This window comes from Caulobacter endophyticus, from assembly GCF_003116815.1.
GTDB classification, from domain to species: domain Bacteria; phylum Pseudomonadota; class Alphaproteobacteria; order Caulobacterales; family Caulobacteraceae; genus Caulobacter; species Caulobacter endophyticus.
Window position 1 is genome coordinate 55,364 of record NZ_QDKQ01000077.1, and the last position, 230,686, is coordinate 286,049.

Annotated in this window: 178 protein-coding genes, 4 tRNA genes and 6 pseudogenes (2 of these 188 cut by a window edge); 110 read left to right on the forward strand and 78 right to left on the reverse strand. The window is 67.9% G+C overall.

Going from position 1 to position 230,686, the window contains the following annotated elements; genetic code table 11:
• On the forward strand, positions 1–761 hold the 3' portion of the coding sequence (gene argC / locus DDF67_RS23825; RefSeq protein ID WP_109455239.1) for an N-acetyl-gamma-glutamyl-phosphate reductase. 193 nt of this gene lie to the left of the window's left edge; only the last 761 of its 954 coding nucleotides appear in the window; its start codon lies beyond the left edge, outside the window; it ends in the stop codon at positions 759–761.
• 37 nt (positions 762–798) lie between these two features.
• Here argC and DDF67_RS23830 read toward each other — a convergent pair whose 3' ends face one another.
• A complete protein-coding gene (locus tag DDF67_RS23830) occupies positions 799–1,413 on the reverse strand; it encodes a DUF1287 domain-containing protein (RefSeq protein WP_109455240.1) in 615 nt (204 codons plus the stop codon).
• 58 nt (positions 1,414–1,471) lie between these two features.
• Positions 1,472–1,942: a redox-sensitive transcriptional activator SoxR gene (gene soxR, locus DDF67_RS23835; protein ID WP_109455241.1), complete on the reverse strand. Its 471-nt coding sequence runs from the start codon at positions 1,940–1,942 to the stop codon at positions 1,472–1,474.
• A gap of 80 nt (positions 1,943–2,022) precedes the next feature.
• On the opposite strand from soxR, the gene DDF67_RS23840 reads away from it, so the two are divergent.
• On the forward strand, positions 2,023–2,403 hold the full coding sequence (locus tag DDF67_RS23840) for an antibiotic biosynthesis monooxygenase (protein WP_109455242.1): 381 nt from the start codon (positions 2,023–2,025) through the stop codon (positions 2,401–2,403).
• 175 nt (positions 2,404–2,578) lie between these two features.
• On the opposite strand, the gene phaC is transcribed toward DDF67_RS23840, so the two are convergent.
• Positions 2,579–4,564, reverse strand: a complete 1,986-nt coding sequence (phaC, locus tag DDF67_RS23845) for a class I poly(R)-hydroxyalkanoic acid synthase (protein ID WP_199229323.1) — start codon at positions 4,562–4,564, stop codon at positions 2,579–2,581.
• A gap of 94 nt (positions 4,565–4,658) precedes the next feature.
• On the opposite strand from phaC, the gene DDF67_RS23850 reads away from it, so the two are divergent.
• The 5 genes from DDF67_RS23850 to DDF67_RS23870 all read left to right on the forward strand — a co-directional run bounded on the left by DDF67_RS23850 (position 4,659) and on the right by DDF67_RS23870 (position 9,985).
• A complete protein-coding gene (locus DDF67_RS23850; RefSeq protein WP_109455243.1) occupies positions 4,659–5,105 on the forward strand; it encodes a hypothetical protein in 447 nt (148 codons plus the stop codon).
• Positions 5,106–5,212: 107 nt separating this feature from the next.
• On the forward strand, positions 5,213–6,433 hold the full coding sequence (locus DDF67_RS23855) for an LL-diaminopimelate aminotransferase (protein WP_058346918.1): 1,221 nt from the start codon (positions 5,213–5,215) through the stop codon (positions 6,431–6,433).
• A gap of 138 nt (positions 6,434–6,571) precedes the next feature.
• Positions 6,572–7,861: a homoserine dehydrogenase gene (locus tag DDF67_RS23860; RefSeq protein ID WP_109455244.1), complete on the forward strand. Its 1,290-nt coding sequence runs from the start codon at positions 6,572–6,574 to the stop codon at positions 7,859–7,861.
• A 73-nt stretch (positions 7,862–7,934) separates the two neighbouring features.
• Positions 7,935–8,885: a class II fructose-bisphosphatase gene (gene glpX / locus DDF67_RS23865; protein WP_109455245.1), complete on the forward strand. Its 951-nt coding sequence runs from the start codon at positions 7,935–7,937 to the stop codon at positions 8,883–8,885.
• Positions 8,886–9,007: 122 nt separating this feature from the next.
• The gene (locus tag DDF67_RS23870) at positions 9,008–9,985 is read left to right on the forward strand and encodes a class 1 fructose-bisphosphatase (protein WP_109455246.1); all 978 of its coding nucleotides are present in this window, start codon (positions 9,008–9,010) and stop codon (positions 9,983–9,985) included.
• Positions 9,986–10,023: 38 nt separating this feature from the next.
• Here the strand turns inward: DDF67_RS23870 and DDF67_RS23875 are convergent, their stop codons facing one another.
• A complete protein-coding gene (locus DDF67_RS23875) occupies positions 10,024–10,620 on the reverse strand; it encodes a hypothetical protein (protein WP_109455247.1) in 597 nt (198 codons plus the stop codon).
• Between the two features lie 217 nt (positions 10,621–10,837).
• Between DDF67_RS23875 and recJ the strand changes: the two genes are divergently transcribed.
• The 9 genes from recJ to DDF67_RS26185 all read left to right on the forward strand — a co-directional run bounded on the left by recJ (position 10,838) and on the right by DDF67_RS26185 (position 15,202).
• Entirely contained in the window at positions 10,838–12,658 is a 1,821-nt protein-coding gene (gene recJ, locus DDF67_RS23880; RefSeq protein WP_109455248.1) for a single-stranded-DNA-specific exonuclease RecJ, read from the forward strand.
• A 69-nt stretch (positions 12,659–12,727) separates the two neighbouring features.
• Positions 12,728–12,802, forward strand: a tRNA-Glu gene (locus DDF67_RS23885).
• Between the two features lie 58 nt (positions 12,803–12,860).
• Positions 12,861–12,935: transfer RNA gene (locus DDF67_RS23890), tRNA-Glu, on the forward strand.
• Between the two features lie 173 nt (positions 12,936–13,108).
• Entirely contained in the window at positions 13,109–13,699 is a 591-nt protein-coding gene (gene cspD, locus DDF67_RS23895; RefSeq protein WP_109455249.1) for a stationary phase survival cold shock domain protein CspD, read from the forward strand.
• Between the two features lie 69 nt (positions 13,700–13,768).
• On the forward strand, positions 13,769–14,251 hold the full coding sequence (locus DDF67_RS23900) for a DUF192 domain-containing protein (RefSeq protein WP_233247752.1): 483 nt from the start codon (positions 13,769–13,771) through the stop codon (positions 14,249–14,251).
• 76 nt (positions 14,252–14,327) lie between these two features.
• Positions 14,328–14,404: transfer RNA gene (locus tag DDF67_RS23905), tRNA-Pro, on the forward strand.
• Between the two features lie 24 nt (positions 14,405–14,428).
• A complete protein-coding gene (locus tag DDF67_RS23910) occupies positions 14,429–14,734 on the forward strand; it encodes an ETC complex I subunit (protein ID WP_058346925.1) in 306 nt (101 codons plus the stop codon).
• A gap of 28 nt (positions 14,735–14,762) precedes the next feature.
• Positions 14,763–14,839 (forward strand) — tRNA-Arg (locus DDF67_RS23915).
• Positions 14,840–15,034: 195 nt separating this feature from the next.
• Entirely contained in the window at positions 15,035–15,202 is a 168-nt protein-coding gene (locus tag DDF67_RS26185) for a hypothetical protein (protein WP_158285908.1), read from the forward strand.
• A 213-nt stretch (positions 15,203–15,415) separates the two neighbouring features.
• Here the strand turns inward: DDF67_RS26185 and DDF67_RS26190 are convergent.
• The 3 genes and pseudogenes from DDF67_RS26190 to DDF67_RS23930 all read right to left on the reverse strand — a co-directional run.
• Positions 15,416–16,468, reverse strand: a pseudogene (locus DDF67_RS26190) (recombinase family protein); the annotation flags it as partial.
• Between the two features lie 398 nt (positions 16,469–16,866).
• Entirely contained in the window at positions 16,867–17,778 is a 912-nt protein-coding gene (locus DDF67_RS23925; protein WP_109455251.1) for a DUF4238 domain-containing protein, read from the reverse strand.
• A gap of 7 nt (positions 17,779–17,785) precedes the next feature.
• Complete coding sequence (locus tag DDF67_RS23930; protein WP_146198080.1) at positions 17,786–18,979, reverse strand: HEPN domain-containing protein; 1,194 nt, start codon at positions 18,977–18,979, stop codon at positions 17,786–17,788.
• A 463-nt stretch (positions 18,980–19,442) separates the two neighbouring features.
• Here DDF67_RS23930 and DDF67_RS23935 point away from each other — a divergent pair, with 463 nt between their 5' ends.
• The 4 genes from DDF67_RS23935 (at position 19,443) to DDF67_RS23950 (ending at position 23,726) form a co-directional block, all read left to right on the forward strand.
• Positions 19,443–19,775: a DUF3768 domain-containing protein gene (locus DDF67_RS23935; protein ID WP_109455253.1), complete on the forward strand. Its 333-nt coding sequence runs from the start codon at positions 19,443–19,445 to the stop codon at positions 19,773–19,775.
• A gap of 422 nt (positions 19,776–20,197) precedes the next feature.
• Positions 20,198–21,253 carry a hypothetical protein gene (locus DDF67_RS23940; protein ID WP_146198081.1) on the forward strand — a complete coding sequence of 352 codons (1,056 nt, stop codon included), beginning with the start codon at positions 20,198–20,200 and terminating at the stop codon, positions 21,251–21,253.
• A gap of 99 nt (positions 21,254–21,352) precedes the next feature.
• Positions 21,353–22,042 (forward strand): hypothetical protein, encoded by a 690-nt coding sequence (locus DDF67_RS23945; protein ID WP_199229324.1) that lies wholly within the window; start codon positions 21,353–21,355, stop codon positions 22,040–22,042.
• 16 nt (positions 22,043–22,058) lie between these two features.
• A complete protein-coding gene (locus DDF67_RS23950) occupies positions 22,059–23,726 on the forward strand; it encodes a hypothetical protein (RefSeq protein ID WP_146198082.1) in 1,668 nt (555 codons plus the stop codon).
• Between the two features lie 42 nt (positions 23,727–23,768).
• Here the strand turns inward: DDF67_RS23950 and DDF67_RS23955 are convergent, their stop codons facing one another.
• Positions 23,769–24,002, reverse strand: coding sequence for a hypothetical protein (locus DDF67_RS23955; RefSeq protein WP_109455256.1), 234 nt, complete (start codon positions 24,000–24,002; stop codon positions 23,769–23,771).
• A gap of 7 nt (positions 24,003–24,009) precedes the next feature.
• A complete protein-coding gene (locus DDF67_RS23960) occupies positions 24,010–24,333 on the reverse strand; it encodes a hypothetical protein (protein WP_109455257.1) in 324 nt (107 codons plus the stop codon).
• A gap of 138 nt (positions 24,334–24,471) precedes the next feature.
• Here DDF67_RS23960 and DDF67_RS23965 point away from each other — a divergent pair, with 138 nt between their 5' ends.
• Positions 24,472–25,431, forward strand: a complete 960-nt coding sequence (locus tag DDF67_RS23965; protein ID WP_109455258.1) for a 3'-5' exonuclease — start codon at positions 24,472–24,474, stop codon at positions 25,429–25,431.
• Here the strand turns inward: DDF67_RS23965 and DDF67_RS23970 are convergent.
• A complete protein-coding gene (locus tag DDF67_RS23970) occupies positions 25,428–27,140 on the reverse strand; it encodes a DEAD/DEAH box helicase (protein ID WP_109455259.1) in 1,713 nt (570 codons plus the stop codon). The two genes, DDF67_RS23965 and DDF67_RS23970, sit on opposite strands and share 4 nt — an antisense overlap.
• Entirely contained in the window at positions 27,137–28,870 is a 1,734-nt protein-coding gene (locus tag DDF67_RS23975) for an ATP-dependent nuclease (protein WP_109455260.1), read from the reverse strand. Before DDF67_RS23975 ends, DDF67_RS23970 begins: the two co-directional genes overlap by 4 nt.
• A gap of 312 nt (positions 28,871–29,182) precedes the next feature.
• Between DDF67_RS23975 and DDF67_RS23980 the strand changes: the two genes are divergently transcribed.
• From DDF67_RS23980 to DDF67_RS23995, 4 genes are all read left to right on the forward strand, one after another.
• A complete protein-coding gene (locus DDF67_RS23980) occupies positions 29,183–30,856 on the forward strand; it encodes a YecA family protein (RefSeq protein ID WP_199229325.1) in 1,674 nt (557 codons plus the stop codon).
• A gap of 124 nt (positions 30,857–30,980) precedes the next feature.
• Positions 30,981–31,319, forward strand: coding sequence for a hypothetical protein (locus DDF67_RS23985; RefSeq protein ID WP_109455262.1), 339 nt, complete (start codon positions 30,981–30,983; stop codon positions 31,317–31,319).
• Between the two features lie 350 nt (positions 31,320–31,669).
• A complete protein-coding gene (locus tag DDF67_RS23990; protein ID WP_109455263.1) occupies positions 31,670–33,883 on the forward strand; it encodes a ParB/RepB/Spo0J family partition protein in 2,214 nt (737 codons plus the stop codon).
• 173 nt (positions 33,884–34,056) lie between these two features.
• A complete protein-coding gene (locus DDF67_RS23995; RefSeq protein WP_109455264.1) occupies positions 34,057–34,356 on the forward strand; it encodes a hypothetical protein in 300 nt (99 codons plus the stop codon).
• Here the strand turns inward: DDF67_RS23995 and DDF67_RS24000 are convergent.
• Both DDF67_RS24000 and DDF67_RS26440 read right to left on the reverse strand, forming a co-directional pair.
• Positions 34,346–34,762 (reverse strand): thermonuclease family protein, encoded by a 417-nt coding sequence (locus DDF67_RS24000; RefSeq protein ID WP_109455265.1) that lies wholly within the window; start codon positions 34,760–34,762, stop codon positions 34,346–34,348. The two genes, DDF67_RS23995 and DDF67_RS24000, sit on opposite strands and share 11 nt — an antisense overlap.
• Before the next feature lie 131 nt (positions 34,763–34,893).
• Positions 34,894–35,157, reverse strand: a pseudogene (locus tag DDF67_RS26440) (DUF736 family protein); the annotation flags it as partial.
• Between the two features lie 316 nt (positions 35,158–35,473).
• Here DDF67_RS26440 and DDF67_RS24010 point away from each other — a divergent pair.
• Together DDF67_RS24010 and DDF67_RS24015 are read left to right on the forward strand one after the other, a co-directional pair.
• Entirely contained in the window at positions 35,474–35,791 is a 318-nt protein-coding gene (locus DDF67_RS24010) for a DUF736 domain-containing protein (protein ID WP_109455267.1), read from the forward strand.
• A 372-nt stretch (positions 35,792–36,163) separates the two neighbouring features.
• A complete protein-coding gene (locus DDF67_RS24015) occupies positions 36,164–36,499 on the forward strand; it encodes a DUF736 domain-containing protein (RefSeq protein ID WP_109455268.1) in 336 nt (111 codons plus the stop codon).
• Positions 36,500–36,510: 11 nt separating this feature from the next.
• Here DDF67_RS24015 and DDF67_RS24020 read toward each other — a convergent pair whose 3' ends face one another.
• Positions 36,511–37,005: a helix-turn-helix domain-containing protein gene (locus DDF67_RS24020; protein ID WP_146198083.1), complete on the reverse strand. Its 495-nt coding sequence runs from the start codon at positions 37,003–37,005 to the stop codon at positions 36,511–36,513.
• Positions 37,006–37,339: 334 nt separating this feature from the next.
• Here DDF67_RS24020 and DDF67_RS24025 point away from each other — a divergent pair, with 334 nt between their 5' ends.
• The 4 genes from DDF67_RS24025 to DDF67_RS24035 all read left to right on the forward strand — a co-directional run bounded on the left by DDF67_RS24025 (position 37,340) and on the right by DDF67_RS24035 (position 41,169).
• Entirely contained in the window at positions 37,340–37,912 is a 573-nt protein-coding gene (locus DDF67_RS24025) for a GntR family transcriptional regulator (protein WP_199229326.1), read from the forward strand.
• 71 nt (positions 37,913–37,983) lie between these two features.
• Positions 37,984–38,112, forward strand: a complete 129-nt coding sequence (locus tag DDF67_RS26295) for a hypothetical protein (RefSeq protein WP_269845476.1) — start codon at positions 37,984–37,986, stop codon at positions 38,110–38,112.
• 544 nt (positions 38,113–38,656) lie between these two features.
• A complete protein-coding gene (locus DDF67_RS24030) occupies positions 38,657–39,307 on the forward strand; it encodes a lasso peptide biosynthesis B2 protein (protein WP_158278107.1) in 651 nt (216 codons plus the stop codon).
• Positions 39,308–39,309: 2 nt separating this feature from the next.
• The gene (locus DDF67_RS24035) at positions 39,310–41,169 is read left to right on the forward strand and encodes a lasso peptide isopeptide bond-forming cyclase (protein ID WP_109455272.1); all 1,860 of its coding nucleotides are present in this window, start codon (positions 39,310–39,312) and stop codon (positions 41,167–41,169) included.
• On the opposite strand, the gene DDF67_RS26345 is transcribed toward DDF67_RS24035, so the two are convergent.
• The 4 genes from DDF67_RS26345 to DDF67_RS24055 form a co-directional block, all read right to left on the reverse strand.
• Entirely contained in the window at positions 41,055–43,505 is a 2,451-nt protein-coding gene (locus DDF67_RS26345; protein ID WP_109455273.1) for a S9 family peptidase, read from the reverse strand. The two genes, DDF67_RS24035 and DDF67_RS26345, sit on opposite strands and share 115 nt — an antisense overlap.
• A 38-nt stretch (positions 43,506–43,543) precedes the next feature.
• Positions 43,544–46,471 carry a TonB-dependent receptor gene (locus DDF67_RS24045; protein ID WP_233247753.1) on the reverse strand — a complete coding sequence of 976 codons (2,928 nt, stop codon included), beginning with the start codon at positions 46,469–46,471 and terminating at the stop codon, positions 43,544–43,546.
• Between the two features lie 229 nt (positions 46,472–46,700).
• Positions 46,701–47,699: a FecR family protein gene (locus DDF67_RS24050; protein WP_109455275.1), complete on the reverse strand. Its 999-nt coding sequence runs from the start codon at positions 47,697–47,699 to the stop codon at positions 46,701–46,703.
• Between the two features lie 14 nt (positions 47,700–47,713).
• A complete protein-coding gene (locus DDF67_RS24055) occupies positions 47,714–48,220 on the reverse strand; it encodes an RNA polymerase sigma factor (protein WP_158278108.1) in 507 nt (168 codons plus the stop codon).
• A gap of 150 nt (positions 48,221–48,370) precedes the next feature.
• On the opposite strand from DDF67_RS24055, the gene DDF67_RS24060 reads away from it, so the two are divergent.
• From DDF67_RS24060 to DDF67_RS24100, 9 genes are all read left to right on the forward strand, one after another.
• On the forward strand, positions 48,371–48,715 hold the full coding sequence (locus DDF67_RS24060; RefSeq protein WP_109455277.1) for a helix-turn-helix domain-containing protein: 345 nt from the start codon (positions 48,371–48,373) through the stop codon (positions 48,713–48,715).
• 160 nt (positions 48,716–48,875) lie between these two features.
• On the forward strand, positions 48,876–49,625 hold the full coding sequence (locus DDF67_RS24065) for a DUF2285 domain-containing protein (protein ID WP_109455278.1): 750 nt from the start codon (positions 48,876–48,878) through the stop codon (positions 49,623–49,625).
• 121 nt (positions 49,626–49,746) lie between these two features.
• Positions 49,747–50,043, forward strand: coding sequence for a helix-turn-helix transcriptional regulator (locus DDF67_RS24070; RefSeq protein WP_109455279.1), 297 nt, complete (start codon positions 49,747–49,749; stop codon positions 50,041–50,043).
• Positions 50,040–50,498 carry a DUF2840 domain-containing protein gene (locus tag DDF67_RS24075; RefSeq protein WP_109455280.1) on the forward strand — a complete coding sequence of 153 codons (459 nt, stop codon included), beginning with the start codon at positions 50,040–50,042 and terminating at the stop codon, positions 50,496–50,498. Before DDF67_RS24070 ends, DDF67_RS24075 begins: the two co-directional genes overlap by 4 nt.
• Positions 50,495–51,007 carry a S26 family signal peptidase gene (locus DDF67_RS24080; RefSeq protein ID WP_109455281.1) on the forward strand — a complete coding sequence of 171 codons (513 nt, stop codon included), beginning with the start codon at positions 50,495–50,497 and terminating at the stop codon, positions 51,005–51,007. Before DDF67_RS24075 ends, DDF67_RS24080 begins: the two co-directional genes overlap by 4 nt.
• Positions 51,007–51,846, forward strand: a complete 840-nt coding sequence (locus tag DDF67_RS24085; protein ID WP_109455282.1) for a lytic transglycosylase domain-containing protein — start codon at positions 51,007–51,009, stop codon at positions 51,844–51,846. The genes DDF67_RS24080 and DDF67_RS24085 overlap by 1 nt, the downstream gene beginning before the upstream one ends.
• 229 nt (positions 51,847–52,075) lie before the next feature.
• The gene (locus tag DDF67_RS24090) at positions 52,076–53,788 is read left to right on the forward strand and encodes a relaxase/mobilization nuclease domain-containing protein (RefSeq protein WP_109455283.1); all 1,713 of its coding nucleotides are present in this window, start codon (positions 52,076–52,078) and stop codon (positions 53,786–53,788) included.
• Positions 53,789–53,804: 16 nt separating this feature from the next.
• Positions 53,805–55,760, forward strand: a complete 1,956-nt coding sequence (locus tag DDF67_RS24095; protein ID WP_109455284.1) for a conjugal transfer protein TraG — start codon at positions 53,805–53,807, stop codon at positions 55,758–55,760.
• Between the two features lie 7 nt (positions 55,761–55,767).
• A complete protein-coding gene (locus DDF67_RS24100; RefSeq protein WP_109455285.1) occupies positions 55,768–56,184 on the forward strand; it encodes a CopG family transcriptional regulator in 417 nt (138 codons plus the stop codon).
• A gap of 105 nt (positions 56,185–56,289) precedes the next feature.
• On the opposite strand, the gene DDF67_RS25390 is transcribed toward DDF67_RS24100, so the two are convergent.
• Together DDF67_RS25390 and DDF67_RS24105 are read right to left on the reverse strand one after the other, a co-directional pair.
• A complete protein-coding gene (locus tag DDF67_RS25390) occupies positions 56,290–57,660 on the reverse strand; it encodes a hypothetical protein (protein WP_146198085.1) in 1,371 nt (456 codons plus the stop codon).
• Positions 57,657–62,387, reverse strand: a complete 4,731-nt coding sequence (locus DDF67_RS24105) for a lipopolysaccharide core heptose(II) kinase RfaY (protein WP_109455286.1) — start codon at positions 62,385–62,387, stop codon at positions 57,657–57,659. Before DDF67_RS24105 ends, DDF67_RS25390 begins: the two co-directional genes overlap by 4 nt.
• 527 nt (positions 62,388–62,914) lie before the next feature.
• On the opposite strand from DDF67_RS24105, the gene trbB reads away from it, so the two are divergent.
• From trbB to DDF67_RS24160, 11 genes are all read left to right on the forward strand, one after another.
• A complete protein-coding gene (trbB, locus tag DDF67_RS24110; RefSeq protein ID WP_109455467.1) occupies positions 62,915–63,823 on the forward strand; it encodes a P-type conjugative transfer ATPase TrbB in 909 nt (302 codons plus the stop codon).
• Positions 63,824–63,907: 84 nt separating this feature from the next.
• On the forward strand, positions 63,908–64,219 hold the full coding sequence (locus DDF67_RS24115) for a TrbC/VirB2 family protein (protein WP_101719783.1): 312 nt from the start codon (positions 63,908–63,910) through the stop codon (positions 64,217–64,219).
• Positions 64,219–64,485: a VirB3 family type IV secretion system protein gene (locus DDF67_RS24120; protein ID WP_109455287.1), complete on the forward strand. Its 267-nt coding sequence runs from the start codon at positions 64,219–64,221 to the stop codon at positions 64,483–64,485. Before DDF67_RS24115 ends, DDF67_RS24120 begins: the two co-directional genes overlap by 1 nt.
• A 3-nt stretch (positions 64,486–64,488) precedes the next feature.
• A complete protein-coding gene (gene trbE, locus DDF67_RS24125) occupies positions 64,489–66,930 on the forward strand; it encodes a conjugal transfer protein TrbE (protein ID WP_109455288.1) in 2,442 nt (813 codons plus the stop codon).
• Complete coding sequence (gene trbJ / locus DDF67_RS24130) at positions 66,927–67,643, forward strand: P-type conjugative transfer protein TrbJ (RefSeq protein ID WP_109455289.1); 717 nt, start codon at positions 66,927–66,929, stop codon at positions 67,641–67,643. Before trbE ends, trbJ begins: the two co-directional genes overlap by 4 nt.
• A complete protein-coding gene (gene trbK-alt / locus DDF67_RS24135; RefSeq protein ID WP_109455290.1) occupies positions 67,640–67,876 on the forward strand; it encodes a putative entry exclusion protein TrbK-alt in 237 nt (78 codons plus the stop codon). The genes trbJ and trbK-alt overlap by 4 nt, the downstream gene beginning before the upstream one ends.
• Positions 67,873–69,150: a P-type conjugative transfer protein TrbL gene (gene trbL, locus DDF67_RS24140; RefSeq protein WP_109455291.1), complete on the forward strand. Its 1,278-nt coding sequence runs from the start codon at positions 67,873–67,875 to the stop codon at positions 69,148–69,150. The genes trbK-alt and trbL overlap by 4 nt, the downstream gene beginning before the upstream one ends.
• Before the next feature lies 1 nt (position 69,151).
• A complete protein-coding gene (gene trbF / locus DDF67_RS24145) occupies positions 69,152–69,838 on the forward strand; it encodes a conjugal transfer protein TrbF (RefSeq protein WP_109455292.1) in 687 nt (228 codons plus the stop codon).
• Entirely contained in the window at positions 69,835–70,626 is a 792-nt protein-coding gene (trbG, locus tag DDF67_RS24150; protein ID WP_109455293.1) for a P-type conjugative transfer protein TrbG, read from the forward strand. Before trbF ends, trbG begins: the two co-directional genes overlap by 4 nt.
• Positions 70,623–71,798: a TrbI/VirB10 family protein gene (locus tag DDF67_RS24155; protein WP_109455294.1), complete on the forward strand. Its 1,176-nt coding sequence runs from the start codon at positions 70,623–70,625 to the stop codon at positions 71,796–71,798. The genes trbG and DDF67_RS24155 overlap by 4 nt, the downstream gene beginning before the upstream one ends.
• On the forward strand, positions 71,795–72,025 hold the full coding sequence (locus tag DDF67_RS24160) for a DUF2274 domain-containing protein (protein WP_109455295.1): 231 nt from the start codon (positions 71,795–71,797) through the stop codon (positions 72,023–72,025). The genes DDF67_RS24155 and DDF67_RS24160 overlap by 4 nt, the downstream gene beginning before the upstream one ends.
• Here DDF67_RS24160 and DDF67_RS26200 read toward each other — a convergent pair.
• The 3 genes from DDF67_RS26200 to manD all read right to left on the reverse strand — a co-directional run bounded on the left by DDF67_RS26200 (position 72,022) and on the right by manD (position 75,914).
• On the reverse strand, positions 72,022–72,444 hold the full coding sequence (locus DDF67_RS26200) for a helix-turn-helix domain-containing protein (protein ID WP_233247754.1): 423 nt from the start codon (positions 72,442–72,444) through the stop codon (positions 72,022–72,024). The genes DDF67_RS24160 and DDF67_RS26200 overlap by 4 nt on opposite strands.
• A 930-nt stretch (positions 72,445–73,374) precedes the next feature.
• Positions 73,375–74,574 (reverse strand): endo-1,4-beta-xylanase, encoded by a 1,200-nt coding sequence (locus DDF67_RS24170; protein ID WP_109455297.1) that lies wholly within the window; start codon positions 74,572–74,574, stop codon positions 73,375–73,377.
• A gap of 128 nt (positions 74,575–74,702) precedes the next feature.
• Positions 74,703–75,914 carry a D-mannonate dehydratase ManD gene (gene manD, locus DDF67_RS24175; RefSeq protein ID WP_109455298.1) on the reverse strand — a complete coding sequence of 404 codons (1,212 nt, stop codon included), beginning with the start codon at positions 75,912–75,914 and terminating at the stop codon, positions 74,703–74,705.
• 233 nt (positions 75,915–76,147) lie between these two features.
• On the opposite strand from manD, the gene DDF67_RS24180 reads away from it, so the two are divergent.
• The gene (locus DDF67_RS24180) at positions 76,148–79,393 is read left to right on the forward strand and encodes a TonB-dependent receptor (RefSeq protein ID WP_146198086.1); all 3,246 of its coding nucleotides are present in this window, start codon (positions 76,148–76,150) and stop codon (positions 79,391–79,393) included.
• A gap of 106 nt (positions 79,394–79,499) precedes the next feature.
• On the forward strand, positions 79,500–82,412 hold the full coding sequence (locus tag DDF67_RS24185) for a glycosyl hydrolase 115 family protein (protein WP_233247755.1): 2,913 nt from the start codon (positions 79,500–79,502) through the stop codon (positions 82,410–82,412).
• Positions 82,413–82,534: 122 nt separating this feature from the next.
• On the opposite strand, the gene DDF67_RS24190 is transcribed toward DDF67_RS24185, so the two are convergent.
• Positions 82,535–83,296: a FadR/GntR family transcriptional regulator gene (locus DDF67_RS24190; protein WP_101719347.1), complete on the reverse strand. Its 762-nt coding sequence runs from the start codon at positions 83,294–83,296 to the stop codon at positions 82,535–82,537.
• 322 nt (positions 83,297–83,618) lie between these two features.
• On the opposite strand from DDF67_RS24190, the gene DDF67_RS24195 reads away from it, so the two are divergent.
• The 4 genes and pseudogenes from DDF67_RS24195 (at position 83,619) to DDF67_RS26455 (ending at position 85,117) form a co-directional block, all read left to right on the forward strand.
• On the forward strand, positions 83,619–84,416 hold the full coding sequence (locus tag DDF67_RS24195) for a MipA/OmpV family protein (RefSeq protein ID WP_133149287.1): 798 nt from the start codon (positions 83,619–83,621) through the stop codon (positions 84,414–84,416).
• Between the two features lie 53 nt (positions 84,417–84,469).
• Positions 84,470–84,697: pseudogene (locus DDF67_RS26445) on the forward strand (response regulator); the annotation flags it as partial.
• Positions 84,677–84,773, forward strand: a pseudogene (locus DDF67_RS26450) (DNA-binding response regulator); the annotation flags it as partial. The pseudogenes DDF67_RS26445 and DDF67_RS26450, both read left to right, overlap by 21 nt.
• Before the next feature lie 26 nt (positions 84,774–84,799).
• Positions 84,800–85,117 carry a winged helix-turn-helix domain-containing protein gene (locus DDF67_RS26455; protein WP_408608636.1) on the forward strand — a complete coding sequence of 106 codons (318 nt, stop codon included), beginning with the start codon at positions 84,800–84,802 and terminating at the stop codon, positions 85,115–85,117.
• Positions 85,118–85,120: 3 nt separating this feature from the next.
• Here DDF67_RS26455 and DDF67_RS24205 read toward each other — a convergent pair whose 3' ends face one another.
• From DDF67_RS24205 to DDF67_RS24230, 6 genes are read right to left on the reverse strand one after another with little or no spacing between them, the layout of a single operon-like run.
• Positions 85,121–86,164, reverse strand: a complete 1,044-nt coding sequence (locus DDF67_RS24205) for a sensor histidine kinase (protein ID WP_109455301.1) — start codon at positions 86,162–86,164, stop codon at positions 85,121–85,123.
• Entirely contained in the window at positions 86,164–86,946 is a 783-nt protein-coding gene (locus tag DDF67_RS24210; RefSeq protein WP_109455302.1) for an ABC transporter ATP-binding protein, read from the reverse strand. The genes DDF67_RS24205 and DDF67_RS24210 overlap by 1 nt, the downstream gene beginning before the upstream one ends.
• Positions 86,943–87,761, reverse strand: coding sequence for an MlaE family ABC transporter permease (locus DDF67_RS24215; protein ID WP_101719342.1), 819 nt, complete (start codon positions 87,759–87,761; stop codon positions 86,943–86,945). The genes DDF67_RS24210 and DDF67_RS24215 overlap by 4 nt, the downstream gene beginning before the upstream one ends.
• The gene (mlaD, locus tag DDF67_RS24220; protein WP_101719341.1) at positions 87,761–88,285 is read right to left on the reverse strand and encodes an outer membrane lipid asymmetry maintenance protein MlaD; all 525 of its coding nucleotides are present in this window, start codon (positions 88,283–88,285) and stop codon (positions 87,761–87,763) included. Before mlaD ends, DDF67_RS24215 begins: the two co-directional genes overlap by 1 nt.
• A complete protein-coding gene (locus DDF67_RS24225) occupies positions 88,282–88,896 on the reverse strand; it encodes an MlaC/ttg2D family ABC transporter substrate-binding protein (protein WP_101719340.1) in 615 nt (204 codons plus the stop codon). The genes mlaD and DDF67_RS24225 overlap by 4 nt, the downstream gene beginning before the upstream one ends.
• A gap of 11 nt (positions 88,897–88,907) precedes the next feature.
• Positions 88,908–89,759 (reverse strand): MlaA family lipoprotein, encoded by an 852-nt coding sequence (locus tag DDF67_RS24230; protein WP_109455303.1) that lies wholly within the window; start codon positions 89,757–89,759, stop codon positions 88,908–88,910.
• Positions 89,760–90,104: 345 nt separating this feature from the next.
• On the opposite strand from DDF67_RS24230, the gene DDF67_RS24235 reads away from it, so the two are divergent.
• Both DDF67_RS24235 and DDF67_RS24240 read left to right on the forward strand, forming a co-directional pair.
• A complete protein-coding gene (locus tag DDF67_RS24235; protein ID WP_199229327.1) occupies positions 90,105–90,791 on the forward strand; it encodes a family 16 glycoside hydrolase in 687 nt (228 codons plus the stop codon).
• Between the two features lie 292 nt (positions 90,792–91,083).
• Entirely contained in the window at positions 91,084–92,079 is a 996-nt protein-coding gene (locus tag DDF67_RS24240) for an alpha/beta fold hydrolase (RefSeq protein WP_109455304.1), read from the forward strand.
• 20 nt (positions 92,080–92,099) lie between these two features.
• Here DDF67_RS24240 and DDF67_RS24245 read toward each other — a convergent pair whose 3' ends face one another.
• On the reverse strand, positions 92,100–93,137 hold the full coding sequence (locus tag DDF67_RS24245) for a LysR family transcriptional regulator (protein WP_109455305.1): 1,038 nt from the start codon (positions 93,135–93,137) through the stop codon (positions 92,100–92,102).
• A gap of 29 nt (positions 93,138–93,166) precedes the next feature.
• Between DDF67_RS24245 and DDF67_RS24250 the strand changes: the two genes are divergently transcribed.
• The 5 genes from DDF67_RS24250 to DDF67_RS24270 all read left to right on the forward strand — a co-directional run bounded on the left by DDF67_RS24250 (position 93,167) and on the right by DDF67_RS24270 (position 96,802).
• Positions 93,167–93,697: an ester cyclase gene (locus DDF67_RS24250; RefSeq protein ID WP_199229328.1), complete on the forward strand. Its 531-nt coding sequence runs from the start codon at positions 93,167–93,169 to the stop codon at positions 93,695–93,697.
• 169 nt (positions 93,698–93,866) lie between these two features.
• Positions 93,867–94,277, forward strand: a complete 411-nt coding sequence (locus tag DDF67_RS24255) for a DoxX family protein (protein WP_109455306.1) — start codon at positions 93,867–93,869, stop codon at positions 94,275–94,277.
• Between the two features lie 44 nt (positions 94,278–94,321).
• The gene (locus tag DDF67_RS24260) at positions 94,322–95,116 is read left to right on the forward strand and encodes a DODA-type extradiol aromatic ring-opening family dioxygenase (protein ID WP_109455307.1); all 795 of its coding nucleotides are present in this window, start codon (positions 94,322–94,324) and stop codon (positions 95,114–95,116) included.
• A complete protein-coding gene (locus DDF67_RS24265) occupies positions 95,113–95,796 on the forward strand; it encodes an alpha/beta hydrolase (protein ID WP_109455468.1) in 684 nt (227 codons plus the stop codon). The genes DDF67_RS24260 and DDF67_RS24265 overlap by 4 nt, the downstream gene beginning before the upstream one ends.
• Before the next feature lie 7 nt (positions 95,797–95,803).
• Positions 95,804–96,802: a quinone oxidoreductase family protein gene (locus DDF67_RS24270; RefSeq protein WP_158278109.1), complete on the forward strand. Its 999-nt coding sequence runs from the start codon at positions 95,804–95,806 to the stop codon at positions 96,800–96,802.
• 24 nt (positions 96,803–96,826) lie between these two features.
• On the opposite strand, the gene DDF67_RS24275 is transcribed toward DDF67_RS24270, so the two are convergent.
• From DDF67_RS24275 to DDF67_RS24300, 6 genes are all read right to left on the reverse strand, one after another.
• On the reverse strand, positions 96,827–97,708 hold the full coding sequence (locus tag DDF67_RS24275) for a LysR family transcriptional regulator (RefSeq protein ID WP_101719332.1): 882 nt from the start codon (positions 97,706–97,708) through the stop codon (positions 96,827–96,829).
• A 62-nt stretch (positions 97,709–97,770) separates the two neighbouring features.
• Positions 97,771–99,300 carry an MFS transporter gene (locus tag DDF67_RS24280; RefSeq protein WP_109455308.1) on the reverse strand — a complete coding sequence of 510 codons (1,530 nt, stop codon included), beginning with the start codon at positions 99,298–99,300 and terminating at the stop codon, positions 97,771–97,773.
• Positions 99,297–100,490, reverse strand: coding sequence for an efflux RND transporter periplasmic adaptor subunit (locus DDF67_RS24285; protein ID WP_101719330.1), 1,194 nt, complete (start codon positions 100,488–100,490; stop codon positions 99,297–99,299). Before DDF67_RS24285 ends, DDF67_RS24280 begins: the two co-directional genes overlap by 4 nt.
• 28 nt (positions 100,491–100,518) lie before the next feature.
• Positions 100,519–101,961 (reverse strand): efflux transporter outer membrane subunit, encoded by a 1,443-nt coding sequence (locus tag DDF67_RS24290; RefSeq protein ID WP_109455309.1) that lies wholly within the window; start codon positions 101,959–101,961, stop codon positions 100,519–100,521.
• A 122-nt stretch (positions 101,962–102,083) separates the two neighbouring features.
• Positions 102,084–103,535: an aldehyde dehydrogenase gene (locus DDF67_RS24295; RefSeq protein ID WP_109455310.1), complete on the reverse strand. Its 1,452-nt coding sequence runs from the start codon at positions 103,533–103,535 to the stop codon at positions 102,084–102,086.
• 30 nt (positions 103,536–103,565) lie between these two features.
• Positions 103,566–104,684 carry an NAD(P)-dependent alcohol dehydrogenase gene (locus DDF67_RS24300; protein WP_109455311.1) on the reverse strand — a complete coding sequence of 373 codons (1,119 nt, stop codon included), beginning with the start codon at positions 104,682–104,684 and terminating at the stop codon, positions 103,566–103,568.
• 199 nt (positions 104,685–104,883) lie between these two features.
• Between DDF67_RS24300 and DDF67_RS24305 the strand changes: the two genes are divergently transcribed.
• Positions 104,884–105,807, forward strand: a complete 924-nt coding sequence (locus tag DDF67_RS24305) for a LysR family transcriptional regulator (RefSeq protein WP_158278110.1) — start codon at positions 104,884–104,886, stop codon at positions 105,805–105,807.
• A gap of 12 nt (positions 105,808–105,819) precedes the next feature.
• Here the strand turns inward: DDF67_RS24305 and DDF67_RS24310 are convergent, their stop codons facing one another.
• Entirely contained in the window at positions 105,820–106,728 is a 909-nt protein-coding gene (locus DDF67_RS24310) for a LysR family transcriptional regulator (protein WP_109455313.1), read from the reverse strand.
• 109 nt (positions 106,729–106,837) lie between these two features.
• On the opposite strand from DDF67_RS24310, the gene DDF67_RS24315 reads away from it, so the two are divergent.
• From DDF67_RS24315 to DDF67_RS24330, 4 genes and pseudogenes are all read left to right on the forward strand, one after another.
• The gene (locus DDF67_RS24315; protein WP_109455314.1) at positions 106,838–107,536 is read left to right on the forward strand and encodes an SDR family NAD(P)-dependent oxidoreductase; all 699 of its coding nucleotides are present in this window, start codon (positions 106,838–106,840) and stop codon (positions 107,534–107,536) included.
• 36 nt (positions 107,537–107,572) lie between these two features.
• Positions 107,573–107,767 (forward strand): annotated as a pseudogene (locus DDF67_RS24320) (tautomerase family protein); the annotation flags it as partial.
• 173 nt (positions 107,768–107,940) lie between these two features.
• Positions 107,941–108,549 carry a YceI family protein gene (locus tag DDF67_RS24325; protein WP_109455315.1) on the forward strand — a complete coding sequence of 203 codons (609 nt, stop codon included), beginning with the start codon at positions 107,941–107,943 and terminating at the stop codon, positions 108,547–108,549.
• Positions 108,549–109,130, forward strand: a complete 582-nt coding sequence (locus tag DDF67_RS24330) for an NADPH-dependent FMN reductase (protein WP_101719322.1) — start codon at positions 108,549–108,551, stop codon at positions 109,128–109,130. The genes DDF67_RS24325 and DDF67_RS24330 overlap by 1 nt, the downstream gene beginning before the upstream one ends.
• A gap of 57 nt (positions 109,131–109,187) precedes the next feature.
• Here DDF67_RS24330 and DDF67_RS24335 read toward each other — a convergent pair whose 3' ends face one another.
• Positions 109,188–109,787, reverse strand: coding sequence for an alpha-ketoglutarate-dependent dioxygenase AlkB (locus tag DDF67_RS24335; protein ID WP_109455316.1), 600 nt, complete (start codon positions 109,785–109,787; stop codon positions 109,188–109,190).
• A 399-nt stretch (positions 109,788–110,186) separates the two neighbouring features.
• Here DDF67_RS24335 and DDF67_RS26300 point away from each other — a divergent pair.
• The 4 genes and pseudogenes from DDF67_RS26300 to DDF67_RS24350 all read left to right on the forward strand — a co-directional run.
• A pseudogene (locus DDF67_RS26300) lies at positions 110,187–110,642 on the forward strand (FAD-dependent oxidoreductase); the annotation flags it as partial.
• A 107-nt stretch (positions 110,643–110,749) separates the two neighbouring features.
• Positions 110,750–111,253 (forward strand): FAD-dependent monooxygenase, encoded by a 504-nt coding sequence (locus tag DDF67_RS26305; RefSeq protein WP_269845478.1) that lies wholly within the window; start codon positions 110,750–110,752, stop codon positions 111,251–111,253.
• A gap of 108 nt (positions 111,254–111,361) precedes the next feature.
• Complete coding sequence (locus DDF67_RS24345) at positions 111,362–112,189, forward strand: VOC family protein (protein WP_233247756.1); 828 nt, start codon at positions 111,362–111,364, stop codon at positions 112,187–112,189.
• Between the two features lie 80 nt (positions 112,190–112,269).
• Positions 112,270–113,430, forward strand: coding sequence for an alpha/beta hydrolase family protein (locus DDF67_RS24350; RefSeq protein WP_109455317.1), 1,161 nt, complete (start codon positions 112,270–112,272; stop codon positions 113,428–113,430).
• A gap of 15 nt (positions 113,431–113,445) precedes the next feature.
• Here DDF67_RS24350 and DDF67_RS24355 read toward each other — a convergent pair whose 3' ends face one another.
• Positions 113,446–113,718 carry a hypothetical protein gene (locus DDF67_RS24355; protein ID WP_101719319.1) on the reverse strand — a complete coding sequence of 91 codons (273 nt, stop codon included), beginning with the start codon at positions 113,716–113,718 and terminating at the stop codon, positions 113,446–113,448.
• Between the two features lie 1,132 nt (positions 113,719–114,850).
• On the opposite strand from DDF67_RS24355, the gene DDF67_RS24360 reads away from it, so the two are divergent.
• From DDF67_RS24360 to DDF67_RS24375, 4 genes are all read left to right on the forward strand, one after another.
• On the forward strand, positions 114,851–115,348 hold the full coding sequence (locus DDF67_RS24360; protein ID WP_233247757.1) for an FkbM family methyltransferase: 498 nt from the start codon (positions 114,851–114,853) through the stop codon (positions 115,346–115,348).
• A gap of 532 nt (positions 115,349–115,880) precedes the next feature.
• Positions 115,881–117,086, forward strand: coding sequence for a saccharopine dehydrogenase family protein (locus DDF67_RS24365; RefSeq protein ID WP_109455319.1), 1,206 nt, complete (start codon positions 115,881–115,883; stop codon positions 117,084–117,086).
• Between the two features lie 19 nt (positions 117,087–117,105).
• On the forward strand, positions 117,106–118,278 hold the full coding sequence (locus DDF67_RS24370) for a carboxynorspermidine decarboxylase (RefSeq protein ID WP_109455320.1): 1,173 nt from the start codon (positions 117,106–117,108) through the stop codon (positions 118,276–118,278).
• Between the two features lie 39 nt (positions 118,279–118,317).
• Complete coding sequence (locus DDF67_RS24375) at positions 118,318–119,946, forward strand: ABC-F family ATP-binding cassette domain-containing protein (RefSeq protein ID WP_109455321.1); 1,629 nt, start codon at positions 118,318–118,320, stop codon at positions 119,944–119,946.
• A gap of 57 nt (positions 119,947–120,003) precedes the next feature.
• Here the strand turns inward: DDF67_RS24375 and DDF67_RS24380 are convergent, their stop codons facing one another.
• The 4 genes from DDF67_RS24380 to DDF67_RS24395 form a co-directional block, all read right to left on the reverse strand.
• Positions 120,004–122,220: a TonB-dependent siderophore receptor gene (locus tag DDF67_RS24380; RefSeq protein ID WP_199229329.1), complete on the reverse strand. Its 2,217-nt coding sequence runs from the start codon at positions 122,218–122,220 to the stop codon at positions 120,004–120,006.
• 62 nt (positions 122,221–122,282) lie between these two features.
• Positions 122,283–122,558: a DUF3325 domain-containing protein gene (locus DDF67_RS24385; RefSeq protein WP_146198087.1), complete on the reverse strand. Its 276-nt coding sequence runs from the start codon at positions 122,556–122,558 to the stop codon at positions 122,283–122,285.
• The gene (locus tag DDF67_RS24390; protein WP_109455323.1) at positions 122,555–124,183 is read right to left on the reverse strand and encodes a PepSY-associated TM helix domain-containing protein; all 1,629 of its coding nucleotides are present in this window, start codon (positions 124,181–124,183) and stop codon (positions 122,555–122,557) included. Before DDF67_RS24390 ends, DDF67_RS24385 begins: the two co-directional genes overlap by 4 nt.
• Positions 124,180–124,503, reverse strand: a complete 324-nt coding sequence (locus DDF67_RS24395) for a hypothetical protein (protein ID WP_199229330.1) — start codon at positions 124,501–124,503, stop codon at positions 124,180–124,182. Before DDF67_RS24395 ends, DDF67_RS24390 begins: the two co-directional genes overlap by 4 nt.
• 157 nt (positions 124,504–124,660) lie before the next feature.
• Here DDF67_RS24395 and DDF67_RS24400 point away from each other — a divergent pair, with 157 nt between their 5' ends.
• The 3 genes from DDF67_RS24400 (at position 124,661) to DDF67_RS24410 (ending at position 130,328) form a co-directional block, all read left to right on the forward strand.
• Positions 124,661–125,485 (forward strand): helix-turn-helix transcriptional regulator, encoded by an 825-nt coding sequence (locus DDF67_RS24400; protein ID WP_158278111.1) that lies wholly within the window; start codon positions 124,661–124,663, stop codon positions 125,483–125,485.
• A 101-nt stretch (positions 125,486–125,586) separates the two neighbouring features.
• Positions 125,587–127,716, forward strand: coding sequence for a TonB-dependent receptor (locus DDF67_RS24405; protein WP_109455325.1), 2,130 nt, complete (start codon positions 125,587–125,589; stop codon positions 127,714–127,716).
• Between the two features lie 65 nt (positions 127,717–127,781).
• Positions 127,782–130,328, forward strand: a complete 2,547-nt coding sequence (locus tag DDF67_RS24410) for an ATP-binding protein (RefSeq protein WP_109455326.1) — start codon at positions 127,782–127,784, stop codon at positions 130,326–130,328.
• A 9-nt stretch (positions 130,329–130,337) separates the two neighbouring features.
• Here the strand turns inward: DDF67_RS24410 and DDF67_RS24415 are convergent, their stop codons facing one another.
• A complete protein-coding gene (locus DDF67_RS24415; RefSeq protein WP_109455327.1) occupies positions 130,338–131,651 on the reverse strand; it encodes an MFS transporter in 1,314 nt (437 codons plus the stop codon).
• Between the two features lie 154 nt (positions 131,652–131,805).
• Here DDF67_RS24415 and DDF67_RS24420 point away from each other — a divergent pair, with 154 nt between their 5' ends.
• From DDF67_RS24420 to DDF67_RS24430, 3 genes are read left to right on the forward strand one after another with little or no spacing between them, the layout of a single operon-like run.
• Entirely contained in the window at positions 131,806–132,645 is an 840-nt protein-coding gene (locus DDF67_RS24420) for a VOC family protein (protein ID WP_109455328.1), read from the forward strand.
• A 37-nt stretch (positions 132,646–132,682) separates the two neighbouring features.
• Positions 132,683–134,050, forward strand: a complete 1,368-nt coding sequence (locus tag DDF67_RS24425) for an 8'-apo-carotenoid 13,14-cleaving dioxygenase (RefSeq protein WP_109455329.1) — start codon at positions 132,683–132,685, stop codon at positions 134,048–134,050.
• A 32-nt stretch (positions 134,051–134,082) separates the two neighbouring features.
• On the forward strand, positions 134,083–134,514 hold the full coding sequence (locus DDF67_RS24430; protein ID WP_233247758.1) for a putative quinol monooxygenase: 432 nt from the start codon (positions 134,083–134,085) through the stop codon (positions 134,512–134,514).
• Positions 134,515–134,705: 191 nt separating this feature from the next.
• On the opposite strand, the gene DDF67_RS24435 is transcribed toward DDF67_RS24430, so the two are convergent.
• Positions 134,706–136,433, reverse strand: a complete 1,728-nt coding sequence (locus tag DDF67_RS24435; RefSeq protein ID WP_158278112.1) for a PAS domain-containing protein — start codon at positions 136,431–136,433, stop codon at positions 134,706–134,708.
• Positions 136,434–136,904: 471 nt separating this feature from the next.
• Between DDF67_RS24435 and DDF67_RS24440 the strand changes: the two genes are divergently transcribed.
• From DDF67_RS24440 to DDF67_RS24460, 5 genes are read left to right on the forward strand one after another with little or no spacing between them, the layout of a single operon-like run.
• A complete protein-coding gene (locus tag DDF67_RS24440) occupies positions 136,905–142,568 on the forward strand; it encodes an Ig-like domain-containing protein (protein WP_109455331.1) in 5,664 nt (1,887 codons plus the stop codon).
• A 23-nt stretch (positions 142,569–142,591) separates the two neighbouring features.
• Positions 142,592–147,322 (forward strand): beta strand repeat-containing protein, encoded by a 4,731-nt coding sequence (locus tag DDF67_RS24445; RefSeq protein ID WP_146198088.1) that lies wholly within the window; start codon positions 142,592–142,594, stop codon positions 147,320–147,322.
• Positions 147,323–147,381: 59 nt separating this feature from the next.
• On the forward strand, positions 147,382–148,593 hold the full coding sequence (locus DDF67_RS24450) for a TolC family protein (RefSeq protein WP_158278113.1): 1,212 nt from the start codon (positions 147,382–147,384) through the stop codon (positions 148,591–148,593).
• A complete protein-coding gene (locus DDF67_RS24455; RefSeq protein WP_109455334.1) occupies positions 148,590–150,728 on the forward strand; it encodes a type I secretion system permease/ATPase in 2,139 nt (712 codons plus the stop codon). Before DDF67_RS24450 ends, DDF67_RS24455 begins: the two co-directional genes overlap by 4 nt.
• Positions 150,721–151,914, forward strand: coding sequence for an HlyD family efflux transporter periplasmic adaptor subunit (locus DDF67_RS24460; protein ID WP_199229331.1), 1,194 nt, complete (start codon positions 150,721–150,723; stop codon positions 151,912–151,914). The genes DDF67_RS24455 and DDF67_RS24460 overlap by 8 nt, the downstream gene beginning before the upstream one ends.
• Here the strand turns inward: DDF67_RS24460 and DDF67_RS24465 are convergent.
• The 4 genes from DDF67_RS24465 to DDF67_RS24480 all read right to left on the reverse strand — a co-directional run bounded on the left by DDF67_RS24465 (position 151,895) and on the right by DDF67_RS24480 (position 161,998).
• Positions 151,895–152,107: a hypothetical protein gene (locus tag DDF67_RS24465; RefSeq protein ID WP_109455336.1), complete on the reverse strand. Its 213-nt coding sequence runs from the start codon at positions 152,105–152,107 to the stop codon at positions 151,895–151,897. The genes DDF67_RS24460 and DDF67_RS24465 overlap by 20 nt on opposite strands.
• 329 nt (positions 152,108–152,436) lie before the next feature.
• Entirely contained in the window at positions 152,437–159,168 is a 6,732-nt protein-coding gene (locus tag DDF67_RS24470; protein WP_109455337.1) for a YDG domain-containing protein, read from the reverse strand.
• Positions 159,169–159,195: 27 nt separating this feature from the next.
• Positions 159,196–160,896 carry a ShlB/FhaC/HecB family hemolysin secretion/activation protein gene (locus tag DDF67_RS24475; RefSeq protein ID WP_233247759.1) on the reverse strand — a complete coding sequence of 567 codons (1,701 nt, stop codon included), beginning with the start codon at positions 160,894–160,896 and terminating at the stop codon, positions 159,196–159,198.
• A gap of 205 nt (positions 160,897–161,101) precedes the next feature.
• Positions 161,102–161,998: a LysR substrate-binding domain-containing protein gene (locus DDF67_RS24480; RefSeq protein ID WP_109455339.1), complete on the reverse strand. Its 897-nt coding sequence runs from the start codon at positions 161,996–161,998 to the stop codon at positions 161,102–161,104.
• A 189-nt stretch (positions 161,999–162,187) separates the two neighbouring features.
• On the opposite strand from DDF67_RS24480, the gene DDF67_RS24485 reads away from it, so the two are divergent.
• From DDF67_RS24485 to DDF67_RS24500, 4 genes are all read left to right on the forward strand, one after another.
• Positions 162,188–164,620, forward strand: coding sequence for a TonB-dependent receptor domain-containing protein (locus DDF67_RS24485; protein ID WP_109455340.1), 2,433 nt, complete (start codon positions 162,188–162,190; stop codon positions 164,618–164,620).
• A gap of 81 nt (positions 164,621–164,701) precedes the next feature.
• The gene (locus tag DDF67_RS24490; protein ID WP_109455341.1) at positions 164,702–165,838 is read left to right on the forward strand and encodes a TIGR03364 family FAD-dependent oxidoreductase; all 1,137 of its coding nucleotides are present in this window, start codon (positions 164,702–164,704) and stop codon (positions 165,836–165,838) included.
• On the forward strand, positions 165,835–166,647 hold the full coding sequence (gene phnX / locus DDF67_RS24495) for a phosphonoacetaldehyde hydrolase (protein ID WP_109455342.1): 813 nt from the start codon (positions 165,835–165,837) through the stop codon (positions 166,645–166,647). The genes DDF67_RS24490 and phnX overlap by 4 nt, the downstream gene beginning before the upstream one ends.
• Positions 166,644–167,969, forward strand: a complete 1,326-nt coding sequence (locus DDF67_RS24500; RefSeq protein ID WP_233247760.1) for a DUF5690 family protein — start codon at positions 166,644–166,646, stop codon at positions 167,967–167,969. The genes phnX and DDF67_RS24500 overlap by 4 nt, the downstream gene beginning before the upstream one ends.
• Here DDF67_RS24500 and DDF67_RS24505 read toward each other — a convergent pair.
• The 21 genes from DDF67_RS24505 to DDF67_RS24600 form a co-directional block, all read right to left on the reverse strand.
• Positions 167,966–168,202, reverse strand: a complete 237-nt coding sequence (locus DDF67_RS24505) for a hypothetical protein (protein ID WP_109455343.1) — start codon at positions 168,200–168,202, stop codon at positions 167,966–167,968. The genes DDF67_RS24500 and DDF67_RS24505 overlap by 4 nt on opposite strands.
• 88 nt (positions 168,203–168,290) lie before the next feature.
• A complete protein-coding gene (locus DDF67_RS24510; RefSeq protein ID WP_109455344.1) occupies positions 168,291–169,271 on the reverse strand; it encodes an ATP-grasp domain-containing protein in 981 nt (326 codons plus the stop codon).
• Complete coding sequence (locus DDF67_RS24515) at positions 169,268–169,957, reverse strand: hypothetical protein (RefSeq protein ID WP_146198089.1); 690 nt, start codon at positions 169,955–169,957, stop codon at positions 169,268–169,270. Before DDF67_RS24515 ends, DDF67_RS24510 begins: the two co-directional genes overlap by 4 nt.
• A gap of 32 nt (positions 169,958–169,989) precedes the next feature.
• Positions 169,990–172,623, reverse strand: coding sequence for a DUF6519 domain-containing protein (locus DDF67_RS24520; protein ID WP_109455346.1), 2,634 nt, complete (start codon positions 172,621–172,623; stop codon positions 169,990–169,992).
• A 22-nt stretch (positions 172,624–172,645) separates the two neighbouring features.
• Positions 172,646–174,631 carry a hypothetical protein gene (locus tag DDF67_RS24525; RefSeq protein WP_109455347.1) on the reverse strand — a complete coding sequence of 662 codons (1,986 nt, stop codon included), beginning with the start codon at positions 174,629–174,631 and terminating at the stop codon, positions 172,646–172,648.
• Positions 174,628–177,243, reverse strand: coding sequence for a putative baseplate assembly protein (locus DDF67_RS24530; RefSeq protein ID WP_109455348.1), 2,616 nt, complete (start codon positions 177,241–177,243; stop codon positions 174,628–174,630). Before DDF67_RS24530 ends, DDF67_RS24525 begins: the two co-directional genes overlap by 4 nt.
• Positions 177,240–179,786: a putative baseplate assembly protein gene (locus DDF67_RS24535; RefSeq protein WP_109455349.1), complete on the reverse strand. Its 2,547-nt coding sequence runs from the start codon at positions 179,784–179,786 to the stop codon at positions 177,240–177,242. The genes DDF67_RS24530 and DDF67_RS24535 overlap by 4 nt, the downstream gene beginning before the upstream one ends.
• Positions 179,783–180,148, reverse strand: a complete 366-nt coding sequence (locus tag DDF67_RS24540; RefSeq protein WP_109455350.1) for a GPW/gp25 family protein — start codon at positions 180,146–180,148, stop codon at positions 179,783–179,785. Before DDF67_RS24540 ends, DDF67_RS24535 begins: the two co-directional genes overlap by 4 nt.
• Positions 180,145–180,459: a hypothetical protein gene (locus DDF67_RS24545; RefSeq protein WP_199229332.1), complete on the reverse strand. Its 315-nt coding sequence runs from the start codon at positions 180,457–180,459 to the stop codon at positions 180,145–180,147. Before DDF67_RS24545 ends, DDF67_RS24540 begins: the two co-directional genes overlap by 4 nt.
• A complete protein-coding gene (locus DDF67_RS24550) occupies positions 180,459–180,941 on the reverse strand; it encodes a phage baseplate assembly protein V (RefSeq protein WP_109455352.1) in 483 nt (160 codons plus the stop codon). Before DDF67_RS24550 ends, DDF67_RS24545 begins: the two co-directional genes overlap by 1 nt.
• Positions 180,938–182,080, reverse strand: coding sequence for a hypothetical protein (locus tag DDF67_RS24555; protein WP_109455353.1), 1,143 nt, complete (start codon positions 182,078–182,080; stop codon positions 180,938–180,940). The genes DDF67_RS24550 and DDF67_RS24555 overlap by 4 nt, the downstream gene beginning before the upstream one ends.
• A gap of 29 nt (positions 182,081–182,109) precedes the next feature.
• Positions 182,110–182,412 (reverse strand): hypothetical protein, encoded by a 303-nt coding sequence (locus DDF67_RS24560; protein WP_109455354.1) that lies wholly within the window; start codon positions 182,410–182,412, stop codon positions 182,110–182,112.
• 11 nt (positions 182,413–182,423) lie between these two features.
• Positions 182,424–183,077, reverse strand: coding sequence for a hypothetical protein (locus DDF67_RS24565; protein WP_109455355.1), 654 nt, complete (start codon positions 183,075–183,077; stop codon positions 182,424–182,426).
• Positions 183,078–183,174: 97 nt separating this feature from the next.
• Complete coding sequence (locus DDF67_RS24570) at positions 183,175–188,349, reverse strand: eCIS core domain-containing protein (protein ID WP_109455356.1); 5,175 nt, start codon at positions 188,347–188,349, stop codon at positions 183,175–183,177.
• A complete protein-coding gene (locus DDF67_RS24575) occupies positions 188,346–188,666 on the reverse strand; it encodes a hypothetical protein (protein WP_146198090.1) in 321 nt (106 codons plus the stop codon). The genes DDF67_RS24570 and DDF67_RS24575 overlap by 4 nt, the downstream gene beginning before the upstream one ends.
• The gene (locus tag DDF67_RS24580) at positions 188,663–190,561 is read right to left on the reverse strand and encodes an ATP-binding protein (protein WP_109455358.1); all 1,899 of its coding nucleotides are present in this window, start codon (positions 190,559–190,561) and stop codon (positions 188,663–188,665) included. Before DDF67_RS24580 ends, DDF67_RS24575 begins: the two co-directional genes overlap by 4 nt.
• Entirely contained in the window at positions 190,558–191,793 is a 1,236-nt protein-coding gene (locus tag DDF67_RS24585) for a DUF4255 domain-containing protein (RefSeq protein WP_109455359.1), read from the reverse strand. The genes DDF67_RS24580 and DDF67_RS24585 overlap by 4 nt, the downstream gene beginning before the upstream one ends.
• A 7-nt stretch (positions 191,794–191,800) precedes the next feature.
• The gene (locus DDF67_RS25395; protein ID WP_146198091.1) at positions 191,801–192,724 is read right to left on the reverse strand and encodes a hypothetical protein; all 924 of its coding nucleotides are present in this window, start codon (positions 192,722–192,724) and stop codon (positions 191,801–191,803) included.
• 17 nt (positions 192,725–192,741) lie between these two features.
• The gene (locus tag DDF67_RS24590) at positions 192,742–193,449 is read right to left on the reverse strand and encodes a hypothetical protein (protein WP_146198092.1); all 708 of its coding nucleotides are present in this window, start codon (positions 193,447–193,449) and stop codon (positions 192,742–192,744) included.
• A 27-nt stretch (positions 193,450–193,476) separates the two neighbouring features.
• The gene (locus DDF67_RS24595) at positions 193,477–194,001 is read right to left on the reverse strand and encodes a phage tail protein (RefSeq protein ID WP_109455361.1); all 525 of its coding nucleotides are present in this window, start codon (positions 193,999–194,001) and stop codon (positions 193,477–193,479) included.
• A 17-nt stretch (positions 194,002–194,018) separates the two neighbouring features.
• Complete coding sequence (locus DDF67_RS24600; RefSeq protein ID WP_109455362.1) at positions 194,019–195,680, reverse strand: phage tail sheath subtilisin-like domain-containing protein; 1,662 nt, start codon at positions 195,678–195,680, stop codon at positions 194,019–194,021.
• Between the two features lie 374 nt (positions 195,681–196,054).
• Between DDF67_RS24600 and DDF67_RS24605 the strand changes: the two genes are divergently transcribed.
• Complete coding sequence (locus DDF67_RS24605; protein WP_109455363.1) at positions 196,055–198,004, forward strand: glycoside hydrolase family 97 protein; 1,950 nt, start codon at positions 196,055–196,057, stop codon at positions 198,002–198,004.
• A gap of 163 nt (positions 198,005–198,167) precedes the next feature.
• On the opposite strand, the gene DDF67_RS24610 is transcribed toward DDF67_RS24605, so the two are convergent.
• Positions 198,168–199,907, reverse strand: a complete 1,740-nt coding sequence (locus tag DDF67_RS24610) for a glycoside hydrolase family 43 protein (protein ID WP_109455364.1) — start codon at positions 199,905–199,907, stop codon at positions 198,168–198,170.
• A 66-nt stretch (positions 199,908–199,973) separates the two neighbouring features.
• Positions 199,974–200,996 (reverse strand): LacI family DNA-binding transcriptional regulator, encoded by a 1,023-nt coding sequence (locus tag DDF67_RS24615; protein WP_233247761.1) that lies wholly within the window; start codon positions 200,994–200,996, stop codon positions 199,974–199,976.
• Between the two features lie 161 nt (positions 200,997–201,157).
• Between DDF67_RS24615 and DDF67_RS24620 the strand changes: the two genes are divergently transcribed.
• Entirely contained in the window at positions 201,158–202,258 is a 1,101-nt protein-coding gene (locus tag DDF67_RS24620; RefSeq protein WP_233247762.1) for a LacI family DNA-binding transcriptional regulator, read from the forward strand.
• On the opposite strand, the gene DDF67_RS24625 is transcribed toward DDF67_RS24620, so the two are convergent.
• The 3 genes from DDF67_RS24625 to DDF67_RS24635 are packed head-to-tail and all read right to left on the reverse strand — an operon-like array spanning position 202,255 to position 205,657.
• Positions 202,255–203,187 (reverse strand): ROK family protein, encoded by a 933-nt coding sequence (locus DDF67_RS24625; protein WP_109455365.1) that lies wholly within the window; start codon positions 203,185–203,187, stop codon positions 202,255–202,257. The two genes, DDF67_RS24620 and DDF67_RS24625, sit on opposite strands and share 4 nt — an antisense overlap.
• Positions 203,184–204,326, reverse strand: coding sequence for a glycoside hydrolase family 88 protein (locus tag DDF67_RS24630; protein ID WP_233247763.1), 1,143 nt, complete (start codon positions 204,324–204,326; stop codon positions 203,184–203,186). The genes DDF67_RS24625 and DDF67_RS24630 overlap by 4 nt, the downstream gene beginning before the upstream one ends.
• Positions 204,327–204,379: 53 nt before the next feature.
• The gene (locus DDF67_RS24635; RefSeq protein ID WP_109455367.1) at positions 204,380–205,657 is read right to left on the reverse strand and encodes an oligosaccharide MFS transporter; all 1,278 of its coding nucleotides are present in this window, start codon (positions 205,655–205,657) and stop codon (positions 204,380–204,382) included.
• A gap of 267 nt (positions 205,658–205,924) precedes the next feature.
• Between DDF67_RS24635 and DDF67_RS24640 the strand changes: the two genes are divergently transcribed.
• The 7 genes from DDF67_RS24640 (at position 205,925) to DDF67_RS24670 (ending at position 219,497) form a co-directional block, all read left to right on the forward strand.
• Entirely contained in the window at positions 205,925–207,355 is a 1,431-nt protein-coding gene (locus DDF67_RS24640) for a glycosyl hydrolase family 28 protein (RefSeq protein ID WP_109455368.1), read from the forward strand.
• Positions 207,356–207,373: 18 nt separating this feature from the next.
• Positions 207,374–207,661: a GntR family transcriptional regulator gene (locus DDF67_RS24645; protein ID WP_199229334.1), complete on the forward strand. Its 288-nt coding sequence runs from the start codon at positions 207,374–207,376 to the stop codon at positions 207,659–207,661.
• Between the two features lie 332 nt (positions 207,662–207,993).
• Positions 207,994–210,855 (forward strand): TonB-dependent receptor plug domain-containing protein, encoded by a 2,862-nt coding sequence (locus DDF67_RS24650; RefSeq protein ID WP_109455369.1) that lies wholly within the window; start codon positions 207,994–207,996, stop codon positions 210,853–210,855.
• Positions 210,856–210,942: 87 nt separating this feature from the next.
• Positions 210,943–213,288: a hypothetical protein gene (locus DDF67_RS24655; protein ID WP_109455370.1), complete on the forward strand. Its 2,346-nt coding sequence runs from the start codon at positions 210,943–210,945 to the stop codon at positions 213,286–213,288.
• Positions 213,289–213,303: 15 nt separating this feature from the next.
• Complete coding sequence (locus tag DDF67_RS24660) at positions 213,304–213,966, forward strand: putative 2OG-Fe(II) oxygenase (protein WP_109455371.1); 663 nt, start codon at positions 213,304–213,306, stop codon at positions 213,964–213,966.
• An 85-nt stretch (positions 213,967–214,051) separates the two neighbouring features.
• A complete protein-coding gene (locus DDF67_RS24665; protein ID WP_146198093.1) occupies positions 214,052–216,364 on the forward strand; it encodes a heparinase II/III domain-containing protein in 2,313 nt (770 codons plus the stop codon).
• A 223-nt stretch (positions 216,365–216,587) separates the two neighbouring features.
• Positions 216,588–219,497, forward strand: a complete 2,910-nt coding sequence (locus DDF67_RS24670) for a TonB-dependent receptor (protein WP_109455373.1) — start codon at positions 216,588–216,590, stop codon at positions 219,495–219,497.
• Positions 219,498–219,556: 59 nt separating this feature from the next.
• On the opposite strand, the gene DDF67_RS24675 is transcribed toward DDF67_RS24670, so the two are convergent.
• Positions 219,557–221,038, reverse strand: a complete 1,482-nt coding sequence (locus DDF67_RS24675) for a glycosyl hydrolase family 28 protein (RefSeq protein WP_109455374.1) — start codon at positions 221,036–221,038, stop codon at positions 219,557–219,559.
• 194 nt (positions 221,039–221,232) lie between these two features.
• Here DDF67_RS24675 and DDF67_RS24680 point away from each other — a divergent pair, with 194 nt between their 5' ends.
• Genes DDF67_RS24680 through mnhG form a run of 6 tightly spaced genes read left to right on the forward strand, consistent with a single transcriptional unit; the run spans position 221,233 to position 227,221 of the window.
• Positions 221,233–224,160, forward strand: coding sequence for a monovalent cation/H+ antiporter subunit A (locus DDF67_RS24680; protein ID WP_109455375.1), 2,928 nt, complete (start codon positions 221,233–221,235; stop codon positions 224,158–224,160).
• The gene (locus DDF67_RS24685) at positions 224,157–224,501 is read left to right on the forward strand and encodes a Na+/H+ antiporter subunit C (RefSeq protein WP_109455376.1); all 345 of its coding nucleotides are present in this window, start codon (positions 224,157–224,159) and stop codon (positions 224,499–224,501) included. Before DDF67_RS24680 ends, DDF67_RS24685 begins: the two co-directional genes overlap by 4 nt.
• On the forward strand, positions 224,498–226,090 hold the full coding sequence (locus DDF67_RS24690; RefSeq protein WP_109455377.1) for a monovalent cation/H+ antiporter subunit D: 1,593 nt from the start codon (positions 224,498–224,500) through the stop codon (positions 226,088–226,090). The genes DDF67_RS24685 and DDF67_RS24690 overlap by 4 nt, the downstream gene beginning before the upstream one ends.
• On the forward strand, positions 226,087–226,578 hold the full coding sequence (locus tag DDF67_RS24695; RefSeq protein WP_109455378.1) for a Na+/H+ antiporter subunit E: 492 nt from the start codon (positions 226,087–226,089) through the stop codon (positions 226,576–226,578). Before DDF67_RS24690 ends, DDF67_RS24695 begins: the two co-directional genes overlap by 4 nt.
• On the forward strand, positions 226,575–226,856 hold the full coding sequence (locus DDF67_RS24700) for a K+/H+ antiporter subunit F (RefSeq protein ID WP_109455379.1): 282 nt from the start codon (positions 226,575–226,577) through the stop codon (positions 226,854–226,856). Before DDF67_RS24695 ends, DDF67_RS24700 begins: the two co-directional genes overlap by 4 nt.
• Positions 226,853–227,221: a monovalent cation/H(+) antiporter subunit G gene (mnhG, locus tag DDF67_RS24705; RefSeq protein WP_109455380.1), complete on the forward strand. Its 369-nt coding sequence runs from the start codon at positions 226,853–226,855 to the stop codon at positions 227,219–227,221. Before DDF67_RS24700 ends, mnhG begins: the two co-directional genes overlap by 4 nt.
• Here the strand turns inward: mnhG and DDF67_RS24710 are convergent.
• Positions 227,208–228,008, reverse strand: a complete 801-nt coding sequence (locus DDF67_RS24710) for a universal stress protein (RefSeq protein WP_109455381.1) — start codon at positions 228,006–228,008, stop codon at positions 227,208–227,210. The genes mnhG and DDF67_RS24710 overlap by 14 nt on opposite strands.
• Positions 228,009–228,249: 241 nt before the next feature.
• On the opposite strand from DDF67_RS24710, the gene DDF67_RS24715 reads away from it, so the two are divergent.
• The 3 genes from DDF67_RS24715 to DDF67_RS24725 form a co-directional block, all read left to right on the forward strand.
• Complete coding sequence (locus DDF67_RS24715) at positions 228,250–228,723, forward strand: RNA polymerase sigma factor (protein ID WP_109455382.1); 474 nt, start codon at positions 228,250–228,252, stop codon at positions 228,721–228,723.
• On the forward strand, positions 228,717–229,667 hold the full coding sequence (locus DDF67_RS24720) for a FecR family protein (protein WP_158278115.1): 951 nt from the start codon (positions 228,717–228,719) through the stop codon (positions 229,665–229,667). The genes DDF67_RS24715 and DDF67_RS24720 overlap by 7 nt, the downstream gene beginning before the upstream one ends.
• A 105-nt stretch (positions 229,668–229,772) precedes the next feature.
• On the forward strand, positions 229,773–230,686 hold the beginning of the coding sequence (locus DDF67_RS24725) for a TonB-dependent receptor (RefSeq protein ID WP_109455384.1). The gene runs 2,188 nt beyond the window's last position; only the first 914 of its 3,102 coding nucleotides appear in the window; its start codon is at positions 229,773–229,775; its stop codon lies beyond the right edge, outside the window.

Below are 230,686 nucleotides of genomic sequence, written 5' to 3' on the forward strand. Positions count from 1 at the left end.
CCAAGGAAGCCGTCGGTCTGATCGAAAACCCGCTGGTCAAGGTGATCGACGCCTCGACCGCCTATCGCACCAACGCCGACTGGATCTACGGCTTCCCCGAGCTGGACAAGGAACAGCGCAAGAAGATCGCGGCGTCCAAGCGGATCTCGAACCCTGGCTGCTACGCCACGGGCGCCATCGCCCTGACTCGTCCGCTGGTCTCGGCCGGCCTGCTGTCGTCCGACCTGCCGGTCTCGTTCAACGCCGTCTCCGGCTACACCGGCGGCGGCAAGGCGATGATTGCCGAGTTCGAAGACGAGACATCGCCGAACTACACCAAGGCCGCCTATCGCATCTACGGTCTGTCGCTGACCCACAAGCACGTGCCTGAAATCCAGAAGCACGGCGGCCTGCTGTCGCGCCCGATCTTCACCCCGGCTGTCGGCCGCTACGCCCAGGGCATGCTGGTCGAGCTGCCGCTGCACCTTGGCCTGCTGGAAGGTTCATGCTCGCTGGGCGACATCCATGCCGCCCTGGCCGCCCACTACAAGGGCGAGGCCTTCGTCGAGGTCGCCTCGCTGGACGAGGCCAAGTCGCTGGCCACCCTCGATCCGGAAGGTCTGAACGGCACCAACCGCCTCAAGCTCTTCGTGTTCGGCTCCGACACCAGCGGCCAGGCCCGCCTGGTGGCCCTGCTCGACAATCTGGGCAAGGGCGCCTCGGGCGCGGCGGTCCAGAACCTCAACCTCGCGCTCGGCCTGGACGAGAAGGCGGGGCTCTAAGGCTGGTCCCTCTCTCTCTCCTGTGGGAGAGGGGGCGTCACACCCGCCAGCGGTAATGCCCCGCTGGCTTGTGCAGCTTGAAGATCCACAGCGCCTCCTCGCGGGCGCCGGCGCCGATGTTGTGCACGACGCGCACCTTGTCGGGACCCTGCACCACCACGCCGATATGCGGCCGGCCGTTGCCGAACAACCGCCAGGTCAGCACGTCGCCGGGCAGGGGGGCGGAAAAGCCGTCGCCTGACCGGGCGTCCTGGCTCTCGCGCAGGCGCGCGCCCTGACGGTTGAGGTAGGTTTCCAGGTTCAGCACCCGGCGATGGTCGATATTGGCGTCTGCGCTTTTCTGGCCCCAGGCCCGCTTGGCCGGATAGGCCGAGAAGGCGCGGGTCATGTCGGCGTGGATGCGTTCCTGCAGGTCGACGTTCCAGGCGTCGCGGGCGGCGCGCACCAGCACGTCGGCGCAGACCCCGGTGGAGCGCAGCACGTCGCCCCTGGGATAGCCGATGGCCCGGTAGCTGGGATCGTAGTCCAGCGTCACGCCCACCTGGGTCCGCGCCGCCTGGGCCAGCTTCAAGCCATCGCCGCGCGCCGCCGCGCCCAGCCAGGGAGCGGCGGCGAGCAGGCTCAGCGCAGTGCGACGGGAAGGATCGAACATGGCGACAAGCTCCGCCGTGATCAGGGCGAGTTTTGGGCGAACGCCGATCTTCCCCGCGTCAAATTTCATCCAGAAGGCGAGGGCCTGATCCCTGGGCGGCCAGGGAGTCGTCCGGATTGCGCAGCGGGCAGGCGGTCAGCGACAGGCAGCCGCAGCCGATGCAGCCGTCCAGTTGGTCGCGCAGTTGGGTCAGGCGGCGGATGCGGGCGTCGAGGTCCTCGCGCCACGCCGAGGACAGGTCGCGCCAGTTCTGCTGGCTGGGCGCGCGGTCGTAGGGCAGGGCGGCCAGGGCCTGCTTGATCTCGTTCAGCGGCATGCCGGTGCGCTGTGCCACCTTGATCACCGCCACCCGTCGCAGCATGCCGCGCGGATAGCGTCGCTGGTTGCCCTCGGTGCGCAGGCTGTGGATCAGCCCCTTGGCTTCGTAGAAGTGGAGGGCCGACACCGCCACGCCGGCCCGCTTGGCCAGTTCGCCGACGCTGAGGGTCTGGAAGGCGGCGGGGCAGGCGGCTTGGTCGGTGTCGGGCATCGGCGCTTGACCTCAAGTTTGCTTGAGGTTTTACAGGGGGAGCTCCGCAAACGGCAACGCCCTTCCTGGAGCGCCTTCCCATGACCTTCGCCGCCGCCACGACCGCCGTCGCCGCCGCCGCCGCCGCCATCTCCACTCCGGTCGAACTTCGCCGCGCGCGTCCCGAGCCGGTGGTCAACATCAGCGTCATCAGGCCCAGGGAAGGGCAGTTCGAGGCCTTTCTGGAGTTGCAACTGGCCCAGCACCGTCGCCTGCGCGGCTTGGTGAAAGGGCTGCGCGGCGCGCGCCTGTTCCGCTCGGGCGAGGGCTTAGTGCTGATCTCGGTGTTCGACACCCAGGAAGACGCCGACGCCTTCCGCGAGGATCCGCGCTTCACCGAATACATGGCCCGCGTGCGGCCGCTGATCGAGCGGTCGGAGGCGGGGGTGTTTTCGGAGGTCTATGCGGTGGGGGCGGTGTGAGTTTCCTTCTCCCCTTGCGGGAGAAGGTGTCGGCGAAAGCCGACGGATGAGGGGTCTCTCAAAACTGGAAAATCGCTAAAGCTGATCGGCCTTCGCGGCGGACAGGGCTTTCAACCCCTCACCCGACCTGCTGCGCGGGCCACCCTCTCCCGCAAGGGGAGAGGGGCGCCAGTTGCTAGGCCGCTTCGGCGTTCGAGCGCACCCGCACGAAGCTGCCTGGCGCGTCCTCGAACGGCTTCAGCGGACCCTTGGTGGGGTCGCGCGCGGGGACCAGCTTGCCGGACTTGGCCTTCAGCCACTCCGCCCAGTGGGGCCACCACGAGCCCGGGTGCTCGACCGCTCCGGCGATCCAGCCGTCGACCGAGCCGGGCAGGTGCTCGTTGGTCCAGTGCTGGTACTTCTTGGCGTCGGGGTGGTTTATCACGCCGGCGATGTGGCCAGAGCCGGCCATGGTGAAGGTCACCGGCCCGCCGAAGGCCCGCGCGCCGCGATAGACGCTGCGATAGGGCGCGATGTGGTCGTCCTTGGACGACTGCACGTAGATCGGGGTCTTCACCTTCGACAGGTCCAGCACCTCGCCGCCCAGCGTCAGGCGGCCATGGGTCAGGTTGTTGTCCTTGTAGAAGTTGCGCAGATAGAACAGATGCAGCGACTTGGGCATCCGCGTCTGGTCGGCGTTCCAGAACAGCAGGTCGAACGGCCGCGGCTCCTTGCCCATCAGGTAGTTGTTGATGAAGAACGACCAGATCAGGTCGTTGCCGCGCAGCGCGTTGAAGGTGTCGGCCATCGACTGGCTGGGCAGGAAGCCGCCCTGCTGGTCCATCCGCGCCTCGATCTCCTTCAGCCAGGCCTCGTCGGTGAACAGCAGCAGGTCGCCGGCCTCGGCGAAGTCCTGCTGGGCGGCGAAGAAGGTGGCCGAGTTGATGCGCTTGTCGCCCCTGGCGGCCATGTGGGCCAGGGCGCACGACAAGAGCGTGCCGCCGATGCAGTAGCCGACGGTGTTGACCTTATCGACGCCGCACTGGGTCATCACCTGCTGGCTGGCGTCGTAGATGCCCTCCAGCATGTAGTCCTCGAAGGTCTTGGCCGCGAGTGCGGTGTCGGGGTTGACCCACGAGGCGACGAACACCGTGAAGCCCTGGCCGGTCAGCCAGCGGATCATGGAATTTTCGGGTCGCAGGTCGAGGATGTAGAACTTGTTGATCCAGGGCGGGAAGATCAGCAGCGGGATTTCGTACTGCTGCTCGGTGCTCGGGCTGAACTGGATCAGCTGCAGGATGTCGTTCTGGTAGACCACCTTGCCCGGGGCGGTGGCGACGTTCTCGCCGACCTTGAACTTGGCGAGATCCGTCTGGCTGATGGCCAGTTGACCGCCGCCGCGCTCCAGGTCGGCGGCGAAGTTCTCCATGCCGCGCTTCAGGCTCTCGCCGTTGGTGTGCATCACCTCGCGCAGGGCGGCGGGGTTGGAGATCAGGAAGTTCGAGGGCGAGAAGGCGTCGGTCAGCATCTTGGTGAAGAACTCGACGCGGCGCTTGGACTGCGGGTCGACGTTCTCCGCCTGGGCGACAAGGCCGTTCAGCCAATTCGAGGTCAGCAGGTAGGACTGCTTCATCATGTCGAACACCGGGTTGGACACCCAGTCGGGATCGGCGAAGCGCTTGTCGCCATGGGCGGGGGCGACGACCGGCTTGGCCTCCTCGCCGACCGCGCGGCGCGCCGCCGACTGCCACAGCTCCATATAGCCGCTGAAGAGATCGGCCTGGGCGCGCAGCAGCCGATCGGGCTGGGAGGCGAGACTGCCGATCACTTCGTTGAGGGCCGGAGCGATGTGGAACGGGTCGGGCGAAAGGGCCGCGGGGCGGTCGGCCTGGCGCAAGGCGGCCTCGGCGATCGCACCCTGGGCGGTGACCGCAGCCCGGGCCAGGTTGGCCGACAGGGCCTCCATCATCCGCCGCTGCTCCTCGGTCAGCAGCGAAGCGAAATCGGGACCCGCCCCGCCGGCGCCGGCGGGGTCGGCCGATTCGGGCCTGGGGTCCGGTTCGGGGGGCGGAGGAGGGGGCTTTGGCGTCGCGGCGGCCGTCTTGCGCGGCGGGGAAGGCTTGCGGGGCTTAGCCGCAGTCTTGACGCCCTTGCCCGCGTCCTTGCCGTCGCCCTTGGCCATGCGCGTTCCTTCCGCCTGAATGTCGCTTATCGACCGCCGATTCTCGTTCGGCGCCTTCCGCTCGCCGCGATCATCGCATAAGACCTGAGACAAGATGAACGGCCAAACCGGTAAAATCGTACGTTTCGGCGCCTCGCTGTCGGTCCTCGCGGCCGTGCTGTCGGCCTGCGCCTCGTCGCCGTTCACGCCGCCACCGGTCGACGCCACCTCGCCGGTGGCCGCCGCCGCGGAAGCCGCGGCCAAGGAGCGGGGAAAGGTCCCGAGCCTGGCCAGCATTCCGGCCGTGCCGACCGACATCCCCAAGCCGGGCGAATACAAGGCCCAGGTCCAGGCCGAGCAGGCCGCCGCCGCTCAACTCCGCCGCGATACCGCGCCGGGGACCTTCGGCCTGTCGGACACCGAGGGTTTCGCCGCTCGCGCCCAGCGCGCCGGCCGCGTTCCGCCGTCGGAAATCCCGACCGTGGCCGACCGCGCCGAGACCGAAGCCTTCGCCAAGGCAGCTCGTGGCCGAGCTACCCCGCCTCCGTCCAAGCCCCAATAGGGCGACGGAGGCATAATTTTCCTTGAACTGGCTTGGCTAGGCCTCGCTTGGGGTCTATCCATGCCCGACTTTTCGCTCCTGCAGCGCCAGAGGGCGCACGAGCCATCATGACCGCCGACTTTCACCGTATCCGCCGCCTGCCGCCCTACGTCTTCGAAGAGGTCAATCGCATCAAGGCCCGCCTGCGCGGCCAGGGCGTCGACATCATCGACTTCGGCATGGGCAATCCGGATATGCCGACGCCCAAGCACATCGTCGACAAGCTGATCGAGACCTCGCGCGATCCTCGAGCCGGCCGCTACTCGGCCTCCAAGGGCATCCCGGGCCTGCGCAAGGCCATGGCCGGCTACTACGAGCGCCGTTTCGGCGTGAAGCTGAACCCCGACACCGAGGTGATCTCCACCCTCGGCTCGAAGGAGGGCTTCGCAAACCTCGCCCAGGCCCTGACGGCCCCCGGCGACGTCATCATCTGCCCCAATCCGGCCTATCCGATCCACGCCTTCGGCTTCATCATGGCCGGCGGCGTCATCCGCCACGTGCCGGCGCTGAGCCCCGAACAGTACCTGTCGAACATCAGCCGCGCGGTGAAGCACTCGGTGCCGCCGCCGTCCGTGCTGATCCTGTCCTATCCGTCGAACCCGACGGCCCAGACCGTCGATCTCGACTTCTACAAGGACGCCGTGGCGCTGGCGAAGAAGCATGACCTGCTGGTCATCAGCGACGTGGCCTATGGCGAGATCTATTTCGAAGACAACCCGCCGCCGTCGATCCTGCAGGTCGAGGGCGCCAAGGACATCGCCGTCGAGGTCAACTCGCTGTCGAAGACCTATGCCATGGCCGGCTGGCGCGTGGGCATGGTGGTCGGCAACGCCCGCATCTGCGCGGCCCTGGCCCGCGTGAAGTCCTATCTCGACTACGGCGCCTACACCCCCGTGCAGGTCGCGGCCGCCGCCGCGCTGAACGGCCCCCAGGACTGCGTCGAGGAGATCCGCGGCATCTACAAGGGCCGCCGCGACACCCTGGTCTCGTCGATGAAGCGCGCCGGCTGGGATATCCCCAACCCGCCCGCCTCGATGTTCGCCTGGGCGAAGATCCCGCCGCAGTTCGAGGCCGCCGGCTCGATGCTGTTCTCGCGCCTGCTGATCGAGGAGGCCGGCGTCGCCGTCGCCCCCGGCATCGGCTTTGGCGAGTACGGCGAGGGCTATGTCCGCATCGGCCTCGTCGAGAACGAGCACCGGATCAAGCAGGCCGCGCGCAACGTGAAGAAGTTCATCGCCAACGCCGACCAGATCCTCGCCAAGGCTCACAACAGCCTCGAGCAGGCCTGATCCGACTTCGAGGTCCTCGCTTCCGACAGGCTCGGGAGTGAGGATTTCCACAGCACGCCGCCACACAGGTCCTCATCCTTCCGCCTGTCGAAGGACGAGGGCGGCCCGAGAGGGCCACCGACCACGAGGAACCGCACCATGACTCAGAAAACCTGGCGCGTCGGCGTCGCGGGCCTCGGCACCGTCGGCGGCGGTCTCCTGCAGTTCCTCGCCGCGCGTCCCGATTTCGCCCCGGCCGGCGATCGCGCCGAGGTCGTCGCGGTGTCGGCCCGCTCCAAGTCGCGCCCGCGCACGGTCGATATCTCGGGCCTGGAATGGTTCGACGATCCGGTGGCCCTGGCCAGCTCGCCCAATGTCGATCTGTTCGTCGAACTGGTCGGCGGCAGCGACGGCCCGGCCAAGGCCGCCGTCGAGGCGGCTCTGAAGCTGGGCAAGCCGGTGGTCACCGCCAACAAGGCCCTGATCGCCGAGCATGGCGCCGAACTGGCCGCCCTGGCCGAGGCCAACAACGTCCCGCTGCTGTTCGAGGCCGCCGTCATGGGCGGCACCCCGGCGGTGAAGATGCTGCGCGAGGCCATGGTCGGCGACGACGTCGTCTCGGTGGCCGGCATCCTCAACGGCACCTGCAACTACATCCTCTCGGAGATGGAGAAGACCGGCCGCGACTTCGCAGACGTGCTGCGCGAGGCCCAGGCGCTGGGCTACGCCGAGGCCGATCCGACCATGGACGTCGGCGGCTTCGACGCCGGCCACAAGATCACCATCCTGGCCGCCCTGGCCTTCGGTTGCGCGCCCAACTACGAGGCCGCCGAGATCGAGGGCATCAGCGAGGTCGAGCTGCTCGACATCAAGCTGGCCAAGGATCTCGGCTACCGTATCAAGCTGATCGCCGGCACCTCCAAGACCGAGGGCGGCGTGGCCGTGAAGGTCCATCCGACCCTGATCCCGCTGGAGCACCCGCTGGCCCAGGCCGGCGGCGCCCTGAACGCCCTCTTCATCGAGGGCACGCGGATCGGCCGCATCTTCATCCAGGGGCCGGGTGCGGGCGCTGGCCCCACGGCCGCCGCCGTCGCCGCCGACATAGCCGACGTGATGACCAAGGCCGTGCGCCCTGTGTTCCAGGCGCCGGCCGGCGCGCTGAAGCCGTTCGTGGCCGTCGATCCGGCCAAGTCGGTGGGCAAGGCCTATCTGCGGATCATGGTCCGCGACGTGCCCGGCGCCATCGCCGCCATCTCCGAAACCCTGGCCGAATGCGGCGTGTCGATCGACGCCTTCCTGCAGAAGCCTGTCGAAGGAGCGGGCGGCGTGCCGATCGTGCTCGTCACCCATGCGACTCCGGAATCCAAGCTGCTCGACGCGATTAGCCGCATCGAAAAGCTGCAGGCCGTGCTAGAGCGTCCCCGTCTTCTGCGCGTCGCGCGCAGCTAGAGATCACCGAATAGAGTGGTCCAGGTGCTGAAGACATTGGGAAATTAGCCTCGCCACGGGCTGGGAGACACTGATGAGTTCGAACACCCTGGACCGCTCTCTGGTCCTGGATGCGGTCCGCGTGACCGAAGCCGCCGCCATCGCGTCGTGGACCATGGTCGGCCGGGGTGACGAAATGGCCGCCGATCAGGCCGCGGTCGACGCCATGCGCAACGCGCTGAACGACCTCAATATCGACGGCGAGATCGTCATTGGCGAGGGCGAGCGCGACGAGGCGCCGATGCTCTACATCGGCGAGAAAGTGGGCCGCGGCGGCCCGACCGTCGACATCGCGCTCGACCCGCTGGAAGGCACGACCCTGACGGCCAAGGCCATGCCCAACGCCCTGGCGGTGATGGCCTGGGCGCCCAAGGGCACCCTCCTGAACGCCCCCGACACCTACATGGACAAGATCGCCTGCGGTCCGGGCTATCCGGCCGGGGTGATCGATCTCGACAAGTCGCCGGCCGACAACGTCAGGGCGCTGGCCGCCGCCAAGGGCGTCGAGCCCTCTCAGGTCACCGTCTGCGTGCTGGACCGTCCGCGCCACGCCGAGATCATCGCCTCGGTCCGTTCGGTGGGCGCGCGGGTCAACCTGATCACCGACGGCGACGTTGCGGGCGTCATCAACACCGCCGATCCGTCGACCGGCATCGACCTCTATCTCGGCTCCGGCGGCGCGCCTGAAGGCGTGCTGGCCTGCGCGGCGCTGAAGTGCGTCGGCGGCCAGTTCCAGGGGCGGCTGATCTTCCGCAACGCCGATGAGCGCGCGCGCGCCTCCCGCTGGGGCGTCACCGAGTTCGACAAGAAGTACGATCTGCACGAGATCGTCCGCTCGGACGCCATCTTCGCCGCGACCGGCGTCACCTCCGGCGCCCTGCTGGACGGCGTGGGCTTCAAGGACGGCTTCGTCCACACCCACAGCCTGGTGATGAATTCCTCGACCGGGGCCGTGCGCGAAGTGCGCATGAAGCGCCGGGTCTAGGCTTTCTGGGGCCGGCATTCGCCGCCAGCCCGTTCCCGCCCGTAATATTGTCGTACTAGTCTGCGAGTCGCTCGCGCCGCGGCGACTTCTCGCCGCCCCGTACAGTCCGAGGCTCTATCTCCATGACCGCCCTGATCGATCTCGCCAGCCACCTCGCCGGCGATCCCTCCAGCCCCGCGGTCAAGACCGTCGTCACGCAAATCGCCGCCGCCTGCGTCCGCATCAGTCGCGTGGTGGCCGGCGGAGCGATCCTGGGCAATCTCGGCGCGGCCGGGATCACCAACGTCCAGGACGAAGAGCAGAAGAAGCTCGACATCCTGACCAACGACTTGCTGAGCGACGCCCTGAAGGCCTGCGAGCCGGTCGCCGGCATCGCCTCGGAAGAGCTCGAACACGTCGAGACCACGGGCCGCCAGGGCGGCTATCTGGTCACCTTCGATCCGCTCGACGGCTCCAGCAACATCGACGTCAACGTCTCGGTCGGCACCATCTTCTCGATCCTGCCCGCGCCGGAAGGCCGCGGCCCGGAAGAGGCCGACTTCCTGCAGCCTGGCCGCCATCAGGTCGGCGCCGGCTATGCCGTCTACGGCCCGCAGACCATGCTGGTTTTCACCCTGACGTCGGGCGTCGTGGGCTTCACCCTGTCGGCCGACGACAAGTGGCTCCTGACCCATGCCGCCTCGACCATTCCGGCCGACACCGCCGAGTTCGCCATCAACATGTCGAACCAGCGCCACTGGGCGCCGCCGATCCGCCGCTATGTCGATGGCTGCCTGGCGGGCAAGGAGGGACCCAGGGCCAAGAACTTCAACATGCGCTGGGTGGCCTCGATGGTCGCCGACGTGCACCGCATCCTGATGCGCGGCGGCATCTTCATGTACCCGTGGGACGCCCGCGAGCCGGGCAAGCCGGGCAAGCTGCGCCTGATGTACGAGGCCAATCCGATGGCCCTGATCGTCGAGCGCGCGGGCGGCAAGGCCACCGACGGCGTCACGCCGATCCTCGACCTGGCACCCAGCAAGCTGCACCAGCGCGTGCCGGTGGTGCTGGGCTCGGCCAACGAAGTGGATCAGGTCGCTCGGGAAACGGCGGCCGGCTGATGATGCGACGCCCTCTCCGAAAGGAGGGGGCGTTTTCGTCAGCGAGCGCGCGCCTGCTTCGAGCGCAGGACGGTCGCGGTCGCCAGGATCGAGCCGATCAGCACCAGTTCGCCCGCATTGCCGAGCCAGAACACGCCGCTGCCGGCGCTGCCGAACATCGCCAGGGCGCCCAGGCACAGCCACGGCACGCCCGCGCGCCGCCACAGCAGAGCGCCGACCCCGATCAGCACCAGCACCGTCACGATCGACGGGATAGGCGGGCTGGCGGCCGCATGGGCGTAGCGCAGCGTGCCGCCGTATTCCTTGAGCACCAGGTTCAGGTGAAAGATCTCGGTATAGGCGCCGAGCGCGACCAGAGCCGCGGTCAGGATCCACACCCAGGCGCGTAGGCGCAGTCCGGCGATCCAGAACACGATCGGGATCAGCAGCGGCGTCAGAAGACCATGCGCGACATAGCGCGGCACCGACAGGCCGATGAGCAGGTCGCCCGCGCCGACCAGGGCCCCAGCGGCGATGATGGCGTTGTCCCAGCACAGCGCCAGGATGATCACCGTCAGCGGCCAGATGCGAAGCGAGGCCGCATACGCGCCGGCGGCCAGCATGCCCGCCGCCATCAGCCAGAACACGAGGGTCATCACGAGGGCGCTCCGTCCGATTCGCTGTCTTTGTGAGTTCCAGAAACTAGAGCCGCCAAGATCGCCGGCGACGGCGATCCGCAAACTCGTCGCCACACGGTCAGCTCTTGCCTTGGGACGTCCGTTTTCGCCGCATCGCCGTGTCATGGATCGAATCCCGTAAAGGCGATAGGGTCGCCCCATGCTCCAAGACGCTGATTTCAGGCTGGTTTAGCCCATGGCCGCCGACGGTCACGCCGTTCCCGCCGCCGCCGAGGTCTTTCTCGACGTCGAGCGCTCGCTGTCGGGACGCGCATGGCGCGAGCGTCCCGCCGACGCCGCCGTCGCCCGCGACATAGCCCGCCTGCACGGCCTTTCCGAACCCCTGGCCCGCGCCCTGGCCGCGCGGGGGATCACGCTCGACGGCGCGCGCGACTATCTGCAGCCGACCCTGAAGTCGCTGTTCCCCGACCCGTCCAGCTTCACCGACATGGACAGGGCCGCCGAAATCCTGATCGACGCCCTCGTGCAGGGCCGGCCGACCATGGTGTTCGCCGACTACGACGTCGACGGCGCCACCAGCGCCGCCCAGTTGGTGCGCTGGTTCCGGCACATGGGCGTCGAGCTGCCGATCTACATTCCCGACCGCCTGACGGAGGGCTATGGGCCAAGCCCGGCGGCCTTCAAGACCATTCGCGAAACCGGTGCGGAACTGGTCGTCACGCTCGACTGCGGCGCGGCCGCCTATGACGCCATCGCCAGCGCCGCGACGATCGGCCTGGAGGTCGTCGTCATCGACCACCACCTGATGCGGGAAGACCCGCCGGCCGCCGCCGCCGTGGTCAATCCGAACCGTCCGGGCTGCCAGAGCGGGCAGGGCGTGCTGGCCGCGGCCGGCGTCACCTTCGTGCTGCTGGTCGCCCTCAACCGCGAGGCCCGCAAGCGCGGCCTGTTCGGCGAGGATCGGCGCGAGCCCGATCTTCGCCAGTGGCTGGACCTGACAGCCCTGGGCGAGGTTTGCGACGTCACCCAGCTGGTGGGCTTCAATCGCTCGCTGACGGCCACGGGCCTGCGGGTGATGTCCAACTGGGCCAATCCGGGCCTGAAGGCCCTGCTTGAGGTCGCCAAGGGGCAGGGAGCGGCCAGCGTCTTCCATGCCGGCTTTATTCTTGGGCCGAGAATCAACGCCGGAGGCCGGATCGGTCGCTCCGACCTTGGGGCGCGCCTTCTTTCCACTGACGATCCGCTGGAGGCCCAGGCCCTGGCCGAGGAGCTCGACGAGCTCAACACCGAGCGCAAGGCCGTCGAGGCCGCCGTGGTCGAGGAGGCCGTGGCGATTCTCGAACGCAGCAGCAACTTCGATCCGAACGCTCCGGTGATCGTGGTGGCGGGCGACGACTGGCACCCGGGCGTGGTCGGCATCGTCGCCAGCCGCCTGCGCGAGCGCTATCGCAAGCCCACCCTGGTCATCGGAATCGACCGGGCGGCGGGAATCGCCAAGGGCTCGGGCCGCTCGCAGCCGGGCGTGAATCTGGGCCGGGCCGTGCAGGCCGCCTTCGAGGCCGGCATACTGATGGCCGGTGGCGGACATGCCATGGCCGCCGGCCTGACCGTGCGCCCCGATTCGATTCCCGAGTTGCGCGCCTTTCTGGAGGAGGCCCTGGCGGGCGAGATGGAGGCCGTAGGAGCCGAGTCGGTCGAGGTCGACGCCCTCGTGCAGCCTCGCGCCGCCAATCGCGGCCTCTGGAGCGAGTTCCAGCAGATGGCCCCGTTCGGCCCGGGCAATGTCGAGCCGACCTTCGCCCTGGCCAGCGTGCGGCCCGAGCGTGTCATGGCCCTGCGCGGCGGCCACGTGCGAGTCGACCTCGTCGGCCCCTCCGGCGACCGCATCAAGGCCGTGTCCTGGCGCTCGGCCGAGACCGATCTTGGTCGCAGGCTGCTGGCGGGCGGGGGCGCGCTGCACGTCGTCGGCCGACTGAAACCCGACGATTACATGGGTCGGGAAGGGGTCCAGCTGGAGATCGAGGACGCCGCGGATCCCCGCATGTGGACGGAATAAAAAAATCGCATCTGACCGCTTGCGCTCTCCGGGGAGCCTTTGTATATCCCCGGCTCCTCGCGGCGACGCGGTCCCTTCGTCTATCGGTTAGGACGCCAGATTTTCAATCTGGAGAGAGGGGTTCGACTCCCCTAGGGACTGCCAGTCGCGAGGCGTCTACTTTTGAACTACTGCGGATTATCTTGCTTCTACGAAGCTTAGTGGTCCCTTCGTCTATCGGTTAGGACGCCAGATTTTCAATCTGGAGAGAGGGGTTCGACTCCCCTAGGGACTGCCAACCGCAGAGTTCAGAGTTTCCCATACGACACAGAAGGCGCGACTAAACGTCGCGCCTTTCGTATTGCGCGCTCTCCACATCATTTGGCCATTGACGGCCATCCCTCCCCGAGAACAGTGTTATTCTTGTGGCGCTCGCTCCTTTGGGCTGTTTGGGCGAGCCAGAGGGGCGGAATGTCTGGTTACGACTTGGATGCATCGGGCGTGCACGAAGATCTCGTGCGTATCAGCGGCCGTGTGAAATGGTTCGACGTCGGCAAGGGCTACGGCTTCATCGTTCCCGACGATCCGGGCCAGACCGGCCTGAAGGACGTCCTGCTTCACGTGACATCCCTGCGCAATTGCGGCCGTGAGTCGGCCCTCGAGGGCTCGGTCATCGTCTGCGACGTGGTCAAGCGGCCCAAGGGTTGGCAGGTCAGCGAGGTCGTGGACCTCGACGAGACTTCCGCGCCGTCGCCGCTGGAGCGTGCGCGCCGGACCTTCGACGAGGCCGCGCCCCGGCGCGACGGCCCGCGGGCCTTCGGCGGCGCGGCGCGCCAGTCGCTGACGCCGGCCGGTCCGCCCGAGCGGGCCAAGGTCAAGTGGTTCAACCGAACCAAGGGCTATGGTTTCGTCGTCCGGGACGAGGCGCCTGGCGACATCTTCGTGCATATCGAGACCCTGCGTCGCGGCGGGCTGGAGGATCTCCAGCCGGGCGACGACGTGATGGTTCGGTTCGCCCAAGGACCCAAAGGCCTGGTGGTCGCCGAGATCACCGGCGCTTGAGGCTGCTTTCCCGGCCTGCGAGAGGCGGGTAGGGTCTCCGTCGGTTTTCACGATCCTGGCGAGGCGCTCTTGGCCCTTCTCGACGATCTGCGGCGGCGTGACGCCTTAAGGCTTCTGGCGGGCGCTCCGCTGGCCCTAGGCGTCGCGGGGCGGGCCATGGCTGCATCTCCGCGCCTGGAGCCCCTGGAGATCGTCACCGGGCGCGGCGTCGCCCGATTCCAGGTCGAGATCGCCGCCACCGAGGCCGAGCAACGCAAGGGGCTAATGTTCCGCAAGGTCCTGGCCCCGGATCGCGGCATGCTGTTCGTCTACCGGAAGCCGCAGCGCGCGGCCTTCTGGATGAAGAACACCTTGATCCCGCTAGACATTCTTTATATCGGCGCCGACGGCGGGATCCTGTCGATGGTCCGCAACGCCCGCCCGCACGACGAGATGCCGCTGCCGTCGGGCGGTCTCGTGCTGGGCGTGCTGGAAATCGCCGGGGGCAGGGCTGGGCAGTTGGGCGTGCTTCCCGGCGACCGTGTGCGCCACCGGATATTCCCCAAGGGCTGACTGTGTCGAAAATCGCGCCCGCGCAGGCTTGCGTTTCGACCCCAAAGCCGAGTAGGAGCAAGCCCTTGCTGGTGTCCGGAGCGTAGCGCAGCCTGGTAGCGCATCTGTTTTGGGAGCAGAGGGTCGCAGGTTCAAATCCTGCCGCTCCGACCATCGGCAAATCGTTTGGAGAGGCCCATGCTCGCCCGCATCTATCGTCCCGCCAAGAACGCCATGCAGTCGGGCAAGGCCAAGACCAAGGACTGGGTGCTGGAATTCGAACCGGCCTCGGCCCGCAAGCCCGACCCTCTGATGGGGTGGACCCAGTCCAGCGACATGAACGGTCAGGTCCGCCTGACCTTTGAAACCCGCGACGAAGCCATCGCCTACGCCCAGCGCCACGAGATCTCGTTCCAGCTGTTCGAACCGAAGGTTCCCAAGCGCATCATCAAGGCCTACGCCGACAACTTCGCGACCAACCGCAAGCAGCCCTGGACCCACTGAGGGCCTCCCGGGCTAAGCCGGCCAGCGCGCGCCCTTAGCTCAGTTGGATAGAGCATTCGCCTTCTAAGCGAACGGTCGCAGGTTCGAATCCTGCAGGGCGCGCCAGCCTGGAGCAAATCCAGGCAATGCTAAAGCAGCCGATTCTACGCCATTATTACTCGACAGGGTCCTGAGTAGTTCGACCCTCGATCCGCATATCCTTGCTTCGTCCGGGGACAGTAATTCGACTTTTTGCGCCACGGCCCGGATGAGGTCTCTACGGTAGGCGCCATTATTGTCTCTAAACATGTCCCGGGTGGCTTGTGCGAACTTACGCAGCAGCTCAGGCGTCAGGGCGGGCATGATCTTGTCGATCGCCGCGGCGGCCCGCTGAGCATCGCCTTCGGCTTTGTCGCGCAGTTTTTTCAGGGCGATCATGCGCTGTTTGAGCGACTGATCGGTCGGGTCGATCGCGCCTTGCTCGATTGAGACGTAGAGGCGCTGCAGCCGCTGGTCGGCTTCTGTGGCCCGCTTGCGTAGGTCGGCGACGTGGCGATGGCGGCGCTCGATCCATTCGGACCGGCGGTCGATGATGTTGTCCATCATCGCGGCCAGCCGTTCGGGGTTGAGCAGGCGGTTTTCCAGATGGTCGATCACCGAGGCGTCCAGCAGATCCATCCGCACGGACATGCCCGGGCAGCCAGTCGCGCCCTGGCGGGCCTTGGTGGAGCAGGCGTAGTAGCGGTACGCCCCGTTCTTGCCGGTGCGGATGGTCATGGCCCCGCCGCAGTGACCGCAAAAGCAGATGCCGCCCAGAAGGATCGGGCTGGTGACGAAGCGCGGCGCCATGGCCTTGGGATTGCGCAGCGACAGCGCCCGCTGAACGGCGTCGAAGGTGTCGCGCTCGATCAGCGGCGGCACCGGCATGATGACCCGATCGGCGTCGTCCTTGGGCTCCTGGCTGGCCCAGTTGCGGCTATTGAATACGTGCTCGCCGATATAGGTGGTCCGGGTCAGGGTATGATGCAGGGAACTAATGCCCCAGCGTCCCCCGCCGGCGGTGGCGATGCCGTTTTCGTTGAGGTAGGTGACGATGGTCTTCAGACCCATCGGCCCGCTGTTTTCGACGCCATGGAGCGCCAGGCGGTAGATCAGGCGCACCGTCTCGGCCCCGATCGGGTCGATCGCCAGCTTCTTCTTGATCTTGTCACCGCGCTGTTCGGCGGCGACCACGCGATAGCCGATCGGCGGGTGGGAGCCGTTCCAGAAACCCTGGCGAGCGTTTTCCTTCATGGCCCGCAGCGTGTGCTTGGCGTTCTCCCGCGACTGATACTCGTCGAAAAGGTTCATCATCTGCCGGACCATGACGCCCATGGGGTCGTCGCCGACCTCCTGGGTGATCGAGACAATGCGGACGCCGTTCTTGGCCAGCTTGCGGGCGTAGAACTCAAACAGGAACTGGTCGCGGAAGAACCGCGAGAAGGAGTGGACGAGGATGACGTGGAACGGCGGGGGCTTGGCTGTGGCTGCGTCGATCATCTGCTGGAAAGCGGGACGGCGATCGTCGGTGGCGGTATTGCCCGGTTCGACGAACTCTTCTGCGACGCACCAGCCCTTGCCCAGGCAATAGGCCCGCAGCTGCCGGCCTTGGTCGGGAATGGAGAGGTCGCTTTCGGCCTGGCGGCCGGTCGAGACACGGAGATAGAGCGCCGCATTGGGCACGGCGGGCGGGGGAGGGGTCTTATGCTTGGCCATCTTGGTCCTTCCTGCGGATCAGGGCAAAGGACCGAGCAATTCGGCCAGCACCTTCTCCAGATAGGCCTCGGTGACTTGTAGCTCGCGGATCCCGATGGGGATCTGAGCTGGCATGTCGTCCGTGACGGAAATGGAGACACGCGGCGCCGGCCCCCTTGGTAGTCGCGGCGGCGAAATATTTAGGTAGTCGAGGAAGTCGGGCGGCGGCTCGGGCCGGCGTGGGGGCGTCTTTGGCATGGCGAAAGGCTCGCCCCCGCCGCCGATCTTCGCAAAGGCCTTTGATCCTTGGGCGTAGGCTGGCGTGGAAAGACAGGCGTTCGGCGGGTTTCACCGTCGGAGGTTTAGCGACGTGGCCAGCGACATCTTTGGCGTCCCTATGTCGCGCCGTGCGGCTGGTCCTAGGCGGCCGGTTCGGGGGTCATCAATTCCGGCCGCAGAACCGGCGGCTTGGGGTCGGCCCCGAACCGGTTGCGGATGAAGCGTTCCTGGGCGCGATCGCGCGCGCCGACGAAGTAGCGGGCGCTCTCTACGGTCCATTGATTGACCTGCCTGACGAGCGTCTTGGCCGGGAGATTGCTGATCTCCCGTAGTGTCCGTTCTTCCGGAGCCGATAGGTACAAGCGCCGCGGCGAAATCACCATGGCGATGTGCCCGTTCGGCGTCTGGATACCGTTGGTCCTGATCAGGATATCGTCGGAAATCAAGAAGTCAGGGACGTCCTGGGGTAGCTCGATCACGATCGTTGGCAGATTGATCAGGAACGCTCCGATCCGGGGATTGAGCATCACGTCGGGCAGCATGCGTTGTGCTTGGTGGAGCATGTCTTGATCGGTGACCCGGCTGCGAAACTCGTCGTACGAGGCCGGATCGCGGTCGTCGCGCTCGGCCAGATAGTCCGGCCGCAACTCATCCAGGATTTGTCTGTAGTGAGCGATCCCGCTGGCTAAGGTCGAGCGCAGGTAGTGGGGCGTCCTGTGGGTCAAGGAGCGCATGAAGAGGGTCCAGGCGACCCGCTCCTGGTCGCTCAGATCGCCGATCTCGCCTGCGTTCAACTTCTCCAGAACAGGCGCGGCGTGATTGTCGATCGCTTGGAACACACTGAGCTCGAGCCATTGGCCGCCAAGGCGGTGTCCGGGCGAGGCGTAGAGATCTTTTTCGAAACCGACTTCGCTCGGGAAGACCCGCCGGACCATGATCTTGCTCGGGATCGGCCGGTCGAAACGCTCAAGACGGTGGTCATCCCCCGTCCAATAGCGCAGCAGGAATTCGGGGATGTAGTGGTGCTTGGTCGGATCGTTCGGCGCGCCCATGGTCAGCTCAGGCCGGTTGCGGGATCGTCAGGTCCATTTTCAGGTGGGCTTGAGCGAACTTCAGGATCATGTAGCGCGTGAGCCGCTCCAGCCCAATGAGCGTCGGCGCATCGAACAGGATCCTTGACATGGCCGGGTCGCGGACGACAGGGCGACCTACTTGGCGTTCGTGGAGACGCCGGGTGGCTTCCACCCAGTTTCCAAACGTTGCACCAGAATGGACGTACTGGCTGCGTAGGTCGTAGGCTGCGCTGATTGCGACCCTGAACTGATCGCGTTTCAGACCCCAGATCGGATCTTCGGACTCCGAGCGGTTGAAAAAATCGTCGTCGATGAAGTCCAAGAAGGTTTGCACAAAGCGCCGCTTGACCTCGAAGAGGCGTCTTCGAAGTCGGCTCGCCACCTTCGCTCCGTCCGGTAGGGCCCCAGCGATACGCTGAACGTCGCTTTCCAGCTCGTCATCTAAAAGACGTTCGCCGGCGGGCAGGTGGGCATTGGAAATTAGCTCGGCTGCCGTGATCAGGTGCAGATAGGCTGACTCTGGGTCGCTTTCGGCCGCCCTGAGCGCACGGGCGTAGAACCGGCCCGCGGCATGAAACGCGTCGTGGGCTGGGGTCTCTTCGACGGTGTCGAAGATTCGATAGACCCGCTCGACGTGCTCAAGGCTCAGCGGAAAGCCGAGATCTACCCGCGGGCGCTTGGTGTTGTGGGGCAGGAGCGGGTCGCAGAAAGAGGTGTAGGCCTCCATTGATGGAACATTGAACGAACCAGAATTTTCCAACGATCCATGGGCGTCGAAGCGTTTGCCGTAGAGGACGCTCATCGCGGCGGCATAGAAATCGGCTGTAGGGGCGTACTGGGGGACGGCCGCGCCAACCTGCTTTACCGGCGGTGGCGTCTCGAAGGAGATGACAAATGCGCACCTGGAGAGCGGCGAGTCCTCAAAGAAGTGCATGTTCGCGCGTCGATCGCCCGACCTTGGCCAGGCATGGGAGATCAGAGTGTCGTCGGTGCAGAACTCGCCGACGAAATAGCTGGTGGTCGAGATCATGACCCGTTGGATCGTCTCGGCGGGTCTTAGCGCCTTGCCCTTCGTGTTCATCACGCCCCCGTGCGCGTCATCTGGAAATCCTAGATGGGATGGATTTTCCCAAAGCCCAAGGACCCCGCCAGGCTCGAAGCGGGAGAAGCGGTAAGCCAACTTGGGCACTTCACGCGGTCGCTACGCAATCGGCGCGAACACGCACATTTGCCGCGGGTACGCAGGGGGGGGCGCCCGGCGCTTTCGCGCCGGGCTTCACCCGACATGGAGAGCGGCCGGCGGTCACGCTCGGTCCCGAGCCTTTCGGCTCTCCTACGGGCGCGCCGCCTTCGGGCAGGCTTTGGCCTGCCGCCGGCCGCTCGACGCGGACGTTCCGACACGCGCTTCGCGCGGTCTCCTTGCCGGCTTCATTGGTCATGAGCGCCCGCCTTGCGGGCGCGCAGGCTTAGGGCTCCGCCCTCGGCGCGCTTCGGATCGGCTTCCGCCCAGCTTCGGCCCCTTCGGGTCCTGCAGCCGGGTCCCCGCGAAGCCGTCCCTCCGCTTGCACACCCGGTCTCGCCGACGGGCGCCGGGGTCAGGCCCGCTTTTGCGCCTGACCCCGAACCCCCAAGGAGAAATCTCCATGAACCAGGACGAACATACTGCCGCGATCGCGGTGCTGAACGATGCCTGCCGCGCCGAGCCTGGCGCGGGCTGGACGCTGACGCCCGGCGTGCAGGCCCTGTCCAAGTCCGGCTTGGCTCAGGCCGTGGCCGCCGTGACCGACTTTTCGGACTTTTCCGAAAGCAACAACCCGCACGGCGAACGAGACTTCGGCACCTTCGAGGTTGGCGGGGCGCGGCTGTTCTGGAAGATCGACTACTACGACCTCGATCTGTGCATGGCCTCGCCCGATCCGGCCGACCCGGCCGTCACCAAGCGGGTGCTGACCCTGATGCTGGCCGAGGAATACTAGGACCTCGGCGCCCGCCGCGCGGCCGCGCGCGGCGGGTTTTGCGGGGACACGGCGAAAGAGGCGGCGAGGGCGTGCGCCCGAGCGGCCGATCCTTTGGGGATCGGCCGCGATTGGGCCAAGCGGGACACGCTACTCAATGGCGCTGGCCGTCCCGTAACTGAATCTGATCTTCGCACAGGCATCCAGCCAGTTGGATCTTTGACCGGAGGCTAGCGAAACGGTCTTGTTGATGGGGCCGGGGCTGACCGTGTTGTCGGCGGGGCGTCTACAACAGGCCAGGCAGGACGGTCGGGCCTCACGGCGTCAAAGTGCGGCCATCCAAACCGCCTCGCGCGCCCGTTCACGGGCGGCGATGCTGCGGGACCGGTTTGGGCTCCTGTCTAGGCCGGTGGTCGGGCATGACCTCTGTAGGAAAGCGACGCATGAGCGACGAAACGGGCGACGAGAACGAGGGCAAGCCGGCTGAGAGAGCTCGCGCGGTTAAGCTTGCGAGGTTGGCGGCGGCCACAGCGCCCACGCTGGCGCTTCAGAAGACGTTGTCGGCGATCTCGCCCAGCCTGCGGCTCCAAAAGCAATTGGAGGCGCTTCAGCCAACCCTGCAGCTTCAAAGGCAGATGCAGGCCCTGCTGCCCAACACTCGGCTGCTGGACGCCATCAAGCCGCTGCGCCCCTTCATGGACGCGGAGGTCTTCGGCTTGCGACGTGACTGGAAGGTCTTTTCGCATGTCTTCAAGCCCGTGGGGCTCGAGTTCGTGCAATCGGCTGGCTTCCGGAGCCTATCGCCGATTTTCGAGAGCCTGCGTCGAACCACCGACCTCTTCAAGCCGATCTTCGAGGACCTGCGTCGGCACGAGGAGGAGGCCCGGCGCGTCGAGGACGCCGGCTGGCTGCCCCACTACACCACGCCCTTCGAACTGCTGGACGATCCGGATCTCTCGACCGAGGCGATCGCCCAGATCCTGGTGGCTCACTATGTCGACGGCTGGTCGCAGGTCCGCGCCACGTTCGAGGCGGCCGTGCAGGACTACGACGTCGACACCGCAGCTAAGGCCGCCATGATCGAGGCGCTCGACAGCCACCAGGCCGGTCGCTTCCGGTCTGTCGTGGCGCTGCTGTTCAACGAAATCGAGCGCGTGACCCGGGTGGAGTTTCATGGTGGCGCGCCGGTCCAGATCAGCAGCGTCCATAGCTTGCAGGAGGCGGCCGGGTCCTTGGAGCCCTCGGAACTGGCCCCGAGCGGCATGGCCGGAATGCGGCTCTTCGGGCGGCTGGTCAATCACCTCTATGTCACCGTCAAGACGTCTGCGGACGTCGAGCGTCTGGTGGTCGATCCTGTGCCCAACCGCCATGCGGCCACCCATGGCCTGGTGATCTACGGCTCGGCGAAGAACAGTCTCAACACCCTGATCATGGCCGATTACGTTTTCCAGGTCGTCACGGTGGTCAAGGCGCGGCAGCGACAGGAGGCGGCCGCCTAGCCACAGGCGGGGCGGCTATTGGCCGCTTGGTGGCGCAAGCTTGGCTTTACACGCAAGTCGAGAGGCCCGAACCTCGCCGGGTCTAGAAGAGGACGTCGCGTGGATCGTCTCATCTCGTTGCCCAGGATCAATCAGGCCAATCTGGACCGTCTGGTCCGCAGGGTGATCGGGCCGGTGCTGGAGCGCCTGCCCGTGCATGGTCGCCTGGAGACAGGCCAGGCGCCGACCCTCGATGTGTTTCTCGATCGCTGCGCGGCCCAGGTGGACAATCACCTCGCCAACGAGGCGGCCAAGGCTTTCGCCTTGACGCTTTCCGGGGTGTTCGAGCGCCAGCTTCACGAGTTCGCCCTGGAGCTTTGGAGCCTGGGCCTGGCGGCGCCGCCGACCCGCAAGGACGGAACGCCCGCCTCGCCGAAGTATGACGTGCTGCTGGCGCTATGCGCGGGATATGCGGGGATCGATCTTGTCGGCCACAACCTGGCGCGGCCGCTGGGCGAGTTGCTGCTGGTGGCCAACGTCGTTCGGCATGGCGAGGGCGGATCCTGTGCTCGGCTTCATGAGATCGCGCCTCGCCTCTGGGATGATCCGGATGGGCGGCTGATCGCTCTGTCGCCGGGACCCGCCCTTTTGAGCGAGCGCATGCGGATCCTGCCGGAGGACCTCAGCGACTATGCCGTCGCGGCCATGGTGTTCTGGGGCTGGGCCGACACCCAGGTCGGCGCGGTGACCGTGATCCCCGGCTATGCGCCGGTCCGCCGCCTGGACGCCACCTCCGCCGTTAGCGCCTGAACCCGACGAGCCGACCTTGCCGACCGATTTCGAACCTGATGACGAGCTTGAACCCGATGCGCCGTCTTCGTCGACGCCGCCCGAGCCGCAGCCGCCGGCGGGCAGGCGGCGTATGCAGAGGCTGGGGCTGTGGGTCTGGGACGGGGTGGCGCGCTTGTCGGGCGATCGAATTGCGCGCCCCCATCTCAGGCGATGGGCCGCGCGACACCGTCTTGAGGACGCTGAGCAGAACCGTCTTCTGACCCCGTCGCCCGACAGCCATCTCTCCGTCGAAGGCATATGGGTCTTCGAAGCGTTCACGCCGTCCAATATCGAAGGCGCGTTGCGTTGCATGCGGCGGCGAGGGTGGGCGACCGGCGCGCGGGGCGCGAGCCCGCCCGACCTGGTCGCCTGGCTACGCATGGCGCGCAAGGAGGGCAGAGGCTGGGGGCAGTGCGAAGTTTCCCTTCAGCGTCCTGAAGACCGTGACCGGATGCGCGGTGGCCGCGACGCCGACCTGCCCCAATTTGCCAGCCATGCGATCGGTGAGTTGGTGGCGATTACGCCGTCGATCAGCGGCCTTTGCCTTTTCTTCGTCCTCAAGCCGCAAGAACGGGGGCGGATCGAGGCGGCGCTTCGGATGAACTACGAGAGCGGGATCCGCCCCAAAGGGGGCTCGCTGGTCTATGTCGGGCCACGCGAAGCACGCGCTTATGCTGTCCACGCGATCCGCCGTGAATGGCGCGCCCAGATCTTCGACTTCCTGACCGAGTACGCGCCGGGCGTCTTTTGCGAGGGCGACCCTTCCGATCTGCCGACCTGCGAGCTGCTGGTCGGCGAGAACTTCCCACTATTCGATGATCAGGCCGACGAAGGGAGGCAACTGATCGCCCGCCTGGCCGATGTCGGCCGCGCGTCGTGGATCTTCGAGGAGGAGGAGCGGGAAGAGGGCATGATGTTCGCCCCGCTCAGCTCCAGAGACGAGGCTTTGGAGAACCACGCCATCTTGGCCGCCAGCCGAGCGGTCCTGGAAGGCAGCGTTCATCAGCTCAACCATCAGGCCGGTGATCACCGGCATGTCCACGGCGCCGATTACGAATTTCGGGAGACTTTCGGGCGTTGGTCGATCCTGCAAATGGTCAGCGTCTACCATCAGAGGATCAATGAGGCGCGCGACCAGGCCGCGCGCCTGTTCTCGTCGCCATGGCCCCTGCGCGTGCTTAAGCGTCTGCAACGGCTGACCACGACCCTTGGCGACACCGCCATCATTACCCGCGAGATCGAGGTCTTCGCCGAGACCGGCATGAGGGCCTATCGCAGCGGTTATGAGCTGGTCGCCCGCAAGTTTCGACCGGGGGAGGCGCGCCTGACGCTGCGCGATCATGTGCGGGGACAGCTGAAGCTGACCGCGGCTGCTTTGAAGCCGGCTGGCGACGAACTCGACAGTTTCATCGCCGCCCAGGGCAACCTGACCAACGCTCGCGCCAATCTCCAGCTTCAGGTGATCGTCTTCGTCTTCGCGATCGTCAGCCTGGTGTTCGGGGCGGTCAGCGGTTTCGAGGCCGGCTATAATCTCTGGAAAGATCGCCAAGGGCCGGCGGCTGAAGAGGCCCCGCCCGCGCCGATCTCCTCCACGACGGTGATCATCAACGCGCCGGAGGGTGGGTCCGACGCCGCCGTTCCATCTCACGCTCGACCGCGATGAGTGGCCTTGCGGCGATCGGCGTCGCTGGGGGCAAACATGGTTCTACCCAGAACCGCCGAGTCCTCCGCTGACGCCGACCGTGTAGAAACTACGCTGCTTGGTGAAGAACTCGGCGGCCACGTCCATGGCCGCGATGATCACGAACATCATGTGATAGTCGGGTCCCGAAGGACGCAGGTTACGAAGTTGCTCCACGCAGGCCTGGCGGGCGGGCCGCAGGGTCTCGAAGAACGCGACCGGATTACTCAGGCCCGAACGGACGTGTCGCTGGGTCATCGCCGCCTCAGTCGTAAAGCGACGCGGCCGAGCGCATCTTCAGGCCGCTCGTGCCCGGATCGCCCGGCCAGACCTCGAAATAGGCCTGGCGGCCGCCGCACGGGCAGCGCAGGCGGCCGGAAAAGTCTTGGAGGGGCTGGAAGCCTAGGCCCCGGTCCAGCCAGGAACGGGCGTCGAACTCGGCTCGATCACCGCAAGGGCACAGGGTCTCGATGTGCTGTCCGGGCGCCATCGCCTGGGCCAGGGTGAAGCCTCGCGCACCCTCGGGCACGAAGAGCGGACGCGAAGGCGCGTGCGTCGGCGCGCGCGGACCGGCGCTTGGGATCGTCATGGGGATGCTCCAAATGTTCCTATATTGTTCTCATTCTGGTGAGGCTGGAGTCAAGGGTGCGGTTCCCGGCGCTGCCGGGCTCTCGCCATCACCCCCCGCCAGTATGGCAAGATGACTTGTCGATTCTCCCGGACGCCCATGCCCGACACCGCACAGACACCGCAGGATCGGACCGAACTCGATCTTGCCGCCCTGGAGACCATGGCCGCCCAACTCGAGGCCAGCGGCCGATACCGCCTGCTGCGCCGATTGGAGACCTGCACCCTGCATCCCGGCGGCGATCGGGCCAGTCTCAAGCGCGGGATCTATCTGGATACCGAGACCACGGGGACCGACGGCCGCCGCGACGAGATCCTCGAATTGGCCATGGTGCCGTTCGATTACGATCCCGAGGGGCGACTGTGCGCCGTCCATGTCCCGTTCGTGGCCCTCAACCAGCCGACCCATCCCATCCCGCCGGAAATCACCAGGATTACCGGCCTGACCGACGCGATGGTGGCCGGTCAGGTCATCGATCCTGAAAAGGTCTCCGCCTTTGTCGCAGGGGCGGTGATCGTCATCGCCCACAATGCCGCCTTCGACCGCCTGTTCGCCGAACGTCTCAGCGAGACCTTCAAGGCCAAGGGCTGGGCCTGCTCGATGAGTCAGGTCGACTGGAAAGGCGAGGGGTTCGAGGGAACCAAGCTCTCCTATCTGGCCAGCCAGTGCGGCTTCTTCTTCGACGGCCACCGGGCCGAAAACGACTGCCTGGCCGGGCTGGAAATCCTGGGGCGTCCTTTGAAGGACGGCCGCACCGCCCTGGCCCACCTGCTTGAGGCCGCCCGCGCCCCGACCTGGCGCATCGTCGCCGAGCGCTCACCCTTCGAGATGAAGGACAAGCTCAAGACCCGCGGCTACCGCTGGAACGGGGAGGAAGCCGCCGGCCCCAAAGCCTGGTTCACCGACGTCGCCGAGGCCGACTTGGAGGCTGAGCTCCTTTACCTGGCCCAGGACATTTACGGCTACGATCCAGGCCTCACCCCAAGGCGGATCACCGCCTTCGAACGGTTCTCCGAGCGCGCCCAGCCTGGCCGCGTCGTGTGCCGGTCAGCGAGCTAGGTGGTCGGCAGCGGCCCAAGCCCAACAGCGTTTAGCGCCGCGCGATAGGTGGGAAGGATCTTCTGAGGGACGGCCACCCATAGAAGATCTCGTGGCCGGGTCACGGCGACATAACCGATCCGACCGTCTTCGGTCCCGACCCCGGCCAGCATCGCATCCAGGTGCGCCTTGGTGACGATGTAGAGCACCGCGTCCAGGCTTTCGCCTTTGGCGCCATGGACGGTCTCGACCCGCAGCGCCATGGCGGCGGCGGGTTTGAGGGTCGATACCGGAGCGGCGGGCAGGGACTTGGCCGCCAGGCGCATGGACAGGTTAGCCGCCGGCTTGAGCCCGCTCAGCAACTCGATCTGGGCCAGCATGTCCGCGACCACCACGCGAAGCCGCGTGATCCACTCGGTGTTGGCCTGCAGGCTCGCGGCGGGCAGCCCCTCGACCGCCGATCGGGCGAACTTCCACACCACACGGCGCACCGGGCGCAGATCAGAATGCCGCGCCGGATCACAGAGATGGGCGGCCAGCCCCTTGGGAGGATCTTCCAGCAGCGACTGTTCAAGGGCCTCGCACACCAGTTTGAAGGCGCGATGGACATCGCCGGCGCCGTCTCGCGCGGTGGCGGCCGCCGCCAGCAGCCGAACCGCGCCGGCCCCGACCGACGAGGTGTCTCCCGCCAAGGTGTTGGCCAGCTTGCTGGCCCGGCAAAGGACCGCGCTTTTGGCCGGATCCAGGCCGCAGGCTTCGACGGCCTGCCGAAACTGGGCGATGACCAGGTCGTATCGGTCAGGATCGCAAGCGACGGCGTAGGCGCCGCACGGCGTGGGTCGCGCCGCCCGATCCTCGCCGCCTGTCGAGCCGCTCAAAGCCTTCGCCACGGCGGTGATCGCCGGGATCGACCGATAGTTCGTCGACAGAGGGTAGGGGGTGGCGCTGTGGCCCTTGAGATAGGCTCCGTCGGCGCCGGCATACTCGTAGATCCCCTGGTTGGGATCGCCGATCAGGGTGACTACAGACCCTGCCTTGCTCAGCGCGGTCAGCACCGCCTGCTGGGCCGAGCCAATGTCCTGGGCCTCATCGACCAGGATCTGGGGATAGCGGTGGGCGAAGGCTTCCCGCAGCCGCTCTTCATGCACAAGGGCTCGGCAGCACCAATAACGGCCCAGCTCGTGGGTATAGGCGCCCACCTTGCCGAGCCGTTCGACCAAGGCCTTGGCCGTGGCCCGGTCCAAGTCCTGCTGGTGACCGAAGTGGTCAAGGTAGAACACGAAACGCCGTTCCACGACCTTGACGTGGATGTCCTTGACGCTGATCGGCGGCGCGCCCTTGGAGGGGGGCGGCAGCGTAAAGCCCTTCAAGAACGGCTCGGACCCGCTGACCAGGAAAGCCGCTCGCGGCGCCTGCATCACCCGGTAGGCGTGCGGACGCAGGATGTTGGCGGTGATGAAGGCGTCGATGGTGTCGATGTCCACCCGGCCCAGCGCCGAGATCGCCTGGGCCTGGCAGAGCGCCGCATAGTCCTTGCGAAACGTGTCGATCGCGACGTTGGAAAACGACAGCAGGGCCACGCGTCCCCGCGGGCGCTCCAAGCGGCGACGCACCGCCAGCAACCGATGGACGGCCGTGCGGGTCTTGCCGCTGCCGGCGCAGGCCAGCACCGCCAGGCTTTGCAGGTCCGCCTTGACGACCTCTTCCTGCTCGACCGACAGCCCCGTCATCCGCCCTCAATCTGGCAGACATGTTCGATGGCGTCGCGGATGTATTGCGGGACGGCGCACGCCGCGCCTTCTTCAAGGAAGGCCTGGGCCAGGGCCTGGCCGAAGCGGCCCTTCTGCACGTTGTTCTGCTCGCGCTCGAACATGCCGCAGAACAGCGCCTTGGCGCGGGCCTGGCCGTCTACCAGCGCCGCCACGGTCTTGACCAGGTCCGCCCCGATGCCTGGATGGATGTCCTTGAGCGCCGCCAGCATGGTGGCGACATTGTCGGCCTCCAAGGCCAGATCGTATTCGAGCGTCTTCTGGCCGTGGCAGATTTTCACCAGCCCGTCCTGGCTTTGCTGCATCTTGGCGGTGCTGGCGGACACCGTGACGGCGTCACCGGCGGCCGGATAGAGGGCTTTGCCGTCGGCGCCGACTGGATCGGCGTCGGTGATGATCGCGACGGGCACGCGCAACGCCTTTTCGCCAAAAAGCGGCAGGAAGCAGTCGAAGTTCAGCCCCTCGACGCTGATGACGCTGACGCCGTGGTCGCGCAGCTTGAACCCGGCCTTCTGGGCCAGGACATTGACCAGCATCAGCTCGGCCGCCCCCTCGACGAAGATGATCCGGCGGGCAAAGAAGATCTCGGCGCGGGTGATGTCGAGATAGCGCTCAAGCTTCTCGCGCTTGCCCTTTTCGAAGGTCACCTTGCGCGGAAGGAACGGTTCGACGAAGCCGCCGCGATCGACCAGGCAGATCAGGGTCTTCAACTCGGCGATGCTGGCGAAGTTGGGCGAGTGGCTGGTCACGAAGATCTGGACCGCCTTTTCCCCCTCGACCGCGGTCTGGATGTCGGTGAGATAGCGCAGCAGCACGGCCTGGAGCTGGGGATGCAGGTGGGCTTCTGGCTCCTCGATGATCAAGCCTCGAAACGCTGCGTCGGTGTTCCTGGCCATCTCGCTGAGCACGACAGCCATGAAGATCAGATTGTTGAAGCCCAGTCCGTTCTGGTCGAGCTCCAAGGCGTCGACCGAGATCGAAAGCCGCGCGGCCAGGCGCTGGAAGTCGCTGACGCTAAGGCCGATCTCCAGCACCTGGGCCAGTTGATCTCCCAGCATCGTGGCGTGGCGGCCGGCGATGGCGGCCTGGGTCTGGAGAATGGGCGGATGCTTTCGCAGCGCCGTGTCCAGTTCGATCAAGGCTTCGTTGATGCCGGCGCGCCCGTCGTCGTCGGCCAGAATGTGCAGCAATCGGGCCAATTGGCTGCCTCGGCTGGGCTTGAGGCCCTGGGAGGCGTCGCGCAGAGCCGGCAGATAGACCCCGCGCAGGTGATCGGCCATTTCCGTGGTCAGGCCGTTTTCCCTGTGCTCGCCGCACCAGCGCTTGGCCTGCAATCGCCCGGTCTTGTCGGACGAGCCGTAGCTTACCGAGAAATGCGCGCGCATCGCACCATCCGCACCCGGTCGGATAGCGGGCATGAACTCGGCCTCATCGTCCAGGTCCAGGTCGGCGAACACATACTCGAAGAGGATGTCGCCCTCGGCCGAGCCGGACTTGGGCCGATGGATGTCCTCGGCGGTCATCCGCGGATAGGGCTCGTCGATCCCGCCCAGCAAGGCGCGAAGGGCGTCGACGACGGCGGTCTTGCCGGTGTTGTTGGGCCCGACAAGGATGTTGAGGCCCGGTTGGAACTCGAGCGTCACATCCTTGAGCTTGCGGAAATTCCGGATCCGAAGCTCAGCCAGATACACGCCGTTCTCTCCAAACACCGGCGTCCGTTCGACGGTCAGACGCGCGATTCGCAGTATGGGGACAGCTACGCCGCAAAGGCGATCCCCTCGCGCGGCGCAACCGACCGGAGCGTCATGGTATAGGCGCACCGACGGGCGGGGGCGGATGTTTCGCCCAGCGGCTACGGGGCCGAGTGGGGAAAACCAAGAGAGAGGCGCGCACCGGCAAAATGCACATCTCAGCCTGCCCGACGTCTCGAAGTTGGCGGGCGTCGGAGAACAAACTGGGCACAAAACGTGGCTTGTGTCGGCGACTCGGCGCATCGTCTTGGTGTGTCACGGCAAGACAAGATTGGCCGCAATCAGGCCTGCCCCTGCCAGAGCGGCAAGAAGTTCAAGCATTGCTGCGGCGCATTGCGGCCGTCTCCCCAGGTGCGCCCCGCGCCCCCCAAGCTCAAGGCGGCGATGCGCCAGGTGCGAAACGCCCAGGAAGCTCGCGAACGCTTGCGCGCCAAGCAGCAGGGCCACGGTCGTCCGATCATTAGTCTCGAGGCCGACGGCTATCGCACGGTGGCGATCGGCAACCGCATGATGTGGTCAAGGCGGTGGCGGTTCTTCACCGACTTCCTGCTCGACTACCTCAAGGACCAACTGGGCCGCGAATGGGGCGTGGAACAGATCAAGGCCAGGTCGAGCCATCCGGTCTTCCGGTGGATGAGACGGCTTGGCGAGGCCTCTCAGCAGAACCACGCGGTTTCAGGCGGGGTGCTGACGGCCGTCGAGGTGGGGTGGCTGACCGCCCTGTTCGGGCTGGGCTACGCGCTCTACCTGATCGCTCACCATGACCAGCTGGCGCCCAGCCTCTTGGTGCGATTGCGCAGTCCTGTGACCTTCAAGGCCGCTTACTACGAGACCTTGGTCGCGGCGGCCTTCGCCAAGGCCGGCTACGCGATCGAATGGGCCGAGCTGGGGGCGACCGGCAAGCCGACGCCCGAGCTTTGGGCCACGGCGCGTTCCGGCGTGAAATATGCGGTGGAAGCCAAGTGCAAGGATGGCTGGAAAAGCGCGCTCGACCCCACCGACCAGGCGTTCGTCGACGAACTGCGCCAGTGGATCCGCGATCAGATCTACAAGGCCTCCAAGAAGAGGTTGGAAAACCCGATCTACTGGTTCGAGCTATCGATCCCGATTTTGTTCGACGAAGCCCAATGGCACGCGGTGCGTAAGATCGTGGTGGCGACGATCACCGGGGCCGAAGGCCTGACCGTTGCCGGCGCGCCGGCCGCGCCCGCCTATGTCTTCGTCACCAACAACGTGCAGCTGGTCAACGATGACGCGGTCGGCTCTCCGCAAACGACGATGCTGGAGGGCTTCAAGCATCCGGACCTGAAGTCCAACATCTATCTGCCGCTTGAGGCGGCGTTCGAGTCACGCGATCGCCACCGGGACGTCACCTGGGTGTTCGATTGCCTCAAAGAGGTTCAGCGCGTTCCCACCACTTTCGACGGCCATCCTTCCGAACTGCTGGACGCCCAGGGCGCGCCCCTGGCCAGCTTCAAGATCGGCGAGGCCTTGGAAGTGGTCGGCGACGACGGCAAGACCCTGGCGGGCGTCGTCGAGGATGTTTGTTCCATGGGCGACAGGGCCTTCGTCTACCTGGTCAATGACGGGCGGCGCTATTCAGCGATCGTTCCGCTGACCCCCGAGGAGATCGCGGCCGTGGAAATTCATGGCGACGCCATCTTCGGCAAACCCGAAGGGCCGCATCGCAATCTCGAAGGTGATCCGCTGCGGCTCTATGATTGGCTCCTGGAGGTCTACACGGCCTATCCGCGCGACGTGCTGCTGCGACAGATGGCGGAGAACCACCCAGGCCAAAGCTTCGACCACATGGCCAACAAGGCATTGGCCACATCCCTGGCGCGGGGCTACGCCGCCGGAGCCCATCGGATGCAGGAGGCGCGTCGCGCTCCCGACGGCGCCGAGCCGCACGCCTGGCATCGATGACGGCTCGGCCTTTTGGCGGCGCCTCTGCCGACCACGGCCATCTTGTCCGCAAGGCCATCGAAACCTGTCTTGGCCACCCAGGTCGTGAGCGTAGTTGGAAGGTCCTGTTCAACGAGGACGACACATGACGTTCAACGCGCTGCTGACCCAATATCTCGACGCCGCCCGCCAGGCCGCCGACCAACTCGAACGCCCTCTGGATCCGCTCAGCCAACTGCGCCGGATCGCCTGGGCGCTTGCTGAGATCGAGGCCAAAACCATCCTCACGCCGCCGATCATGCGGGCGTTGGCCGACACGCGTTCGGCGCTCGACGAAGCCGTCAGGCGGGTCAACAGCGTTCTGCTGATCCTGGAGGGCATGGCGTCGGCCCAGGCTCTATTGCGCGTCCGGATCGACGCCTTGGCCAGGGCGCTGCGGTCGGCCGATCCCGATCCGACCACCGCTTTCCTCCACGGGCTGTAGTCGCGCCCATCCGCGGAGGGGGTGAGACCCGAAGCAGGGCCGGCCGCAGTCCTGGACGGGGCTCCTGAAGTTCGAGGGACCATCTCTGCGACGGCCCGGTTTCGCTGGTGCGGCCCCTGGATCTTCTCCGGGCGCTGCCGCGCCCGCGTGGCTTGGGGCTCCGCCCCCGGCGCACTTCGGATCGTCTTCCACCCCGCTTCGGGCGACGCGGGCAGGGCGAGCAATCGCCAGCCGACGCCCTGCAGCCGGGTCCCTGCGAAGCCGCCCCTCCGTTTGCACCCCCGGTCTCGCCGACGGGCAGGGGTTCAGGCGCGCCTTGCGCCTGCACCCCTGTCCCAAGGAGGCAGATCATGACCACCTCACAGACCCCCGCGACCGCCCCGAATACCGGGAAAATGGCCGCGCCCCCGACCCCTGTCGTCGTCCAGTACGGCGAGGTTCGGGATATTCCGCTCAGCCGCCTGAAGGCCTCGCCCAAGAACGCCCGTCGCGTCGGCCACAGCGCCGAGGTGATCGAGTCCCGCGCGGCCTCGATCACCTACAAGGGCGTGCTCCAGCCGCTTGTCGTCGAACCCGAGGTCAAGGACGGTCGCGAGACCGGCTACTATCTCGTCAGCGCGGGCGAGGGGCGCAGGCAGGCCCTGCGGCTGCTGGCCAAGCGCAAGCTGCTGGCCAAGGGCGCGGCCGTGCGCTGCGTGGTCGATACGAGCAACGACCCGGCCGAGGTCTCGATGGACGAGAACCTCAGCCGTGAACCGATGCACCCGGCCGACCAGTTCGAGGCCTTCAAGGACCTCGCCGAGCGCAAGGGCTACGGCGCCGAGGAGATCGGCGCGCGGTTCGGGGTCAAGCCCGACATCGTCCGCCAGCGTCTTCGCCTGGGCGCGGTCGCGCCCGCGCTGCTGGACCTCTACCGGGAGGAGGTGCTGACCCTCGACCAAGTGACGGCTTTCGCCGTCAATCCCGACCCCGCCCGGCAGCTGCAGGTTTATGAGCAACTGCCCACCCAGGGCCGTCAGCCCTTTGCCATCCGCCGGGCCATGACCGAGACCAAGGTCGCGGCCGACGACCGACGCGTCCAGTTTGTGGGCCTGGACGCCTATGTCGCGGCGGGCGGGCCGGTGCTGCGCGACCTCTTCACCCAGGACAACGAGGGCTGGGTCGAAGACATCGTCCTGCTCGACCGGCTCGTCGGCGAAAAGCTCGCCGACATCGCCCAGGCCGTGCGCGACGATGAAGGCTGGATGTGGTCGGCGGCCTATATCGACTTCCCCCAGGGCCACGGCTGCTCGCGTATCTGGGAGCGGGTGCGCCAGCGCTCGCCCGAGGAAGTCGAGGCGATCAACGTCCTTCAGACTGAAGAGGCCGAGCTGACCGATCGGTGGGCCGAGATCGATCCGCCGCCGCCGGAGGTCGCCGCGCGGTTCGAGGCCATCGAGGCCGCCCTCGACGCCTATGGCGAGGACTTCGGCTTTGATCCGGTGCAACGGGCCTATGCGGGGGTGTTCGTCTCGCTGAACGCCTATGGCGAAGCCAAGATCGATCGCGGGTTCGTTCGCCTCGGGGACGAACCGGCGCCCGAGCCGGACGAGGACGATACGGCCGACGAGACCGCCGACGAGGACGACGCCGACGCCATCGGTGACGACCTCGAAACGGGCGACCCCGACCCGGACGACGAAGACGGCGAGCCGGACGGGGTGGCGCGCACCGAACCGGAAGAGCCCGCCGGGGACCCGGCTGCGCCCTTGCCGGATCGGGTCGTGGCCGAACTGACGGCCCACCGCACCGCCGCCCTTCGCGACGCCCTGGCCCAGGACCCGGACCTAGCCCAGGTGGCCCTGGTGCACGCCCTGGTCTGCCGGGTGTTTGGGTCGGGGGGCTATGCCTCCTGCCTCGATATCCGCTGGGGCTCGCGTGACCTCTCCGCCGTCGGTGAGGGAATCGACGCCAGCCCCGCCGGTGTGGCCATCGCACAGCGGCATCAGGGCTGGGCGCGACAGATGCCGACGAAGATCGCCGACTTCTGGGACTTCATCGTCGGCCTCGACGGCGACAGCCGCGCGGCGCTCCTGGCCCACTGCGTGAGCCTGACGCTAGACGGCCTGCGGTCGTGGGAGCGGCGGGAGGCGAGCGTGCTGGCCCATGTCGAGACCCTGGCCACGGCCCTGGACCTCGACATGCGCGTCTACTGGAAGCCGACGGCCGTCCGCTACCTCGACCGTGTGACCAAGGCCCACGTGATCGCGGCCGTGGGCGAGGCGGTGTCGTCGGAAGCCGCCGCTCGCCTTTCGGGCTTGAAGAAGCCCGACATGGTCGCGGCGGCGGAGCCCCAGCTGGTCGAGGCGGGGTGGCTTCCGGCCGTGCTGCGCACCGCCAAGTCGAGCGGGCAAGCCGTGCCGGACGGCGCGTGCGCCGAGGTCCCGGCCCCGGCCGACGATCCCTTGGCGCTCGTCGAAGAGGTCGCTCCGGTGCTCGGCCCGGACGATCTGGCGCCGCGCGACTTGGAGCAGTCGGCGGCTGAAGCGGCCGAGGTCGTCGCCATCCTGGAGGCGGCGCAATAGGGGAGGCGGGCGGCCTTCGGGCCGCCCGCTTTCTTCGACATCGTGTTCACGGGCGGCCGATCCTTTGGGATCGGCCGCCTTCCTTTGTGCGCCGTCGCTGGCTCACAGGGATCGCGATAGGTGTTGGCTTTCAAGGGGCGCGGGCGGGCAAGGAATCGTCTATCGCCGCCGCCATGACCCAAGCTGAGATCGACAGCCTTCTGCAGGCCATGCAGGACCAGTTCGACAAGACCGGCGACGACGCCGATCGGCCGGGCGTCATCACGTTCCAGACTGACGAGTGGATCGGCAAGAACCTGCCGACCTGTTGCACGGCGATCTGGCGCGGCATCCGCTATCGCGGCATTCGCATCCTGGCAGCAAGGATCGGGAGACTCGGGTCTGGACGCGGGGAGAAGCGGCGGCGGCGGGCCAGAATGGCGAGCCCTACGAGGACCTCAAGACCATCGCCGACGCGGCCGTCTAGCGCGTGACGCGCGTCTGGCCCGAAGCCCAGACGCCGCGTCGGGCTTGCCTGGCTTCGGCCTCGGCGCTGGCGTAGGCGCCTTTGCTGTAGCGGCGGTATTCGGTCGTCAGGCCCGAGCGGATCAGGGCGGCGTTGATGTCGGGCGAGGCGTCCGACCAGCACCGGGCGACGTGGCGGCCATAGCGGTCGTGATCGACGACCCGGCAGCCCACCCGACCCCGTGTCAGGCTCACCAGAAGGTCGCGGGCTTCGTAGGCGAGCGGCTCGGCCGGCGTCTTTCCCCGCTTAACCTCGGGCGCATCAACGCCGTAGAGCCGGACGCGATCGGCGCCGCAGCGAAGCGTGTCGCCGTCATGAACCTGTGGGGCGGTGCAGGCGATGATGGCGGCGGCGAGCAAGGCGGGGGCGGGCATGGCCTTCCTATAGCCGAGCCTTGGCCTTTGGACAGCGCCGCGCCCGCCCCTCCGGAAGGCAGGGCGGGCCGGCCGTGGCCGCCGGTCCTCGCGGGGAGCATTGCCGCGCAACCGGACCAGGGCTGGGCGTCATCGACCTCGACCAGCGTGATGTTGACGGCGGTGGCGAACGACAGATCGTCCGGCCTGACCGACAGGTAGTCCTTTTCGTCGCGGCTGGTCTTCTTCCAGGCCGCGCCCAGCTCGACCATATCGGCCAGGCGAAAGCGCAGAGCTCTCATCGCCGGGCTTCTCGACCGGGCGGATCTGGCTGGCCTTGAGGTCGAGGTCAGGGCGGTGAGGGCGCCGGTGTGCGCGCCGCCAGCCTGGGCGGTGAAGGCGTCGACAGTAGCCAGGTGGTCTCTCCAGGAGGTCTGAGCCGGGCGCGTCGACCGCGTCCTCTTCTGGCCTGATCTGGACCAGGACCGGTCCGTCGCCGCAACCTCGGCGGCCGATTTTCTTCCCCTGGGGCTCCACGGCTTTCAGCCGGCCCCATTCCTCGCGAGACAAGAAACTCTTCGCCTTCGGTCCTTCGCCGAGGCTTCGGGAGCGCGCCCCCATGTCTGCCTTGAGGGGAGGGCGCGCTCTGCGGGCCGGACATCGGCCCCTGGTCCTCCGGATCGCCATCGAGGCCGCGATCGGCGCGGCCCGGTTCAGACCGGAGAGACCACCATGGCTACCATCGGCACCTTCACCGCCCACGCTGACGGCTCGTTCACCGGCGCCATCAACACCCTGACCATCAACCTCAAGTCCGTCCAATTCCGCCCGGTCGAGAAGACCAACGACAAGAGCCCGGACTTCCGCCTCTATGCCGGCAAGGCCGAGCTGGGCGCGGCCTGGAAAAAGACCAGCCGCGACGAAAAGGACTACCTGTCGGTCAAGCTGGACGACCCGTCCTTCGCCGCCGCCATCAACGTCGCCCTAGTCGACATCGACGGCGTCCAGACCCTGGTCTGGTCGCGCAGCAACGGTCCCCGCGAGGACTGACGGCCACGGCCAGCCCGCCCCGCCTACCGGCGGGGCGGGCGCGGCGCTGTCTTTTTGCTGGAGAAGAGAAGGGGCGGCTAGGCGTCCGAACCGTCGTTTCTACGCCATGGCCTGTCTTTCTACGACGCAGCCCAGCGCCCCCTTGAGGGCCTGAAGTTCTGGGGTCAGAACGGTTTGGCGGGACCCGCGAGGACGCTTCCATCCGCCCGCCAAAGCGTCCGCTTCGCTCCCCGCGCGCCGCCGATCCTGTCTCCCCCGCGGCGATCGGCAAGGCGGCGGCCCGATCCCAAATCCCGGCGCTCCCCCCGCCGTGATCGGGCCGCCGCCGACCGCCAGACGGCTCGGCGGGCCTCAAGCGAAAGGTTCGAAGAGATGACCACCATCGGCCACCTGCATCGCGACGGCGCCGACTTCGTCGGACGCCTGGAGACCCTGACCCTGGACAAGGACTTGCGCCTGGTCCCCGCCACCAAGTTCTCGGTCAGGGCGCCGGACTTCGACATCAAGGTCGGAGCGGCCGAGGCGGGGGCGGCCTGGCGCGTGAGCGACACCAGCGGTGCGGTTCTCAGCCTCAAGCTCGACGACCCCAGCTGGCCCGAACCGATCAACGTCCGGGCCATGGCCAGCGAGGATGGTGAGTTGCCGCTGGTCTGGATCCGCCGGATCGATCCGCCTGCCGCCGCCGCGCCCGGCCCAGCGCCGGGCTAACCGCGCGGCGCCTACTCGTCTTCCGCCTCCTCGGGGTCCTCGTAGAGCTCGTCCAGGGAGGTCTCCAACCACGCTTCCATGGAAGCGGCCCGCCGATCCAGGAACTGCTGCAGGTGCTCGCCCGTCTTGCGCATGCCCAGCAGCACCTGGGTCGATGGTATCAGGCGGATGCGGTCGCCCAGGGTCCGCCATAGCTCCACGAAGCTTAGCCAGCCAGTCATCAGGAACTTGCTGCGCATGACGACGATGGCGATCTTGGGATTGCCGTACATCACCGCCAGGACGATGCCGATGGCGTCGCTGCGGGTGGCCTTGGCGAAACGCCGGATCTTCCAGAGGTCGAAGTCGCCCTTGCCCTTTTCGAAGTCTTGATAGGTCCGCAGGCCCACGCCCATCTTCAGGGCGATCTCGATCGAGGTCATCCGCCGCTCTTGCTTGATCGCCTTCAAGGTGCGGGCAAGAAGACGGGCTTGCCGGGCGAGCGGCGCCATAGGCGAGCCAAGCATGCGACGCTCCGTACTGATCAACTTCTAGATGATTGTCGGCTACCTGACGTGAGCGCTAGTCCGCCCGTGCGGCCGCACGCGTAAAAACCGTCTGTGCACGTCGGGATTGTTGCTGAAATTGACCGAGCGGTCGGATGGGTGGGCGGCTTGCCGCAAAACCGGCAATGATCTGCAATTTGGCAGGCAGGAAATCAGCGACACGCGACCGATACGCTGCCGGTGCGACTCAGCCGCCGTCAAAAGTTCTGACCTGACCGGGGCCAATGGCGGGCCAAGCTCGACGGCCCTGCCGCCCACGCTCAGCATGGCTGACTCTGGCCAGGAGCCCGTCTTGGTGCGTGATCGCGACCCCTTCGACCGAACCCTCGAAACCCTGCGCCGCCGCCTGGCGCAGGCCGGTCCGATGCAGGGCGCGCCCTTGCCGATCAGCGGGCTGGCCGAAGAGTTGGGCGTGAGCCCCACGCCGGTCCGCGAGGTGCTGGCGCGGCTGGCCGGCGAGGACCTGATCGTTCGCACGCCCCACGGCTATGCGGCGCTGCTGCACGATCCGGCTCGGGTCGCGGAGCTCTACGACCTGGCCGGCGTGCTGGTCTGCGCCGTTGTCCAGGCCCGGGGCATGGACCTGGCGCGTTTCGATCTCAACACGCCGTTGGCCTCCGCCCAGGCTGCGCCCAACCGCGCCCTGGCTCAGGCCTGCGCCAGGATCGAGGCGCAACTGGCCCCGTTGGCGCGGGCCGAGGCGGAGCTTTTCGGCGCCGCGGCCGGCGCCAAGCCTCCACTCACGGCAGGCGCGAGCCCGCGGACGGCGCTGGCCCGGGCGGTGCGCCGGCATTTCGCGCGTCGCGCCGTCCAGAGCGGCCGCATCCTCGCCGTGGCCCTGGGGCTGATCAAATCTCCCCGAATATAGGTTTGAATATAGCAATCGCAGGTCGTGTCATTGGGGAGCTGCAATCGGCAGCATCTTGAAGGAGCACGATCATGACCAAGAAGAACGCCACCCAGCGCCAGCGGCTGGTCCGCGTGGGCGAGGCCGCCCGCCTGACCCAGGGCTCGTTCGTCGGCCCGCCCGAGGCCCTGAATCCCACGGGTCGCGAGATCCAGGGCTGACCCCACCGACGACGGCGCGCGAAGGCGCCAAGGCCTTCGTCGCGCCGGCGTTTTTTAACCAATCCCGCATAAGTGCGGCCTAGTCCAGGAAGGACTGTCCGATGACCAAGTCGCTTCGTCTGATCCGCCTCGGCGACGCCCATCGCCTGACGCAAGGCACCCTGTCTCCGGGCCTGCCGGAAGACGTGCTGCCCGGCCACTACATGCCCGGCTGATCCGTCGGGAGGCGGAGCGCGGGCGGATTCAAATATAGGTTTGAATATACGTCCGCGCGCCCGCCTCCTTGTCCATGCCGCGCCTTAAGCGGCGGGACGGGATGGGAGCTGCCGGTGAAATCTCCATTTCGACTGATCCGATTGGGCCAGGCCCATCGCCTTACGCGCGGCGCGCTCGTCGGCTTGTTGCTGGAGGACACCAGCGTCGCCCGGTACGACCCGGCCTGATCCAAGGGGGAGATCGGAAGCTGAATAGGATCCGTGGGCGGCCTCTGGGGGGGGGGGGCGAGGCCGCCGCGCACTCACACGACGACCTTCAGGAGCAGACCATGGGACTGTGGCTGAGCGCGGGCGTCCACGCGGTCGTCATCGACCAGGACGCCGTCTTTCTCGACGTCGACAACAACGCCTACTTCTGCCTGCCAGGGATTGGCGAGGTGCTTGGGTTGGAGGGGCGTGTCCTCACCGCATCCTCGGACGCCTTGGCCGAGGACCTGATCGCGGCGGGATTGGCGGCGGCGACGCCGAACGCCGAGCCGGCCCTGACGACCCAGCCGCCCCTGCGCACCGCTCGCGCCGTTCTGGAGGACCTGGCGCCGACGGAACGACGCAGGCCGCGTATGCGCCATTGGCGGGGAGCCATCGCGGCCGGCCTGGCCAGCCGGCTGGCCGAGCAACGCCCCTTCGCCGCCAGGCTGCCGCCGGCTTCAGGTCTGCGCGCGCCGGTCGCCAGCCCCAGGCTGCTCGCCGATCTGGACGCCTTCCGGAGCCTACAGCCTTGGCTGCCGTTCGACGGGGCCTGTCTCTTCCGCAGCCAGCTCCTGCGCCACTATCTGATGGGCCTCGGCCACCAGGTCGACTGGATCTTCGCGGTCCGCACCTGGCCCTTCGCCGCCCACTGCTGGCTTCAGGCCGGTGATATGGCCCTGGATGACGAGGCCGAGCGCCTCGTCGCCTACCATCCGATTATGGTCCGCTAGCCATGGACTACGTCGTCCTTACCCATCCGCCCGGCGTCGCCTCGACGGCCTTCGACGAGATGGTCCAGGCCCTGGTCGAGAGCGACGGCTGGAGCCTGGCCCATCGGTCGTTTCGCCTGGCGGTCCTGACCGAGGGCCAGATCACGACGCCGGTGCAGCCGTTGAACAGCCGCGCCGGCGTCGTGGGCGTCTTGGTCGGCCGAGTGTTCGACCGCGCGGCGACGCAGGCCGGCGAAGTGGCTTCAGCCAATCTCGAAGGCCTGGGCGAGATCGATCCTCTGGAGGCTTGTGAACGGCTCATCAGCGGCGCCTGGGGCGGCTATGTCGGGGTTTGGATCGGCCATCCCCGCGAGGGGCCGACACTGCTGCGCGATCCGTCGGGCGATCTTGAAGCGCTGTTCTGGCGGCGCGATGAGGTCAGCATCTTGGCCTCGCGTCCGATTACCGGGCGCGCCGGTCCCGTTGACCTGGCGATCGACTGGACCCGGATCGGGCAGATCATCGCCGACCCGATCAGCGCCGCGCTCGGCGCGCCGCCTCTGAAGGGCCTCTCGGCGCTCGATCCGGGCGTCGCCCGACATGGCCGAGAGGCGGCGGACCGAACCCTGCTCTGGAGTCCGGCCAGAGTGGTGCGCGCTGGAGGCGGCCGAACTTGGCCAAGCCGCGAAAGCCTGCGCCAGACCGTGGACGCCTGCGTCGCGGCGCTGGCGACGGGCGGGGAGCGGGTCGTCTGCGAGGTGTCCGGTGGACTGGACTCGGCCATCGTCGCCACGAGCCTCGCAGCCCGCGGCCTGGGCCCTCATGGCCTGGTGAACTTCTACGGCGACCAGCCCGAAGCCGACGAGCGCCGCTACGCCCAGGCCATCGCCGAGGGCATCGGCTTCCCGCTTCGCACGGTGCGGCGCGAGGTGTTCGCCTATGACGCGGCGATCCTGGAGGCCAGCGGCCGGGCGGCGCGGCCCAACTTCAACGCCCTGGATCCCGGCTATGATACCGGCTTGATCGACGCGCTGGCGGCCGCCGAGGCCAAGGTGCTGTTCACTGGCCACGGGGGCGACACCGTCTTCTATCAGGTCGCCGCCAGCGCCCTGGCCGCCGATCTGCTGCGCGGCGCCCCCTGCGAGGGATCGCGGCTCCAGCGCCTGGAAGAGGTGGCCCGGCGAACGCGGCGGTCGATCTGGAGCCTGTCGCTGGAGGCGCTGACCGGCCGGCCCTCGACCGTGTCGATCGAGGGCCAACTCTTGCGCAAGGAGGCCGAGCAACTGCGGCGGGTCGGGGTGACCCACCCGTGGGTCGGTGACCTGGCCGGGGTGTCGACGGCCAAGCGGCGGCAAATCCGGGCCCTGGCGTCCAACCTCAACGCGACGGGGGCGGCCGGACGCGGGCGTCGGGCGCGGATCGTGCATCCTCTGCTGGCCCAACCGGTCGTGGAGGCCTGCCTGGCGATCCCGGCTCCGGTGCTCAGCGCCGGTGAGCGCGAGCGCAGCTATGCGCGTGAGGCCTTCGCCGACCGACTGCCGCGGATCATCGTGGAGCGGCGCTCCAAGGGTGAGATCAGCGTCTTCCTCAATCGAAGCCTGGCGGCCAGCGGTCCCTTCCTGCGCGAGTTTCTCCTGGACGGGCGGCTGGCCGCGCAGGGCCTGATCGATGGCCTCGAGCTCGACGCCGCGCTCGAGCCCGAAGCCATCGTCTGGAAAGACGCCTCCCGGGAGATCCTGACCGCCGCGGCCCTGGAGGCCTGGGTGCGTCACTGGGAGGGACGGATCGCGGGCGAGGCCGTGTCGAGCGCCTCAGTGGCTTCCGATCCAGCCGGTGGCGAGACCGGGCCCAAGGCGTCGGCCAGAAAGGCGAACGCTCGCTGATGCAGATCGCGCAGGTTGGCGGGATTGGCCACCACGTGCCCCTCGCCGCGGTAGTAGAGCAGTTCTGCGTCCTTGCCTTGCCGCGACAGGCCCTGGAACACGGCGGCGACCTGGGTGGGGTCATAGTCCATGTCGCCATAGATCAGCAGCACCGGCGCTGTGATCTTGTCGAGGTGGAAGAGGGGGCTGTTACGGACATAGCGGTCCAGCGCCGCCCAGGGCGTGGCGCCCATCCGGCCCTGGCCGCCTTCCGCCCAACCCTGCATGCCCGTCAGGGTCATATAGACTTCGGGGACGGCGAGACTGGCCGGGCGAAGGTTGCCATGGATGGTGATAAAGTCGGCCGGAGGCGCCGAGGAAATCACCGCCTTGAAGCGAGGCGATTGGACCGCGACCATCAGCGCCGTCCAGCCGCCGAAGCTGTGCCCCCAGACGGCCAGGCGGTTGGGCGAGAACGCCGGGTGTTGGGCATGCGCCGCATCGACCACAGTGAGCATCGCTTCTGCCAGGCCCGTCGCCGGTTCGTCCTCAAGGCCGATCGGCAGGCTGGGAACCAGCACCGCATAGCCTTGGGCGACCATGAGCTGGACGTTGGTCAGCGGCGAGACCGTGCCGGGCTCGAACCAGGCCGGGGGACGATCGTAGCGATCGCCGGCATAGGGCACGATGATCAGCGGGCGCGCGTCGCCTGGCTTGTGACTTGCCGGGAGATAGAGCCAGCTGGTCAGGGCCTCGCCATGAAGACCCTTGTGCTGGACGGGGACCGGCTGGGCGAAATCAACCTCGCTGAGGCCGGTATTGATGGTCAGCAGCGGGCGCGGCGCGGCCTTGGGTCGGTAGAGCGTCAGGGTTCTGACCCCGTGAACGTCCTTGACGATGGCGGCGGCGTCGCCATGGGGCGAGGTCGCCACGAGCTTGGCCTCGGGGGGGATCGGGGCGGCCGGCTGCGAGCGTCCGTTCGGGGTCATCATCCGCGCGGCAGCGTCGAGGGTCCCGACGACCCGATCGCTCACCTGGCCAGGGAGGCCGCGCGGGGTTTGCCACGCGATCGTGGTGGGCACGATGATGCCGGCGCGGCCGTTTCGACCCAGCCGCACCAGGCCGGACCCGCTGCTGATCAGGAGCCCGTTGTCGTCGATCGCCAGGGCGCGGCCCTGCGGTGGTGAAAAGGCGCGGGTCAGATTGACCGGGCCTGCGCTGGTCAGCCGCCACCAGTCGGGACGGTCGGCGTCGGCGGCCTTGGCCAACACGGCCGGGTCCGAGCCCAGCCAGGCGACTTGGCCAGTCAGGTTGGCGATGCCGCCGCCCATCACCATGTTGACGCGCAGCGCCGGCGCCTGGATCGACCAGTCGCCTCGGACGTCAAATCGCCAGTAGCCGTAAGGCGCGTCGAAGGCGGGGCCATCCCGCGCGGCCGCGACCAGCGTCTTGCCGTCGGGGGACCAGGCCCAGGTGCCGGGCGCCAGGTCGCAAGCCGGGCAGGGCCGCGTGACCGCGCCGCTGTCGAGATCGACTAGGGCCAGGCGGCGGCGACGGTGGGGGCTGGAGAACCGGACCACGCCGATGGCGCCGTCGGGCTGGATGAGTTCGCCCTCCTGGCTGGTGGCGACCGTCTTGCCGTTCGGCGAGATCAGAAGCTCGAAGAACGGGCCGGCGGCCAGGGCTCGGGAGCGGCCGGTCTGGGTGTCGTAGATGGCCAGCCCGTAGTCGGGCGGTGGTGGGTTGAGATCGGCAAAGCGCCCCGCGCCGAGCACCACCCCTGAATAGGCGCCGCGGCCATTGGCGGCCCAGGCCGCCGCGGTGCGCGCCTGGGTCTGCCATCCGGCGCCCAGGAGGATGGAGGGCGCCTCGGGCGCACGCGTGATCGCCACGACCTCGTGGTCGTTGCGCCAGCGCGCCTGCGCGGTCCAGACCTCGGGATCCACGGTCAGGCCCGACCACGAGACCGCGCCGGTCGCCAGGGTCGCCACCCCCATTTCGCGCCGGTGGTTCTTCAGGCGGAACACCAGCAGGCGTGATCCGTCCGGTGAGACGGCGCCGAAGGTGTCTCCCGCCTTGGGATCCTCGGCCAACAAGGCGCGGGGCGCGGATGAAGACCGAAGATCGATGACGAAAATCCGGCTGGTGGTCGCGTGGTCGAGGAACTCGTGGTCGAAGTTGGGGGCGTCCTCGTATCGGCCGTAGCGCTCGGCGATGAGCCAGCGGCCATCGGGCGAGAAGGCCGCGCGGCCGAAATCCTCCAGAGCAAGCTGGTCGTCGATGGTGAACGGGCGGCCCGCCTGCGCCTGCGTGCCGATGAGCACGCAGGCGAGCGCCACCCCTGCGAAAGTTCGCATGGCTGAAACCTTGAAAGTGTTCGAGGGATGGAAGGGGGCTACCAGGCCTTGGTCAGCTGCAGGGCCACCACCCGACCGGTGACGTCGTAGTTGGCGGCGTCGAAGCCGACGCCCTGCGGCAAGTCGTAGAACGGCGGGTCATTGTCGAAGAGGTTCTGCACGGTGAGCGCCAGGTTCAGTCCGTGGAGCAAGCCGTCCTTGGCTCGCGAGGCGTACTGCAGTTGCAGGTCCGCGGTGGTCTGGCTGGCGAGCCGTGCTCCGGCGCTGGTGTAGAGGTCGCCGGTATGATTGAGCGACAGCGTGCTGGTGAAGGGACCATGTATCCAGCTCGCCGAGACCCGCGCGCGCAGATCGGCGGGGTTTTCGGCCATGCCGGCCAGTTCGGTCTTCTGCGCGGCCGAAGTGACCCGTCGCGAGTACGACATCAGCCAGGAGAGGTTGCCGCTCAGCACCACCGGATCGTTGAACGCCGTCAGCCGGTAGCTGCCCGTCAGGTCCAGGCCCCGGACCTCGAAGGTCCCGGTGTTGACGTATCGGGCGTCGGCGATCGCGCCATAGGCCTGAGGCTGGTAGAGCGAGGCCGCCGCCGAGGTCGCCAACTGCAGGTGGGACTGCACGAGCGCCAGGTCGGCGGCGTTGCTGGCCGGGCTGATGAACTGGCGGAACGGCGCCAGATCGCTGGCCGTCAGCACCGTCGACAGGTTGTTGATCGCCGGCTGGCCGATCCGATTGCGGAACTTGGTGTCGAACAGCGTCGCGGCGATGCGGATCTTCGGATGAGCGGCCGGCGCGTATTCGAGCCCCGTCGACCAGGAGGTCGCCGTTTCCGGCCTGAGGTCGGGATTGCCGCCGTAGAGCAGCAGCGTCAGCACGTTGGCGCCGTTGACGGTCAGGTTCACCGGCGTGGCCTTCTGGGCGTCGGTCAACTCGCCCAGCGACGGCGCGCGAAACGAGCGGCCATAGGTGCCTTTCAGGGTCCAGTCCGGGATCGGCGACCACACAGCGCCAAACTTCGGCACCGTGCTTTCCGTCCCCCCTTCGTAGTGCTCGGTTCGCACGGCGGCGGACAGCTCCAGGCGTTCAAACCCTGGACGCCGGTACTCTTCGCCAAACAACGGAACACGCACTTCGGCATAGACAGAGCCCACCGTGCGCTCGCCGCGCCGTAGCGTGATCGGGGTCGGCAGCAGGCCCGAGGACCATGTGGACCCAGAATACTTCAGGCCTTCGGTGCGCATCTGCGCGCCGACCGCCAGCCGCACCGCGTCTGCGGGCAGGCGCCAAAGCGGTCCGTCGGCGGCCAGGCTCGCCGTGTCGAGCCGGCCCACCGTCTGGGTCAGCTGATAGCCTTGGGTGATGAAGGCCAGGACGGCGGCGTTGTTGCTGCCCGTGCCGATGTAGGGATTGAAGTAGCCATCCCGCGCGGCGCTGTAGGCGGTGGCGGGATTGTCGGCCGTGTTGCCCAGCGCCTCGTTCAGGAAGGTCGAGTTGAGCATGCCCGACGCGCGGAAGGATCCCAGTTCTTCGGCATGCAGAACGTAGGCGTCCAGCCGCCAATCGGCGGGCAGGTCGATCTTGGCGCCGAGGGTCAGGCTGCGCGATTGCACCTCGCCCGCGGTCTTCGTGCCCCCCGTCTCATTGGCCAGCGAATAGGCGATGTAGTTGCTCGTCGCACCGTTGGGGGAGACGAAATAGGGGTTCTTCGTCGAGACGGTCATGATCGTCATCGGCGCATAGCCCAGCGTGGAGTAGCGCCGATCGCTGTAGCGCGCTTCGGCGTTCAGCGTGACGTGGGCGCCGACCGCCTGCGACGCGGCGAAATAGATGCTCCCGCGCTCCTGGGTCGGCAGGATGTCGGTTCCCTGGCGGTAGTTGAAGAGGTTCTGGCCGGCGGTGAAGTCGCTGGGCGTCAGCTGCGTGCCGTCCTGGCCCGCCGGGATCGCATAGCTCGGCGTCAGGGCGTAGGTCACCGGATCGACCGTCAAGACCGTGCCGGGTTGGCTGTAGTAGAGCCGATGGTCCGTGCCGCCGAGGGCGCGCAGGTCGGTGCTGGCGGTGTAGTCGCGCCGCGCGCTGGCCAGGCTGTTGCGGCGCTGGACCTCCGCCGACACCAGCACCGATCCGCTGGACCAGCTTTTGCCGAACGTCTGGGCCACTTGATACTGCCCAAGGTCGCCGTGCGTCGATCCGCCAAGCCGCATGCGCGTTTCGGCCCCGTCGTACCGGTCGCGCATGACGAGGTTGACCACGCCGCCCACCGCGTCCGAGCCGTAGAGGGCCGACGCGCCGTCGGTCAGCACCTCAATCCGCGCGATCGCCGAGAGCGGGATCATCGACACGTCGGCAAAGTCGCCCATGAGCCCCGCGCCCGCCAGCCTGCGGCCATTGACCAGCACCAGGGTCGCGTCCGGGCCGAGGCCGCGCAGGTTCACCGCCGTCGAGAAGGCGCTGTTGGTGTTGGTCGGGTCCGAGCCGACCATCGTCACGTCGTCGGCGGTGGTCCCGCCGAACGCCTGCGGCAGGCTCGTCAGCGCGTCGGCGACCGTCGCGTAGCCGCCCCGATCAATGTCGTCGCGCCCCAGCACGATGACGGGCGAGGGGCCGTCCTTCACCCCGCGGATGTGGCTGCCGACCACGACCTCTTCGAGCTCGGTGACGTTGTCGTCGGCGGCGACGGGGCGGGGATCGACCGTCTGCGGCGGCAGCTTTAGCGAGATCGCCGGGCGTTGGTCGGCCACCGGCAGGCGCGATGGGCGAAGGACCAGCACGCCTGGGCGGGCCCGCTGCACCTCTATGCCGCTACCGGCCAGCAGCAGGTCGAGCGCCTCTCGTGGCGTCATCTGGCCGTGGACGGCCGGCGCGCGACGACCGGCGACAAGCTGGGTCTGGAAGAAGATCTTGACGTGACCCTGGACGCCCAGGTCGACCAGCGACTTGTCCAGGGGACCGCTGGGCAAGGAGATCATCGCGCGCTGCTCTTCGACCGGCTGAGGCGCGGCCAAAACCAGACACGGAGCACTGAACGCGAGCACAGCCAGCGAGGCGCCGACCAGAAAACGCTTGGAGAACCGACCCATACAAACCCCCGGTGACGCCGGGCGCGATCCTCATGATGCGCTTATGACCGGCGGCCTTGCGGGCGGAGACACGCGAGGGGCGGCTCGTTGGTAGCGAGCCTGCGAAATAATTATGTCATCAAGCGCCGGAGCGGGGCCGTAGTTCCATGCCGCCATCGGGTTTGCGGTGGGTCTGCAGGTCGAAGCTCATCGTGACCGCGGCCACGAACTCTTCCTCGCCGCCAGGCGCGAACACGCCGCTGATCCGAGCGTCCCGCGGCACGCCGGCGCCCAGCGTGATCTTGGTCTGCTCGTAGCGGTTCATTTCGGCGACGGCCTGGGACAGTGCGACGTTGTGGAAGGTGATGACGCCGTTCGTCCAACCGCTCAGGGTCGCGACATCGACCGCCACGGGGTGGGCCGCGGTTGCGCCAGGCGCCAAGGCAAGCGCCTGGCCGGGCGTCAGGGTCCAGCTGGCGTGCTGGGCGTCCTGCTGGCTGACTTTCACTCGCCCCTGGGCGAGCGCGACGATCGCATCTGGGCCATCGTGGCGAACGTCGAAGCGCGTGCCGATCGCGCGCACTTGCATGGGGCCGGCGCGGACGAGGAACGGGCGAGCTGCATCGTGGGCGACATCGAAGAAGGCCTGGCCCTTGACCAGGGTCAGGCGTCGCTCGCCGCCGGTGAAGCGCACCTTCAGCTCGGTGTCGGTGTTGAGTAGCACCGTGGAGCCGTCGTCGAGGTGGGCGGTCAGCCGGCCGCCGACCTCGGTCTGGTAGGTCTTGGGCTGCACGGCCAGCCACACGACCAGCGCCGTGGCGAGCGCGCCCGCGACCGCCATGCCGCTCCATAGCCGCGGCGAGGACGGCCATTTGACGGCTTTTTCCGCGGGAGGCTCTGGCCTTGGCCGTGTCAGGATCGCGCGCGTCGCCGCGCGGAAATCCGGATCGTCGCGAAGGTCGATCGCCTGTTGGCTGATTTCCTCGATCTGGCGATAAGCGGCGCGGTTGCCCGGGTGTTCAAGCCATTTTTGGAAGCGCTCGAGGTCCTCGTTCTCAACCTCGGTGTCGCTCAGGCGCGTGAACCATGCCACCGCCTCGTCTTCCTGACGGCGGGTCATTCGTCGGTCGTCGATCATGTCCAGCGTCCGCTCTAGTCCCGCATCGCCTTCGAGGTTCGCTTCAACGCCATGCGCATCCGATGGTGAACGGTCGTTCGCGGAATGCGCAACTCGATGGCGATCTCCTCGTAGGTCATGCCCTCGACGTGGTTGAGCATAAATACTTCGCGCAACTCGTCGGGCAGGGCCAGCACGATCTGTTTGAAGGTGACCGCCTGCTCCTGGGACGGACTGATCGAGTTGATTTCGAGCGTGGATGCGCCGATGTCGTCAGCGACCTCGTGATAGCGATCGCGCCGCAGGTTCGACGCCAGGTTTTCGGCGATCCGAATGAGCATCGCCTTGGGATGGCGAAGCGTCCCGGCCGCCTCGTAGGGCGCCGCGCGTAGATAGCTTTCGTGCACGAGATCGTCGGCGGCGGCGTCGCCATGCCGACGGCGCATCAGCGCGCGGAACCACCGGTCATGACGCTTGAAGAGTTGTTCGAGCGAGTCGGTGAGCGAAGGGCTAGGCGGGGCAGGCGGTGAGGTGACGTCCACTGAAGCAGGTCCGAACAACGATCAGCCCACAGAATCCTACGGATCTTATGGCGTGTGAATACGTAAAACGCCGATATACGTATTTTAGAGCCCTGTGTGCCTGTGCGCCCCAAGCGGAAACTTCTCGCTGGAAGAGCGGGGCGCGTACCGATGGCGAGTTTGCGGGAACAGGTCGGCGATTTGATACGCCACCATCGTGACCGCGCCGATCTGAACCAAAGCCAACTCGCCGAACGCATCGGGATGTCGCAAGAGACCATCAGCCGAATTGAGCGTGGCTTGTTGGCTCCGAGCTTTGAAACGTTGGTCGATCTTGCCAGTGCCTTGAACGTCGACGTCCGCGACTTCTTTGCGGTGGGTGATTTCGTCGCCCGGGACGGTCGCGATGATCCGTTGGTCCGCTTGGTTGGAAGACTGACTGAGCTTTCCAACGACGACGTGGAATGGGTCGATCGATTGGTCGCCACGGCGCTAAGCCGAAAGGTTCGCGGCTAGAACGGCGCCGGTTTTAGCGCAGCTAATCGACACCCTACGCGCAGCGAATTGACGTCGGTCTCGCGACTCGGCGCCGATCGCAGGACGCGACGCCTTATCGATCCACGATTTGCCATGGCTCAGCTGGGCTCGACGGTGGAGCCTCTGGCGCCATGGTCGCATGGCCGCGTCCGTCGCCTCGTCGGGATCAGGGCAGCCGCCCCCACAGCGTTCTGGTGGGGGCGCCGTCCGCTCGACCACGGCGCCGGGCCTGGCTTGGGAGTTTCTTCGCCGCAATCCCGGCTATCGTGCGGACTATGCCCATTGGCGGTGCGCGCCTGAGGCTCCTATCGATCGGCGCTGGGGCCTGCGTTTCGCCGCCGACCCGCAGCTGGCGGCCGAAGATGCCCAGGTCTTCTGGTTGCCGGAGGTGGCGCCAGGCGTTGTCCTTCGCCTTGAGCGAAGGACGGGCGAGGACGGGAGCGCCGCCCATCGGGCGTTGCCCAAGGGCCTGCTCGTCCGCGCCGAGGACGGCCTTCATCTGCGCACCGACTGGGGCCTGCAGGTGCTGGTGCGCGGCGAGGATCGACCCGACGCGCCGCTCTTCGTGGCGCTGTCGTTCGATGAGCATTTGCGGCTGCGCGTGCGCGCCATCGACGCGCTGGAGCGCCTGGCCGCAGGACGGCCGCCACCCAAATCCCATCTGTCGGCGGCGCAATTGGCGCGCATCGGTCGCTGTCTGACAGCTCTGGATGGCGACCTGGCCGGGGACAGCTACCGTCAGATCGCGGGCCGCGTTTTCGGTCTGGCGGCGCTGGCGCGCGAGCCCTGGAAGACCGCCACCGTTCGGGCGGCCACCATCCGTCTGGTGCAGACCGGACGGGGCCTGATGAACGGAGGCTACTTCAAGCTCCTGCACGGCGGCCTCTAGGGCAGGGGAGGGGGTGACGAAATCCGGTCCCCCGGTCTTCGTCATCCCTCAGCGCCGGACCCCTACGCCAGCCTATCCGAACGACGCCGGACCTATCCGGGCGTCGCTCGAGGATATGCCGATGACGCAGACCGATGGGGCAGCGCCGCTCCGCCACCTCAAGACTGCGGAGGCCGCGCGCTTTTTGGGCCTCTCGCACCGCACGATGGAGAAGCACCGGTGCTACGGTACGGGCCCGGTCTATCGAAAGATCGGCGGCCGGGTCGTCTACGCGATGGACGACCTTCTGGCCTGGGCGCGTCGCGGCGCGCGCACTTCGACCCATGATCCGAACGCCCAGATCGTGCCGCCGGCGCGCCGGCCCGTGGCGCCCGCGCCGCCCCTGGGCGCGCAATCGGGCGACGGAGGTGAGCCATGATCACCCAGGTCGAACTTCTCTGGCTTGAAGGCCAGATCGAACGCTGGATCCGCTTTGGACGTCCGGCGGGGGAGCACATCATCGATCGCCGCGCTCGCCGGCTGGACTTCATTCCGGGTGCGGTGTTCGCCCTGGTCCGTTGGCGGTCGGGCGACTACGGCACCGTGGAATCCCGCATCGCTGTTCTGCGCGCGGTCGCGCCTGGCGAGGCGTTCACCACCCATCCCTTCGTCGCTCCCGGCGCGGAGATCCTGCTCAACATCAGCGGCTGGTCCAAGGTCCAGGCGGTGCTGTCGGCGATCGACGTGATCGAGGGGCAGGGGCTTCGACCCGAGGATGTCGCGCCCGACCACTGGCGCCATGTCGGCGCGCGCATCGGCGTTGGACTGCCGCCGCGCGGTTACGATCGGGCTCGTCATCGCGCCTGGCTCCTGCGTCGGAGGCTCGGGCGATGAGCAGCGGGCGAGGTGGCGTTCTGGTCGCCGTCTGCTCCGCGAGCGCGCTGCTGACGGTCAGCTGGATATGCGCGCCGGCCAAGCGCTTGGTGCTCAACACCACGGCCAGCGCGCCGATGGGTTTTTACTGGATGAGCACAGGGCGCGCGGAGGTCGGCGACCTGGCGCTGGTCCGGCCGCCGCGTCCGCTTGCCCGGTGGCTGGCGGCCCGGGGATACCTTCCGCTCAATGTGCCGCTGATCAAGCACGTCGCGGCGCGCGGCGGGCAGTCGGTTTGCGTGCGCAGGGAACGTGTCGAGATCGACGGCCGTCTCGTCGGCCAGGTGCTCAAACGCGATCTCGTGGGACGCCCCCTGCAGGGCGCCCGGCTGTGCCGCCGCCTGACCGCCGACGAGATCTTTCTCTTCAACGGCGAGGCGCCGCGGAGCCTGGACGGCCGCTATTTCGGACCTTTGCCGCGCGCCTGCGTCGCCGGCCGCCTGCGGCCGCTCTGGACGTGGGAGCGCTGATGATGCGCCTCCATCCTCTCCTTTCCTTGTTCGGCCGTCTTGCCGCGCCTTTCCTCGTCCCGGCCAAGACCGCGTCGGCGGCCGCGCGCAGCCGCGGTCAAGGGCGGCCGTCTGGCCGGCGCGTCTTGCGCGCTTCCCTTGACGGCGGCGAGCCCGGCCGCAAGCTTGGGAATTATGGGACGTCGGCGAGAACGCCGCGCGCAAGGCGCGCGACCGCTTGTCTGATGGCCTTTCTGCTGGGCGCGGGGGCGACCGTGGGCGCCAATGGGCAGGCCGCCGTCGGCGCACACTCGGCGCCATCGGTGGCCGAAGCGGTGGAGGAAGCCTCAGCGCGATTTGGCGTTCCGAAGGCGTGGATCGAGGCGGTGATCGCCGCCGAGAGCGGCGGCGATCCCGCCGCGGTTTCGCCCAGGGGCGCGATCGGCCTGATGCAGCTGATGCCCGCCACCTGGCGCGAATTGACCGCGCAATTGGACCTCGGAGGGAACGCCTTCGATCGCCGCGCCAACATCCTGGCCGGGACCGCCTATCTGCGCCGGCTCTATGATCGCTTCGGCCCTGGAGGTTTCCTGGCCGCTTACAACGCGGGGCCGACCCGATACCAGGCCTTGCTCGACGGCGGTCGGAAGCTGCCGGCCGAAACGCTCACCTACGTCGCCGCCGTGGAGGCCAGGATTGCACGGTCGGGCGGCGCGGCCGCGTCGATCAATCGTACCCGGCCGCAGGATTGGCGCGCCTCAGGCCTCTTCGTATCGAGGCGACCGGAGATGCGGGACGACCGGGCCGGCGCGACGATGATCACCCTCGTCGAGAGCATCGACCCGGACGTTCAGCCATGATCGCCGGGCCGCCCTGGGGAAACGTTCGGGTCTGGGCAAGTGGTGGGAAGGGGGAGAACACCAGGGCAGGGGAAGATGGCGAGATTAAAGGGCCGGGACCTTTTGGGTCCATGGCCTTGATGGTGCTCAGCAAATTCCGGGACCGCTCGCGACGGTCGGGTCCCGGATTTCCAAGGTTTTCTCGTCCTTTCAGCGGCTTGTCCGGGACCGTGCGTCCAGGAGGGGCGCGATGAAGGAAGACAACGAGTTTTTCCTTCGCCTGGGCCGGATCGGCGACCAGGGCGTGAGCGCGGCGCCTCGCCAGCGCGGTTTCGTCCAAGAGGTTCTAGGCGCGGCGCGCCGTAGCGGCCAGGGCGCATTGGATCTGAAGGGCCGTGGTCGATTCCGGCGCTCGGGCCGGGGGCGTGACGCGGCCCGGCGCGGTGGCCAGGGCGGCCGGCGCGTGATCGTCAAGGCGCGGATCGTCCGTCACAAGGGCAGCCGCTATCGGGCCGCGCCCTTGGCCATGCATCTCCGGTATCTGCGCCGGGAAGGGGTGACCCGCGATGGCGCGCCGGCCGAGATGTTCGATCGCGATGGCGTGGCCGACCACGACGCCTTTGCCGAGCGGTGCAAGGACGATCGCCACCATTTCCGGTTCATCGTCTCGCCGGAGGACGCCGGCTCGCTCGACGACCTGCGCGCCACCACCCGCGATCTGATGGCCCAGGCCGAGAAGGACCTGGGCACGCGCCTGGACTGGGTGGCGGTCGACCATTGGAACACCGATCACCCGCATGTCCATATCCTGATCCGGGGCGTGGCCGAGGAAGGGCGCGACCTCGTCATCGACCCCGACTACATGACCAACGGCCTGCGCCAGCGCGCCCAGGCTCTGGTCTCTCTTGAGCTGGGACCGCGCACGCCCGCGGAGATCGCCGCCAGTCTCGACCGGGAGGTCGAGGCCGAGCGCTGGACGAGTTTGGATTGCACCCTTCGGGGGCGTATCGATCCCGATGGCCTGGTCGACCTGCGGCCCGAGGCTGGCGGTGGAGGCGTGCCGCCGCGATTGATCGGCCGGGTCCAGCACCTGCAGCGACTAGGCCTTGCGGAGGATCACGGCGGGCGCTGGCGGCTGGTCGAGGATCTCGAACCCCGGCTCAAGGCGCTGGGCGAGCGGGGCGACATCATCAAGACCCTGCACCGATCGATCCGCGAGGCCGACCGCGACTTGGCTGTTCTGCAGATTCAGGCCGACACATTGGAGGCGCCGATTGTCGGCCGCCTGGTCGATCGGGGTCTGCACGACGAGTATTCCGGCCGCGCCTACGTCGTGGTCGACGGCGTCGACGGCCGGCTGCATCACTTCCGATTTCGCGACCTGGGCGCGACGGGGGACACGCCCATTGGCGGCCTGGTCGAGGTGCGCACGCGGCAGGTCCCAGGCGAGAAGCCCAGCCTCGACCTTGTCCATAGGTCCGATCTTTCCCTCGACCGCCAAGTGGGCGCTCCGGGCGCGACCTGGCTAGACCGTCAGCTGGTCGTGCGCGATCCCACGCCCCTGGTCGACAGCGGGTTCGGGCGAGAGGTCAAAGACGCCTTGGATCGGCGTCGCGCGCATCTGAGGGCGACCGGTTTGGCCGACCGGTTGGGCCGTCCTCGGGCTGGCCTCATCGCCGGCTTGCGCGCCCAGGAGCTGGCCCGGGTTGCCGACAACATCGCGCGCGAGACCGGCAGAACCTGGAACAAGACCAAGGCCGGCGACCCGATCAGCGGCGTCTATCAGCGCCGCGTCGACCTGGCGTCCGGGCGCTTTGCGGTGATCGACGATGGGTTGGGCTTCCAGCTCGTGCCCTGGAACCGGGGATTGGAGGAGCGGCTGGGCCAAGAGGTGAGGGGCGTCGTCAGCCAGGACGGAGGCATCGACTGGGCTCTGGGGCGCAAGCGGGGGATCGGGCTTTGAAAAGCGAGATCCTGACATGAGCGGAACGAAGATTCTCTGGGGCCAGATCCTCGTGGTCGGCCTGCTGGCGCTGGCCGGTGTGTGGCTGGCTACCGAGTGGACGGCCTGGCGACTCGGCTTTCAGCCGCAGCTGGGGCCACCATGGTTTCGGCTCGGTGACTGGCCGATTTATCCGCCGCCGGCCTTCTTCGTCTGGTGGTTCATCTACGAGGCCTACGCGCCGGACGTGTTCGCGCGCGGCGCGTTCATGGCCGCCGGCGGCGCGTTGGTAGCCGTTCTGGTCGCCATCGGCATGTCGATCTGGCGCGCGCGCGAAGCCAAGAAGGTGACGACCTACGGTTCGGCGCGGTGGGCCACGGTAGAGGAGGCCAGAGCCGCCGGACTGCTGGGCGCCGACGGTGTCGTCCTGGGCCGACTCCAGCACCACTATCTCCGCCACGATGGGCCTGAGCATGTCCTGTGTTTTGCGCCCACGCGTTCGGGCAAGGGCGTGGGGTTGGTGGTGCCGACCTTGCTGACCTGGCCGGGATCGGCCGTGGTTCATGACATCAAAGGCGAGAACTGGCAGCTGACGGCGAACTGTCGGGCCAAGGTCGGTCCTGTGCTATTGTTCGATCCGACCAATCCTGCCTCCAGCGCCTATAATCCGCTGCTGGAAGTGCGGCGCGGGCCGACCGAAGTCCGCGATGTTCAGAATATCGCCGACATCCTGGTCGACCCCGACGGGGCGCTCGAGCGTCGATCGCACTGGGACAAGACCAGCCACAGCCTGCTGGTTGGAGCCATCCTCCACGTCCTCTACGCCGAAGAGGACAAGACCCTGGCGGGCGTGGCCAACTTCCTGGCCGATCCACGTCGCACGATCGAGGCCACCTTGCGGGTCATGATGGCCACCCGCCACCTCGGCGACGCCGTCCATCCTGTAGTGGCGTCTGCTGCCCGGGAGCTGCTCAACAAGAGCGACAATGAGCGCTCGGGCGTCCTCTCCACGGCCATGTCGTTCCTTGGTCTTTATAGGGACCCGATCGTCTCGGCCGTGACCGCGCGCTGCGACTGGCGGATCGACGACCTAGTCGCGCCGGGGCGGCCGGTGACCCTCTACCTGGTCGTGCCGCCGTCCGACATCAGCCGCACCCGCCCGCTGATCCGCCTGATCCTCAACCAGATCGGCCGGCGTCTGACCGAGGGCCTGGAAAGCGCGCGCCATCGGCCACGACTGCTGCTGATGCTCGACGAGTTTCCGGCGCTCGGGCGATTGGACTTTTTCGAGCAGGCCATGGCCTTCATGGCCGGCTACCGGATCAAGGCCTTCCTTATTGCGCAAAGCTTGAACCAGATCGCCAAGGCCTATGGCGAGAATAACTCCGTCCTCGATAACTGCCACGTCCGCGTCGCGTTTTCGACCAACGACGAGCGCACCGCGCGCCGCATCAGCGACAGTCTCGGCACCGCCACCGAGATGCGGGCGATGAAAAACTACGCCGGGCACAGGCTTTCACCCTGGCTTGGTCACTTGATGGTCTCGCGCCAGGAAACCGCCAGGCCGCTGCTCACGCCCGGCGAGGTCATGCAACTTCCTCCGGACGAAGCCTTGGTCCAGGTGTCTGGCGTACCGCCAATCAAGGCTACCAAGGTTCGGTACTTCCTCGACCCGGAGCTGGCTGGGCGTGTGGCCAATCCGCCGTCCCGGCTGAACCCGCTCAGCCAGAGCGCGTCGAGCGAGTGGACTACGACGATCGCCGCCACCACCAGGCCTGGAGGTGGGCAAGGGAGCGCGGCTGATGAGGGTGGCCATCGCATTGAGCCGGAGTTCGAGGCGCGGATCGAGCCTGGGCCGGAAACGCCCGCGCCGGAGACCTGGTTGGAGTTGGAACCGGATGCCGACGACGTCGTCCAGGCCGAGCAGAACCGCCGCTTCAGGGCCGCGGCCAGGCAGGCTAGCCTGGACCCCGACGACGGCATCCCGCTGTGAGGGCGCCATGAAGATTCAGACCAAGGTCTTCCTGGCCCGCGATCTCGTAATTGCCCTGGACGAGGCGTCCCGGCGAACCCGGCGATCGAAGTCGGAGATCGTCCAGGCCGCGGTGGCCAGCTACCTGTCGCCTGATAGCGACGAGGCGGCTGAAGCGGCCGTCGTCCGGCGCCTTGACCGGACCGGACGGAGCCTCGAGCGCCTGGAGCGGGACGTGACGATTTCGAACGAGGCGATCGCGCTCTTCGTCAAGGCTTGGCTGACGGCGACGCCGAGCTTAAGCGCCGGCGATCAGAAGGCCCAGAACGCCAAGGGACAGGAGCGTTACGCCGGGTTCCTTGAGGCGTTGTCGCGGCGGCTGGCCTCGGGCCGGCTTTTGCGAGCCGAGGTTTTGGAGGACCGAGCGTCGAGCGGGGACGTGTGATCGTCGGTTAACTCCAGAAGGTCCACCGTTGAGGGATCCGGGTGGCCATTCTCCCAGAGGGGACAAGCAGGTCGCGCTGGCAATTCGGCCGCCGAAAGAGGTCACCTACTGAGATGATTTTGCGATCTGCACCTTCCTGGGATCCCATCTCCAAATGTCTTCCCATCGCTCCCCGGCTGTTTTTAGGCGCTCCTCTATCCTAGATAGACGCTTGGGGTCGGTGACCATGCCCCCGATAGGGACGGACCGTCCGCCGACGGGCATATGAACATTCACCAGGGCGGCGAGCCCCGGGATGAGAAAGACTTCGAGGTTCGTTGGTAAGTGACCTTGCGGCAGAAGCGTGCCGGTTTCGAAAACCCGCTTATGATCCAGGCGGATACTCTTGTGTGTTGACCTAGGTACGAGGAGCGCGGCTCTCGTGTTCGAGGCACCGGCTTTACGGGTGGCTTCTCGGATCGTCTGCATGGCGTCGGCGAGGCAGAGGCTTCGTCCCCACGACGAACCGTTAGGCCTTACCCACACTAGCTCCAAAGATTCGCGAGTTTTTCCTGCAGCCGCTATTGCATCAACAAGCAAGTCGACATTCGCGCCGAGATAGATCGCTCCGACCGTCGCTTTAAAACCCTCCTGCGAACTCGGGGCCAACGCGATTCCCCAAGCTTCGGCAGCCGCCGAATCCTGAAACAGGCCGGCAAGCCGCTGATCTCCAGTCATGCGCTCGTACTCGTGGGCCGTCCCAGGCGCGACATCAGACCCTTCGAGCATCTGCCAAGCATCGTTTGCGGCGACGGTCAGCTTCCCAAAGTTGGCTGGGGCATCATCTAGATCGGGAAACGATGGCCGCATAGAAAACCGAACCGGATCGAACGTCACGCCGGCCCTGAGGGTCTGATACCCGTATCGACCGCCCTCGACGTCGGATATCGAGTAGAGATTGACAGAGTCTGCGTCAGGAAAGCGCCGAATGCGCCGAGCATAGTCGCGAAAGTTCGCTTCGAACGCCTCTCTGGCAAAGCTTTCGGGCAATTCCCGGGCATCTGGTTGTTCGCGGAGTCTTACCAAATAGGCATGTTGCCTTGGCCGCGATCTTGGGACCATGTTTCGGCTGACAAGGTCGAACCACACATCGCTGAGCATCGGGGCGACTTCGACGAGCTGAGGCACGCCATCGTCCGAAACGCCTCTGAAAAGATCGCGCCCGGCAGCTGCGAGAATCACGTCATCGCCCTGGAACTCCACCAATGCACGTCGTCCAAGATCCAATAGTACGGTTTCCATTTCCGCTTCGCTGAAACCGAACCAGGCACGTAGTCTCGACAACGGCATGCGCTCCGTTACAGCGAGGAGCCGAAGTACAAATTCGTCCACCACCGGCATTTGTCGCTCGCGGGTGATGGTCGCTCTGATGTTGAACCTGCGGCAGGCGATCTGGAAGTCGATGGCATCGACTTCGATCCGAGTTGCGGTGCTCATCGGCCGACGCTCCCTGCCGGGGAGACGATCGCAACATCTGACGAGGAGCATCGAATTCGTGCGAGCACTTGCCGCATTGGCGATGAATTTCGAACGTCGCCCCACATGGCGGTGTCTCCCACGATGTAGAGGCGTTCTTTCGCGCGCGATAGCGCGACGTTGCATCGGTTCTCACGACCCACGTGATACGGGCGCCGCTCGGAATTGGAGCGGACGAGAGAGACGATTACGATCGCGTTTTCCTTGCCCTGGTAAGCGTCCACCGTGTCAATCGTTACGGTGCGGCGGAAGGCTTCACTGAACGGACGTTGCGACCATTCCTTGTCGAGGCGACGCTTCTGTTCGCTGTACATGCAGATGACGCCAATTGTCGGCTCCGCCCGGCGCCCGAGGTCGTCGGCCAGCGACTGCTCTGAAGCGATCATTGCGAGGATCGAAAGCACCGTCTCGATCTCAGCGTCGTTCCAGACTTCGCGCCCGTTGTTTCGGTCACGCTCCTGGCAGCCGGGCATCCCGGTGGTGTCAAACCAAGTAATTGGCGCGGCGAGCGGCCCAGCTAGGCTCGCGAAAGCTGCGTCTGGCTTTCTGGCGTCGGATGGCCTCAGTTGCACGCCGTGTGGGCGGTAGAAAATCTCGGACACCATGTCGCTGATCGCGGGCGCCATCCGATATTGTTCGTCGAGAACGCGGGCGTTTTGCCTACCAAATTCAGACGCGAAAGCCCGCTCGAAATCGGACAAGGCTAAGGCCTGTTTCGCCGGCCCCTTGAACTCTTCGCGCAATGCGGTTTGAACCTCCCGGTCAACCATCGGTCTTAGTTGAAGCTGATCGCCCACCAAGACGACGCGGCTTCCCATCTGCAGTGGAACAGCCAATTCGCCGCTCGTGCAGCGTGCCGCCTCGTCGACGATCACCCAATCGAAGGAGCTTTCCTCCAAGCGAATTTGCGATTGGCCCAATCCTACGCAGGTGCCCGCTACGACGTTCCGCGTCTTAGCGAGGAACTCATCAAAGTTGCGGTGTCCAGAACCGAGCGTTTCACGCCACTCATGCGACAGTTTCAACAACTTGCGAGTGGCAGACAAATCACCAGGACTAGATTTCGGATGCAAATTCAGGACGGCCTGAAATGCCTCCTCCACAATTTCTGCTGTTTCTCCCGCAGCAGCCTCAACGTCGCGACCAATGAAAGTTTTGGCGACTGCCGCGAAAGCTTCAAGCAGGGTTCGGATTCGAGATTCTGAGCGTCGACGCTCATCGCGATCCTGGTCGGCCTCAGCGCCCTTGATCGCCAGTTCAAGCGACCGTTGTATCGCTCCCAAGCGCGTATCTACGTCAACCACGTCATGGACGAACTGCCGGGAAATGCCCATCGCCCCCGCTGCATGCGCGACCCGCGTCTTTAGTCCGTTTTCGAAGCGCACCCGGTAGCGCTCGCGAAGAGATTTGGCTTGGTAAGGTCGAATGCGCTCAGTTGCTCCTCGCGCGCCCACTCTCAGTAGCTCAGCATGCCCGCCCTGGACGCGGTAGGTTCTTAGCAGCTCCTCAAGCACATTGTTGACGGCCTCGTGGGATTGGCTCGCAATCAGAACCCGTCGGGCACCGCCTCGTTTGAGAAGCCAATGGGTAAACGCCGCAATGAAACGTGTCTTGCCCGAGCCCGGAGGGCCCTGGAGCAACCCGACGGGTCCCGCACGCAACAAATGTCGAAAAGCTGAGCCTTGACCTTCGTTCAGCCCATAGGCTTTCAGCTCGGCGTCGCTAACTTCGAGCGAAAACGTTGTCGTGGGGATTTCAGTGGTCGGATCGAAAAAGTCGATCAAGTCGGGGATGACGCTTCGGCGGTCCGTCACCCGTTCCACCGCCCGTCGCCGGCGTTCTTTGGAAACTCGGTCGCGCCGATCCACTAGCGTGACCGACTCTCCTTCAAGCACAACGTCCCTCAGATCGCGGATCGCGAGTTGATGATCATCGCACTTTAGGAGGTCGAGCGTGCCTAGCCGGCGCCCCCTGACGCCGTCCAGACGAACTTCAACCGTGTCATCATCATCAAATTCGAGTGGTTTGGGGGTTTCGTATTGGAACGTCGCAGAGGACCCACTGTCGGGAAGGCGGCGGTCCAAGCGAACCTGCAGCGCAATCTCGTCCTCGATCTCTGAAGCGCGGAGCCACATACGGGGGACGTTGAGCGGTGTTGAGGCGGCGGTGGCCTTAGGCTCTTGTAGATCTTGGCTATCGTATTCTCCGGCTTCATCTTCTTCGGCCGGCTCTTCTTCTTGATCCACATCCGGGGGATCGGCCAGCGATGTGCTAGCGGCCGGAGCCTCTTCCACGGCAACCGCGGCCCTTAGGAAATCGGCGAGTTCAAGCGCCCCCCGACTTTCACCTGAGGTTGTCGAAACTGCCAGCTCCACCGGGGTGCCCTGTGCAAGGTCGCGAAACTGCGTCTCGGTCAGTTCAACGTGTACGCTTCCGGCGTTGACGCGCACGAGCAGGCGAGCGGTCAGCCCGGCCAGGAAGAAAGATTCCAGGCCGTCCGCAGTTCTGAACGCCTTGACCCAAAGTCGCCCCTCATCGCCTTTCAAAATTTCTGTTGGCAGGCTCGGGCCAGAGACTTCGAAGTGGGCGGGTGGTGGCAGTGAAAGTCGCCGCCGTTCAAGATCGACCAGCTCGGAGAGAGGCAGTAGTGTTTCGATCGCTTCTCGGGCCAGCTCTGCTTTCGCCGCCGTGACGATCGTGGCGAGGTTAGGATCTCCTTCGACGAGCGAAAGGATCATCTTGCAGGCTGCAAACCGATCGATCTGCTGGAAGGATAGCCGTTCGTAGTTCTCCGGCGCCCAGGTGAATGAATGTAGGCGGCCGGCGCCAAGCGGGGATACGTCGAAGAGGTCAATCAGCGTGACCTTGTTATTGCTCACGATGACGTTGCCGGGATGCAAATCGCCGTGACCCAATCCGCGCGCATGCAGACTGGTGACGGCGGAGATCAAGCTCGAGGAGATCGCCAGTCGTTCCTCGGACCCGATCTCTGGGGAGAACACTAGTTCCCCTCCGTCGACGAACTCAGTGACAACAAAGGGGCCGACGGGCGACAGGCCACAACGCACGACTGAGATGCAGCCCGACGCAGGAACAGCCTGAAGTGACGCGGCGGCCTCAAGCATAGCCAATAGCGCGTGGTCGCGTCGCGCATCGCCGCGCTGCATCCCGTTCCAGACCTTCACGACTAGGCGTGAACCGGTCGAACCGCTTTCGTAACGGCTCAAGCGGGGGTTAGTCGTCATCGGACCGGCCGGTGGGAAGACGGCGTAAGGAATGTCTTTTGTCTCGAAAGCGTCGAGACGGGACTGATCTACATCTGGACCAGATGGCGTTCGAAGCTCGCCGATCGCTTCTGCGAGATCTATGGCGCTGTTGTACCGATCGCCCGGCGCGGCCAAAGCCTTGTCCGCAACCTCCCCCCAACCGGGCGGGAGTAGCCCTCGACTGGCGTCAAGGACTTCGATCTGACGCATCAGCAGGCCGACACTTCGAACGTCCCTTTCGCGCGCAGTCGCTTGAGTGCCTCCCCAGTGGGGCTCTTTTTCAGCGTATGCGGCAAGAATGTCCAACCAGTCACCGACGGACTGATCATTCGGAAGGCGGGCAGAATAAAAGCCCGTCATGGCCATGCTTGTTGGATCCCCAAGCCACACGCAATCGCCACCGATGTCGCGATGAGCGACGCCATGCCGGTGAAGCTCCGCGACCATCGATACCAAGCTGTGGACCAGGTCGATGAGCTGGTCGCCCGTAAGCTCCTCGCCATTTCGCTCAAGGTAGCGACGGAGTGTTGTCCAGCCGTTGGGGACTGAAAGTAGTTGATGGTGCTGGGTGAGCACCTCGTCGGGCGCAGACCCGATGGGCTTGAGAATACCGCGCTGAGCCATCCAGCTCTGTTGCTCGCCGAGATGGCCAAGGACCCCAAGTTCTCTGTCCGCTATCAGCGCTCGGCCTTCCGGCTCGTTTAGTCCCGCAGGCAAATTGTCGAACCGCCACAGGCGAAGAAGCGCTTTGACGCGCTCTTCCTTGGAAAGATGTGCTCTGTGCTCTCTCCAGATGTCGGAACGATGAACGAAGAAATCCTCGTCAGTGACGCCGTATCCATCCCAACTCATTTTCAACGGTTGGAAGTAGGAGCTGCTTTTGACGAGTTTCTCAAAATCTTTGACGAACATGTTTGGGCGGACGTTCAACATCTTAACGTTGCCAAGTAAGCGATTTCGTTCGGTGCGGTTGCCTAGGAGGCAGGCTTCCTGGAGCGTGAGCACAAATGGCTTTTCATCATGTGGAAGTGCGTCGCGAGTTGCTGTGGCGGTCAGGACAACTCTTGAATCAACATACACCCCTGATAGTTGGGGGATTTGATTTGAAATGATGCCTTTTACTTTTTTTGCTTTTTCGTTGCCGAGAATTACCGCCGATCGGCCGCGTTTCGATCCGTTCACGAGCCAATTGTCGCCGTTGGACGTGAGCTTTCCGTTCCAATCCTTCAGTTCGAGGAGTACGACGCGATCGTCCATTACGCATAGGAGATCGATTTCAATTGGTGAGCTGTTCTTGGGGAAGGCGTTCAGAGACGCAAATAGCATCCAATTGATTGGAAGGGCTGTGGCGAGGCTTTCAACACCTTTGACTTCCCGGCGCTGAATGCCAGCGCTGCTAAGGTATTGGACCCTGCAAGCCATCTTGTCTCCCCGAGGTGCCGTCAATCGCCTGGTCGACAATGTTAGGCGATTTTGTCGTCAATCTTAGTTTGAGAAACCTCAACCATATCGCGACTCGCGTTGGGTTCCAGCAAAAGGCCAGCGCCATACGTCTGGTGGCGATTGGCTGGTTATGGGGGCTGCAAAGGCAGGCGCAATCAAGCTGGTGGGGGAAGCGCTGCATACCGAGGATGAGGCAACGCCTTGTGCGACATATGTTGCCTAGAGGTTCCGGGGCTGAGCTATCAGCGCGGCGATCTCCTTGTCGTGCTCGAAGGGCGATCGATACGTGGCAGCCTCGTTCCGCGCGGCACTCTCTACGCCGGTCCGCTGCTTTCTCTTGCGCATAGCCGTCCTGCCGTTCGCCTGTCTTTGTACGCCAGGGTACGACGGGCCGATTTGGCTGTTGAGATCGGTCAGAGCCGGGTCTTCTTACTCATCCCCGTAAGCAACGGGGACCCGCCGTGGACCTTTCCGAAACCGAGACCGGACGCGAGCGCAGCCGCCAGATGCTGCGCACCGCCCTTGGGCCATTGCTCCTGGCGCGGCTGGAGGATCCGGGCGTGGCCGAGGTCATGCTCAATCCCGATGGCCGGGTCTGGATCGATCGCTTCGACGTGGGTCTGGTCGACGCCGAGCTGACGATCGCGCCAGCTGACGCCGAGCGGATTCTTCGCCTGGTGGCCCACCATGTCGAGGCTGAGATCCACGCTGGCCGGCCGCGGCTGTCGGCCGAGCTGCCCGGAACGGGCGAGCGGGTCGAGGGGCTGTTGCCGCCGCTGGTGGCCGCGCCGGCCTTCTCCATCCGTAAGCCCGCGAGCCTGGTCTTCACCCTGGCCGACTACGTCCGCACCGGCGTGATGAGCCAGGAGCAGGGCAGGGTGCTGCGCGACGCGGTGGCCGTCCGCGCCAACATCCTGGTGGTGGGGCCTACCTCCAGCGGCAAGACCACGCTGGTCAACGCCTTGCTGGCCGAAGTCGCCGCCTCGGGCGATCGCGTGATCATCGCCGAGGACCTGCGCGAGTTGCAGTGCGCGGCGGAGAACCAGGTGGCGCTGCGGACCCGCGACGGCGTGGCCGGCCTGACAGACCTCGTCCGCTCGTCCCTGCGGCTGCGCCCCGACCGCATCATTATCGGCGAGGTGCGGGGTCCTGAGGCACTCGACCTGATCAAGGCCTGGGGCACGGGCCATCCGGGCGGGGTGGGGACCCTGCACGCCGGCTCGGCGCTGGGCGCGCTGCTGCGCCTGGAGCAACTGATCCAGGAGGCGGTGGTCGTCGTGCCCCGCGGCCTGATCGCCGAAACCATCGACCTGATCGCGGTCCTGCAGGGGCGGGGCCGACAGCGCCGCCTCTCGGACCTCGCGCGCCTGGATGGGCTCGCGCCCGACGGCGCCTACCAGCTCAGCCCCGCCTGAGATCCCGCCCCTAAACCCCCGGAGTTTTTGAAGATGTTCACGCGAGAACCCTCGCGCCTGCGTGCACGCCTGCTCGCCGGCTCCATGCTCGACTGCCGCGGGGGCGTTCCGCCCCTGACCATCGCCGCCCTTCTGGTCGCTTCCTCGGCCAAGGCCGCCGGCTCCTCCATGCCCTGGGAAGAGCCGCTGCAGCGGATCTTGGAGTCAATCGAAGGTCCCGTCGCCAAGATCATCGCGGTGATCATCATCATCGTCACGGGCCTGACCCTGGCCTTCGGCGAGACCTCCGGCGGCTCGCGCAAGCTGATCCAGATCGTCTTCGGGCTGTCGATCGCCTTCGCCGCCAGCTCGTTCTTCCTGTCGTTCTTCAGCTTCGGCGGCGGGGCGCTGGTCTGATGGCCGGCGATCGCGCGATGGGGTTCGCCGCGCCGGTTCACCGAGCGCTTTGCGAACCGATGCTGCTGGCCGGCGCCCCGCGCGCGATCGCCCTGGTCAACGGCACCCTGGCCGCGGCCCTGGGGGTGGGGTTGCGGCTGTGGATCGTCGGTCTCGCGGTCTGGCTGGTCGGGCACGGCCTGGCGGTCTGGGCCGCGCGCCGCGACCCGCAGATCTTCGACGTCGGCCGCCGGCATGTCCGGCTGCCGGCCTATCTGGAGGTCTGAGCCATGCTGGATCTTCGCGAATATCGTCGCCGGCCCGCGCGTCTGGCCGACTTCCTGCCCTGGGCGGCCCTGGTCGCGCCGGGCGTGGTTCTGAACAAGGACGGCTCCTTCCAGCGCACGGCGGAGTTTCGCGGACCGGATCTGGACTCGGCCACCGACGCCGAGGTCGCCGCCGTCGCCGCGCGCCTCAACGGCGCCTTGCGTCGGCTGGGCTCTGGCTGGGCGCTGTTCGTCGAGGCTCGCCGTGATCCGGCCGGCGCCTATCCCGAAAGCGCCTTTCCCGACCCGGTCTCGATGCTGGTCGAGGCCGAGCGCAAGGCCGCCTTCGTCGAGACCGGCGAGCACTTCGAAAGCCGCTACTACCTGACCCTGACCTATCTGCCGCCGGCCGATCGGCGGGGCCGGGTCGAGGGCCTTTTCGTCGAAGGGCGGGCAGGCCCGGGGCTCGACTGGCGCTCCGAGCTCTCCGGTTTCGTCGATCGGTCCGACCGTCTTCTGGCCCTGCTCGACGGGCTGACGCCCAAGGTCGGCTGGCTGGATGACGGGCAAACCTTGAGCTTCCTGCATGGGGCGATCTCGACGGTTCGCCAGCGGGTGGCGGTGCCCGACACTCCGATGCAGTTGGACGCGCTGCTGGCCACCGAGCCGCTCGCCGGCGGCCTGCAGCCCAGGCTTGGACGGGCGCACCTGCGGGTCCTGACCCTGACCGGCTTTCCGGTCGCGACGACGCCTGGCCTGCTTGACGAGCTCAACCGCCTGGGGATCGCCTATCGCTGGAGCACCCGGGCCCTGTGCCTAGACAAGACCGATGCTGCGGCCCTGCTGGGCAAGATCCGCCGCCAGTGGTTCGCCAAGCGCAAGTCGGTTTTGGTTCTGCTGCGCGAGGCGCTGACCCAGGAGCCGTCGCCCCTGGTTGACAACGACGCGGCCAACAAGGCCGTCGATGCGGATCTAGCCCTGCAGGACCTCGGCGGCGATGCGGTCGCCTACGCCTATGTCACCGCCAGCCTGGTGGTTTGGGACGAGGATCCTGCAGTCGCCGACAGCAAGCTGGCGCTGGTCGAAAAGGTCATTCAGGCCCGGGACTTCGCCGTCATCCGCGAGAGCGTCAACGCGGTGGAGGCCTGGCTCGGGACGATCCCTGGCCATGCTTACGCCAACGTCCGCCAGCCGCCGCTCTCGACCCTCAATCTGGCTCACATCGCGCCGATGTCGGCGGTCTGGGCTGGGCCCGAGCGCAACATCCATCTGGATGGCCCGCCGCTGCTCTTGGCTCGAACCGCTGGCTCTACGCCGTTTCGGCTGAGCCTCCACGTCGGCGATGTTGGTCACACGCTGGTGGTGGGGCCGACGGGAGCGGGCAAGAGCGTGCTGCTGGCGCTGCTGGCCCTGCAGTTTCGTCGCTACCCGAAGAGCCAGATCTTCGCCTTCGACTTCGGCGCCTCCAGCCGCGCCGCGGCGCTGGGCATGGGCGGCGACTTCCACGACCTCTCCGGAGAGGGCGCGGCGGTTTCGCTCCAGCCCCTGGCGCGGATCGACGAGCCCGAGGAGCGAGCCTGGGCGGCCGGCTGGCTGGCCGCCGTATTGGCCCGCGAGGGCGTGGGGATCACCCCGGCGGTCCGCGACCATCTGTGGACCGCGCTTGGCAGTCTGGCCAGCGCGCCGGTCGCCGAGCGGACGCTGACGGGCCTAGTGGCGCTGCTGGCCAGTCAGCCCCTGAAGGCTGCCCTCGGCCCCTTCATTTTGGGCGGTCCGTTGGGCCGGCTGCTGGATGGATCGGGCGAAGCCCTGGGCAGCGCCGACGTCCAGGTCTTCGAGACCGAGGGTCTGGCCAGGAGCGCCGCAGCGCCCGCGGTCCTGACCTATCTCTTCCATCGCATCGGTCGCCGGCTCGATGGTCGCCCGACCCTGATCCTGATCGACGAGGGCTGGCTGGCGCTCGACGACCCGGCCTTCGGCGCCCAGCTGCGCGAGTGGCTGAAAACCCTGCGCAAGAAGAACGCCTCGGTGATCTTCGCCACCCAGTCGCTGGCTGATGTGACGGGTAGCCCGATCGCCGCCTCGATCGTCGAGAGCTGCCCGACAAGGATCTTCCTGCCCAACCCGCGAGCGATGGAGCCGCAGGGCGCGGCCGCCTACGGCCGGTTTGGTCTGAACGAGCGCCAGATCGAGATCCTCGCCCGGGCCACGCCCACACGCGACTACTACCTGCAATCGCGGGCCGGCGATCGGCTGTTCGACCTGGGGCTTGGCCCCGTGGCGTTGGCGTTCTGCGCGGCCTCTTCCAAGGCCGACCAGACTGCGATCGGCGCGGTGCTCGCGGCGGTGGGAAGGGAGGGGTTTGCGGCCGCGTGGCTCAACCTGCGCGGCCTCCCCTGGGCGGCCGATCTTCTGACTTCGGGGGCGGCGGGCGCTTCCCCTTCCTTCCCGGAGAGCCTGCCATGACCCTTTCCCGACGCCGTCTTTCGGCGGCGCTTCTGGCCGCGCCCACGGCCGCCGGCCTGATGCTGGCGCCGCCGTTGGCCCAGGCCCGGATCGTCGTCTTCGATCCGACTAACTACGCCCAGAACGTTCTGACGGCCGCCCGCGCCCTTCAGTCGATCAACAATCAGATCAGCTCGCTGCAGAACGAAGCCCAGATGCTGCTCGGCCAGGCCAAGACCTTGGCCAGCCTGCCATACTCGACGCTGGCGACCCTGCAGGCCCAGGTCGATCGGACGCGGCAGCTTCTCGGCGAGGCCCAGGCCCTGGCCTATGACGTGGCCTCGATCCAGAAGGCCTTTACCGCCAACTATGGCGCCGCCTCGCTGTCGGCCTCCGACGCGGACCTGACCGCCCGGGCTGACGCACGCTGGACGACGGCGATGGCCAGCTTTCAGGACGCCTTGAAGCTTCAGGCCGGCGTCGTCGAGGGCCTGGGCGCCAGCCGCGACCAGCTCACCAGCCTGGTGGAGGCCAGCCAAGGCGCGGTCGGCGGTCTGCAGGCCGCCCAGGCCGGCAACCAGCTCCTGGCCCTGCAATCGCAGATGCTGGCCGACCTCATCGCCCTGGCCGCCGCCCAAGGTCGCGCCCAGGCGCTTGAGGCCGCCGACCAGGCCGCCGCCCGCGCCGACGCCAAGGCCAGGTTCGCCAAGTTCATGGGATCGGGCTCGCAATGAGGTGGGCCATCGGTCTTAGCGCGGCCGCCTGGATCCTGATCGGCGCCCTCGTGGTCGCGGTTCGTGGGCGGCATGAGGCTGCGCCCCCGGCACGGATGGAGGTCGCTGGCTATCGCGGCGATCCCGAGCTTGGACGTTGCCGCGACCTGGGTGAGGCGGCCAAGGACGATCCAGCCTGCCGCCAGGCCTGGGCGCGCGCCCGGGCCCACTTCTTCGGTGAGGCCCGGCCATGAGCGACACCGGCGTCATCGACCGCTTCTTCGATACCTACGGCCGCTACATCGACAGCGGGTTTGGATTGCTTGGCGGGGAGGTCGCCTTCCTGTCGACGACCCTGGTGGCCATCGACGTTACCCTGGCCGCGCTCTTCTGGGCCTGGGCCCATGGCGAGGACATCCTCGCGCGGCTGGTCAAGAAAACCCTCTATGTCGGGTTCTTCGCCTTCCTGATCGGCAACTTCCACACCCTGACCGGCATCGTAATGTCGAGCTTCTCGGGCCTTGGCCTCAAGGCGGGCGGGGTGGGAACCTCAGCTGAGGATTTTCTGCGGCCCGGCAAGTTGGCGGCGCTGGGCCTGGAGGCCTGCAAGCCGATCCTGCAGTCGGCCAACGACCTGAGCGGATTTCCCGGCTTCTTCGAAAACGCCGTTCAGATCCTGATCCTTCTGATCGTGGCGCTCCTGGTGATCGTCTCGTTCTTCGTCATCGCCGTGCAGATCTTCGTGGTTTTGATCGAGTTCAAGCTCGTCAGCCTCTGCGGCTTTGTCTTGGCGCCGTTCGGGCTCTTCGGGCGCACCGCGTTCCTGGCCGAAAAGGTCCTGGGCAACGTCATGGCCTCGGGCGTCAAGGTCATGGTGCTGGCGGTGATCGTCGGCATCGGCTCGACCCTGTTTTCCGAGTTCACCAGCCAGGCCGCCGGCCAGCCGACCATCGAGGACGCCCTGGCCATGGCCCTGGCGGCTTTGACCCTTCTGGGCCTTTCGATCTTCGGTCCCGGCATCGCTTCGGGCCTGGTCTCCGGCGCGCCGCAGCTGGGCGCGGGCGCGGCCGTCGGCACCGGCATGGCTGTGGCCGGTATGGCCATGGCCGCGGCGGGGGCCGCCCAGATGGCGGCCGGCGCGGTTTCGGGCATGTCGTTCGGAGGCTTTGGCGGTGCGAGCGCGGCTGGCGCGGCCGGGGCGGCGGGTGGTCGTCTGCCGCCGCCGGGCAATGGCGGAGCCCTGCCGCCGCCTGACGGCGGCGGTGGACCCTCCGGCCCGCCGCGTCTGCCGCCGCCTGGCGACAGCGGCGGGGGAGGCGGCTTTGGCTTCACCATGCCGCCGCCCAAGACCGGCAACGACGAGGGCGGCGGCGGAGAGAGCGGTAGCGGCGCGCCGATGGCGCCCGTCTGGGCCCAGGCGCTTGCCGACCGCCACGCCGTGACCCGCGGCGCAGAGATGGCCGCCCATGCGATCGGCGGCTCCCACGACCATGGCGGCGACGCCGCCCCCAGCCTGAAGGAGGACTAGGATGAACCCCTTGAAGGGCGCGGCGCGCTATGGCGCGACACCGCAGCCAGAAACCCCTTACCAGCGGGCGGGCCAAGCCTGGGACGAGCGCATTGGTTCGGCCCGTGTCCAGGCCGCCAACTGGCGCTTGGCGGCGCTGGGCCTGTTGATGGCCAACACCGCGCTATGCGGGTCTCTGGCCTGGCTGGCTGCGCGCGGCTCGGTGACGCCTTGGGTAGTGGAGGTCGATCGACTGGGCGAGCCGCGCGTCGTTGCGCCGGCTGTCCAGGGCGCCAAGCCCACCGACCCGATGATCGCCTGGACCCTGGCGCGGTTCATCACCGACGTGCGCGCTGTTTCCACTGACCCGGTGGTCATGCGCCAGGCCTGGCTTCGGGCCTACGACTTCACCGACGCGGCCGGGGCCGCCGCCTTGTCGGATTACGCCCGGCGCGCTGATCCTTTCGCCCAGGCCGGCCGCGCCCAGGTGGTGGTTACCGTCAGTAGCGTGGTTCGGGCCACGCCCGGCAGCTTCCGGGTCGCCTGGACCGAGCAGCGTTATGCCGAGGGCCAGCTGGCCGCCACCGAACGCTGGAGCGCCATCCTCACCCTAAACCTCGTCCCGCCTCGCACCCCCGAAGGCCTGCGGTCCAATCCTCTGGGCGTCTTCGTCTCCGGCATCGCCTGGTCCAAGGAGTTTGGCGCATGACCCGCTCGGTTCTGATGGTCTGCCTGGCGCTTGCCAGCCCGTGTGCGGCCGCGCCCTCGGCCCAGCTGGAAGTCCCCGGCGGCGCCAAGCGCTTCGACTACCGCGACGAAGCGGTCTATCCGGTGATCGCCACGCCGGGCCGGATCACCGATATCGTGCTTGAGCCGGGCGAGGCCCTGGTTGGCTCTGGACCCGTGGCGGCCGGCGACACCACCCGCTGGGTGATCGGCGATACGATCAGCGGCCAGGGCGCTGGTCGACGCGTTCACGTCATGATCAAGCCTACGGCCTCGGGCCTGGCCACCAACCTCATCATCAACACCGATCGACGCACCTACCATCTGGAGCTTCGCGCCTCGGCCAGGACCTGGCTTTCGCAGGTCTCCTGGCGCTATGTCGCGGCTGAGGCGGGTAGAGCGGCCTTGCCGCCGCTCGTTCCGGTCATCGTGCCCGATGTGGTCTTGGCGCCGGCAGTCCCGGGGCGGCCGCTCAATACCGCCTATCGGATCAGCGGCGCCCATCCGAACTGGCGGCCGGTGGCCGTGTCGGACGATGGCCAGCGCCTCTTCGTCGACTTCGGCCCGGCCGTCGCGATGGACGACCTGCCGCCGCTCTACCGGATCGGTCCCGACGGCAAGACCGCCGAGCTCGTCAACTACCGGGTCGAGGGGCGGCGGATCATCGTCGATCGCCTGCTCGATCGCGCCGAACTGCGCCTGGGCGCCAAGCGCCGGGCCCAGTCCGTGCGCCTGACGCGCCTTTCGCCCATCAAGGAGGCCGGCCAATGAGCCAGGACGCTGAGGCGGCCGAAGAGGCCATCGCCAAGACCCTGCGCCTGCGCGGCGCCCAGGTTCCTGTCGCGCGGGTCTCGCGCAGGGCTCTGGTCATCGTCGGCGCCATGCTGATCGCCGGTGTCGCCGGCGCGCTGGGCTGGTCGCTGATGGAAAAGCGCAAGGCGGCGCCCGTGGAGGCCAGGGTGACGACGGCGCAGCCGCCCGAGACGGTCACCGCCCTGCCGCGCGGCTATGTCGGGCCGGCCGGCACGCCGGCGCTGGGACCGCCGCTGCCTGGGGATCTGGGCCGGCCAATGCTTAGCGCCGCGCGGGCAAGGGAGGGGGAAGTCAAGGTGGCGCCGGTGGTCGCGGGCGCGAATTCGCCGGCCGTGGCTTCGCCGACGCCGCTGGTCGATCCACGGGTCGAAGCCGAGCGCCAAATCCGTAGAGCGGCGATCCAGAGCGGCCTTTTCGTGGCGGCGGTGGCTCAGGGCTCGCGTGACGCTGTTGCGGCCGCGGCCCTGGAACCCGTGGTCGTGTCGCAGGGCGACAAGGCGCCAACCGGTGATGCGCGTCTGACCAGCGTCGAGCGCCTGCAGCCGCCAGCCTCGCCCTATGTGCTGCAGGTCGGATCGATCATTCCCGCCGCCCTGGTGACAGGCCTGCGGTCCGACGCGCCGGGGATGGCGATCGCCCAGGTCACCCAGGACGTCTACGACAGCCTGGGCGGCGGCTACCTGTTGATCCCCAAGGGCGCGAAGCTGGCCGGCGAATACGACGCCCAGGTTCAGGCCGGCCAGAGCCGCCTGCGCGTGGTGTGGACGCGCCTGACCCTGCCGTCGGGCAAGTCGATCGTTCTGGACAAGCTGCCCGGCGCCGACGAGCAGGGGATGGCCGGCCTGCAGGATGGCGTCGACCGTCATGGCGGCCGGGTTCTGGCTGCGGCGGGGCTTTCGACCCTGCTGGCCATCGGGAGCGAGGTCGGCTCCTCCAGCGAGGAGAGCGACATCGCCCGCGCCGTTCGCCGGGCCGGCGCCGACACCGCAAGTTCCGTTGGCCAGCAAATGGTCGGCAAGAGCCTGGATCTGGCCCCGACCCTAACCATCCGGCCCGGCGCGCCGCTGCGGGTGCTCCTGACCCGCGACCTCGTACTCGAACCCTATGCCGACGAAAGGAAAGCGCCATGAGCGGCGGCAAGCTGAAGCTGGGGGCGCTGGAGGACGACACCCCGGTGAAGATGACGATGGATCTTCCCGCCAGCATCCACCGGGATCTTCTCGCCTATGCCCAGATGCTCGCCTCCCAGACGGGCGGCAAGCCGGCCGAGCCCGCCAAGCTCGCGCCGAGAATGCTGGAGCGGTTCATGGCCACCGATCGCGTGTTTGTGCGAGGGCGGCGGGGGCGGGGCGCTTAGGCGGCCTCCTCCTGATCGGAGGGAGGCCCAAGCGCCGCCATCAGGCCTAGGACTTTGCGACGCCGGAGCGGCTCAAGCCCTGATAGCAATTGCGCCAGCGCAATGCCATCGGGGCTCGCCAGCAAGGCGGTGATGGCTTGGGCCTTCTCCAGTTGCGCCCTGCTCGGCGCTTCTTCGGCGTCGGTCGCCGGCAGCCCCTCGAAGAACCACGCCGGCTGCGCGCGTAGGACGCCAGCGAGCCGGTAGAGCATTGAAGCGCTGATGCGGTTGGCGCCGCGCTCGTACTTTTGGATTTGCTGGAAGGTCAGGTCTAGCCCCAGGGCGAGTTTGGCCTGGCTGATACCGAGCGACTTGCGGCGAAGACGGATCTTGGCGCCGACGTGCTTGTCGACGGGGTGGGGCGGGTTTTTCGACGGCAAGGGACGCTCCGGTTGCTGTGCATCAACGAAGAGACATGCCAGGCGCCATGGCCTGGTAGTTGAGCGCGCAAAAACCTGGGACTGCGCCGTCGCGCCCACTTGCCTGAGGGTATCGCCGGGGTCTGGTGGGGGGGCGCCTACGTCCACTTTGGAAGTGCCAGCGGGACACGATCGCGTTGGACGACCAGAGGGGCTGTCATGACTAAGATCGAGGCCGAGCGGGCGATCCGCTTGCTGTGTCATCGTTGGCGAAAGGAAGCTTGGCTGCTGCAGGCCGACCAGACGCGCCTGAGTGCCTTCGGCTTCTGGGCTTGGATGAGCTCCAACCATCCTAGCTATTTGAACTTTCGGAGCACGACGTCCGTGATGGGCAATGTCCAGCGCTGGTTCGAAAGCGAGTTTGGCCAGACGGCTTGGCGCGGGCAGCGGTGGGCTTGCTGCGCTACATCGAAGGGGAGTCCGCGGCCCGTAAGGCCGCGCCCCGTGGCGGTCTACCCTTCGAGGGTGGCGCTGATGGCGTGCGTATTCACGCAAGCGCGGTGAGGTGACCCCGGTCTAGGGGCCGATCAGATCGCTGGCCACGCAGGCCGCCAGGGCCGCGGCCAGCGCGGTCAAGGCGGCAATGCCCGCCCATCCGACAGTCGTCAGTAGGCGAGCGGCAGGGCGGCGGCGAGGAGGCATGACCAAACCTTAGCCGCGTTGGCGGTGCGGCGCCAGGGCCCGGGGCGATGCGCGTCAGCTCGCGGAGGAGGGGACGTTGAGCCTGATACGCTCGCGAGCGACGCCGCCGCCATGCCGTCCAGACGTCCAGCGCCCACCGGGAGGTCCTCGCCTCGATCCTTTGCTGGCTGGCCTTGCCAGATCGCCGGCCTGGGCGTGGAACAGGGGGCGGCGATGGCTTCGGCAAGCGAGCGTCCGCGACGCAGGCGCCTATTGCTTCAATGGCGTAGAACGCTGGCGTTTTGGGGCGGCTACAAGCGCTTGGGCGATCGCGGTGCGTAGGGCCTTGGGGCGGTAGGCGTCATCGTAAAGGGTCGGGCGCTTGGGCTTGCCATCTTGCCGAAGCCATTGGTTCTGCAGCCAGGAATATTTATCGACCATGCCCCAAGCCAGGACTTCCTTGGTCTGGCCATAGCTCAGCATCAGATCGAGATAGGCCTTGCCATAGGCCGCCACCGCCGCGTCGCGCGCGGCGAAATCATAGGGCAGACCCTTGTCGTGGACGTCGAACTCCGTGATGAGCAGGTCGTAGCCCATGCCCGTCACCTCATCGAGGAAAGCGCGCCATTCCTTCTCCTGCGGTCGGCCAAAGCCGGTGAACGTGTCGGCGTTCTCCGCGCCGATATGGCTTTGGACGCCAAGGGCGTCGACCGGCGTTCCCCGCTTGCGGAAGCCTTCAAGGAGCTTGAGCACGCCATACCGATGCTTCTCGTTGCCTGCTTCCCAACTCATATAGTCGTTATAGGCCAGACGCGCCTTGGGCGCGGCCTGTCTTGCGACCTGGAACGCCAGGTCCAGGACCGCATCCTGACCCATCGCGTCGGACAAAACGGTGCGCCGGATCGATCCGTCCTGAGGATCGACCGTCTCATTGACCACGTCCCAGGAGATCATCTGCGGATAACGGGCGCAGAGAGCCTGGATATGGCCGGTGACCAGGCGCGCCGCAGCCTCGGCGGGTTGGGCTCCAAAACCGTAGCTTTTCAGCCAGTCGGGAAACCATTGCGGGTGGTGCCAAAGCAGGGTGTGGCCGCGCATGGCCTGGCCGTGCGCCTTAGCGAAGGCGGCGATACGATCGGCCGGCCCAAAATCAAAGGCCTGCGGGCCCTCGGCGCGGACCACGTACCATTTCAATTCGTTCTCGGGCACGATCAGGCCGCACTCGCGCGCCAAGATTTCGCAGTAGAGCGGATCGTCAAGCGACCCTGTAAGCGATCCCTTTGGGCCCGCGCCCACCGCGCTGCCGAACCAAAGCCCCTTGGCCTGGGCGAGCGAGGCCAACGACGGCTTGGGCGTTCGCAGGCCCGTCGCCAGGCTTGGCGTCGCGGCGAGGGGGGCCAGGAGCCCGGCAGAGAGGACGGCCCGGCGCGAGACGGCCTGGCGGGCGGGATTGTCAATGGAAGACTTCATGGTGGCCTTGCCTTGCCTTTTGCGTCGGGCCCTGGGGGCGACCGGCGATCGATGGAACAGGAAGAGCCGCCCGAAACGGCGATGGACGAGCTTGACGTCGAGCGGCGCGCCGGCGCGGCGTCCAGGCCTCACCAGTTGAACATCGAGCCGTCCTCAAGGCGGTTCACGGGCAGTTGAGCTGGCCGGTAAGGATACTTGGCCGCCAGGTCTTCATCGATCTCCACGCCGTGACCGGCGGCTTCGCCGGGGTGAAGCTCGCCATCGCTGAAGGTGTAGGCGTGGGGGAAGACCTCATCGGTCTCGGGTGTATGACGCATATATTCCTGGATCCCGAAATTGGGGACCCAGAGATCAAAGTGCAGGGCCGCGCCCATGCAGACCGGTGACAAATCGGTCGCGCCGTGGAAGCCGGTGCGCACATTGTAGAGGTCGGCCAGGCTGGCGATGCGGCGCAGATGGGTGATACCGCCGCCGTGCACGATCGTGGTGCGGATGAAATCGATCAGCTGCTCTTCGATCAGCTGCTTGCAGTCCCAGATGGTGTTGAAGACCTCGCCGACAGCCAGAGGGGTGGTCGTATGGCGCCGGATCCAGCGGAAGCTCTCCTGGTTCTCGGCGGGGGTGACGTCCTCGAGCCAGAAGGGGCGATAAGGCTCTAGGTCCTTGCCGAGCCGAGCCGCTTCGATCGGCGTGAGGCGGTGATGGCTGTCGTGGAGAAGATGGACGTCCCAACCCAGTTCCGCGCGGGCTGTGGCGAACAGTTCGGGCACGGTGGGGAGGTAGCGCGAGGTCGACCAGATGTTCTCGGTCGGCAGGGCCGCATCGGCCGGTTCGTAGAACAGCTTGTCTTTCGAGACCCCGTAGGTGCTGTTGAGGCCCGGAACGCCCGTCTGCAGCCGAATGGCCTTGTAGCCCATGGCCCTGTATTTGATCGCCTGGGCGACAGTGTCATCAACGGTCTGGCCATTGGCGTGACCGTACACCATGACGCCCGTGCGACTGGCGCCGCCGAGAAGTTGATATAGAGGCAAGCCCGCCAGCTTGGCTTTGATGTCCCACAGCGCCACATCGACCGCGGCGATGGCCGACATCGTCACCGGGCCCCGCCGCCAATAGGCTCCGCGGTAGAGGAACTGCCAGATGTCCTCTATTTTGTGCGCGTCGCGTCCGATCAGGCAGGGGATGACATGTTCCTGCAGATAGGCGGCCACGGCCAGCTCGCGGCCGTTCAGCGTCGCATCGCCGATCCCATGGACCCCATCCTCGGTCACGATCTTCAGGGTAACGAAGTTGCGTCCCGGACACGTGACGATGACCCTGGCGTCAATGATCTTCGGCATGGCATTCCTCCGACAATTGGCCTGACAATTTGCAGGCCTTGGTCAGGCAAGTGTCCGGTTGTGCTCACAGAGTCAAGCCGGATGGTCGCCCAATATGGCTGACTTTGCCTAATTTCTTCGGTCTTTCGGCAACTTATTTCGGTAGGGATGCGAAAAATGATACCGGTATCTTGACGGTGTCCTGACCAGATGGGTAAGTCTTCTGGCCACTACGGGATGCCGTTGTTTCCGCTGTGGCGCCGTCGGTGCTCGTATCGCCTCTTGCTGCGGGGGCGGAGCGGATCGCGGGCGCTGACAAAGCGGGCTTCGGCTCCGCCAACAAAACAAAGGTCCGGCGAAACACGGCGGACAGGGAGGGAACGATGAATTCCAAGCGCATTTCCAGGCGCGCCGTTTTGATGAGCGCGACCTTGATCCCGGCTTTCCTGGCAGGCCAGGCCTGGGCGCAGACCGCTGACGCCCCGCAGAAGACCGCCGCGGCTCAGGGCTCGCCCAATCAAACCTTGGTGGAAGAGGTGGTCGTCACCGGCTACCGGCAGTCGCTGGAGAGCTCTGCCAACGCCAAGAAGAACACCACCAATTTCATCGACTCCATCTTCGCCGAGGACATCGGCAAATTCCCCGACCTGAACCTGACGGAATCGCTGCAGCGCCTGCCTGGCGTGCAAATTGACCGCGACACCTCCGGCGAAGGGACCTACGTCAATGTTCGAGGTCTCAGCGCCGGCTTCACGGTCCTGACCGTCAACGGCTTCGCTGTCAGCACCTCGAGCAACGGCACCAACGAAGGCCGCGGGTCGAGCCTGGACATCCTGCCGTCCGAACTTTTCCGTAGCCTGACGCTGAGCAAATCGCCGATCGCCAGCGGGGTGGAAGGCGGCACCGCCGGCTCGATCGACATGCAGCCGATCGGCCCGTTCGATCGCAAGGGCTTCCACCTGAACCTACAAGCCCAGGGTTCTTACCAGGACGCCAATGGGACGGCCACGCCCCGGGCGGCGGCGATCGTAAGCAACACGTGGCAAGACACCAAGATCGGCGATTTCGGAATCCTGATCGCCGGGGCCTTCGCCGACAAGGACTACCGCAGCGAGATTTTCAACACCGTGGGCTACACCACGATGAGCCTGGGCGCGGCCTGCCGCAACACCACCTTGGGCTGTAACTCCCTGACAATCGATCCCGCCAGCGCCCCGGCGACGAACCGCACGGCCGGTTATGGCGGCGGGGCGGGCGCCACCCTGACCACCATTCCCACAAACGTGCCATCGGAGCTTGGCCTAGGTCGGGCTGGGACGGCCCTCGTCCAATGCGGCAACGGCGTGGCCGGCGGCACCTCGGGCCTGTCCTGCCAGGACCTCAGCTATGTCATCGTCCCGCGTCTGGTGCGCGCCGAGCAGGTCGTCGGCAAGCGAGATCGCACGACGGGCATGCTGAACCTTGAATGGCGGCCCACCAGCAAGCTGCGCTTCAAGTTCGACTCCATCCTCTCGGAGTCGAACAACAACTTTGGTCAGTATGACGTCATGCTGACGGTGCGCAGCTACAACAACAACATCCCGATCAATTTCGTCGCCGATCAGAACAGGGTCCTGACCTCGGGCACGTTCGGCAACGCCTACTTCCTCAACCAAAGCACTGACGCGCAGAGCTCTACGAGGCTGTTCTACCGATCGCTGAAAGGCGAATGGGATATCGCCAGGCATCTGAAGTTCTCCATGGCCGGGATGATCAATTCCGGCAAGTTCACCAACGACTCGATCGTCTACACGCTGCAGTCGGCGCCGGGGCAGGTGCAGCCCACCGTCTACGCCGCCGGCGTCGCCGCGCCCGCTGGCGGCGGGCCTTCGTCGAACCTGACGCCGCTCAACACCGGACAATATGCCGTCTACAGCTACACCCCCGGTGACCTGACGCCGCAGCTGTCGTCCAACATCAATCTGCCCACCTACACCAACTGGTACTGGAACAGCATCCAGATCGCCCCCAACCGTCAAGATCTCGAGCAGAAGTCGATCCGCGCCGACCTCAAATGGGGTGACTCGCGATTCCTGGCCGTCTCGGCTGGTGTGATGAAGTCGACCTTCGATCGGCACATCGTCAGCTGGAACGTCTCCGACTGCGCCTTCCGCAACAACTGCACCTCGACCTTCACCTCCACCCAGACCTCGGTTCTGGGCGCCATCCCCAATTCGGCGCTGGCCCAATATCTGACCGATCTGCCGTCGATGAAGCTCTTCAAGGGCTCGCCGATCAATGCCGGGTTCAACGGCGGATGGCAGGTGATCGACTTCGCCAAGCTGCGCAAGGCGGTCAACTTCGACTACTACATCAATCAGACTAATCCCGGCGATCAGCCGTCCAATTACCTGAACACCTATTCGCCGCGCCTGCTCACCGAAGACACCAACTCAGCCTACCTGATGGCGGAGGGCAGCCACGATGTCTTCGGGCGTGACCTGCGCTTCAACACCGGCGTGCGCTATACCGAGACCGAGCAATCGGTGGCCGGCATCGTCAACGATTTCCTGGTCGGCGGCGGCACCCGCACCGCCCCCAAGACCACTAGCCGTAGCCACAACTGGTTGCCCAGCGCGAACCTGGCTTATTTCCTGACCGACCGCCTCGTCGTGCGCGGCGCGGCGGCCCGTACAGTCACGCGGCCCAATCCCCAGGACTTGGCTCCCAGCTTCGGTCTCAGCCTGGACGCCGACACTTTCACCAAGGGCAACCCCTCGCTGTCGCCCTTCTACGCCAACAACTACGACTTGGGCGTGGAGTGGTATCCCAAGTCGAAAACCGTGCTGACCTTCAACGTCTGGGCCAAGGACATCTACGACTACCCGGCCACGCTCGATGTCAGCACGCCGTTCGCCGAGACCGGCCTGGTCTTTGACCGCCTCAGCGACCGTCAGAAAACCGGCGTCACCAACCTAGGCAACGGCGATCCCACCGCCGCGCGCATCATCGTGCGCCAAAAGCTAAACTCCGATGTCGTCGTCAAGCTGGTCGGCCAGGAGTTTCAGTGGAACCAGCCGTTGGATTTCGTCGTCAAAGGGCTCGGTTTCAGCGGCAACGTGACCCACATCTCCCAGTCGCTCTCGGGGGAGGCGCCGCCGACCTTGAATCCCAAATCTCTGATCGCGGGCCTGGCGCCATGGACCTATAACGGCACGCTCTACTACGAGCTGAAAAACGGCTTCTCGGCCCGTCTGTCCTACACCCATCGGGACGAGAACCTTCAGACGGTGGGGCCGACGAACAACGTTCCCGGAGATCTCTATTCGACGGCGACCAACTATATGGACGCCCAGATCAGCTTCCCGGTAAAGGGCTACAAGCAGGCCAGGGTCACCATTCAGGCCCAGAACCTACTCAAGCAAGTCCAGCTCAACCAATACGAAAACCGAGAGTCCCAGCCCGACGGCGCGACCTATGCTGGCCGCACCTTCGTGGTGGGCGTGCGGGCTAGCTTCTGACGAGCGTCCAATCCCTGGCTCGCCCTCAAGGAGCCGAAGCGGGGACCGAGTTTGATCTTCGCGGCCGCTTCTTCCCCTGGCCGCAAGATCCTCCTGGGCGGCGCGCTTGCGCGCCGCCCGTTTTCTTGGCTTTTCCTCCGCGACGCCTCGCGGGGGCCTGGAGCTGATCCGCATGAAATACCTCCTCGCCGCCATCGGTATGTGCACGACCATGGCTTTGAGCTGGGGCGCTCAAGCCGCTCCGAGCGCCGCGATCACCCCCGTGAGTGTGGTCTCTCCTTCCGCTAAGGGCGCTTTGAGTTTGGTGGCCGCAGGCCAGCCAGCCTTCGTCGTCGTTGATGCGGCCGACCTTCCTGCGGTTCGTCGCGTGGCGGTCGACTTGCAGGCCGATCTGGCGCGCGTCGCCGGCGCTGAGGTCCCAACCCAGGCCGCCAAGGGCCAGCCGATCGTGATCTTGGGAACCATCGGCCATAGTCCGGTGATCGATCGGCTGATCGCCGAGCGCAAGCTCGACGTCTCGGGGATCGCGGGCCAATGGGAGGGCTTCGTCCAGCAGGTGGTCGATAAGCCCGCGCCCGGCGTCGCCCGGGCTCTGGTGATTGCCGGCGCGGACCGGCGGGGGGCAATCTTCGGGGCCTACGATCTTTCCGAGCGCATCGGCGTGTCGCCCTGGGCCTGGTGGGCGGACGTGCCGACGCCTGTGCGCCAGGATCTGGCCGTGTCGCCTGGCCGGCGCGCGCAGAAGCCCGTCGTCAAGTACCGGGGGATCTTCCTCAACGATGAAGACCCGGGGCTGTCCAGCTGGGCCAAGATCCGCTTTGGCGGGGTCAATTCCCAAATGTACGAGAAGGTGTTCGAGCTCATCCTGCGCTTGCGCGGCAACTATCTGTGGCCGGCGATGTGGGGAAAATCGATCTTTGAGGACGATCCGCTGAGCGCCCAGCAGGCCGACGCCTACGGCGTGGTGCTGGGCACCTCTCACCACGAACCCATGATGCGGGCCCAAAAGGATTGGGCGCGCCAGGGCGGCGGGGCGTGGGACTACACAACCAACAAGGCGGCCCTAGAGGCGTTTTGGCGAGACGGCGTTAGGCGCATGGGCGCGCGCGAAAGCGTGGTCACCATCGGTATGCGCGGTGACGGCGACGAGCCAATGACCAAGGGCACCGCGACCGAGCTCCTGGAGACGATCGTCGGCGATCAGCGTCGCATCCTGGGGGAGGTGACCGGCAAGGATCCGGCTGCCACCCCCCAGGTCTGGGCGCTCTACAAGGAGGTGCAGGACTATTACGATGCTGGCATGCGCGTGCCCGACGACGTGACCCTGCTTTTTTCTGACGACAATTGGGGAAACATCCGCCGGCTCCCCGAGCCGGGCAAGGCGCGCGCCGGCGGCTATGGTGTCTACTACCACTTTGACTATGTCGGCGGACCACGCAGCTACAAGTGGATCAACACCAACCAGATCGAGCGAACCTGGGAGCAAATGAAACTGGCGGCCGACTACGGCGCGGACAAGCTTTGGATCGTCAACGTCGGTGATCTCAAGCCAATGGAACTGCCCGTCTCGTTTTTCCTCGACATGGCCTGGGACCCGGCCGGCATGTCGGTGGAGGCCATGGATCGTTACGCGACCGATTGGGCCAAAGCTCAGTTCGGCGCAGCGCCAGGTGAAGCGATCGGTCCGCTCCTGGAAGGCTACACCCGGCTAAACGCCCGCCGCAAACCCGAACTCCTCAATCCCGACACCTTCAGCCTGATCCATGAGCGCGAAGCCGAACGCGTCCTGGCCGAATGGGACGATCTGGAGGCGCGCACGCTGAAGGTGGGCGCTACCCTGCCGACGGCCTACCGCGACGCGTTTTTCCAACTTGTTCAATATCCGATCCAGGCCAGCGCCAACCTGACGCGGCTCTACGTCGCCGCCGGTCGAAACCAGCTCTATGCCGCGCAGGGCCGGGCCTCGGCCAAGGCTTGGGGCGATCAGGTCGGCGTCCTATTCGCCCGCGACAGTGAACTCACCCGGCAATATCACGAGGATGTCGCCGGCGGAAAATGGCGCGGCATGATGAGCCAAGTCCATATCGGCTATACAAGCTGGGACCAACCGCGCGCAAACACGCCGCCCTCCATCAAGTCCGTGCCTCCGGGCCAACCACGCGGGCTCGGCGTCGCCGTCGAGGGCAACTCCAAGGCGACCTGGGCCGGATCAGGCGCTGGGGTCCAACTGCCCGTCCTGGACGTCGACTCCGTGGGTTCGCGTTGGATTGATGTGTTCCACGGCGGCAAGCCGTTCGCCTTCACCGCAACCGCCGACCAGTCCTGGCTCAAGATCAGTCAGCGAGCCGGACGCGTCGATCAGGATGTACGTCTGGAGATTTCGGTGGACTGGCGGAAGGCCCCGACTGGCCTGACCCTGGCTCAAGTCGAGATCCAAGGTGGGAACGGTGAACGTGTCGCTGTGACCGTACCGGTCTCCAAACCCGCTGGCCGGCGCCAGGGCTATGTCGAGGTCGCCGGCCTCTTGACCATTGAAGCCGAGCATTACAGTCGGGCCGTCGCCAAGGACGGGCTGGACTGGCGAACGATCCCCAATCTGGGCCGCACGCTTTCGGGCGTCGCCGCCTTCCCTTCGACAGCGCCCTCGTCGGAGCCCGGTGGTGGCCCCTGGCTCGAATATCCTGTCGACCTGCAAAAGCCCGGCGCGCTGGACGTCATCGTTCTCGCCGCGCCTAGCCTGGATTTCCGGGGCAAGGAGGGTTTGCGGTTCGGGGTCTCATTCGATGATGGGCCAGTCAAGATCGTTACGCTCAACCTCAAGCCCGACACCAATGATTGGAACCGGGCGGTGGCGAGCAACGCGGCCGTCGGTCGCGCGCATTTCACCCTGGCGAAGGGCGGGGCTCGCACCCTCAAGCTTTGGAGGATAGACCCGGGCTTGGTCTTTGAAACGGTGATGACGACCCGGCAAGGCCTGCCGGCGACCTTCTTGGGACCGCGCGAGAGCATCCGACGTTGAACATAGACGCTTTGCCAGCCGGCCATGCATCGGGGCCAACGCGCCTGATCTGCGACCGAGCTGAGGAGCGCCTGGGTCGAGAGCGAAAGCGGCGCCCTTCGAAAGGTAAAGGCCCGAGCTGATCAGATGACCGAGCGGCGGGCGATTTCCAGGCGTCTTGCCTGCACGTTGTTTCGAGCCTGCTCCACGGCGTCGAGCTCGGTTGCGGTCAGCAGGTTCTCGATCACTCGGCTCAAGTGATCGCGCATGGCGGCGCGCGCGTCTTTCGGGTCTCGCGACCGCAGCGCCAGGAGGATGGCCTGGTGGTCGTCGATCAGGGGGCGGATGCCGACTTGGCGCCCTCGCTCCAGCATGGCGCGGCAAAGCGGCGACTTGTAGCGAAGGTCCCAGAGGTTCTCCACCACGGTCACCAAGGCGCTGTTTCGGGTGGCCTGGGCGATCGCGACATGAAAGCGGCGGTCTGCCAGGTCGCCTTTTATGTCCCGCTGATTTTCATCGACCATGTCGGCCATGATCGCTTCAAGTTGATCAAGCTCGGCCTCGGTAATCGTGCTGGCGGCTAGGGCGCAGGTCTCGCCTTCGATCAGTCGACGCGCTTCGGTCAGCTCGAAAGCGCCGATGTCCAGTTCGCTCGCCGTGGTCTTCGATTGCGGCTCATCCAGGACATAGACGCCCGACCCGTGGCGCGCTTCGACCAGTCCGTGGATTTCCAGAGCGATCATCGCCTCGCGCACGGTAGGCCGGCTGACCTTGAATTCTTCCGCCAGTTCGCGTTCCGACGGCAGCCTGTTGCCGGCAGCGTACTGGCCCGAGCGGATCGCCTCCGAGATCGCCCTGGCGACCTGCTGATAGAGCTTTTGGGTCTCGGCGGTCGAAATGGTCATAGTGCTCTCATGCCGAGCTTCAGCAATTAAGGAAACCAAATTTGTCCAAGGTTACAGTTTGGGCGCTGTCGTGTGGATCCGCAATTCGCCGCCCAACCATGCCGTAGAGTCGGCGTCGACGGGTTTGCGTCGGTGGGAAGACCCCACGCGCTACCCTCTGCGACGAGGTCCGCTCGGCGGCCGGCCGAGCACCGCTTTGGTGAAGGAGATTTTCGAGGGCGTCGGTTGAGCACGCAAAGAGCCGATGCTGAAAGCTCCACGAAAGCTTTGGCTTCCATAGGCCAAACGCCGCGAAATTGCGGTGTTGTCGGACCCGCCGAAGATGAAATTCCTCCCCCTCGTCGCCTGTTTCGCAAGCCTCGTCGTCGGCCACGGCGTCGCCTACGCCCAAGACCAGGACCGCGACGGCCTGCATCTGGCGCTCGGCGCGGTCGGCGTCTATCGGCCCGAGTACAAGGGGGCCAAGGATTACGAAGTCGCGCCCTTGCCCTTCGTTGGGTTTCGCTACGGTCGCGGCGACGTCTATGTCAGCCTCGAGGGCCGCGCGCTCCGGGCCAACCTCCTGCCGAGCGGTTGGCTGGAAGCCGGGCCGATCCTGACCTTCGAGCGTGGCCGCGACGGCGACATCAAGAACCTGGCGGTGCGCCGGCTTGGCGAGATCGACGACGCCGTCAATGCGGGCGTCTTCGCGCGCAAGCGCTTGGCTCTGGCGGGGGGCGAGCTGAAGATCGGAGGCGAGGTTCTCACCGACACCGGCAAGGTGCACGAAGGCGTCCTGGCCGAGTTCGGCCTCGACTACGACCGCCCGCTCAATGATCGCTGGAGCGCGGGGGCGAGCCTTTCGACCACCTGGGCCGACCGCAAATACATGCAGACCTACTTCGGCGTCTCCGGGGCCGGCGCTCTGGCCAGCGGCCTTTCGCCCTATGCCGCCGACAAGGGGATCGAAAACGTCGAAGCTGGCGCGACCCTGCGCTATCGGATCACCGATCGCTGGAGCGCCTTGGCCAATGCAAGCTATCGCCGTCTCGTTGACAGCGCCGCCGACAGCCCCATAGTCGCCCGCGAAGGCTCGGCCGATCAGGGCCAATTGGCCTTGGCTCTCTTCTACAGCTTCTAACTCGCATGCGCGCCCTGCTGATCGAGGACAATGTTCGGCTTGGTCAGGCGACCATGCGGTCGCTGGTCAAGGCCGGCTTTGCCATCGACCTCTTCGAAACCATCGACGATGGGTGGCACGCCTGGCGTAGCGTGGCTTACGAGGCGGTGATCCTCGACATCATCCTAGGCCAGGACAGTGGCCTTGATCTCCTGGCGAAGGCCAGGGCGGCGGGCTTGCGCACGCCGGTTCTGATGCTGACGGCCCTGGGCTCGGTCGACCAACGGGTCCAGGGTCTCGAGCAAGGCGCTGATGACTATCTCGTCAAACCCTTCGCGATCGAGGAGCTGGTCGCGCGGCTGCGGGCGCTGGGGCGCAGGCCAGCGCTCACCGCCGCGGGCGTTATGCGCTATGGCCGGCTTCGCTACGACCAGAGCGGCAACGAGATCAGCGTGGGGGAGGCGCGTTCGCCCCTCTCCCGGGGCGAAAGCATCGTGCTCGAGCGCTGCCTGCGTCATCCCGAGCGGGTCGTCAGCAGGTCCCAGCTGGGCGAGAGCCTCCACAGCCTCGATCAGGACTACACCGACAACTCCATCCAGATGCATGTCCATCGGGTGCGCCGCAAGATGGCCGACCTCGGCGCGGATGTGACCATCCGAGCCCTGCGCGGTCTGGGCTACATGCTCGTTCGGTTGGAAGGCGGCGCGGCGGTGGAGGACTGACCCTCAAGTCCAACGGCGAAAGTCGAGCTCAAAGCAGGCGCCGCGCGCCAAGGGGGCCAGACGCACCCTGCCGCCATGGCGCTCCATGATCTGACGCACGATCGACAGGCCAAGCCCCGCGCCCGGCCCTTGGGGATCGCCACGGCTGAAGCGCTCGAACAGTCGGGCCCTGGCCTCCGCCGGCACGCCGGTCCCATCGTCGGAGACGCAGACCAGGCCATCGGCGTCGATGGTCACCAGGATCTCGACGCCGCTCGGGGTGTGGCGCACGGCGTTTTCGAGCAGATTGCGCAACGCGGTTTCGACGAGATCGGGCTGACCCTCGATCATCAGCCGCTCGATCACGTTGTCGAAGCCCACGGTTCGACCGCTGGAGAGCACGAAGCTGGCCATGTCGCTGGTCACATCGCGCGCCAAGGCGACGAGATCGAACGAATGCGTCTGGGCCAGGGCGCCGCTTTCGGCCTCGGCCAAGGCCAGGAGTTGGGCCACCAGGCGCCCGAGCCGCTCGAACTCCTCGCTGGCGGCGCGGCGCTCGTCCGGCTCCAGCAAGCTCTCGACCTGGGCGCGCAGGATGGCCAGGGGCGTTCGCAGCTCGTGCGCGGCGTTCGCCGAAAAATCGCGCTGCGCTCGCCAGCCGGCCTCCAGGCGATCGAGCGTGGCGTTGAACGCCTCGACCAACGGGGCGACCTCGCGCGGAGCCGACGCCACGGGCAAACGGGCGTGGATGGTGGCTGGACCGATATCGGCCGCCAGCAGAGACAATCGCCGCAGCGGGCGAAGGCCAACGTGCAGGGTGGCGTAGATGGCCACCATCATCAGGGCGATGAACACCAGGATCATCGGCAGCCGCTCGCTGGCCTCGATCACCAGGCGCATTGGATTGAGGCGCGCGATGACCGGCAGCGTCACCGTCTCTTGGTTTCGTCCCAGGAGCTCGGCGACGACAAAGCCCCAGGCGACCACCAGAACGACTGAGGGAAACAGCATCCAGAGCAGGGATCGGCCCCAGCGCCGGGGCGGCAGACCAAGCAAGGCGCGCGGCATCAAACGATCTCCCGGGAACGAAGGTCGACAGGGCCCAGGCGGGCGGCGTCGGCGTAGCGGCGAACAACTGGATCCTCGGCTTGGCCAAGATCCCTGGCCAAGCCACGCCACCGGATGCGCCCCTCGTGCAGCATAGCGATCTCATCGCCGATCATCTGGGCTGAAACCAGGTCGTGCGTAATGGAGATGGCGGTCGAGCCCAGGCGGCGCACCTGATCGCTGATGAGCTGGTTGATCGCCATGGCCGTGATGGGATCAAGACCTGTTGTCGGCTCGTCGAAGAACAGGATTTCGGGTTGGCCGACCACGGCGCGGGCCAGGCCGGCCCGCTTCTGCATGCCGCCTGACAGCTCGGACGGGAAGCGGTGGGCTACGTCCGGGCCGAGGCGTACCTGGTCCAGGGCCTCGATCGCGCGGTCCTTGGCCGCTTTGCGCGGCACGCCGTCGGCGTTGATCAGCCGAAAGGCGACGTTTTCCCATACGGTGAGGCTGTCAAACAGAGCCGCGCCCTGGAACAGCACGCCGACCCGTGAGAACAGCTGGCGGCGCTGGCCTTGCGAAAGATCAACGAGGCTATGGCCGTCCAGCTCGATCTGGCCGGCGTCGGGGCGCAGCAGGCCAAGGGCGGTCTTGATGGCCACCGACTTGCCCTGGCCTGAGCCGCCGATGATCACCAGAGACCTGCCCTGCGCGACCGACAGGTTCAGGCCGTCCAGGACCGCGCGGCCCTCGAAGCGCTTGATCACGCCCTTCCAGGCGAACTTTGGACGCGTTTGGGTCATGAGGCCTGGGTGAAGACGGTGGTCAGGAGGTAGTCGCTGGCGAAGATCAGGATCGCCGAGGAGACCACCGCGCGGGTCGTCGCCCGCCCCACGCCTCGTGCGCCGCCCTTGGCGGTGTAGCCGTGGTAACAGCCCATCAGGGCGACGATGTAGCCGAATACCGCCGCCTTGATCAGGCCCGAGACGATGTCCCAGCCTTGCAGGACGTCGATGGTGTTGCGGATGTAGGCGGCCGAGCTGAAGTCCAAGACCCGGGTGGCCGCCAACCAGCCGCCAGCGACGCCGATCGTGTCGGCGACGAGGGTCAGCAGCGGCAACATCAGCACGCCGGCCAGCAGGCGCGGGCCGACGAGGTAGGAAAACGGGTCGGTCGACAGCGTGTGCATGGCGTCGATCTGCTCGGTCGCGCGCATGGCCCCGATCTCGGCGGCGATGGCGGCCGAGACGCGGCCCGCCAGCATCAGGGCGGCCAGCACTGGACCCAGCTCCCGGGTGATCCCCAGGGCCACGATCTGCGGCATCACCTGCTCGGCGTTGAAGCGTCCGCCGCCGGTGAAGATGTTCAGGGCCAGGGCCGCGCCGGTGAAGATGGCCGTCAGCCCCACGACCGGCAGCGAGAAGAAGCCGATGGCGACGAACTGGCGCCTTATCTGACCCGGGAACCAGGGCGGGCTCAGGGCGGCGATCGTGGCGCGTGCGCCGAAGACGCCCACCGCGCCGACCCTGCGCGCAGCCGCCAGGGTCGAGCGGCCCAGGGGGCGAACGAGGTTGCTTCGAAGACGGTTTGGCGCCCGCCGGGCCTTGGCCGCCGCCATCAGTGGCGTTCTGCCGGCTGGGACGGCTGATTTGGCGGGGCCGGAGCGGAGGATGCGACCGCTTCGCCCGAGCCGCCTTGCGGACGGATCACCGAGCCGATCAGCCCCAACAGGTCCACTGCGCCTTGCGTGTTCTCGATCTCGCCGCCGGGCTGGAGATCCTCGAGCGAGGCGCCGGGGGCGATGGCGATGTGAGCCCCGCCGAGCAGACCGTCGCTGGTGATCTTGGCCGTGGAATCCGCCGGCAGCTTGACGCTCGTGTCGATGCTCAGCTTGGCGATCGCCATATAGGTCTTCGGATCCAGAGTGACCTGCGAGACCGTGCCGACCTTGACGCCGGCGACGCTGACCGCGGCACCCGGGGCCAGCGCGCCGGCCTCGCCGAACTTGGCGCCGATCTCATAGTTTCCTCGGCTGATGTGGACGCCGCCCACGCTCAGCGAATAGGTCAGGAACGCCACCGTCAGGACCAGGACGATCGTGCCCATGACGGTCTCGGCGGTGGCTTCGCGCGCCCCGCTCATCGGCGCTTCACCGACACGGGCGCATCGCTGCGCAGGCGATTGATCAACACCTCGACGTCGCCGCCGGCGTTGTCGATGGTGGCGACGAAGTCCTGCTGCTGGGTTATGGCCAGCCAGACGCCCCGAAATTGCACATCCACCACCCGCCAACCGCCGGGTGATTGCAGGACGCGCCAGGAAACCGGCACGGGTCGATCAAGCTGGCCGCCGCTGATCTCCGTGGCGACGATCACATCGCCGGGCTTGCGCATGACCGATCCGACGACCGACACGCGCTCGCCGCCATAGTCGGCCAGGCGGCCCTGGTAGATCCGCTCGGCGTAGGATCGGAAGGCCAGGGCGAAGCGCCGCTTCTGGTCGGGGGTGATCGTGCGGGCGTACTTGCCCAGGACGAAATGGGTGACGCGCGGCACGTCGGCCAGCTCGTCGATGGCCTTGTGGAACGCGGCGTCCTTTTGGGCTGGACCGGCGGCCTTGTCGCCCAGGACGCCCAGGAGCCGGCTGGCGCCGGCGCGGGCAAAGGCCTCGGCGCTGGCGTCGCGGGCGGCCAAGGCGGGTTGGGCGTAGGCGCTTGGCAGAAGAAAGAGCCAGGGGAGGATGCGTCGCGACATGGTCGAGGGGCTCAAGGCTCGATCCTCGCCGCGTCGAAGTCGGGCAGGACCTGTACGCCGCCCCTGGCCTGACGGACCATGTCCGCGCGGTTCTGCAGATAGGCCGATCGCATCATCGCGTAAGGGTCGGCCGCCTCGTCCAGCGCCCGCAAGAAGCCGTCCGAATTCGCGCGCGCGTCGAGGGCCGTGACGCCGCCGCGGATCATGCCAAAACTCTTGGCGCCGCCGGCCGTGGCCAGGGCGACCGGATCGGTCATGGTGTCGACCAACCGTCCCGCGCCGTCGCGGACGGTGGTGGGTCCCAGGAGCGGCAGGACGACATAGCGGCCGGACTTGGCGCCGTAGCGACCCAGGGTTTGGCCAAAATCGGCTTCGTGGCCCTCCAGGCCGACCTTGGCGCCGACGTCGAACAATCCAAGGCCGCCGACCGTGGAGTTGATCAGGAAGCGCGAGGTGGTCACGCCGGCGGCGCGCGGACGCCCCTGGGCCAGGTCGTTGATCGCCGTGCCAGGCTCGCCCAGATTATTGACGACCGAGGCGACGCGATGGCGCACCGCCTTGGGCGTGATCTTCATATAGCCGCGTCCGATCGGGCCGGTCACATAGCGGTCCAGGCCGCGATTGAACTTGAAGGCCTGGCGATTGAAGCCTTCCCACGGATCGGCCGGCGCGGCCGAGGCGTCCAGATCCTGGTCGTAATCGGCGTTGGCCTGGGTGGCGCGCTGGCCGCCGGCCGACGGGGCGCGAACGGCCGGATCATCGAGCGTCTGTGCGACCCCCGCGGCCGGAGCGCATAGGGCAAGTAGAGCCGCGCTCAGCCAAAGGGCTTGGCGGCGGGGGGAGGACGAAGAGCAAAGCGTCATCGCGGGGGACTCCATGGCGGTGTCCTGGGCTATGAGAAGCCAGCCTTTCGTGAAGCTTTCGACGCGACGCTATTTGCATCCTGCCCACGGAGGGGAAGGGGCGATCGCCTAGGGGCACGGTCAAGCCGTGGCGGCGGCCCTTCATCCCAAACCTCGAGCCACTGGTGCTTGGGAAGATCGTCACCGCGCGGCGCGTCATTTCCTCTTCGACCCCCGTCGATCCGGGAGGGTGCGAGAGAGGATTTGAAACGCTGCGGCGTAAATGAATGCGCCAAAGGGCGATTGTTCCTAGCCAGGCGGCGGATCATACCGGAGCCCAGCCGATCCAACCGAAAGGGACCACGTGTGAGCGGGCAAGCAAGCATTCTGACCGCGGCGTTCTTGGCCTACGCTACCCTGGCGCATGGTCAGAGCTATCGGGCCAGCGATTTCCAGCTCTCGGGCGTCAGTCTCGCGGAGGTTTCGTACAAGGGGGAACCTGCATTCGAAATGAGAATGCCGGCAGCCGCCTATCAGGACCCGGCGCATGAGATCCTGACCGATCGCGCGTTCATGGCTTGGCTGCCCATGGACTTCCACGACGGCGTGATCGAGGTAGAGATTTCAGGGGAGCCCGCCGCCGACGCCCCTGCCTATGCCCGAGGGTTCGTTGGCGTGTCGTTTCGGATCGGCGCCGATCGCAGCTTTGAGAACGTCTATCTGCGCCCCACCAACGGCCCGACGGATGACCCCGTCCGCAAAGGCCGGGCGGTCCAGTATTTCGCCTATCCAGATTGGACCTTTGATCGTCTACGCCGGGAAGCCCCGGGTCGTTATGAAACCCAGGCCGAGATCGCGCCGGGAAGATGGACGCACTACCGTCTGGTCGTGAAGGGCGTGTCCGCCAAGCTCTATCTGAACCATAAAGACCAGCCGGTAATGCAGATCGAAGACCTCAAACTGGGTGCTGGTCAGCGTGGCGGGGTGGGCCTGTGGATTGAGTCGGGCACTCTGGCGCGGTTTCGCAATCTACGCATCCAGCAGACCGACTGATCCCTCGCCGCCATCGTAAGCCAAGGCATCAGCATTTGGCGCTTAGCCGATCACCGAGACAAGCGGGCGAGTGGCCCATATGGATACTGGCGAATGCGATAGCGCTGGTGTTGCGCCAAGCGCGGCTCGGGGAGACGCGAAACGCGTCGGTATATGCCTGACGTCAAGGCCAAGGTTCATTTGAGGCAGGGGCGGGCCTCTTCGGCGCCTGCCGTTTCAAATCATGCAACGGCGCGGCGATTTATCGTTTTGAGCCGGGCTCATGGAGCCGCGAGCTTCAAAGGAGTCTCCCATGTTCAGAATCTCATTGATCGGCCTGCTCGCCAGTTTGGCGCTGGCGGCCGCGCCTGCAGGCGCCGAGCCGGCCACCGCGGTCTTGGGCAAGGACTTTTCCTTCCCTAACCAGGTCGCGGGCTTGCCCGCCAAGCTCTCCGATTTTCGCGACCTGCAGATCAACAGCTTCACCACCAGTGACGGGGTAAAGCTCGCCTATTGGGAAGCGGGTAAGGGGCGGCCGCTTGTGTTCGTGCCGGGTTGGTCAGCCAACGGCGCCGAGTACGTCAATCTGCTCTATATCCTCAGCAAATCCTATCACGTCTACGTCTTGGACCCGCGAAACCAGGGCCTGTCGCAGCGTGTCGAATACGGCGCGCGCATCGCGCGCTTCTCGACAGACCTCAAGGAGTTCAGCGACCACCTGGGCCTGGAAACGGCGGACTACTGCGGCTGGTCGATGGGCGCGTCCGTGATCTGGGGCTACATCGACCTCTTCGGAACCAAGGGCGTGCGCAAGCTGTGCTTCGTCGACGAGCCGATCTCGATCGTCGCGCACGCCGACTGGTCCGAAACCACGCGCAGGGACGCCGGGGCCATCGCCCCGTCGCCCGAACCCCTGATCGCGGCGCTCAATCAAGCGCCCCCGGCCCATCCGTCTGCGGATGATCCCAACCTGCTCTCGCGTCTGATGCTGCGCGACAGCCCCGCGTTCGCCAATTCCGAGGCCTTCGCCAACGCCGTGATCAGCAATGATCCCAAGGCGCTCAAGCGCGTCATGTACGATCACCTGACCAACGATTGGCGCGATGTCGTCGTCCATAAGATCGATCGGCCCACGGCGATCTTCACGGGCGAGTGGAGCGCCAACGTTCCCAGTCAGCGCTGGGCGCAATCGGTGATCCCCAAGGCTGAGCTTCACGTCTACAGCAAGGCCGAGCAGGGCGACCACTTCCTGATGTTCAAGAACCCCCAGAAGTTCGCCGCCGACCTGCAGGCCTTCCTGGATCGTTGATCGGACCGTCCGGTCGGGGCTCAAGTCCCGGCCGGACCCGATTGCGTCGCGGGGGCCGTTGGGGGATTTAGAACCTCGGCGCGTTCGCGAAGGCCTTGCCCCAACTGGTCGAGCACCAGGCGAATCCGGGGCGTGTGGCGCGTGTCGCGATGAACGCCGAGCCAGATCCCGCGCATCAGTCGTCCTTCGGGCAGTGGAAGTTCGATCAGGTTCTGCTCCAGGGCCAGATAGCAGGGCAGGAGCGTCAGGCCAAAGCCGGCCAGCGCGGCCTGCAGCTGAGCTTCGCGGCTATTGGCGCGCAGCGCCACGCGACCTTCGCGGGCGACCTTCGCCAAGGTCCTGGCCTCGGGGAGCAAAGCCAGGTCCTCCTGCAAGGTCACGCTGGCGTGCCCCGGCGATCCGGCGGCGAGGTCGGGCTGGCCGCGCGCCTCCAGGTAGCCCGGGCTCGCATAGAGGCCGAAAGCCATGTCGCCGACCCGGCGTACGACGGCTTCATGTTGTTCGAACTCCGCCAGGCGCAGAGCGACGTCGGCTTCGCGCCGCGACAGCGATAGCGAACGCGTGTCGGTGATCAACTCGATCTCGAGCTCGGGCTGTCGATCGAGCAGGGGCTTGAGCAAGGGCGTCAGAATGCGGGCGCCAAACGACTCGACCGTGGTGATCCGCACCTGACCGGCGATCTTGGCGTCCTCGCCCGTGACCGCTCTTTCGACAAACAGCGCCTCGGCTTCCATTCGCTCGACGCTGGCCAGTACGCGTTCGCCCGCGGGCGTCAGGACGAACCCTGTCGGCGTGCGCTGGAGCAGGCGCGCGCCGACCTTGGCGTGAAGGCCCTCTAGGCGACGCCCCATCGTGGTCTGCGTAACCTTGAGCGCGCGGGCCGCGGCGGAAAGGTTCCCATGCCGGGCAATGGCCAGAAAACTGCGTAGGTCATCCCACTCGAGCATGGTCCCTCCAAAGATCACCCTACACGTTTTTGCAGAGTCGGCAGGCGAACTTGGCCAATCCACCGCCAACCGATCCGGATCTACCGATCTGGCGGCGCCAAAGCGCGCCATGCTCAGGAGCTCCGTCCATGAAGACCCGCTTGATCGCCCTCGTCGCCGCCATGGCCGTGTCGGCGAGCGCCGCGGCGGCCCAGACAAAGGCCGACGCCGAACTTGCCAACTACAAGACCGCCCAGGCTATCGCCGCGGCCAACCTGAAGACCTTCGACACGCTCGATTTCGATGTCTTCTCAAATCAAAAGTGGGATCGTCTCGCCGAAAGCCATGCCAAGGACATCGTCGTCTATTGGCCCGACGGCCATGTCGAGCGCGGTCTGGACAAACACATCGACGACCTGAAGTACATGTTCACCTACGCGCCCGACACCCGCATCAAGGTTCACCCGATCAAGGTGGCGCAGGGCGAGTGGACGACTGTGATGGGGGTGATGGAAGGCACCTTCACCCAACCCATGACCTTGCCCGACGGCAAAGTGATCCAGCCCAACGGCAAGAGCTTCAAATTGCCCATGGCGACCATCGGCCACTGGAACAAGGCCGGCGTCATGAGCGAGGAGTACCTCTTCTGGGACAACCAAAGCTACATGAAGCAGCTCGGCTTGGCGGACTAGCGGCCAGTCGTCGGACCTCCGTCCGCCCTCGTGGGCGGAGGTTCGACACCCGCTTGCCTCTGCATTTTTGCATATCTGCATCGCGGATCTGGCCAATCCCGCCGGCCGCCGATCGAGCGCATCTTGCAGACAACGGCTCGCGACGAGCCCTTTGTGAGGATCGCTCCAGATGATCGACACCCGTCTTGCCCCCTATGGCCTCTTTGGCCTGCGCGCTGTCGCCGGCGCACTCTTCCTGGCGCACGCGGCGCTGAAGATCTTCGTCTTCACGCCGGCCGGAACCGCCATGTTCTTCCAGAGCGTCGGGGTGCCGGGTTTTGTGGCCTATCTGACCATCGCCGCGGAGGTGCTCGGCGGTCTGGCGCTCGTCCTGGGGGTCTATGCCCGTCCGGTCGCGCTGGGCATGAGCGTGATCCTGTTCGGCTCGATCATCACGGTCCACGGGCGCAACGGCTTCTTCTTCGACGCGCCCAAGGGCGGCTGGGAGTATCCGGCGTTCTGGATCGCGACCCTGCTCGCCCTGGCCCTGGCCGGGGACGGCGCCTTCGCGCTCAAGCCCGGCAAGATCAACAAGGCCTGAGAGGATCGCAGGCGACGACGACGCCTGCCGACCTGGAGATTTCCATGCTTCCCTCGCTCTTTGTCAGTCACGGGGCGCCGACCCTGCCAATGACCGACGCGCCGGCAAAAACCTTCCTGGAGGGCCTTGCCGGCCATCTGCCGCAACGGCCCAAGGCGATCCTCGTGATTTCCGCCCACTGGGAGACGGCCGTGCCCACCGTGAACGCGGTGGACGCCAACGAGACGATCCACGACTTCGGCGGCTTCCCGCGCGCGCTCTACGAGCTGCAATACGCCGCGCCGGGCTCGCAAGCCCTTGCCCAGCGGGTCGGCGCGCTCCTGTCGGCCCAGGGGTTGGCCTGCGCTCAGGACACGCGCCGAGGGCTGGACCACGGCGCCTGGACGCCGTTGCTCCTGGCGTTTCCCGACGCGGACATTCCGGTGGTGCAGCTGTCGGTGCAGAGCGGTTTTGGCCCCGCCTATCACCTCGCGCTCGGACGGACCCTGCAGCCGCTGCGGGAGGAAGGCGTGCTGATCCTGGGATCGGGGTCGTTCACCCACGACCTTTCCCAGTTTCGCCATTATCGCCAAGCCGTCGGTCATGCCGAGCCAGAGTGGGTCAGCGCCTTCGCAGACTGGTTCGACCTGGCGCTCAGCCAGAACCGAACCTCCGATCTCCTCGACTATCGCCGGCTGGCGCCTTTCGCCACCCGCAACCATCCCACCGAGGAGCATCTGTTGCCGCTCTACGTGGCGCTGGGGGCCGGGGGCGCGGATCCCCGCGTCGAGCGGCTGCACGCCAGCACCACGCACGGGGTGCTGCGGATGGACGTCTATAGTTTTGGAGTTTCTCAATGACCGTTCTCCGGTTCGGGCCGGCGACGCAGGCCGACGCTTTGGTCCTGCTCCTGCACGGCGTGGGCGCCTCGGCCGAGGCGATGCGGCCGCTGGCCAGTCTGCTTTCGGCGCGGCTGCCGAACGCGGCCGTTCTCGCGCCCGACGGAACTGCGCCTTTCGACATGGGACCTGGCGGGCGCCAATGGTTCAGCGTCAGGGGCGTGAGCGAAGACAATCGCAAGGCGCGGGTCGAAGCGGCCCTGCCGGCGATCGAGACCCTGTTGGACGAAGCCTGCGCGCTGGTCGGCGTGCCGCGCGAGCGCGCCGTCGTGGCCGGCTTCAGCCAGGGCGCGATCCTGGCCTTGCATCTAGCGGCGGCCGCCAAGCAGCCGCCCGCCGCGATCGTCGCGCTCGCTGGACGCCTGTCGGCGGGGCCGTTGCTGACGCATCCGGGGCCCCGGCCTTCCGTCTTCATGAGCCACGGCGCCCAAGACCGCGTCATCGCCCTGAGCGATGCTCAACACGCCGCCGACGCCCTGCGAGCGATCGGCGCGGAAGTCCAATTCGAGCAGATCCCCGATCACGGGCACAGCATCGATCCGCGACAGGTCGAGTCGGTGGCGCGATATGTGGCCGCAAGGCTCCCTAGCGGGCGGATGGACCTTGCCCAGGCCGCCAAGCCGCACAGGCGCGAAAGCTGAGATTGTCATGGCCCAACCGCAAGTCGCCCACGCCATCGTCATGGACCGGTATGGCGGCCCCGAGGTCCTCACCTGGCGGGCAGGCGGACTGGCGCCTTTAACGCCGGGACTGGTCCGGATCCGCACGCGCCTGGCGGCTGTCAATCATACCGACCTGAAGATCCGGGCGGGGATCTGGCCGATCCGGTCGGCCAAGCCTTTTCCCTACACGCCCGGTGTCGAGCTCGTCGGTGACATCGTCGAGCTTGCCGATGGCGTCATGGATCTGGAGATCGGCCAGACGGTGATCACCATGATGCAGGGGCTTGGCGGCGTGCGCGCCGAACACCCGGGGGCCTACGCCGAGTTCGTCTCGGTTTCGGCCAGCGCCGTATGCCCCTTGCCGCCGGATCTGGATCTGGCGAGCGTGGCGGCGTTGGGCCTGGCCGGGGTCACCGCCTTTGAAGGTCTGGGCCGCCTGGGCCCGCTGACGGGCAGGCGTCTTCTGGTGACCGGAGCGGCGGGGGGCGTCGGCTCGGCGGCGGTCGCGATCGGCAAGGTGCTCGGCGCAGAAGTCCATGGTCTGGTCACGCGCCAGAACCAGGTCGACCGCGTGCTCGCGCAGGGAGCCCGGCGCGCCATCGTCGTCGACCGAGGCGGCCCGGCTATGCTGGGCGTCAAGCAATATGACGGGATTTTCGACACGGTCGGGGGGGCGGGCTTCGCCCCTTGCGTCCAGGCCTTGGTCGATGGCGGGACGCTCTGCCTCGTCGGCGCGGTCGGCGGCGGCGACGTCGCCTTCGATGCGTGGGACCTCATCAGGCCGGTGGTCTTGACCGGCTATTCCACCGAAACGCTAGACGGGGTCGCGCTCGCACGCGCGGTGGCGGCGCTCTGCGCCGGGCTCCAGGCCGGCGTGTTGTCGCCGCCGCCCTATGAGATCCTGCCGCTCCGCCAGGCCCAGACCGCCCACCGACGGCTCGAGGCGGGCGGGCAGGTGGGGCGGATCCTCCTGTCGGCGGAGTAAGCGCGCGGGCGGCCAGCGCGTGGGTCAGCCGAACCGCTCGACGGCGAAGGTGATGAAGCTCCTAAGCTTGGGCGTCACGCGACGGTCCGGCGCATAGAGCAGGTGCAGGGGGCGAGGGGGCGCCTTGTAGTCCTCGAGCAGTCGCACGAGCCGCCCCTGCGCGATCGGCGCACGCACGACCTCCGCCGGCTGAAGCAGCACGCCCAGCCCGGCCAGGGCGGCGCACAGCAGCGGCTCGCCATGATCGACCATAAGGCGTCCCGACACGGGAACGACCACGCGGCCTTCAGGTCCCTCGAAGGTCCAGTGCGACCGCAACTCGGTATGAGAAAAGCCGAGACATTCGTGTTCCTGCAGATCGAGTGGCGAGGTCAGCGGCGCTCGTCCGTCCAGATAGGCGGGCGCGGCGCAGAGCACCAACTCGTAGGGGGCCAGGGCGCGGGCCATCAACTGGCTATCGGACAGAACGCCGATCCGAAACACCGCGTCGTAGCCCTCGTCGACGAGATCGACAGCGCGGTTGCTGAGCGTCAGCTCCACCGCGACTTGAGGATGGGCCTTCATGTAGTCGGGGAGGGCCGGCGCCAAGGTGTTCATGCCAAAGCTCACGGGGGCGTTGATCCGCAGGCGTCCGGTCGGGGCCGCCTGGGTCTCTGCCGCCAGTCCCTCGGCGGCTTCCACCTCGGCCAGGATGATCTTGGCGCGATCGTAGAAGGTTCGGCCAAAGTCGGTCAGGCTCTGGCGCCGCGTCGTGCGTAACAGCAGCTGAACCCCTAGATGCTGCTCGAGCCTTTGCACGTGCTTGCCCACGAGCTGGGGCGACATCAGCAATGCGTCCGCCGCGGCGCTGAACGAGCCCAACTCCACCGTGCGGACGAACACGGCCATGGCCTGCAAACGGTCCATTCCCTACCAAACGGCTTGATTGACGGGCGCGCCGCGCCAGCGCGCGATCGGGTGCGCGGACGCTATTCCATCACGCGCTGCAGCGCCATCACCGCCGCGCCGACCAGGCCAACAACGGCGATCACCACGAAGTAGTCGAGACAGGCCAGCAGGCTGGCCTGCTGGGCCAGCTGCTGGGCCAGCTGTCCCAGCGCCGCGGCGCTGGCCTGACCGGGGGCCATGTGGGCGTCCAGCGCGTTTGCGAGGTTCTGCGCCGCCGGGGCGAAGGCGGGATCGCCCGCGGTGAACCGGTTGTTGAGGACCGCGTAATGGGCCGTAGTGCGCCACTGAAGGAGAATTGTGGCGACCGCGACGCCCACCGACGTGCCGATCTGGCCGACCATGTTCTTCAGCTGCTGGGCGCTGGTCATGGTCGCCTCATGCTGCTGGAAGTCGCGGAAGGTCTGATTGGCCGTGGTGGCCATCAGCAACATGATGAAGGCGCCGTTGAGCAACAGCGCCGGCAAGACCTGGCGCCAAAGATCCGCCCCGCCCGTCAGGCCCGACAGCCGCAGTCCAAAGGCGCCCAAGGCCAGAAAGCCGGCCACGAAATACTTCTTCGGCTTTGGCCAGCGGGGGAGCGTCTTGGCCATGACCAACCAGGTCAGCAGGGCGGCCGACAAGCCCAGCGTCTGGAAACCGCCCACCGTCTGCCAAGCAAAGCCCAACGTCTTCTGCATGAAGACGGGCAGCATGTAGGTGTTGGCTCCCAGGGCGACATAGGCGACGAAATAGATCCCCAGCCCGACGCCGTAGCGCTTCTGGGCCAAAGGCTTGAGCGCCAGCAGCGGCCGGGCGTGACCGCGCATCAGCCAGAACGGATGCCAGAGCAGCAGCGCCGCCGCGCCCAGCCCCAGCAGCAGGAGCGAAAGATTGCTGTAGAAGTCGTACTGGGCGCGCTGCAGGACGAAGAGCAGCAAGAAGCTGCCCGCGCCGAGCGAAAGCGCCAGAAAGGGATGGGACTGGCTACGCTCGTGGGGCGCGGCCGGCTCCGAGGGCAGGGCGAAGCTGGCCACCATGGCGGTCGCCAGCGCCAGGCTGGCCAGGATAACGAAGATCGCGTTCCAGGCGTCCCCGGCCACGGCCAGGGCCGCCAGACCTGGGGCCAGGGCGATGCCGCCTCCCAGGCCCGAGGCGAAGAACTTGATGCCCCCGAACCGCTGGGGCCCCGGCGCGAAGTGCTGCACCATGACCCGGCCGGAGGTCATGAACGCGGCCCCGCCCAGGCCCATTACGCAACGGCCCAGGAAAAACTCTCCAAAGCCCCGGCTCAGCGCGCAGACCATGGCGCCGATCGCGAAGATGGTCAGCGAAAGCTGGACGTAGCGGCGCCAGCCCAGGCGCTCGACCAGCCAGCGCTGCTTGGCGATGGTCAGGACCGCCAAGGCGGCGTAGCCGGCCGTCGCGACGCTGAACTCCTCCGGGGAGGCGCCGATCTCGCCCATGATCGGGCCGGCGGCGAAGGCCACCATGCCCGACTGCAGAAACTCCAGAGCGGTCAGCAGCAGGATCGTCAGCCGCCGGGCGCCGGGGTGTGGCGCGGCGCGGCTCATGAGCGTGGGGCTGACGCAGGCGTGAGGTTGCGGGCGATGATCCGGCGCACCTGCGCCTGGGCCCCGGCGTCCTCATCGTCGAAGATCGCGGTCGCATAAGCCTGGGCCTGGCGGGACCGCGCCTGGGTGATGCTGACGCCGCGATGGCCGCGTGTGTCGATCTCCACGCGCATCGACAGGCCGATGCGCAAGGGGTTGTCGCGCAGCTGGCCGGGATCCAGCGCGATGCGGACCGGAACGCGCTGAACGGTCTTGATCCAGTTACCCGTGGCGTTCTGCGCTGGGAGGAGGGCAAAGGCGCTGCCGGTGCCCGCGTCCAGGCCGACGACCCGTCCGGAGTATCGCAGCTTGCCGCCATAGATATCGGCGCTCAGCTGCACGGGTTGGCCGACGCGCAGATTGGCCAGTTGGGATTCCTTGAGGTTGGCGGTCACCCAAAGTTGGTCGAGGGGCACGATCGACATCAAGGCCGCGCCCGGCGTAACCCGCTGGCCGACCTGCACGGCGCGCTTAGTGACCATGCCTGAAACCGGCGCCTTCAGCTGGGCGCGATGGACGGCGATATAGGCTTCGCGCACCTGGGCGGCTGCGACCGCAACGTCCGGATGGGCCTCTATGGCCATGCCGTCGATCAGCGCCTGGCTGCCGGCATATTGTTGCTGGGCGGCGACCAGGGCCGCCTGGGCCGCGCGCAGGCTTTCCTCGGCATGCCGGATCTCCTCCATCGAGATCGCGCCGGTCTTGCCCAGCGGCGCGCGTCGCTCGTAGTCGGCTTGGGCGCGCGACAGGTCGGCGCGGCGCTGGTCGATCGTCGCCTGCATCTGGGCGGCCGCGGCGAACTGGCCGCGAACCTGTCGCACGGCGCGGCCCAGTTGCGCCTCGGCGCGATCCTGCGACAGCTGCGCGTCAAGGACGTTCAGGCGCACCAGCGACTGGCCGGCCATGACCCGGTCGGTGTTGTCGGCGGCGATCGCCACCACCGTGCCGGTGGTCTGCGGCGTCACCTGGACGACATTGCCCTCGACATAGGCGTCCTCGGTGACTTGCAGGTCGCGGCCCCACAAGAGCTCGCGGCCGCCGAAATAGAGACCGGCGCAGAGCAGAACGAGGCCCAGGGCGGTGCTGGCGCGATGGCGGGCGAAAAAGCCAGGAGCGGCGGGCGAGCCGGCGGGAGGCTGTGTCTGGGTCATGGATTTCAAGGCTTGAGGAATGAGGAGATCAGCTGTCGAGCACGCCGCCGCCCAGGGCGCGGGCGAGGTTGGCGTCCAGCTGCAAGGCGCGAACCTGCAGGTCGATAAGCTGCTTACGCTGGGCGAAGACCTGGCTCTGGGCGATGAGCACCTGCAGGTAGGGGGTCAGGCCGCTGCGGTAGCGTTGTATAGCCAGGTCATAGGCCGCCTCGGCCGTCTCGACCGCATCGACCTGCTCGGCCCTCTGCTGATCGAACCACTGCTGGGCGGTGATCTGGTCGACGACGTCGCGCATCGCCTCGACGAGGGTCTGGTTGTACTGCTCGACGGCCAGGTCGTGCTCGGCGTTGCGCGCGCCCAGATTGGCGCGCAAACGACCGCCGTCGAAGATCGGCAGGGTCAGGGCCGGCCCGATGCCGGCGATGGCGCTGCCGCCCTGGACCCAGTGATCCAGCCCCAGGCTCTGGGAGCCGACATAGGCGTTGAGGCTGATGTTGGGGTAGAACTGCGCCTTGGCGGCCTTGATGTCCTTGGCCGAGGCCTCAACCCGCCAGCGCTGCGCCACGACGTCGGGGCGTCGGCCCAGGAGTTCGGCAGGCAGGTCGGCGGGCAGGGCGAGGGTCTGGCTCAGCGACAGGCTCGGGCGCTGCACGGCGCGGCCGCGGTCTGGGCCCTTTCCGGTCAGCGCCGCCAGCTGAGAGCGCGCCAGGTCGACCGCCTCGCGCTGGGTCAGGACCTGTTGGCGCGCCGGGGGCAGGGCGGCCTGGGCCTGCTTGAGGTCGACGGTCGAATCCAGCCCTGCGGCCACGCGCTGGCGGACCAGTTCGAGCGTGTCCTCGCGCTGCTTGACCACGCTCTCGGCCAGATCCAGCTGATCATGGGCCTGGGCCAGGCGGAAATAGACCTGGGTGGTCGAATAGGCGAGCATCAGCCGCGCGGCCTGGCTGTCGATCTGGCTGGCGTGAAGGCGATCGAGCGACGCCTCGATGAGGCTCTTGTTCTTGCCCCAGAAGTCCAGATCGTAGCTGGTCGCCAGGGTCGCGTCGTTGAACCAGTCCCAGGACCCGGCGAGCGGGTGGGGCGTGGTGCTGTGGCCGCTGAACCGTTGCTGCGTGGCCTTTGCGTTGAGATTGGCCTGCAGGTTTTGCGCAGCCCGCGCCGCGCCGCTCAGCGCCAAGGCCTGGTCAATGCGGGCCTGGGCCGCCCCGAGGCTGGGGTTGTCTGCCAGGACCTCGGCGACCAGGGCGTCCAGTTGTGGGTCGCCATAGCGCTTCCACCAGTCGCTTGCCGGCCAGGCGGCGGGCGACAAGGTCACCCCCTCCAGGGTCCTGGATGCGGCCAGACGGGATGGGTCGGTCAGGCGCGCCTGGCTGGGCGCGACGCCGCCCATCCCCGCGCAACCAACGAGCGGCAGGGTCGAGACCAGCAGGGCGGCGAGCGCGGCGCGCGCGGTGCGGCGGGTAGGGCGCATGGGACTTTCTACGGGTGCGTCCCCCGGATCGCGGACCTGGGGGCTTGGGCGAAAAGTGAAGAGGAGTGGACGGCGCGCATCCCTTTGGGGGGATGGGGAGGATGCGCGCCGCCCGGGCCAGCCTAGAACGGGTAGGGCTGGCTGGCCTGTTCGATGGTGACCCACTTCAGTTCGGTGAACTGGTCGATCACCGCGCGGCCGTCGAAGCGGCCATAGCCGGACTGCTTCATGCCGCCATAGGGAGCCTGCGGCTCGTTCTGGACCGTCGCGCCATTGATGTGCACGCAGCCGGCCTCGATGCGCGAGGCCACGTCCAGGGCGCGGGTGACGTCGCGCCCGAACACCGCCGAGGACAGGCCATAAGGGGTGTCGTTAGCCACCCGCACGGCCTCTTCGACGCCGTCGACCCGCACGATGGTGGTGATCGGGCCGAAGGTCTCCTCGTCATAGATCTCCATGCCGGGGGTCACATGGTCGACGATGGTGGCGGGCATGATCGCGCCATCGGCCTTGCCGCCGGCGGCCAGGACCGCGCCCTTGGCCAGGGCGTCGTCGATCAGGCCGTTGATCCGGCCGCCCGAGGCCTTGGAAATCACCGGGCCGATGACGCAGGCTGCGCCATTGGCCGGATCGCCGACCGGCAGGGCCGCGGCGCGCTGAGCGAATTTCCCCACGAAGGCGTCGGCCACCTTGCTGTCGACCACGAAGCGCTCGGTCGACATGCAAATCTGGCCTTGATAGAGGAACGAGCCGAAAATGGCGGCGTTGACCGCCCCGTCCAGGTCCGCATCGTCCAGCACCACGAACGGCGCCTTGCCGCCCAGCTCCAGCAGGCAGGGCTTGAGCTGGGTGGCGGCCTTCTGCGCGATGATCCGGCCGACCCGCGTCGAGCCGGTGAAGTTGATCCGGCGCACGGCCGGATGGGCGATCAGGGCGTCGATGACGTCGGCGGCGTCTTCAGGAGCGTTGGTCAGGAAGTTCAGCACCCCAGCCGGCAAGCCCGCCTCGTAAAGCGCCTCGGCGATCAGGGCGTGGGTCATGGGGCTGCTTTCGGACGCCTTGAACACCACGCTGTTGCCGCAGGCGATCGGATAGGCGATCGCCCGGGCGGCCAGCAGCACCGGCCCGTTCCACGGTACGATCGACAACACAACGCCGGCCGATTGGCGCAGCGTCATCGACAGGGTCCCGGGCTTGTCGGTCGGGATGGTCTCGCCCTGAATCTGGGTGGTCAGGCCGGCGGCCTCGCGAAACAGGGCCGCCGAACCCATCACATTGAACATGGCCCAGGCCTCGGCCGCGCCGATCTCCAGCGCCATGGCCGACTTGAACGCCTCGAGCTTGGTCTCCAGGATATCGGCCGCCTTGAGAAGGATCGCTCGGCGTTGCGTCGGACCGGTGCGCGACCAGGTCTTGAAGGCCGCGGCGGCGGAACCGGCCGCATCCTGAGCGTCCGCCACGGTGGCGGCCGCGGCGGTTGTGACGAGATCGCCGCTCACCGGGCCGCGGCGCTCGAAGGTCTTGCCCGAGGCGCTCGGGCGCCGGGTATTGTCGATCGTCAGTTCAGTTTCCATGACAGAGGTCCTTGGTGAGACAGCGGGCGATCAGGCGGGCATCCGCAGGATCGGCTTGATGGTCACGCCGGCTTCGGAGTCGGCGATGGCCTGGTTGATCTGGTCGAAGGGGTAGAACCGCACGAGCTTGTCGAAGGGAAAGCGCCCCTGGCGATGGAACTCGATCAGCATCGGGATGAAGATCTTGGAGACGACATCGCCCTGGACGATGCCGACGATCCGCCGGCCGGGGATCATCACGTCGTTGATGTTTATGGGAGTTTCCGTCCCCTCGGGCGTGGCGCCGACGATGCCGCATTGGCCCAGGACCGCCAGGGCGTCGATGGCCTGGCGCAGGACCGGGGCGCGGCCGCTACATTCCAGGGTGTAGTCCGCGCCGCCGCCGGTGAAATCGCGGATCGCCGCCACCGGGTCGGTCTCACGGCTGTTGACGACATGCGTCGCGCCCAATTCCTTGGCGAGATCCAGGCGGCTGGGCGTGACGTCCACGGCGATGATCTTGGTGGCGCCGGCGATCTTGGCGGCCATGATCGCCGCCAGCCCCACCGCGCCCGTGCCGAACGCGGCGAAACTGGAGCCCGGCTTGACGCCCAGCGCCTGCAGAACCGCGCCCGAGCCGGTTTGAATGCCGCAGCCGAGCGGACCCAGCAGCTCCAGTGGCGCGTCCTTGTCGACCTTGACGATGTTCTTCTCGTTGGCCAGCGCCAGGGTCGAGAACGACGACTGGCCGAAGAAGTGGTCGTGGACGGGCTGGCCCTGTGCGTCGGTGGTGGCGTGCGAGCCGTCCAGGCGACCGCCGCCGAAGTTCAGCGCCCCCATGTTCTCGCAGTGAGCCGGATGGCCGCTCTCACAGGTGTGGCAATGGCCGCACCACATGTAGGTCATCACCACGTGATCGCCCGGGACGACCTCGGTGACGGCCTCGCCGACCGCCTCGACGACGCCCGCGCCCTCGTGGCCCAGCACCATCGGCAAGGGTGTTTTAAACAGCTGGTCGCGCACGACCATGTCGGTATGGCACACGCCTGTGGCCACCACCCGCACCAGCACCTCGTCGGGCCGGGGCGCTTCAATGTGGCCGTCTTCGAGCACCAGAGGCGCGCGCGGTTCGCGCACCACGGCGGCCTTGATCGGATAGTGCTTTAACATTGTGTTTTCCTGGGTCCGCTGCATTTCACGGCTCTCCTTGGGAGAGCCTTGCCGCCTTTCGCGGCCGGTCTTGTCGGGCGAGGATCGCCTCACGAGCGGCGGCTTAGACCCTCGCGGTCGCGCTTGAGAAACACTGTTTTGATCGCTTCCTTCATGCCGTTTTGGTATGATGGCGAGGCCTCACCAGGACCGCGTGCTCATGGATCTCAAGCGTCTTCGTTATTTCGTGGCGGTCGCCGACGCCGGCGGGTTCACCCGGGCCGCGCAGATCCTTCACATGTCCCAGCCGCCGCTGAGCCGACGCATCCACGAGTTGGAAGAGGAGCTGCAAGTGCGGCTACTGGACCGGGATGCTCGTCCCCTGGCCCTGACCGAGGCGGGGAAATTTCTGCTCGATGCGGCCCGCCCGATCCTGCGCCGGGTTGAGCAACTGGAGCGTTCAATGCGCGAATTCACACAGGTCGAGCGGCCCGTCTTGCGGGTGGCCGCCTCGCCCTCGGCCGCGCCCCTGGCCTTGCCGACGATCCTGCGGCGATTTCGCGCGGCGCTTCCTCTGGCCAATGTGTCCTTGCTGGAACTGACGAGCCCCGAGCAGATCAAGGCCCTGAAGGCAGGCCTCGTCGATGTCGCGTTTGGACGGGTGCGGATCGACGATCCGCTCATCCATCGCGTGGTGCTCGACGACGAGCCGTTGGTCGCGGCCGTACCCCTTGACCACCCCTTGGCCGCGCAGTCGGCGTTGGCGCTTGAGGAGCTCATGGACGGAACGATGGTGCTCTTTCCCAATGACGCCCGACCAAGCTTTGGCGACAGTCTGCTCTCTCTGTTGCACGACCGGGGCCTAGCGCCCCAAGAGGTGATCGAAGTGCGCGATCTGCATACCGCCATGACCCTGGTGGCGGCCGGCGAGGCCTTCACCCTGGCCCCCGAGGCGGCACGGCATTTCAGTCATCCTGAGATCGCTTTTCGCGACCTGAGCGAACCGCTGTCGACGCCCTTGATTCTTGCCAGCCGCAGGGGCGACCAGAACCCGGCGCTGCAGGTCTTCATATCGGTCGCCGAAGCGGCCCTGCGTCAGGCGCGGGCCGCTTCGGACGCGACGCCCGGCGCGCGGGCCCCTTAAGGCAATAGAGCTCTAATCCAAGCGTCCGGCGGCGGCGTATTTGACGAGCTGGTCCACGACATAGCGCACGCGCGGGCTCAGGTGGGCCTGCTTGGGCCATAGGGCGTTCACGGCGACCGGGACGGTGGAATAGTCCGCAAGCACCGCCACCAAAGATCCGTCGTCCAGATGGCGACGCACCAGGGAGGCGGGGGCCTGGCATAGCCCAAAGCCCGCCACGGCGGCCTGGACCATGGCGTCCCCATCGCTCAACTGGTGGGTGGCCGGCGGAGAGATCCGGCGTTCCTGTCCGTCCTCGGCGACGACCCAGGACAGGGGCGGTCCATGCCGTGAGCCGACGACCCCCCTGTGATCGCGAAGGTCGTTGAGGCCCTTCGGAACGCCGTGCTGGTCAAGATAGGACGGCGCGGCGCAAATGATCCGGGCCTGATCGACCAGATGTCTCGCCACCAGGTGGCTGCTGTCGCGCAGCGGGCCAAAGCGGATGAGCAATTCGACATCCTCCTGGAAGGGGTCGGTCAAGGCGTCGGTGAAGCTCAGCGTCAGGGAGAGCCCCGGGTGGGGCCGGCTGATCTCCAGCAGGATGGGAAGGAGCACCTGCCGCCCGAACGCCACAGGCATGTCGACGCGCAGCCGCCCGCTGATCACCCGGTTCGCCGACGTCAAAGCCGCCTCCGCAGCGGCGATGTCGTCAAGGGCGCCCGAGCAGGCGGCGAAGTAGGCCTCGCCGTCCGGCGTCAGGCGTATGCGCCGCGTGGTGCGAAAAAACAGCTTCAGACCGAGCCGTTCTTCCAATCTCGCGATGGCCTTGCCGACCGCGGACTTGGTGATGGCCAAGCGCTCGGCCGCCTGGGTGAAGCTTCCCGCGCGGGCGGCGGCCACAAAGACGGTGACGCCTGAAAGGCTGTCGGGGTCGGCCATCACGCCCTCCTAATTGGAGACAAAATATCGCCTCAGAGTGTCCTATGTCCATCTTAGTGGAAAAATGGACGACAGTTATAAGGGCTTCGCAGTCTCTAGGAGCATCCTGATGAATGAAGCCTCCCAGCTCACCATCCTGGTGGCCGGCGCCTCGCGCGGCCTTGGACTAGGCCTGGTCGCCGAATACCTGTCGCGAGGCTGGCGGGTGATCGCCACCGAACGTCATGCGGGCGCGTCCGCCGGACTGGCCGACCTCGTCAGCAAGGCCGGCGCGGCGCTCCGCGTCGAGGCGCTAGACATCGCCGACAGCGCCTCGATATCCGACCTCAAGGCGCGGCTTGGCGGGCTCGAGATCGATGTCCTCTATGTCAACGCCGGGGTGAGCGACGCGCCAGACCAGAAGGTCGGCGAGATTTCCGACGCGGAATTTGCGCATGTGTTCGGCGTCAACGTCCTTGGGCCGATGCGCCTCATCGAAACCCTCTCGCCCATCGTGACGTCGCATGGCGTGATCGCGGTGATGAGCTCGGCCTTGGGAAGCCTCACCCTCGACCCGCCCGCCGGCTACGAAGTCTACGCCGCCAGCAAAGCCGCACTCAATCGTCTCATGCGGGCCTATGCCCTGAGGGCAGGGGATCGGACCCTGCTGGCGCTGATGCCAGGCTGGGTCCGCACCGACATGGGCGGCGAGGAAGCGCCCATCGACATCTCCACCAGCGCCAAGGGCCTGGCGGACGTCGTGGACTCGCGTTCGGGGCGTCCGGGCCTGACCTTCGTCGATTACCAGAACGCCGATCTACCCTGGTAGGGGGCGCGCCTACCCACCCCTCGTTTCAAAAGGAGTTTTGCTATGCCCGTTGTTCGCGTGACCTGGTTCGAAGGCAAGGACCACGATCAGAAGGCCAAGGTGGCCGCCGACATCACTGAAACCATTGCCAAGACCACCAACACCGACCCCAACTACATCTACGTCGTGTTCGAAGACGTCAAACCCAGCGACTGGGCGGGCGCTGGCAAGCTGTTCGGCGAGGCAGGCTAGGGCGGGGCGGCCGGTCAGGCGCTTGGCTCGCCGAACCTCTGACCGGCCGCCGCGTTTTCGCAGACCCGCTCTGCATTTTTGGCCACTGGGCTTGCGCCGGCTTGAGCGCGACCATGCCGCTCTCCTGGCAAGGCCGGTTCGCCGCGCCGGCCCTCACACGGAAATAGCCCGTCATGAAAATCCTCATTGCCTCGACCGCCCTGGCCCTGACCCTCGCGACCGGCGCCATCGCCGCGGGCGGGCTCAACACCGACCCCTCGGCGGTGACGCCGGGCGCCTATGTCGTCGAGCCGAGCCACACGCGCGTGCAGTTCGCCGTCTCCCACATCGGCTTCACCCAATTCTTCGGCGACTTCACCGGTGCGGCCGGGTCGCTGACGCTGGATCCCAAGACCCTCGTCGCCAGCAAGGTCGACATCACCCTGCCGGTTTCCTCGGTCTCGACCACCAACACAAAGCTGGACGAGGAGCTCAAGAGCGCTGACTGGCTGGACGCGGGGGCCTATCCCACCATCCGCTTCGTCTCGACCAAGATCGTGCGCACCGCCCCCGACAAGGCCACGATCACGGGCGACCTGACGCTGCACGGCGTGACAAAGCCCGTCACCCTTCAGGCCAAGTTCAATGGCTCGGGCGTCAATCCGCTCGACAAGGCCTACACCGTCGGCTTCGACGCCACGGCCACGTTCAAGCGTTCCGAGTTCGGCGTGAAGACCTATCTTCCGATGATCGGCGACGAGACCTCGGTGCGGATCAGCGCCGCCTTCGAGAAGGCCAAGTGATGAACGCGCAGGACGCCGGCAAGCCGCTGCGCCTCGTCGTCCTTCTCGGCAGCCTGCGGCAGGGGTCGTTCAATGCGGCCCTGGCCCGGGCGCTGCCGGACCTGGCGCCCGAAAGCGTGACGATCACCGCCCTTGGTTCGATCGGGGACTTTCCCCACTACGACGCCGACCTCCAAGCCGCGGGCTTTGCGCCCGCGGTCGTGGCGATGGGCGAGGCGATCGCCGCCGCCGACGGTGTCATCATCGTCACCCCCGAGTACAACTACTCGGTCCCGGGCGTGCTGAAGAACGCCCTGGATTGGCTGTCGCGCATGTCGCCCCAGCCTTTCGTGGGCAAGCCGGTCGCCATCCAGACGGCCTCGCCGGGTGGGCTTGGCGGTGTCCGGGCTCAATACCACCTCCGCCAGATCCTGGTGTTCCTGGACGCTATTGTCCTCAACAAGCCCGAGGTGATGGTTGCGGGCGTGGCCAGCAAGGTCGGCGGCGAGCCGTCCCTGCTCGAGGATCAGGCCGCCCGGGCGTTCGTGGCTGGACAGCTTTCGGCGTTCGCCGATTTCATCCGCCGCTTCCGGGACGCCTGACGGATTGATCGCAGGCGGGAGGCTTCAAGCCGCGCTTGAGGCCTCCTGCTTCCGCGCTCAAGCGCGCCGGCGAAAGGTCCGGAAAGTTATCGAATAGCGCAGGGCCGAAACCGCAGGGATGGAATGCTCCCACATCTCCCGAGCCGGGCCCGATAGGATGTAGAGCGAGCGTGGCGCGGGCCTGAGGGCGGCGCGTGTCCACACCTGGCCGGCCTTGAGGCGAAAGCGCAGGGCGCAGCTAGCGAGCAGAGAGACGCCGGCGATGAGCTCAAACTGCGGCCGGTCGCGGTGCCAACCGATGCCCGCACCGGGCGCGTATTCGGTGATCATCGCCTGTTCGAACCGCTCGGGCGCAAGCCCAACGGCGGCGGCGACCTTGTCGCGCAGTGGCGTCAAGAACGCGGGGATGGGCGGCGCCGCCTCCAGCGCCTGCCGGGCGAAATGGTAGTCAAAGCCAAACGCGACCACGCGGCGCGCTCCCTCGTAGCCGTGAAACTGGAATGGCGCGAAGGGGAGGGCGGCCATCGCCGTCACCAGCCTGTGCTCCTCGTCCGCGTCGAGCACGTCGGGATGGTAGGACAGTCCCTGGGGCAGGAGATCGGCCGGCGCCGACGCGGCTGCGTCCTCCAAATCAAAAAGGCTGGGCTGGAAACTCATCGTCCGTAACGGGCCAAATGGGGGGGAAGCCGCACGCGGCGCGGCTGCTGCGTAGCAGATATTCCGTCGCGAGGATCTGGTCGTGTCTTGAGTTCAAGGCTCGGGAAGCGACGCCGCTGACCCTTCACGCCCTCCAGCGAACGACCGCGTGGCCTTGGCCAGGATCAAGACCTTGCCTGTCTCCCCGACGCGACGCGGTAAATCCGCGCCAAGCATGATGGCTTGGCCGCCAGTCGATCTGGCCCCGTTCTCTGCGGTCTCCCGCCAATCGCAGGCTGCCGGACCGCCCTTCTTGCGATCTACATTTCTGATAGTGATTGATCCAAACAATCTATTTTTCGAATAGAAATGGGCGCCCCTACGATGCCTGCAACACCGCCGACACAGGTCGAGCGCGCGATGTGGGGGGGAGCGGTGCAGCCAGGCAAGGTGCTCATCATCGGTGGCGGAATCGCCGGCCTGACTTCGGCGATCGCCTTGGGAAAGCGCGGCTTTGACGTCGAGGTCATCGAGGAAGACCCCGACTGGACCGTCTATGGCGTCGGCATCATCCAGCAGTCCAACGTCGTGCGCGCCGTGGCCGAGTTGGGCATTCTCGACGACTATCTCGACGCCGGCTTCGGCTACGACCACGTCGAGGTCTACCTTCCCGACGGCCGCATGGTCGCCAAGATCCCCAGCCCCAAGCTGGCCGACGGCTATCCGGCCAATGTCGGCATCGGCCGGCCGGCCCTGCACAAGGTGCTGGGCGACCGGGCCAAGTCGGCCGGCGCGACGATCCGCCTGGGCGTGACGGCGGAAAGCCTCGACGGCGACGGGGATGGCGTGAACGCCACTTTCTCCGATGGGGCGAGCGGCCGCTACGATCTCGTGATCGGCGCCGACGGCCTCTATTCGAACACCCGCAAGGCGCTGTTTCCGGACGCCCCGACGCCCCGACGCCCGAGCCCACCGGCCAGTCGGTGTGGCGCTACAACTTCGATCGTCCCGACGACGTCGTCAGCCTGCAGGCCTATGAAGGCCCGACCGGCGTGGGGTTGGTGCCGCTGTCGGAGCGGCGGATGTACATGTACGTCACCACGCCCGAGCCGGCCGGCAAGCGCTTCGAGCGCGAGGGGCTGGCGGCGGCGATGCGCGAACGCCTGGCGAAGGCCCCGCCCCGGATCGCGGCCCTGGCCGGCGACATCACCGACGACGCCGAGGTGGTCTACAAGCCGCTGGAATGGCTGTTCGTCGAGGGCGACTGGAGCAAGGGCCGGGTCGTGCTGATCGGCGACGCCGTCCACGCCACCACCCCGCACCTGGGCCAAGGCGCCGGCATGGCCATCGAGGACTCGCTGGTGCTGGCCGAGGAGCTGGCCGCCGCCGAGACGCCCCAGGCCGCCTTCGCCGCCTTCGAGGCCCGCCGCAAGGACGCTGCCGCTACATCGTCGAGCGGTCGCGGGCGATCTGCGAGGCCCAGCTGAGCAAGGGGCCGCCGGCCGACACCGCCACCGAGTCCCGCAAGATGTTCGAGGTCACCGCGCAACCGATCTGAGGATCGCGCCGTCGCCGTCTTTCAAGGAGAACCGCCCATGGCCCGCGTCAGCGACGTGCGCTTCATCGCCTACGCCGTCCCCGACCTGGAGCACGAACGGCGCTTCTATGTCGACACCTGGGGGCTGATCGAGGTCGCCAGTGAAGAGGGACTCGTCCACCTCGCCGCGCCGGGCTCGCCGGAGAAGTTCGTGGTGCGCCTGCGCCAGGCCGAGGTCCGCTCGGTCGAGCTGATGGGCTGGGCCGCCGAAAGCCGCGCCGAAGTCGACGCCCTGCACGCCCATCTGGTCGCGTTCGGCGCCAAGGTCATCTCCGCGCCGGCCGAACTGACGGGCCTGGGCGGCGGCTATGGCTTCCGGGTCTTCGATCTCGACGGTCACGCCCTGGAGATCTCGGCCGATGTGGAGCAGGGGCCCTCCCGACCGCTGACCCGCAACGAAGCCGTGCCGGCCAAGATCAGCCACATCGTGCTGCATACCCCCAAGGTGGCCGCCGCCGTCGACTGGTACGAGCAGGCGCTGGGCTTCCAGGTCTCCGACTGGCTCGGCGACTTCATGTGCTTCCTGCGCTGCAACAGCTGGCACCATCGCCTGGCCTTCGTGCCCGGCCCGCCGGCCCTGAACCACGTGGCCTACGACGTGCCCAGCGTGGATGCGATGATGCGCGGCGTGGCCAAGCTGCGCACCGCCGAGCACGACGTCGTCTGGGGCCCCGGCCGCCACACCGCCGGCGACAACACCTTCTCCTACTTCATCACGCCCGGGCAGTTCGTGGTCGAATACACCTCCGAGCTGGTCGAGGTGGACGAGGCCTGGACGGCCACCGTCCACAAGCCCTCGCTCGAGGTCATGGACCAGTGGGGTTAGGCGTGGGCGGTCCCAAGGACATGCCGGCCCCGATCCCCGACGCCCTGCTGTGGCGCGCGCCCGCTTTCTGAGGACCTGTCATGTTCGAGTACTTCAAGAACTACGTCTGGAACCTGTCGGTCGACATCGCCATCGAGAGCGGCGCTCAGATCGGCGAGATCGACGAGATGTGCCGGCCGATGCGCGACGCGGTCGATCGCGGCGACGACGCGGGCACCGGCGAATTCCTCAAGCACTGGGTGGCCATGGCCGACAAGCTGTCGGACCTGGCGGCCGAGGACGAGGCCCAGGGCCGCAACTTCAGCGCCGGGACCAAGCTGCAGCGCGCCAGCCTCTATTACGTGACCGCCGAGCGCATGCAGGGCCACGGCCATCCGGGCCGCCAGGAGACCTACGCCAAGGCCCGCGCCGCCTTTGATCGCGCCATGGCCCTGGGCCGCGAGAACGCCGAGCGCGTCGAGATCCCCTACGAGGGCGGCGTGATCGCCGGCGTCTTCGTCAAGGCGGCGGGGGAGGGTCCTTCGCCGGTGGTGATCTACGTCAACGGCCTCGATAGCAACAAGGAGCTGCTCTATTGGAGCGGCCTGCCGACGGCTCTGCTGCGGCGCGGTGTCTCGACCCTGTGCATCGACCAGCCGGGCTCTGGCGAGGCCCTGCGCCTGCACGGCCTGCCCGCCACCCACGAGAGCGAGAAGTGGGCCTCCAAGGTCGTCGACTATCTGGAGACCCGTCCAGAGGTAGATCCCGAGCGTATCGGCATGACCGGCATCTCGCTGGGCGGCTACTACACGCCGCGCGCCGTGGCCATGGAGCCGCGCCTGGCCCTGGGCGTGGTCTGGGGCGCCAATCACGACTGGGCGCAGGTCCAGCAGAAGCGCCTGGCCCGCGAGGGCGAGAACCCCGTGCCGCACTACTGGGCGCACGTCCAGTGGGTGTTCGGCGCCAAGGACATGGACGACTTCCTGGAGAAGTCGAAGGGCATGACTCTGGACGGCGTGGTCGAAAAGATCGCCGTGCCGTTCCTGGTCACCCACGGCGAGCGCGATCGCCAGATCGGCGTCGAATACGCCCACGCCACCTATGACCAGCTGACGGGCAGCCCCAAGCGCGAGCTGAAGATCTTCACCGACCGCGAGGGCGGGGTCGAGCACGTCGGCGTGCCGGCCGGCCTCTTGGGCCTTTCCCGGTATGGCTTTGAGGTCGGCGATCAGGCTGCTCTCATCGGCCTTTGCCCGCTTTAGCCTAGGACCGATGAATCAACAGAGGATGCCCACCGTCGCCAGCGACAGGAGACCCCTGTCCGGTAGACTGTAGACGTTACTGTAGACGAAGAGCGGGAACGCGATCGCGACAGCCCGCATGATGTCCTTTGGCTCGAACGAAATTTCGCTCAAGCGCGCGAGGCCCGAACCGATGACGATGGGCTTGCTCAGCCAAGCAAGCCGGCTGCGCTCGACAAGGACGTAGAGCACAACGGCCACGATGACGGGCGCGCCAAGCAGGACAGCGTACTCTGGAAGGAAGCTCATCAGTTCGACCTTGGTGCGGCGAGGACACGCCCAAGCGACCTCGTCTCGTGGGTGTGGACTAGCTCAACCATTGGCCGAGTCTTGGCTCGCGGTCACGGTAGGGGTTTCACTTCGGACCGCCTTAACGCGCCAGGCCTCCTCAGAATCTCAATGGCAAGGGCTCAGGGCGCCGTCCTCGGCGCGCTTGGGATCGGCTTCCGCTCTAAGATCGTCGGAGGGGCGGCCTTGCCGGGGCGCGCACGGCGACGGGGGAGGCGATCGTGCTCTGGTCAGGCGTCGGGGCGAATGACCTAGCTCGCCTGAACACGCCGTGCACGCACCGCTTCGTCCAGCCGCTGTAGGGGCTCAAGATCGAAAACCAGTGTCGCTGCCGGGGCGTTCAACGACCAGCTATCGGTCAGACTGACCGGCGGCGGGGTCTTGGCGGCAGAGACGCACTGACGCCAAACGTGACGGAGTTACTCGACGAGTTCCTTGGTCTCCGTAGGACTAGCCGCTCAAGCGTCACGACATCGAGGTCGATAGCTTGGCTGTTGAGCAACGCCAAGCGAAGCCCCAGGCTCAGGCGGAGCGTGACGTCATCTTGGCTCATGCTCGGCTCCCCTGAGCGCGGATCTATACATTCTGGAACCTGGTTTGAGCCGGCGAAGTCATTGAGCTCGTTGAGGTGCAGTCCAAGGCATCAGCGCATAGGCGCTGTACGGGCGTCGAACATGACATTATCGTATCAGGCAGATCACCTTTTCGGACGAGGCCCGCGTTTACTGCCTTTATCGCTCCGGGGGATCCTCTGGAGTAGAATAGCGTACTCGTAGTTATCAGTTTCGTCCGACAAGGGGCGCCAGCCCGGTGCAATCCAAGCAGCACTAAAGTCGCCGATTCAGCTGCCAAGGTCCGATGCAGTTGGTGCTGTCTTCCGGTTGCTGAACGCCACGCTCCCGGGCTCTGAGCCAAAGGGCGGCTGACGCCATCGCCACGAAAAGTTTACGCGAGCGGCTGTCGCGATCGTCGGCGCTTGGCGGTCTAACCTATGCGCCGCGGCCGTCTTGCTCGCTGGCGCAGCGGGGGACGGCATGGGCGTGGGTATCTGGAGGTCGCGCGGAACTTCGGCGCGGGGCTGCGGGGTGCTTCCGTGCGCCTGACTTTCGAGCCGGCCCGGCCTGCGCCGGCGCCTCGCCTGTTTGAACTGGATCGGCTGAACACGCGCCCGCGGGGTGAGAACGAGGCCGAGATTCGTCTGCGTTGCGCCTCGGCGTTCCTCGGGCGCGGGGTTTCGGTGTGTCGCGTGCTGGGGCGCTACAAGCTGTTCGTCGACGGCCTGGACTATGGCCTGGGTCCTCATCTGCTGCTCGACGGCTATTGGGAGATGTGGACGACCGAGGCCATCGCCCGGGCGGTCAAGCCCGGCATGACCGTCGTCGATGTCGGCGCCAACCTCGGCTACTTCACTCTGCTGATGGCTGACCTGGTCGGGGCGGGCGGACGCGTCCATGCCTTCGAGCCCAACCCGCAGATCGCGACCCTCCTGGCTCGCAGCGTCTCCATGCCGAGCAGGCCGCGATCGACGATCAGGTCCAGCAAGGTGCCGGGGTGGGCGTCCATGGGCCGTTGCCTCGATGCGTACTGCTAACTTATTCGGATTTCATGCATCCGCTGCTACCCATAGGTGTTTTTCGATGTTGTTTTGGGAAGTCTATTTGTTGCAAATTTTTTTGACCGAAATTCAGTAATTAAATTGTGCGGATTTCAGCTGGCCAATTTTGCATTGGTTGCGATAATATTTCACTGTGCATAAGCACAGTCGCTCATGGGATCAGCTATGCGGGCGACTACGGCGATCGCGCGACCGACCACGGCGCCCGCGCCCAGTTCAGCTGGAAGTTCTGATCGGGGCGGCCTCGCCACGATTCTGGCGGCCTCTTCCACGGGAGGGGCCGCCTTCATTTGATGGTTGGTCCAGGATTCCAACGCTTCGCCGGCGTCGTCGCGCGCTCGCCATGAAGCCCATGTAGGGGTTTGGCGTTTTAAAGGCCTCGATCACGCTCTGCCGCTTCGCTGACGGGAAGGGTATGTTAGCGAATAAGTGGATCGCGTGATAAGAGGCCCGCCCCCTTGATTCAGGTCGGCTGGCGAGGGGCTGTTCGGTTTTAGGAGACCCCAGAATGAGCCGGGTGCTGGTTATCGGTGCGGGTGGCGTTGGTTCGGTCGCTGTCCACAAGATGGCGATGAACAAGGACATCTTCTCGCACATCACCTTGGCGAGCCGCACGAAGTCAAAGTGCGACGCCATCGCCAAGTCGGTGCTGGAGCGCACGGGCGTTGCCATCGACACAGCTGCGATCGACGCCGACGACGTCGCCGCCACGACCGCGCTGATCAAGTCGGTGCAGCCGGCCCTGGTGGTCAACCTGGCCCTGCCTTACCAGGACCTGGCGATCATGGACGCCTGCCTGGCGTCGGGCGTGAACTATCTCGACACGGCCAACTACGAGCCGCGCGACGAGGCCAAGTTCGAGTACAGCTGGCAGTGGGCCTACCAGGACCGCTTCAAGGACGCCGGCCTGATGGCGCTGCTGGGCAGCGGCTTCGACCCGGGCGTGACCTCGGTGTTCACGACCTACACCAAGAAGCACCTGCTGGACCGGATCGACACGCTCGACATCCTCGATTGCAACGGCGGCGACACCGGCCTGCCGTTCGCCACCAACTTCAACCCCGAGATCAACCTGCGCGAAGTGACCGCCCCGTCGCGCCACTGGGAAAACGGCCAGTGGATCGAGGGCCCGGCGCTCAGCCACAAGCAGGTGTTCGACTTCGAGGGCGTCGGCCCCAAGAACATGTACCTCATGTACCATGAGGAACTGGAGTCCCTGGCCAAGTTCTACCCGGAGATCCAGCGCATCCGCTTCTGGATGACCTTCGGCGACAGCTACCTCAAGCACCTGGAAGTGCTGGGCAATGTCGGCATGACCAGCATCGAGCCGATGATGTTCCAGGGCCGCGAGATCATCCCGATGGAGCTGCTCAAGGCGCTGCTGCCCGAGCCGTCGTCGCTGGGCCCGCTCACCAAGGGCAAGACCAATATCGGCACGATCGCCACCGGCGAGAAGGACGGCAAGGCCCGCACCGTCTACGTCAAGAACATCTGCGATCACGAGGAAGCCTACGCCGAGACCGGCAACCAGGCCGTCAGCTACACGACCGGCGTGCCGGCCATGATCGGCGCGGCCATGATGCTGACCGGCAAGTGGAAGGGCGAGGGCGTGTTCAACATGGAGCAGCTCGATCCGGATCCGTTCATGGACATGCTGAACCAGCATGGCCTGCCCTGGACGGTCGAGGACCTGGCGGCTCCGCTGGCGTTCTAAGCACCAAGAACGAGAACATATGGAAACCAGGGCCGGTGATCCGGGCGCATTCGCGCATTTCGACCTGAACCGCGTTTCCTCGCCCGCCTTCGTGGTGGACGAGGTCGCGGTGCGGCGCAATCTGGCCGTCCTGAAGGATGTGCGGGACCGGGGGAGCGCCCGCGTTCTGCTGGCCCTGAAGGCCTTTTCCATGTGGTCGCTGGCGGACGTCGTCGGGGAGTATCTCGACGGCGTCTGCGCCTCCGGTCTGTGGGAGGCGCGGCTGGCGCGTGAGTTCTACAAGGGCGAACTGACGACCTATTCACCGGCCTATAGAGCCGAGGACCTGCCGGAAATCCTGCGGTTGTCCGACCACGTGATCTTCAACTCGCCTGATCAAATGACGCGTTTCGCCGATCTGATCGCCGAAGCGCGGGCGCAGGGCGAGGTCTTCGAGATCGGCCTGCGGCTCAATCCCGAACATTCCGAGGGCGAGGTCGCCAAGTACGACCCGGCACAGCCCTGTTCGCGGCTGGGCTTTCCGGTGTCGCAGCTGCGGCCCGAGCACATGCAGGGCGTCGACGGCCTGCACATCCACGCCCTGTGCGAGCAGGACTTCGAGCCGTTGGCCAGGATTTGGGCGGCGGTTGAGTCCAGGCTCGCCCCTATGCTGGGCGGGGTGAAGTGGCTGAACCTCGGCGGCGGTCACCACGTGACCCGCGCCGACTACCAGACCGACCGGCTGATCGGGTTCCTGAACGAAGTGGCCGCCCGCCACGGCGTGCAGGTCTATCTGGAGCCGGGCGAGGCTGTGGCTCTCGACGCCGGCATCCTGGTCGGCGAGGTGCTGGACGTCTTCGACAACGGCATGCCCATCGCCATCACCGACATTTCGGCCACCTGTCACATGCCGGACGTCATCGAGGCCCCGTATCGCCCCGCCATGCTCAAGGAACCGGCGGAGGGCGTGGTGGCGCGCCTGGGCGGGCCCTCGTGCCTGGCCGGCGACATCATCGGCGACTACGTCTTCGCCGAGCGTCCGGCGCCGGGCGCGCGGATCGCGTTCCTGGACCAGGCCCACTACTCGATGGTCAAGACCAACACCTTCAACGGCGTGCCGCTGCCCGCGATCGCGCTGTGGAACAGCGAAACCGATGCGCTGAGGGTGATACGGGAATTCGACTACGCCGATTTCCGTGATCGGCTCTCCTGAGGCTGGCGTTCCGGCTCCGCCCGAGCTAGCAGACCGCCCATGATCCGCCTCGACAACATTTCCAAGCAGAACGGCCACCAGATCCTGTTCATCGAAGCTTCGATGGGCATCCAGAAGGGGGAGAAGGTCGGGCTCGTCGGCCCCAACGGCGCCGGCAAGACGACGCTGTTCCGCATGATCACCGGCCAGGAGCAACCCGACGACGGGGTGGTCGGCATCGATTCCGGCATGCGGATCGGCTATTTCAGCCAGGACGTCGGCGAGATGGAAGGCCAGAGCGCCGTCGCCGCCGTGATGGACGGCGTCGGCCCCGTCAGCGCGCTGGCCGCCGAGATGGCCACGCTGGAGGCGGCCATGGTCGATCCGGACAAGGCCGACGAAATGGACGCCATCATCGAACGCTATGGCGAGGTGATGGAGCGCTTTCAGGAACTGGACGGCTATGCGTTGGAAGCGCGGGCCCGCGAGGTCCTGGCCGGCCTGAGCTTCAGCCAGGAGCGCATGGACGGCGACGTCGGCCTGCTGTCGGGCGGCTGGAAGATGCGCGTGGCGCTGGCCCGCATCCTGCTGATGCGTCCCGACGGTATGCTGCTGGACGAACCGTCCAACCACCTGGACCTGGAAAGCCTGATCTGGCTCGAAGCGTTCCTGAAGAACTACGACGGCGCGTTGCTGATGACCTCGCACGACCGCGCCTTCATGAACCGGATCATCGGCAAGGTGGTCGAGATCGACGCGGGCTCGCTGATCACCTACTCGGGCGATCTGGACTTCTACGACCAGCAGCGCGCGCTCACGGAAGCGCAGCGCCAGGCGCAGTACGAGCGCCAGCAGGCTATGCTGGCCAAGGAAATCAAGTTCATCGAGAAGTTCAAGGCGCGCGCCTCGCACGCCGCCCAGGTGCAGAGCCGGGTCAAGAAGCTCGACAAGATCGAACGCGTCGAGGCCCCGCGTCGCCGCCAGACTGTGCAGTTCGAGTTCCAGAGCCCGCCGCGGTCGGGCGAGGACGTGATCAGCCTGCGCAATGTGCGCAAGGGCTATGGCGACAAGCCGATCTACGATGGCCTCGACTTCCTGGTGCGCCGCAAGGAGCGCTGGTGTGTGCTGGGCGCCAACGGGGCGGGCAAGTCGACACTGCTGAAGCTGGTGGCCGGCGACGCCAAGCCCGACCAGGGCACAGTCAACATCGGCGCCAGCGTCAAGATGGGCTATTTCGCCCAGCACTCGATGGACCTGCTGGACGGCGAAGAGACGATCTTCGAGTCGCTGGAGCGCTCGTTCCCGCAGGCGGGGCAGGGCGCGCTGCGCACCCTGGCGGGCTGCTTCGGCTTCTCCGGCGACGACGTGGAAAAGCCCTGCCGCGTGCTGTCGGGCGGTGAGAAGGCGCGCCTGGTCATGGCCAAGATGCTGTTCGATCCGCCCAACCTGCTGGTGCTGGACGAGCCGACCAACCACCTGGACATGGCGACCAAGGAAATGCTGGTCGCGGCCTTGGCCGACTTCGAGGGCACCATGCTCTTCGTCTCGCACGATCGCCACTTCCTGGCGGCCCTGAGCAACCGTGTGCTGGAACTGACGCCCGAGGGCGTTCACCAGTATGGCGGCGGCTATACCGAATATGTCGACCGCACCGGCCAGGAAGCGCCGGGCCTGCATCCGGGCGGGTAGGGACGCAGCGTCTGGCCGGGCCGTCGGAAATCCGACGCCCGGCCGAACCGATTGCGATCAGTATCGGGCCCGCACGTTGAACAGCACCCGGCGCGGTTCGCCCCAGTAGCCGCCGTTGAAATAGCCGACGTTGCGATAGTACTTCTCGTCGAACAGGTTGGTGACGTTGACGCCGACGCTGACCTTCGGCGTGAAGGCGTAGCGGACCAGGGCGTCGGCCAGGATGTAGCCGTCCTGGCTGACCCGCGTCGCCGCCAGCACGGGGGCGCCGGCGGAGGTGAAGGCGCCGCTTGGGGCGTTCATGTTCTGATAGACCTGCGTCTGCCAGCTGACGCCGCCGCCCACCGTCCACTTGCCCAGCTTGTAGGTCGAGTTCAGCTTGACCATGTGCAGCGGGTTGACGGTGAAGACCCGCGCCCCGGCTTGGTTCTCGTTGTGGGTGTAGGTGTAGCCTCCGGTGACGCTCCAGTTCGGGGTGATCGAGCCGGAAACCTCGATCTCGCCGCCCCGGGTTTCGACGCCCTTCACCACGCGATAGGCCGACGAGCCGTCCGGCAGCGAGTTGGCCGGCACGGTCGGGTCCAGCTCGGCGACGTTGTCCTGCTGCATGTAGAAGCCGTTCACCGAGGCGTAGAGACGCTTGTCGAAGAACTCGGCCTTGATCCCGGCCTCGTAGTTGCCGCCGACCTTGGGGTCGAGCTGCTTGAAGTCGGCGTCGAACAGGTTCTGCGGCTGGAACACGTCGGCGTAGCTGAAGAAGGCCGTCAGGTTGGTCGACAGGTCATACAGCACGCCCACATAGGGCGAGATGCGATCCTGCGAGTAGCGGCCGGTCGTGGTGGTGTGGGCTCCGGTGGTGGTGCTGTAGTTCTCGGTGCGGGTCGACCAGTCGCTGAAGCGGGCGCCGGCGATCACCTTCAGGCGGTCGGTCGGGTTCAGGCGCACGGCGGCGTATAGGCCGGCCTCGCTGGTCGAGGCGATGCTGCGCGGCTTGCCGCTGTTGTAGGTGACCGGCCGGCCGATCTCGCCGTCCCAGCTGTAGATGCTGGGGAAGGCCGACAGGCTGTAGGGGCGGCTGGTGATGCCGGCGTTGATGGTGGCGAGGTCGCGCTCGAAGAAGTTGGCGCCCACGACCAGTTCGTGCTGTCGGCCGAACAGCTGGAAGGGGCCCGAGGCGTAGGCGTCGACCGATTCCTCGCGCGTCTCGCTGACCGAATAGGTGTCGGAGATGGTCAGGCCCAGGCCGGTGGTGCGGTCGGCGAAGCCGGTGCTGTTGGAGCCGGCCAGCAGCAGGCTTTCGGTGTCGGTGGCGCGGTTGTTGTAGGCCAGGCGTCCGACCCAGCCGGCGCCGAACTCGTGCTCAAGTACGGCGAACAGGTTGCGGCTGTCGCGCTCCCAGCGGTTCCACTTGGCCCCGGCGCTGTAGGAGCGCGGGAATTCGGCTCGCGTGCCATCGCGGAAGAACAGCGGAGCGGCGCTCCAGGCCCCGCCCTTGGAGTCGGTGCGCAGGTAGTCGGCGCCGACGCGCAGGCGGGTGCGCTCGGTCAGGTCGGCTTCGACCGCACCGTACAGGCTGGGCGAGGTGTCGTGCTGGAAGCGCACGTAGGACTCGCGGTCGGTATAGGCCCCGACCAGGCGGCCGCGGACCTTGCCGCCGAACGCCACCGGGCCCGAGACGTCGAGCTCGCCGCGACGATAGTCCCACGAGCCCGCAGACAGGCTGGTGCTGGCGCGGAAGTCCTCGGTAGGACGCTTGCGCACCATGTTGATCGTCGCCGACGGGTCGCCCGCGCCGGTGACCAGCCCCGTGGCCCCGCGCACCACCTCGATGCGCTCGTAGATCGAGGTGTCGCTCAACACCGAGTTGCCGCCCGCGCCGGTGGTGTACTGGGTCGGCACGCCGTCGAACTGGAAGTTGGTGATGGCGAAGCCGCGGGCGTTGAACAGCACGCGGTTGGAATCGTACTGCTGGACGTTGACGCCCGGGGTCTGGGCGAAGACCTCGGCCACGGTGATCAGGTTGAAGTCCTCGATCCGCTGTCGGGTGAAGACGGTCAGCGACTGCGGCGTCTCGCGCAGGCTCAGCGGAAGCTTGGTGGCGGTGTTGGTGCCCTTGACCTGGTAGCCATCGGTGCGGCCGGTCACCAGCACCGCGTCGACGGTGGTGTCGTCCTGAACGGCTGGTTCCTCGGCATGGGCGGCGCCCGCCAGCGACAGGGCGGCGACGCTGGCCAGCAGGGAGGCGCGACGGACGGAGCGATGGATAGCGGACAAGGCAGGTCTTCCTTCGGATGGTGCAGGAAAGCGCCGACGCTGGGCCGGCGGAAAGTCGGGGGTCAGGGCTTGGCGCGCGGCCACCAGGTGTGGGCCAGCAGCACCGGGGCGGCGGCCGTGGTCAGCAGGCCCAGCCACCCGATGACGCCCCACGCCAGGCCCCAGGCGGCCAGCGAGGCGGCGAGGCCCAGCGCCAGTCCCGACCAGCCGGCGAGCTTGAGCCCCAGGCGACGCCGGGACGCCAGCGGGCCGCCGACGAGGGCCGCGTGATGGCGCGGCATGGCCAGCGACAGGGCCGCAAAGCCGCCCATGCAGAACAGGAAGGCCAGCAACGTCACGCCTCGACCTCCTCGGGCTGGCGGGCGGCCATCGGCTGGGCGGCGTTCGGTGCGGTAGGTGCGGGCCTGGGCGTGCGGACCTTGGGGACGGCCGGCCTGTGACGGGCGACGCCGAAGGCCATGGCCGCGAAGGCCGCGCCCAACCCCAGCAAGACGAGGTCCATGACCGCCATGGACATGTCGCCAGCCATGAGGCTGGAGACGATCCCGCGCTGGGTGGCGACCAGGTTGAACGCCGGCAGGCCCGCCAGCAGCACGGCGGTCAGGGCCAACTGCTCGATCCAGCCCCGGCGCGGGGGCCGCGCGAAGCCGTGCAGCAGCAGCCCGCTCCAGGCGATGAACATGACGTGGACCTCCCAGTCGCCGCGCCCGGCCATGCCCGTGGGCAGCAGGCGGTTGGCCCACAGGAAGACGGCCATGGCGGCGGGCAGGCCGGCGATGGCGCCGATGTTCAGCCGCTCGACCAGGCGGAAGCCGAAGTGCGGGCGCGAGGGATCGGCCAGCTTCTGGCGGCGCTTGGCGATCCAGAGCACGAGGCCCGTCGCCACCATCGCCGTGCCGGCCAGGCCCGACAGGAAGAACAGCCAGCGCAAGGTCATGGGTGCGAAACGGCCGGCGTGCAGGCCGATCATGCCGCCCCGGGCGATCATGCCGCTGGAGCTCGGCGCGACCTGCGAGCGGATCTGGCCGGTGACGCCCTCGAAGACGATTTCCCAGCGGCCGTCGACCAGGGTGTCGCTGGCCCGGCGGGTAAGCGTGATGCGTGCGGCCACATCGTTGGGCGCGTCGATGCGGATCAGTCCTGCATGGCCGCCTTCCCAGGCCCGCTCAGCCGTCTTCAGCACCGCGCCGATGTCAGCCAGGGCCGCGGCCTCGCCGGTCGGTTTCACCGGCTTGGCCCGGGTGATGCTTTGCGCGTAGTAGGCCGTCTTGCTGGGATAGTTAGCCGCCACGCCCCAGGGCACGTACAGCACCATCAGGGTGACCAGCCCGGTGTAGGTGATCATGGCGTGGAACGGCAGGGCCAGCACCGCCAGGGCGTTGTGGCCGTCCAGCCAGCTGCGCTGGCCCTTGCCCGGCCGGAAAGTGAAGAAGTCTGCGAAGATCTTCTTGTGGGTGATAACGCCGCTGACGATCGCCACCAGCATGAACATGGCGCAGAAGCCTGCGACCCATCGACCCCAGATCACCGGCACGTAGCGCAGGTCGAAATGCAGCCGGTAGAAGACGTCGCCGCCCTCGGTGTCGCGAGGCTGGACGACCTTCCCGTCGGGGCCGATAGTCACTGCGTTGGGGTCGACGCCCCGACGGGGCGCCGGCCTGGCCTTTTCTCGGAAGGTCGCCGTTGCGCCGCTGGCCCGCTCGTCGGGCAGGGCGATCGACCAGCTGGCGGCCTTGGGTGCGACGGTCTGAAGATGGGCGATCGCGCCGCGCGCCACGGTCTCGACATCGTGGGTCGCGCCGATCTCCGGCTGGGTCCAGCGGGTGATCTCTTCGCGCCAATAGCTGACCGCGCCGCTGAGAAAGATCAGATACAGGATCCAGCCGACCAGCAGGCCGGTCCAGGTGTGCAGGCCGGCCTGCGACTGGCGAAAGCCCTGGGCCTTGGGCGTCTTGCCGTTCATGCCGCCCACCGGGCGAGGAGGCCGGCGGCGAGGCCGATCGCCAGCATCACCGCGCCCGCGCGAAGGGCGCTGCGGGCGGCGAAGGTCCAGACGACCAGGCACGCATAAATCGCGAACGAGAGCATTGTCGCCCAGAGCGTACGGTCGAGAGCCTCGCCGGGCAGAACCCGCGCCAGCAGCATCGTGCAGGCGGCCATCACCGCGTAGCCGCCTGGGGCGGCCAGCACGATGCGGGCGATCAGGTCGAAGACGCCGCGCCAGTCCGTTTTCCGTTGCAGCCCAACGCCCGTCGCGTTCACGTCCGATATCCCGAAAGCCATGGTTTTGCTTTCGGTGCGCCTATCGGTATTGAGAGGCAGTCGCAACGAAGTGGTCGGGTTTTGGCCCGATCGTGCAATATATCGACCCGTTCGCGACTGCCTTTGGTTCATGCCTCTGGCCGAAACTCGGCCTGCACAGAGAAGCCCCGAGACTACGTTGCCCGCAGACCTGCCCGAGCCTCCCGTCGACAAGAGCAGCTCCGATCACCCGCCCTTGCGTCCTGTGGTGGGATTTCATGGCCGCCAGTCCAAGGGCTACTACGATCCGCCGCACGTCCACGACCGGGCGCAGTTCTCGTATCGGCTGGAGGGCGTGGCGGCGGTGCGGGCAGGGGGAGAGGCGATCATCCTGCCGCCGGGGCGCGGCGTGTGGATCCCGGCGGGCCTGCGCCACGAGGTCAGCTGCCGGGGACCGGCCGCCTACAACGTGCTCTACGTGACCAACGCGGCTGCGCCCCAGCCCGACGGCCTGCGGGTCATCGACATCACGCCGTTCCTGCATGCCCTGGTCGAGGAGTTCCTGACCCTCGACCCCGGCTACGATGAGGCCGGACGCGAAGGCGACATCGTCCGTCTGATGCTGGGCGAGATCACGCGCGCGCCGCCCTCCACCGAGGCCGGGCCGCGCCTGCCCGCGGACGCCCGGCTGCAGAGGGTGTGCGCGTCGCTGCGGCGCGATCCGGCCGACAGTCGCGACATCGACGCCTGGGCCGACCAGGCGGGCATGAGCCGGCGCACCTTCACCCGCAACTTCCGGGAAGAGACGGGCATGAGCTTCGTGGCCTGGCGCCAGCAGCTGCGCATGACCCAGGCGGCCGCCTTGCTGAGCGCCGGCCAGTCGGCGACCCAGGTCGCGCAGGGGCTGGGCTTCTCCTCGCTCAGCGCCTTCACCACGTTGTTTCGCAGGTCGTTCGGCCTGTCGCCGCGCCGCTATGCCGAACGATTGGAGCCGTCGATCATAGGCCGCGCCGGTCAGGGCTAGGCTCCTTCCCAAACCATCGTTCGTTTTTCTATGGGAGCGCTATCGGCGCGGCTTGACGCGCCGCGCGGAAGAAGCGCGGACTGTCTCGTCGGGGAGGGCGAATGGTGTCGGTTTCGGGCGGGCTGTCACTGCTGCAGGCGATCCTCGCGCCGCTGGCGGCGTACGAGGCGAGCGAGGTCATAGTGACCGCGCAGCGACGCCGCGAACGCCATCAGGACGTTCCGATCACCTTGTCCGTCGTGGGGCAGGACGATCTGGCGCGCCGCGGCGCCCGCGACCTTTCCGACCTGGTCGGCGCTATGCCGGCTCTGTCGATCACCGGCTTCACCGGGGGCAACGCCAGCAACCTGGTCTCGATCCGGGGCGTGGCCGGCCAGGTGCTGCCGATCGGCTCGGGCCAGCCGGTGGCGATCTATCTTGACGGCGTCTACCTGTCGCGCCCCGACGCAGCCTTCTTCGGGCTCGACGACGTGGAGCGGATCGAGGTGCTGCGCGGGCCGCAGGGCGCGCTCTACGGCCGCAACGCCACCGCCGGCGCGATCAACATCATCACGCGCATGCCCGGCTCGGTCGTCCAGGGCGGCGGCGAGGTTCGCGTTGGAAACCTCGAGGCGATCTCAGCGCGGGGATCGGTCAGCACGCCGCTGTCTGAGACCTTGTCCGGCGGTCTGTCGGGAAGCTACCTCCGCCATGACGGCGCGATCAGCAACAGCGTCACCGGCGATCGGCTGGACGGCCGCGACGCCCGCACCGTCCGTGGCCAGCTTCGCTATCGCTCGGCGGATCGTCGTTTCGACGCGGTTTTCTCGGGCGATCTCACGCGTGATCGCGCGACGCCCGTCTTCAAGAACGGTTACGCCCCCTCAGGCGCCTTCGTCGGGATCGGCGATCCGGACGTGTTCTCCAGCGATGTGGCCAGCCAGGCCCGCACCGTCCGCCTGACGAAGAACAATGGTGTGACGCTGACCCTTACCCACCAACTGCTGGAGACGTTCGAGCTGGTTTCGATCACCAGCTGGCGCGACCTCGACTCCACCGTGGTCTATGACGCAGACGCTTCGGCCGCCTCGGCGCTGCTCACGGGCGCGACCAATCACAGCGCCACGTTCAGCCAGGAGGTGCGGGGCGTCTTCACGGGCCGTCGTATCCGCGCCACCGTGGGCGCCAGCCTGTTCAATGAACGGGCGCGCTATGGCCTTTCCACCGGGACGCCGGCCACGCCGCCCTGCTTCAATCATCTGGTCGACCGCAGCGAGCTCGCGGCCTGGGCGGGCTTCGGTCAGGTCGAGGTCGATCTGACCGATCGCCTGACGCTGGTCACTGGGTTGCGCCATGACCGCGAAAGCCGTGACTTCACGATCGATTATCGCGGGGCGCCTGTTCCTGGCCAGCTGCTGTCTGGGAAGGTGAGGGATTCCGTGCTGATCCCGAGCCTTGGCCTGTCGTATCGCGCCAGCGTCGACCTGCTGCTCTACGCCAAGGCTGGTCGCGGCTATCAGCCGCCGGGCTTCAATTTCGCGCCGGGGGCGGCGACCACGGTCGCCAACACCTTCCGGCCGGAGACCCTCTGGGCCTACGAGGCGGGCGGCAAGGCTCAGTTGATGGACCGCCGCGTCGCCATCGACGCCGCAGCCTTCTTCTACGAGTACAGCGACATCCAGATCCGCAGCACGATCGGCCTGGGGCTCACGCGGGTGGACAACGCCGCCTCGGCGCGGCTGGCGGGCATGGAGGCGAGCATCGCCGCCAGGCTGCCGCGCGGCTTTTCGATCCGCGCGCATGGCGCCTATCTGTACGCGCGCTACCGTACCTTCTGCCAGGCGATCAGCGCCGGCGATCCGCAAGGCGCCGACCCGTTCTGCGCGCCCGGACGGGCCGACCGCTCCGGCAATCGCCTCAACCTGGCGCCACGCTGGTCGGCAGGCCTGGGGCTGGAGTACGTCCGCCAACTGAGCGCCGGCCAGCTGTCGGCCAGTCTCGCCTTCGAGGCTTCCAGCAGCGTCTTCTACGTCGGCGCCGCCAACGAGCCGCAGTTGCGCGCAAGGGCGTGGGGCATGCTCGGCGGGGAGGCGGCTTTCCAGGTGAACGGCGGTCCCGAGGTGTTCGTTTACGGCCGCAACCTGACCGACGAGCGGTTTCTGTCGTTCGCCGCACGGGTCGCACCGGCCTCGGCCTTCCTGGTGTTGAACGACCCCAGGACCTGCGGCGCCGGGATTCGATATCGCTTCTGAAGCGGTTTGCGGTAGATGTCCCGTAACGCTGGTCACTGGGGCGGTCTGGCGGCGCGGAGGCGACTGTGGCTGACGACCACGCCGAACAGATGACGCGATCCTTCGCCTTCGGTCCGTTCCTGCTGTTGCCCGAGCGTCAGCTTCTGCTCGAGAACGAGACGCCGGTGCGGATCGGCAGTCGGGCGCTGGGCCTGCTGACGGCGCTCGTCGAGCGCGCCGGCGCGGTGGTAACCAAGCGCGAGCTGTTCGCCAAGGTCTGGCCCGACACCTTCGTCGAGGAGAGCAACCTCAAGGTCCACATGGTGGCCCTGCGCCGCATCCTGCGCGAGGAGGCCGGCGCCCGATACATCTCGACGGTGATCGGTCGGGGCTACTCCTTCGTGGCGCCGGTTCGGATCGTCGGCCTGCCAGACGTGCTCCTGAAGCGGCCCAAGGAGACCCGCCGCCACCATAACCTGCCGGCCAGCGCGACGCGTCTGCTGGGCCGGGCGGACGCCGTTGAGGCCATTCGCGACGAATTGGCTGAGGCTCGCCTGGTGTCGGTGGTGGGCCCTGGCGGCATCGGCAAGACCTCGGTCGCCCTGGCGGTCGCCGAACAACTGATCGGATCGAACCGCGACGGGGTGTGGCTGGTCGACCTGTCGCCGATCAAGGACCCGGCCCTGGTCCCGAGCGTCATCGCCACCGCGATCGGGATGAACGCCCACTCGGCCAACATGCTGGCGGCCCTGTACGAGTATTTGCAAGAGCGGGAGATGCTGCTGGCGATCGAGCTTGCCGCCACGCGGGTCGACCTGTTCGGCGTGGCGGGCTTGCTGGACCAGATCCGCGAACGCTTTCATCTGCAGATCGGCCAGCGGGCGGGCCCGGAACGGCATCGCACCCTGATGGCCGCGATCGACTGGAGCCACGACCTGCTGTCGGCGAACGAGCAGGCGGTGCTGCGGCGACTGTCCGTCCTGGCCGGCTTTTTCACCCTGGCGTCGGCCTGCGCCATCGCCGCCGACGAGGCGATCCGCCCGGCCTTGGTGGTCGGGGACCTGGCGGCCCTCGTCGAAAAGTCTCTGGTCGCCGCCGAGGCCCGCGACTTCGACGTGGAGTACCGGCTTCTGGACACGACGCGGGCCTACGCCCTGGAGAAGCTCTTCGCCTCCGGGGAGGCCGACGTGATCGGCCTGCGCCACGCTCGTTACTTCCTGGGTCTTGCCGACCTGGCCAAGCGGGACGCCGACAGGTTTCCGAGAACCATCTGGCTTCAACGCTACGGCTCCAGGATCGACGATGTACGCGACGCCATCGCCTGGGCCTCTCGGGCGGAGGGCGACGCCGGGCTGCTGATCAGCCTGACGATCGCGGCGATCCCGTTCTGGGGGCGACTGTCGTTGCTGGAGGAAAGCCGCGTGGCGGTCGAGTGGGCGCTGGACGACCGGTTCGCGGCCGTCCGTACGGCGCGCGACGACCTGATGCTGAACCTGACGCGTGGGGCCACGCTCCTGCACACCCAGGGGCCGCTGCTGGCGGTGAAGCAGGCCCTGAGCCGGGCGCTGGCCATCGCCGAAGAGCTGGGCGACAGCGATCTGCAACTGGAGTGCCTGCGGGGTCTGGCGGAGTACGAACTTTGGACGGGAGACTCCCGGTCGGCCCTGGAGATCGCCGAGAAGATCGCAGGCCTGGAGGGCGCGGGCGAAGCCGCTTCCTCAAGCTCTGACTCCGATGCGCCGGCAGGATCGGCGCTGTCCTGGCTGGGCGCGCTGGGGGCCTCGCGCCAGCGGTTGGAAAAGATCGTCCATCACGGGTCCGGCCTAGACCCGCAGCCGGGCGCGGCGCGCTTCGAGTTCGACCAGCGGCTGACCGCGCGCGGGGCGCTGGCCACCGTGCTGTGGCTGCAGGGCTATGCGGACCAGGCGGTCGAGGCCGCGCGGGTCCAGCTTGCCGAGGCCGAGGCGTCGAACTACGCGGTCTCGCTCTGCTACGCCCTGGTCCATGGGTCGCTGCCCGTCATGCTCTATGTGCGCGACTATGCGGCTGCCCAGCGGGTGCTGGTCCGCGCCGTGCAGCACGCCGAGCGCCACGAGCTGGAAATCTGGAGAGCCATGGCGGCCTGCGTGGCGGCGCGGCTGGACCTCTACCTCGACCGGCCCATCGATCTGGACGCCTACCGCCGGACCCTGGCGATGGTGCGCGAGAGCGGGTTTAGGATGCGCTATCCGAACTATCTGACCAACTATGGCGAGGCGCTGGCGCGGCAGGTGGATCTGCGTCGCGGTCTGGCCGGCATCGACGAGGCGATCGCCCTGTCCGAGGCGACCGGGCAGGTGGTCGGCATACCCGAGATGCTGCGCATCAAGGGCAATGTCCTGCGACGAGGGGACAGGGCGCAGGCCGATCAGGCGGCCGGCTGCTATCTGCGCTCGATCGAACTGGCCAGGCGAGACGCCGCGCTGTCCTGGGAGCTTCGCTCCGCGACCAGCCTCGTGGAATTCCAGCGTGAACGCGGCGGCGACCAAGAGGCCGAAGCCATGCTGGCCGATGTGCTTGGTCGTTTCACCGAAGGCTTTGGGACGGGCGACCTGCGCCGGGCTCGGGCGCTCGTCGATACGCGGCCGGGCTGATCGCTGCGCTCAGGTCCGTAACCGCCCCTGGAGCGTGCGGAGACGGTCGAAGGCCGACGGCCAGATCACCAGCAGCGCCAGCAAGGCGGCCCCCACGCTGATCGCGCTCATCGCCGGTTGCAGCGCGGTTTCACCGCCGAAGACGTGCTGGGCGACCAGCGGCACGAGCGTGGGGCCAAGGCCGATCCCGACCAGGGCGGTCACGGCCAGCGACAGGGCCACTGTCGTCGCGCGCATTTCGTTGGGCACGCTTTCCTGCATCACCACGTGGCCGATCACATAGCCGCTGATCGAGCCCAGCGCCCAGATCGCGAAGGAAAGAGCGATCTGCCCGCCTGTCTGCGCGAAAAGCGTCGAGACCGCGCCGGCCAGGGCCAGCAGATAGCAAGCCAGCAGCAGCGCGATGCGAGACGGCGCGCCCCAGCGCTGCGCCAGGCGGTCGGACAGAGCGCCGCCCGCCACCGACGCCACGACCCCGCTCGCCGTCAGCGACAGGCCGACCAGGCCGCCGGCCTCCAGCGCCGTCATGCCGTGGCTGCGCTGGAGCAGGGTGGGCAGCCAGGCGATCAGGGCATAGTCGCCCACGCCCAGCGCGCCCTTCACCAGGCAGACGCGCAGCACCATCCCGTTGTCGGCGGCCAGGCGGCTCAGGACGCCGGAGATGGCGATCAGTCCTGCGCTGTGACGGCGCATGGGTTCGCGGATCAGGAAGAGCAGGGGGAGCAGGAGGAAGCCCGGCAGCCCCGCCAGGACCAGCAACTGGCGCCACGACGCCAGCAAGGCGATGCCGGGCGCCCAGGCGAACCATCCGGCTTCGATCCAGCCCAGCAGCACCCCGCCGAGGAAAAGGGCCGAGCCGGCGCCGAAGGTCGCGCCCAGCGAAAAGACGCCGAGGGCCAGCCCCCGGCGTCGCGGCGAGAAGCTGTCGACGATCAGCGACGCCGCCGCCGGCACCAGCGCCGCTTCGCCCAGGCCCACCGCGATCCGCGCGGCGAGGAAACTCCAGAAGTCGCCCGCCAGGCCGCAGGCGATCGTGGCCGCAGACCACAGCGCCAGACCGCCGGCTATCAGGTTGCGACGATTGACGCGGTCGGCCAGGCGCCCGGCAGGCAGTCCGGCGAGGGCGAAGATCACAGCGAAGCCCGCGCCCTGGAGCAGGCTGATGTCGAGGTCGGTCAGTCGAAGATCGGCCCGGATCGGATCGACGACCAGATTGATGATCAGCCGGTCGGTGAGCGACAGCAGCAGGGCGGCGCATAGGAGGGCGACGGCGCACCAGCCCGCAGCCGAAGACCCCACGCCGCCGTTCGTCTGTCCGTCCATGGCGGGGATGATTGCCCTCTATCCCGGCCAAGCTCCAGAGCCCAGGGACGCGATTAACCGCGCTTAACTCGCCAAACGCCGCTCTTCGGCCCAATCGTCCTGACAGGGCGCCGCCCCTTCAGCGATCGAAAAATCAGGGACCAGGAGACCGACGATGAGCGAGCAGAACGAGCCGACTTCCGCCGGTCTTGAACGCCGGGACGTGCTGCGCGCCGCCGCCGGCGCGGCAGCTTTCGGCGCGGCCGGCGCGTCGGCGGCCGCCCAGGAGGCGACCCGCGACCGCGCCGCGCGGATCGTCGAGGGGGCGCTGGGCGCGCGCCTCCAGGGCGTCCAGCATTTCGGCCTGACCGTCCAGAACATGGACCGGGCCTTCGCCTTCTACACCGAGGTGCTGGGCGGAACGGAGATCATGCGCGATGGCGATTTCCAGGGCGAGCGCATCCACAACACCTTGCTGACCGCCGAGGAGATCGAGGCGCGCGAGCGGCATGTGAACCCGCGCGCAAGGGGCGTCCCGGATTTGCGTGGTGGGACCCAACGCCTGGACGTGCGCTTCGTCCAGTTCGACAATGTCGTGATCGAGCTTCTGCAGTATCGCGACGCCGCCCAGCCGATGGGCGGCCCGAACGCCTTCGCCGAGCCGCTCGATCACATGAGCCCGGCCTTCCCGCGGATGATGCACATCTGTTTCCACATCCGCGACGACGCCGACTTCAACGTCTTCATCCGCGACTTGGAGGCCGAAGCGGCGCGACGGGGCATGACCCAGGTCCGGGCCAATCGGGTGCTGACCGTTTCTTCGGAGGCCGACCGCAAGGCTGCGCCGCTGGACGCCAACTCCAACGGGATCACCGAGGGCAAGTCCGCCGGCTGGCGCCTGATCTACTGCCGAGGCCCGGAAGGCGAGCAACTGGAGTTCGTCCAGGCGCTGGGGCCGGTCAAGAAAACCTTCGACGACGCCCTGGCCGCGCGCCGCGCGGCGGTGTCGCGCTGACCGACGGTTCAACCCGACCACGCAAGGGGAGGCGGCGATGCTCTTCACCGACGCGGCCGGCAAGGCCAGGACTTTGCCGGACAATCCCTACGTCACGGGCGTCCACACGCCCATGATCGAGGAGCTGACCCTGCGGGAGCTGCCTGTCACGGGCATGATCCCTCCAGCACTGGTTGGCCGGTACCTGCGCATGGGGCCCAATCCCATGGCCCCCAATCTGGAGAAGCATCACTGGTTCGCCGGCGACGGCATGATCCATGGCCTTCGCCTGGAGAGCGGCCGAGCGGTCTGGTACCGCAATCGCTGGATCCGCTCTGACGCCGTCGCCAAGGCGCTGGACGAGCCGCGCACGCCTGGTCCGCGCCACCTGTTCGACACCGTCAACACCAACGTCGTCGGCCACGGCGGCAAGGTGCTGGGCGTGGTCGAGGCGGGAAGCACGCCGGTCGAGATCGGCGATACGCTGGAGACCCTGCGCTACACCGACTTCGGCCGGACGCTGAAGGGCGGCTTTACCGCTCATCCGCATGTCGATCCACTGACGGGCGAGATGCACGGGATCTGCTACGACGCCAGCAAGTGGCGCTCGTTGCGCTACGTGGTGCTGAGCCCCGAAGGCGGCATTCGCCGCGAGGTCCGGATCCCGGTCAGGCACGGGCCGATGATCCACGACTTCGCCTTCACCAGGCGCTTTGCGATCATCCTCGACCTGCCGGTGACCTTCTCCCTGACGGCGGCGATCACCGGCCACCACTTCCCGTACCGCTGGAACGAGGCCCATCCCGCCCGGGTGGGGCTTCTGCCGCGAGAGGGCAAGGCCGGAGACATCATCTGGCTGCCGGTGGATCCCTGCTTCATCTTCCACGCGGCCAACGCCTATGACGCGGCGGACGGGACAGTGGTCCTCGACGTCGTCGTCCATGACAAGATGTTCTGGCGGCGCACCTCGGGGCCGGACTCCGAACGCTGCGCCTTCGAGCGCTGGATCCTCCATCCTGCGGGCGGGACGGTCGAGCGGGTCGTCATCGATCCCACCCCTCAGGAGTTTCCGCGCCAGGACGAGCGCCGGCTGGGGCAGGTCTATCGCTACGCCTACACCATGGGGCTGATCGATCCGTTCCTGGGGACGTGCCTCTTCAAGCACGACCTCGTTGAGGGTGGACGGCTGACGCATGATTTCGGACCAGGCCGCCTTCCTTGCGAGTTCGTCTTCGTGCCGACCCACCCCGAGGCCGCCGAGGACGAGGGCTGGCTAATCGGCTTCGTCATCGACGCCGCCGCCCGAACGACCGATCTCGTGATCCTCGACGCCAGCAGGTTCGAAGCAGCCCCCGTGGCCAGCATCCACCTGCCGCACATTGTTCCGCCCGGCTTCCATGGCAACTGGATCGCCGGCGTCGACTGAGGCTTACCGCAAAAACCCATAGGAGACCTGTGATGCGCCTGCTTTCGGCCAATCGTCTGGTGCTCGTCATGCTGCTTTCGGCCGGCGCGAGCACGGCCGCCGCGGCGGCCGCGCCGCCTGCTGCGCCGCAGCCCACCGGCGTCCACTACGCCCAGATCCCGGCCGAGGCCTATGCAGTGGTCGCCCATGTCCAGGCCAAGGCGGGGAAGGAGAAGGCGCTGCGCGAGGCGACGCTGCCCCTGATCGCCAAGGTTCGCGCCGAGCCCAACAACCTTGTTTACTTCCTGCAGGAAGACCGCGAGAAGCCGGGCCACTTCATCTTCTACGAAATCTTCGCCAGCCAGGCCGATTTCGAGGCGCACAACGCCACGCCGCACGTCCAGGCCTGGTTCGCCAGGTTGCCCGAACTGGCGGAGGGCGGCGTGCAGGTGACCCGCATGGAAATCCTCGGGAACGCGCGCTGAGGCCCGCAGCATGTCTCGCGACGCATCGCGGTTGCGTCCCTGACCCAACAAGCGGCGGCCCGGCGGCCGCCTTGCATCGCGATAGCCCTCATCGGCGGAGCGATAAGCCTGACCTTGGCGAAGACGAAGCAGGTTCGCCTGGCCCTCATCGAGCCCGGCGCATAGCCCTCGAGCTACCGCCGCAGCGACGGCTAAGCGTCGGCGGCTACGCGAAGCAGTTCGGCGAGGGTGCGCACGCCCAGGCGATCCATCAACTGGGCGCGATAGGTCTCGACGGTTCGCGGGCTGAGGCCCAGCTTCTGCGCGATCGACTTGTTGGTCCCGCCGGCGACCAGCCCCTCGAGCACCTGCCGTTCGCGCAGGCTGAGTTCGGCTATCCGCTGTTGCGCACTTGGCCTGCCCGACGGCGCCGGCGTTGGGGCGTGCAGGGGCAGGGCGGCCTGCACGGCCGCGCGATAGATCTCTCCTGGCGCGTCGGCGGGCAGCACGTTCGAGGCGCCATGCTTCATCAGCAACACGACATCGCCCAGCTGGTTGTCCAGCGTTCCCACCACGATCCAGGGCAGGCGCGCGGCCGTCGTCTTCAGCGACGGGGCGGCCGCCACGATCTGCGGCAAGGGCGCCGAGGGGCCGATCATCACCACACCTGGCAGCAGGTCGTCGCTGACGCTCAGAAAGACGGAGAGGTCATCAAAGCGACGGATCTTGTAGACATCGCCCGGCAAAGCCCGATGCAGCGGTTCGCTGTCGCTCGCATCGACGATGTAGACCCGCGCATCGGTCCGTCTGGTCATCTCGACCAGCAGGCCGCCGATCTTGGTGATCGCGCCGTGGCGATCGGGAATGGGAAAGGCGGTGGCGTGAAACCAGCGCGGCGTTCCGTCCGGGGCCTCGCCGCGGAAGTCCCAATGCAGCGTGTCGCCGGCCGCCACGCGGTCGAACACGGCCAGCATGGCGCCGCGATCATCGGGGAGCAGCGTCGCCACCCAGTCCTCCCAGCGCATCGACGTAGCCCCGGAGGGCAGCGCCCACGACGCCCGAAAGACCGGGTTCAGTCCCTCGATTCGCCGGGACGCCACGTCGGCCGACCACATCAGGCTGGCGGGGGCGTGCAGGATCTCGTGAAAGCGGCCGTCGCGCTCGCTGATCTCGTCGGCTGCGGCGCGCCAGTCGTCGATATCGACCGCCGAGCCGCACCAGATCACCAGCCGGCCCGCGTCGTCGAAGACCTGTTGGGCGCGCACCAGATGCCATCGATAGGCGCCGTCGTCGCGCCTGAGCCGCTGCTGGGCTTCGAACGGGCGGCCGTCGACCACGCACGCACGATGGAGGGCGGCGCCTAGGGAGCGGTCTTCGGGATGGACCAGATCGTCCCACCGCGCCCCCGGCAGTTGGCTGGCGGCCGTGAAGTCCTCAAGCCGCTGGTTCACCCATTCCAGCCGCCCTTGCGGGTCGGACCGCCACATGAGCGCCGGGACCTTGTCGGCGACATAGCGAAATGCGGTCTCGCTGGACCGCAGGGCCCGCTCGGCGAGCACCCGGCGTGTGGTCTCGTGCACCACGCCCAGCACGCCGCTGATCGTCCCGCTTTCCGACCGGATCGGTGAGTAGCAGAACGACCACCAAGTGTCCGACAGCCGGCCGTCGCGCTCCAGCGGCACCTGGAAGTCCTCCAGATAGATCGACTTGCCGCCCAGCGCTTCGCGCAGCAACGGCCCGGTGCGCTCCCAGGCCTCTGGAAACACCGACTCGAACGACCGGCCCATGCAGGACGACTTGCCGGAAAGCACTGGCGCGTATGCGTCGTTGTAGAGCAGGCAGTTGTCGGGACCCCAGGTCAGGAACATAGCGAACCTGGTGTCGAGCATCAGGTTCAGCGTCGAGACCAGACCCGGGTCCCACTGGCTGATCGCCCCCATGGAGGTCTTTTCCCAGGCGAGCGTTCGTATGGTTTCGGCGCAAGAACCGGATGCGTGGAGGAACTGAGCCGTTTCACGGCGAGTTTGCGACCAGAATGATTTTGGCTCTGGCGGCGCCTGCATTCACTAACCCCATGCCGGCCGATGTGGCGTGGCTTTGCAGCCGACGTCGCACAGTCGATCAACTCTTGAACGAGTAGATACTGGATGATCGCCCTTGCGTGGCAAATGATAAATGATCATTCACACGCATAAAAACGCCTGTCTTGCCTTCCGAGCCGGTTCGGCGGCCGGATCCTGCGACGAGGCGCTTCGGTAGGGAACGCATCTCGGGACGTCGCGGCTCCATCCGGATCTTCCCTGAGGAACACTACCGAAGACGGGTCGATCAAGCCTCTTCAATTCTGAACGCAAACAAGGTTGCGGGCGGCGTCATGGCTGCCGTGAAAATAGTGTTCAGGAGCAGGCCGAATGCAGGACGTCGCTGTTCGTGAAACCCTCTCGGTGGAGGCCAAGCTGACGAAGGGCGGTCTGCCACCCCGGCAGGCGCCGACACTTGACGTCAACGGCGTGATCGACGTCCGAAACTCGCAGCAGGTCTATCTCGACCTGGATGCGGCCGATGTCGCCGGCGTCTTTCGCGACGGCGCCGACCTCGTGCTGGTGGGACCCGACCAGGCGGCCGTGCGCCTTCAGGGCTTCTTCTCCGGCGATGCGCCGCGACGGCTGTTCCTGGAGGGCAAGGACAACAGGCTGGTCGCGGTGGACACCACCGCCGTGGCGTCCGAGAGCGCCGCGGCGCTGGTGGCGACGCCTCTGAGCGAGCTGTCGCCATTCGTCAGCCTGACGCAGGCCGGCGGCGCGGCGATCGCGGGCGGGGCGGCGGCCGGCGGGGCGGGCGGCCTAGGCGTGGGCGCGATACTGGCGGGCGTCGCTGCGGTCGGCGGGCTGGCCGCCGCGGCTGGAGGCGGCGGTGGCGGATCCTCTGAGGGGCCGCAGGCGCCGGCGCCCGACACGACCGCGCCGCCAGTCGCCACCACTCTGGTCGTTGACGCTCGAGGCACGGTGCTGACCGGACGCGGCGAAGCCGGCGCGAGCGTCAGCGTCCGCAATGGCGCTGGCGCTGTCGTCGGGACGGGGACCGTGGGTGCGGACGGCGCGTTCTCGATTACGCTGCAGCCGCCGCAGGCCAATGGCGGCGCGTTGAGCGTCACCCTCACCGACGCCGCCGGCAACGTCTCCGGCGCGGCCACGACGAATGCGCCCGATGTCACGCCGCCAGCCTCGCCAAGCACGGTCGATGTGGCCGACGACGGCGGCAGCGTGAGCGGGCAGGGCGAACCTGGCGCGACCGTGACTGTGCGCGACGCGGCCGGAACGATCCTGGGAACGGGGACGGTCGGATCGAACGGATCGTTCTCGATCACCCTGCAGCCGCCGCAGCTTAACGGGGGCGTCGTCAGCGTCATCCAGACCGACGCGGCGGGCAACGCTTCGGGCGCGGCCACGGCCAGCGCGCCCGACACCACGATCCCAGCGGCGCCGACCGGGGTCGACGTCGCCGACGACGGCGGCAGCGTGAGCGGGCAGGGCGAGCCCGGCGCGACCGTGACTGTGCGCGACGCGGCCGGAACGATCCTGGGAACGGGGACGGTCGGATCGAACGGATCGTTCTCGATCACCTTGCAGCCGCCGCAGCTGAACGGCGGCGTCGTCAGCGTCGTCCAGACCGACGCGGCGGGCAACGCTTCGGGCGCGGCCACGGCCAGCGCGCCCGACACCACGATCCCAGCGGCGCCGACCGGGGTCGATGTCGCCGATAACGGCCTTAGTGTGAGCGGTCAGGGCGAGCCCGGCGCGACGGTGACTGTTCGCGGCGCCGACGGAACCCTGCTTGGGACAGGCGCCGTCGGAGGCTCGGGCGCGTTCGAAGTCGTCCTGCAATCGCCCCTGGTCAACGGCCAGGCGGTGACCGTGATCCAGACCGACGGCGCGGGCAACGCCTCGGGTCCGGTGTCGGCTGTCGCTCCGGACAGCACGTCGCCGGCGGCCGTCTCAGGCGTCGTCGTCGGCGGGGACGGAGCCAGCGTCTCCGGTGTCGGCGAGCCTGGGGCCACCGTCACCGTGACTGGCCCGGGCGGCGCCGTGCTCGGCAGCGGAACCGTCGCAGCGGGCGGCGCCTTCACGGTGTCGATCTCGCCGGCCCAGGTGGATGGCGAGAGCCTGAGCGTGGTCCAGGCCGACCCCGCGGGAAACCCATCGCCGCCGGTCGCCGTCGTGGCCCCCGATCTCACGCCTCCCGCGCCCCTTCTGGCGCCGGCCGTGGTGGTCGCCGAAGCCGCCAACGGCGTCAGCAGCGCCGAAGTCGCCGACGGGATCCAGGTTCGGGTGCTGCTGGCGCCCGGCGTCCAGGACGGCGATAACGTCACCCTCACGGTCGGCGCCCAGTCGTGGACCACGCGGGTCAGCGCCAGCACGGCGGCGGTCGGCGTGGTGCAATTCACCTTGCCGGCGATGTCGGACGGAACCTACGCAGCGACGGCGACGGTGTGGCAGGACGACGGCGAGGCCTCGCCGTCGTCCCAGACGGTGACCTTCGTCGTCGACAGCGCTACCGCCGCGCCGACGATCCTTACGGCCAACGGGGCCGCGATCACCGGCACGGCCGAGGCCGGGGCGACGATCACCCTCCTGGACGCGAGCGGAAATGCGGTCGCCAGCGTCCAGGCCGGATCGAACGGAAGCTGGTCGATCGCCGGCTCTGCCGTGGCGGGGGGGCTTGACGGCTTCCAGGGCTCGGTCCGGGCCGCCGACGTCGCCGGCAACACGGCCTCGTCCGCCATCGGTCCGATCGACGGCTCGATCCTGCGGCCGACCATCACGGGCGCGAACGGCGCGGGCATAACCGGCACGACCGAGCCGGGCGCCACGGTCACCCTGCTGGATGACGCCGGCAATCCGATCGCCACGGTCACGGCGGGCCCCACGGGGGCCTGGACCATTGCCGCTTCGCAGGTGTCCGGCGGGCTGGATGGCTTCGACGGTGCGGTGCGGGCGACCGACGCGGCCGGAAACTCCGCTTCGACCAATGTCGGACCGATCGACGGCACGATCACCGTGTCGCTCAGCATCGATCCGGTCACCGCCGACAACATCGTCAACATCGCCGAGGCGGCTTTGGCGGCGGTGACCGTTTCGGGCGCGGCGTTCGGCGATTTCACCGCCGGCGCGACGGTGACCCTCACCTTGTCGAACGGCGCCACCGCTACGGCGATCCTGGGCGCGGACGGGACATGGTCCACCACCTTCGCCGGCACGCAATTGGCAGGTGCGACGAGTGTGACGGCGAGCGCGGTCGTCATCGATCAGGCGGGCAATACCGTCACCGTGTCGAGCGTCCATGCCTACAGCCTCGACACCACGCCGCCGCCGGCTCCCCTGATCACCAGCGTCAATGGCGCGGGCATCGCCGGCACGGCCGAGCCGGGCGCGACCATCACCTTGCTCGACGCAGGCGGATCGCCGATCACCAGCGTCAGAACCACGCCCGACGGACGCTGGTCGCTGGCGGCCGGTCAGGTGCCCGGCGGCCTCGACGGCTTTACGGGGGCGGTGGTGGTGACCGACCCGCCCGGCAATCCGACGCAGATTTCCGTCGGCCCGATCGACGGCGCCACCTCAGTCCCGACCGTGACCGAAGCTAACGGCGCCCAGATCAACGGCACGGCCGAGGCGGGGGCGGCCGTGGTCCTGTTCGACGCCAGCGGCCGGCAGGTGGCGACGACGACTGCGGGTCCGACCGGGACCTGGACGGTTCCGGCGAACGCGGTCCCGGGCGGTCTGAACGGGTTCACCGGCTCGGTGAAGGCGACCGATACCGCCGGAAACGCCGCGACCGCTTCCGTGGGGCCGGTCGACGGCGCGACCGCTGCGCCGGTCATCCTGGCGGCGAACGGCGGCGGCGTCAGCGGCACGGCCGAGCCGGGCGCCCAGGTGACGCTGCGCGATTCCTCCGGGGCTTCGGTAGCGACCGTCACGGCCGGCTCAGACGGCAGCTTCAGCTTCCCGGCCAGCGCCGTGTCCGGCGGGCTGGACGGCTTCACAGGTTCGGTCACGGCCGTGGATGCGGCTGGAAACGCCGCCGCCGCCGCGGTCGGCCCGATCGACGGCCAGGTCCTGGTCTCGCTGACGATCGACGCGGTCACGACCGACGACATGGTCAATGGGACCGAGGCGCAAGGCTCAGTGACGATCAGCGGACGCGCAATCGGCGAGTTCACGGCCGGCCAGGCGGTCACGGTGACCCTCCCAGGCGGGGCGACCCTGGGCGCGACGCTGGCGGCGGACGGCTCGTTCAGCGTTGCCGCACCGGGCTCGGCCCTGGCGGCCGGGACCTCCGTGGGGGTCAGCATCACGGTCGTCGACGCCGGCGGCAACAGCGCCACGGTCACGGCGGCGCACACCTACGCCGTGGATCTCGAAGGCCAGCAGCCCGTCATTGTCCGGGCCAACGGGACGGGGATTTCCGGGTTCGCGGAGGCTGGCGCGCCGGTCGTCCTGCTGGACGAGACGGGGGGCGTCGTCGCCTCGACCGTCGCGGCCTTCGACGGCGCGTTCTCCTTCCCCGCCAGCGTCGTGCCTGGCGGTCTCGACGGCTTCGGCGGCTCGGTGCAGTCGGTCGACCCGGCCGGCAACACGGCGACGGCGAGCGTTGGTCCGATCGACGGCTCGACCCCGACGCCGGTCATCGTCACCGCCAATGGCGCGGCGATCACCGGCACGGCCGAGGCCGGAGCCACAGTCGTCCTGCTGAACATTGGCGGCGCGGTGGCGGCCACCGTGACGGCGGGGCCGGGCGGCGCCTGGGCCATTCCCGCGAGCGCGGTTTCCGGAGGGCTGGACGGCTTCCAGGGTACGGTGCGGGCCACCGACGGCGCAGGCAATGTCGCCAGCGCCGGCGTGGGTCCCGTCGACGGCGCAACCGCCGCGCCGGTGGTCACCGGGGCCAACGGCCTCGGCGTCGAGGGCACGGCCGAGCCCGGCGCGACCGTGGTGCTGCGCGACGCCGGGGGCGCGACGATCGCCACCGCCGTTACCGGCGGCAACGGCGTCTGGGACATTCCCGCCAGCGCCGTGCCCGGCGGTCTCGACGGCTTCCAGGGCACGGTCACAGCGACCGACACAGCCGGCAATACGGCCAGCGCCACGGTCGGACCTGTCGACGGCTCGGTGACGTTGTCGATCAACGTGGATCCCATCACCGCCGACAACACCGTCAACGTCGCCGAAGCCGGCGCTGCGACCGTGACCGTCAGCGGTGCGGTGTTCGGCGACTTCACCGTGGGCGCGACGGTTACCGTCACCCTGTCCACCGGCGTGACGGCGACGGGCGTGCTGGGCGCGGACGGACGTTGGTCGGCGAGCTTCGCCGGTTCGGCCCTGGCTGCGGCGACCAGCGCGACGGCGACGGTCTCGACCACTGACGCCGCCGGCAATGCGGCCGTGGTGTCGGACACGCAGGGCTACGCCGTGGACGTCACGCCGCCGAGCGCGCCGGTTGTCACCTCGGCCAATGGCGCGGGGATCAGCGGCACGGCGACGGCTGGTTCGGTCATAATCCTGCTGGACAGCGGCAATCACACCGTGGCGACCACCGTCGCGGCTCCCGATGGAACTTGGACCATTCCGGGGGCGTCGGCGCCGGGCGGCCTGGACGGCTTCACCGGCAGCGTCGCGGCGGCCGACCCGGCCGGCAACACGGCGGCGACCTCCGTTGGTCCGATCGACGGGACCACCCTGACGCCCGTGGTCGTTCAGGCCAATGAAGGCGGGCTTTCGGGTCTCGCCGAGGCAGGGGCGACCATCGCGCTGCTGGGCGCAAACGGCGCCCCGGTGCTGGACGCGGGCGGCGCACCGGTCACGGCCCTCGCCGACGGTGGCGGCGTCTGGACCATTCCGGCGTCGGCCCTGCCGGGCGGCATCGACGGATTCACCGGCTCTGTCCGGGCCACGGACACCGCAGGCAACACGGCCTTGGGTGCGGTCGGCCCGGTGGATGGCGACACGCCGGCGCCTGTGATCCTGGCGGCCAACGGCGCGGTGTTGTCGGGTCAAGGCGAGGTCGCGCCACCATAGCTCTGCTCGATGTGGGCGGCGCGGTGGTCGTCGACGGTTCCAGCGTGCCGATCACGGTGGTGGTGGCGGCGGACGGGACCTGGAGCATTCCTGCCACCCGCGTGCCCGGCGGCCTCGATGGCTTCACCGGCCAGGTGCGCGCTACCGACGTGGCCGGCAATGTCGCCGCGACCAATGTCGGCCCGGTCGACGGCAGCGTCAGCCTGACCCTGTCGGTCGATCCGGTCACCGCCGACAACGTGCTGAACGGGGCCGAGGCGGCCTTGGCGGCCGTGTCGATCAGCGGCGTGGCCATCGGCGAGTTCACGCCTGGCGACGTCGTGCGGGTGGAACTTTCGACGGGGCAGTTCACGACCACGACGCTGGCGGCGAACGGATCCTGGTCGGTCACCTTCCCGGGCGGCCAGCTGGCGGGCGCGACCAGCGTGACGGTCTCGGCGTCGGTCGAGGACAGCGTCGGCAATACGGTGACGATCAGCGACGTCCAGACCTATACGGTCGATCTCGCCACGCCGGCCCCGATCATCACCTCGGCCAACGGCGCTGGCATTTCGGGTTCGGCCGAGGCGGGGGCGCTCATCACGCTGCGCGGCCCGGGCGGCCAGCCCTTGGGATCGGCGGTCGCGGACGGCGCGGGCGTCTGGACCATCGCGGCGGAGGACATCTCGGGCAATCTGAACGGCCTTTCCGGTTCGCTGCAGGCGGTCGACGAGGCGGGGAACGTCGCGGTCACGCCATTGCCCACTGTCGACGGCGTGCTCAGCCTGGCCGTCACGGTCGATCCGGTCACCGCCGACAACATCGTCAATCTGGCCGAATCCGGCCTGGCCGCGGTCGCGGTGACAGGCTCGGTCACCGGCGAGTTCCTGGCCGGCGACACCGTCGTGGTGACCCTGGCCAACGGTCAGCAGCAGACCACCACGCTGGACGCCGGCGGGGGATGGGCGGCGACGTTCGCCGGCGCCGACCTGGCGGCCTCGCAAGGGCTGTCGGTGGCGGTCACCAGCACGGATACGGCCGGCAATACGGCTACCGTTACAGTCCAGCAGGGCTTTGACGTGGATGCAGCGCCGCCCACGCCACCGGCCGTGACCTCGGCTGGGGCCCTTGGCCTGGCCGGGACGGGAGAGATCGGCGCAACTGTTCAGTTGCAGAACCCGCTCGGCCTGCCGGTCGTGGGCGCTTCGGGCCAGCCGATCGCCGCGTTGGTGGCGGCCGACGGGACCTGGATCATTCCGGCTTCGGCCTTCGCCGGCGGGGTGCCGCCGGGCTTCACCGGCCAGGTCGTCGCCTTCGATCCGGCGGGCAACGCCTCGACGGCGACTACGGTGCCGCCCATCGACCTGACGCCGCCAAGCAGTGCGACGACCAGCGTGACCATCGGACCGATCGCCGGCGACGACACCGTCAACCTGGTCGAATCCCAGGCTACGGTGACCGTGACCGGTATCGTCACCGGCGAGTTCCGGACCGGCGACACGGTCGCCGTCACCGTGGGGGCGACGACGGTCAACACGACGGTGGCGGCCGACGGCGCCTTCTCCGTCGACGTGCCGGGCTCTGCCTTCGTCGCCGGCGGCCAGGTGCTGGCGGCGGTCCAGGCCAGCGACGCGGCCGGCAATGTCGGCGTGATCACCGGCGTTCGCGCCTTCGCCGCCGACATCGCCGGTCCTGGCGGACCGGCCGGGAGCGAGGCTCCGGGCCTGACCATCGCCGCCGCCGTCGACGGCCTGATAGCTCCCAGCGAACTGGCCGGCGGCGTCTCGGCCACCGTGAGCCTGACGCCATCCGCGATCGCCGGCGACACCGTCGTTCTGACCCTGGCGGGTTCCGGCGCGCCCCTGACCTTCAGCGTCACGCTCGGCGCGGCCGACATCACGGCGGGCTCGGTGACCTTGCCGGTCGGCTCGGCCCTGGTCGACGGCGCCTATACCGCCTCGGCCGTGATCCTCGACGCCTCGGGCAACGCCTCCGCGCCATCGACGGGGCTGGCCTTCGTGGTCGACGCCGTGCCGATCGGCCTCGGCAACGCCTCGGCCAGCTTGGCCGAGGCCGCTCTGGGCGTCGCCTCGACCGGAACCTTGGCCATAGTCGGGGCGACGGGCACGGTGAGCGTGGCGCTGCAGGCGCCCGTCGGAACCTTCACCTCGCATGGCCAGGCTATCACCTGGGCGATCGATGGCGGCGGCGCGCTGGTCGGCTCGGCCGGCGGACGCGAGGTGGTCCGGGTCGCGGTCGACGCGGCAGGCGCCTACAGCGTCACCCTGCTCGACGCGCTGGACCATCCCGCCGCGGGCGCCGACGCCCTTCAACTGCCGATCGGCGTCACGGTCACCGACGGCGACGGCTCGTCCGCCGGAACGCTGCTGGTGTCAGTGACCGACGGCGCGCCCGTCCTGGCCGCGCCGGTGGTGCTGGCGCCGACCCAGCCCTCGGTGATCGTCGGCAGCCTGGTCGAGACCCCCTCGGCGGACGGCGAGCAACTGACGTCGGTGACGATCGATGGCCGCATCTTCACCTATAACGCCGCCAGCGGCACGCTCGCCGTCAGCGGTTCGGGCAGCACCATCGTCTCCTATGGCGTGGCCGGCGGTCAGCTCACAGCCACCACCGTGCGCGGCGAGACCGTCACTGTCGATTTCGCCACCGGCGACTACCGCATCGACGTCACGGGCGTCGGGTCGCGGGTCGCGACGCAAGCCTCTCCGACGGTGGCGCTGGGCGGCGGGCAGGGGCTGCTCGGCCTGATCGACGCCGACGTGCTGGGGTTGATCCAGCTCGACGAGCAGCAGTTCTTCACCGCCTCCGACGTCAACAGCGACATCTCCGAGGTTGTGGTTCGCTACTCGGCCGCTGTCGGGCTTGGCCTGAAGACCTTCAGCTACTCGGCCGCGCTGGCGGCGGAACTTGGCCTGACGGTCACCCAGGCCAACACCTTCCTGCTGCCCGGATCCTCGCAACTGACCATCCGGTCGACGACCGGCGGGGCGGTCGACAACATGAAGCTCAACGAGTTCCTGGGCTCGATCACCATCAGCGGCGGCCTTTCGGGCCTGCTCGACCTGAACGTCGCTCAAACGCTGAGCATCCAGGCTCGCGACCTCGGTGGGCGGGTGACCGTCGACTCCGAAAGCACGCTCGCCGACCTGGGCGTCCTAGCCGGGCTTCTGGGGTCCAGCCCGCCCAGCCAGATCCTGAACGGCACGGCCGGCGCCGACACGATCACGGCCAGCGACGCGGGAACCGGCACGGCTCTGGACAACCGCATATACGGCTATGGAGGCGATGACACCCTCAACGCCGGCCTCGGCAACGACCTGCTGCGGGGCGGGGCGGGCAACGACACGCTGAATGGCGGCGCCGGCAACGATGTGCTGATCGGCGGTAGCGGCAACGACACCCTGACCGGCGGCGTGGGCCAGGACGTCTTCCGCTGGGAGGCCGGAGACCAGGGCGTGTCGGGCGTGGCGGCCGACGTCATCCGCGACTTCAGCACCGCCAGCCTGACGCTTGGCGGCGACGTGCTCGATCTTTCGTCCCTATTGCAGGGCGAGGGAAGGATCGGCGTCAATCCCGGCAATCTCGCCAACTATATCCACTTCCAGCAGACGGCCGGCGGCACGCTGATCCAGATCAGCACCTCGGGTGGCTTCGTCGGCGGGTTTGGGTCGGCGACGTCGGGAACGGCCAACCAGACGATCCTGCTCCAGAACGTCGACCTGACGACGGGCTTCTCGTCCGACCAGGCGATCCTGGCGGACCTGCTGGCGCGCGGAAAGCTGGTGGTCGACAGCTCGACGGTGGACGGAAGCACGGCGTCGCCCATCCTGGTCATTGGCGGCTCGGTGGTCGACGGCGACGGCGATACGGCTTCGACCAGCCTGTCGGTCAACGGTTCGGGCGTGCAGCCTACGCCGCCGCTGGCCGGCAACGTCGCGCCGGTCGTCGAACTTCAGGCGCAGAACGTCTTGGGCCTGCTCGGCCTTGGCGCGCTGGGCCTGAACCTTAACAACCAGGACCTGCTGGCGGCCGACGCCAACGGCAACCTCAGCCGGGTGGAGGTCGAGTACGCGCCGCTGGTGGCGGTGAACCTTTCGCCGCTGATGTTCGGCTTCGACGCCACGCTGGCAGCGAGCTACGGTCTCCAGGTCCAGGTCACCCATTCTTCGGGCCTGTTGGGCATCGTCGCGCCCGCCGCGCGGATCTCGATCACCGCGCTGGACGGCGGCGTGCTCGACAATGTCGAGATCAACCGCTTCCTGGAGACGGTCCATCTGACCGACACGTCCGGCGGGCTTCTCAGCAGCAGCCTGCTCAGCGTGAACCTGCTGAACGCCATGACCATCACGGCCCATGACGCCCAGGGTCTTTCGAGCTCGGCGGCGCTGGGAAGCGTGCTCAACGTCAACTTGCTCAACAGCCTGGACGGACCCGACCCAGTGAGCCTGACGGCGTTTTCGGCCGATGATCAGGTGGCCGTCGGCGGGGCGCAATGGGGCGAGGGCGAGCTGGTGTCTCTGCCCGACGCGCTGATCGACACCGATACGACCGGCGCCCCTGGTATCACTCCGGCGCTACTGGACAGGTTCGTCGAGGATCGCTCTGCGCTGGTCATCGATTTCGGCGAGGACGACGCCCTGGCCGCGCCGCCCACCACCTCTGGCGATTTCGGCGGGGTGGAAGCCCATACGTCTTACGGCCCACATCCGCCTGGCTACATTCCGGAGGAGCATCTCGCCGTGTCGCCCCTGTGAGCCTTGTCGGCTGGCCGGGTGCTCGGCGCCTGGGGGCCTGCGCGGCGGTACTTGGCCTCATGAGCCCCGGCGCGGCCTGGGCGATCTCGATCGCGGAATCGGTCCGGCTGGCTCTGGCTCGCCAGCCGGAGGTGCAGGCGGCCGATGCGGAGGTCGCCCAAGCCAGAAGCGAGGTCTCGATCGCCCGAAGCGGCTATCTGCCGTCCCTGACCGCCTCCACAGGGCCGGCAGGCGGCGGGGTGGGCTATGACGTGACCCTGTCGCAGACGCTCTACGATTTCGGGCAGGTCAGGAGTTCGGTCGCAGGCAAGCGGGCGTTGCTGGACCAGAAAAGGGCCAACCTCGCCGTGGTCCGTGACAACGCCGCGCTGGAGGTGGTCGAGGTCTATCTCGATATCGCCGAGCGGCGGGTGGAGCTGGTGGCGCTGGACGCGCACGTCAAGCGCCTGGGGGAACTGGCCGAAATGGCGCGCGCTCGGGTGGAAGGCCGCTATGCCGATCAAGCCGAGCGCGCGCGCGTCAGGCTGGCGGTGGCCGGCGCCGAGGCCGAACGGGCCAGGCTAAGAGGCGAACTGGCCGATGCGATGGATCAGTACCGGCTGCTCGTCGACGCCGCGCCCGACGGCGTCCAACTGCCGCCGCTGCCCGCCTTTCTAGACCCGCTGGAAGACGGGCCGCGGCTGGAGGCGGCGATTATGAACTCACCCCTGTACCAGCGGGCCGCCCTGGCGGTGCGCGCCGCCGACGCCGATGTCCGCCAGGCCAAGGCGGGGCGATGGCCGCGCGTGGCGCTGGAGGGCTCGGTGGATCGACGCGAGATCGGCGGCCGGCTGATCGAGGATCGGGCGGTTGCGCTGCGCCTGCGTCTGGGCGTCCAGCAGGGACTGGCCGGTTTCGAGCGTCCCCGGCTGGAGGAGCAGCGGCGCCGGTCCGCCGAAGCTGGGGCCGAAGCGGTGGCGCGTGATCTGCGCCGCGTCGTGGGCTCGCTGAGGGCGCTGGACATGGCTCTCGTCGGCCGCATCGAGGCTTTCACTGAACAATCCCAGCAGTCCGACGCGGTTCGCGGCGTCTATCGCGAGCAGTTCCTCGTCGGACGTCGGGAGATCCAGGACCTCGTGGTGATGGAGGGGGAGCACGTGAGCGCCGAACGCCAGATCACCCAGCTGACCATCGAACGTTTCCGCCTGCGATATCGCGCGGCGGCCCAGCTTGGGCTGCTGGCCGACGCCCTGGCCCCGACCGCCGGCGACACCAGCCAGGCCGCGCCATGACCGTCGCGACCACCTTGCGCATCGCGGCCCAGCCGCACGATCCCCTGAGAGAAGGTTTAAGCCTGCTGGCCGCCACGCTGGGACGGCCCGCCTCGGTGGCCCAACTGGGCGACGGGCTGCCGCTGGAGCGCGGACGGCTGCCGCTGGGCGAGGTGAGGGCGGCCATGCGCCGGGCCGGGCTCTCCGCCCGCGTGGTCCGGCTGTCGATCGACGAAACCCCCGTCTCCCTGCTGCCGGCCCTGATCGTATTGCGGACCGGTGAGACCCGCGTCCTCGCGTGCCTGGACGAGGATGCGGCGGTCCTGCTCGTGCCCGAGACCGGCGGCGGGCAGGAGGAGGTCTCGCGGGAGACGCTGCGCGAGCTGCACGAGGGAACGACTGTCTTCGCACGTCCGGTCTATCAGGGCGACGAGCGGGCGGGGGGTTATGCGCGCGACCAGAAGCGGCACTGGCTGCACGCGGTGGTGGGCGAGGCCTGGCCCGCCTTCGTCGAGGTCGGGGTGGCGGCGACCTTCGCCAATCTGCTGGCCATCGGGTCGTCGCTGTTCGCCATGCAGGTCTACGATCGGGTCGTGCCCACATCGAACTTCCCGACCCTGTGGGTGCTGGCGGGCGGCGTGACCCTGGCGATCGTCGCCGAACTCTTTCTGCGGCTGCTTCGCGCCCACCTGCTGGACGTCACCGGCAAGGCGCTGGATCTGCGCCTGTCGGCGCTGTTGTTCGAGCGGGTGATGTCCATCCGGCTGTCGGCCAAGCCCGGCTCGACAGGGGCGTTCACCAGCCAAGTGCGCGAGTTCGAGACCGTCCGCGAGTTCTTCACCTCGTCCACCGTGGCGGCGATCAGCGATGCGCCATTCATCCTGGCGTTCCTGGGTGTGATCGCCGTGCTGGGCGGCCCGGTCGCCCTCGCCCCGGCCGCCGCGGTGCTGCTGATGCTGGCCCCGGCATTCCTTCTGCAGCGCAAGCTTGGGGCATTGTCGCGCGCCAACCTGCGCGAGGGCGCGGTCAAGCATGGCCTGCTGCTGGAGACGGTCGACAACCTGGAAGCGGTCAAGGCCGCACGCGCCGAGGGACGCAACCTGCGCCTCTGGAACATGCTGTCGGCCCAGCTGGCCGATACGGGCACGCAGAGCCGCTCGATCTCGGCTACGCTCGGCTACGCCTCGGCCGCGGTGCAGCAGTTGGCCTATGTCGGGGCGGTGGTGATCGGCGTCTTCCAGATCGCCGCCGGCCACATGACGATGGGGGCGCTGGTGGCCTGCTCGCTGCTGGTGTCCCGCGCCATTTCGCCGACCGCGCAGTTCGGCGGCGTCCTGGCGCGCTGGCAGCACATCAAGGTGGCGCTGGAGGGGCTGGACCAGCTGATGGGCGCGCCGGTCGAGCGGCCGGCCGATCGCCATTTCACGCGCAAGCCCGAGGTGCGGGGCGCCTATCGGGTCGAGGGACTGGAGGTGAGGCACGCGCCCGACGCGTCGCCGATCCTGGTCGTGCCGTCCCTGACCATCGCCGCGGGCGAGCAGGTGGCGCTGATCGGCGGCAACGGCGCGGGCAAGTCGACCCTGCTGCGCGTGCTGTCTGGGTTCGGCGACCCGTCGGCCGGCCGCATCCTGCTGGACGATGTTGGCCTGTCGCAGATCGAGCCGGCGGATCGCCGACGCGCCATCGGCTATCTGCCGCAGGACGCGGCGCTGTTCCACGGCACGCTGCGCGACAACCTGACCTTGGACGGCGAGCACCGCGCCGACGACGAGCTGCTACAGGCGCTGGACGCTGCGGGGCTGGGCGCCTTCGTGCGATCCCATCCCCGTGGTCTGGATCTGCAGATATTCGGCCCGCACAGCGTTTCGGGCGGACAGCGTCAGGCGATCGCCCTGGCGCGGCTTCTGCTGCAGGACCCGCGCGTGGTGTTGATGGACGAGCCGACGGCGGCCTACGACCAGGCCAACGAGCGGCGCGTGGTCGACTTTCTGCGTCGATGGACGGCGGGGCGCACCTTGGTGGTGGCCACTCATCGCCGCGCGGTTCTCGATCTGGCGCAGCGCGTGGTCGCGCTGTCGGACGGCAGGCTGGTGGGCGACGGGCCCAACACCAACGTCGTGGCGGGCGCCAATGTCGGGGGGCAGGGGCATGGCTGACGGGACGAGGATGACGGAGCGGCGGCTGCGCCGGGACCTGGCCAACGGCCGCGACGGTTCGGCCCATCCCGCCGCGCGACCCGTTCTGTGGGCCTGTGTCGGGGTGATCGCCGTGTTCCTGGCCTGGGCGTCGCTGGCCAAGGTCGACGAGGTCTCGCGCGGGGAGGGCAAGATCGTGCCCAGCAGCCGCCTGCAGGTGATCCAGAGCCTGGAGGGCGGGATCCTGCGCGAGTTGCTGGTCAAGGAGGGCGACATCGTCCAGGCGGGCCAGCCGCTGGCCCAGCTTGACGACAAGCGCTTCGCGGCCTCGACCATGGAAACCTCCGCCCAGGTGCTGGCCCTGACGGCGACCATCGCCCGGCTTGAGGCCGAGGTGCTGGGGGAGGGCGCGATCCGCTTTCCGTCCCAGATTCCGACCGATGATCCGGTGATCGCCTCGGAGCGGGCCCTGTTCGCCGCGCGGCGCCAGAATCTCAACGCCACCTTGCAGGCCCTGCGCGACGAGACGGCCTACGCCCAGCGGCAGTTGGCCTTGGTCCAACCGCTGGCGGCCAAGGGCGTGGTCAGCGAGGTAGAGGCTCTGCGCCTGGGCAAGGAGGTGGCCCAGCTGAAGGGCCGGCAGACCGAGGTGCGCAACACCTACATGCAGGAGGCCTATGCCGAGCTTGCCACAAAGAAGGCCGAGCTGGCAGCCCAGACCCAGATCTTCAATCAGCGGCAGGACCAGCTGATGCGCACCCGCCTGTCGGCGCCGATGAAGGCGCGGGTCAATGACGTGCGGGTCAATACGCGCGGCGGCGTCGTGCAGCCGGGCGAGCCGATCATGGAGCTGACTCCGATCGACGATCAGCTGCTGGTCGAGGCCCGCTTCCTGCCCCGCGACGTGGCCTTCATTCGACCAGGCATGCCGGCCCGGGTGAAGATCACCGCCTATGACTACACGGTCTATGGCGACCTGAAGGCCAGCGTCGAGCAGATCAGCGAGGACACGATCGAGGAGGATACGCCCCGGGGAAAGACGGCCTATTACAACGTGCTGGTCCGCACCGAGCGCAGCTACCTCTCCCGCAATGGCCAGCAGCTTCCACTGCGGCCCGGCATGGTCGCCGAGGTCGACGTCCAGTCAGGCCGGCGCACCGTCTTGAGCTACCTGCTGAGGCCGCTGCTCAAGGCGCGCCTGAACTGAACATCGCGCGGGCGCCCGATCGCCAGGCACGCTTCGTTCTGACGCCCAGAGCCAGAAGCGAAATGGGGAGAAGCAGCAGGAGCCAGGCCAGGGCGATCAGCGACAAATTCAGGATGCTGAGCGCGACCACCAGCGATTTGCCTTCCCTTCGTTCTCCTTGGGCCAGAAGGCCTGTGGGGGCGTCGGCGAACATACGCACTCTCGCTCGATACGGACCCGACCCTGGAAGGCTAGCCGCGCCGACGAGCGCGGAAATCAGGAATGCTCCTCAGTGAGACTACGGTCCTACGGCGAGAGCCTCGGCGACCAGGAGGCCGATCGCGACCTGACCAACGCAATCATCAGTCGCTACCTGGCTCCGCCGCCTCCGCGCATGATTCAGCCTCTAGGCTTGGCTATCGAGGCGCGTCCGAGGGATATCCGGTCATAGAATCTGCCGCAGACGACCGGCGTGGTCTTCAGCGAGGCGGATGTCGAACCCGACGTCCGCCTCGCTTTCCTTATCCTGGCCCTATCCTGGACCTATGGTAGCGCCGCCAGGGTCTGGCCCTTATCTGTCGTGACGGCCTGGCTTGGGCAGCCTTCGCCTTCACAGGCTGGACCTTCGGTCTGGAGGTTGGCTTCCGGATTCCAGTCCAGGGTGAAGTCGGGCGACTGGGTGACGTACTTCATCATGACCGAGCCTTCCTGCTCGATCGTCGGCAGGCGTTCGATAGTGAACACCGCGCCGGTGAAGGTCAGGTCATAGTTCGACGACAGGGCCAGGGAGCCGCGGTTGATCGCATAGCTACCTGGCGCCTCGCCGGCGCCGCGTCCGAGCACGCCGGTGAAGCTTTCGCCGGCGACCAGCGAGCCCAGGTTGATATGATAGGTCAGGGTGGGATCCACCTGGCCGAACGGCTTGAACTGGTTGTCGGCCGACACCGACACCTGTCGACGCAGGATATCGGCGAGATCGCCGCCGACCGAGCCGAGGTCGTAGTTTGCGGCGTCGGCGCCGGCCAGGATCGCGCTCGACACCGTCACCATCTTGCCCTGGCCAGCATTCCTATCAGCGAAGGCATAGGTCCCGCTCGCCGTGACGGCATCGCCCGCGATCACGCCGATAACGCCGATCGAGCCGCTGGCGGTCGACGTGCCGTCATAGGTCTTGTCGTTGGCGGCAAAGGCGCCGGTCAGGGCCTTCCTGAAGATGTCGGCCTGGGCGTTCGCCACCGGCGAGAGCACATAGTTGCCGGCGTCGCCGCCCGACAGGACCACGCCCGAGGCGGTGACCGCCTTGCCGGAACCAGCGTTCCGGTCGGTGAAGGCGTAGGTCCCGGCGGCCGAGACGCTGTCGCCCGCGACAACGCCGCTCAGGGTGATCGCGCCGGTGGCGCTGGTGCTGCGGTCATAGGTCTTGCTGTCGGCGGCAAGCAGGCCGCCGATGGTCTTGGGGTCGATCCGCAGCGTGCCCGAGCCGTAGCTGAAGCCATAGTTCATGTCCGAGGTCAGGCCCCCGCCGGCGGTCAGCGCATAGGTTCCGGCGTTCTTGCTGGTCGCGCCCGATACCGTCGGCGCGCCCGACCAGGCGTCTGCCGCCGCGTCGCCGTTCACAAGGCCGCTGACGGTGGCCGAAACCGTGGGGATGGCGCCGTTGTAGGTCACGACCAGGCTGACAGGGTTGACCGCCAGGATCGGCTGGTAGGCGTAGACGAAGCGGTTGCCAGCGTTAGGAGCCACGGCGAAGGCCTCGGTCGAAAAGTTGTAGGCCGAGCCATAGAAGGACTTGCCGGCTAGGCCGTTGAAGTCATTGCCGGCCGTGAAGCCCGTCGGGGCGCCGAAAGCCTGGGTGTAGATCAGCCAGCGGCCGGCGCTGTTGGTCGCGCTCACCGCATCGGCGCCGCGCGCGTTGGTGAACACGCCGTCGGAGGCCAGGATCACCGCGTCGCCCGCACCGTCAGCCACCACCTTGCCGTTGGCCGTGATGGCCATGCCGCCATGCGAGGCCAGGGAAACGGTTCCGGTGCTATGCACGGTCCCGTCGATGGTCAGGGACCGGTTGTCGATCAGCCTGAACAGGCCTCCGGTATTGGTGAAGTCGCCAAGCTGGACCACCTGATTGGCCGCGCCGAAATCGGCGCCGCCGGCCGACGCGCCGGTCAGCCGCTGGGCGGTGATGACGCCGGCCGCATCCTGCGCGATGGCGCCGGCCGAACGCAGGTCCACGGCTTGGCCGGCGGCGGTGATCGGGCCGCGGATGTCGAAGCCGATCGTGTCGTTGAACGCAAAGCCGCCGCCGGCGACGCTGACGGCGTCCAGGTGAGCAACCTGGTTGGCGCCGAGCAGGACAACGCCGGTTCCGGCCGCGACGCTCAGTGTGTCGGCCTGCAGCACGCCCTGCTGGGCGATGTCGGCGGCGGCGTCCAGCGACAGCGCGCCGCTGGCGGCGATAACCCGGCCGGGCGTGGCGTCGCCGAAGCGCAGGGCGCCTGTCGCCGATTTCACCGACAGATCGCCAACGATGGTGGCTGAGACGAGGCGGGTGTCGCCGCCGCCGTTCACCTGCGACGTCGCGTTCGCGGTCAGCTGGTCGATGGTCAGGACGCCCGTCGGGCCGTCCACCTGGACCGAACTGCTGGTCGAGCTGACGCTGACGATCCGCTGCGGGCCGTTCAGGACGGCGATCTTGACCGCATCGCGGCCAGCGATGGTGGTGAGGGCGGTGTCGGTGCGGTCGAGGTTGACGTCGACCTTGCCGGCCGCGGTCGAGGCCTCGACCGTTGTGCTGGCGCCCGCCGAGGTGACCAGATTGGCCGTGGTGATCGCGCCCGGCGTCGCCGCGCCCAGCACCACGTCGCCGCCGGTGGAGCGCACCAGCAGGCTGTTGGAGCCGGTTCCGGTGAGGACGGCCGAGCCCAGGCTGGCCGTGCCCGCGGCGGCTGCGACCTCGATGCTGTCGGCCGCCCTGGCCGAGGCCAGGGTCATGCCGCCGGTCGTGGCCGTGGCGCTGACCTGTCCGGACGAGGCGTCCACCGCTCCCAGCTGGCCGCTGACGGCGGTGACGAGGATATCGCCGTTGTCGCTGGTGACGGCGCCGCCGGCAAGCGCGCCCGCCGCGGTGATCGAGATGTCGCCGCCATAGCGCAGCGACGCACCCGTGAAGTCGAAGTCGCCGGTATTGTCGACTATGGTCCAGGCTCCGGCCTTCGCGCCCAGCGGCGCCAGGGTCGCGCCCGTGAAGGCGCCGCCCGTCAGGCTGTAGTCACCTCCGACGCTGACGCTGGTGGCCACGTTCACCACGCCGGTTCCGCCATTCAGGGTGAGGTTCCCATCGCCTTCGGCGCTGGCGATGCTGACGCCCTGGCCGCTCAAGCTGATGTCGCCGTCACCCAGGCCTGCGCCGGCGCTGAGCTGGCCTTGGCCGGTCACCGCGCCGCCTTGGGCGGCGATGGTCAGCTTGCGATCGGCGTGGATCGCCGCGGCGCCCAGGTCGAGATCGCCGAGGGTGTCGATGATCGTGACGTCGCGGATCGCGCCGGCGACAAGGTCGGGGGTCAGGGCGGCGCCGAGGAAGCCCTGGGCGGTGATCGAGTAGTCGCCGCCGTAGGAGCCGGCCTGGGCGATCTCGAGCGTGCCGTTCATGGCTTCGAGCGTGACGTTATAGCCGGCGGCTCCGCCGATCTTCAGGTCGCCGGTCTTCTGGACGATGGTCACGCTGCCGGCGCCGGACGAGGAGACCGCGCCGATGCCGTTTGTGGCCGAGTCGATGTTGACCACGGCGTCGCCGTTGTACGAAAGGACCTGCAGGCCGTCGAAGCCGCAGCCGCAGCTGGGGTCGGTGTCGACATAGTTGGCGGCGGTGATCGAGGCCTTATCGTCCGCGCCGAAGGTGGCCTTGTTGAAGGCGATAAGGGCCACTGCGTCCGGAGCCTTGGCGGCGCGCAGGGTCGCGTCGCCATTCAGCGAGGCGACCACCACCGACTGCCCGGCCTCGGCCAGCTGCACCGTGACGTCGGTATCCATCGCCGTGGCTTCGATCATGCCGTCGGCGGTCAGATGGCCGGCCTCGACGCTGCCGCCGACCAGGCTGAGGTCGCCGTCACTGGAGATCAGGCCGGCCAGGGTTGCGTCCAGTCGGCCGTCGGTCTGGATATCGACCTGGTTCCCGCCGTGCACCGAGCCGGTGATCGTCAGGTCGCCGCCCGCGTTCACAATCGTGACGTCGCCATTGACCGCCGTGGCTGTGCCGATGCTGAAGGCGCCGTCATAGGCCTCGGCGTAGAGGTCGCCGGCCGTAGCCGTGATCGCGTCGAAGGTCGCGGCGCCGTTGGCGATCGTCACATCGACGTCCGTGCCCGTGACGGTGTCGATCGCCGCGCTGGCGTCGAGATGGACCATGGCCGAGCCGCCGGCCGACTTGATCTCGGCGACGCCCGCGCCGCCGCCCGAGCGGGTGAACAGGTTGCTGGCGGTGATCGCGGTGTAGTCGGTGTCGCCGAGCACGGCGTTGGTGGCCGCCGTGACGCTGAGGTCGCGGCCGACGCCGGCGCCGGTCAGGTCGGCCTTGCGCAGGATGGCTTGGCCGCCGGTCGAGTTGACCTTGATGTCGTCGCCGGCTGTGGCCGACCTCAGGTCGATGTCTCCTGCGGCCGTGACTGTGACGTCGCCGTCGGCGGTGAGGTCGTAGGCGCTGCTCAGCGCATCAAAGGATTCCAGCGTCAGGTCGCCCGTCGCCGCGAGAGCGTTGGCCAGCACCAAGCCGCCGTCGGTGTCGGTGATCGACAGGTTGCGGATCGTGCCGCCAGGGTTCAGCGTCGCGCCGCCCCAGTTCCGGGCCCTGGCGGTGTAGTCGCCGCCGCCCAATGTGATGCTGGTGGCGTTGGCCGTGCCGTTCGAGGCGTCGAGCCAGACGTTGTAGCCGCCGACCGTACCAGCGCTGAAGCCGCCGTCGACGCCGATGGAGGCCGTGCCGCTGGCGTTGCTGGCGGTCACCTGGGTCAGGGTGGCGTTCAGGCTGTCGAGGAAGACCCGGGCGTCGCCGCCAGTGGATGTCACGTTGATGGCGCCGACGCCGCCCGTGCGGCTGACGGTGTTGCCGGATCCGTTGCCGGCCAGGCTATCGGCGCCGAGGGTGGCCGCGCCGGTGGCGACGACCGAGAGGGAGCCCGTGCCCGTGATGGCGGCCTTGCGCAGGGCCGCCGAGCCATCCAGGGCCCGCACCAGTATCGTGCCGTTTGACGAGGCCGTGGCCACCGAAGCGTCGCCCGTGGTGGCGGTCACCGTGACGCTGGTCGCGCCGGAGAAAAGGCCGCCTATCCCGGTGTTGGCGGAGACGCCCGTCGCGCCGGTCAGGATCAGGTTTCGCGTCGCGACGATCTGGGTCGCCGAGTTCGCCGTAAGATCGCCGGCCGTTGTGGTGACGGTGATGTCGCGTGCGCCGATGTTGCCGGTGATGATCAGCGCCTTGGCGTTGTTCAGCACCACGTCGTTTGCGGTGGCCTGCACGCTGATCGCCCGGTCGATCTGGTTGTCGCCGCTCAGGTCTATGCCCGTCGCGCCGGAGGCGGAGAGTGAGTTGGCGGTGACCACGCCGGCCGTCTGGTTCAGCGCGCCGCCGCCCGACACCAGGGTGACCTGTCCGGAGGCGCTGTAGTTTCCGGTCAGGGCCAGGCTGTCGCCGCCCGTCCAGATCAGGTGCTTGGTCGAGGAGGCCGAGCCCAGGGTCGAGCCGGTGCTCCCGGAGATCCAGACGTCGCCCGCCGCCGCGCCGCTGCCTTGGGTGATGGCCGACCCTATATTGACTGCGCCGGTCGTGGAGCGGGCGGTGACATGGCCGTCATCGGCGGCGTCCGCGCCTGTCGACTTCAAGGTGACGCCGGAAGCCAGCACGTCGCCGCCGGTGGCGACGACTTCGACGTCGTCGCCGGCCGTGACCGAGGTGGTGATCGTCACCGAACCGTTTGAAGCCGTCAGCGCGATGTCGCGCGCGGCGGTCGCGTTGTTCACGCTGACGCTTTCGCCGCTCATCTTCAGGTCGCGGCTGGAGACGCCGGTGGTCAGGGTCGTCGAGGTGGCGCCGCTGACGGTGATGTCGCCGGCCTTGGAGCCGGTTCCTTGCGTCAGCAGCGTACCGCCGGATGCAAAGCCGTTCGTTGAACGGATCAGGATGTGGCTGTCGTCGGCGCCCGTGCCGGTCGTCTTGATATAGGCGCCGCCTGCCGTCACATTGCCGTCGGCGGTGATCTCGACGTCGTCGCCGGCGAAAATCCGGTTGGTCACATAGGCCTGGGTGGTGCCGGTGACGTAGACGCTGCGCACCGCATCGACGGTGCTCATGAACACCTGCGGCGCGCTCAGCGTGATGTCGCGCGCCGAATTGCCCAGGGTCAGCGAGGCCGAGCCGTTGCTGGTGATCAGGATGTCGCCCGAGACCGTGGTTGTGGCCGAACCGACCGAACTGTTGTTGGCCGAGGAAACAGTGACGCCGGTGGCGCCGATGATCTGGGTCACGGTCGCGCCGGGGCCGCCGGCCGTGACAGACGCCGCGCCGCTGGTGGCGGTGACCTCGGAGGCGGTGATCGATCCGCTGGTCGTACTTACCTGAGCCGTTGCGCCGTACACAGTCTGAGCGTTCAGGGCCCCGCTGGACGCACTGAGCACCACGTCGCCGGCGGTATTGATCGAGGCGCTGGTGGCCGATGTCACCGTGGTCATCCGGATCATGGCGTTCGACGCAGCCCGCAGGACGGAGGTCGGGTCGGCGGCGTCGACGAAATTGGCGTCGATCAGGCCGGCGCCGCCGGCGAACACGAACCCGCCGGCGCTCATGGTCGCGCCTGGTGAGACGATCACGCCCTGGGGCGAATAGAACCAGACATTGCCGCCCGCCGCGGCGCCGACCTTGCCAATCACCGTACCGCCGTTGTCGATGGCGATCTGGCTGGTGGTCTTGTTCAGCACGATGTCGCTGGCGGCGTTGAACTGGAACTCCATCGTGTCGCCGCTGCTGACGTGCAGACTGGACCAGTTGATCACCGTCCGGGACGCATTCAGCTGGACCTGCAGCGTCACCGGGTCGGGATAGGATATCACGGGCTGCGAGCCGCCGGTGGAGACCGTGATGCTGCCGGCTCCCGGAATGCTCGGAAGCGTTCCCGCCAGCGCCGGCTGGGCCAGCATGGTGGCCCAGCCGCAAAGGGCCGAGGCGGCAAGCAGCTTGGCGCGGCCTTGCGAGCGCGAGGCGGTGCGGAGAAGGGGCGAGGACTGGGTCATGGAGAACGCTCCGGAGACTTCAGCGGACTAGAAGAGGGCGGCCGACAGCGAAACAAGCAGTCGCGAGGACGGCGCGTCGCCGGTCCCGAAGGGGCTGTCGAACGGCTTGGCCCAGGTGAGGTCGAGGGCGACGCGCGAGGTCAGCTGGGCGCGTACGCCGACCCCGGCCGAGGTCAGGTCGAGCTTGCCGGCGCCGGCGCCCAGATTGGTCAGTTCTGCGAGGTCGTAGAAGGCGTAGGGACGCCAGGCCGCGCGGCCGCCCCTGATGGGCAGGGGAACGGTGCTGAACTCCAGCGAGGCGGCCAGGGCGCGGTCGCCGGACGCCACTGAGGGATCGTAGCCGCGTCCGGCCGTCAGGTTGCCGACGCCATATTCCTCGTAGGACAGGAGCGGATCGTCGGTGTGCTGCCAGACGACGTTCAGCTTGCCGATCAAGGGACCGGCCAGGCGTCCGCCGATCTCGCCCTCGGTGCGCATCACGGTGGCCTTGGGCTTGCCCAGGAAGCGAGAGGCCGAAAGGTCGCCATAGCGGCTGGCGCCCAGGCCGTTACTGCCCTGGCGCAGTTCGAACACGCCGGTCATGGCGACCGAATGGCGAGCCAGGCTGGCGGGCGCGTAGTGGCCGTCCAGGCGCAGGAAGAACACCCGCAGGTGATCCTCGGTCAGGGTGGCCAGGCCGCCGCCGAACTCGACCTTCTGGTCGATCCAGTCGAGGCCGACGCCGATGTTGAGGTTGCGGTTGCGGTGGCGCACCAGCGGATAGGTCAGCCGCACATTGCCGGCGAAGGAGTCGCCTTCCAGGTCCAGCGGCTTGAGGACGTCCCCCGGCTTGGTCCAGCCCCAGGCGCCCGACAGGTCTGCGGTGAGGCCATCGGCGCCGATATAGAAGCGCTCGACTACCTGGATGACCCGTTGTTCGTCGCTAGACAGCGTGCCGTAGCCGATGATCGACGTGCGTTCGCCCAGCGGCGTAAAGCCGTTGAGATCCAGGCGCGCCAGGGTCAGGTCGCGGCCGACGGTCTTGGAGCCGTAGTTTTGGGCGACTACCGAACCATCGACGGCGTCGCGCGAGATGGCGATTTCCAGGTCCAGCGCGCCGTCGCCCTGGCCCGTGGGACGCAGCGCCGACTGGATGCGCACGCCTGGCACGTCGGAGGCCAACAGCAGGTAGCGCTGGGCGACGTCGAGGTCGAACGGCGCCATGCCGCGCAGCTGGTTCAGGAAGCGAACGACCTGCTTCTGGGCGGGGCCGGCGTCGCCGCTGTAGTTGACCGATCCGATCCGGGCCTCGACCACCGTCAGGATCAGGCGGCCATCGGCAATGCGCTGCTCGGGAATGAGCACATTGGCCAGCACGCCGCGCCGCAGGTACAGCGAGGCGACCCGGTCGCGGATATCGCAGACCGCGCTGATCGGCGCCTCCCGGTTCAGGAACTCGGCATAGGTCGAGGCCAGGGCCTGGTCGGAGACCGCGAGGGCCCCCGAGGCGCCGCCCTGGAAGTCCACCGCCTTCAGCGTGACCTTGATCGGGCTGTCGCGGAACGGGCAGGGGCCGGCTTCCACGCCTTTGAACAGGTCGCCGCGCGGCGCGGCCGCGATGGGCGCGGCGTTGGCGGGATCGAGTTCCTGGCGTGAGGGCAGGGCGACCTGCGCGTAAGCCGGAACGGTGGCCAGCAGACTGCCGCCCAGACAGATCAAGGCGCTCGCGCCGATGGCGGCGCGCCGCATCCCCAATATAACTTTCAAGCCCCCGCCTCCGGCTTACGAGCGCGACATCGCCCTCAACCTAGACATTATCATGATGCAGAAACGTGCAACATGACACCGTTCGGCGAGTAAGAAGGCGTGTCACGGTCGGAAATCTGACATAGCACGACCGGTTGCCGCGACCATTCGGCGCTCAATCTCCTCTGGCGCGAATTTTCTGGTGCTTCTAGGCGGCCGGAGCAGCGGTCTCGACCAGTTCGGCCGCGATCGCTCGCAGAGCCCGGATCAGGGCGCTGCGCCGACGGTCCTGCTGGCAGACGAGATAGCCGCGCAGGGGTTGCTCACGCTCCTGGCCCGACAGCGGTCGATAGGCGATGCGCGGGTCGGGCGGGCATTCCGACGAGAAGAACACGCTGACGCCCAGGCCGAGCGCCACGGCCTCGCGTATGGTCTCGCGGCTTTGCAGCTCAAGCGTTTCGCGCACCTCTACGCCGGCCGAGCCCAGCGCCTGTTCGGTGAAGGCGCGGGTCTTGGAGGTGGGCTCGCGGATCAGCAGGGTTTCGTCCGCCAGGCGCGAGATGGGCGTGGTTGCCAGCGCGGCCAGCGGATGGTCGACGGGCAGGGCGACGGCCAGATGGTCGGTGTAGAGCGGGTCGTAAGTGAACTGGCCGTCGGCGGGCGGGTCGCTGGCGATAGCTACGTCGATCTCGGCGGCGCTGAGCCAGCGCATGGCCTCGCGGGCGTTGCCCATCCACACCTGCACGTGGGCGCCGGGGTTGCGGGCGCGGAAGCTGGCGACCACGCGAGCGACCTGCGGCGGGCAGTCGCCGCCGATCCGCAGGGAGCCGCCGGCCAGGCTGACGGCCTCGCCCAGCATGTCGTCCACGTCGGCGGCGGCTGCGAACAGTCGCTCGGTCAAGGCGAAGAGGTCGCGACCCGCGCCGGTCAGCTTCAGGGGGGAGCGGCGGTTCTCGAAAAGGCTGACGCCGTGCCGATCCTCCAGCGCCTTCAACTGCTGGGACAGGGTGGGCTGGGCGACGTTCAGGCGGCGCGCGGCGCGGGTGACGCTGGCCTCCAGGGCGATCGCGTGGAAGGCGCGCAGATGCTGGTAGTTGGCGGCCATGGCGGAGGTGTTCCATAGGCGCGCCTCGTGACGGCGACGTGACGGATCGAAATGTCACGAAGGCCGGGCATAGGCCCCACCTATGCCCCCCATCCAACCAAACGCTTGGCCTCGCGGCCGCCCGGCGCCCCATGAAGCGGCCGCCGGGACGGCAAGGCGTCCCCGCTCACCGGAGACCAGGGGACACCGATGAAGATCCAGTTCAGGACGCTGCTGAGCTGCGGCGCCGCCGCGATCGCGCTGACCGCCGGCCAGGCCTGGGCGGCCGAGGAGCCTGCCGCCGATGCCGACACCGTCGACACCGTGGTCGTCACCGCCGCGCCGGTGGCGCGGGGCAACGCCATCGTCACCGCGGACGCCATTGCCGCCCAGCCGGCGGCCATGAACATCATCAACGCCATCCAGGACGTGCCGGGCGTGGCCATCCGCGGCTCGGACGCCTTCAACGCCGATCCTTGGACCTACGGCGTCAATATCCGCGGCTTCGACATCAACCTGCGCTCGTCGAAGATCGGCCAGACCATCGACGACATGCCGGCCTACAACGCCTCGTACTATCTGGGCGGCGCGCCGGCCCAGAAATACCTGATGAGCGAGAACGTCGCGCGCATCCAGATCGACCAAGGCACGACCAGCGTCGGTTCGGCCTCGGCCTCGGCGCTTGGCGGCACCATCGCCTACGTCACCCGCGATCCCAAGGAAGAGGCCGGCGGCCTGATCTCGGTGACTCTGGGCGACAACCAGGCCCGCCGCTCCGCCGGCGTCTACGACACAGGCCGCGTGCTGGCCGACACCACCCGCGCCTATGTGGGCCTGGCCCGCTTCACCGCCTGCCGGTGGGTCTACGGTTGCAGCGACGGCAGCGGCTTTGACGAGTGGCACGCCGAGGCCAAGTCGGTCACCGAGCTTGGCAAGCTGACCATCACCGCGCGGGCCTCATACGACGACGCGGTCGATGATCCGCTGATCGAGGCCTCGCGCGCATTTCTCGACGGCACGACGGCCGGCGACGCCTCCGTGCCGAACTGGACGAATATCCCGGCCGGCGTGAACGAGAACTGGGCCCACGCCTGGTCGGCGCACCGCAGGAACACCCTGGCTTACGTCAAGTTCGACTACGCACTCAGCGATGCGATCCAGTTCGAAGTCGCGCCGTACTACCATCACCAGAAAGGGCAGGGGGACTGGGCGCCGCCCTACCAGCAGGTCGCCATCGATCCCAACGGCGTGCGCACCATCGCGGGCGGCACGGCCCCGGGCTCCAGCCGCAAGCGCGCCTACTACGGCTGGACCGACGCGGCGGGTCGTCAGCGAGCGGTCGTGCAGGGTCTCGACTATACCGATGTCGACGGAACCCGGATCACCTCGTCGCTGTGCTACGGCGCGGGCGGTGCGGTCGCCGCTTCGTGCACGCCGCTGCAGACCTACCGCACCAGTCTCTACGGCCACGACCGCTACGGCTTCACCTCGAAGGGTAAATTCGCCTTCGGCCAGCACAAGGTCGAGGCCGGAGTCTGGTACGAGAAGCTGGACCGCGACTTCGGCCGCGCCTGGCGCCAGATCGTCGATGTTCGCAAGGGCCCCGACTACTACGAGGCGCCGCAACTGATCGACTTCATGCAGCGCTTCTCGACCGACCAGTGGAAGGTCTATGTCGAGGATGCCTGGACCCTGGGCGACCTGACCCTGACCGGCGGCGTTCAGAAGTACCTGATCGACATCGAGGGCGAGACCGACGGCTGGGACGCCTACGGCAAGCTGACCGCTCCGTTGAAGACGGCGCTCAATGCCGACTCCGACGTGCTGTTCAGCCTGGGCGCGCTGTACCGGGTCAACGAGAGCCTGCAGGCCTTCGCCGGCTTCTCGCAGAACTATGGCGCGGTGGGCGACTGGGCGCTGGAGAAGACCCAGACCGACACCAGCAAGCTGAAGTCCTCGGTGGCCGACGACTTCGAGGCGGGCCTGCGGTTCCACGGTCCCCGGTTCTCAGCCCAGGTCACGGCCTATTACATCGACTACAAGAACGCGATAACCTTTTACTCGGCCGACTTCATCACCGGCGGGCCGACGGGCTCGAACGGCGGCATCAACTACACGGCCGGCACTTCGGGCGCCTACGCCAACACGGGCAAGGGCATCGAGAGCAAGGGCGTCGAGGCCAGCCTGGTCTACGAGCTGAGCGAGGCGTTCACGGCCAGCGCGGCGCTGACGCTGAACGACTCCGTCTACCAGGAGGGCTTCACCGGCGGCACGGCCAACGCTGGCGCGGTCAAGCCGGTGGCCAAGGGCAATGACGTACCCGGCGCCCCCTCGACCCTGGTGTCGCTGGGCCTGGACTACAAGCGCGACAACTTCCGGGCTGGTCTGCGCGGCAAGTACACCGGCAAGACGGCTGGCGACGCACCCAACACCCCCAGCCTCTACCTGCCGGCCTACACGATCGTCGACCTGTCGGCCGGCTACCGCCTGCCGCTGGAGAACGGCCGCGCCGTCGACCTGCAGTTCAACGTCACCAACCTGCTGGGCGAGACGTACATCGGCGGCATGCTGGACGAGTTCACCCAGCGCTACACGCGCGGCGCGCCGCGCACCGTCTCGGCAGGCCTGAACTTCAGCTTCTAGGCCGGTCCTGACGTCGCGCGGGCCGCACCGATCCCCGCGAGCCCGCGCGATCGTCCTTCCCCGATTTTTGGAATAGCGAACTTGGAACAGCAATTCGATCTGGCCGTGGTCGGCGCGGGCGTCGTGGGTCTGGCCCACGCCTTGGCCGCTACCCGGCTCGGCAAGCGCGTGGTGGTCGTCGACCGCGATGCCCAGGCCAACGGCGCCTCGGTGCGTAACTTCGGCTTCGTGACCGTCACGGGCCAGGCGCGCGGCGCGGTCTGGCGGCGAGCGCGGCGTTCGGCGCAGGTCTGGAACGAGGTCGCCGGACCGGCCGGGATCGAGGTGCTGCAGCGCGGCCTGACCATGGTCGTCCGCCGGCCCGAGGCCCAGTCGGTGCTGGAAGCCTTCCTCGAGACCGAGATGGCCGAAGGTTGCGCCTGGCGCGAAGTCGGCGACCTAAGAGACCGCCTGCCGGGGGACGGCGAGGTGCTGGGCGCCCTGACTAGCGAAATCGACCTGCGGGTGGAATCCCGCACCGCCATCCCGCGCCTGGCCGCCTGGCTGGAAGCCGCCCACGGCGTGACCTTCCTGCGCGGCGCGGCTGTGCGGGGCGTGGAGACCGGACGCCTGGACACCTCGGCAGGCGTCGTGCGGGCCGAGACCATCGTGGTCTGTCCGGGCGACGACCTCGTCACCCTGTTCCCCGATCATTTCGCAAGGGCCGAGGTGACGCGCTGCAAGCTGCAGATGCTGCGCCTGTCCGATCCCGGCTGGCGGTTGCCCGCGCCGGTGATGTCCGACCTCGGGCTCGTTCGTTACCTGGGCTATGCCGACCTGCCGCAGGCGAGCGCCCTGCGCGCGCGGCTGGAGGTTGAGCAGGCGCAGCACCTGGCCCATGGCGTGCACCTGATCGTGGTGCAGAGCGCCGACGGCTCGCTGGTGGTCGGCGACAGCCACCAATACGCCGCCACCCCCGACCCGTTCGCCCGCGACGACGTCGACGCCCTGATCCTGGACGAGTTCGCCAAGGTGTTCGGCCAGTCCCCACCGCCGGTGCTGGAGCGCTGGACCGGCACCTACGCCTCGGCCGCCGGCCATAGCCTGGTCGAGGCTCCCATGCCGCGCGTGCGCCTGGTGACCGTGACCAGCGGCACCGGCACCTCGACCGCCTTCGGCCTGGCCGAGGACGTGATCGCCGGCCTCTACGACCTGCCCCAGCAAGGAGCCGCCGCATGAACCCGTCTCCGATTCAGGCCGTCGTCTTCGACTGGGCCGGCACCATGATCGACTTCGGCTGTCGCGCGCCTGTCGTGGCTCTGCGCGATGTGTTCGGCCAGGCGGGGATCGAGATCTCCGAGACCGAGGCGCGGGCGGACATGGGCAAGGCCAAGCGGGATCACGTGCGGGCGCTGCTCGCCATGCCGCGCATCGCTGGCTTGTGGCGTGACCGCTACGGCGCGGCCTCGACCGAAGCCGACGTCGATCGCCTGCACGACGCCGTCGAGCCCCGCATGCGCGAGGCCGCCCGAACCTGCGCGGCCTTGATCCCCGGTGCGGCCGAGGTCGCCGCCGACCTGAAGGCGCGCGGCGTCCGGATCGGTTCGACCACGGGCTACACCCGGCCAATGATGGCCGACATCCTGCCGTTGGCGGTAGAGCAGGGCTACGCGCCAGAGGTCGTTGTCTGCGCCGGCGAGACGGCGGCGGGACGGCCTTCGCCGTTGATGATGTGGAAGGCGCTTGTAGAACTGGGCGCCTGGCCGGCGCGGGCCTGCGTCAAGGTCGATGACGCGGTGGTCGGGATCGGGGAGGGGCTGGAGGTCGGCGCCTGGACCGTCGGCCTGTCGGCGTCCGGCAACGGCGTCGGCCTCAGCGCCGAGGATCTGGCCGCGCTGCCCGCCGCCGAGCGCGCCGCTCGCATCGAGGCCTCGGCCGCCGTCCTGCGCCAGGTCGGCGCTCACTACGTGATCGACAGCGTCGCCGACCTGCCGGCGGCGCTGTCCGAGATCGAGGCCCGCATCGCGGCCGGCGAGACGCCCCGGTGAGCGGCGCGGCGCAAGGTCCCGTCGGGCGTTGGCTGTCGCGAGCGCCGGCCTGGGCGTTCGCGGCCTATGGGGGCCTTGCCGCCTTCGCCGCCTATTTCTCGATGTACGCCTATCGCAAGCCGTTCGCGGCCGCCGACTGGAGCGACGTCGCCGGCTGGCCCTTCGCCATCGAGTTCAAGATCGTGCTGGTGATCGCCCAGGTCGCAGGCTACGCGCTGTCGAAGGTGGTCGGGGTCAAGGTGGTGTCGGAGACGCCGCCGGGCCGCCGGGCGCTGGCGATCCTGCTGCTGGTCGGCGGGGCCGAACTGGCGCTGGTGGCGCTGGGCGTGCTGCCGCCGGTGCTCGCGCCGCTGGCCCTGTTCGCCAACGGCCTGGGCCTGGGCATGATCTGGGGGTTGGTGTTCGGCTTCCTGGAGGGGCGGCGCCTGTCAGAGGCGCTTGGCGCCATGCTCTGCGCCAGCTTCATCCTGGCTTCGGGCGTCGTGAAGTCGGCAGGCAAGGCCCTGTTGCTGACCGGCGTCGACGAGCGCTGGATGCCGGCCCTGACCGGCCTGCTGTTCGCGCCGCTGCTGTTTGTGGCGGTTGCGGGCCTTTCCCAGATGCCGCCGCCCGACGCCGAGGACGAGGCCCAGCGCGTGCGCCGCGCGCCCATGTCGGCCAAGGACCGCGCCGCGCTGTTGGCCGCCCACGGGCCGGTGCTGGCGGTGCTGGTCGCCGTCTATGTTCTGCTGACGGCGGTCCGAGATTTCCGCGACAACTTCTCGGCCGAGATCTGGGCCGAGCTTGGCTTCAAGGACGCCGCGGCGATGTTCAGCGTCTCGGAACTGCCGGTGGCGGTGGTGGTGCTGGTCGGCCTCGCCGCCCTGATCCGGGTAAAGGACAACAGGCGCGCCGTCGGCTTCAACCTGGCCTTCATCGGCGGCGGCCTCATCTTGCTGGGCGTCTCGACGGGCCTGCATCAGGCCGGATGGCTGGGGCCGGTCAGCTGGATGGTCGCCAGCGGGGCGGGGCTCTACATGGCCTACACCCCGTTCAACGGCATGCTGTTCGACCGCATGATCGCGGCCACCGGCACGGTGGGCACCGCCGGTTTTCTGATCTATGTCGCCGACGCCAGCGGATACATGGGCAGCGTCGCCCTGCTGCTGGTCAAGGCTTTCGCCAGGCTGGACCTGGACTGGATAAACTTCCTGACGGCCATGGCCTACGTCACCAGCCTCGCGGGGCTGGCAGGCATCGCCCTAGCCGCGTCGCTGATGGGCGGCGGGCCAAGGCGGCCGGCGCGGTTCGGGCCTTCGGCGCTGAACGTCGACAGGATCTAGTTTCGGATCGCCGCGCCGATTGACCAGCGGCCGGCGGCGGCGACGCCGTCGCCCGACAGCAGGTAGGTCGAAGCCGGATAGCCGCGCGTTCGCACCGCACGCACCAGCCCCTTGGCCAGCAGGCGCTCGGCGTCCTCGAAGCTCCGCATTTCCGGCGTGAGGCTGATGCTTCCCTGGTCGCGGATATCCCGCAGGAGGCTCTGCTCGTCGAAATTCAAGACTGTCTGCGGCATGTCGGTTCTCCGCCTTGTCCCGGGCGTGATCCAGCGCCTTCGGCCGGCGGAGGTCAAGTCGGGAGGCCGATTTCGAACGCATGGGCTTCTAGGCGCCCACGGCTTGTCCTCTGGCGGCCGTCGGTTTGGTCGCCCGGGAAGCGGCGGCTCGCTCCTCCGCCTGCGCGATCAGCAGGTCGGCCACGGCCTCGGCGATCGGCAGGCCGGTCAGGTCCTCGTAATAGGTGAAGGCCGGCGACGGATTGACCTCGAAGCAGCACCACTCGTCCTGCGGCGTTCGCCGAAGGTCGACCCCGGCGAAGGCCAGGCCAAGGTCCGCCGCCAGCCGGCGACAGCGCTCGGCGACCTCCTCGGGCAGATGTCCCTCGGTGATCGACACGGCCAGATCCTGGCGGTGGGCGTAGCGGTAGTCGTCGGCCTCGGTGGCGATCTCGCAGGTGAACAGGCGCTCGCCGACGACGTGGACGCGGAAGTCGCGGCCTGGCACCTGGGCCTGAAACTGGGTCGGGCACCAGGCAATGTCGTCCAGCCGGTCGAGGTGGTCGTCGGTCAGGCGCGAGACGATGCTGCGCACCCCGCTGACCGACTTGTAGATGACCGCCTCGTGGCGGGCCTGGAAGGCGACCGCGGCCGCCGGATCGGTGGTGACCAGGGTGGGCGGCGTCAGGAAGCCGTGGCGGGCGATCAGGGCGGCCTGATAGGGCTTGGAGCTGTTGCTGGCCATGGCCGCGGCCGGGTTGATCAGCTTTGCGGGCGTGACGTCGAGAAACGCCTGGACCGCGCCTTCCAGGTTCTGGGCGTGCTCGTGCAGGGCCACATCGGCGTCGGCGTCCAGCAGGGCGCGGGTGTCATAGGCGCGGACATAGACGCCCGTCACGTCGGCCAGAGTGCATCGGTCGGCCCCGATCGTCAGTTCGCCGGAAACCCCGGTCTCGTCGTACCGCAGGTCCAGGACCGTTTCGGCCGCGCGCCGCTGATCGAGATGAAAGACCGGCGCTCCACGTCGCGCAAGGGCTGCCTGGACCGCGGCCAGCGGGCCGTCGCTGGAAACGCCCCAGAGGAGGATCACGCCGCCGTCTCCGCCATGTGAGCGCAGTAGTCCCTGACGGCCAGGGCGGTCCCCGCGTCGGTCAGGTCGACATGGGGGTGGGCGCGCAGGATGGCCCCGGGATCGTTCGAGGCGAAGGCGACGGTCAGCAGGTCGGCGTCCGCGCCTCGCGCCAGCGCCACGGCCGCCTTGGCCTGGGCCGGACCTTCCGCGCCGAAGGCCGTCTTGCCGACCACGGTCACGATGTTTGGATCGGGTTCCGGCTCCCTTGGCTGACCGCAAGCCGCCGTCAGGCTCAGCGGGGCGGCCCGAAGCCCCAGTTCGATCGCCATCCGCCGCCAGCCGGCGTCGGAGCGGTGCGGGCCGCAGAGGCAGGACGGAGTAGGACGGTTGACCACCGGGCGCTCGAAGCCGGCGAGCAGGGCCAGGAGGAAGGCCGTCATCTCGGCGGCGACATACGCCCGGTCTTCCCCGGCGATGTGCGGCAGATCCGCCTCACTCACACCTGACAGTCGGGTCAGCACGCAACCGATCTGCGTGGCCGGCAGGATCTCGCCGCCGGCCACGGTGAGGGTGTCGCCGGGCGTGTCGAGCCAATAGCGCCAGCCCACGCGCGACAGGTCCCTCGGGGTGGCGATCACGACATCCGCGCCGTCGGCCTCGCCGGCAAGGCCATGCGCCGCAGCATCCCAGGCGTTGGCCAGCACGAGGATCCGCCGCGGTCTGGAGGCGCCGCCCATCACGCCGGCGGCCTGGAGAGGTCGGGACGCTCGGCGGGCCTAATGAAGGACCGACCCTTGGCGACGATCGCCTCGACGTCGGGCATGACCAGCACCTGCTCGTCCGTCGTCTCGCCGGACAGCGCCGGCAGCGGCAAGTCGCTGATCAGAAGGTCGGGAATCTTCTCGGCCAGTTTCTCGCGGATCTTCTCGCGGGTTTTCTCCGTCGCTTTTTCGCGGGTCTTCTCGATGTTCTTCTCGGCGCCCTTTTCGATGATCTTTTCAACCGACTTCTCGAAGGCCTTGTCGTTGTCCTTCTCCTTGGTCTCCTTGGTGTCCTTGCTCTTCTGGCGCACGTGGGCGATGGCTACCTTGTTGCGCGTGCGGTCGGCGTTCGAGGTGGCGATGATCTGGAAGTCGCCGGCCACCGAAGAGTTGAACAGGCCGCTCTGGCTGATGCTGGCGCCGGCCGGCCCCTGGACGCTCCACGTGACGCCGGCGGGGGAAGCGCCGCCTGACTCCTGGGCCGAGAACTGCTGGCTGCCGCCGACGAAGATGGTGACCTCGGCGGGCGTGACGGCGATGTTGATCACCTGAACCGTCAACGTCTCCTGCAGGGTGACGCCCGACGCCGCGCCCGAGACCACGATCCGGGTGGTGCTGGCTGGCGTCGCGGCGGTGACGATGAAGTTGGCCCGGGTCTGGCCGACCGGAATGTCGACCGACGCTGGCACGCGAGCGCCGTCGCCCGAGACTGTAAGAGCGACCGTGAACGGCGTCTGGGCCGGGCGGTCGATGACCACCGTGCCGGTGATCTGGTCGCCCGGATTGGCCAGGGTGCTGCTGAGGCCCAACTGCGTGAGCTTTGGCGGCGGAATCCGGAGTTGCAGATAGAGCCAGCTTTCAAAGTCGCTGGACTTCACGCCGTCGCCGGACGGAAGGGTAAGGTCGATGCGCGGCGAGCCGTCAGCGCGGAAGCCCGACTTGCCGTAAACGCGGCCGTCCACATAGAGCTTCTGGTCGCTCTGCTCCGACCAGATCATCGAGCCGCGCAGGATCACGCGCAGCCTGACGCGCTGGATGTTCTCGTTGACCAGGAAGGCCACCAGGTTTGACAGCTCTGCGCCGCTTTGGGCGGGCTTCCACGACAGCACGTTGGGCGCGGGCAGGCTGACCTCGCCAGCCAGCGGCGTCGACAGGCGGAAAGTCGACTTGGCGTCGGCCCCCGGGTTGATGATCTTCAGCGGCGCGGGGGTCTCAAGCGTTACGCTGACGAGCGACTGGCCGGAGTCGCCGACCGGCGCGGTCATCGCGCCGTCGAAGAAGATCTGCAGGCCCGCCGACTGCAGCGGCTCCAGGGCGATGATGTCGTCGTGCACCCAGTTGACGCCGGTCACGTGCATCGCCGGAGGGCTCTCGGCGATCGGGGTGAACAGCATCCGACTGTCCTGCAGAGACAGGACGTTCCGGGTCAGGGCGCCCAGGGCCAGCTTGCAGTAGGCGTGGGGTTTGTTGCGCGACGGCTGAGGCGTGAGGAACGGCCAGTCCAACTGACCGGTCAGGGCGCGGGCCGGCACCAGCCAGAAATCGCCGGTCTTGTAGGTCCCGGCCTCGAACTTCACCTGGACCCCGTCCTCCAGTTCGATCCAGCCATCGGCGGTGCTGGCGCTCGAGAGAGCGATCTCCGCGCTGTCCCAGCGGCGCAGCTTCGGACGCAGGGCGGCGTTGACGGGACTGGGCGCCGTGGTCAGCGACACCAGCCGGCTCGCCTCCTCGACGTGGTCGATGCGGAGCAGTTGGCCAGGCTGGTTGGTCAGCTCGACCGCGTCGCTGATCAGTTCGACGACCTGGCCGTTGGCGAAGCCCAGCGCCGCGTCGCGACCAAGGTCATGGACGGTGAGTTGCTGGCCGTTGAAGCTCTCGATGGCGGTCACGACCGAGCCGTTGTCGCGCGACCACTTCAGCGTGGCGCTGTTGCGGTCGCCACCCCGGTGGATCTCGACCCGGTAGAGCTGGTTCTCCAGGCGCTGGTAGCCGGCGGCGGGCGGTGTCAGGCAGGGATTGTCGCCCGAGAGCGAGGGCTCGGCACGGGCGCTCATCCGACCTGTGGCCGGGGTGATGAGCTGGTCCCATTCGCTGACTGCGCGAGGGCCGGCGGCGGCAGGCTTCACCGGCAGGATCTTGACCTGCCAGATCGTCTTCAGCCGGATGGCCGTGTCGGCGCCGCCTAGCGCCACTTCGCGGATGCCCGGATCTTCCAGGCCGGTCACGGGACGCCGCCAGGCCTCGAGATAGAAGATCGCGCTGGTCGTGCCGGCCGAGGCGAACAGCGAGGCCAGGTCCGGCGCGCCCGGATAGTCGGCCTGGTTCAGATAGTCGACTTCGACGGGGTTCTCGCAGAGCACCCCGCCGACGTAGTAGCGGCCGGCGCCGATCCTGACCTTCGCCCCGTCGGTCGTCAGCTTGAAGCCGGCGTCGTGCACCGGCGCGCCCGAGGCGCCGATGATGTCTATCGCCTGGGTCTCGGCGTGATGGCGCAGGATCGACTGTTGCTCGTTCCAGTCGGCGTCAAGCTGCACACGGCCCTGCTGCATCACCACGCCGGCGTAGCGTTTGCGGGCGTCGAAGGTGTCGCGACTGATGTCGGCGGTCATGGCTTACCCCTCCTGTGGCGGCTCAGGTCGCGAAGACCAGAACCGCTTCGAGACCAAAGCGGAGATATTCGTCGAGCCTCACGCGCAGGTTGGTCTCGCGTTGCGGCTGGTGAAGGTCGTGAAAGGCGCCCAGTTCCGAGCCGTCTTCCGCGCCCTGGCGGATCGAGACAGGGGTGCGGCGGCTGAGCTGACCGTAGCCCGGATCGCCGAAGCGGGCCGAGGTGAAGACGGGCTGGACACGGACCGGATCGTCCGCGGCGCCCGGCAGGCAGCGATAGGGGCGGGGCGTGCGCGACCCTGGCGGCAGGTAGCAGAAGCGCGTGCAGCCAACATCCCGCCGGTCGATCCAGACCGGGGCCAGCCAGCTGTCGCCGGCGGCCAGACGCGCGGCGAAGAGGCAGTTCTCGACCTCGTCGATCTGGCGGGCGTGGACCTTGCCGATCACCGTGCAGTTGGACAGCGTCAGCTCGCCCCCGCCGGACGCGCCGTCGAGGCCGGCATAGGCCGTGGCGTCGGGGGCGCCAGCGTCGATAATGCTGTTGCGGATCGTGACCCGTGCGCCCGGCGCGGCCAGAATCCCGCCCAGTATGCAGTGGTCGATCTCGACCGAGACGCCCGCCTCGACGATCAGCATAGGCTCGCCGGGACGTGCGGGCAGGCCGGCCGCGGTGCGGCTCACGCCAGGGGTCAACGTGCAGTGGCGCAGGCTGAGGTGCTGCAGCCTGTTGTCGGCGGCTGGCACGTGCACCGGCGCGCCGGCGATCCAGAGGCCGTTCAGGCTGGCCGAGGTCAGATCGGCGCCGGTGACGACCAGTTTTCCCCCAAGCGCCAGGAAGGGCGTGCGTTGGTCGGCGGCCCGAAGCTCGACGTGAGCCCCAGGGGCGGTGGCCTTGATGGCCAGGGTTTCGGCATAGCGGCCGCTGTCGGCGATCTCCACGGCTCCGCCGCCGGCCGCGGCGTCCAGCGCCGCCTGAACCTTGGCATGGGCGCCGGGCACGCGGATTGGCGGCTGGTCGCTGACGAAGCTGCGCTCGCGGTCGTAGCCGCCGCCGCCCAGGGCGTCCGACAGGCCGTAGTAATAGCTGACTCTGGGCGGGGCGGGCGGTGCGGTTCCGAAGACGATGCGGCCAAGCTGCGGATCGATCGCCACCTTGCCGGGGGCGACCTTGTGGGCCCAGTCGCCGCCCTTGGCGTCGGAAAGGTCGCAGACATTGACCGCATCGATCCTCACGCCGTCGATGAACAGGCTGCGGCCGGCGCCGTAGTGGTCGGCCTTGGCGGCGGCGAAGGCGCGCCGCGTCAGCGGCTGGGACACGTTCCGCGCTGTGACCCGCGCGCCGCCGACGGTCGGGACCGGCTGGGTGAAGAGGGCCTGAGGCGCGCCCTGCGGATTGAACAGGAAGCGGGTGTCGTCGACGCGGGCCGCCGTCGCCGACGATACCGGCTGGGACTGCAGCCGCCAAAGATGGATGCCGACGGTCGAGACGTTGCGCCGAAGGCCCGGGCTTCGCAGCTCGGGGGTATGGGTGAAGGGATCGAAGGCCCCGCCGAGGCGCTCGAAAGGCTCTTGCCGGCGCAGATCGACGAACGCCGCCGAGGCGGGCCGCAGGTGGTTCATGTACTGGGTGGTCGCCAGCGCACCGTAGTGCTCGACCACGCAGGCGCCCCAGCCGGTGACGTCGCGGGCGAGGGCTTCCAGCGTCGCGGCCGTGCCCTTGCCGCGGCGCAGGCGGATCGTGTCGGCGACCTCGGCGCGCGGGCTGCTGATCTTGGCGGTCACCCCGTGCAGAGGCTTGTAGCCGACCAGGTCGCCGATATAGGGCGCGACCCATTCGGCGCAGGTCTCGATGAACTGGTCGTCGTAGAGCTGGTCCAGGTCTTCCTCGAGGATGGCGACCTGTTCGGCGATCACCTCGATCAGGGCCAGCAGCGCGCCGCCGCTTTCATGGTCGCGCGTGCGGGTGAAGGCGGGCAGCAGCTCGTAGAGGGTGCGGGCGTCGAAGCTCATGCGCGAACTCCCACCAGGCTGATCGGACGCGGATCGATGGTCAGCAGTTCGGCCGCCGCCGGCGCGCCGGCGGAGCCGGACTGGGGCGCGGCCGCCAGAAGCACGTCGGCGACGCCCTCCGCCTCGTCGGTGCGGAAGAACTGGCCGACCTGCGCCGCCACGACGCCGGGGACGGACTGGACGGCGGCCAGGACTTCGCTCAGCGCCACGGGCTGGCCGAAGGCGCGGGCCTCGAACGAGAACTGCCCGCGCAGCCTGGCTTCCACGGCCGCCAGCACCGGGGCGATCTCCAGGCTGGTCTCGACCACGACGGTCATCGACAGCCGGAAGAAGGCGTTGCGATAGGTCCGTACGCGCAGGGCCACGTTGGGATCGCCAGCCTTGCGCATGGCCGCCAGCAAATTGACGTAGGTGCGGCTCTCGGGCGGCAGCGCCGCGCCGCCGCCCCCGCCGACGGTGACGAAGACTCCTCGCGTGGCGCCGATCCAGCTCCAGGTCGCCAGGGCCTTGGCCACGCCGGCGAAGGCGCGGGCGAAGTCCTCGTAGTCCTGCAACGAGACGATGCGGTCGAGGGTCAGCATGGTCAGCGCCGCGTTGCCGCGTATTTCCTCGAGGGTCTCGGCCCCCGCCGCGCCTTCCGCGGCCAGCGGGTTGACCACGCCCCGCACGCCCGGCGGCTTGACCGACAGCAGGGTCAGGCGCGCGGCGCCGACGTCGCCCGCCATGCCCATGCCTTTGCGATAGACGGCGGTGATGTTCTCCTGGCCCGTGGCGGGACGGGCGCCCGAGACGCCGTCGCCGAACACGACCAGTGTTCGACCGTCGTCGGTGGCGCGAGTGATGTAGATCTGCTCGTCCGGTCCGTGGCCGTGGAAGTTGGCCGCCTCCCGCCATAGCACGCCACTAACCCGCACCTGCAGGGTGGATTGCGCGCCGCTGGGGGCGTCGCTGCTGACATAGGTCAGCGGCGGCTGGCGCAGGGCGAAGGTCTGGAAAGCCTGGCTGGCGTCGCCGCTGCCCAGCACCTCGCCAACGGTCTCGCCATGGGTCGCCAGCGCCACGTTGGCGTTGATGGTCACGGTCGAGCGGACGTAGCGGTTGGCTAGGGCCTGCTTGAACTCCAGGATGGTGGACCCGCCGACGAACAGGATGTCGGCGATGGTCAGGACCTCGCTGGCGGTCACCCCGTCGAGATCCTCGCGCGTGCCGGTCAGGACGACCGTCTGGCCCTCCGACAGGTCGAAATAGGGGCCGTCCAGCGTCACGGTGTCGCCTTCGACCGGCTCAACGATCGGCAGGTCGGCCAGCGTCAGCTGCTCGCTCTGCAGGTGGACAGTGGCGCCGCGCAGGGTGAAGTCGGAAAAGCCGTCGCTGGAATCCAGCCGCAGCCGCGTGACCTTGGCGCTCAGCGAGAAGTCCGCGCGGGAGATCTCGGCGACGTCTTCGATGCGATAGACGCGGCGGCTGTCCTGGTCTTCGAGGATCACGTAGCCGCCGACGGCGAGGCCCTCATACACCCGGTCGAGGTCGATCTCCCGCGCCTCGGACTGGTCGGCGATGGTGAGGTTGTCCCAGCTCTTGGCATAGACCGCGCCGCTCGCGCGCTGTTCGGCCGGCATCGACGCATGCTTGGGCGCGTTGTGGCCGAAGAGGCCCGCCTTCTGGCGGAAGGCGAACAGGCCCTGGGACGGGGGCAGGGCGCGGTGCGCGGCCTGCCGGCGCAGGTTGATCGACAAGGCCGGCAGCGGCCATCGCTGTACGCGCGCCATGGCGTGCAGGTCGTGCTGGCGCCAGCGGCGGTTCAGCACCGTGCTGGCCACCAGATGGTTGGTCAGCGAGAACCGCTCGACCATGAAGACGCCGATCGGCAGCAGCGGGAAGCGGAAGGGCGGCGGATCGGGCGGATCTTCGGCCAGGTCGACCTGGGTCACTCCGGCCAGAGGATCGCTGGTGGCCTTCATCACGCGCAGGACCGCCACGCCGTCGGCGGCGACCAGCAGGGTGGAGCCGGGCTGAAGGCCCACGGCCGAGCCTTTCAGCACCAGCCGTTCCGCATCGATGCTCAGCGGCTGCTCCTGGGTGGTCGCCGGCAGTATGGCGTTCCATTCCGGCCGCGCCTCGATCGCGTAGGAGGTCTCGAAGGGCTGCGGCGTCTCGCCAGGGCCGGGCAGGCTCTGCACCTTCAGGCCCGCCGGCAGGGTCAGCGGCCGGGCTGCATGAGCCGGCGCGCCGGGAGCGGTTTCCAGGGTGAAGGCGAGATAGGCGCTGGAGGCCACGCCTGGGCGCGGCTCGTAGTCGATCAGGCGACCCAGCTCGACCAGCGAGCGGCGCTCGGTGGCGGTTCGCAGATAGGACTCGTTGGCGATCCGTTCCTGGTAGAAGCCGATCACCTCGGCCATCGAGGCGAAGGCGTCGACCAGCGCGGTGGTGACGTCGGCGCGATCCTGCGAGTTCAGTCCGCGCCGCCGCGTCAGCTGGTCCAGCATGGTGTCGCGGTGGGCGGCGTGCCCGCCGATCCGGTAGCTGATCGCCGAGAGGCCGGGTCGGTTATCGATCGCCAGCGGGGTGCGCAGGCGGGCGTCCGTCTCGGCGGGGTGGGGGCTTGCGGTCATTTACCGCCCTCCATGGTCACCGTGAAGACCCCGCGCTCGGGGTGGTCGGGATCGTTGTCGAGGCGAGGAATTTCCAGTCGCGTGAAGTCCAGACGGCCCTGGCTCATGGCGCGGTGCTGAGCACGTAGGGGGCGGGCCAGCTGCAGTCGGCCAATGGCCTGCAGACGCAAGAGCGGAGGGGCTGGCCGATCCTGGCGCTGGAAGCGCGTAACCTCCACCGAGGCGACCCCGTCGACCGCCTGGGCGGCGGCGTAAATGGCGCTGAGATAGACCGGTTGGCCGAAGGTGAAGTTGTCGGGATTGAACACGCCCCGGCGGCCATCCAGCGTCCGGCCCGAGCTGAAGGCGTCGAGTACGGCTCGCTTCACGTCGGCGCGGAAGTAGTCCGGCTTGGCGGCGATGGTCAGAGCGATGTCCAGGGAGACATAGGTCGGCGCATCGATTTCCAGGTCGTGACCGGCCAGGCGATAGGGTTCCAGGAACTCGCGCATCGCCTGTTCGAACCCGGCGTCGATCGCAAGTCCGCCCAACCGGTCGATGGTGACGAAGACGGTCGGCCAACTGCCGGTCCAGCGGAAGGAGGCGGTGGCGCGCTGCACCTCCGGGTGCCGCTCTGCGGCCGCCTGGTAGTCTTCCGGAGTCACCGCGCGTTGCTGGTTGCGGAAGGCGAAGGGTGCGGTCTGGCGCACGTGCTCCAGGCTTTCGGGGGCGACCCCGCCGCTTGCGGGCAGGGGATTGCGCACGCCGGCGACAGCGGCGTCGTCGCTGAGGATATGGCGGATGGTGTCGGCGGCGAGGTTTCCGCGCACCGCTTCTCCCACGCGGTAGGTGGCGGCGAACGCCGTGCCGGCGGCCGGCCGCTGTCCCAGCACATCGTCGCCGAAGCGCAGCCAGGCTGAGCCGTCGTTCTCGGTCTCGACGACGAAGTCCCGCGCGTCGGGCTCGCTTTGCAGGAGGTCGCGCCGGGCGATCCACGGAACCGGCGAAGCGCCGTCCAGGACGCCGGCGAGCTGGACGGCCGGCTGGGCCGCTCCCGCCGTCGTGGCCAGGGCGGCCCTGGCCGAGACGGGCGGCGCGTCGGCGTCATAGGGAACCGCGAAGACCAGGGGGCGGCGGGCCAGGCGCGGACGGAAGCGGGCGGGGATCGGGACGGGATCGACGGGCGCGCAGGGATCGGTCGAAGCCGGTTGCCGGAACAGGCTCGGAGCGGGCGCGGTCCCCAGGTCTTCGGTCACCACGGTGGCGCCGTGGTCGGCCAGCACCATGTTGCCGCGCACGACCGTGATGTTCTGAGCCTCGCGCACGCCGCCGCTCTCGGTGCGGATTTCGGCGGAGATCTGGAAGCTGAAAGGCGTGGCGTCCTCGCGGCCCCATTCGATCTCGGTGATCGCCAGCGGCTTGGGCTTGGCGCCCGACAGGTCGCCCAGCGGGTCGGATCCGACGCTGACCCGGGTAAGGCGCACCGCGTGGCGGCGGGCGGGGTCGGCGTCGGCGGCAAGACCGGAGGCGCGGCCCAGCACCTCCTCGAACAGCACCACGTCGCCCGGCGCCAGCTTGTCGAGACCGCCGCTGAGGGTGGCCCGTGTCGCCCCGGCGGGCAGTCGGCAGGCCCGGTCGCCCCAGGCGTGGAAGGTGATCTGGTTGTGGGCGGTGAAGATGGCCGCGTCGTGAAGGGTCTCGAACACTTCCGGCCGGAAACCCATGGCCTGGGCGACTTCCGGCGCGCCAGGCGCGGCGCGCTCTCCGAGGTTGGGCACGCTGGTCAGGGCCTGGACGCCCCTGGGCGCCACGGCGTCGGCCTCGGCCCGGATATGCAGGAAGGTGCGCGCGTTGACGCCGTCGCCGATCACGTAGTCGACCAGCCGGGCGTGGCGGCGCACCGACACTCGCCGTCGCGCCGTGCCTAGATAGGCCTCGGTCGCCACTGCGTCCTGACGGTAGCTGAGCACGTCGCCCACGTGGGCGAAAAGTTCGACCAGGGTGACCCCAATGTCGGCGGGGTTGCGTTCGGTCCACTGCGGGGCCAGCACCGACATCCGGTCGAGCATCAATTGCCGCAGGCTGGTGAAGTCGCGAGACAGATAGTCGAGCTGCGGCGCGGCGGGCGCCGGAGCGCTGGGCGGCGTAGGCGCCTCGCAGTCGAAGTCGTTCGGGCAGTCGGACTTGAAGCTGAACAGGGTCTGGGCCAGCACCGGATCAACACCAGCCGCGTCGAAGGCCGAGCCGGTGCTCGCCCGCAGGGCCAGCCGATAGGTCGAATGGTCGCCGTAGGCGTCCAGGCGCAGGACCACGACGTCGCCGTCATAGTCCACGGCGCGTACGCCGACGCTGCGGATCCGGTCACCGCCGTCGATCAACACGTTGGCGGGAGTAAGCCCCGGAGGCGGCGGCGATTTCAGGAAATGGACCCGCAGGATCTTCTGCCGTTCGGCCCGCGACGGCGCGTCAGCGTCCAGCACCTCGACATAGTCCAGGCCGTTCAGCTTCGAGGCCAGGACCGCCTCGCGGCGGCGCGGGTCGCAGCTCACATAGGGGCTGATCATGACGGGACCCCTGTGACCACCTGGGTGGTTTCTCGCTGCTGGGTGGCCAGGACGACGTACTGGACCTGGACATTCAGCGTGGCGTCCTCGGCCACGACGTTGACCTGTTCGATCCGCACGAGGTCGCCCAGCCACTGCTGCAGCGCGCCCTGGATCAGGAACTGTATGGCCATGGCGACCTCGGCGCTGTTCGGCGCGAAGGTCATCTGCATCAGGCCGGTGCCGAAGGTCGGCCGGTTCACCCGCTCGCCCTGGGAGGTCAGCAGGGTCTGCTCGACCAGATCGCGCACATGGCTGGCCGTGTCGGTCAGGCCTGTGCGGCCGGCGGAGTCGATCGAATAGGGAAAGGCGATGTTGCTCATTGCGCCTTCACCCTCGGCTGGGCGACGACTACCGTCAGGGGCGTGCCGGTCGGCGTGCAGGTCGACTGGCTGTCCTGCATCAGCAACGGCTGGCCGCCGCTCTTCACCCGCATCGAGCCGGTCATCCACTGGGCGGTGGCGCAGGGCGGGTTGGGCGTGCCGGTCAGGGCGCAGCCGGCCACGGCGTACATGGTCGTCTGCAGGACGGTGGGATTTCCGCCGACCGTAACCCTGGGATTGGGAGCGGTGGGCTGGCTCTTGCCGGCGTGGGCGCAGATGACCGTGGAGGTGACGTCCAGCAGGTAGCCCATCAGATCACCTCCAATGCGCCGTCGTTGATCGTGACTTTAGGGCCGGTCAGCTTGATCGACCCGCCCATGCCGTTGTTGATCTCGATGCCCTGGGCGTTGAGGACGATCTTCTTGCCGTCGGCGGTCTCGATGGTGACCCCGCCCGCGCCCGGAATGTCGGACAGGGTCACGGTGATGGTGTCGGTCTTGAGCACCTTGGTCTGAGGCAAGGCCATCGCTGGAGACCATTCGCCTATACCCCAGAAGCAGCCGCTCCAGATCGGGGCCTCGGGGTTGCCGCCCTCGAACTCGACCCAGACGTTTGCGCCTTCGGAGGGCAGGGCGAAGAAGCCGACGCCGGAACCGGCGAATGGGGCGCAGGGCATGGCCCAGACCTCCGCGTCGCCCAGGGCCTGGGGCGCGGTAACCTGCAGCCGGCCCATCAGCATCGGGTCCTGGTTGCCCTTCACCTTGCCGCGGTACTTGCCGAACAGGAGGGTCATGGGACCACCACCGGAGTGATCGCGCCCGTTCCCTCGCGCGACAGGCTGAAGCGCTGCTTGTACTTGCCGTGGCTGATCGCGTGGCTGACGCTCTTGACGTAGTAGAGCCCGTCATGTGTGAAGCCCGCGCCGCGCACCCCGACAATGCCGCGCGGCTTCAGGACGCCGCCATAGCGCTGGGCGTCAAGTTCGCCTTGAGCCGTCACCACGCTGTCGACCGACTTGTCGGTGATGCCCTGTGCTCGAGCGTAAGCCTGGGCCACGCTCAGGCCGTTTCCCTTGTCCAGCAGGGTCTTGCGGACGTTGGGCAGCTGGAGCGGCAGGGCCGGCATCGCCGCCAGCGGCGGAATCCGCGTCGAGGCGAAGGTCATCACCGGAATCTCGACGTTCAGGTCCTTGTCCTGGATGCTGTCGTTGACGATCGTCGGCGCCAGGCCGTTGTAGGTGAAGTTGATGGTCTCGACATTGGTCTCGGGGCCCATGTTCACCGACAGCGCCCGCTGGGGGACGCCCATGCGCTTGGGCGGGCCCCAATAGGCGATGCTGATCCCGGGCGCAGGGCCGGGCTCTATGAAGAAGACGTGGCCGAACCGCTCGCCGATCGCCTTCAGCTGTTCCAGGTCGGTGCCCTGCTGCACGGGCGTGCGGTCGATGGGCAGCGGCTGGTCGATGACGGGCGGCGGGATGATGGTCGGGATCAGGCCGTACTGGGCGTAGCCGGCTATGATCGACAGGGCGATCAGCGGTTCGCTCATCGCCATGTAGCTGCTGCGCTTTTTCTCCAGGTCCATCATCACGCTGATGTCTTCCCCGGTCAGGGTCAGCGTGCCCGTGCCCGGCTGGCTGCCGGGCGAGAACTGGCGATTGGTGATGACGCCGTCGATCAGCACCTCCGGCAGCGCCCCGAACAGCACGGTGAGGATCACCCGGTTGAACGGCGCCAGCAGCGGATTGAGCATCAGCCGGTAGTCGAGCATGTCGGTAGGGCCAGCGCGGCCCACCTGCAGCACGATCTGGAAGCCCGAGCGCCCTTCGTCGGCCTGCGTCACCGAGACGCTCTGCACGGCCTCGGCGATGTCGGGCGTCGCCGGCAGCGGCAGGGTCGGGCCGATCAGCAGGGAGAGGCGGACGCCGAGCATGGTGATCTCCAGGGTTTCCGCGCCGCGACCTAGGTCCGCGGCATGGCGGCGCGCAGGGTCGCAGCAGGATCCTCCGCGGCGTCGGCCAGCATCCGCTGCGGGTCCATGGCGTCGTTGCCGTCGCACAGTCGCCAGAACATCAGCGGGTCGCCGTAGATGCGGTTGGCCAGCAGATCGAGGCGGTCGCCAGGCGAGGCCTTGACCAGCGTCAGCGTCGACAGACTGGCGCCCGGCGGCAGGAAGCGGCGGCGCGCATAGGTCACGGTGCGGCCGTCGGCGAGGGTGAGGCTCGCCGTGTCGAGCCCGTGATAGCGGCTCGTATGATCGAACATGCCTGTGGCTCCTATCCGAGGCGGACATTGCTGCCCATCACGGTGGTGAGGTCGGAAGCGAGGTTGATGACGCTCATCGTCTCCTTCAGGACCTGGTGGGCGAGGAAGACGTAGTAGCCGGGGTTGGTGATCGAGAAGTCGTTGTAGCTCAGCACCTTGAGGCCCAGTCCGACCTTGGCGCGAATGGGGTTGAGGAGGGGGTCGTAGGCCTCCTCGGTGATCGAGCAGTCGGTGACCCGCACCGGCAGGATCCGCTGCGCGCCCCAGATGAACAGGGTCAGCGGCGCGTCCGGCGGGATCACCTCGATCACTCCGCTGGCCAGCAGGGCGGTGTTGGCGATCACCACGTTGCTCTTGGGATAGTTGATCATCTCCAGGGCGGCTAGCTGCGGGTGGATGCCTAGAGCCGTGGTGATCGGGTCGGACGCCTCCAACTGGTCGGCGGCGTCGATCTCGACGTCGACCTTGATGGTCTCCTCGGGCGGGCCGGTCAGCCTCTGGGCCTCGGCGCGGGCCCCGTCGCCGCTCGCCACCCGGGGCTTCAGCGTCCGGGTCAGGGTGTCGGGGTTGTACTGGAAGACGATCACGTTCGGGATCGGCGACATCGGGTCGATCGAGACCAGCGCACCCTTCAGCACGCGCGGCGAGCCGGGGAAGGTGGTCATGGCAGAACCTCCCACGTGGCCCGCGCATCTGCGGGCTTGCGCGAATGAGCGACGACGGATCGGGCCGCGCGGCGCGGCGATGTGGCGGCAAGCTCGATCATCTCGGAATCTTCTTGGGCGTTTCGATCGTCGTCACGACGCCCTTGGCGCCGTACTCGACCCGGGTCGTGCGAACGAAGATGTCGTCGTTGTCGAGGGCCGCACGCATGGCCTTCTTGATCTCTTCGGTTCGCGTGGGATCGCCGAAGCCGAACTTGGGATCGGCCAAGGCGGATTCGACCTCCTTGATCCAGTCTGCATGGGTCGCCTTGGCGCTCTTGGAGGTCGCCGGACCGGTGAAGTCGTTGAGGAAGATCTTGGCCTTGCCGCCTTCCATCTTGACGGTGATGGCGTCGACGCCGCCGGTGCTGGCGTTGCCCGGCCGGGTGATCCCGAGCTCGCCGTTCTTCAGCAGTTCCTTGTATCCATGGGCTTCGGTGCGGCTGGCGCCGATCGTCTTGTCGAACGAACCGCCCCCGGCCTGGACCTTCGCGCGGGCGGTCACGTTGTGCTGGCTGCCGCTCCCGGCTCCGGAGGACTCGACTTGGACGCCGCCACGCTTCGTCGGCTGTATGGTCGGGTCGTAGGCGGTTCCTGCGGGACGGAACTTCAGCGCTTTCGCCTGGGACTCCGGCATGACGACGAACTTGTCGTTCTTCGAAGCCCCTTTGAAACGAGCCGAGCCTTCCTCCCAATAGGTGCCCTTTCCCGAAGAGCCGCCGCCCTCGACCCGAGCGGCCACAAGCTTCTCCTGCGGCTTCCTGAGGCCGGGCGTCCCATCGACGTCGAGTACGGATTGCTCCTTAACCCAGCGCTCCCAGTCGGCCTGCTCGTCGGCCGGGGTTCTCTTGCCGGTGGGCTTTTCTGCCGTGGGAGCCGTGCTCGGCTCCGGCGCGCGAACCGGTTCAGCGGCGCTGACCGGTTCCGCGGCGCGGGCGGGTGCGGGCGCATGCGCCGGCTCTGGAGCCGGAGCGGCCTCGGCGACGGGTTTTGCAGGTTCTATCGTCTTGGCTGGTCCCGCCGGCTTGGCGGCCTTGGCGGGCGTTGGCTTGGCTGTGGCGGGCGTGGGCGGTTCGACGGCGGGTTTGGCGAACGTGTCGCGGCTGACGATGATGCGACGCTTGGGCTTAGGTGCGGGGACGGGTTCGGGCGAGGCGGACGGCGCTGCCGGCTCGGGCGCTTTCGGCTTGGGCTTGACGGGTTCGGACGCGGAGGCCGGCTTCGCCGAAGGCTCGGCCGGCTTGGCCAGGCTGGGCTCGACAACTCGCGGCTTGACGGGCGCGGCTTCGACGGATGCGCCGCCCGGGGGGCGTGTGGGGCCGTCCGACGAGGTGGCGGAGGCCCGAGGCTCCACCGACGAGCGCCCGCCCGCCCGGATCGGGTCGGCGCTCCCCATCCTGGGCGCCGAGGGCTCGATCACCATGGCCTTGGCTCCACCGCCGACCTGGGTCATCCGCGGCGGTTCGACCATGGAGGCGGCGCTGGGGGCGGACGGCGTGGGCGAGGCCGGAACGGGCTCGGGGATCACCTCGCCACGGCCAAACCCGATCTGGCGGCGCGGAGACGGCGCGGCACCGGACACGGGCTCCGGAATGATCTCGCCGCCTCCGAAACCGATCCTGCGGCGCGGCTGCGGCGCAGGCGCGGCCATGGGATCGACGGCCGGGGCGTTGGCCTTGTCACCGATCTTGAAGCCGATGGGCTCCTTGGGCTTGGGCGGCGCGGGCGCGGCCATGGGATCGACGGCCGGGGCGTTGGCCTTGTCGCCGATTTTGAAGCCGATGGGCTCCTTGGGCTTGGGTGGTGCGGGCGCGGCCATGGGATCGACGGCCGGGGCGTTGGCCTTGTCGCCGATCTTGAAGCCGATGGGCTCCTTGGGCTTGGGCGGTGCGGGCGCGGCCATGGGATCGACGGCCGGGGCGTTGGCCTTGTCGCCGATCTTGAAGCCGATAGGCTCCTTTGGCTTCACCGGCGCGGGCGGATCGGCGATCGCCGGAGCCTCGGGCGGCCTCACGGCCGGCGGGCTCACCGCGCCTGGCCTGGGGGCCAGGATCTTGGCCTTTTCCAGCGCGCCTCGCAGGCCGGTGGAGGGCGAGGGCGGAGGGGTGATGGCCGGCGGCTTGATGGGCGCCACGCCCGCATCGGCCGCGCCGGCGCCGCCGATGCGGATCTTGCCCTTCAGGGCGCCGGCGATGCCCAGTCCCGCCCCGATGCCGGCCCCGATCAGAGCGCCCATAAGGGCCCCGGTCCAGCTGACCTGCTGTCCCGTCGCCAGGCTGCCGACCACCTCGCCGACCACGCCGCCGACGATATTGATGCCGGCGTCGAGGGTGATCTTCAGCGCCACCGACCCCACGCCCTTGAGCAGCACGCCTCCGGCGCCGCCGGCCGCGCCGCCGATCGCGCCGACGATCATCGCCTTGACGACCCCGTCGCTCCATTTCTTTCCGTCGATCAGGTTCTCGGCGATCGTCTGCACCGCGCCTGCCGCCGCGCCCAGCGCCGCGCCCAGCAGGATCACGCCCACCGGGCCGAGCGCGCCGGCGGTGGCCACCGTGATGGCGATCACCGCCAGGATGACGACGATCGTCACCACCCATTTCAGCGCCTTTTTCCAGCGCGGCTTGACCTCGGCCGCCGCCTTGGCGCCGTGGTCCTGCATGTCGTGGTCCAGCTTGCCCTGGCTTTCCTTGCTCCAAAGGCCGTCGAGCAACTGGGTGCGGCCCTGGCGGAAGTTGTCCTCCACCTGGTCGCCGAACTGCTGGTAGGCGGCGTTGGCGTTGGTCACGGCGCTGTCGAAACCGTCTTCGGCCGTCTTGCCCGCCTCGTCGGCGGAGGCCTTGATAGACGCCTGCATCTTCTCGAAGCCGGTCTTGGCCGACCGGCCGATGCCGACCGCGCCGGCAGCGAAACCCTTGGCCTGGGCCTCGAAGCCCTGGAGCGCCGCGGCGGTCCCGTTCGCCGCGCTTTCGGCGCTGCCCTTCTGGGCCTCGGCGGCCGAGGCGGCCAGTTGCGGCGCCACGGTGGCGGTCTGCGCCATCATGTCGGCCAGCGCCGAGTCCGGGGCCGCGCCGGCCAGGGATTGCGCGAGCTCGCCCGGTTCGGGCGCTGGCGTCTCAGCAGTGGAGGCGACGAACTCGCCGATAGAGCCCGTCAGGCTGTCGGCCGCCTCGCCCACGCCGTCGGCGAAACTCTGGATGCTGCCGGCGATCGCTTCGTCCAGGCCGGCCTGCGCCGCCGCCGCGCCCTGGGCCAGGCCCGCTGCCTGCTGGGTTTCAGCGGCGTCCACGCCGGCCAGCGCCTGGGCGGTGCTGGCTTCGAGCGAGCCGGTCATCTGTTCGGCTGACTTGGCGGCCTGCGCCTTGGCGCCCGTCTGCTGGGCCGTTGCGCCGTCCTGGATCTGCTGGAGCTGGTCGGAAAAGCCCTTGCGGGCCTCGGTCGTGATCTCGTCGACCTTGCCCAGGATCTCGCCGCGGCTCTCGGGGATCTTCCTGGCTTCGTCCTGGGCGGTGGTCCTGAAGCTCTTGCCGTATTCCTCGGCGACCTTGATCCCGGCCTCGGCGTCGGCCTCCAGCCGGTCGTCGTGCACGGGTCCGTCCAGCACCGTGGACTCGCCATTGCGCCGCGCCAAGAGCTTGCCGGACCGCACCTGTGCAGCGGTCGCAGCGTTCTGGGCGGCGGTCGCGCCCACGGCCTCCATCGGCTTGACGGCGTTGCGATAGGCCAGGACGATCCGGGCCTTCTCGGTCAGCGACCGCTTGCCCAGGCCGCCAGCGGCCTTGTCGTGCGCCCGCTTGGCCCGGCGCTTGGCGCTGGTGGAGCCCTCGTCGGCGCCGCTGTCGGTCTTGGCCTTGCCCTGGCTGATAGTCCCGCGCACCGCGCTGCGCTGGCTGCGGATCTTCTTGCGAGCGCCCTGGCCGCCGGCCTTCAGGGCGGCGCCTTGCGAGGCGGCGCTCGCGCGGATGCCCTCGGCCGCGCTGTTGAAAGCCGCCACAGCCCGCCCGGGCGCCGCCATCGCGCTGGTCAGCAGCGCCTGCACCTTCTGGACCGTGCGAGCCACGAAGGCGTCGGCCAGGCTCTGGGCGGCGTTGTGCTTCATGGCGCTTTCGGGACTGGGCGGACCGTCGGCATCGTCCTGCTGGAAGTTTGCGCGGAGCCCCTGGACGGCCTCCAGCTGGACGCGACTGGCGCTCAGCCGGCCCAGCGCAGCCTGCATCGCCGCGGCCGCACCGGTCGCGCCACCGGGCGCCGCGCCGGCCTGATCCGGCTCGCCCGCATCGACGGCGGGGGACGCCGGCGTGGGCGTTGCGCCGCCGCCGATGGCCTGGACAGCCGCCTGCATCGACGAGGTCGAGGCCGAGAGCGCCCGCTCGTGAACAGGCGGTACGCTGTCGGGCGGCTCGGATTGGCGGGTGACGGGGGCGCTCGCGCCCCGGGCGGCGAGCGGCGGGGTCTGGCCGCCGGCCTCGCTATCGGCCTTGTGCTGGGCGGGAGGAGCGGCGGCGCCGAGCGCGCTGTCCAGCCTGGCGGCCTCGCCGGCCGGCAACCTCGCCCGCGCATGACCGAGCGCCTGGCCCTGGTCCTCGGGGCTCAGACCCCGCAGGCGCTCGCGCACCGCCGGCGTATGCACGCCCGCGCCGCCGCCCATCAGGTCGCCGACGGTCCGGGAGGCGTCCTGCACTTCCGGCGAGGCTTCCGGCATGGCGGAATCCTGATCGGCGGAAGGCGCGCCGTCCAACGCCCGGCGGGAGATCACGCCGGGGCGAGACTGCAGGGTGTGGGCCAGTTCGTGGGCCATCAGTTCGCGGCCGGGGGCGCTGTCGGGGCGATTGCGGCCTTCGCCGAAATAGATGTCGTGGCCCAGGGTGAAGGCCTGGGCGCCGGCGGTGCGGGCGGCCTTGGCGGCGGCCGCGCCGTCATGGATCCGCACCTGGCGGAAGTCGTGGCCGAAGCGTTGGGAGAAGAAGTCCCGATGGTTCTCCGCCAGCGGGCGGCCGGCGCCGCGTGCAGCGGCGATCTGCCCATCCAGGGCCCTGGGCGCCGCCGCTGCGCCGCCGTCGCCGAAGCTGGCGCGTCCGGAAGGCGGCGTTGCGCCGCCCAGCGCCTGGTCGGCGACGCGGTCGGCATGCATCTCGGCGGCGTCGCCGACGCGGCCGATCTTCAGGGCCGAGCGCTGGGCCTGGGGCCTGGCGGCGGGCGCCTTGGGGGCGGGACTGGGGGCGGCGCGGCTCATCGGGCGCCTCCCCGCCGGCCGGGCGCTGCGGCGGTTATCCTGCTGACGACGGCGCGCGCGGCGGCCTGGCCGATCTCGCGCGGCGAAGCGTCGGCCGCCAGCCCCCGGGCGTCGATGTCGACGTGGCGGATCACGTGGCTGCGGCTTTGCTGCGGCAGAGTCCCGAAGGGGCCGCGCGGATCGGCCAGCAGGCGGGCGAGCTCACGGCGGATCGCCTGTCCGATCGCGGCCGGATCGGCCTCGAAGCCGTCGATCGCCAGCTCGCCGATCTCCAGCCTGTAGTCGGCGGGGCGGCCAACGGTGTCGGGCCCGCTCATGTCGAGGTCCATCCGACCAGTTCGGCGCCGGTCATGGTCCGGCCGATCTTGGCGTATTCGGCGCGCGCGGCGCGGCGCACGTGGTCCATGGTGACGGGGCTGCCCGCGTCGGCGGCGATGAAGGCCGCGCCCAGGGCGATGTTGCGGATGTTGCCGCCGGGCACGTTGAGGCGGGCGAGCTGGTCGATCTCCAGCCCCTGTGTCGGCGCCGCCGGCGGAAAGGCCTTCCGCCAGATCTCCGCGCGCTCGGCTAGGTCCGGGAAGGGGAACTGGACGATGAAGCGCAGCCGGCGCTTGAACGCTGGATCGATCGCCTGGGGCAGGTTGGTGGTGAGGATGGCCAGGCCGCGATAGCACTCCATCCGCTGCAGCAAATAGCTGACCTCTAGGTTGGCGTAGCGGTCGTGACTGTCCTTGACCTCGCCGCGCTTGCCGAACAGCGCGTCGGCCTCGTCGAACAGCAGGACCGCGCCGGCGGCCTCGGCGGCGTCGAACACCCGGCGCAGGTTCTTCTCGGTCTCGCCGATGTACTTGTTGACCACCTGGCTGAGATCGATGCGGAAGAGATCCAGCTCCAGCTCGCGCGACATGATCTCGGCCGCCAGGGTCTTGCCCGTGCCGCTGGCGCCGGCGAACAGCGCGCTGACCCCAAGGCCCCGGCCGCTTTTCCCCGCGAAACCCCAGTGGTCGTATATCCGGCTGCGCTGGCGGACGTTCGCGACGATCTCGCGCAGGATGTCGGCCTCGGCCCTGGGCAGCACCAGGTCTTCCCACTCCGCGGCGGGTTCGATCCGCTGCGCTAGGTCGTCGAGCCGGCCGCGCGACTGGTCGCGGCAGGCGTCCCAGAGCGGTTGCGTCTCCGCCAGAGCGCTGGCCGTGACGATGGCCGCGGGGCCGAGGTCGAAATGCGAGACGACGCGCTCGATCTCGGTCTCGCGCCGTGCGGCCGTCTCGCCCAGGGCCTTGCGCCACAGGACGATCTGCTCGCCGCGGTCGGGCTTGGCGATATCGAACCGAGGCAGGGGCTTGCCCTCGGCGCGCAGCGGTTCGCGGCTGGCCACCAGGGTCACGGCGCGCGAGGCGGCGGCGAAGGCGGCGGCTGCGCGCAGGGTCTCAGGCGGATCGGCATCGGAAATTTCGACCAGCAGAGCGCTGTCGGACAGCGCCGCCTCCCGCGACCAGAGCCTCTCGAAGCCCGTACGTTCGGATGCGCCGGCGGGTAGGTCGGCGGCGCGGATAAGGTTCAGCCCCAGGCCGTGGGCGGCGCAGGCCGAGGCGGCGACCGCCAACCCGCCTGCGTCAGGATCGCCGATCAGCTGCACGGCGGGCCAAGGCTCCTGTCGGGCGTCGGCCGAGGCCCATAGCGCCGCAATGCGCTTGGCCAGACGGGCGTGGGCTTCGGTGAGCTGGTCCGGCGAGGGCGCGGCGCGCACCAGCCCCTGCAGGCGCTCGTCCAGATGCGAGACGCCGGCCACGAAGTGCAGGATCCGCTCGTCGATGCGGATCGACGCGGTCGTCACGGGCTGGCCCGTGGCGAAATCGATCAGCCGCCAGTAGCGCAGCGGCCCCGTCGGCGTGATGGCGCTCCAGTGCGCGCCCGGCAGCGTGGCGAGGGCGAAGCCGAAGCTCGGCGGCCCCCCCGCCACGCGAACCGCTTCGGCGAAGCCGGCGTCCAGTTCGACCCCGGCGCACAGCAACAGCAGGTCGCGCTCGAACGGGCTCAGAGAGAAGCGGTCTGCGATCAGGTCGATCCCGGAGGCGGCCGGCGTTCTGGCGCTGTCGCCCGCCTTCCGCGTGGCCGGCTTGCGGGCGATAAGGTCGCGCAGTTCGTCCAGGGCAGCGGCGAGCGCGCCCTGCGGGCCATCCAGCTGGCCGACGAGCCAGGGCGCGCTCATGGAATCTTGGCCTTTGGCGCGACCGGCGCCTGGCTGGCGTCGAGGTCCACGGCGCTGGCGGCGCCGTCTACGCGCACGCGCACCACGTATGTTCCCGCCTTTACGCCCTCGATCGGAATGCTGAGCTCGGCCAGCGGCGTTGTCCGCGCCGGAGCGGCGAATGAATAGGCTACGGCGGCGCCGGACAGCAGTTCCAGCGTTGCGGCCTGGCGCGGGGCGACGGCCGGATCGAGCTTGACCTTGATCACCGCCGAACGCAGCGCCGAGCCGGATCCCTGGGCGCCGGTGACCGACACGTTGTGCTTGGAGGCGGTCTTGGTCACGACCGGCTGCAGGACGAAGGTCGCGGGATTGGAGGCGTAGGCCATCCTGCCGCCGGGCTGGCCAAGATCCACGCCCAGCCGCACCAGGGCCGTGTGTGGTCCGGCGGTCAGGCCCGCGGGCAGGGAAAGGGTGACTTCCGAACCGCCGATCGAGCCCGCGGCGACCTTGGCGCCGTCGATCTCCACCTGGGTGGGCGATCCGTCCAAATCCCGGCCCTGCAGGACGATGGCCGCGCTCGGCACGATCGGTCCGCCGGCGGCGGCCTGCACCCGGACGATCTGGGGTTGGCGGATGAGCGAGGCGGCTAGCCCGACCCGCTGCACCGGCAGGGCGGCGACTGTCTTCACCGGCCGCTCAAGCATTACGGTCGAGGCCTTGAAGGTGGTCGACAGCACGTAGTGGGTCTGGAGGAAGACCGACCACAGCCGCGACAGTTCGTCGAAGCTGAGGTTGGTCGGGCTGAAGCGGACCAGATCGGTCTGCTCGGCCAGGTCGCTGCCGGCGATGAAACTGTTGGCCGGGTCGGCGACGACGGCCTGGATCTGTCCGCGTGTCAGCTGGGGTTGGCTGTTGAGGAAGGCGATGGCGCTGCCCAGCAGCCGCTGCGGCTCCAGCTTCAGGTCGTCGCCGTAGCAGCTCAGCAGATAGTGCAACTCGACGGGCGCCAGCGGCCGCCGCACCGCCTGGCCGTCGCCACGCTGGCTGGGCAGGTCGTCATTGGCGCGGAATGCCTTGTGGGTCAGCTGGTAGAGAAAGAGGTTCACGCCTGTGGTGGGGAGGTTGGCGCTGTTGTCCTCGCCGGGCCGGACCGTGGTGACCGTCGCGCCGGGCACGTCGGCCTGCATCGCCGCCTGCAGCACGTGCCGCAGCGTCGAGGTGACCGTGGCCAGGGCGCGGAAGTCGCTCATCGCCCGCTCAGCCTCCCGCTCGCTTGGCGAGATAGTCGTCCAGCGACATCACCGGGCCGCGCGGCGCCGGAGCCGGCGGCGGGGCGGCGGCGCGGATCTCCACCCGGCCGATGGTGATCTGCACCTGGGGCGCGGCCGGTGGCGCGACGGGCGGCGAGGCCTGGTTTTCGCGAGCCACGCGGGGGAGAGCGGCCGGCCGTTCGAAAGGCGCTTCGGGGTAATGGGGCGCTGGGCGCTCCGCCGACTGTTCCAGGGGCGTCGGCGACCGGTCAGTTGTGGCCGCGACTGGTGGAGTCTCTTCGGCTTCTGGCGGAGCGATCTTGGCCTTGGCTTCGGTCGAGGCGTTGGAGCGCGTGTCCGCTGCCGATTGCGCGAAGGTCTGTGCTGGTTCGTCGCGGGTCTCGACGATGGTACGATCGGGGGCCGTGCGTTCAGATGCGGTAGCGGTGGAGACCGGCTCTGCGGCGGCCTCGCTTTGGGCGGGCGCTTCTCCGGGCGCCGGTGGCTGGGCGAAGACTTTGGCGGGCGCCGAGGTCAATGTCATCGCCACGGGCGGCGGGGTCTTGAGCGGCGTGGCGGCTTCGGCGCCGACGACGGCGATGGAGGTGACCTGAGTAGGGGAGCGGGGCGGCGTCGGGACCGGGGCCGGTTTGCGCTCGGCGCTTACCCGAGGGACGGCTTCCGGCTCGGGGGCGGCCTCGATCGGGCGATCGGGCACAGCGTCGGGGATGATCCTGCCAGTTGGGCGCCGGCGATGCGGCGAGGTCCGTTCGATCTCTGCGTGCTCCTCGACGAAGCCGAGGAGAGAGGCCCCCACATCCTCCATCGCAGAGACCGAACGTCGCTGGGGACGAAGCGGTGGAGCCGGCCCGATGTCGCCAGGCGCGCCGAGGGCGTCGCCTCGGCTGCGGGCGGCCAGATAACCCAGCACGGTGTTCCCCTGACCGCTCATCCGCCGATGAGCTCCAGGTAGCGTTGTCGCCGCTGGGGCGACAGGGCGAGAATCTGGTCCTCGCTCCAGCCATAGGCGGAGGCGATGATGTGCACCTCTTCCAGCAGGCCGCGAGCGAAGCCGTCGAACCAGCGCCACAGGAACTCGACGATGTCGAACGGCGAGCGCCAATGGGCGGCGCAGGCCGGACAGTCGAGGGCGAGCGCGACGACGGCCTGCGGGTCGTGGGTCGTGACGGCCTCGCCGATCGCCGCTTCCAGCGCCTCTATTGCGGCGGGCGCCGAGGGCGTCGCGCCCTCCAGCAGGCACAGGCGCATCAGCTGGTCGGCGGACGCGGCTTCGGGCGCGGCGAGGTCGCCGGCGGTCGGCAGGCGGAAGGCGAGAGGGGCGCCTTCGAAGGATAGCTCGAAGCGTTCGGGCGGCTGCTCGGACGCGGTCACGCGGATGGCGGCCAGGGGAACGTCGAATTCGAGCGGCTCGGCGCAGGTAGGGCAATTGACCAGCGCATGGGCGGCCGGGCCGATCAGCCGCTCGTGCAGGGTCAGCAGCGCGGCGTCCCGACGCCCGACGCTGAAGGCGCGGCAGGCGTCTTCCTCCAAGGTTGGCTCGGCCAGGCGCAGCAGGATCAGGCCGCGTTCACCCGACCGGGCGGCGCGGCCGTCCTCCCATGCCTCCAGCATCGCTTGCGCCTGTGTCCGCGCCATTCATCCCACTCCGAACGCGCGCTGGGCCTATTGCGGCTCGACGAAGCTCGGCTCTTTGGGCTCGACCACGTCGGTGTCGCGTTCCCACCCTTCATTCTCGAGCTTGAGAGACTGGATAAGGACGGCGTTGGCGTTGGCGTCCAGGTCGGCCTGGGCTTGGAATTCGGAAACCCAGCAGCGATAGACCTTGTAGGCGATCACCAGCTGGCCGGCCTCGTTGTAGAGTTCGATGATGATGTCCTTGCGGAAGTCCGACAGGGACACTTCCTTGCCGAGGCCGGAACCGTAGTTCCAGACCTTGTTGGCCCACTGCTCGAACTCCTTGTCGTGGGTGACCCCGCGCTCCAGAGTGATGGCCTCGTACTCGGTGCGGCCCGGCGATTTGCGCGAGCTGGAAAGGTCGCCGCCCTCGCGGTGCTTGACGACCTCGGTGGTGCGCTTGAGCGCGCCCACCTTGCTGACGCCGGCGACGTACTTGTTGCCCCACTTCACGCGGAACTTGAAGTTCGCGTATGGGTCGAAGCGCTGAGCGTTAACGGTGAAGGTAGCCATCGTTCTTCCCCTTGCCTCTAGACCGCGATCTGCCCGGCCATCTGCTGGATGCCGATGACGACGAATTCGGCGGGTTTGAGAGGAGCGAAGCCGACCAGCACGTTGACGACGCCCAGGTTGATGTCGGCCTGGGTCGTGGTCTCGCTGTCGCACTTGACGAAATAGGCTTCGCGCGGCGAGGCGCCCTGGAAGGCGCCCTTGCGGAACAGCCCCTGCATGAAGGCGCCGACATTGAGCCGGATCTGGGCCCATAGCGGTTCGTCGTTGGGCTCAAACACCGCCCACTGCAGGCCGCGCACCAGGCTTTCCTCCAGGAAGAGGGTGGTGCGGCGCACGGGGATGTACTTGTTCTCGTCCGCCAGCTGGTCGGCGCCGCGCAGGGTTCGCGAGCCCCAGACAACCTTGCCGGCGGCCGGGAAGGCGCGCAGGCAATTGACGCCCAACTGGTTGAGCTCGCCGTTCTCGGCGTCGGTCAGGCTGACCGTCAGGTCGGGCACGCCGTTGAGCGTCGCCTGGATGCCGGCCGGAGCCTTCCAGACCCCGCGGTCGGCGTCGGTGCGGGCGATCACCCCGGCCACCGCGCCGCAGGAGGAGAAGGCCTCCAGCTGGTTGTCGCGCAAGGGATTGGCCTGGCGCAGCCGGGGGAAGAAGATCGCGGCGTTGGCGCTGCGCGCGCCCACCTGGTCGGGGCTGGCGGTGAAGCCGGCCTTGGCGCTGGCCTTGTCGACCCAGCCCGAAGGCGCGTCGACCAGCAGGAAGGCGCGCCTGGCCTCGCAATAGGCCGCCGCCGCCGAGACGAGAGAGACGTCGACGTCGTCGCTGGCGGTGTAGGGCGGAATACAGAGCAGGTTGAAGCTGTCGGCGTTCTCCAGCGCGTAGAGGCCAAGCTTCGCGGCCTGGCCGCCATTAGGCGTGAAGTTGGCCTGGGTCAGCGCCAGGCCGTTGTTGCCCGTCGCCGCCGTCTGGGCGTCAGCCAGCGCCTTCTGGGCGGCGGTGATGTCGGCGGCGACCTGCGGGTTGGCGGCCTGGGCCGCGGCCAGGGTCGCGGCGGCCGTGGAGATGTCGTCGTCCTTGGCGGCGAACTTCGGCGGCGTCGCGGGCCAGTCGCCGTCCCAGACCAGCAGGCGCGACTGGGCGGCCAGAACCTTGTCCAGCCGGCGAGGGCTGTCCTTGACGGTCAGGTTGATGTGGCGCTCGCGGCTCAGCGTCTCGCCGCGGGCGTCGACTTCGCGCACCGTCAGATTGAAGAGGTCCGCTGGCGTCAGTCCATAGGCCGCCGCCACGCTGGCCGAGACGTCGGTGTCCACGGTCGCGCGTAGGGCCGAACCCCAGGCGCCCTTGGTCGCCGCTGCGAAGGTGAGGGCGCCGACCTTGATCTTGGCCTGAGCCGGCTTGGCGTTGTTGGCGGCGTCGGGGTTGTAGACGCGGACGATGATCGCCTGACCGCCGCCGTTGGCGAAGAAGTCGCGCACCGCGAAGCCCAGCCGGCTGGAGGCCCAGAGACCGCCGAAGGTCCGCTCGAAGTCCCCGTAGCTGTTGACCGTCACCGGCGTGTCGGTGGGTCCGCGCGGGGCGCGCCCGACGAAGGCCGTGATCGAGGTCGCCACACCCGTAATGGTGTGAACGCCGCTAGGTATTTCCTGAACATATACGCCGGGATAGCTCAAGGCGACAGGCATTATCTCTCTCCATCCCTCTCGATCTTGAACGTGGCGCGAGTTGTCACGCGCGTCGGCCAGGACACGTGGAAAAAGTTACCGATTGAAACGATCTCGGAGGCGCGATCGCGCCGCTAACGCCAGATTTTTACTGAGTATCTTTCACGCAAATACATAGGATTTGCGCCATTTGCATACGTTTCGCTTCTGGGTTGTAACAGTCTCGGGGTTGAGGCGCAAGAGAGCTTGGTCGTTCGTCGCGCACGTCGCCAGCTGGCGCGGGCCGTGGCGGCGGACGAGCGCAAAGACGCCGGGGTCGTGACGCTTGATATCGATATCATTGTGTGTAGCCTGCGCCCAGATCGATAAGGCGATCCACAAGGGGAGGCGACGCCATGAAGCCCACACGTCGAGACATGGTCGCGTTGGCGGTGATGTCCGGAGCCGCCACCGGGGGCGCGGCGAACGCGGCGATCGACCGGGGAGCTCGCGTCCATATGCTCGTCTCGCCCGACGGCCGTCTGAAGGCGACGCTGGACGCCTCGGGCGCGACGCCGAAATGGAGCGTGGTCTATGATGACAAGCCGCTGCTGCTGCCGTCGGAGCTGGGATTGTGGCTGGCCGAGGGGCGGTTGCTGGGCGAGGGCGCCAAGGCCGCCGGTGCGGCGCCGGAGACCTTCGAGGGTCACTGGACGCCCGTGTTCGGCCAGGCGTCGCGCTATGACCAGTCGGGCCGGCAGATCACCCTGCACATGGTCGACGCCAAGGCCGGCGTGCGCTTCGACATCGTGCTGCGGATTCTGAACGGCGCAGTCGCCGTGCGCTACGTCCTGACCGGCCTGCCCAAGGGCGACAAGCTTTCCCTGATGGGCGAGCGCACTCGGTTTCGCTTCCCCGATACGGCGCGGCTCTACGCCAGCCGCGACGAGGGCGACATCCACGTCTCGACCCAGGCCGCCCTGGCGCCGCTGGAGCACCCGGACCTGACGGGCTCGTCGGACAAGGGGCCCTATGCCGACCTGCCGATCACGGTGGACGCCGGCAACGGCGTCTTCGGCTTCATGGCCGAGTCCGACCGGCTGCATTACCCGCGCTGCATGGCGCGCGCGCACGAGCAGGGCGGCCTGGTCACCTACCTGATGCGCTACCCGGGCCGGGCCACCGGCTGGGGCGGCGAGGATGATACGCCGCAGGAGCCGACGTTCGAGATCGCGGTCGGCCAGAAGACGCCTTGGCGCGTGCTGTTGGCGGCCGACAGCGCCAAGGGCCTTATCGAATTGCACCACGTGGTCCCGACGCTGGCGACGCCGAACCAGCTTGGCGACGTCTCATGGGTGAAGCCTGGCCACGCCTTCCGGATCATGAAGCCCTACTCGACGGACGCCTCGCTGAGGGCGGTCGATTTCGCCCAGGCGCGCAAGATCGGCTACGTGCTGTTCGACGCCCACTGGTACGGCGACGGGACCGACGCCTCCGACCCCACCGCGCCGATCGCCGCCTTGGACCTGCAAAGGGTGATCGACTACGCCAGGGCGCGGAACATCGGCGTTCTGGTCTATATCGACCGGGTGGCGGTGACCAAGGCGCTGTCCGAGATGTGCCGGCTCTATCAGCGCTGGGGCTTGGCGGGCGTGAAGCTGGGCTTCATGTGGGAGGGGCGCCAGTCGGACGTCGATTTCATCACCAAGGTCGTGCGGGCCTTCGGCGAGCACGGCATGGTCGTGAACCTGCACGACAATCTGCGGCCGGCCGGGCTGGAGCGAACCCTGCCCAACTACCTGACGCTGGAGGGTGTGAAGGGCAATGAGCAGTTCCCCGCCGCGCGCCACCACGTGAACCTGGCCTTCACCCGTCCGATCGCCGGGCCGATTGACTACACCATCTGCTACGCGCAAGAGCGCAACCAGACCACCAACGCCCACCAGCTAGCCCTGGCCGTCACCTGCTACAGCCCGCTGACGCTGCTCTACTGGTACGACAAGCCCGAGAAGTACGAAGGCAAGCCCTGGCCGGAACTGGAGTGGTTCGACGCCTGCGCCACAACCTGGGACGAGACCCGGGCGATCGCCGGCGAGCTTGGCGAGTACGTCGTCATCGCCCGGCGCAAGGGTGAGACCTGGTATCTTGGCGCGCTGACCAACGAGATGGAGCGGCGGCTGGACCTGGATCTTGGTTTCCTGGGGCAGGGGCGCTGGACGGCCGTGCGCTACAAGGACGGCGACCTGGCCCGCCCGGCCAACCGCACCCGCGTGGTGATCGAGCGCCAGACGGTCGACGCCAAGTCCCGTCTGCGCCTGCAACTCAACGCCGCTGGCGGTCAGGCCATCCGTTTCGAGCCGGCTTGAAGTGAAAAAAAGGGCGCCTGCAGAGGGCGCCCGCCTTGGAAGTGTTGGAGGAAGTAGATCCAAGAGAGCGGCGTCGCAGGATGCCGCTGAAGCCTTGATATCGATATCAAAATTTGGATCGAAGTCAAGCGATCTATGTTCGTCGACTTCGCCTGCGCAGCTTCTAGGGCGTCACCCGGAAATCATCGAAGTCGGTCCAGCCGATCCGGGTCGAGGTGTTGGCGGGCGTGCCCGCGGGCGCTTGGGAGAAGATGCCGATCTGGCTTCCGACCCAGCGTCCAGGACGGCTCACGAAGGGGGCGCCGACAGGGGTGAAGGTCTTGCCGTCGGCGCTGTAGCTCAGCGTCACCTTGGCGTGCAGCGAGCGCAGCATCGAGGGCCAGTAGGGCGAGAAATCCGGCGGCGAATTCGTCACGACGACCGGCTCGGCCGTCATCCGCAGCCAGACGGCGCCTGGGGCCCTGGCCTCAACCACCTCGACGCGCTCGGGCTGAAACTTGTCGGCGCCCGGGCGGTCGACGCGGATCAGCGCCGGCCCGCTCGCCGTGTTCTGCAGTCCGATCCAGGCATAGTCGGAGCCGAACATCAGCAGGCCCGCGCGCTCCCCGACCGCCTTGGGCGCGAACTCCAGCCGGGTGGTCACGGTGAAGCGCTCGGCTGGCAGCTTCTGGGTCAGCAGGGCGCCGGTCTCCCAGAGATTCTCGGGCGAGGAAATCGACTTGAGGCGCAACTTGCCCGGCGCGGCCTGCAGGTCGGCCCAATCGGCGGCGGGATTGGCGTTCCACTGCCAAGCCGGCGACAGCGCGCCGTCAAAGTCGTCGCTATCCTGCGGGGCAAGGCGCGGGGAGGGGACCTTCGAGGCCGGCTTGCGATGGGTCAGGGCCGGCTGGCCGATGCCGTCGCCGTCCTTGTCCTCGCCGATAACCGGCCAGCCGTCCTTCCAGGCCATGGGCTGCAGCCAGACGCGGCGGCCGTAGGAGTCGGCGTCCTGGAAGTGCAGAAACCAGTCCTCGCCGGTCGGCGTGGTCACCCAGGCGCCCTGGTGGGGGCCGTTGACCTCGGTGGCGCCCTGGTCGAGCACGTTGCGGCCCTCGTATGGACCTTCAAGCTTGCGCGAGCGGAATACGCCCTGCCAGCCGCCCTTCACGCTGCCGCTGGGCACGAACAGGTAGTACCAGCCGTCGCGCTTGTAGAGCTTGGGGCCTTCGGTGGTCATCCACGGGAAAGGCCCGTGCGAGGTCATGACCTTGGGCTGCTTGTCGCCCTCGACCAGGGTGATCGCCTCGCCCTCCGCCTTGTCGCCGGCCTTGTTCAGGCGGCGGATGGTGACGACGTTGGCGAAGCCGGCCCGACTGCGGGCGAAGGCGGTGACCAGCCAGCCCTGGCCGTCGTCGTCCCAGAACGGCGCGGGGTCAATGACGCCGCGCCGGTTGTCGACCAGCACGGGCTTGGACCACGGCCCGGCCGGATCCTTGGCCCGGACCACGAACACGCCGAAGTCGGGATCGGGATAGTAGATCAGGAACTCGCCGTCGTGATGGCGGATCGCCGGGGCCCAGACGCCGCCGCCTCTGCGGGGCGTGGCGTGGTGCGCCTCGGGCGTATTGGCCGTCAGGGCGTGGCCGATGATCGTCCAGTTGACGAGATCCGTCGACTTCAGGATCGGCAGGCCCGGGACGTTGGTGAACGAGGACGAGACCAGGTAGTAGGCGTCGTCCACGCGGATGGCGTCGGGATCGGAATAGTCGCCTGCCAGGACGGGGTTCCTGTAGGTTCCGTCGACCAGGTCGGGCAGCCAGGCGCGTTCGGCCTTCGGCATCTCGGCGGTAGAGGCGGAGGCCGCCAGCAGGGTCGCCGCGGCGATCAATCCCAGTCCGAGCGAGGTGCGACCCGAGCCTGTCATTCCGTGTCCCATCCCCTGTTATGATATCGTTATCAGTAACATGGGGCAGGGCTTTGGCAAGGGCGCTCAGGCCGGTGGAGGGGCGCTCGAGGCGCGCTGGATCAGCTGCAGCTGCGCCTGCACGTGGCCGCCGGGTTCGGCGCTGGGGCGGGCCAGATCCATGGCCAGCAGCACGGCCGAGGCCGCCATGTCGGCGATGGGCTGGCGGATGGTGGTCAGCTCGGGCCAGACCGTCGTCGCCACCGAGGTGTCGTCGAAGCCGGCGATGCTGAGGTCGGCCGGGATCGACAGGCCAAGGCCGTGGGCGACCGCGCTGATGGCGGCCGCCATGTCGTCGTTGGCCGCGAAGATAGCCGAGGGACGGCGTCGCAGACCCAGAAGGTGGCGGGCAGCGTCGAGGCCGCCGCGATAGCTGAAGCCGCCGTCGGCGACGTAGGCCTCATTCACTGTCAGGCCAGCGGCCGCCATGGTCTCGCGAAAGCCCTTCTCGCGCAGCTGGGCGGTGGAGTGGGCCGGATCGCCGCGCACGAAGGCTATGTCGACATGGCCCAGGTCCAGCAGGTGCTGGGTCATCATCCGGGCGCCTTCGAAGTCGTCGATGAACACGGCCGGAGCGCCTTCACGGGGCCTGGCCGTCGCGAAGCTGACCGCGCCGACGCCCGCCTTCTCCAGCGCCTCCAGGATCGCCGCGTCGTCGCACAGAGGCGGCGGCAGGATCACCGCGCCCACCCCGGCGTCGACCAGCTTCTGCACCGCCTGGGCGGGCGTCGGGTGGGCCTGGCTGGGCTCGATCAGCAGCTGGCAGCCGCTAAGGCTGGCCTGCCGGAACGCGCCCATCAGGTAGTTCGACAGGTTCGACGAGCTGGCGTTGGAATACAGCATGCCGATCTGCGAGACGCCGGTGCGCGTGGCCCGGGCCAGGGAGTTGGGCCGATAGCCCAGCGCCTTGATGGCCTCCTCGACCTTCTCGCGCACGGCGGGCCGCACATGAGGATAACCGTTGACCACGCGGGAGGCAGTCATCGAGGACACGCCGGCGTGCTGCGCCACGTCGTGGATGGTCGGCGCCTGTCGCCTCTGCGTGCTCAAGGAGTCCTCACCTCAATACGACTCTCTGCGGGTCGCTGCGCAGTCTAGCGAGGACTGGACGGGTAAGTCCAAGGTTGCGGGCCCAACATCCGTTTTTGCTCTGGTGCGGCCGGCGCGCGACGCTAGGATGCATTGGTATCGTGAACAATGATGGTGCGTCGTTGAAAAGTCCCCGCAAAGCCAAGACGGCCAAGCCGTCTTCCGCGCGTGGTCCGTCGCCCACGCCCAGGCCTGGACCCAAGACGATCACCATTCACGACGTCGCCCGTCACGCCGGCGTCGGCTCGATGACCGTCTCGCGGGTGATCCGCGGGGCCGGCAATGTCAGCGCGGGCATGCGCGAGAAGGTCGAGGCCTCGGTCCGCGTCCTGAACTACCAAGTCAATGTCGCCGCCCGCGCCACGCGCTCGCGCTCGTCCGCCGCCCGGGTCGGGATCCTCTACAGCAACCCCAGCGCCTCCTATCTCAGCGAGATCATGGTCGGCGGGCTGGAGCAGAGTTCGCGCCTGGCCAGCCACCTGATGCTGGAGCGATGCGAGGGGTTGGCGGGCCAGAAACAGGCGGTCAAGCGTCTGCTGGCTGCCGGCGTCGACGGGGTGATCCTGCCGCCGCCGCTGTGCGACTCCCGCCAGACCATCAACATGCTGCGCGCCGAGGGGGTGACGGTGCTGGCCCTGGCGACGGCCCGGCCGATGATCGACGTCTCCAGCGTACGCATCGACGACTTCGAGGGCGCGCTGGCCATGACCCGCCACCTGATCGCGCTGGGCCACCGCGACATCGCCTTCATCAAGGGAGACCCCCAGCACACCCCGACCGAGCTCCGCTACGAGGGCTTCCTGGCCGGAATGTCAGAAGCCGGTCTGACAGTGCGGCCCGACTGGGTGGCCCAGGGGCTGTTCACCTATCGCTCGGGCCTTGCGGCGGCGGAGAAGCTGTTCGAGGCGCGGCTGCGGCCCAGCGCCATCTTCGCCAGCAACGACGACATGGCGGCCGCCGCCTTGGCCGTGGCCCACGGCCGTCAGATCGCCGTGCCGCGCGACCTGACCATCTGCGGATTCGACGACACCGCGGTCGCCACCACCGTCTGGCCGGAGGTTACGACCATCCACCAGCCGATCGCCGAGATGGGTCGCGCGGCCGTACGGCTGATCGTCGACGAGATCCGCGCCCGCAAGACGGGTGGCGATCCCGCGCCTGTTCATCACCTGCTGCCCTTCACCCTGATGGAGCGGGACTCGTCGGGCCCCGCGCCGCCTTAAGCGGCTGGGGCGGCCAGCAGTTCGCGGGCTTCCTCCACGCTCCACAGTCGCGCCGCGCCGCGCACGCCCGAGGCGTCACCCCAGACGGCCGGCTTGATCCGCGTGCTCCAGCGGTCGGCGAAGACATGACGCGAGACGAGCTCTGGCAGGCGCTGGCAGACTTCGGGAACGTTCGACAGCCCGCCGCCGACGACGATGGCGTCGGGGTCGAGGATATTGCAGAGCACCGCCACCGATCGGCCCAGGCGATCCATTAGCCGGTCGAAGGCGGTGGTCGCGGCGGGATCTCCCGCTCTCCAGGCGGCGATGATCTGCTCGCCGCTCCAGCTTTGGCCCGTGCTCTCCTGGAAGTCGCGCCGCAGGCCGGTGCCCGACACCCACATCTCCAGGCAGCCGTTCTGGCCGCACCAGCAGCGGGGACCTTCGCGCTCCTCGACGGTAGGCCAGGGCAGGGGCATGTGGCCCCATTCGCCGGCGATGCCGTTCTCGCCCTCGATCAGCTTGCCGTCGACGACGAGGCCGCCGCCGCAGCCGGTGCCCAGGATGATAGCGAACACCACCCGTGCGCCCGCCCCAGCGCCGTCGACGGCTTCCGACAGGGCCAGGCAGTTGGCGTCGTTGGCCAGCCGTACGGGGCGGTCCAGCGCCTCGGACAGGTCCTCGCGGAAGCGCCGGCCGTTCAGATAAAGCGAGTTGGCGTTGCGCATCACGCCGGTGGCCGGCGAGATCGAGCCTGGCGCGCCGATCCCCAGGGTGCCGCGCGCGCCGAGCTTCTGTTCCAGTTGGCCAACCAGGTCGCGGACGGTGCTCAGCGCCTTGTCGTAGTCGCCCGGGTTGGGCACGCGGGCCTTGGCCAGCAGCCTGCCGCTAGGGTCCAGGGCGGCTGCCTCCACCTTGGTGCCGCCGAAATCCACACCGATCTGAATCACCAGTAGGGCTCCCAAACCCGGGTGAGGCGCACCAGCGCCTCAAGGAAGAAGTAGTCGCCCCAGATGCAGGCCTCATCGACGCCGACGCGGTTGGGCATGTGGTAGACGCCGTGAGCCAGAACGCCGGTCCCTGGCTTGCCCAGCGGCAGCAGGTAGTGGTCGCCCAGGGTCTCGACCATCGCCAGGGCGGCGGCCTCGTAGGTCTCACGATCGGGATCGGTCAACGGCAGGGCGCGGGCCAACTCCAGCAGGCCGCAGGCGGCGATGGCGGCGGCCGAACTGTCGCGTTCGTGCGGGGCGTCGGTGAAGATCAGGTCCCAGCAGCAGACCAGATCGTCCGGCAGGCGGTTCAGGAAGTAGCTGGCCAGCCGGGCGGCCAGGGCGATCAGGTCCGGATCGGCCTTGTAGCGATGCACCAGCGGGAAGCCCGAGATCCCCCAGGCCTGGCCACGCGCCCAGCAGGAGTCGTCGCTGAAGCCCTGGTGGGTGCTGCCGCGCAGCGGCGCGCCCGATTTCGGGTCCATGTAGAAGGTGTGGAAGGTCGAGGCGTCGGGCCGCACGATGTGGCGGGCGGCCGCCTCGATGTGCGTGTGGGCCGCCTCGCGGAAGCTGGGATCGCCCGTCTCCTCGCTGGCCCAGTAGAGCAGGGGCAGGTTGAGGTTGCAGTCGATGATCATCCGCCCGGCCTGCTCAGGGTCGGAAAGATCGCCCCAGGCCTGGATGATGCCGGCGGCCGGCAGGTAGCGGGTCATCAGCCGGCGGGCGGCGGCCAGGGCTGCCTCGCGGCCGCTCTCGTTGCCCGTCAGCTTCCAGGCGGAGACGCAGGAAAGCGAATAGAGGAAGCCCAGGTCGTGGTGGTCGACATTGACCTCGCGTTCGATCCGGTCGCGGAAGCTCTCGACCTGGCGCTCGGCCGCCCGGCGATAGCGAGCCTCGCCGCTGGCCTCGAAGGCCAGCCACAGCATCCCGGTCCAGAAGCCATTGGTCCACTCGGTGTTGTCCATCGGCGCATAGACCCCGCCCTCGCTGGAAGGCTTGGGGAAGGCGTCGGTGAAGAGGTCCAGACTGGCGTCTATGCGGGCCAGGACGGCCGCCAGTATGGCCTCGAGCCTGGCTTTGTCGGGGCGGGGGCGCGCCAAAATCTCGTCGGCGCGGCGCAGCGGCTCGCGGAGGGAAGCGGATAGAGACATCGTCAGTTGACCTTGGCCACGTCGCCGCCGCCCAGGTCGGCTTGCGCCAGGGCCGGATCCGGCTCGGCGTCCTTGGCGGGCGGGGCTTCACGCGGGGTGGGGGAGAGGGCGAACACCGAGGCCACCCAGAAGGCGGCGGCGAACAGGGCGATGAGCAGATAGGTGCTGGGGAAGCCGATCAGGTCGTAGCTCTTGCCGACGATCGGCGAGAGGATGGCCAGGCCCAGCGAGTGGCCGAAGCTGACGCCCACCAGATAGAGCGTCGAGGCCAGGCGGTTTTCGAAGTGGAAGGCGATGTAGCGGAAGATCGACACCACCAGGATCGGCAGTTCCAGCGAGTGCAGCATCTTCATCGCCGAGATCGGCACGGGGCCGTGCACCAGGCCTGACCCGGCGATGCGCACGATCATGATCGCCGCGGCCAGCAGGAGGCCGTTCTTGGCCCCGATCCTGTTCACGACGAACGGCGCGACGAACAGCATGCCGGCTTCCAGGAAGATCTGGGCCGAGTTCAGGTACCCGAACATGGCCGCGCCCTGCTTGGGATCGGCGAAGTGCGAGGCGTAGAAGGCCGGGAACTGCTGATCGTAGACGAGATAGAGATTGGTCACGCCCAGGATCAGCACCATGAAGCCCCAGAACTTCGGCAGCTTGAAGATGGCCATGGCGTCGGTGGCCTTCAGCGCGCTGGAACTTTCGCGCTCGTCGGCGCTGGGCTCGATCTTCGCAAACGCCAGCAGCGGCAGCAGCACAAGGCCCGCGCACGAGGCCAGGGCGAAGTTATAGAGCGGGTCAAGGTTGAACAGCCGGCCCGAGAAGAATGCGGCGGCCGCGAAGCCCAGCGAGCCCCACAGGCGGGCGCGACTGTATTCGAAGCCGTATTTGCGACCCACGCGGTCGACGAAAGATTCCAGGGCGTAGCTGCCGGCGATGAATGTGACGCCCAGATAGGCCCCGCCCGCGATCGCCCCCAGAAGCAGGTTGGTCTTCAGCAGGGGGCCATAGACGAAGGCGAAGAAGGCGCCCGACAGCACGACCAGCACGCTGATCAGCCACAGGACGGTCTTGCGCAGACCCACCTTGTCGGAAACGAAGCCGTACAAGGGCTGGGAGATCATCGCGAAGATGAAGTTGGCGGCGAAGACCACGCCGGTCTCCGCGCCGGAAAGGCCCAGGGTCCGCTTCAGCCACAGGGCCAGCAGCGAGATGCTCATGGCCTGGGCGAAGAAGTAGAAGAAGAGGAAGGCGCTCAGCAGCGCGTAGTTCTTCCTGATGGCCATGCGACAACCTCCCGCGCCGGCCGCGCTGCGTGGCGCGACTGGTCCGACCCTAGGGTCATAGACTGATCTGATAACGATACCAAGTGCTTTCGGCGTCGTTCTCGCTCACCGGGCCGGGGGCTTGCGTGAGTGAAATGATATCGATATCAATATTCGTGTTCGAGCGATCCGCAAGGCTTTTCGACGCCCCGCGTCGACTGTGGGGCCCGATGCGGAAAACAATGACGCCGCCCGCCGGGCAGAGCGTCGCCTGGGGAGGAGTGCGCGATGGGGTTCACGGCTCGAAAATCGTCCTGGCTGGGGCTGGCCAGTGCGGCCGTCCTGGCGCTGGCGGCGGGATCCGCCTGCGCGGCCGACCAGGTCGAAACGCCCGGCCTGTACGTCTATCCGCTGCCGCCGGGCGGCCTGTTCTACAGCATGCACAACGACACGTTCACGGTGCGGGTGCGCAAGCCGGGCGGTCCCTGGCGCGACCTCTACGAATACAACGCAAAAGTCGATTCCGACGGGCCCAGCGACGTCTCGGTCGTGCAATTCGACTTCACGGGCCAGGTCGAGATCGGCGTGCGCAAGAACAACGGCGACTTCAAGCGCGTCGAGGTTCGTCCCGCCAGCAAGGCGATCAGGCACCGGGTCGAGAACGGCATCGTGCTCTTCACCATCGACAAGCCGCAGAACCTGTCGGTCGAGTTCGACGGCGACCGGCTGCACAACCTGCACGTCTTTGCCGGTGCGCCGATCGCCAGGCCGGCGCCGGGGCCGGACGTGGTGTTCTATGAGCCGGGACTGCACGCGCCGGCCGGCGGCGTGTTCCCGGTGAAGTCGGGCCAGACGGTCTATGTCGCCGGCGGCGCGATCCTGCAGGGCGTATTCAAGCCCGAGAAGGTCGAGAACGTCCGCATCATCGGTCGCGGTATCGTTGACCGGCCCGCCGATCAGCTGGTCGTGCAGAATTCGAAGAACGTCACCGTCGAAGGGCTGACCTTCCTGACGCCCAAGCACGGCACTATCGCCTGCGCCTCGTCCAGCAATGTGACCTTCAAGGATATCAAGACCTTGAGCAACGGCTCTTGGTCGGACGGGGTCAACGTGTTCGCCTGCAGCGAGGTGACCGTCGAGCGGGCCTTCATCCGCACCTCCGACGACAGCGTGGCGGTCTACGCGACCCGCAAGTCCGGCGTTGGCGACACCAGGCGCGTGCGGGTGCGGGACTCGACCTTCTGGCCCGACGTGGCGCACGCGGTGTTCATCGGCCTGCACGGCGACACCAAGGCTCGCAACGTTCTGGAGGACCTGCGCTTCGAGAACATCGACATCCTGGGCCTCGACGAGGACGATCCCGAGTACCAGGGCGCGCTGGCGATCAGCGCCGGCGACGACAACACCGTCCGCGACGTGCTGTTCGACGACATCCGTGTCGAGCAGATCGAGGAGGGCAAGCTGTTCAACGTACGCACGGTGTTCAACGCCAAGTACGGCACGAGCCCGGGCCTTCTGGTCGACGGCGTGCGATTCAGGAACATCCGCTTTTCCGGCGCCGGCTGGCCCAGCCCATCGACGATCTCGGGCTTCGGTCCCGATCGGCCGGTTCGCAATATCAGTTTCGAGAACGTGACCATTGCAGGCAAGCGCTTGAAAGCGGCTGATCCGGCGGTGATCGAGATCGGCCCCAATGTCGAAGGCGTGACCTTCAAGTAGCCCGGAGGGTGTCGAGACGTGGTTCATCCGTCCAGCCTGGGCGTCTGCTGGGCGCCTTTGCAGCGCACCGGGCGCGTGGCGCTGTACCGCCAGATCGCCGAGCGGCTGCGAGCGGCCATACTCGACGGCGAGCGCCGCCTGCCGACCGAGCGCGAGCTGGCCAGCCGGTTCACCGTGGCGCGAATAACGGTCCGGGCGGCCTTGGATCTGCTGGCCGCCGACGACCTGATCTCGCGCCGGCGACGGCATGGCACCGTGGTTCGTGACGGCGCTTGCAGAAGCGTGAATCCGACCTTGCCCATGTAATCGAGTACGTCGCGCAACGATATATCGCTCGTCGAATACATCTCTATAATCGAGGTCGAGCGACCTGTTCGGATCGAATGCGATCTCATGTCGGTAGGGCGGACGTTATTTCATTCTTCGTCGATAGGTCGCAGTCACATCAGCAAAGCTGATGCGAATGCTGCGGAAGATCATCGTCGCGAATCCCGTTGACAGTCATCGAAATGCGCTGGTATCGATAACAACAAGCCGGTCGGAGAGCGTCGTCGCGACGTCTTCGAAAACGGCGCGCGGTCGGGGTGTCGGCCTCGGCGCAGAGCGACGTCGGACCAAAGTCCGAAGGGGAGGATAGGATGGCTGATCTCGGCCCTCAGCGCGGTTGCAACCGCGCGCTGCAAGTTTCTCACATGGTCCTGGCGCTGGCCGCTGGCGCAAGCGCGCTGTCGGCGACGGCCGCGCATGCCCAGTCCACAGCGGCCGCCCAAGCCGCCGACAAGCCGGTCACGGTCGAGACCACGGCCGTTGACGAGGTGATCGTCACCGGCGTGATGGTCGGCACCGCCGCCAAGAAGGCGAATGTCTCGTTCTCGGTGCTGTCCGAGGACGACATGAGCAAGTTCACCCCCATCAGCGCCGACGACATGCTGCGCGACATGCCCGGCGTGGTGGTCGAGTCCAATGACGGCGTGGCCCGCAATGAGGTGTTCACGCGCGGCATGACGATCGGCACCGGGGCCAACACCTCGGGCTATTTCTGGACTACGATCCTCGAGGACGGCCTGCCGGTCGTGCCGTTCAAGTTCAGCGGCTTCCAGGACGGCTACTTCTACCGCGCCGACATATCCACCAGCCGGGTGGAGTCGGTGCGCGGCGGCTCGTCGGCCACCGGCGTCACCACGTCGGTGGGCGCGACCTTCAACTACATCACCGGCAAGGTGAGGCCGGGGGCGATGATCCAGACCCGCGTCGGCTTCGAGGGCGAGGACCTGCATCTGTCGTGGAAGCAGGTCGACGGCGCCTATGGCTGGGTCAACGAGGCCGGCGATCTGGGTGTGGGCGTCAGCGGCTTCTACCGCCGCTCGAACGGCCAGGTGAACCCGGGCTGGGACCTGAACCGCGGCGGTCAATTCCGACTGAACCTCTACAAGGACTACGACACCTCGAACGGCTCGGGCTCGTTCAACCTCGTCTACAAGCATCTGGACGACACCAACGCCGAACTGACCACCTTCCAGCAGCCGACCTACGGCTACCAGAACCCGCAGGAAATTCCGGGCTTCGGTCGCGACGTGAACCTGTTCATGAACGGCGGCCAGCAGACGGTTCCGAACTATTTCCGGAGCGGCAGCCACAGCTTCGATCCGTCGGACGGCTACCGCTACAAGCAGGACGCCCTGTCCCTGCGCTGGAACCACGACATCGGCGAGCGCCTGACCTTCACCGGTTCGGCGCGGATCCAGAAGTCGACCTATCGCGGCCAGTCCTACAAGCCTCAGCAACTGGCCTCCCTGGCTTCGGCGGCGGCGACGCGCGAGCGCTTCGGCCTGAACATTAACAATCTCGACCGCACGCCCGGCTATTACGTGTTCAGCAACGCCGCCGGCCAGGAGGTCGCCCGCGTCGCCAACAACGTCGCCGGCTCGCAGCTGGGAACCAACTACCGCACCGGCGCAGCCTGTCCGCGGGTGACGACGGCCACATGGCAGGCCAGCAGTCTCTGCATCGTCGGCAACACTCTGCCCAACCGCGACATCGACATGCGCGGCGGCGTGGTCAACGGCGTCAATCTGCCGGCTGAAAGCGCCACGCAGGACCTCGTGCTGCTGACCCGCGCCGAGGACAACTACCGTGAATCCGTCGACTACATGGGCAACTTCACCGCCACCTATCGCGGCGAGACCTGGAGCATCAACGGGGGTCTCTACGTGTCGCGCTCCGAACAGGTGAACGACAACTGGGCCAACGGCCTGGGCGTCTCGGCCTGGGCCGACGGCCAGGTGCAGAACCTGAACGTCAAGTACGTCACCCAGGGCGGTACGAGCTATCAGCTTACCGATGGCGGCGGCTGGGGCTCATACGGCAGCGGCCTGTTCACCACCGTTTCGCAGCGCGCACGGATCATGGAGCTGTCGCCCTATGCGGGCTTCGCCTGGTCGCCGACCAAGCATTGGGACTTCAACGCCAGCATCAAGTATCAGTACTTCCACGCCCGGACTTATTCTGAGACGTGGGACACCCGCAACGCCGGCGCGGCTTCGCTGACCAACGGCGGCCTCGATGGCGATCCGCTGACCGTCTACGACAACGTCTACATGACCAGGACCGCGTCGAAGATGATCGGCGCCGACAAGGATCTCGGCCTCGTCGATTACAGCGTGGCCGTGGGCTACAATTTCAACGACAAGCACAAGATCTATTATCGCTACACCGACGCCAAGCAGCCGTCGTCAGGCGTGATCAACCGCTACTCGACCGCGGCCACCCTTGTGCGTCCGCTGGGGCCGACGGCCTACATCAAGGGCCACGAGTTCGCCTATACGTTCGGCGATCGTCGCTTCAACGGCCAGATCACCTATTTCTACCAGAACTTCGCGGTGAACGATTACCCGACGGCGATCGACAAGGACAATGTCTCGACCTACCTGCTGCCCGACAACTTCAACAAGTACTTCACGCGCGGCGTCGAGTCCTGGGCCAAGTGGCGGGTGACCAAGAACCTCGAATGGATGCCGTCGGTGACCTTCCTGAACGGCAAGACCACCGAGGCCTATATCTGGCTGAACACCGGCGCCAACGGCAACGGCGCGGACGACGACGTGCTGCGCATCGACGCCGGCCTGCTGGCGCGCTCGCCCAAGTGGACGCTCAGCAACACGGTGTCCTATCGCTACAAGGACTTCCGCTTCAATGTCCGCCACCGCTGGATGGACGAGCGCAAGCTGAACACCAACTCGCTCGACCATCGCTTCCTGCCGGCCCAGGACAACCTGGACGTCTCGATGCAGTACACGGGCCTGAAGAAGACGCTGGTCACGCTCGACGTGCGCAACGTGCTCGATAAGGCCTACATCTCGGCCTACGACCCGATGATCAGCAGCAATCTGCCGTCCGGCGTACAGGTCTATGACGTTGTCGAGCAGCTTCCGGAGTCCGGCTTCCTGGTCAAGCGCAACGCGCCGCGATCGGTGTGGCTGACCGTCCGCAAGGAGTTCTAGGCCCAGCGCCAGATCTCAGAACGGCTGGCGGGACGAGGGGCTTTCCTTGCTCGCCAGCCTGATCCCAACATCATCGGTGAGGGGCGCATGACCCGGTATCGGCTGATCCTCGGTGCAGGCGCGCTGCTCGGCTTCATGGCGAGCCAGGCCCAGGCGGCCACGCCGTTGATCGACAAGATCGTTTTCGGCGACGCCGCCTCGGAGACCGCGCACAAGGTGGAGGCCGCGGCGTCGGAGCGTGTCACCGGGGGGCTCGGCGTCGTCGCCCGGCGATTGCCGCCAAGCGAGCCTGGCGCGCGCTTCAGCGGAGACCTGAAGTTCACGCTGGCCGTCGATCCGGCGATCCAGAACTACGCCTCGATCCGCCTGTGGGGCGGCGACGTCAATGACGGCAAGCTGACCCTGTTCTGCGATGGCAGGCAGGTGGGCTATCGCCATCTCGGCGACGTCGAGATCCTCGACATCGGAACCCAGGCGCCGCCCTTCGCCGGGCGCTTCACCTATCGCACCTTTCCGCTGCCGATCACCCTGACCAGGGGGCGCAAGGCGCTGGACTGCGCCATCCGCGCCAGCGGGCCCTACGCGGTCTACACCCAACAGTTCGAGCGCTTCCAGAAGCCGATGACCCAGGCCTCGCGGCCGCTCTATGCGCTCTATGTCCACGGCGACCCGTTCCTGGACAGCGGCGATCCGGCCGGCCATGCGCCGCCGCCAGCGGCCGGGCCGTCGGCAGGACCCGAGGTGCTTGACGAGCTGAAGGACCGCGTGAACCGTGAGATCGAGCGCAAGCTGGCCCAGCCCGGGCCGCTGGAGGTGCTGGAAGCCCAGTTCGTCGCCCGAGCCTACGGCCTGGCCTGGACCAAGGCCTACAAGAACCCCGAGGTGCTGAGGAAGCTCGTCCAGAGCGGCGACGCCTACTACGTCCGTTTCCTGGCCGACCCCAAGAGCGCCTATGTCGACGCCAGCCGCACTAATCCCGACTGGGAGGTGCTGGGACCCTATGGCAAGGCGCTCCGCCTGCTGGGCGCGGACCTCGCACCCTATCTCGACGCACCGGCCGAGGGCGGGCAGGGGACCAGCCGTCGCGAGGCCTATGCGCGAATGCTGGACTTCGGCCTTCGCTACGCCCTGACCCATCGCCGGCTCTACACCAACCAGTCGATGATCGTGGACCTGCAGGGCATCTACTGGAGCAATGAGGGCCTGCGCGCCTTGGCAAGTCCGCTTGCGCGGCCAGAGGCCGATATGCGCCGGTTCCTCTACGAGTCGATGGGTCTTTCGCCCTGGACCGGCAGCCTCGACAAGGCGGGTAAGCCGACCTTCTCCAGCTCGGCCGCCGATACGGGCAGCTTCCGCTCGGCGAACGACTACGGGCTTTTCACCAAGGCCGGGCTCTCGAGGGAGCTGGGCTATGTGGGCAGCTACGGCGAGATCCTCGACTGGGCGACCGGCATCTACCTGGCCACGGCGGCCAAGCCCAGCCAGGCCGGCGATCCGGTCCTCCGCGATCAGCTGTTGAAGATGGCTCGAGCGCGCATGCCGTTCCGTTATCCCGGCATCGACGCCGAGGGGGCGCGAACCATGCTGCTGGAGGCGCCGATCGGCTGGCGCGATCCAGTCTATCCGGGCGCGACCACCTATGTGCAGAAATCCGGCTGGGACAACACGCCGTTCCAGGTCGCCGTCGCCACCCGCGATCCGCAGCTGATGGCCGTCGCCCGCCAGGCCCTTGACGACGGCCAGTACTACGCCGTGCTGCGCGATCGCCTGAAGGACAAGAACCAGCGCACGACCATCGGCCTGCTCGACGCCTACGACGAATGGCTGGCCGTAAAGGCCTGGCCGAAATCGGACGGGAAGCTGCCGATGACGCCGGGCCAGCCCGACTTCGTGTTCGCCGATCCCGAGGACGGGGTGGTGGCGATCAAGAACGGCGACGAGGTGCTCTACGCTTCGCTCTATTGGCGGGCCAATTGCGGGGTGAACCGCCTGGCGCGCTTCCACTACCAGACGCCGGGCATCGACCGCATCGCCACCATCGCCGCGCGGGTGGACTTCGAGCCCAGCGGCAAGACCTGCGTGCGCCGCGCGACGCCTCACATCTCGGCCGGATCGATCCCGATCGTCGCCTATCCGGGCGAGGCGCCGGCCGCGCTGGAAGGCGAGGTGCTGCCCGTGGCAAAGAGCCCGCCCGAGGCCCGCTACAAGGATCAGGACAACCCTTATGCGGGTCGCGGCTACTACTACGAGGCGACCTACGGCCCATATTTCATCGCCATGAACGCCAGCGCCGACAAGGCGATGACGGTCGCTCTGCCAAAGGCTGGGAAGGGCAGGATGGACCTCGTCTCCAAGCGCGAGATCGCTGCGGGAGAGCGCTCCCTGACCCTCGCGCCGGGGCAGACGGCGGTGGTCTATTCTCCAGGGCGCTAGCGCGGGGAGGCGGTGATGAGCAACGACTACGACCTGCGCATCGTCGCGCCGTTCAGCCCCACGATCATCAAGGCGTCCCTGCCGCCGGATCTGGTCGAGCGCCTGAACCAGCGCATCGACGAGATCGTGGTGCGCAAGGACGAGGTCGCCGCTCGGGACTGGTCAGCCCATCTGGCCGGCGCGGTCAGCACCGAGTTGCGCTTCACCGACGTGATCCGGGAGACGGCGCAACTGACCGACTTTCTCTACGACGTGGCCCGCACCTTCACCTACCGGTGCGAGAACGCCCTGATGCACTACAGTGACTACGAGCGCACCGAGGAGCTTGAGGCCAGGAAGCTGCGCATCGAGATCAAGGAAGGCTGGATCAACGACATGGTCGCCGGCGACTACAACCCGGCCCATTTCCACCAGGGCTGCCTCTATTCCAGCGTTGGGTTCCTGCGCGTGCCGCCTGCCTACGAGGAAGAATTCGCCGCCGACAAGGCCCGCCAGAACACCGCTGGCTGCCTGCAGTTCATCGACAGCCGTAGCGCCGTGGGCGTGAAGAACCTGTTCACGGTCAAGCCCGTGGTCGGCGACTTCTACCTGTGGCCCTCGTGGATGCTGCACTGCGTCTACCCGTTCAGGAGCCCGGGCGTGCGCCGGTCGATGGCCGTCAATCTGGCCCTGGCGTGAGCCTGACGGACGCCGCATCCGCTTGCACCTAGACCTGATATCGATATCATAACTTGAAGCCGCAAGAGCGTACGGGGAGAAACGCGTGAAGAGTCGAGTGAAGCGGACGGTGTCTGGCCTTGCCCTCGCGGCCTGTCTCCTGGCTGGCGGGGCGCAGGCCCAGACCCTGAAGTCGGGCCATCCGTACCTGACCTTCAGCGACGCCCACGTCTCGCAGTTCAAGGCCCGCGTGGCCGAAGATCCAGACGCCAAGGCCGCCTGGACCAAGGCCCGCGCAGACGCCGACGCGGCCCTGACCCGCAAGCCGGCCAACGACCGCGAGCTGAACGCGGCCCTGATGGGCCTGTCGCTGACCTACCGCATGACCGGCGAGCGCAAGTACGCCGACCGCGCCAAGGCCCTGCTAGACATCTATGCCGGTCGCGCCAACTGGGTGACCGACAAGCCGCTCTTGGCCCGCAGCCCGGTCTGGAACTCCGACCTTGGCATGGGGACCAGCGCCTACACCTTCGGTCTCACGTTTGACGCCATCCACGACGCCCTGGCCCCCGCCGAGCGCGATCGCCTGGCCAAGGCCCTGGTCAAGGGCGCGATCCGCCCGACCCTGAACGACTGGATCGACGGCAAGGAGCGCATCCACAGCCTCGACACCATGGGTCACAACTGGTTCAGCCACATCGTCTTCGGGGCCGGGGTGGCGGCGATCGCCATCAAGACCGAGGAGCCCCAGGCCGACGCCTGGATCCGCCGCATCGACGAGGCGGCGGAAGAGTGGGCCAACTACGACGGCAGCGCCATAGAGACCAAGCCGGCGCACTTCGCGTCCAACGGGGCCTTCGTCGAGAGCATCAACTACGCCGACTTCGCCGCCGAGGGCTATTTGCGCTTCAAGCGCGCGTGGCTTGACGCCTTCAAGGAAAAGCCCGCGGAAACGCCGCGCCTGGCCGGCCTGGGCGACTACTTCATCCAGAACCTCTACCCGACCACGGGCGGCTTCATGTCGACCAACTTCGGCGACGGCAATCCGACCTCCAGCGGGGCCAGCGCCATCGCCAACCTGTGGGCCAGCGGCGACCGGCAGTCGCGCTATCTCTGGTACCTGAACACGGTGCGCCCCGACCCCAAGCAGGACGTCTTCGCCGAGCCCGAGAACATGGTGCAGTGGCCCTCGGCCAAGGCCTGGGCCTTGGTGGGCAAGGGACCGGGCTTGCCGACGAGCTGGATCGACAGGGATCTCGGCGCGGCGACGATGCGCTCGTCCTGGGCGCCGGACGCCACCTTCCTGGCGCTGCGCTCGGGCTTCACCTGGAACCACAACCACGCCGACGCCGGCAGCTTCATCCTCTGGCACAAGGGCGAGCAGCTGCTGATCGACTCCGGCAACAGCAGCTACGCCCGGCCCGAATACGACGGCTACTACCGCCAGAGCGTGGCCCATAACGTCGTCACCCTGGACGGCCAGGCCGAGCCGGAGAGCAACACCTACAACGGCTCGCACTTCGTGGGGCGGGTGGATCATCTGGTCGACGCCGGCGACCTGCGCTTCGTCTGGGCCGACGCCACCGGTCCCAACGCCCGGACCTTCGAGCGCAAGTACCGCAGCTTCATGTGGATCGGCGACGTGATCCTGGTCATCGACGACCTCAAGGGCTGGGAGCCTGGCAGGTTCGAATGGCTGATGCACTATGAGGGCGAGGCCAAGCGCCAGGGGCAGGTTATCACCGTCAGGAACGGGGAGGCCGAGGTCGCCGTGCGTCCGCTGTTCCCTGAAACCCTGCCGGATGCGGGGCTGTTCACCGACTATCCCGAACTGATGCGCATGGCCGAGGGCAAGGGCCTGAAAGACCACGCCCCCGACGAGGTCCAGCCCTATCTGCGCCTGCAGGCGCCAGGCGTGACCGACCGCACCAAGTTCGTGGTCGCCCTGACGCCGAACGGGCCCAATCCCGCGCCGAAGATCGAGAAGGTCGAGACCAAGGACTGGTTGATGGTGCGCGTCACCCAGAGGGGAGAGGTCACCGAGGTCTATTTCAACCTGCTGGCCGACGGCCGTATCCGCCATCGCAACGCCAACGCCGATCTCGGCGGCTGGCAAACCGACGCCTACATCCTAGCGCTGACCTATCCGGTAGCCGGCAGCGCGGCCAAGCCCAAGCGGTGGTTCGTGGCCGATGGCAGCTATCTGCGCCGCGAGGACCGGGTGGAGCTCGACAGCCTGTCCAAGGCCTTCGTGGTCAAGGACCGGACGCAGCAGGGCGTCGAGGCCAGCATCCAGGGGCAGCCGACCTATGCCGTTCGCCTGGCCTGCGACGGGGCGCGCTCGATCAAGGTCGACGGCGCGGCCAAGACCTGCCAGGGCGACATTGCGTCGGCCCGGCGGTCGTTGCCGCCTCGCTGAAACGCATCGTCGCATTTGTCTGACAAAAGCTCTTGTCAGGCATTTATGATATCGATAACAATATTATGTGGTCGGAGAAGATCGCCGTCCAGGCGACGCCCCGGCCCGGGAGTGAAACAGAGAGGGCGCGCCAAGCGCCCTAGCCAACAGGGAAGCCCGCGTCGCGCGGGAACTGACGGGCCGCGCCGGCTTATCGGGCGCGGGCCCCGCAGGAGGGGAAGCCATGAAGTCCGCTTATCAATCGCGTCTGTTCCTGACCGCATCGACGCTGGCCGTCGCGCTAGGTGTATCCGGCGCGGCCGGCGCTCAGACCGCGCCGCCCCCGGCGACCGAGGAGGCCGTCGAGGAGGTGGTCGTCACGGGCATCCGCCAGAGCCTGCAGTCGGCCGTGCAGGTCAAGAAGAACACCATGGAGGTCGTCGACTCCATCCGCGCCGAGGATATCGGCAAGCTGCCCGACCCCAATGTCGCCGAGACCCTGACTCGCATCCCGGGCGTGCAGGGCTACCGCTACGGCGGGGAGGGCGCCTCGCCGGTCGGCGCCGGTTCGGGCCTGACGATCCGCGGCCTGTCGGGCCAGACCGCCTCGCAGGTCGACGGCCGCTCGTACTTCACCGCCGGCGGCAGCGAATTCAACATCGAGGCGGCCATTCCCGGCATGATCGCGGGCCTGGACGTCTACAAGAACCCCTCGGCCGAGCACATCGAGGGCGGCATCGGCGGTCTGGTGGACATCAAGACCCGCCGTCCGCTGGACCTGCCGAGTATGTCGGGCAGCGTCGCGATTTCCGGCCGCTACAACGACATGGTCAAGCAGATGCAGCCCGAATACTTCGGCCTCGTCTCGCACAAGTGGGACGTGGGCGAGGGCGAGATGGGCCTGCTGCTCGGCGCCAACTACCAGAAGAGCTGGAACCGCTCGGACAATGCGCCGGGCCCCGGCGGAACCAACCTGCGCCGCGTGGTGCGCGCCGACAGCGCCGAGTACATCGGCAACGGCGCCTACAATCAAGCCTATGCCGGCCGCAGCGACGTCGCCTTCCTGGCCGACGTGGCCAATCCGCTGGCCCTCAGCGCCTCCGACCGCGCCAGCCTGGTCAACATGGCCGGCGTGCAGATCAACGTGAACGAAGAGGACATCCAGCGCACCCGCAAGGGCTTCGCCGGCGTGTTCCAGTGGAAGGTCCGCCCAGGCCTCGAGTTCTATGTCGACGGCAACTACAATTCGTACCTGTACCACCAGGGCTATCGCTTCCTGAACGGTGTCGACAGCCGCTACGTCCAAGGCCTTGTCACCACGCCGTTCAGTACCACCGAAGGTCTGGCCAGCCGCAACGCCAATGGCGGCGAGGATGCGGTGCTGGCTGGTCAGCGTTTTGATCGGGGTACGTTCCTGGGCTCCGGCTTCTCATCGATCGGCGGCGACGAGCACCGCATCTACAAGACCTGGATCCTGGCCGGCGGCGCCAAGTGGTCGCCGACCGACGACCTCGATCTCAAGGCCGATCTTTCCTACGTCAAGGCCGACCAGCACCAGGACAACCGCTCGGTGACCATGACCCCGCGTGCGGGCCTGGCCTGGGACGTGACCCGCAGGGTCGGAACGCCCCAGAGCCTGTCGATCAGCGGTCCGGACCTATCGAACCCCGCCAATTGGGTGTTGCTGAACTACGCCAACGGCACGAACAACGTCTATGACGACGCGGGTCTCGCCGCCCAGTTCGACGGCAAGCTGCGCATAAGCGACAGCTTCATCAAGGCCGTGAAGTTCGGTGCGCGCTACTACCGGAAGAAGTCGAAGTTCTACAACTATTCCTTCAGCGGCAAGAACCTGACGACGGACGGCCTGGCGCTTGCGGCCAACCAGTCGAACGGGATCCTGGCCTCGACCGTGCAGGACCTCGTCGCCGGCTCGCACACCAACTGGTTCGACGGCGAAGCGGGCTATTCGGGCGGCTTCCTGACCTTCTCCCCCGACGCCCTGCTGGGCGACAACGTCCGCAACCGTTTCGCCCAGGCCGGCATTGCGGCCGAGGACTCGCTGCCCGAGGTTCTGCTGTCGCGCCGCAAGGCGGTGGAAGAGACCCTGGCCGGCTACGGCGTCGTCGACTTCGCCTTCCTGAACGATCGCATCCGCGGCAACGCCGGCGTGCGGGTAGTGCGCACCGATCTCGACGCCGAGGCGCGGGTTTCCGACACAAGCGGTGGTGCGGCGGTGATCGTGCCCAAGAACCAGAGCAACAGCTATACCGACGTCCTGCCCACGCTGAACGTCACCGGATACATCCAGGACGACCTCCTGCTGCGCTTCGGCTTCGGCAAGGGCATGACCCGCCCCAGCGTCGGCGACATCAACCCGACGGTGGCGGTCAACCTGACCAGCGGTACCGGCAGCCAGGGCAACGCCAACCTCAAGCCGCTGCGGGCCTACAGCTATGACCTGTCGCTGGAGAAGTATTTCGGCCCGACCAGCTACGTTTCGGCCGCGGCCTTCTACAAGAAGGTCGACGGCTTCCCGATCGGGGTCGAGAGCTGCCAGACCGTGGCGACCTCGCAGCCCTATACTGGCGTGACGCCCAACAACTGCCCGACCGGCCAGTTCCGCATCACCCAGACCCAGAACGCCGACCCCGGCTTCGCCAAGGGGATCGAACTCGCCGCCCAGACCTTCTTCGACTACGACGTCCTGCCGGAGTTCCTGCACGATTTCGGCGTCCAGGGGTCCTACACCTGGGTCGAGACCGAGCTGCCGATCCTGATCAACGGTCAGGTGGTCAAGGTGCGCCAGCCGTTTCAGTCCGACCAGAACTGGAGCCTTGCGGGCCTCTACGAGAACAAGAAGGTCTCGGCGCGCCTCGTCTATACCTATCGCTCGGACTACGTGCTGTTCGGGATCTCGCCCAATCCGATCGATGGCCGCTACCTGAAGGGCTACGGCCTGCTCGACGCCTCGGTGAACCTCAACCTGCGCGACGACCTGACCCTGTCGCTGACAGCTTCGAACCTGACCAACAAGGCGCCGATCCGCTACGTCGGCGAGCCGGACAACGGCTACGACACCGACATCCTGCGCCAGTACTTCATGAACGGCCGCGTCTACGGGATCAGCCTTCGCTACAAGTTCGGCGGGTGACCGCCGTCGCATAGTCCCGCCTTGGGGCGCCGTCTTCGACGGCGCCCTTCTCTTTGCGATCAGCGGAAGGATAGTCCCACGACCTCGCCGCTGACGGCGATGTCGCCGTCCTTGGCCGACTTCACCGGCTTGCCGTCGATGGTCAGGTTTTCGATCATCACGTTCTTGACCGCCGTGGTCGGCGACAGGCCACGGATGATCGAGCGGCTGGGCATGCCTTCGCCCGTATAAGCGACGTTGCGGATCGTCAGGCCGTCGATCCCGCGTCCGGGAGCCTTGTTGTAGCGCGGGTTGTTGCCGGCCACGATGTTGATCAGCTTGCCTTCCTCGATGCGGTCGACCCGCACGTTGCTGAAGGTGATGTTGCGGATCAGCGTGCTGTCGCCGGAATAGGCGGCGATCACGCCTTCCCAGTCGGGATCGTCCTCGTCCAGGTTGGCGACGTCGATGTTGTCGAAGGTCACGTCGTGGATGGTGCGCGGATCGGCGTTGTCGCCGAAGTGGCCAATATAGAGGGCATGGGCCACGTCGACCCACAGGCGCATGTTCGAGACCTGGATGTCAAAGGTGTCGCCGGGCGGATTGGGATCGGGAATGCCGGTCTGGGCGGCCTTCTGGCGGCAGATCGGGCAGTCGGCCACGGCGTAGACCACCACGGCGTCGTCCGAGACCCGCAGGTAGCCGTCGCGCACCGTCACGTGGCGCGACGTCGAGATATTGATCCCGTCCGACCACTTGCCCGAGGTGAAGCCGGTTAATTCGCTGACCGTGACATTCTCTGAATTGCGGATGTTCATCACCCGCGCGGCGTCCCTGCGGTCGCTGTTGACGATGATCAGGTCCGAGACCTCGACGTGCCGTGCCTTCTCCAAGTCGATTGCCCGGCCGGGATCCCACAGCAGGCCGCGCCCGGAGATGTTCACGTCGCTGACGCCGGAAAGGTCGAAGGCGCCCTTCAGCACCGCCCCGCCGTCCATATAGACGCGCTGGCCCGACTTGACCGGGAAGTGGTCGAGGCCCGTCGGAGGCGTGTGCAGGCCGGGGCCGAAATAGACCACGTCGGCGCCGGCCGGACGGGGAGGGGGAGGCTTGCCGGCCACGATGTGCAGGTTGCGCAGGCGATCGTCGTCGAACTGCAGCGAGAACCGCTCGGGCTTGTCCAGCGTCATGCGCAGGACCGAACCGTCGCGCTGGGGTTTCACTACGCTCGACAGGGGCGCGACCGAGGCCTCGGCGAAGCGGCCGTTGTTCTTCATCACCTCGATCTCGACCGTCCCTTCGAAGTCGAAATAGACGAGCGACGCGTTCTGCTTGGTGTCGGTGTCGACCTGCACCCGGTATTCATAGAGATCGCGCCACTCGCCGCCGGGCGTGCGCACCCGCACGGTGAAGTCGTCGTTGTGCGCCGTGTACATCAGCTGCGGCGGCGTCGGATAAGTCAGCAGCTTATCGGCCAGGGCCGCGTTCGCGGCGGTTCCCGCCAGCAAGGCCGTGATCAGCGCGGTGGTGGCGCGCCGGGCCGGGTTCTTCTGTCGGCTCATGGTTCCTCCCAGGATTTCCTACAGCATCGACGATCGTGATATCGATATCAATAACGTATACATATGTGACGAAGCGTGACTTTCGGAACCGTCGCTTTGACGCATGGGAATGGTCTTCCTATGCTGGTCATCGAGGCCTGTTAGGCGTCGGACCCCGGCTAGACCCGTTCCGTGGCAGGAGGCCCCCAACCGTTTTGTCTTCCAACCTGCTCCTTCTCGTCATTCTGGCGGCGCCGTTCCTCGGCGCGGCCGTGGCGGCCGGCCTTCCGCGACATGCGCGGACGGCGGCGGCGATTCTCTCGTGGCTGGTGTCGCTGGTCTCCCTGGTGAGCCTGGCCGCGCTCTGGCCGAGGTTCGCGGATGGAGAGGTGCTGCGGCTGGCGATTCCCTGGCTGCCGTCGCTGGGCGTCAGCCTGATCCTGCGGCTGGACGGGCTGTCGTGGATCTTCGCCGCCCTGATCCTCGGAATCGGCGCGCTCGTCGTGCTCTACGCGCGCTACTACATGTCGCCGAAGGACCCGGTGCCGCGGTTCTTCTCGTTCCTGCTGGCTTTCATGGGCGCGATGCAGGGCGTGGTGCTGTCGGGCAACCTGATCCAGCTGGCGGTCTTCTGGGAGCTGACCAGCCTCTTCTCGTTCCTGCTGATCGGTTACTGGCACCAGAACGCCTCGGCGCGTGAAGGCGCGCGCATGGCCCTGACGGTCACCGCCTTGGGCGGGCTGTGCCTGCTGGTCGGCATGATCCTGATCGGCGGCATCGCCGGCAGCTATGATCTCGACGACGTTCTGGCCGCCAAGAGCGTGATCCTCGCCGATCCTCGCTCGGTCGTGGCCTTGGCGCTGGTGCTGATGGGCGCTCTGACCAAGAGCGCCCAGTTCCCGTTTCACTTCTGGCTGCCGCGCGCCATGGCCGCGCCGACCCCGGTCAGCGCCTATCTGCACTCGGCGACCATGGTGAAGGCCGGGATCTTCCTACTGCTGCGCATGTGGCCGATCTTCGGCCAGACCGAGCTCTGGTACTTCGTCGTCGCCGGGGCGGGCGTGGCCACGCTGCTGATCGGCGCCTGGTGCGCCATCTTCCAGCACGACCTCAAGGGTCTGCTGGCCTATTCGACCATCAGCCATCTTGGCCTAATCGTCCTGCTGCTGGGGCTGGGCTCGCCGCTGGGGGCGATCGCGGCCATCTTCCACACGGTCAATCACGCCACCTTCAAGGCCTCGCTGTTCATGGCCGCGGGCATCATCGACCACGAGGCCGGCACTCGCGACATGCGCAAGCTGAGCGGCCTCTACAAGTTCATGCCCATCACCGGCACCCTGGCCATCGTCGCCGCCGCCGCTATGGCCGGTGTCCCGCTGCTGAACGGGTTCCTGTCGAAGGAAATGTTCCTGGCCGAGGTGGTGGCCGGCAGCGACGGGCACGCCCTGAATGCGGCCCTGCCAGTGCTGGCCACGCTGGCGAGCGCGTTCGGCGTGCTCTATTCGCTGCGCTTCATCTTGGCGACCTTCTTCGGCCCGCCGCCGACGGCGTTGGACAGGGTTCCGCATGAGCCGCCGGCCTGGATGCGTCGCCCGGTCGAGATTCTGGTGGCGCTGTGCCTGCTGGTCGGGGTGCTGCCGGCGATCACCGTCGGCCCGTTCCTGCGCAGCGCGGCCGTCGCCGTGCTCGGCTTCGATGATTTGCCCTACTACAGCCTGGCGCTCTGGCACGGCTTCAACATGCCCCTGCTGCTCAGCGTGCTGGCGCTCGGCGGCGGCGTCCTGGCCTACGCGATCTTCGGCCAGAAGCTGAACACCAACCCGCGAGGCGGTCCCTGGGGCCTGAAGCGTCTCAACGGCGGCTATCTCTTCGAGAAGGCCATGACGGGCATCGTCAAGGGCGCTCGCTGGGTCGAGAGCCGCCTGGGAACCGAGCGGATGCAGCCGCAACTGCGTCTGGTCGTACTTGCCGCCCTGGCGGCCGGAGCGGCGGCCGCCTTCGCCGGCGGGGTGGCGATCCGACCGTCCTGGTCATCGCCCGGCGCGTCCGAATTTATCTTCGCAGCCCTTTGGCTGACCGGCGGCGGCTGCGCCGTCGCGGCCGCCTGGCAGGCCAAGTATCACCGCCTGGCCGCGGTGGTTCTGATGGGCGCTGCTGGCCTCGTCAGCTGCATCACCTTCGTCTGGATGTCGGCGCCCGATCTTGCCCTGACGCAGCTGCTGGTCGAGGTGGTCACCACCGTTCTGCTGCTGCTGGGCCTGCGCTGGCTGCCCAAGCGGCGCGAGGACATCCAGGCCTCCCGGGCCGAACTGGTCCGCTCGCGCCGACGCCGGCGCGTGGACCTCGTCATCGCCGCCGTCGTCGGCTTGGCCCTGGCCTTCGTCTCCTACGCGGTCATGACCCGGCCGATGGTCGAGGGCATCTCACGCTTCTTCGTCGAGCGGGCCTACAGCGAGGGCGGCGGCCGCAACGTCGTCAATGTCATCCTGGTCGACTTCCGCGCCTTCGACACCTTCGGCGAGATCACGGTGCTGGGTATCGTGGGCCTGACGGTGCTGGCGCTGCTGCGCCGTTTCCGCCCGGCCAGCGATAGCCTGCCGGCGCCCAACCAGAAGCAGGCGCGCGAGCGTGCGGGTCCGGTCGCCGAAGGCCGCAAGGCCGGCGACGCCCTGCGCGACACCATGCTGATCCCGCGCGTCGTCATGCGCTGGATGTTTCCTTTCGTCATCGTGCTGGCGGTTCACCTTTTCCTGCGGGGCCATGACCTGCCGGGCGGCGGCTTCGCGGCGGGGGTGGCGCTGTCGATCGCGGTGCTGCTGCAATACATGGCCAATGGCGCGCGCTGGGTGGAGGAGCGGCTGCTGCTGCGTCCGATCCTCTGGATCGGCTGGGGCCTGACCATCGCCGCCGGCTGCGGCTTGGTGGCGATCGGCTTCAACCGCCCGTTCCTGACCTCGGCCTTCCAGTACGTGAACCTGCCTCTGCTGGGCCAGGTCCCGCTGGCCAGCGCAGTGGTGTTCGATCTGGGCGTCGTGCTGCTGGTGGTCGGCGCTACGGTCCTGATGCTGGTGGCCCTGGCCCACCAGTCGCTACGCCGCGCCAGGGACGACGCCGAAGCCGAGCAAGCGGAGGGGGGCGCATGACCGAGTTCGTGCTCGCGGCCGCCATCGGCGTACTGTCGGCCGCCGGAACCTGGCTGCTTCTGCGGCCCCGCACCTTCCAGGTGATCAAGGGGCTGTCGCTGCTGTCCTACGCGGTGAACCTGTTCATCTTCTCGATGGGGCGTCTTCGTTCGGGCATGCCGCCTATCACGGCCAAGGGCGCCGAGCGGCCGGAATTGTACGCGGACCCGACGCCCCAGGCCCTGGTGCTGACGGCGATCGTCATCAGCTTTGCCTTGACGGCCCTGTTCCTGGTGGTCTTGCTGGCCTCGCGCGGGGCGACCGGCAGCGACCACGTCGACGGTCGGGAGCCGGCCGAATGAGTCTCTGGGATCATCACCTGATTTTGCTGCCGATCCTGCTGCCGATGGTCATGGCCTCGGCGATGCTGTTGTTCGACGAGCGCCGGCGACGGCTGAAGAGCGTCATCAGCCTCACCGCCATGGCCGCCATCCTGCTGGTCGCCCTGGCCCTGCTGCACGAAAGCATGACCGGCGCGGTCGACGGCGGCGACACCGCCCGCGTCTACCGCCTCGGAGACTGGTCCGCGCCGTTCGGCATCGTGCTGGTGGCCGACCGGCTGTCGGCGATGATGGTGGCGCTGACCAGCGTGCTGGGCGCCGGGGTCCTGGCCTTCGCCTTGGCGCGCTGGGACCGGGCCGGGCCGCGTTTCCACGCCCTGTTCCTGTTCCTGATCATGGGCGTCAACGGCGCCTTCCTGACCGGCGACCTGTTCAACCTGTTCGTCTTCTTCGAGATCATGCTGGCGGCCTCGTACGGCCTGGCCCTGCACGGCTCGGGCGAGGCGCGGATCAGGGCGGGCCTGACCTACATCGCCATCAACCTGACAGCCTCTTTGCTGTTCCTGATCGGGGTGTCGCTGCTCTATGGCGTGACCGGCACGCTGAACATGGCCGAGTTCGCCCTGAAGGTGCGGACCATCGCGCCGGACGACCGCGGCCTGCTGCATGTCGGCGCGGCCATCCTGGGTACGGCCTTCCTGATCAAGTGCGCGGCCTGGCCGCTGGGGTTCTGGCTGGCTCCGACCTATACGGCCGCCAGCGCGCCGTCGGCGGCGGCCTTCGCCATCCTGTCCAAGGTCGGGGTCTATGTGGTGCTGCGGCTGAGCCTGCTGGCGTTCGGGGACGGGGCGGGGGCCTCGGCCCACTTCGGCCAGCCATGGCTGCTGGTCGCGGGCCTGGCGACCCTGGCCTTCGGGACGCTGGGCCTGATCGCCTCGCGCGACCTGTCGCGTGCCGGCGCCTACGCCGTCATGGTCTCGTCCGGGACGATCCTGGCCGTGGCCGGCGTCGGCGACAAGGCCGTGCTGGGCGGGGCGCTTTTCTACCTGATCGGTTCGACCCTGGCCTGCGGGGCGATGTTCCTGCTGGCCGAGGTGCTGCAGCGGGGCGTCGATTCCGGCGGCCAGCGCGAACGGGCGGTGTTCGACGACGAGTACCGCGACCCGTTCGACGACGACGAGCGCAACGAGCCTGGTCTGGTCATCCCCGCCGCCGTCGCGGCGCTGGGCGGGGCCTTCCTGATCTGCACCCTGATGATCGCCGGCCTGCCGCCGCTGTCGGGATTCATCGGCAAGCTGGCCATGCTGGACGGTCTGGCGCGTTCGGTCAGCCCGGCCAGCATAGCCGTGATCGTCGGCTTGTCGCTGTCCAGCCTGGGCGGGCTGATCGGCCTGACGCGCCTGGGCGTAGGCGCCCTCTGGGCCCGTGACGACGACGCTCCTGAACTGGTGGTCGGCGCGGCCGAGCTGGCCGGCATGGGCGGCCTGCTGGCGGCCTGCGTGCTGCTGGCGATCTTTGGCGGCGCCGGGCTCGGGTTTGCCGAGCACACCGCCGAGTGGCTGGGTCGGCCAGACGCCTACATCCGCGCCGTGCTGGGGACGACGCCATGATCCGTGCGCTGCTTCCCCATCCGCTCCTGGCGCTGGGCCTGTTTGTGACCTCGCTACTGATGAGCGGTTCGGTCGGGCCGCCGTCGATCGCCCTGGCGGCCGTCCTGGCCCTGGCCACGCCCCAGGTAATGCGGGCGCTCGACGCCCAGACGATCCCTATCCGCTCGCCGGGGGCCATCGTCGCCCTGGCTGGCTGTGTCGTGATCGACGTGCTGCGCTCGAACTGGGCGGTGGCCGCGATCATCCTGGGGCGGCGCAGGCATGAGCGCCAATCGGGCTTCATCCATGTTCCGCTGGACCTGAAGGACCGCTACGCCCTGGCGGTGCTGGCCGTCATCCTGACCGCGACGCCCGGCACGTTGTGGGTCGAGTACGACAGCGCAACCGGCCGCCTGCTGCTGCACGTGCTGGACCTGGTCGAGGAGGACGAGTGGATCCACCTGATCAAGGACCGCTACGAGCGCCGCCTGATGGAGATCTTCGAATGAGCCAGGCCATCCTGTTCTGGGGCCTGACCATCGCCCAGGCGCTGCTGGTGGCGGCGATGGCGCTGGCCGCCTGGCGCGCCGTGCGCGGTCCCCGCGCCCAGGACCGCGTGCTGGGCCTCGACACCTTCTACCTCAACGGCATGCTGCTCCTGCTGGTGTTCGGCATACGCACCGGCGGCTCGATCTATTTCTACGCGGCGCTGATCATCGGCATGCTGGGCTTCGCCGCCACGGTGGCTCTGGCAAAGTTCCTGATGCGCGGCGAGGTGATCGAATGAGCGTGGCTGACCTGCCCGCCTGGGCCTGCGTGGTGGTGGGCCTGCTGGCCCTGGCCGGAGCGGCGCTGTCGTTTCTCGGCGCCGTGGGCCTCTGCAGCTTCAAGACCTTCTACGAGCGTGTCCACGCCCCGACCCTGGGGGCGACTCTGGGCATGGCGCTGATCGTCGCCGCCTCGATCCTGTTCTTCACGCTGATCGAGGGGCGGTTCATGCCCAGGGAGCTGCTGATCGGCGTCTTCCTGACGGTGACCACGCCGGTGACCCTGATCCTGCTTGGGCGCGCGGCTCTGTTTCGAGACCGGACCGAGTTCGCCCGCGACGAGGCGGCGGACGAGCCCGAGCCTTCGACACCTAGCCTTCCTTGACCACCAGCGTGTCGGCCGCGATGCGCTGCAGCAGCGAAGAGGCGACGCTGCCGAGCGCGGCCTGAACGAGGCCGCTGACCCCGTGCGCGCCGATCACCACGAGGTCGGGCCAGACGTCCCCGGCCACCTCGTCCAGCACCGTTCCAGGCTCGCCCGCCGCCAGGTGAGGTTCGATACGGCCGCGCAGTTCCTTGGGCAGTTCGGCCAGCAGGGCGTCGAGCTTCTGCTGTGCCTCCGAGCGGGCGATGTCGCGGATGTCGTCCGACTTGATCCGGCTTTCGAACGGTACGTGATAGGCGTGGACCAGATGCAGCCTGGCCTCGGGGAACATAGCCGCCGCGGCCAGCAGCGCGGCCTTGGCGCCTTTCGAGAAGTCGGATGCGACGAGCAGGCGCTGGTAGGGGCCGTGGGGTCTCTGCTTGACCACCAGCACGGGCGCGGCGGCGTTGCGGACGACATGATCCACCGCTGTTCCCAGCAGGTAGTCGCCAAGATCGTTGTAGCGGGCGACGCCGGTAACCAGGAGGTCGGCGTTCAGTTCGCGCGCGGTGTCGGTGATCGCCTTGGGCGCGGGTCCGGAAGGCAGGCTGACGCTGGCCTTGGCGCCCGGACCGGGCAACACGCGACGCACGTCCAGCGCCGTGGTCGGTGCGTCGCGCTCGATGGCGTGGACCACGTGCACGTCGGCGTTCCACTCACGGCCCAGTTCCAGGGCCCGGTCGACGGCGCGATCGCTGCGCGCGGTAAGGTCGGTCGCCACCAGGATCAAGCGCACGGGATGGGTCATCGGCGAACTCCTTACTGACGGACGCATCGAGGTTGGCCTTGGCTCGCACGCGTTGCAACGCAAAAAGGGTCGTCATCTGAGGTTGCGCAGCCGCTGCGCCTTGTCTTTGCTCGGCTATTTCGGCGCCTGCGCGGCGGGCAGTTGACGCGCGAAGCGTCCGCTTGCAGAGCTAGGCCGTTGACGGCACGGCGCGCCCAGACAGAAGAAGCGCGCCACCGAGGGCGGGCAGAGGCGAGCAGCTTTGAAGGACGAGGGTTGGCGCGGGCTCGTGCGCCGGATCGCGCGGATCACCCGTGATCCCGCGGGGGCCGAAGACGTCGTGCAGTCGGCGATGGTGCGCATGCTGGAGTATCGGCGCGCCAACACGCTCAGCAATCCGGAAGGGTTCGTCGCCCGCGCCGCGGTCAATCTGGCGATCGACGAGCGCCGTCAGCGCGCGCGCCGTCCGGAGGAAGCCCTGGACTTCGTCGAGGACGCTCTGGCCGACGCAGGCCCGCTTCAGGACGAGGTTCTGCGGGCGCGGGAGCGCCTGGCGCGGCTCAAGCTTGGGTTGGCGCGCCTCAGCCCGCGGACACGCGAAGTCTTTTTGCTTCACCGACTGGAAGGGCTGAAGTATCGGGAGATCGCCGAGCGGCTGGGCATCACGGTCAGCGCGGTGGAAAAGCACGTGGCCAAGGCGGCCCTCTTCCTGACGAAATGGACCGAGAAGTGGTGAAGCCTGAGCGCGATCTCGAAGCCGTCCGCCGCGAAGCGGCCGACTGGCTGGCGCGCCTGCGCAGCGACTCGCGCACCGGGGGGGACGAGGCTGGCTTCAAGGCCTGGCTTGAGCGTTCCGAGGATCACCGCACGACCTTCGACACCCTGACCTCCACCTGGGAGCTGGCCGGCGCCCTGCGCCACGATCCGGAAATCGCCGTCGTCTCGCCGCGTAAGCCGCCGGTGCGCCTGGCCCGCCGCGCGGTGCTGGCTGGCGCCGGCGTCTCGGCGGTCGGCCTGGGCTGGCTGGCCCTGGCGCCCGAGGTCTACGCCACGGGCGTGGGCGAGACACGGACCCTGCACCTGGATGACGGCTCCTCGGTGCTGCTCGACGCCGACAGCCGGCTTAGCGTCCGCATCGACGGCCGCCAGCGCAGGGCTGGCCTGGACAGGGGGCGCGCCTTCTTTCGCGCCGCCCGCGATCCGGTCAGGCCGTTCGTGGTGGCCGCCGAGGGCCGCGAGATCGTCGGCGACGGCGGCGACGCCTTCGGCGTGTCTGTGCTGGCGCAGACCGTGTCAGTGGTTGCGGTCGAGGGGCAGGTGCTGGTCATGACTCCTGGACAGCCGTCGGGGCGCATCACCGCCTCGGCCGGCCAGCGGGTCGTTGCGGCGGGGCAGGGGCCCGCGCGCCGCGAGATCGCCGACGTGCAGTCTGCCACGGCCTGGCGCTTCGGGCAGGCAGTGTTCGACGACCAGACCCTTGTCGAGGCCCTGGCCGAGATGAACCGCTACAGCCGCCGGCGCATCGTGCTATCCGATCCGGCGCTGGAGACCTTGCGGATCAGCGGCGTCTACAAGGCCGGCGACAACGAGGCCTTCGCCCGCTCGGTGGCGACGCTGCTGGACCTCGACGTTCGCGCCAACGGCGGCGGCCTGCTGATCGAGCCGCGCGGCGGGGCATGAACTGGTCGCGCAGGCCGCTCGAAAAAAGTTGCTGAGGAAAAATCGACCTCCGTCGTCAGGCCTCTTAAGCCCGAAAACGTCGGGCTGAGAGGGGACTAGAATTTCATGATGATGGGGAAAGACGGCCGCCTGCGCCGCATGCTGGCGGGATCCGCGGCGGTGGGCGTTCTGCTGACGGCCGGGGCGGCCTTTGGCCAGACGGTGGTCGTGGACGTTCAGGCGCAGTCGCTGGACAAGGCGCTGCGCGAGCTGGGCAAGGAGACCGGAACCAATATCCTGTTCTCGCCCAAGACGGTCGCGGGCCGCCGTTCGTCCGCCGTGGTCGGCAAGTACACGCCGCTGGAAGCTGCCCGCCGCATGGCTGGCGCGACCGGCCTGGAAGTCGTCGAGGACGGCGCCGGCGCCCTGATCGTCCGCGCGCCCGGCGCGGCCCCCGCGGCCACCCTTCAGCCGGCCTCGTTCCAGGCCGTAGATCAAAGCCCTGCTGTCGAGGTTGAAGAGGTTGTGGTGACCGGCTCCCGCCTGCGTCGCACCACCTTCGACAGTCCGTCGCCCGTCGTCGAGATCGAGCGCGAGGAGCTTCAGGAAAGCGGCTATGTCGACATCGCCGAAGCCCTGACCGACCTGCCGGGCATCGACATCGGCGTGAACCTGTCGACCAGCCAGTCGGCGGTGCAGGACAACGGCCTGTCGACCGTCAGCCTGCGGGGCCTCGGCCAGAACCGCACCCTGACCCTTATCGACGGTCACCGCACCGTCTCCAACGCCGGCAACATGAACGCGGTGAGCCTCAGCTCCATCCCGCAGTTCTTCATCGACCGCGTCGAAATCAGCACCGGCGGCGCCTCGGCCGTCTATGGCTCGGACGCCATCTCGGGCGTCGTCAACATCATCACCACCTCCAAGATGGACGGGATCAAGGCGCGGGTCGTGGCCAGCGCCACCGACGACGGCGGCGGCAGCAGCACCGAATACTCGGTGGCGGCGGGCAAGCGCTTCCTGAACGACAAGCTGTTCGT

Bases quoted from the DNA above. Each gene is read 5' to 3' on its own strand.
- DDF67_RS24570 (WP_109455356.1), bottom strand. From the start codon at position 188,349: ATGAGCCGCGCCGCCCCCAGTCCCGCCCCCAAGGCGCCCGCCGCCAGG.
- DDF67_RS25390 (WP_146198085.1), bottom strand. From the start codon at position 57,660: ATGAGCACCGCAACTCGGATCGAAGTCGATGCCATCGACTTCCAGATC.
- DDF67_RS24240 (WP_109455304.1), top strand. From the start codon at position 91,084: ATGTTCAGAATCTCATTGATCGGCCTGCTCGCCAGTTTGGCGCTGGCG.
- DDF67_RS24260 (WP_109455307.1), top strand. From the start codon at position 94,322: ATGCTTCCCTCGCTCTTTGTCAGTCACGGGGCGCCGACCCTGCCAATG.
- DDF67_RS24520 (WP_109455346.1), bottom strand. From the start codon at position 172,623: ATGACCGCCGACATCAGTCGCGACACCTTCGACGCCCGCAAACGCTAC.
- DDF67_RS23925 (WP_109455251.1), bottom strand. From the start codon at position 17,778: ATGGGCGCGCCGAACGATCCGACCAAGCACCACTACATCCCCGAATTC.
- DDF67_RS24035 (WP_109455272.1), top strand. From the start codon at position 39,310: ATGGACTACGTCGTCCTTACCCATCCGCCCGGCGTCGCCTCGACGGCC.
- DDF67_RS24405 (WP_109455325.1), top strand. From the start codon at position 125,587: ATGGTGTCGGTTTCGGGCGGGCTGTCACTGCTGCAGGCGATCCTCGCG.
- DDF67_RS24700 (WP_109455379.1), top strand. From the start codon at position 226,575: ATGAGCCAGGCCATCCTGTTCTGGGGCCTGACCATCGCCCAGGCGCTG.
- DDF67_RS23840 (WP_109455242.1), top strand. From the start codon at position 2,023: ATGACCTTCGCCGCCGCCACGACCGCCGTCGCCGCCGCCGCCGCCGCC.
- DDF67_RS24565 (WP_109455355.1), bottom strand. From the start codon at position 183,077: ATGACCACCTTCCCCGGCTCGCCGCGCGTGCTGAAGGGTGCGCTGGTC.
- DDF67_RS24020 (WP_146198083.1), bottom strand. From the start codon at position 37,005: ATGCTTGGCTCGCCTATGGCGCCGCTCGCCCGGCAAGCCCGTCTTCTT.
- DDF67_RS24435 (WP_158278112.1), bottom strand. From the start codon at position 136,433: ATGGGGGCGATCAGCCAGTGGGACCCGGGTCTGGTCTCGACGCTGAAC.
- DDF67_RS26345 (WP_109455273.1), bottom strand. From the start codon at position 43,505: ATGCGAACTTTCGCAGGGGTGGCGCTCGCCTGCGTGCTCATCGGCACG.
- recJ (WP_109455248.1), top strand. From the start codon at position 10,838: ATGGCCGCCGACGGTCACGCCGTTCCCGCCGCCGCCGAGGTCTTTCTC.
- DDF67_RS24610 (WP_109455364.1), bottom strand. From the start codon at position 199,907: ATGACAGGCTCGGGTCGCACCTCGCTCGGACTGGGATTGATCGCCGCG.
- DDF67_RS24560 (WP_109455354.1), bottom strand. From the start codon at position 182,412: ATGTTCGATCATACGAGCCGCTATCACGGGCTCGACACGGCGAGCCTC.
- DDF67_RS24245 (WP_109455305.1), bottom strand. From the start codon at position 93,137: ATGGCGCGCTTTGGCGCCGCCAGATCGGTAGATCCGGATCGGTTGGCG.
- DDF67_RS24460 (WP_199229331.1), top strand. From the start codon at position 150,721: ATGGCTGACGGGACGAGGATGACGGAGCGGCGGCTGCGCCGGGACCTG.
- DDF67_RS24530 (WP_109455348.1), bottom strand. From the start codon at position 177,243: ATGACCGCAAGCCCCCACCCCGCCGAGACGGACGCCCGCCTGCGCACC.
- DDF67_RS24605 (WP_109455363.1), top strand. From the start codon at position 196,055: ATGAAGCCCACACGTCGAGACATGGTCGCGTTGGCGGTGATGTCCGGA.
- phaC (WP_199229323.1), bottom strand. From the start codon at position 4,564: ATGGCCAAGGGCGACGGCAAGGACGCGGGCAAGGGCGTCAAGACTGCG.
- DDF67_RS24170 (WP_109455297.1), bottom strand. From the start codon at position 74,574: ATGAAGTCTTCCATTGACAATCCCGCCCGCCAGGCCGTCTCGCGCCGG.
- DDF67_RS24455 (WP_109455334.1), top strand. From the start codon at position 148,590: ATGACCGTCGCGACCACCTTGCGCATCGCGGCCCAGCCGCACGATCCC.
- DDF67_RS24505 (WP_109455343.1), bottom strand. From the start codon at position 168,202: ATGCCGCAGACAGTCTTGAATTTCGACGAGCAGAGCCTCCTGCGGGAT.
- DDF67_RS24300 (WP_109455311.1), bottom strand. From the start codon at position 104,684: ATGTTAAAGCACTATCCGATCAAGGCCGCCGTGGTGCGCGAACCGCGC.
- DDF67_RS24295 (WP_109455310.1), bottom strand. From the start codon at position 103,535: ATGGAAACTGAACTGACGATCGACAATACCCGGCGCCCGAGCGCCTCG.
- DDF67_RS23910 (WP_058346925.1), top strand. From the start codon at position 14,429: ATGCTCGCCCGCATCTATCGTCCCGCCAAGAACGCCATGCAGTCGGGC.
- DDF67_RS24450 (WP_158278113.1), top strand. From the start codon at position 147,382: ATGAGCCCCGGCGCGGCCTGGGCGATCTCGATCGCGGAATCGGTCCGG.
- DDF67_RS24100 (WP_109455285.1), top strand. From the start codon at position 55,768: ATGAAGATTCAGACCAAGGTCTTCCTGGCCCGCGATCTCGTAATTGCC.
- DDF67_RS24305 (WP_158278110.1), top strand. From the start codon at position 104,884: ATGGATCTCAAGCGTCTTCGTTATTTCGTGGCGGTCGCCGACGCCGGC.
- DDF67_RS24635 (WP_109455367.1), bottom strand. From the start codon at position 205,657: ATGGCCATCAGGAAGAACTACGCGCTGCTGAGCGCCTTCCTCTTCTTC.
- DDF67_RS24265 (WP_109455468.1), top strand. From the start codon at position 95,113: ATGACCGTTCTCCGGTTCGGGCCGGCGACGCAGGCCGACGCTTTGGTC.
- DDF67_RS24330 (WP_101719322.1), top strand. From the start codon at position 108,549: ATGAACGCGCAGGACGCCGGCAAGCCGCTGCGCCTCGTCGTCCTTCTC.
- DDF67_RS24315 (WP_109455314.1), top strand. From the start codon at position 106,838: ATGAATGAAGCCTCCCAGCTCACCATCCTGGTGGCCGGCGCCTCGCGC.
- DDF67_RS24375 (WP_109455321.1), top strand. From the start codon at position 118,318: ATGATCCGCCTCGACAACATTTCCAAGCAGAACGGCCACCAGATCCTG.
- DDF67_RS24350 (WP_109455317.1), top strand. From the start codon at position 112,270: ATGTTCGAGTACTTCAAGAACTACGTCTGGAACCTGTCGGTCGACATC.
- DDF67_RS24155 (WP_109455294.1), top strand. From the start codon at position 70,623: ATGAGCCAGGACGCTGAGGCGGCCGAAGAGGCCATCGCCAAGACCCTG.
- DDF67_RS24280 (WP_109455308.1), bottom strand. From the start codon at position 99,300: ATGAGCCGCGCCGCGCCACACCCCGGCGCCCGGCGGCTGACGATCCTG.
- DDF67_RS23940 (WP_146198081.1), top strand. From the start codon at position 20,198: ATGAGCGACGAAACGGGCGACGAGAACGAGGGCAAGCCGGCTGAGAGA.
- trbK-alt (WP_109455290.1), top strand. From the start codon at position 67,640: ATGAGGTGGGCCATCGGTCTTAGCGCGGCCGCCTGGATCCTGATCGGC.
- DDF67_RS24600 (WP_109455362.1), bottom strand. From the start codon at position 195,680: ATGCCTGTCGCCTTGAGCTATCCCGGCGTATATGTTCAGGAAATACCT.
- DDF67_RS23955 (WP_109455256.1), bottom strand. From the start codon at position 24,002: ATGACCCAGCGACACGTCCGTTCGGGCCTGAGTAATCCGGTCGCGTTC.
- DDF67_RS24190 (WP_101719347.1), bottom strand. From the start codon at position 83,296: ATGACCATTTCGACCGCCGAGACCCAAAAGCTCTATCAGCAGGTCGCC.
- DDF67_RS24540 (WP_109455350.1), bottom strand. From the start codon at position 180,148: ATGAGCAACATCGCCTTTCCCTATTCGATCGACTCCGCCGGCCGCACA.
- DDF67_RS24545 (WP_199229332.1), bottom strand. From the start codon at position 180,459: ATGGGCTACCTGCTGGACGTCACCTCCACGGTCATCTGCGCCCACGCC.
- DDF67_RS24030 (WP_158278107.1), top strand. From the start codon at position 38,657: ATGGGACTGTGGCTGAGCGCGGGCGTCCACGCGGTCGTCATCGACCAG.
- DDF67_RS24070 (WP_109455279.1), top strand. From the start codon at position 49,747: ATGACGCAGACCGATGGGGCAGCGCCGCTCCGCCACCTCAAGACTGCG.
- DDF67_RS24425 (WP_109455329.1), top strand. From the start codon at position 132,683: ATGCTCTTCACCGACGCGGCCGGCAAGGCCAGGACTTTGCCGGACAAT.
- DDF67_RS24370 (WP_109455320.1), top strand. From the start codon at position 117,106: ATGGAAACCAGGGCCGGTGATCCGGGCGCATTCGCGCATTTCGACCTG.
- DDF67_RS24075 (WP_109455280.1), top strand. From the start codon at position 50,040: ATGATCACCCAGGTCGAACTTCTCTGGCTTGAAGGCCAGATCGAACGC.
- DDF67_RS24225 (WP_101719340.1), bottom strand. From the start codon at position 88,896: ATGTCGCGACGCATCCTCCCCTGGCTCTTTCTTCTGCCAAGCGCCTAC.
- DDF67_RS24310 (WP_109455313.1), bottom strand. From the start codon at position 106,728: ATGGCCGACCCCGACAGCCTTTCAGGCGTCACCGTCTTTGTGGCCGCC.
- DDF67_RS24640 (WP_109455368.1), top strand. From the start codon at position 205,925: ATGGGGTTCACGGCTCGAAAATCGTCCTGGCTGGGGCTGGCCAGTGCG.
- DDF67_RS24690 (WP_109455377.1), top strand. From the start codon at position 224,498: ATGAGTCTCTGGGATCATCACCTGATTTTGCTGCCGATCCTGCTGCCG.
- DDF67_RS24290 (WP_109455309.1), bottom strand. From the start codon at position 101,961: ATGCGCCCTACCCGCCGCACCGCGCGCGCCGCGCTCGCCGCCCTGCTG.
- DDF67_RS23960 (WP_109455257.1), bottom strand. From the start codon at position 24,333: ATGACGATCCCAAGCGCCGGTCCGCGCGCGCCGACGCACGCGCCTTCG.
- DDF67_RS23990 (WP_109455263.1), top strand. From the start codon at position 31,670: ATGACCACCTCACAGACCCCCGCGACCGCCCCGAATACCGGGAAAATG.
- DDF67_RS24465 (WP_109455336.1), bottom strand. From the start codon at position 152,107: ATGTTCGCCGACGCCCCCACAGGCCTTCTGGCCCAAGGAGAACGAAGG.
- cspD (WP_109455249.1), top strand. From the start codon at position 13,109: ATGTCTGGTTACGACTTGGATGCATCGGGCGTGCACGAAGATCTCGTG.
- DDF67_RS24480 (WP_109455339.1), bottom strand. From the start codon at position 161,998: ATGGCCGCCAACTACCAGCATCTGCGCGCCTTCCACGCGATCGCCCTG.
- DDF67_RS26455 (WP_408608636.1), top strand. From the start codon at position 84,800: ATGCGCTATGGCCGGCTTCGCTACGACCAGAGCGGCAACGAGATCAGC.
- phnX (WP_109455342.1), top strand. From the start codon at position 165,835: ATGAACCCGTCTCCGATTCAGGCCGTCGTCTTCGACTGGGCCGGCACC.
- DDF67_RS24650 (WP_109455369.1), top strand. From the start codon at position 207,994: ATGGCTGATCTCGGCCCTCAGCGCGGTTGCAACCGCGCGCTGCAAGTT.
- DDF67_RS24440 (WP_109455331.1), top strand. From the start codon at position 136,905: ATGCAGGACGTCGCTGTTCGTGAAACCCTCTCGGTGGAGGCCAAGCTG.
- DDF67_RS24420 (WP_109455328.1), top strand. From the start codon at position 131,806: ATGAGCGAGCAGAACGAGCCGACTTCCGCCGGTCTTGAACGCCGGGAC.
- DDF67_RS24285 (WP_101719330.1), bottom strand. From the start codon at position 100,490: ATGACCCAGACACAGCCTCCCGCCGGCTCGCCCGCCGCTCCTGGCTTT.
- DDF67_RS24675 (WP_109455374.1), bottom strand. From the start codon at position 221,038: ATGAGCCGACAGAAGAACCCGGCCCGGCGCGCCACCACCGCGCTGATC.
- trbL (WP_109455291.1), top strand. From the start codon at position 67,873: ATGAGCGACACCGGCGTCATCGACCGCTTCTTCGATACCTACGGCCGC.
- DDF67_RS24120 (WP_109455287.1), top strand. From the start codon at position 64,219: ATGGCCGGCGATCGCGCGATGGGGTTCGCCGCGCCGGTTCACCGAGCG.
- trbJ (WP_109455289.1), top strand. From the start codon at position 66,927: ATGACCCTTTCCCGACGCCGTCTTTCGGCGGCGCTTCTGGCCGCGCCC.
- DDF67_RS26295 (WP_269845476.1), top strand. From the start codon at position 37,984: ATGACCAAGAAGAACGCCACCCAGCGCCAGCGGCTGGTCCGCGTGGGC.
- mnhG (WP_109455380.1), top strand. From the start codon at position 226,853: ATGAGCGTGGCTGACCTGCCCGCCTGGGCCTGCGTGGTGGTGGGCCTG.
- DDF67_RS24080 (WP_109455281.1), top strand. From the start codon at position 50,495: ATGAGCAGCGGGCGAGGTGGCGTTCTGGTCGCCGTCTGCTCCGCGAGC.
- DDF67_RS24395 (WP_199229330.1), bottom strand. From the start codon at position 124,503: ATGGCTTTCGGGATATCGGACGTGAACGCGACGGGCGTTGGGCTGCAA.
- DDF67_RS24090 (WP_109455283.1), top strand. From the start codon at position 52,076: ATGAAGGAAGACAACGAGTTTTTCCTTCGCCTGGGCCGGATCGGCGAC.
- glpX (WP_109455245.1), top strand. From the start codon at position 7,935: ATGAGTTCGAACACCCTGGACCGCTCTCTGGTCCTGGATGCGGTCCGC.
- DDF67_RS24485 (WP_109455340.1), top strand. From the start codon at position 162,188: ATGAAGATCCAGTTCAGGACGCTGCTGAGCTGCGGCGCCGCCGCGATC.
- DDF67_RS24010 (WP_109455267.1), top strand. From the start codon at position 35,474: ATGGCTACCATCGGCACCTTCACCGCCCACGCTGACGGCTCGTTCACC.
- DDF67_RS24590 (WP_146198092.1), bottom strand. From the start codon at position 193,449: ATGGCGCGGACACAGGCGCAAGCGATGCTGGAGGCATGGGAGGACGGC.
- DDF67_RS23855 (WP_058346918.1), top strand. From the start codon at position 5,213: ATGACCGCCGACTTTCACCGTATCCGCCGCCTGCCGCCCTACGTCTTC.
- DDF67_RS24255 (WP_109455306.1), top strand. From the start codon at position 93,867: ATGATCGACACCCGTCTTGCCCCCTATGGCCTCTTTGGCCTGCGCGCT.
- DDF67_RS23870 (WP_109455246.1), top strand. From the start codon at position 9,008: ATGACCGCCCTGATCGATCTCGCCAGCCACCTCGCCGGCGATCCCTCC.
- DDF67_RS24060 (WP_109455277.1), top strand. From the start codon at position 48,371: ATGGCGAGTTTGCGGGAACAGGTCGGCGATTTGATACGCCACCATCGT.
- DDF67_RS23965 (WP_109455258.1), top strand. From the start codon at position 24,472: ATGCCCGACACCGCACAGACACCGCAGGATCGGACCGAACTCGATCTT.
- DDF67_RS24205 (WP_109455301.1), bottom strand. From the start codon at position 86,164: ATGCCGCGCGCCTTGCTTGGTCTGCCGCCCCGGCGCTGGGGCCGATCC.
- manD (WP_109455298.1), bottom strand. From the start codon at position 75,914: ATGCCGAAGATCATTGACGCCAGGGTCATCGTCACGTGTCCGGGACGC.
- DDF67_RS23830 (WP_109455240.1), bottom strand. From the start codon at position 1,413: ATGTTCGATCCTTCCCGTCGCACTGCGCTGAGCCTGCTCGCCGCCGCT.
- DDF67_RS24660 (WP_109455371.1), top strand. From the start codon at position 213,304: ATGAGCAACGACTACGACCTGCGCATCGTCGCGCCGTTCAGCCCCACG.
- trbE (WP_109455288.1), top strand. From the start codon at position 64,489: ATGCTGGATCTTCGCGAATATCGTCGCCGGCCCGCGCGTCTGGCCGAC.
- DDF67_RS24015 (WP_109455268.1), top strand. From the start codon at position 36,164: ATGACCACCATCGGCCACCTGCATCGCGACGGCGCCGACTTCGTCGGA.
- DDF67_RS24710 (WP_109455381.1), bottom strand. From the start codon at position 228,008: ATGACCCATCCCGTGCGCTTGATCCTGGTGGCGACCGACCTTACCGCG.
- trbB (WP_109455467.1), top strand. From the start codon at position 62,915: ATGCTGCGCACCGCCCTTGGGCCATTGCTCCTGGCGCGGCTGGAGGAT.
- DDF67_RS24355 (WP_101719319.1), bottom strand. From the start codon at position 113,718: ATGAGCTTCCTTCCAGAGTACGCTGTCCTGCTTGGCGCGCCCGTCATC.
- DDF67_RS24275 (WP_101719332.1), bottom strand. From the start codon at position 97,708: ATGGACCGTTTGCAGGCCATGGCCGTGTTCGTCCGCACGGTGGAGTTG.
- DDF67_RS23995 (WP_109455264.1), top strand. From the start codon at position 34,057: ATGACCCAAGCTGAGATCGACAGCCTTCTGCAGGCCATGCAGGACCAG.
- DDF67_RS24095 (WP_109455284.1), top strand. From the start codon at position 53,805: ATGAGCGGAACGAAGATTCTCTGGGGCCAGATCCTCGTGGTCGGCCTG.
- soxR (WP_109455241.1), bottom strand. From the start codon at position 1,942: ATGCCCGACACCGACCAAGCCGCCTGCCCCGCCGCCTTCCAGACCCTC.
- DDF67_RS24475 (WP_233247759.1), bottom strand. From the start codon at position 160,896: ATGCGGCGCGCCGCCATCGGCGCGAGCGCCTTGATCTGTCTGGGCGGC.
- DDF67_RS24215 (WP_101719342.1), bottom strand. From the start codon at position 87,761: ATGGCGGCGGCCAAGGCCCGGCGGGCGCCAAACCGTCTTCGAAGCAAC.
- mlaD (WP_101719341.1), bottom strand. From the start codon at position 88,285: ATGAGCGGGGCGCGCGAAGCCACCGCCGAGACCGTCATGGGCACGATC.
- DDF67_RS23850 (WP_109455243.1), top strand. From the start codon at position 4,659: ATGAACGGCCAAACCGGTAAAATCGTACGTTTCGGCGCCTCGCTGTCG.
- DDF67_RS24270 (WP_158278109.1), top strand. From the start codon at position 95,804: ATGGCCCAACCGCAAGTCGCCCACGCCATCGTCATGGACCGGTATGGC.
- DDF67_RS24230 (WP_109455303.1), bottom strand. From the start codon at position 89,759: ATGACGCTTTGCTCTTCGTCCTCCCCCCGCCGCCAAGCCCTTTGGCTG.
- DDF67_RS24050 (WP_109455275.1), bottom strand. From the start codon at position 47,699: ATGATCGACGACCGACGAATGACCCGCCGTCAGGAAGACGAGGCGGTG.
- DDF67_RS24550 (WP_109455352.1), bottom strand. From the start codon at position 180,941: ATGACCCTCCTGTTCGGCAAGTACCGCGGCAAGGTGAAGGGCAACCAG.
- DDF67_RS24210 (WP_109455302.1), bottom strand. From the start codon at position 86,946: ATGACCCAAACGCGTCCAAAGTTCGCCTGGAAGGGCGTGATCAAGCGC.
- DDF67_RS24335 (WP_109455316.1), bottom strand. From the start codon at position 109,787: ATGAGTTTCCAGCCCAGCCTTTTTGATTTGGAGGACGCAGCCGCGTCG.
- DDF67_RS24045 (WP_233247753.1), bottom strand. From the start codon at position 46,471: ATGATCTCCTTGCCCAGCGGTCCCCTGGACAAGTCGCTGGTCGACCTG.
- DDF67_RS24595 (WP_109455361.1), bottom strand. From the start codon at position 194,001: ATGGCTACCTTCACCGTTAACGCTCAGCGCTTCGACCCATACGCGAAC.
- DDF67_RS23935 (WP_109455253.1), top strand. From the start codon at position 19,443: ATGAACCAGGACGAACATACTGCCGCGATCGCGGTGCTGAACGATGCC.
- DDF67_RS24585 (WP_109455359.1), bottom strand. From the start codon at position 191,793: ATGAGCGACTTCCGCGCCCTGGCCACGGTCACCTCGACGCTGCGGCAC.
- DDF67_RS24085 (WP_109455282.1), top strand. From the start codon at position 51,007: ATGATGCGCCTCCATCCTCTCCTTTCCTTGTTCGGCCGTCTTGCCGCG.
- DDF67_RS23875 (WP_109455247.1), bottom strand. From the start codon at position 10,620: ATGACCCTCGTGTTCTGGCTGATGGCGGCGGGCATGCTGGCCGCCGGC.
- DDF67_RS24430 (WP_233247758.1), top strand. From the start codon at position 134,083: ATGCGCCTGCTTTCGGCCAATCGTCTGGTGCTCGTCATGCTGCTTTCG.
- DDF67_RS24580 (WP_109455358.1), bottom strand. From the start codon at position 190,561: ATGAGCGCGCCCTGGCTCGTCGGCCAGCTGGATGGCCCGCAGGGCGCG.
- trbG (WP_109455293.1), top strand. From the start codon at position 69,835: ATGACCCGCTCGGTTCTGATGGTCTGCCTGGCGCTTGCCAGCCCGTGT.
- DDF67_RS24535 (WP_109455349.1), bottom strand. From the start codon at position 179,786: ATGATCAGCCCCTATGTGAGCTGCGACCCGCGCCGCCGCGAGGCGGTC.
- DDF67_RS24160 (WP_109455295.1), top strand. From the start codon at position 71,795: ATGAGCGGCGGCAAGCTGAAGCTGGGGGCGCTGGAGGACGACACCCCG.
- DDF67_RS24000 (WP_109455265.1), bottom strand. From the start codon at position 34,762: ATGCCCGCCCCCGCCTTGCTCGCCGCCGCCATCATCGCCTGCACCGCC.
- DDF67_RS24655 (WP_109455370.1), top strand. From the start codon at position 210,943: ATGACCCGGTATCGGCTGATCCTCGGTGCAGGCGCGCTGCTCGGCTTC.
- DDF67_RS23860 (WP_109455244.1), top strand. From the start codon at position 6,572: ATGACTCAGAAAACCTGGCGCGTCGGCGTCGCGGGCCTCGGCACCGTC.
- DDF67_RS24470 (WP_109455337.1), bottom strand. From the start codon at position 159,168: ATGACCCAGTCCTCGCCCCTTCTCCGCACCGCCTCGCGCTCGCAAGGC.
- DDF67_RS24345 (WP_233247756.1), top strand. From the start codon at position 111,362: ATGGCCCGCGTCAGCGACGTGCGCTTCATCGCCTACGCCGTCCCCGAC.
- DDF67_RS24105 (WP_109455286.1), bottom strand. From the start codon at position 62,387: ATGGCTTGCAGGGTCCAATACCTTAGCAGCGCTGGCATTCAGCGCCGG.
- DDF67_RS24415 (WP_109455327.1), bottom strand. From the start codon at position 131,651: ATGGACGGACAGACGAACGGCGGCGTGGGGTCTTCGGCTGCGGGCTGG.
- DDF67_RS23970 (WP_109455259.1), bottom strand. From the start codon at position 27,140: ATGACGGGGCTGTCGGTCGAGCAGGAAGAGGTCGTCAAGGCGGACCTG.
- DDF67_RS24065 (WP_109455278.1), top strand. From the start codon at position 48,876: ATGGCCGCGTCCGTCGCCTCGTCGGGATCAGGGCAGCCGCCCCCACAG.
- trbF (WP_109455292.1), top strand. From the start codon at position 69,152: ATGAACCCCTTGAAGGGCGCGGCGCGCTATGGCGCGACACCGCAGCCA.
- DDF67_RS24525 (WP_109455347.1), bottom strand. From the start codon at position 174,631: ATGAGCTTCGACGCCCGCACCCTCTACGAGCTGCTGCCCGCCTTCACC.
- DDF67_RS24365 (WP_109455319.1), top strand. From the start codon at position 115,881: ATGAGCCGGGTGCTGGTTATCGGTGCGGGTGGCGTTGGTTCGGTCGCT.
- DDF67_RS24115 (WP_101719783.1), top strand. From the start codon at position 63,908: ATGCTCGACTGCCGCGGGGGCGTTCCGCCCCTGACCATCGCCGCCCTT.
- DDF67_RS23985 (WP_109455262.1), top strand. From the start codon at position 30,981: ATGACGTTCAACGCGCTGCTGACCCAATATCTCGACGCCGCCCGCCAG.
- DDF67_RS24325 (WP_109455315.1), top strand. From the start codon at position 107,941: ATGAAAATCCTCATTGCCTCGACCGCCCTGGCCCTGACCCTCGCGACC.
- DDF67_RS24390 (WP_109455323.1), bottom strand. From the start codon at position 124,183: ATGAACGGCAAGACGCCCAAGGCCCAGGGCTTTCGCCAGTCGCAGGCC.
- DDF67_RS24670 (WP_109455373.1), top strand. From the start codon at position 216,588: ATGAAGTCCGCTTATCAATCGCGTCTGTTCCTGACCGCATCGACGCTG.
- DDF67_RS24685 (WP_109455376.1), top strand. From the start codon at position 224,157: ATGACCGAGTTCGTGCTCGCGGCCGCCATCGGCGTACTGTCGGCCGCC.
- DDF67_RS24695 (WP_109455378.1), top strand. From the start codon at position 226,087: ATGATCCGTGCGCTGCTTCCCCATCCGCTCCTGGCGCTGGGCCTGTTT.
- DDF67_RS24195 (WP_133149287.1), top strand. From the start codon at position 83,619: ATGAAATTCCTCCCCCTCGTCGCCTGTTTCGCAAGCCTCGTCGTCGGC.
- DDF67_RS24575 (WP_146198090.1), bottom strand. From the start codon at position 188,666: ATGAGCGGGCCCGACACCGTTGGCCGCCCCGCCGACTACAGGCTGGAG.
- DDF67_RS24555 (WP_109455353.1), bottom strand. From the start codon at position 182,080: ATGCTCGGCGTCCGCCTCTCCCTGCTGATCGGCCCGACCCTGCCGCTG.